The organism is Thalassospira sp. CA1 (genome assembly GCF_059052855.1).
Window position 1 is genome coordinate 115,344 of record NZ_JBZCIA010000003.1, and the last position, 230,686, is coordinate 346,029.

Sequence of the window (230,686 nt, forward strand, 5' to 3'; positions counted from 1 at the left end):
GCATTTTGGGCACGGTTTTGCCCTGCCCGCCTGCGGCAATGGCCGCATCGCGAATAAGTCTGCCCGGATCGCGTGACGGTGTCGTCGAACGCGCAGCACCACCCGCCAGGTTGGCAGCCGGTTTTGCCGCCTGTGTTCCGGCCTCCGGCGATGCCGGTGTGGCCGGTTGCGGCTTTGGCGCCGGTTGCTGCGGCATCGGCGTCTGACGCATCTGCGTTGGCTGCGGGCGGTGTTGCTGCATCGGGCGGGGGCGCAATTCGGCGGTAAATCGTTTGCGCTGGATCCGGCCTTGTTTGTGAAGCTGCTGATGTTCGACCGACATTTCCGCCCGGAAAGCAGCCGCCTTGCCGCCAGAAGCCGCGTCATCGGGCTCGGATGCCTCGGCATCGGGCGCAGCTGATTTTTCTTCCGGTTCCGGTTCGGGGGCGGCTTGTGCAGCGGCCGCTTCTGCCGCGCCAGCTTCTTCGACCTCGAGCATCTTGCGACGCTGTTCAGCCCAGGCTTTCACCTTGTCGAGAAGTTCTTCGCGGAACCCCTCGCCGACATTCAGGTCTTTTGACGAGCTTGGCTTGGGGATGTAATCCACTGCCCCCAGCGTCATCGCCTGGAAACTGATATCGGCATTTCGTTTGGTGAGTGTGGACGCCATGATCACGCGGACTGTCGGATCAATCTCCAACAGTTTCGGCAAGGCCGTCAAACCATCCATCACCGGCATTTCGATATCAAGAACAACGGCTTCGATGCCGCCTTTTTCCATGACTGCCAGTGCTTCTTCGCCATTGCTGACCGATCCGACGACTTCGATTTCGGCGTCTTCGGTCATCATACGTGTAACAAGTCCGCGCACGATGGCGGAATCATCCACGATCAGGACTTTGTATGGCGAATGGATGGGCGTTTCTTCCACGTGGTAGCGTCCCCGCTTGATGATGGAGATCGGATCTTGAAGGCTTACAGGTTCGTGAGCACCCCGGCCTAGATCAGGCCGACCTGCTCGAACTTGGCCTGGATGATCTCGCTATCGAACGGCTTCATGATGTATTCGTTCGCGCCAGCGGTGATGGCTTCCTGAATGTGTTCAAGGTCGTTTTCAGTTGTACAGAACACAACAACAGGATCATCGCCACCAGGCGTTGCACGCAGTTCACGCAGGAACTCGATCCCGCTTTTGACGGGCATGTTCCAATCAAGCAGAACCGCGTCGGGCATGGACTCAAGGCACTTGTCGAGTGCCTCCTGACCGTCCACTGCCTCTACAACCGCAAACCCGATTTCCTCGAGAATGCGTCTTGCTACCATCCGGATGACTTTCGAATCATCGACGACGAGACAACTCTTCATCGACTTCCTTCTCGCTTACTTAGGTCGTTAAGCCACAATGGCAGGAACCGGGCACATTGCGTGCCCGGCATGGGAAATCAGGTTAACCGGCCTGCTTGATCGAAGACGTGAAATCAAGCAGACGGGTCACGTCGAGAATCACCAGAAGCTTCTTGTCGAGACGGAAAATACCGTCCGAAAATTCGCGCCAGCGCGGATCAAGCGTTGCCGGGTTCTGTTCGAACGCCTTTTTCGGAACGCTCAGAACCTCGCCCACCTGATCGACCATCAGGCTGTAAAGCTCGCCACCTTCATCGACAACGATGCTCATGCCCGGCTCATCGTCTTCGCGGTCACGCAGACCAAGACGTTTGCGGACATCAATCGCGGTCACGATACGACCACGAAGGTTCAACGATCCGGCCACTTCCGGCGGTGAAAGCGGGATACGGGTAATGCGTTGCGGCCCCAGGACATCCTGAACGGTCAGGACAGGGATACCGAAAAGCTGCTTGCCAATATTCGCGGTCACGAAATCCTGGCTGTCACCACCAAGTTCAAGGGCGCCGCCTTTTTCCTGGCTCGGGACGAGTGCGTTTTTATCGCTCATAGGACTGTTCTCCCGCTTACATGCTGCTCAGTGTCTGGATCAGGGTCGAGACAAGCGCATCGCGATCAAATTTGGCCACATAGTCGCTGAAACCGACCTGACGACCGCGTTCGAAGTCTTCCTCTTTGGTGTGCGAAGACAGGGCAATAATCGGAATTTCACCCCATTCTGCATCATCCTGAAGCGCTTCGGCAAATTCAAAGCCGTTCATGCCCGGCATTTCGATGTCACTGATGATCGCATCGAACAGAACACCACGGTTTTTAAGGTCCATGGCCTGTTCTGCATTTTCGACCGCAGTAACATTGAAACCGGCAACCGACAGCATCGGCGTCAGCAGGTTACGGAAGAACGGGCTGTCATCGATCAGAAGAACACGCTTCTTCTCGCCGCCGTTATCCTCGGTGCCGAACCAGTCGCTGAAGGCCAGTTCAAGGTAGTAACCGGCATCAATAAGGTCGGTCGCCTTGCCGTCAATCACGGCCGAACCAACCAGACCATCCTGATCCGCAGTCAGTTCAACATTCAGCACGTCATCAACAATATCGACGATCTCGTCGACAACCAGACCCATGGTGCGTTCACGATCCTGGAACACAAGGGTCGGCTGGCGGCCTTCTGACTTCATCTGGTAGCTACCGTCGATAAAGACAAGAGGCATAAGCTTGCCGCGGTACTGGACCAGCGGACGGCCATTCGAATGTTCGATATTCTCGACATCGATTTCTTCAAGGCGGGCAACAAGCGCCAGCGGAACCGCACGCACTTCGCTGCCACCGGCCCGGAAGACCAGCATGGATGTGGTTTCGCGATCCGATGCATCGGCCTTGGCCTTGCCTTCGACACCTTGCGAGCCACCAACGGTGATTTCGCCGGTGCGGGTGGCAATGCCGTTCGGATCAAGGATCATGATCACGCTACCGTCGCCAAGGATGGTGTTACCCGAGAACAGCGACAGATCGCGCAGGATCGGGGCCACCGGTTTAACAACGATTTCCTCGGTGTCGAAGACGCGGTCAACGATGATACCGAACGAATAGGTACCGACCTGTGCAACCACGATGAATGCTTCTTCATCAACCGCATCGTCGCTTTCCTGAGTGGTATCAAGACCAAGAATTTTCTTGAGCGTGACCAGCGGCAGCAGACGGTTACGCAGGCGCAGGACCGGCGTATCGTGAATGCGTTCGATGGAATGTTCGGAATTGTTCGACGCGCGAACAAGTTCCAGAACGCTGATCTGCGGAATGGCAAAGCGTTCGCCGCCACTTTCCACGATCAGGGCCGACACAATCGCCAGCGTCAGCGGAATCTTGATGATGAAGGTCGACCCGCGGCCTTCGACCGATTTCAGTTCGACCGTACCACCGATCTTTTCGATGTTGGTACGCACAACGTCCATACCCACACCACGACCGGAAACCGAAGTCACTTTTTCCGCGGTCGAGAAACCGGCTTTGAAGATGAACTGCTGAATCTGCTGTTCACCCATGCCTTCAAGCTCGCTTTCGGTCGCAAGACCGTTGGCAATCGCCTTCGCCTTGATCCGCTCAAGGTTCAGACCGCGACCGTCATCGGAAATCTCGATGATGATGTGACCACCTTCGTGATACGCGTTCAGCGTGACCGTACCGGTTTCAGGCTTGCCTGCATCGCGGCGGCCCGGAATATCTTCCAGACCATGGTCAGCAGAGTTACGCACCATGTGGGTCAGCGGGTCCTTGATCAGTTCAAGAACCTGACGGTCCAGTTCGGTGTCTGCACCGATCATTTGCAGATCGATTTTCTTGTTCATCTCAAGGGCAAGGTCGCGAACGATACGCGGCAGTTTTGCCCATGCGTTGCCGATCGGCTGCATACGGGTCTTCATCACACCTTCCTGAAGGTCGGTCGTGATGTGCGACAGGCGCTGCAACGGCACGGTGAATTCACTGTCATCCTTGCCACGAACCATCTGCAAAAGCTGGTTACGGGTCAGGACGAGTTCGGAAACCAGGGTCATCAGGTTTTCAAGCAGCTCGACATTCACACGAATGGTCTGGGCTGCAACCGAGCTTTCCTTGGCTTCTGCGCGCGGTGCCTCTGCCTTTGGCTTTTCGGCAGCCTTTTTGGCCGGCGCAACTTCCTGGGATTTCGCAGCAGCGGGCGGAGCAGCCGGTTTTGCCGGTGCTTCAGGCTCCGGCTCAGCGGCCGCAGCCGGTTCGTCAGGAACTTCGAAATCGGGATCGTATTCTGCGGCGTCAAAAGCAGCCTGCAGTTTTTCGTCATCCGTCATCGGAACTTCTTCGTCGGCTTCTTCTGCTGCCGGGGCTGCAGCAGCAGCCGGCGCACCACCCGGAATTTGGCCGGTATCGGCAAAGTGGTTCAGACGACCAATCAGGTCAGCATCATTTCCGTCCGGCTCGGCTTCGTTCTGTTCGAGCTCGCCCAGCAGGTACTTAATGGTATCAATCGACTCAAGAACAAGCGTCACGGCATCAGGTGTCACCACCAGTTCGCCGTCACGGATTTTACCGAGTACGTTCTCGCCAGCGTGGGCAACAGCCTCAAGGCGCGGCAGGCCAAGGAAGCCGCAAGTGCCCTTAATGGTGTGAACCAAGCGGAAAATATTGGACAAGATGTCCGGATCATTCGGGTTCTGTTCCAGCTTCACCAGTTCGACGTCAAGCGTCGACAGGCTTTCAGAAGTCTCGGTCAGAAATTCACTTAAAAGATCGTCCATATACCCCCTCCAAATCTCCAACAATCAATAGCTTGTCGGAACTGGAACTCCCATTAAAGCGCCAAATGGCGCAAACGTACTATACTTCGGTATCTTAGGTAGAAGCTATTGCACGCCATTACCAGACCTGCCGGTCAAATTTTTATCCATAGATCAATGCAATATTTCCGTCCTGTTGCAAGACCGAAAGCACTCCACCCCCGAGTTTAGCCAGTTTCCGCAAGAAAAACGCCTGAACATTGCGCGGATCGAGTGCATCAGTAGAAACTTCTTTTTCCAATACATTCATGATTTCAGGGCGCAAGGCAGCGCGTTTGCCTTCGCCCAGAACCGTTACTTTACCGGAGTCGCGCATAACCGAAAGCGTTCCACCGAACGGCAAAGCTTCACGGGCAAGCATAACCATGTTCAATACGATTCGCCCGTGAGATGGATCAATCGGAAGATCCGGCCAATCAAGTGCGACCTTCCCCTCGGCCGCATAAGTCTGTTTTGCCGCTTCACGCATCGCGGCGGTATCGGCACTGCTGCCCGCACGCCCGAAGGCCAACCGGAACAATTGCAAACGACGTGCGGCCTCAAGACCGCTTTTGCGCATGAGTGCCAGCGCCTCATCGTCGCTAACCCCGTCTTCCCCCATCAGTTCTGCCCCGGCATTGACCGCCCCGACCGGACCGACAAGATCATGACAGATCCGCGAACTGATCAGTTCGATCAAGGTCAGTTCAAGGGTGGCATCCTCTTCCATAGCGCGGGCTCTCCAAGGTCTTTGCGTATCTCCACAACATCATGCCCCAAGACACGATGCGCTTCCCGAATGGTCCGTTCTGATCAAACAGGTCACTCGCAGAAGCCACAAGATTGCCGCCGATATATTAAGAGCTTATTTAGCACGCTCGAAAATCAGGCTTTTCCGACCCGGCAAATTTTGCCGCTTTGCGATATCGGCCCCGATATCGGGGCCGCAACACGCAGCCGCAAATTGCGCGACCTCGGCAAACGACCTATATTGAAGCCAGCAACACAGGATACAGAGCACCCAATGGATTTCTTGCTGACGCCAGGCGCCATCGTGCGTCATCCCAATCAACCGGACTGGGGACTGGGCCGCATTCAGGCCGTTGACGGAGATCGAATCGCTGTCAATTTCGAAGAGGCCGGTCGCCAGATCATCCGCCAGCGCTATGTCGTTCTGGAAATTGTCGAAGCCGCGGCGGGCTACGAATAGGTGCCCTTCCTGCAACCGGTCCTTGAAGGCAACGCTTGGCACATGGATTGCTCGGATCGAATTGTTAATCAATTCACCATACAAGATGGACTCTATCATACACTCGATAGATGAACCTGACACGAGCACAACAGTCTTAAAAAGGTTTCGAAGCCCATGATCGCAGCCAATAAACCACCGCGTGACAGCTTTAAACAGCGCCACCACGTCGCGGCCTTTACCGTGCTGGAACAATTTGCCCAGGGTCTTGTTCATGTTGCCCGCAACCATGGCGGTTCCGTTACCGAAGAACAGATCCTGAAATCGCTCAATAGCCTGCGCGACAACGAAGATTTGTTCGACAATGCATGGGCGATCCTTGAAAGCGACCTCGAAGCGATCAAGACCCGCGAACATGCAGCCCTGCGCCACGATCCGTTCGGGCGTCTGCTGGTCTCGCGCTTTGATCATCTGCTTGAAGGCAACGCAGCCGGCGATATCGAACACGGTGCTCTGTCACGCACCATCCTGCAGCCTTTCTTCAAGGTCATCCGCATGATGGTCGGCATGGACATGCTTCAGGAAATTGATCGTGAAATTCACGAAATCATCGAAGCCCACGCCAATGATGATGACGAGTTGCGCAATCCCTCCGAATACTGGGATCATCTTGCCAAAACCCCGGAAGTCCGATCGCGGATCAATCTGGTGTTTGCCCGTATGGCGCTGCATTTCAGCAACTATGAACACCGCAAGAAATGGCTGATCCAGCTCGTCAATGACAACATGGTCCACGGCGAAGAACGTTGGGAATTCACCGAAACCCACTGCATCCGCCTGCTTGATGCGCTGTTTGCCGATGTGCGCAAAACGCTTGCCGTGCCGGAACATTCCGCCGAACTGGTCGCGCGGATGGGCCGCGAAAACGTCGCCACCCTGCGCGAAGTGGTCAAATGCATTGATGCCGACGTCGCGAAATTATCAAAGTGATCGTCGACCTGTGGGCACCCGTTACCTGACGGTTACCCCTTAACGAACGAATATTATGAGCTGCGATCTGTTATCGGATTGTGGCTCATATCGTTTTCACCTGACGTAAAGGTGAACACCACAGATCGAAACAGACTGGTCAAAACCCCGTCTGCTGTGCCACAGTCGCCTCACAACGATTGCAAAAAGCCCGGAAACTCAACAACACCGTTGAAACGCCACCATGACCAAACCGCTGATCGACAAATATGGCAGACATGTCTCTTACCTGCGCGTTTCGGTAACCGATCGCTGCGATTTCCGCTGCACCTATTGCATGGCGGAAAACATGACCTTCCTGCCGAAATCCGATGTTCTGTCGCTTGAAGAACTCGATCAGCTTTGCACGGCTTTCATCACGCGCGGTGTGCGCAAACTGCGCCTGACCGGCGGTGAACCGCTGGTCCGTCGTGGCATCATGGATCTGATCGCCAATCTGTCGCGCCATCTTAAAACCGGCGCGCTCGATGAACTGACCATGACCACCAATGGCAGCCAGCTTGCCACCTATGCCGATGATCTGGCGCGCCTGGGTGTGAAGCGACTTAACATCTCGCTTGATAGTCTGGATTCCCAGAAATTCACCGAAATCACCCGCCGTGGTCGCCTTGAACAGGTGCTGGCCGGGCTTGAGGCCGCCAAACAGGCCGGCATTTCGATCAAGATCAATACGGTCGCGCTTCGCAATTTCAACGAAGACGAAATGTCACGCCTTGTCTCCTGGTGCGGGAAGGAGGGCTTTGATCTTTGCCTGATCGAAACCATGCCGCTTGGCGATATTGATGGCGACCGGACCGACCAATACCTGCCGCTGACTGCTGTGCGCGAAAGGTTGGAGCAGGAATACACCCTGATCCCGTCCGAATATGTCACCCCGGGCCCGGCCCGCTATACCACCGTGGCTGAAACCGGCGGACGTCTTGGCTTCATCACGCCGCTCACCCATAATTTCTGCGAAGGTTGCAACCGCGTACGTGTGACTTGCACCGGTACGCTTTACATGTGCCTGGGCCAGGAAGACCACGTTGACCTGCGCGCCGCCCTTCGGACCGGCGACCCGCGCGCCCTTGATCAGATGCTGGATGCCGCCATGGACCTCAAACCCAAGGGCCATGATTTTGTGATTGACCGCAAAGGCCAGAAACCGGCTGTTGGTCGGCATATGAGTATGACCGGGGGCTAATACTCTCTCGTCTCATGTCGTCAACGTTCGCCAATACGACTTGAGTAAGTCAGAGCATTTCATGTCGTTGCGAACTGTTATATCGATAGCATTTTGGTTAATTTTCGCCCGCCGCAGTAGCGACCAAATATCTTTGTGGATCACCTCTGTGTCTGCTTCAGAAATACCATAGGTTGTTCCGAGAACTTCGATTTTGTTTTTCGCGGGGCCAAACGCCAGCAGGTCCAAATTCTGTCGGTGAAACGCAAAACCCAAAAACACTATTCTCTCAGCGTTTGACAACAATTGGCGGAGCGAATTCAGTTCTTCGTCGGAATTCACTTGTTCTGTGAACGTTCGCAACTGATGACAAAGCTCGAACATATCTAAATGATCGGGCAGCTCACCGAATGGCAGTGTTCTTTGATTGGGTCGATCAAATATTGATCCAAGTACTCCATAGGGATGAATTATCGGTACTTTTGCGACAACTCCTGCAGCCTGATCACGTTCAACACCGTAGTATGCTCTCAGCGCATACTCTAAGAATTGCTCGATACAACGATCATAGTTAAATGAGATAAACCCAACGTTCTGAAACACATCGGAAATCTCATCTTTAGAAATACCCTCACTAGCCATTCGGAAAAGCGAAGCTATCCAAGTATCAGAAACTCGTTCCAAATTAATGGCGTTGATGTTCTGGATGTGCTCCGAATACAGATTGGACCGGCGCTCCGCTTCTAAAATGGACTGAAAAATAGCTAGCTTACCTATGCGCTCAATCGCCAAATTTCCCCGATGGGCATCAATAAAATTATCGATGCTTATGGCCAACGGTAATCCTCTACAAATCGCTTCAGCCGCACGAAAATATTCAGCCTGAGAAAACCCATCTGTTTCATTCGCCATTTGCTTAATCTGTAAGGCAAGCGTGATATCCCCAGTCTCGGGCATTGGGCGATGATTAAAGCTAAATCGCAGTTTTCCTGAGATTATATCCTTGAGGCTAACACCAAGAGGCAAACCAAATTCGTAGCTTGCTCCTGCTCCAACGACAAAGACGGTTTTTCTTTTAAACACATCCTTTTCCTGACTGACAACCAACCAACTCTCAACATGCAACTGAAAATGTTACACCTTAGGCAGTTTTGTAAAAAGCGCTGAGATGTCATCATCCTGTGTGATGACTAAGTGTGACGCGCAGTCGATGCAATCACTGCTACCAAATCCGGGCACAGGAACCTGTGTATCTGGCTCGTTTAGAGCAGCGCGTAATTCACACTCATCCCCACCCGGCACCACCAGCACCGAAACAACCTGGCCGGCCCCGTTTGAGGTCAGTTCATCGACATGCCAATGGGGTTTCTTGGTCGCCTTGCAGTGGCGCTTGACGCGCGCGGCAATGCCGCCGGGGCCATTGGCGGAGCCGCAATAGAGGTAGGTGCCTTTGGCAAGAGTGATCCCGGCAAACCGTTTGTTTTGAAGTGTCAGGTCAGCTTCGAGTTCGATCACCAGAACGTAGGCTCCGGCAACTTTGGGAAGCTGCCGGAGGGTTTGGTCATTTATCTCTGGGAAGAACGTGCTCACGCGTCCGGGGACTCTCGCAGCAACAGATCAATCGAAAGTCCCGGTCCGGCCATCCCGTTGGTCAGCACTGGTTCGCAATGCTCGTTGATCCGCGACGCGATGCGTTGGCGAAAGCCACTAAAGCGTTTTGATTCCACGACATCGACCGGTTCATCAAGATGCACTTCGACCCGAAACACACCCGGTGTCGGGGTCGCCGTGACGCTTCGGATCAAGCCGGTGACGGCATGACCAAGGTAGGATCCGGCAAACCGTTTGCCGATGCCAAGATCGGACACACTGGTCGGGATATTGCGCCGTGCCATGGCAACGGCGGTGTTCCAGTCGCGAAAACCGTGGCTTTGCGCCAGCAGTTCCAGCGAACCGGTATGCGAGATCGAGACATCACGCGCCGCCAGGGCTTTGCGCAGGCGTTTTGCCTGTGCCTTGAATTGCTCGGTCGCGTCCGTTTCAATGTCGGCACGGCTGATATTGAGCGTATTGGAAGTCATAAATCGTCTCCACGCAGGAGGCCGGGGGTCCGCATTGCCGGGCCGTATCCTGATCGGGAAACGGGTCCGAAAAATTCATTCCACGCACTTTACCAAAGGCATAAACCTTGCGGACGGCAGGGGTGCGCACCCCGTAAAAAGCGTGTTAGCCCAATCTCGGGCTAAAAACAAGGTTTTCGCATTGCCTGATATTGCGCACTTATAGCCTGACATCGGCGGATGGCGCGCCTTTCTCAAAAATTGACAGCCCCCGTGACAACAACATATACCAGTGAAAACACGTCATATCGGCGGTCCCGAATATGCGCCGATCAACCATAAGGAATATGCGCCATGGCCATGGAAGCCTATGAAATCGAAAGCATGATCAAGGAAGCCCTTCCCGATGCACAGGTCCGCATCGAGGATTTGCGCGGCGATGGCGATCATTATGCTGCGATTGTCGTCTCCGAACAGTTCCGCGGCAAAACCCGCGTGGTTCAGCACCAGATGGTCTATTCCGCCCTTAAGGGCAAAATGGGCGGCGATCTGCATGCGCTGGCCCTGCAGACCTCTGCGCCGGAATAAGGTCACCCAAGATAAAGCTTTGGCAAAGCACCTCGCCACCACGAACCGCTTCGCCAGACCGAACTCAGGGGCCGTTTGCCTTCGGCCCCTGTTGCCTTTCCGATCGAACTGAGCTGGTCCGAAGACTTAAGCGGCCGGTCACAGCCCCATTCACTGACCACGGCTTGAAATTATGTCTTCTCAAGAAAAACCGGCACTGATCGGCCCCGGCCCCCTCGCCGGGCTTGGCGCCTTCATCTTCTGGGGGTTTTTCGGCCTGTATTTCAAACAGGTCGCTTTTGCCACCCCGCTTGAAATCCTGTCGCACCGCATTGTGTGGTCAGCACTTCTCACACTTCTGCTGGTGTTTTTTCTGGGTCGGCGCAAGAAACTGCTTGAACTGATTTCATCAGCGCGCACCGTCGGGCTTTTGTTTCTTTCAAGCCTTCTGGTTGCCGGGAACTGGTTGCTTTACATCTGGGCTGTCAATAATGCCCATGCCCTCGAAGCAAGCCTTGGCTATTACATCATGCCGCTGATCATGCTGATCCTGGGCCGCATTTTCTTTGCCGAAAAGCTCAACCGCATTCAGATCATCTCCGTTCTGATCTGCGCGGCCGGGGTTCTGAACCTTCTGGTTTTTTATGGCAATATGCCCTGGGTCGCCGTCGGGCTTTCGACCTTGTTTGGCTTTTACGGTGTGATTCGCAAATTCGTCCCGGCCGACCCGATCGCCGGACTTTTTGTTGAATGTATTCTTCTGACCCCGTTTGCCTTGGGCTATCTAGGCTGGCTGACCTATCAGGGTGACATGACCTTCGGGCAAATCGGGCGGGTCGAAGATGCGCTTTTGATCGGGCTTGGGGTCTGCACGACAGCCCCGCTGGTGTTGTTTGCCTTTGCGGCGCGCAACATGAAATTTTCGGCCCTTGGGTTGATGCAATATCTCAACCCGACCATCCAGTTCTTTGTCGCGGTTCTGATTTTCGGCGAGATCTTTACCGAGGCCCACATGATCACCTATGCGCTGGTGTGGTTCGGCCTGGGTATTTTCACCTGGGATAACCTGCGTACCGCGCGGCAAAATCGCGCCAAGAGTTGACAGAACCGCAGGTTCCAGCCATATCTTCGCCCATAAAAGTTTAACCTGAATTCGCGGCCCGAACAGGGCCCCCAAGCCAAGGACAATCATCATGACCGACAATCCGGTATTCGAACGCATCCAGAAAGACGTCAATGACAATGACGTCGTCCTGTTCATGAAGGGTACCGCAATGTTCCCGCAGTGCGGCTTCTCTGCCGCTGTTGTTCAGGTCCTGGCCGAGCTTGGCGTTCAGTTCAAGGATATCAACGTTCTGGTCGACCCGGCGATCCGTCAGGGCATCAAGGACTTCTCTAACTGGCCGACCATTCCGCAGCTTTACGTCAAGGGCGAGTTCCTTGGTGGTTGCGACATCGTGCGTGAAATGGCCGCCAGCGGCGAGCTGTCCCAGCACCTTAAAGACAAGGGCGTTGCCGTTGCCGCCTAAGGCGCGACAAACAAGTCCAATCAAAACGCGCTGCGCAGGTTTTCTGCCAGCGCGTTTTTTGTGCCCGGACTTCCGCCAAACTCGCCAAATGCGATCATATCCCGCGCGCGACAAAACTATTTCTTGATGGTTTGTCCGCTATTCCCCATCTTTAGGGCAAGCTGAAATTTGCGCCACAGGGGAAGTCACAGGCATGAAACCGGCAATCAAAACAATGGCATGTTTTGCGATCTGGCTATTTGCAATCTGGTTTGCCTTGCCCATCCCGCCCACAGCAGCACAGATGGCGGCCGTTACCGCCCTAAGCGGCTCAGAAGACGGATCAGCCCCCGCCACAGAACTTCCCGAAGACGGCGTGATTGCCGAAACCTTCAGCTATTATGGCTTCCTCGAAGAAGGTGTCACCCGCACCCAGGCCCGCATTGCCGAAACCATGTCCGGCCTTGATGCCTTCCCCGCAGAACTCGATGCCACACGCGCCTTGCTGTCGACCGATTTTGGCCAGACCGGCCTGATGCGCATTTTGCTGTTTACCGTCATTTTCGTTGGTGTCGGTATCCTGGCCGAGGTGATCTATCGCCGTCTTTCGGCACCGGCATGTGCCTATCTTGAATCGCAAAGCCCCCGGAAGTTTTCGGAACGCCTTAAACACATGGTCGGGCTTTGTGTGCTTTCGCTGTTTTCGCTGCTTGTCTTTGCCATCGGATCGCTTGGCGCGTTTATGATGTTTGACTGGCCGCCCATCATGAAATCGGCCGTAATGTCGCTTCTGATGGCGTTCTTTGCCCTGCGTGTCCTGATCATCGTGCTGCAATTCCTGTTTGCGCCCAAGGCCGAAGGCCTTCGCATGATAAATGTCGATCCGCAGGCCGCAACCGTTCTGACCAAACGCCTGACCTGGGCAGCGGGGATATCATTGTTTGCCTTTGCCTTGGCAAAGGTGTTCGGTGCCGCGCCGACCATGGTTGCGGGCGATATCATCCTGTTTGATGCGGCTGTGGTGATTTCCGTTATCGCCTTTTGCGCGGTCACGCTTTCAATCGGCCGGTTCTTTGCCAGCCATGCGGCAAGTGCCGAGGTCGAGAAGATGGCCCTGCCAACATCCATCGCCCGTCTGTGGCCGATGATTGTCTGTGGCTGGTTCATTCTGGTGGGCGGGGTTGCAATCATTGGGGCCGAACGCATCCTTAAGGCACTGCTTGCCATCGGGCTTGCTTGCCTGTTTGACGTGGTGTTTCGCAACATCATCGAAAGCCAGCATCGCAAGAAACTGCAAGTGGCCGAACAGGAAGCCGCCGAACACAATGCCCGGGCAGAGGCGGCTGCGCATGAACATGACGAAGTGTTTGAACCGGTAAAGCCCAAGGCACCTGTTTTTACCAAGGTGCTTAAACGCGGTGTGCGGCTTCTGGCACTGGTGTTTGTGCTGGCAAGTATCTGGCGCATCTGGGGCTTTGACCGGTTGGCTCAGGCCGATGATGCCGGAATCATTGCCCGGATCATTGATAGCTCGACCGAAATCATCATGATCCTTCTGATCGCCGATCTGATCTGGTCGCTGATCAAGACTTTCCTTGATGAACGCATGAGCGCATCAGCAACGGGCAATGCTGGTGATGAGGGCGGTGGCACCGGGCTTTCACGGGTCGAAACCCTTTTGCCGCTTTTGAAAAACTTTGCGCTGACCGTGATTGTCATCATGGTGGCGATGGTGACCCTGTCCTCATTGGGCGTTGATATCGGGCCGCTGATTGCCGGTGCCGGTGTTGTCGGCCTTGCCCTTGGCTTTGGCAGTCAGGCGCTGGTGCGCGATGTGGTGGCGGGTGTGTTCTTCCTGTTGGATGATGCGTTCCGGCTTGGCGAATATATCGAAGTCGACAATCTGCGTGGCCGGGTCGAAAATATCTCCATCCGGTCCATGCAGCTGCGCCATCACCGTGGCCCGCTTCAGACCGTCCCGTTTGGCGAGATCAAATCCATCGTCAACCACAGCCGAGATTGGGTGATCGTCAAACTGGAATTCCGTGTGCCGTTTGAAACCGACGTCAACAAGATCAAGAAACTGGTCAAGAAACTGGCGGCCGAACTTCTGGAAGATCCGCTGATTGGCGACAGCTTCATCGAACCACTGAAATCCCAGGGCGTGCGCCGGATGGAAGAATTCAACATGGTGATCGGGCTGAAATACACCTCAAAACCCGGCGAACAATTCACCATCCGCAAAACCGTCTATCAGCGGGTTCTGGCGATGTTCAAGGAAAACGGCATCCAGATGGCCTCGCGCAACGTCAAGGTCGATGTACCGCCCGATGCCACCCCCGAACAAAAACAGGAAGCGGTTGCCGCCGCCGCCCAACAGGCATCCGAGCAACTGAACAAACCGCCCGCCTGAGGACGTTGCCCAAAACGCAGACAAACAAAAACGCCCGCTGTTTCCAGCGGGCGTCTTCGTATCGGTTCGTCGCGAAATCCGTAAGGATTAACGCGAGTAGAATTCGATGACCAGGTTCGGCTGCATCTGAACCGGGTACGGAATTTCTGCGAATTTCGGAACGCGAACGAAGGTACCTTTGAAGGCCTTCGCGTCAACGTCGAGATATTCCGGAACGTCACGTTCGTTCAGGTTGGCAGCTTCCATAACCATCGGGATTTCGCGCGAAGCAGGTTTCACTTCGACAACGTCACCTTCCTGTACCAGGTAGGACGGGATGGTTACTTTCTTGCCGTTAACAAGAATGTGGCCGTGGTTCACGAACTGACGTGCAGCAAACACGGTCGGAACGAATTTCATGCGGTAGATAACCGCATCAAGGCGCTGCTCAAGAATACCAACCAGATGCTCGGAGGTATCGCCCGGACGACGGGACGCCTCTTTGTAGTAGCGCAGGAACTGTTTTTCAGAGATCGAGCCGTAGTAGCCTTTGAGCTGCTGTTTCGCAAACAGCTGGGTACCATAGTCGGTCGGCTTCTTACGGCGGGTTGCGCCGTGCATGCCCGGTGCATATTCGCGCTTGTTCAGCGGCGACTTTGCACGGCCCCAAAGGTTCACACCAAGGCGGCGGTCAATCTTATGCTTTGCAGCAATACGTTTCGACATTTTGTAACTCTCTTTTTTTAAAGATCACTTATTGTCCCGATAGTTTCCAACTGCCCGACTAACGGACATGCGGAACGGGGACGAAACCACATGTTTCGACCCACTTTCTCGGAAGTGAGGCGCAATATAGAGATGATTGATCAAGAGTCAAACATTAATCGCGCCCGCCATCCCGCATGGAAGCCCTGCATTTCTGCCGAGTTCCGCTTGAATAGCACCCCGCCTGCACCGCACTTGGCAATCGGGTGGAAAATCAGTCCTTTGGCTTGTGCTTGCCGCCGCGCATGGCAACGATCATCCCGCGCAGCGTCTGGACTTCCTGATGGGTCAGATTGGCGCGGTTAAAGATGTTGCGAATATTGCGCGCCATACCGGGGCGCTTTTCTGCCACCCGAAAGAAACCCGACTCATCAAGTTCGCTTTCAAGGTGCAAGAAAAGACGTTCCATATCATCCTTGGTCGCAGGGAAGGTGTCGGCCATCATCAATTGATAGTCAGGCACATCAACGCCCGCCTGCCACCATTCATAACCAATCAACAAAACCGCCTGGGCCAGGTTAAGCGACGTAAAACCGGGATTAAGCGGCACGGTCACCACCGCATCGCCCATGGCAATATGTTCGTTGCGAACCCCAGTACGTTCCGGACCAAACATCACGCCGACCTTTTCACCGCGTCCGATCACAGCACGCATTTCCGGTGCCAGCCCCTTGGGGGTAAAGACCGGCTTGATGGCATCACGGGTTCGTGCGGTGGTGACGTAAACCCGGTTCAGATCGGCCAGTGCATCTTCTTCGCGCTCAAACACCTTGGTGTTGTCGATGACGATATCGGCCCCTGATGCATTGGCGGTTGCCCGCTCATTTGGCCAACCATCGCGCGGCCGCACCAGACGCAAATCCACCAGACCACAATTGAGCATCGCACGCGCGGCCTTGCCGATATTATCGCCAAGCTGCGGCTCAATCAGAATGATTACGGGCGGATTGGCAATCCCGCCTGTTTCAGGCTTGGCACTGCCGATGGGCTCGCTCATCGCGGTATTCTCCGGTCGTCAAAGGAAGGCATAGAAGCTGTTTTTCGTGCGTCCCCGTCCATATTGGCGCTTACTTAGCAAAAGCCAACCGTTCGCGCCAGCCTCCAGATTTAAGCCTCCGGATTGAAACGAAAACAGCCGGACCTTGATATGGCCCGGCTGCATATATTTGACGGATATCCGATCACATCATCAGGCGTGCTGGCTGCGCACGCCCGACTTGAACAGTTTATAGGTGATGGAATCACGCAGCGCGTTATAGGACGCCTCGATAATGTTGGTCGAAACGCCCACCGTTGCCCAGTTATTGCCTTCGGCATCACGGCTTTCGATCATGACGCGGGTGACTGCACGCGTACCATCGCCGCGGGTTATGATGCGGACCTTATAGTCGATCAGTTCGATCTGTTCGACCGCATCGCGGTATTCCGGCACGGTCAAAAGGACCTTACGAAGCGCCGCATCAAGGGCGTTGACCGGCCCATTGCCTTCGGCGACTGACATGAACTGATCATCACCGACCACGACTTTGACGGTCGCTTCCGACATGGTGATGACCTGTTCGTCCTGCTCATCAACCCAGCGACGTTCGTCAATCACACGGAAAGACGTCACGCGGAAATACCGATCAAGCTCGCCCATGGCCTTGCGCGCCAGCAATTCAAAGCTTGCCTCGGCCCCGTCATAGGCATAACCGTCAAACTCACGGCGCTTGACGGTTTCGACCAGTTTGCCGACGGCCTCGGATTTGGGATCAACTTCAACGCCAATCTCGCGGAAACGGGCAAGGATGTTCGACCGGCCCGCCTGATCGGAAACAAGGATATGGCGCTGGTTGCCAACCAGATGCGGTTCGATATGTTCGTAACAGGTCGGGTTCTTTTCGACCGCTGAGACATGCAAGCCGCCCTTGTGGGCAAAGGCACTGTCGCCGACATAGGCCGCCTGACGCAGCGGTTCACGGTTCAGCCGCTCATCAAGGATGTGCGAAATACGGCGCAAATGGGTCAGCTGGTCATGGGAAATGCCAACGTCATAGCCCATTTTCAGCATCAGCGTCGGAATGATCGAAATCAGGTTGGCATTGCCGCACCGCTCACCCAAACCATTCAGCGTCCCTTGCACTTGCCGCGCACCGGCACGTACGGCGGCCAAAGAGTTCGCCACCGCATTTTCCGTATCATTGTGGCAATGAATACCCACATGGCTGCCGGGGATCTGGCTGCAGACATCGGTGACAATGTCAAAAATCTCGTCAGGCAGCGTGCCGCCATTGGTGTCACACAAAACGACCCAGCGCGCACCGGCCTCATAGGCCGACTTGATCGCGGCAAGCGCATAGTCCCGGTTGGCCTTGTAACCATCAAAGAAATGCTCGGCATCGAACATGACTTCGGAAACCTTGGTTTTCAGATGGGCAATTGAATCCGAGATCATCGCCAGATTTTCATCAAGCTCGATCCCAAGCGCCTCGGTCACCTGAAAGTCCCAGCTTTTACCCACCATGCAGACAATCGGTGCATTCTGCGCCAGGCTGGTCAGCCCCGGATCGTTTGACGCCGAACGCCCGGCACGGCGGGTCATGCCAAAGGCAGTCAGTTTGGAATTCTTGAGTTTGGGCGGATTGGCAAAGAATGCATCATCGGTCGGGTTTGCCCCCGGCCAGCCGCCTTCAATATAGTCAATCGACAGTTCGTCCAGTGCCTTGGCAATCGCGGTCTTGTCCGCGGCCGAAAAATCCACGCCCTGGGTCTGCTGCCCATCGCGCAAGGTACTGTCATAGAGATAGACGCGCTTGTCTGACATTTTCATTCCAACTGATCGATCGTCTCGGGTGCCGCGGCCGCTTTTTTTGGCCGCCGTTATTCTGTTCGCAAGGCTCATGATTTCATGTCTTTTGCGGGTCTGGCAAATTGCCGCAAAACAGACAGCAGCGCAACAGCATTACTCAAATTGCCATCCCGACGACAATTTCTGCTCTATTTCAACAAATTACCCATCTTTAGGATAGCTGACCTGTCCCCTTGAATGGTTGCAACCACCACTATGCGATGATTACCTTTATCCTAGGTTGTAGTACGCTTGATCAAATCCCTGCACATGTAGAACAAAGCTAATGATCGCGCGACGTCCAAGGACAATAAAAATGGCAAATGACGCCCCCACCAGCGTTGATATCATGATGCTTGCCGGCCTGACGTGGGAACGTACCGGTCGCAATTGCTGGACTGCATCAGACCGTTTTGCCCGCTACATCATATTCCGTGACATCGATGAACGTTGGTATGGCGACTGGGAACGGGACGGGGAATTGACCCGTGCGGATTGGTCTTGCCCGATCCTTGAAACATTTGCCGAATACATGGTCGATAACGCCCGGCGGCAATCATCCTGATGATCAGACGGGTAACTACGCTCGCAAAATCAGATACAACTAATGAATCGACCCTCAAATATGCGTCCGCCCCGGCTTTTCCTTGCGTTTGACGCCATGTCGATTATGTGTTGGGGTAGCACAACGTTACATAATCCAAGGCAAGCCTAATCCAATGACCAAAGCCATTCCCATGCAGATCGACATTGTTTCGGACGTTGTCTGTCCGTGGTGCATCATCGGTTACAAGAACCTTGAAGATGCCATCAGCCGTCTGGACGGTGAAATTGACGTCACCCTGCGCTGGCACCCGTTCGAACTGAACCGCGATATGCCGCCCGAGGGCCAGGACCTTTCGGAACATATCAGCGAAAAATACGGCCTGACCGCTGATCAAAGTGCCGATAACCGCGCCCGCATCACCATGATGGGCGAAAATGTCGGCTTCCCGATCCACTTCGGGTCAGATGCACGTATCTATAACACCTTTGACGCCCACCGTTTGCTGTACTGGGCGGGCAAGGAAGGCGAATACGGACAACAGACCGCGCTTAAACTTAACCTGTTTGCCGCCTACTTCCAGGGCGGTGACAACACCGCCGACCATGGTGTTTTGAAACGCGCGGTCGAGGAAGTTGGTCTTTCGCCGGAACGTGCTGCCGAAATCCTTGCCAGCGACGAATTCGCCAAGGAAGTCCGCGCCGAGGAAGACGAATTTGGCGATGCCGGCATCAGTTCGGTACCGACCTATGTGGTCAATGGCAAATTCGCCATTTCCGGCGGCCACCCGCCAGAAGTGTTCGAACAGGCCCTTTCGGAGATCGCCCGCCAAGGCGGACAAATTCTTGCCGAGGCAGAGACCGAAGCAGCAGCCGAAAAAATTGCGCAGAATTAATCAGCTACCTGGCTGACAGATTGACCAATTAAAAAGCCCCGGCACATGAACCGGGGCTTTTTTTTGCGATTTCTCGCCATGAAACAGGTCCTACGACCTAGAGGTAATCGGCCATTTCTGCATTGAAATAGGTTTTGGTGCGCGGACCGGTAATGATCGGGTCGATGCGGCGCACGCATTCTTTGTAATGCTCGGTCTGGCGATGCGCCTGAAACGCTTCTTCGGAACTGAACACTTCATAGATCATGAATTTATGTTCATTTGCAGGGTCGCGCAGAACGTCAAAACGCAGGTTGCCTTCTTCGTTTTCTCGTGTGCCTTCGTAATTGATCCGGAACGCTTCGATGAACTCGTCAACATGACCCGGCTTCACTTCGATATGCACCATTTGTACAAGCATGATGTATCCTTTTTAACTAATTAAATGCGATAAATATCTTGCCGGGATTAGACACCCGGCGCCTTCCACATAGAAGTCGTAACCCCTTGATCGACTAGCTGGCGTTGCGCGCCATATGCCTGCGCCCAGCGGTCGCCCAAGGGGTCATATTCGGATTTAAGCGACAAGTTGGGTTCAAACGTATGTTCCCAACGCACCCATTGGCGCCCGAGTGCGGCAAGGTCATCATAAAGCCCGCCACCAACGGCGGCTGCTGCCGCACAGCCAAGTGCAGTGGCTTCCTTGATCACAGGGGTCACAACCGGGATACCGGTAACATCGGCCAGCATTTGCGACCAATGCGTGCTTTTCGCAGCCCCCGCCGCAAACACGATTTTGTCTGGACGCTGACCACTGAGCGTGAAAATGGCCTCAAGGTTTCTGGCTGCAACAATGCAGGCATTTTCCTGAAGCGCGCGAAAAAGAACCGCCTTTCCGGATTTTGCCGGATCGATGCTCAGATTAAGGAAGGACGGTGCGGCGTGATACCAGCTGCCATAGCGCATGACATCGGAGAAAATCGGAATAACCCCGTGCGCACCAAGCGGCACGTCACGCGATTGTTGCTCAAGCAAGGTATAGGCATCGCCCGGGTCACTGACCTTGGCAAGCTCTTCCTGACCAAAGGAATCCCTGAACCAGCGCATGACCGCGCCAACGAAGAAACTGATCGCTTCGGCCTGATTAAGCCCGGTGATCACATGCGGATTGATGCGCAAATTCATAGACGGATCGGTCAGGCTTGCATCGACATTGACGATCTGCTGCCAGAACGTGCCCCCCAGAACCGCACAATCCCCGATCCCGGTAACGCCTAACCCCGCCGTTCCAAGCTGACAATCGCCACCACCGACAACAACCGCCGTTCGGGTCGAAAGGCCTGTTTCCCCGGCGGCCTTTGCCGTCACATGACCAACGGCCGTACCGGTTTCGCAGGCCTGGGGAAAGATATCATCGCGCAGTCCAACCGCACGCATGGCTTCGGGCAGCCAAGCACGTTCGCGCAATCCGAAAATGCCCGTGGTTCCGGCATTTGACGGGTCAGAGGCAATTACGCCCGAAAGGCGAGCCACCACCCAGTCCGACAACATCGCTATGCGATCAATCTTTTCATAGATGTCAGGCATCTTTTGACTGATCCACAGAAGCCTCGGCAAAGCACCCAGCGCAAAGGTCTGTCCGGTCCGGCTATAAAGGTCTTCCTCCACACCAGGAAAGCCTTCTTTCAGCGCACGCACCTGTTCAACAGCGCGCCCGTCAACATTCGCACAGGCCCAGATTTCATTGCCATCCTTATCAAAGGCAACGATGGCCTCGCGCATGGAGGTTGCGCTGACAGCGGCAATATCATCACCCGCAACGCCGGCCTCGGCCAATGCACCCTTGATGCAATCACAGATCAGCTTCCAGTTGCCTTCGACATCAAAATCCATCGACCCCGGAAAGCGCGGATCTTCCTTGTGCCACCATTCGCGCTGAGACGATCCCAACTGGTTGCCGTCCCGGTCAAATACGACCGCCCGGCCACTGCCCGTTCCTGCATCAATCGCAAGAACATAAACTCCTGCCGCCATTCCCTAGACTTCCTCCAACAGTTTTTCTGCCGTTTTTTCATCCGTAATCAGGATGTCGACATATTTTCCTTTAAGGGCCGCACGGATTGCACGCACCTTTGCATCACCGCCAGCAGCGGCGATGACGTTCTTTGATTTGTTCAAGGATTCAAGACGCGCCCCGATGACCCGTTGATGCAGCGAGAGATCAAGGACATCACCATTATCATCGAAGAACTGACACAGAATATCGCCCACAGCGCCCTTCCGGCGCAGAGGTTCTACCTCGTCAGGGGTGACATATCCGCTACGAACAACCGTCGACTCGCTATGAAGTTCACCAATCCCGACCAACTGGTACGCCGCATTCAGCGCCATCTCCAAAACATTTGAAATGCCAGGCTCGCTCATAAGGGCGGTGGCCACCGCGTCTTCGGAAACGACAAGCGGTGCGGGCAAAAGATGCACGCTGCTACCCCAGTTTGCCGTGCGCATGCCGTCAACATAGGTCGCTACACCACCCGTCAGGCTGACCAGCGATACATTGCGTTCATTGGCCATGTGACCAATGCGCTGAATGGTGTGACTGACCGTCGCCCCCCAACCAACCGCAAGCAGATCGTCATTGCCAAGACGCTGCATCAAAAACTGCGCAGCCGCCTGTCCCAGACGTTCATTCAGATCGCCATTTTCCAGATGTGGCACAACACGCACTTCGCGCAGACCCCAGCTTTCCTGAAGACGCTGCTCATATTCAAGGGATCCCTGATAGCGCGAATTGATACGCACCTGAATGATGCCGGTACGGCGCCCACTTTCCAGAAGACGGGAAACCTTAATACGCGAAAGACCGAGCTTCTCGCCGATTTCCCCCTGCGTCATGCCATCGTTGTAGTAATACCAAGCAATACGGGTTAGCGTCTCTTCTTCTGCGTCCGCATAGCTCCAGTCATTTGTGTCCGACGCCATTTTCCTCATCCCCGGATTCTTACAAACTGTTCATTTGATTATCGTAAAAACAAATGATCACGTCAACACCTGTAAGAACCAGAAACATCCCCTTGCTTAATATCGCGCTGCAGCATCATTTTAAGCCGTGGAATGGTGTAAGAATCAGTTTCACCAAAACATCATGAATGTTGACGAACTCATTTCGGTGTGATCAAATGTTTTACATAAAAACAAATGAACAGGCCTCTAGGGATGGAACAGAATACAAAACCCCGTGTTGCGGTCCGAGTTGCCGATGTATGGAAATCTTATGGCGGCACGCCGGTTCTTAAGGGGATCAACATTGAATTGCTTGCCGGGCAAGTTCATGCGCTTTTGGGCGGGAACGGCGCCGGCAAGTCGACCTTGATGAAAACCATTGCCGGATTGGTCGACGCCGATCAGGGATCGATTGAAATCAACGAACAGGCACTAAGCGCGGCCTCACCTGCGAGCGCACAGGCACTCGGCCTTTATCTGGTCCCGCAGGAAGCACACATCCTTCCCAACCAGTCGGTTCTCGAAAACATCTGCCTTGGCCTGAAAGCCAAGCCGCGCGCCCTGCGCGCCGAGGCCGAGGCATTGCTGCGTGATCTTGCCGTCAGCCTTGACCTTGATGCTCAGGCCGCCACCCTTGAAATCGCTGATCGCCAGATTGTTGAAATCATGCGTGGCCTCATTCGCAAGGCAAGCGTCCTTATCCTTGACGAACCGACATCCGCGCTGACACCGCACGAGGCAAACGCGCTTTTTGATCGCGTGCGCCAGCTCAAGGCGCAGGGCGTCGGCATCTTCTTTATCTCTCACAAGCTGCGCGAAATTCGCGAAATATGCAGTGTGATTAGCGTCCTGCGCGATGGCGCGATCATTCTTTCGGGATCGCTTGACGACTATGACGACAATCAGGTTGTCGAAGCGATGACCAAAACCCCGCAATCGGCCCAACCTGTGACCCGCGCCGCACTGGCAACAGATTTCTCCGGTCGTGAAGTCGTTCTGGAAGTTGACCGTTTCAGCGGCGAGGGTTTCCGCGACATTTCCTTTAATGTGCGGGCGGGCGAAATCGTTGGCCTTGCCGGTGTTGTTGGCGCTGGGCGTTCGGAACTGGCCGAAACGCTTTTTGGTTTGCGCCCGTCACGAAATGGCAATGTCAGCCTGCTTGGCAAGGCCCTTGAAAAACGCTCTCCGCGCGATTGCGTTGATGCGGGTCTTGTTTACCTGCCCGAAGATCGCCAGCAAAACGGCCTGTTTCTCGAAGCTTCACTTGCCTGGAACATGTCTGGCTACACCATGCATCGTTTGGGCTTCTTCCCGAAACGCAAGTCAGAAAGCGCAGCCTTTGCCAACTTCCGGCAAAGCCTTGGCATCAAGTGCGAAAATGAAGACCAAAGTGCCGGTCGTCTCTCTGGCGGGAACCAGCAAAAAGTCCTTTTGGCCAAATGCCTTGCTGCAGATCCGCGTGTGCTGATCCTTGATGAACCGACCCGTGGTGTTGATGTCGCCGCACGCAACGACATTTACCGGCTTATCCGCGAACTGGCTGCCAAGGGACTGGGCGTTGTGCTGATTTCATCAGACTTTGACGAAATCGAACAGCTTGCCGACCGGGTGGTGGTCATAGCGCACGGCCTGCAATGTGGCGCACTTGACCACGATGTTATCACGGTTGATGCCATCGCCCACCTCGCCTTTGAGTCCGGGAGCCATTCACATGCTTGATTTCTTCGCACGCAACCGTGTGGCGACCCTGTGTGCTGTCACCGTTCTTGCCTTTCTTCTGATCGGTGCCGCGGCACCGGGCTATTTGTCGCTTTCGACAGCTTCTGTAGTCATGTCCAACAGTTTGGTCCTGTTGTCGGTTTCACTCGGCACGATGTTGGTGATCCTGACCCGCAACATTGATGTTTCAAGCGGATCTGTCCTTGGTCTGAGCGCGGTCGTGCTGGGCATGATGCTAAATGACGGGCACAGCCTTGGCGTTGCGATTGCAGCCTGCCTTTTGACCGGGGCCGTTGCCGGATTGATCAACGGCCTTTTGGTGACATTGCTTAATGTGCCTTCGATCATTGCAACCCTTGGCACGCTGGGTCTGTTTCGTGGCGTGATGTTGATCCTGACCGGCGGGAACTGGATCGAAGAACTTCCCCTTTCGCTTAAGGCATTGGCAGATAATGGCGCGGTCGGGTTCTCCGTCCTGACCATCATTGTTATTGCCGCCCTGATCATTGTTGGGCTTCTTGTACGCCAAACCCGGTTCGGGCGGTACTTCTATGCGGTTGGCGACAACCGCGAAGCGGCACGGCATCTTGGTATTCCAGTCAAACTGGTGCAGATCGCCGCATTCGTTGCCGCAGGCCTTTTGGCGGCGATCGCCGGAATGATCTTTGCCGCACAAATCGGCTTTATCCCCAACCAGGCAGGCAACGGTGTCGAGCTTAAGGCGATTGCCGCAAACGTTCTGGGCGGCGTGAGCCTGCTGGGTGGCAGTGGTACGGTGCCGGGCATTTTTGTCGGCGTCATATTCCTGACCTCTATCGACAGTGCGTTGGTTTTCCTGAAAATCCCGGCTTTCTGGAACGATTTCATTGCCGGTGCGGTTCTGCTTCTTGTGCTGTTGCTTGATGGCCGTGTGCGCATGGCCGTTGATCGCGCCATCCGCGCCAAACGCTATGCGGTGCATCACCATCATAGCCCGAACCAATCTGAGCCGGCCGGATCAGATAGCCCCACCCACCACCGTCCGCAGGAGGCAGGCGAATGATGAAACGTTATCTTCTGCGCTGGGAAGCCGCCCTGCTTCTTATGCTGGTTGCCGAATTTGCCATCTTCGGCATGATCAATCCGCGCTTCCTGAACCTGTCAAACCTGCTTTACAGCACCAGCGACTTTGCCCAGATTGGGATCGTTGCCCTGCCCCTGACCATCGTGATCATCGCAGGCGGCATTGATGTGTCCTTTGCATCTGCGGTCGGGCTATGTGCGATTGTCTTTGGCATCGCCAACTTCTTTGGCATGCCATTGCCGATATCCATTCTGGCATCCTTGGCATCCGGGGCAATGGCCGGGCTGTTTAACGCCACCATCATTCATGTCTCACGTATCCAGCCGCTTGTTGTCACACTTGGCAGTTTGTACCTGTTTGGCGGTGCTGCGACGGTGCTTTCGGGCGTCGTCGGCGCAAGCGGCTATGAAGGCATTGGTAATTTCCCAGACGCCTTCACGTCCTTTGCCTATTTCGAACTGGCAGGCCTTCCCGCCCCATTCCTGGTTCTTCTGGTCGAAGCGGCTATTTTGTTTGTCGTCCTGCATTATTCGCGCTTTGGACGGTCCGTGTTTATGTGCGGACTAAGTGAACATGCAGCACGGTATAGCGGCCTTTCGATCAAAACCATTCAGACCATCACCTATGTCATGACCGGCGTTTTTGCCGCCGTCGCAGGGCTTGTTCTGTCATCCTATTTCGGGTCGGCTCGTGTTGACCTTGGCACGGCTACTTTGTTGCCGGCCATTACCGCCGCAGTTCTTGGTGGCGCGTCAATTTACGGCGGTCAGGGATCGATCATCGGCACCCTGTTGGCCACCCTTGTCATCGGTTACTTGCAGCAGGGCCTGCAAATGAGCGGTGTCCCCAGTCAGATTTCCAGCGCGCTCTCCGGTGCGTTGCTGGTTGTTGCGGTCGCATTGCGCCACGGAAGTGCCGTGCTGGCCGATTTTGTCGCTGCGCGAATAATGGCGACGAACCGAAAACGCGCAGCATCTTAAGGAGGAAAGAAATGTCAGGAAGAACTTTTAAACTGGTGACAGCAGCAGCATTTGCTGGCTCGCTTCTGGCGGCTGCACCGGCGTTTGCCGAGAACCAGATTGCCTTCATTCCGAAACTTGTCGGTGTCGGCTTCTTTACCAGCGGCGGCAACGGCGCGACCACAGCCGGCAAGGAACTTGGTGTTGACGTAACCTATGATGGTCCGACCGAACCAAGCGTATCGGGTCAGGTCCAGTTCGTGAACAACTTCGTCAACCAGGGCTACAACTCGATCATTCTGTCATCTGTTTCCCCTGATGGCCTGTGCCCGGCCCTGGAACGCGCGATGAAACGCGACGTTCTGGTCATGACCTGGGACAGCGACGTAAAACCGGAATGCCGCAGCTACTATGTCAACCAGGGCACCCCGGAACAGCTTGGCGGTCTTTTGGTCGACATGGCCAATGACGGCATAAAAAAGGAAAAGGCCAAGGTTGCCTTCTTCTATTCCAGCCCGACCGTGACCGACCAGAACGCATGGGCAAATGCCGCCAAGGCAAAAATCGCCGCAGAACATCCGGAATGGGAAGTTGTGACCACCCAGTACGGCTATAACGACGCCCAGAAATCGCTTCAGACTGCGGAAAGCATCCTGAAAGCCTATCCGGATCTTGATGCGATTATCGCACCGGATGCCAATGCCCTTCCGGCATCGGCACAGGCGGCCGAAAACCTTGATCGCGCGGGTAGCGTTGCCATTGTCGGCTTCTCGACCCCGAACGTCATGCGCCCGTATGTCAAACGCGGCACGGTCGAACGTTTCGGCCTTTGGGATGTTACCGAACAGGGCAAGATTTCGGTCTATGTTGCCAACCACGTGCTTGAAAACGGTCCGATGAATGTCGGCGACACCCTTGATATTCCGGGCGTTGGCACCGTTGAGGTTTCCCCGAACAGTGTTCAGGGTTACGACTACGAAGCAGACGGCAACGGCATCATTCTGCTGCCGAACCGCACTGTCTTTACCAAAGACAATATCGACGATTTCGATTTCTGATCTTTGGCACTGCGGGTACGGCATTCCTGGGGGTGTGCCGTACCCGAATTTGTTTAGCCATTTTCAAAAGCTACGGATATTGCCCCATGGAAAACCTTTGGAACGAAAACGACGCAAATCGCTACGCCGCAGAAGCCAGGGCAGCGGGACAGCCCGAAGCATTGGGCTTGCGCGTTTACACATCGCGCATCATCGGCCAGGTTGCAGACCTTGTTTTGCATGGCGGTGGCAACACATCCGTCAAGGTCACCGATGCAAATGGTGACGCCATCATGCATGTCAAAGGCAGCGGTTGGGACCTTGAAACCATCGAAGCCCCCGGATTGCCTGCGGTGAAGCTCGCCCCGCTTCATGCCGCACGTAAGGAAAAGAAACTCTCTGATCCGGAAATGGTCGCGCTTCTGCGTTCCAACCTGCTTGACCCGTCTGCCCCAAACCCATCGGTCGAAGCATTGCTACATGCCTATCTGCCGTTTGATTTTGTCGACCATACGCATTCGACTGCCGTCCTCGCGCTCGCCAACCAGGACCACTCCGAAGAAATCATGCGTGAAATCTATGGGGATCGTCTGGCATTCCTGCCCTATGTCATGCCGGGCTACGACCTTTCGATTGCCGGCGCAGACCTTTATGACCAGTTCCCCGATTGCGAAGGTCTTTGGCTGAAGAACCATGGTCTGTTCACCTTTGGGGATACCGCCAAGCAATCCTATGACCGCATGATCAATTTCGTGACTGACGCGGAAAACTACCTTGCGGCCAAGGGCATTGCCTTGCCCGGCCCGGAAAGCTCGGACCAGGAAATTGATCCGGCGCTTCTTGAAAAAATCGAGGCCGGCCTGCGTACCGGAAACTCGCCCTTTGCCGAAAGCCTCGCGACCGATTTCCGCAGCACACCATCCATCCGCAAATATCTGTCCAATGGTAATCTTGAAACCATTGCCGTACGCGGCACCGCGACGCCTGATCACGTCATCCGCATAAAACCTTTCCCGCTGATCGTCAGCGCGGATGCAACCGCCGACGACATCACAGCCGCACTCGATGATTACAAGGCATGCTATAGGGCATACTTTGAACGCAATGCGCCGAACGCCAGCGAAAAGAAAGTCATGCTTGATCCGTGGCCACGTATGGTTCTGGTCAAGGAAACCGGATTGATCGGGCTTGGTGCTAATGACAAGGCTGCACGCATTGCCGGTGATCTTGGCGAACAAACTGCGCGCATCATCAATGCAGCCGAACAGGTCGGCACCTTCCAACCGATCAACGAGGCAGACTTGTTTGACATGGAATACTGGTCCCTTGAACAAGCCAAACTCCAGAAGAAGTAAAGTATCTCAAATGCGTCCCTCCCCTTCCAGTTGGTTTGGGATATGATTACTTCTCTGAAGACCCCTGCCTTGGCAGGGGTCTTTTTTTTGCCTGCTCGACAATAACCTTGTTTCGATCTACGGTTGGCTGACGCCGCCTTATCAAGGAAACGCCCCATGATCAGCCTTGCAGAGTTTGGGCAATATCTGCCCGGAATATTGCTGTCTTATGCAGCCTTGCTTGTCGGCCTGATTAGCCCCGGTCCTGCCCTTTTGGGCTTGATGGGGGTGTCGCTTGATCAGGGCCGCCGTGCCGGTCAACATTTTGCCCTTGGCATTGGAACCGGATCGTTTTCGATCGGTCTTCTGACCTTGACTGGGCTGTCGGCCGTCCTTGCCACTTATGCCGATGCGATGACCGCCATCCGGATTTTTGGCGGGCTTTATTTGCTGTGGATGTCCTATCGGGCGTTTCGTACGGCATTTCGCAAACCACCCACCACATCAGACATTGCCGACGCTGTTGATACCCGAAAGATATCAGGACGCGGTTATTATTTTCGCGGATTGGGACTTCATCTGACCAATCCCAAGGCCATCCTGACATGGATCGCCATCATTTCAATCGGCTTTCACGAAGGTGCCCCGCTTTGGGTTGGGGCGGCGATTGTGATTGGCTGTGGTCTGATTTCCACCAGCATCCATTTGCTTTATGCCACCGCTTTCTCCACCGCACCGGCGATTTCGATTTATCGCCGGGCAGCCGGATGGATCAACGGATTGCTTGGTGTGTTCTTTGCTGCCGTCGGACTGCGGTTGTTGTTCAACCGCTAAGCTGTCAGGGAAAGGCTATGCCTTGGGCTTCTTGTCTTCTGCAGCCTCGGCCTTTTCTGCTTCGGCTTCCTCGGCAGCGGCTTCCTCAGCAGCGGCTTCTTCTGCTGCGGCCTCGGCCTGCTCAGCCGCCCAAACCCCGGCGGTTTCAACCGCCATGGGGGATGCCGTCGGCAGAACGCTGACATAGCTTTCGGTTTCTTCAACCGGCAGGGCTTCACGGCGCGTCATGCGATAAAGCGCATAAAGCGCAATCACAGCAAAGGTCCCGGCAAGCACCAGCCAGAACGACTGCGGGCCAAGATGTTCCATCGACCAACCGGCAATCAGCGGGCCAAGAATTGCCCCCACCCCGAAGGTCAGAACCAGACCACCCGATGCCGCTGGCATTTCTTCGAGTGACAGGAAATCATTGGTGTAGGCCAGAAACAGCGCATAAAGCGGCGTGGTCATGCCGCCTGCAACAAAGGCTGCACACATCATAAAGACCAATTGGTTACCCGAAAGCCAGCCAAGCATACAGGCTGACATGGCAACTGCCGCCGCACCAAAAATCAGCTTGCGGCGATCCATGCGGTCCGACAACCAGCCAATCGGGTATTGGAATACCAACGCACCGGCAAACAGCATCGCAACAAAGGTCGCGATCTGCACGGTCGTCATTTCGATCTGGGTGCCATAAACCGCCGCCATACCGGTCTGGGTGGCATACACACACCCCAGCAGGAAGATGCCGACGGTACTGAGCGGCGATCCCGCAAACAGTTCTTTAAGCCCCATCGGGCGGGCAGCCTCGGTCACTGGCACGGACGAGGCCGACAGCAGGATCGGCGCAAAGGAAATCGAGACCAGAATGGACGCAACAATAAACAGGGCCGAGTTCGCGGCATCGCCAAGCGTCAAAAGCCCCTGCGCCCCGATAATGCCAAGGGTCTGCGCAATCATATAGGCCGAAAGAACCTTGCCCCGGGTTTCGTTGGTCGAGGCATCATTAAGCCAGCTTTCCGCTGTCACATAGATCCCCGACATGCAAAAGCCCAAAATCACGCGCAATGCGGTCCATGCCCATGGCTCGGCAATCAGTGGAAAGGCAATCAGCCCGGCGGAGGTAAAGCTGCCGAGTGCGGCAAAGACGCGCACATGGCCCACCCGCTTGATCATGCGCGGTGTAATGCGCGCGCCCGACAGGAAACCGGCAAAGTAACCCGATGTGACAATCGCCAGTTCGGCCGAGGAAAAACCCTCAATCCCGCCGCGCAAACCGATCAGGGTGAAATGCATGCCATTGCCCAGCATGATCAGGACAACTCCAATAAGAAGTGCCCAGACACTGGTTAAAACCTGGATCATGAATCGCCCTTTCGCACTTTGGGGATTACCGGACTGTCTGTCAGCTCAGCGCGCCTTGGTCTGATGTCGTGTTGGTTCAGACAAATGACAAGTCTCAGCAAAAAGTACGAAACCACTGATCACATTCAGTTTCCAGACTTTTTTCGGTATGAGGGGGATTTTTTGACCTAGGCAGCCGGGTCTCTGATCTCGGCCTCGGTCAGGCGTTTGGTGGTGACCCCGTTTTTAAGATCAAGCCAGCCGCAAAAAACAGTCACCCAGACGGCGGCTAGCATCAAATACGCGACATACTGATCCATCACCCAAAGCGTGCCTGCGGATATCACACACCACGCCAAGGGAACCGGCAACAAAACCCACCGCCAGGTGCCGCGTGACAGCAAAACAAAGCCCAACGTGCCAAGGGCGGTTGGATCGGCGGCACTGCCAAAGACCTCGGCCTGCACCAAGTCGCGCCCTTCAAGCAGGCCAATAAACGGATAGACAATCAGCGCAAAGGCAACCAGAGACGCCCCGACATAACACGACAAATCCCCGCGCCAGCCAAAACGAAGCGGCAACGGACGCGCAGCAAAGATGGCAAACAAAACCACCTGCAGGGCAAAGGCTGGCAGCAGATAAGGCACCGCCCAATTGATCGGCTGATAATATTGCCAAAGGAAGCCATAGCCCGACCAGGCCCAAACCAGTGACAACAACACCAGAATAACCCGGTTGCCGCGAAAACCGTGACGCAGGGCAAGGCCCCATGCGATTAACCCGGCAATCAGCGCACTGGCAACCACCAGCCACCAGGTGGTGTTCATGGTTTCAAACAGCCGGTAATAGACACGCGGCGAAAACAGCAACAAGTCCGCCAGTCCGTAATCCCACCATTCAGTCATGCTGTTTGCCCCCGATTGCCTTGATCACACCAGAACGCCAATCACAGTGGCGATCTGTTCGCGCATTTTATCATCCGGCAAAGGCCCGGTTGCGGCCGCCATGTTTTCCGCCGCATGGGCCGGTTTGGTGGTGGCCGGGATCGGGCACGTCACCGCGGGATGGGCGATCAGATATTTCAAAATCAGCTGCGCCCAACTTTTGGCTTCAAGTTCGGCGGCAAATTCCGGCAAGGGTTGCTCTTCCAGACGCTCGGTCAGGCTGCCGCCGCGAAACGGCCGGTTCACAATCACCGCAATGCCGCGATCATATGCCAGTGGCAACAGGTAGTCCTCAACCTTGCGGTCAATCGGGTTATAGGTCACCTGCACGAAATCAAGCCGTTCGTTCTTCATCACCGCGATCAGGTCTTCGGTGCGTCGCCCGTGCGAGGTCGTGACACCGACATGGCGCAACTGCCCTTCATCCTTCATGCGGAACAGAAGCGGCAGGTTTTCATTGATGCCCAACAGATTATGAACCTGCAAAAGGTCAAACTGCTCGACCTTCCAACGATCTGATGTCTCTGCGATCTGTTCGGCGCCATCGCCTGCGGTCCAGACCTTGTCGGTCGAAAACACACGATCGCGCGCACCAAGCTTATCGAGCCCGTAGCCAATCACATCCTGAGCAGAACCGTACATCGGCGAACTGTCAATCATGCGGCCACCGGCATCGAAAAACGCCGACATCACATCCGCGCACTGATTGCGCAGTTCAATGTCCTGGCCGACATTAAATGTGATCCAGCTTCCAAGCCCGACAGCGGGGATTTCTTCACCGGTTGACGGGATTTGCTTTTGCAATACTTCCGATGCGCGCGCATCGGAGCTTCCCTGCGCCCAGGCCGGCATACCCGACGCCAACAGGCCAAGCGCGCCTAATGAGGCAGAAGCCTTCAGAAACCCTCGACGATCAAATTCAGACATGGCTTACAGCACCTTTTCGTTGCTTCGGACCAATCTTCAAACATGATCCATCAAGATTTGGGCAGAATTCTGCCCGAACGCAACTTTTGATAAACTGGCAAGAGACCTATATCACCCGAAACGAAAAAAGGGCTGCAAACCTGATGTTTGCAGCCCTTTGGTCAAAAACTGTCAATCTGCGTTACACGCGCTTCCAGCTGGTCCCATCCTTGAAGTCTTCAAGGATGATGCCGCGTGCCAGAAGGTCATCACGGATTTTGTCCGCCGTTGCGAAATCCTTGTTCTTCTTGGCGTCCGCACGCTGGGCAATAAGCCCGTCGATCTCGGCCGCCTCGTCTTCATCGGCTGATCCGGTGAACCAGGCTTCGGGATCCGCTTCAAGAATGCCCAGAAGTTTTGCCGCGGCAAGGATTTCACCCTTGGCTTCAGCCCGTTCGAACTTCTTTTCCGCCTTGTTGAACTTGGTCACAAGGTTATGGAATTCCGAAATCGCAAGCGGCGTATTGAGGTCATCACACAGCGCATCAAGCACCGCACGCGGCACCGGCATATTTTCCGGGGTCACGTCAGAACTCTGACGAAGGGCGGTATAGAAACGATCAAGCGCCTCTTTGGCCTGACGCAGGTTTTCTTCGGTCCAGTTGATCGGCTGATGATAATGGGTTCCCATCATCGCCAGACGGATCGCCTCACCCGGCCATTTTTCAAGCAGCTCATGCACGGTGACGAAGTTGCCCAATGACTTGGACATCTTTTCACCTTCGACCATCAGATGGCCGTTATGCATCCAGTATTTGGCGTAACTGGAACCCTTATTGGCGCAGCAGCTTTGCGCCAATTCGTTTTCATGGTGCGGGAACACCAGATCCGAACCACCGCCATGGATGTCAAAGTTTTCACCGAGATAACGCGTCGACATGGCAGAGCATTCAATATGCCAGCCCGGACGTCCCCGGCCCCACGGGCTGTCCCATCCCGGAATATCGTCACTCGACGGTTTCCACAGAACGAAATCAGCCGGGTCTTTTTTATAAGGGGCGACTTCCACACGGGCGCCGGCAATCATTTCCTTGCGGTCACGGCGCGACAGCTTGCCATAGTCATCAAACGCCTCGACCGAAAACAGCACATGGCCCTCTGCGGCATAGGCAAAGCCCTGCTCGATCAGGCTTTCGCACATGGCGATCATTTCAGCGATATGTTCGGTCGCGCGCGGTTCGATATCGGGCTTGGCGGCATTAAGTGCGCCCATATCTTCCAGATAGGCCAGATGGGTGCGCTTGGTGATTTCTGAAATCGGCTCGCCGCTTTCCTTGGCACGTGCGTTGATCTTGTCATCAACGTCCGTGACATTACGAACGTAAGTCACCTTGGGATAGATATGGCGCAACACGCGTACCAGCGTATCAAACACCACCACCGGGCGGGCATTTCCGACATGGGCATAGTCATAAACCGTCGGGCCGCAGACATAGAGGCGCACGTGATCGGGATCAATTGGCGCGAACACCTGCTTTTCGCGGGTGAGCGTATCAAAGATGCGAAGGGTTTTGGTCATTTCAAACGTCCGTTTGGCTGTGTTATCGGGTCAAATGCGTGCATTTTCCGGCGATCAAAGCAGATGCTTAGACCGCCTTCCCACACAACCGGTCACGCGCCTTTTCAGACCCGATCAGAACCAGCATCGTCGACATTTCCGGACCATGTTCGCGCGCGGTCAGCGCCTTGCGCAGCGGCATGAAAAGCTGCTTGCCCTTGCGGCCGGTCTCTTCCTTAAGTGCTGTGGTCCAGGTTTTCCAACTGGTGCCATCAAGCTCACCTTCGGGCAGCTTATCGGCGGCCTGTTTGAGGAACTCGGCATCCTCGGCATCGATTTCCGGAATGACGTTTTTATGGATCACATCCCACCATTCCAGTGCCTCTGCCACGCGCCAGCAATTGCCGCGCACCGCGTTCCAAAACATCTCGTCGGCATCTGCCATGCCAGCTGCTTCGAGCTTCGGCTTGGCGGCCTCAAACGACATTTCGTGAATGACTTTTTCATTGAGGCTTGCCAGTTCGGCCGGATCGAATTTCGGCGTGGAGCGGCCATAATGATCCAGATCGAATTTCTCAAGCACCTGCGAAAGGTCTGCTGGCTCAATCTTGTCCGACGCGCCAAGACCAGTCAGAAGACCAACAAGCGCCTCGACCTCAAACCCGTCATTACGCAATTCACGCAGTGAAAGACTGCCCAGACGTTTGGAAAGCTGCGAGCCACCCGGCCCGGCCAAAAGCGGCATATGAGCAAATTCAAGCGCGCCCGGCTTTCCGCCAAGGGCCAGATACAGCAGGATCTGCGACACGGTGTTGGTCACGTGGTCTTCGCCGCGAATGATGTGGGTAACACCCATTTCAAGGTCATCCACCACCGAGCCCAGCATATAAAGCAACGAGCCATCTTCACGGATCAGGACCGGGTCAGATACATGTTCGGTATCGAACGAGCAAATCCCGCGCGTCAGGTCATCCCATTCGACCATGCCGTCAGTCAGAAGGAAACGCCAATGCGGCTTGCGGCCTTCGGCCTCAAGGGCGGCAATTTCTTCATCAGACAGCGTCAAAGCCTTGCGGTCATAGATGAAGGGCTTGTGCCGCTGGCGGGCGGCCTTGCGTTTCCAGTTAAGCTCACCTTCGGTTTCGTAGCACGGATAGAGCAGTTCACGCTTTTTCAGGTCATCAATCGCCGCGTCATATTTATCCTGACGCAGGCTTTGACGTTCTTCCTGATCCCAGTCGATGCCAAGCCAGGCAAGGTCTTCACGGATCGCATCGACATATTCGTCTTTAGAGCGCACCGGGTCGGTATCGTCAAAGCGCAGGATGAATTTTCCGCCTGATTTACGGGCATAAAGCCAGTTCATCAGCGCCACACGGGCGTTACCGACGTGAAGAAGCCCGGTCGGGCTGGGGGCAAATCGCAGAACAGGTTTTGTCATTTCAAACTTTTCAATCACGTAACAAGGTTCGTGAAACCATTGGTAATCGGATAGCGACGGTCACGGCCAAAGGCACGCGGGGTAATCTTGACCCCCGGGGGTGCCTGGCGGCGTTTGTATTCCGCCCGATCCAGCAACCGCCAGACCCGGCGTACTGTTGCCTCATCGTGACCGCTATCCACGATATCGCGAACAGACCGCTCACCTTCAATCATCTGATGGAGGATATCATCCAAAACATCATAAGGCGGCAGACTATCTTCGTCTTTCTGATCCGGGCGAAGCTCGGCCGATGGCGGCTTGGTGATAATCCGTTCCGGGATCACCATGCCATCCGGGCCGATTGCCCCAACCGGTTTGTGTTCATTGCGCCAGTGGCACAGATTAAACACGGTCGTTTTATAAAGGTCCTTCAGAACCGAATAGCCACCACACATATCGCCATAAAGCGTGGCATAGCCGACCGACATTTCCGACTTGTTGCCGGTGGTCAGGACCATGTGGCCAAACTTGTTTGAAAGCCCCATCAGGATAATCCCGCGCGAACGGGCCTGAATGTTTTCTTCGGTAATGTCGGCATCCCGGCCTTCGAAGGCAGGGGCGAGCATCTGTTCGAACGCGGCCATGGCCGGACCGATATTAATACTCTCGATCCCGGTCTTGAGCATGCCTGCGCAAAGCTCCGCATCCTCAAGGCTCTCGGCCGAAGTATAAGGCGACGGCATCATCACCAGACGCACACGATCAGAACCCAGCGCATCCACCGCAACCGCGGCCGACAGCGCACTGTCGATCCCGCCTGACATGCCGATGACGACACCGGGGAAACCGTTCTTGTTCACATAATCACGCAGGCCAAGCACCAGCGCCTGATAGATCGCATCAAGCCCGGTGGGATAGCCAACCTTCGGCGCGTCATCCGCGCAACGCCATTGACCGCTTTCATCCTGTTGCCAGGTGGTCACCATCACATCCTCGGCAAAGGCCGGCAAAGCCACGGCAAGCGATCCATCGCCGTTCAGGCCGAATGATCCGCCGTCAAACACCAGCTCGTCCTGACCGCCGACTTCGTTGCAATAAATCATCGGCTTGCCGCTTTCGCGCACCCGATCCTCGATCAGCTTACGGCGCAAATCATCCTTGTCGGCTTCAAACGGTGACCCGTTCGGCACAAGGAAGATTTCTGCCCCCGCATCGGCCAGATGGGCAACGACGTTCGGCGTCCAGACATCTTCACAGATCGGCACACCAAGCTTCACACCCTTGAATGAAATCGGGGTCGGCATCGGACCTGCGGCAAAGACGCGTTTTTCATCAAACACGCCATAATTGGGCAAATCATTCTTGGCGCGCACATCAATGATCTTGCCCTGATCAATCAGCAACACCGCGTTATGGCGCGTGCCATCGACTTCCCATGGCGTGGTCAACAGCAAGGCCGGACCATCTTTACGTTTGGCCGTGTGTTCGCAGATGAATTCGACCGCGTCATGAAGATGGCGCATGAAGGCCGGCTTCATCACCAGATCCTCGGGCGGATAGCCCGACAGGACCAGTTCAGAATACAGAACCACGTCCGCAGCCTGATCGGCCGCAGTTTCCCAGGCAGCCACAACCTTGTCCCGGTTCCCGGTGACATCACCGACAATCGGGTTGAGTTGGGCAATCGCAATGGCAAGCTTCTTTGTCATGATGTTGGAATAGGATCGCCCCTGCGCGCTGTCAATTGCGGAATGCGCAATATCCCATGTTTCAGACAAGATCACCATTCTTGCATGGCAGAAATGCAAAGCTTTGAAACCAGCAAGCACCTTGGTTTTCAGCGTGATTTTATTTTTATCAACGACTTAGCGTGTTGATAATGACTTGCAAAATCGGCTTCATCCCGATCTATTGCACGCGACCGTGAAAACACGGCAATAAACACAAATTAAAATACGAGCAAACAACATGACCCACAGCCCCAATGCGGCCGCCGAGATGGCGGCGGTAACCATTTCCCATATTCCAGGCCGCGAAATCACTGAAAACCTTGGTATTGTCTTTGGCAGTTCCGTGCGCAGCCGCAACTTCCTTTTCGATATTTTTGCGATGCTGAAAAACCTGTTCGGGGGTGAAGTACGTTCCTACACCCGGCTTTTGGAAGATGCCCAGCAGGAAGCCACCAGCCGCCTGATTGCCCAAGCCAAAAAACTGGATGCCGACGCCGTTGTGGATGTTCATTTCGCAACGTCACAGGTGGCCTACAAGGCGGCTGAGATTTTCGCATACGGCACAGCCGTAAGACTGAAATAATAGGGCAGGCACAGTACCATGGAAGATCTGTTTCTTCCGGGAATTGCCCTGACCATCCTGATCGGAATCGCTTATATAACCGGCCGCTTGGCCGATGGGGCACATGAACGCGCGCTCAAACGCGACGAGGCATTGCTGCCCCATCAATATCTTGATTCCGGGGATGCAGTTCCCGATGACATCACGTTGCATGACAGCAAACTGGTAACCGGCAAGGTCGTCATTGCCGAAGACCGTTTTCGCAATCTTCTGGCCCGCCTGCGCATTTTCGTCGGCGGTCGACTGGCCGCACACGAAGCCACCGTCACCAGGGCCAAGCGCGAGGCTATATTGCGGCTTCGCACCAACGCCAAGGGTGCAAGTCACATTATCGGTCTGCGCTTTGATTCTGCCGAACTTGGACGTGGCATGATCGAGGTGATCGTTTCCGGTACCGCCCTTTATACCGATCATCGTCCGACGGGCGGGCGGCCATCTGCCCTTCCCGATGACGGGGTGAATATCTCGCATCGCAATCTTCTGGCCGAATTTGCATCGGGCAGTATTGCGTTCCTTCTGATTTGCTGGGGGATTTATACGGCAAGCGGCCTCGCAGTTGAATGGGCGGCAAACAGCATTTCGGTTCAGGAAGAAGTTGCCATCTGGTCGGAACTTGAACCCGGACTGATCGCAGAACATCGCGAAGATTATGAACGCAGCCTGCCGGAACGCTATCTTCTTGATCTGGTCAATTCCATCCCCAAGGAGGCCATTGGCCCGGCAAAGGATTATGACTTTGACGTTCTGATCATCCCCGATGACAGTCCCAATGCCGCCGCACTGCCCGGTGGCCTGATGCTTGTTCATACCGGGATGCTTGAACTGGTCGATACCGAGAACGAGCTGCTGTCGATCCTTGGCCATGAAATCGGTCATTATAACGGGCGCGATCACCTTGAAGGCATTGGCCGCGAGGTCGTTGGTGTCGCACTTTCGGCCATGATGTTTCAGACCGATGCGGTTCTGACCACCTGGGCGGCAAGCTGGCCGAAACTTCTGGCGGATCGGGACTATTCCCGAAGTCAGGAACTTGATGCCGATGACTGGAGCCTGCGCATCCTGATGGCCAAATACGGCCATGTCGCAGAAGCATCCACCACCTTTGCAAAGCTGGGACAGCTTCAAGGCGACCGCAGTTTGCTGGATTATCTTTCAACCCATCCCCATCCACGTGACCGGGTGGAACGCCTTGAAGATATGGCACGCGAACAGGGTCTTCCGATCGGCGAACCGGTTGATCTTCAAATCGCCTTTGAGAAATTTCTGGTGCGGACCGGTGAAATCCCGGCAAGCGCGCTTGAAGACCGCCACCAATTCAATCTTACCAATACAGGACACTAGCCCATGCGCGGACTTTTCGCCCCGTTTCGCTTTCTGAGCGTCAGTGGCCAGCCCAATACCGAGTTCTGGCTTACCCAGTGCATCATTCTGGCATCAACCGTTCTGGGTGTGTATCTGGCAAGCTTTGCCGGTTTTGAAATTGCTGTCGATTTCGACCGTTATCAAAGCACGTCTGATGTCTATAACCTCGAACGATCGCTTGAGGCGGAGTTTGTCGATAACATTGAAAAGGTCGAAACCTGGATTGCCGACTATCCGGAAGGCCCGATGACCTGGCATGCGGCAAACCTCGCCCCGCGCGAACGTCACAAGCTTGATGATATGGTTTGGGAAACCATGCGCTATTCCCAGCGCACCTTTGAAGTCGATCCGGCAATTATCACCGGTGTACGTCGATTTTATTCCGATATCGAAGCGCAGATGACGATCATGTTCATGCAGCAAAATGCCAACGGCATGGCCAAACATGCGCTTGAAAACATGCAGGAAATTGTCGCCACCGCCCGTGCCGATGTCTTGCCGCTGTTGCAGTCCGAAATTCAGCGTCTTGATGGTGAACTCGCCAAAATGACGGACTGATCGCGATTAACTTCTCGACCAGACAAAAACAAAACCGGGGCTGTTTGCAGTCCCGGTTTTTTGTGTCCGCATACATGAAAACGTCGCCAACAATCAAAGTGCGAGGGCTGCGTCGATCTCGTCCTGGCTCATGGTTTTGGCCGAACCATGGATAATGCCACTGGCGACATCCATGAATTTCTGAAGCGACGTCGTCACTGCACTGGCCGTCACGCGCAACAGGTCTTCATCACCCGTCTCGATGATGGTTTCAAGCTGCGAAACCGCATGTGCCACGATTGTATTGAGGTGCTCGATGGTTTCCTCAAACGGCCGACGGAACCTTGGCGGGACGTGTTCATAGGCCTCAATCGCCAGTTCCTTGTCGGAAAAGGCACTGTCGCGGAAATGCTCCTGATAGCTTTTCGGCGCCCATTCCTTGCAGTCCTCGATCATGTCAGGCATGTCGGGCACCATTTCGAGCAGCATGACGATCTCGTTGAAATGGTTCAGATAGTCGGTCGCCAAAAGCGTGGTCGAGGAAATGTTGGTTCCCTCCACCTTCTTTTGCCATGCGCTGAATTCAGCGTCGTCCATCATACCCGTTGCGACCCCTCGCCCTTAATCGTCTGTCAGGAACACCCTGCAATTACCCATACTTAAGAATATTTACTGGCCATTGGTAGATGTTTTTTATGAATTCATGCCGATTGCGCAACAAAATTTTCTGAAATCTAATTTAGGAAACGCATTCTGCGAACATTCCGGGCAAATAACCGGATAAATAAAAGGTGCCCGACAGATCGCCGGGCACCTTTGTCATCAAGATATATCGCGAAAGATCAAATCAAGCAGAAGCAGCCATCTGTTCTGCGCGCACGCTGTCGCGTTCTTTTTTGATCATTTCCGCCATCAGGAAGGCAAGCTCAAGGGCCTGTCCGCCATTAAGGCGCGGATCGCAATGGGTGTGGTAACGATCAGAAAGCGCATCTTCGGTCACTTCGCGTGCACCACCGATGCATTCGGTCACATCCGTACCGGTCATTTCGAAATGAACGCCACCGGCATGGGTGCCTTCGGCCTTGTGCACGTCAAAGAAGTTTTTGACTTCCGACAGGATCGCGTCAAACGGACGGGTTTTATATCCGCTTGATGCCTTGATCGTGTTGCCATGCATCGGATCGCAGGACCAGACGACCTTGCGGCCCTCGGCCTTAACACGTTTGACCAGGCGCGGCAGGTTATCAAACACATTGTCCGCCCCCATACGTGCGATCAGGGTCAGACGACCGGCTTCGTTTTGCGGGTTAAGGATATCGATCAGACGGATCAAGTCATCCTCATCCATGGTCGGTCCGCATTTCATGCCGATCGGGTTTTTCACCCCGCGCAGGAATTCGACATGGGCATGATCGGCCTGACGGGTACGGTCCCCGATCCACAGCATGTGGGCCGAACAATCATACCATTCACCGGTCAGACTGTCCTGACGGGTCAGCGCCTGCTCATACCCCAGCAGAAGTGCTTCGTGCGAGGTATAGAAATCGGTTTCACGCAGTTGCGGCGCGCTTTCAGCCGTGATGCCGCATGCTTCCATGAAGGCAACGGCTTCATCGATCTGGGTGGTCAGCTTGCTGTAACGCTCACCAGCCGGGCTGCCATCCACGAATGACAGGTTCCAGCGATGGATTTTGGTCAGATCGGCAAAACCGCCCTGCGCAAAGGCACGCAGCAGGTTCAGCGTCGCTGCCGACTGGTTATAGGCGCGGATCTGGCGCTGCGGGTCCGGAATACGGGCTTCTTCGGTGAACTCGATCCCGTTGACCACGTCACCGCGATAGCTTGGCAGTTCGACGCCATTGATGGTTTCGGTGTCTGATGAGCGCGGCTTGGCAAACTGGCCAGCCATACGGCCAACCTTGACCACCGGGCATGCCGCGCCATAGGTCAGAACCACCGCCATCTGCAGCATCACCTTAAAGGTGTCGCGAATGTTGTTCGGGTGAAATTCCTTAAAGCTTTCGGCACAGTCGCCGCCCTGCAGCAGGAAGGCGTTACCTTCTGCAACGTCACCAAGCTTTTCCTTAAGCGCGCGCGCCTCGCCAGCAAACACCAAAGGAGGATAGCTGCCGAGCTCTTGCTCTACGGCCTTTACGGCCTGTGCATCAGGATAAGTCGGCACCTGCTTGATCGGCAGGTTACGCCAGCTTTCAATGCTCCAGCTCTTGCTCATTTGCTTCCTCTCAATCCGGCATGTTCATCATCATGCCGCCATTATAACACAAATCCAGTTGTCCGGCGGTTTTCCGCCTTGGCATCCGGTCATGCAACCGGGCCAAACTTGATACGGGTTTTGCAAACGCATTTCCACCCCTTCTCGACGTTTGGACAATAAAATCCCGCAATTTTTTGCCAACCGACCCAAAAACCACGCAAAATTCCACTCATAACCGTGAATTCATGCAAGATGCACCGGTGAATGCCAATTCGTCATACTAAACAAGGTAGTGCGAATCCGGCACTGCGCAATCATCAGACCAATTGCACAGTTCATGATTTGCGGGCACACTGCGAGCGCCTACCACCACAAGCGCCACCGATCAGCCGGATCCCCAATGCCCCTTGAAACACTTGCGATAATTGCCTGTGCTTATTTCGTTGCCGCCTTCGTTAAAGGGGCAACCGGCCTTGGCTTCTCGACATCGGCCTTGCCTATCCTGGCGCTTGGGCTGGGGCTTAAGGCGGGCATGCCGCTGGTGATCATTCCATCGCTTGTCAGCAATTCCATCATCATGGCCCAGGCGGGTCACTTTCGCGAAACGATCAACCGGTTCTGGCCGATGTTTCTGGCGACCATTCCTGGCATTCTGATCGGGCTTGCCGTGCTTGAAATGGTCGACAGCATTCTGGCCGGTGCGGTTTTGGGGTTGGTGTTGATGAATTACGGGGCAATTACCCTGTTTCGTCATGGCAAGCCGCTATCTGACAAGCTTGCACGGCGACTGGCCCCAATATCTGGCTTTGCCACGGGTCTTATCAACGGCATCACCGGATCACAGGTCATGCCTGTGTTGCCCTTCCTGCTTTCCATGCGGCTTGAGCCGAAACGTTTCCTGACGGCCATCAATATCTCGTTCAGTCTTTCAAGCATCGTCATGGCACTTGGCCTTGCGCGATTGGGGCTGATGACGATTGAAACGCTGTGGATATCGCTGGCCGGGTTGGTGCCGGTTTATTTGGGCACCAAGCTGGGCACGCGGGTACGTGACCGGATGGATGCGGAAACCTTCCGCAAGGTTGTTTTGATCATGCTGATCATTTTTGGCGTCATTCTGGTCGGCAAACTGTTTGCGTCTTAACGGTCAAACGCCAGTACGGGCCGAGATGTCATCTGGCACAACCCGGCCATTTCTGATAGCACATCGCCATGAAAACCATCGCCCGCCCTGCCTTTGCCGAAACCGAAGAAAAGAAATCCCGTTTTTTGGCCGAACTCGTTTTTCACGATGATCTGGCCAAGCGGATTGATGAATTGCGCAGCCTTCATCCCAAGGCCAATCATCATGTGAACGCCTATCGCTATCTTAATGACGAAGGCCAGCTGATTGAACATGGCAAGGATGACGGGGAACCATCAGGTACATCGGGCATCCCGTGCCTTAAGGTCCTTCAGGGACGTGATCTGATCAATGTTGCGGTGATTGTGACGCGCTATTTCGGCGGCACCAAACTTGGAACCGGCGGGTTGGTGCGCGCCTATAGCGGGGCAGCCAATGCAGTTTGCGATGTTGCCGAAATCATCGAATACATCCCGCAGGGCGAGGCAGAACTGTTTGCCGGATTTTCCGATGCCGGAACGCTGGAACAGGCCTGCGCAGAGGACGGGATCACCATCCTTGATCGTCAGTTTGATACCGACGGAACGCGCATCAAAATCACCGGACCACGCGAACGCCTGGCAGAGCTTGGCGTTCAGTTTCCAATGCCTGAGTAAGTAAAAGGTGTTAGCGCGCTTTTGACTTCGGGCGCATGGTGCTTTCACGGCACTGAAGCTCGAAACCGAGATCGATGATTTTTTGTTCGGGGGTTTCGCCGTCCAGCACCGCTTTGATCATTTGCACAGCCCGTTTGCCGATCTGATAACGGTCGGTTCGGATGGACGTCAGTGACGGGTAGCTTGCCGCCATCATTTCAAGATCATTAAAACCGATGATCCCCATTTCGTCGGGGACCGAGATACCCGCCTTCTGACAGCCAAACAGCGCGCCAAGCGCCATGTCATCATTGTTGCAGAATACGGCATCAAGGTCCGGACGACGTTTGCGCAACTGTTCGATCAAATGCCCGCCAAGCGAAACACTTGAGGAATCGGTGGTTGTCATCATCAGGTCCGGGTCGTATCGCCCACCTGAACACAAGGCTTCCTTGAAGCCTTCCATACGGCGGTGCGAGCGCGGATCCATGCGTGCGCCAAGAAAACCGATGCGTTTGTAACCCTTTTGCACCAGATGCACACCGGCGGCCCGCCCGCCTTCGAAATGCGAAAACCCGACCATCATGTCGATCGGGTCATCACTGATATCCATGACCTGAACCACCGGACATTCGGCATTTTCAAGAAGTTCGCGGGTTGCATCGGTCTGATCAACCCCGGCGACAATCATGGCTGACGGCCCCTGGCCCAAGAAGGTGCGCACAAGGCGTTCCTCGTCCTTCGCAACATAGCGCGAGTTGCCAAGCTGCACCTGAAACGGCCCCTGATAGAGCTCGTCATAAATCGCACGCAGCGTATCGGCAAACACGTTGTTGGTCAGCGAGGGGACAATCACACCGATCACATTTGATCGGGTCGAGGCCAGCGCGCTGGCATGCGAATGGGGCACATAATTAAGCTTGCGCACCGCGTCGTTGATTTTTCGTCGCAGATGATCAGACACCTTTGACGGATCGCGCAACGCGCGTGAGACCGTAATGGTGCTGACGCCAGCCCGTTCGGCAACATCGGATATTGTTGGCCGTCCGGCCCCTTTGCGCTTCCTCATAACCTTACATTTATTACGTCTTTTCCAAACCGACAAGCACCTTGTGACGGTAAAGCAAACACCGGAAATTCGGCTGTTGACTCAATGTTAGCGCTAACATTATGTTAGCGCTAACATTATAACACAACAGGGCAGTCCAAGAGTAAAACCCGCCCTGAAAATCAGTGAGTGCATCGAATTCAATGAACCGGCAAACGCAGTATGTCGTTGTCATGGGTGTGAGCGGATCGGGCAAAACCGAGGTCGCGCGTCGTCTGGCAAGCATGACAGATACCCTGTATCTGGACGCCGACGATCACCATCCAAGCACGAATGTAGAACACATGCGCCGTGGTCTTCCGCTCAATGACGACATGCGTTGGCCGTGGCTTGATGCGGTTGCGGCAGCGGCCCGCACGCAGGCTGGTTCAGTTGCCAGTTCAGAGGGAAGCGCAAAGTCCGGTCAGGCCATTTTCATCGCCTGTTCTGCGCTTAAACGTCGCTATCGCGATGTGTTGCGCACGCACCTCGACCCGATCACCTTTGTTTTTCTGGATGGCACGCGCGAAGTGATCCAGTCCCGGCTTGAACGCCGCGTCGGTCATTTCATGCCATCCGCACTTTTAGACAGCCAGTTTACAGCTCTCGAGCCGCCGGGGCCGGACGAGAATTGCGTGACTGTCTTTATCGATGCCCCGCTTGAAACTGTTGTTGCCACGGTCCTTGACCGACTGGCGGAGCGTGAAGACGGCAGTTTTTCCTTTGTCATAGAGAATACTGCCGGAAAATAAGGCATTTTAGGGAGAAGACGAATGACCAAGACTCTTAAATCGCTTGCAGGTGCAGGCTTTATCGCAACCCTGATTGCAACGGCGCCGTTTGCCGCCAATGCACAGGAATTTACCCTCAAGATGCAGTCGAGCGATGCTGCTGGCGTGCCTAACTTTGAGCTGGAACAGGAATGGGCCGAACGTGTCGGCGTCATGACCGGTGGCCGCGTTTCCGTGGAAATGCTGCCGGTTAACTCGATTGTCGAACATGCCGAAACCCAGGACGCAATTGCCGCTGGCATTCTTGACGGTCACATCACCGATACCAGCTATTTCACCGGTAAAGATCCGGCATTCGGCCTGATCGCCAACCCGGTTGGCGCATGGTCGGCACCGTCCGAAATGCTGCGCTTTGTTGAATATGGCGGTGGCAAGGAATTGATGAACAGCCTTCTGAACCCGCGTGGTTTGCAGTTCATCGGTGCCGTTACCCCGGGTCTGGAAGCATTTGTTTCCTCTGTCCCGCTTGATGGCGTAGCCGATCTTAAAGGCCTGAAAATGCGTGCCCCGGAAGGCATGGTTCAGCAGGTCTTCGCAGCAGCCGGCGCATCGCCGGTGAACATCCCGCAGTCCGAAGTATTCACCTCGCTTGATAAAAAAGTGATCGATGCTGCGGATGCGACCGTGTTCTCGACCAACCAGGCCATGGGTCTGCACGATGTTGCAAAACATCCGGTCTATCCGGGCTTCCACTCCATGCCGATGCTTGAAGTATCGATCAACAAGACCAAGTGGGATTCGATGCCGGCTGATATCCAGGCGATCCTTGAAATGTCGGTCCGCGATCTGGCCCATGACATGGATGCACGTCTGGCGATGAAAGACATGGAAGCTGTTGCCAAGGCCCGTTCGGAAGGTGGCGTCACCATCCACAACTGGTCGGCTGAAGAGCGTGCTAAATTCCGTCAGATTGCCACCAGCCAGTGGGAAAAAGTCGCGGCACGTTCCGAAGATGCACAGCGTGTATACGACACCCTTGTAGACTACCTTAAGTCACAGGGTATGATCTAAGACAGAACAGCTTTTTCGCCGGCAGCAACGCACCGTGTTGCTGCCGGCAAACTGCTGGGATACAATCCGGCTGGTTCCGTGATCCGAGACGTATCGGGACTGAAGGCCTCCCTCCTTGCCGGATTGTATTTCCTGTTGATGCAAGGAACGCAGAAATGTCTGACACCCCGCAACACTCACCGTTGCCCGAACTTCCCGAACTTGAAGAAAGCACCGATCAGGCAACTGAGGTGTCCGGTCTTCTGGGCCAGATGATCACGAAGGTTTCCAGCGTGTTCGCCATTGGATTTCTGCTTTCCATGGCGACGTTGATTTATGAGATCGTGGCACGTCACGTTTTTGGCAGCCCGACCTTGTGGGCGCATGAAACCACGACCTTTATCTGTGCTGTCGGCTTTGTGTTTGGCGGCCTTTATTGTGCCGCGCGCGACAAGCATATTCGCGTTGTCCTGCTCTATGACATTGCCGGACCGAAAATGCGCAAGACGCTTGATATCTGTATTTCGCTGGTCTGCATGATCGCATCGGGTTTCTTTGCCTGGGCCGCCTGGCTGATGGTCGAACGCGCCGTCTTTACGCCCACCGGTGACATCCACCTTGAAACGACCGGCAGTGCGTTCAATGCGCCTTATCCGGGCGTGCTTAAGGTATTTTTGTTGGTGGTCCTGATTGTATTGATGGTTCAGTTCCTGGTTCAGGCCTTCAACTATGCCCGCAAGGCACCGATCATGCCTGCATCCCACACTTCGACCGAATAATCAGCGCCTCGTGCCCAATCAATTGATGCGTCTCCGCACGGCCATGCCAAGCAGCGCAACAGGATACATTTAAATGTTTGATTTACAGTCCCTTGGCATCGAATTCGGCACACTTGCCATGTTTGTCATGTTGCTTGGTTTCCTTGTGACCGGCATGCCTTTGGCATTTGTCACGCTGTTGATTGCCTTGATCTTTACCCTTGGCTGGTTTGGCCCGATGGCGGTGCCGCTGATCACAAGCCGGGTCTATTCATTCGTTTCATCCTTTGTTTTCGTCTCGGTGCCGATGTTCGTCCTGATGGCGGCGATCCTTGACCGATCCGGTATTGCGCGCGACCTGTTTGATGCCATGCGCCTGTTTGGCGGACGCCTTAAAGGTGGTGTTGCGGTTCAGACGATCTTTGTTGCGGTGATCCTGGCTGCCATGAGCGGCATCATCGGCGGCGAAATTGTTCTGCTCGGCCTGATCGCCCTGCCCCAGATGCTGCGTCAGGGCTATGACAAGAACCTCGCCATCGGCGTTGTCTGTGCTGGCGGCTCACTGGGCACCATGGTGCCACCATCCATTGTTTTGATCATTTATGGCCTGACGGCGAACGTATCGATCGGCGATCTGTTCACCTCGGCCTTTTTGCCCGGCTTCATGCTGGCGGGCTTCTATGTCGCCTATGTGCTGTTTCGCTCTTACACCGGCAACAACATCGCCCCGCCGCCGCAGACCGAAAAAATCCCGCGCGAAGAAAAGATCCGCCTGCTCAAGGGCCTTTTCCTGCCCATTCTGGTCGTGTTCTGCGTTCTGGGGTCGATCTATGGTGGCATCGCATCCGTGACCGAGGCCTCGGCCGTCGGTGTGGCAGGTGTGATTGCCTCGACTGTTCTGCGGCGTGAATTTTCGCTTCCGATGCTTAAGGCGGCAGCACTTCAAACGCTTTCGACCTGCGGCATGATTGTCTGGATCGGCATCGGTGCATCGGCCCTTGTCGGCGTATTCAACCTGATGGGCGGGATCAAGTTTGTCTCAACCCTGATCACCGGCATTTCCGATGATCCGACCATCATCATCCTGTTCATGATGCTGATCCTGTTTGTGCTGGGCATGTTCCTTGACTGGGTCGGTATTGCGCTTCTGACCATGCCGATCTTCGTGCCGATCGTAAAAGAGCTCGGCTACGACCCGGTCTGGTTTGGCGTGCTGTTTGCGATGAACATGCAGGTAAGCTTCCTGTCGCCGCCATTCGGGCCTGCGGCCTTTTACCTGAAATCGGTCGCGCCACCCGACATATCGCTAGGCGACATCTTCAAGTCGCTTCTGCCGTTTATCTGCCTGCAGATTTTGGCCGTCGCACTTCTGATCATCTTCCCGGGCCTTGCCGGGGGCTAAAAAACGAAGGGCGGAGCCAGTTGGCTCCGACCTTTGCATTTCCCGCGCCGGTTAACCGTTGCGATAGATATAGCTGTATGCATTGATCGCAGGCACGCCACCAAGATGGGCATAAAGGACTTTCGATCCCTTGGGGAAGTATCCCTTGCGCACCAGATCAATCATGCCCTGCATCGATTTCCCCTCATAAACCGGATCAGTCATCATGCCTTCGAGGCGTCCACAAAGACGGATAGCTTCGTTGGTTTCCTCAGACGGCACACCATAGAGTGGATAGGCGTAATCTTCGATCAGGGTGATATCCCGGTCCGAAATGCCGCCTTCCAGCTCCACCAGATCGGCGGTTTTCTGTGCAATCGCAAGCACCTGTGCACGGGTCTGATCCGGTGTTGCCGACGCATCAATACCGACCACCTTTTCCGCCCGACCATCTGCGGCAAAGCCGACTGCCATCCCGGCATGGGTTGAGCCGGTCACGGTACAGACGACGACATAATCAAACTTGAAGCCAAGTTCGGCTTCCTGCGCACGAACTTCCTCGGCAAAGCCAACGAAACCAAGACCGCCATATTTATGAACCGATGCACCGGCAGGAATGGCATAGGGCACACCACCCTTGGCCTTTACGTCCTCAAGGGCTGCTTCCCAGCTTTCGCGAATACCGATGTCAAATCCTTCATCGACCAGTTCGATCTGCGCACCCATCACCCGGCTCATCAGGATGTTGCCCACACGGTCATAGACCGCATCGTTGAATGGCACCCAGCTTTCCTGCACCAACCGGCATTTCATCCCGATCTTGGCGGCAATCGCTGCGACCTGCCGGGTATGGTTGGATTGCACGCCACCGATGGTCACCAGCGTATCGGCCCCGGATTTGATCGCATCGGGAATGATATATTCCATCTTGCGGACCTTGTTCCCGCCGAAGGCCAAACCGGAATTGCAGTCTTCGCGCTTGGCGTAAAGTTCAACATCACCACCAAGATGGGCGGACAGGCGCGGCAAAGACTCAATCGGGGTTGGGCCAAAGGTCAGCGGATATTTTTCGAACTTGTGCAAATTCATCGGACACTCCTGAAAACTGATTGAAACCGTCTTCAGGCTAGCGCGACACGTTTGGAAGGTGCTCTCATAGTTCGGATTGATTTTCCCGGCTCAGACCATCACACTTTGATCAAATCACCATTTGTTCCATTAATTGGTAAATTCACGGAAGGTTCTTTCATGCATTTTGAGCCTGACAAGATCGACTTCAAGATTTTGCGCCTGTTGCAGCAAGATGGCCGCATGGGCAACGCCGAAATTGCCAAACAGGTCAATGTAAGTGCTGCCACCTGCCACCGTCGGACACAAAAGCTGTTTGAGGAAGGCTATGTCAAAAGCATCCGTGCCCAGATCGCGCCGGAAAAAGTCGACCGCAGTGCCCTGGTGATTGTCGGCGTGGTGCTTGATCGCTCAACACCCGAAAGCTTCGCCGAGTTCGAGGCAAACTGTCGCACCATGCCCTTCATTCTCGATTGCCACCTAGTGGCGGGTGATTTCGACTATTTCCTGAAAATCCGGGTGCGCGATATGGCCGACTTCAACCGTCTGCACGGTGATCAACTGATCGCCCTGCCCGGTGTGCGCCAAACCCGCACTTTCTTTGTCATGAAGGAAGTGGTCGATAACGCGCCACTGCCTTTTTGACGGCATTTGCCAAAACATATGACAAAGGCGATATCCAACAGATATCGCCTTTGTTTTAGGGTCTTTTTTCGCACGCAGCGCAGTAGTTAACTTACCGGCGAACGCATGGTGACGAATTCTTCCGCCGCAGAAGGGTGAACAGCAACAGTCTGATCGAACTGGGCCTTGGTTGCGCCCATGCGAACCGCAATGCCGATGCCCTGAATGATTTCAGCCGCATCCGGGCCGACCATATGAGCCCCAAGCACCACATCGGTGGTTTTGTCGACGACCAGCTTCATCAACGTTTTTTCATCACGTCCCGAAAGGGTGTGGCGCATCGGCTTGAAGGTCGATTTGTAAATTTCGATGTCTTTGCCCTTATCGCGCGCTTCTTCTTCGGAAAGGCCGACAGTGCCAACCGGTGGCTGGCTGAAAACAGCGGTCGGGATGGCCTGATAGGACATTGACCAAGGCTTGCCGCCATAGACTGTGTCGGCAAAGGACATGCCTTCCTTGATTGCGACCGGGGTCAGTTGCACGTGATCGCGGACATCGCCAACGGCATAGATGTTTGGAACGCTGGTCTGCAAACCGGCATTGGTTTTGATTGCCCCGCGGTCGTTCAGTTCCACCCCGGCCTGCTCAAGACCCAAACCGTGGGTTTTGGGTTCGCGCCCTGTGGCAAACATGATGGCATCGACTTCCTGATGCCCACCGCCGGTCAGCGTCAGGCTGAGCGAACCGTCATCATTCTTTTCAATCGCCGTGACATTGGTGTCCAGACGCAGATCGATGCCCTTTTTGACGATTTCGGCGGCCAGATGGTTGCGGATATCGTTATCAAAGCCGCGCAGGATCTGATCGCCGCGATAGAACTGGGTCACATTTGCGCCAAGACCAGCAAAGATACCGGCAAATTCAACGGCGATGTAACCGCCGCCAACAACCGCGATGCGTTCGGGAAGGTCTTCAAGATGGAAGGCCTGATTGGATGAAATGGCATGTTCGATGCCCGGAATGTCAGGCATCACCGGCGTGCCGCCCACCGCAATCAGAATGCGTTCGGCAGTCACCGTCTTGTCGCCGACCTCAAGGGTATGGGCATCTTTCAGGACCGCGCGGCTTTCAAACAGCTCGACATTCGATCCCTTCAGAAGGCTTTTATAGATGCCATTGAGACGATTGATCTCGGTATCCTTGTTTTCGATCAGGGTCTTCCAGCTAAAGCTTGGTTCGCCCGTAAGGGTCCAGCCATAGGCGGAGGCATCTTCGAAATCCTCGGCAAAGTGCGCGCCGTAGACCAGCAGTTTTTTCGGCACACAGCCACGGATCACGCAGGTACCGCCGACCTGGCTTTCCTCGGCGATGGCAACCTTGGCACCATATCCCGATGCCACGCGGGCAGCACGCACACCACCCGAACCGGCACCAACAACAAACAAATCAAAATCATAGTCCGACATGCGGAAATTCCTGTTTTTGGTCAATTGACAACATGGCGCCAAATGTAGGGCGAATTTGCCAAGAGTCGAGGCAAAACACGGTAAACCGGGCGTAAAATCCGCGTGAAAGGGCCCCAATGTGCCCGCAAAGGCGCAAGATGCCGCTATGGGATAGCATTTTTAAACTTTTGGGTTATATGATCTGGCAGACGCGATGGGGATTGCGACAACTTGATAGGATTTTATCCATGAACGACCATATCCACGGTCAGGATGCGTCTTTTGACAATGCACCGCGCTATACTGACGAGCGCGGCGGGAATACGGCCGCTGTCTGTTACGGGCTGATGATCGCAACCCTGTTTACGGCCTTTGCCACCGGTTTGATTGCGCTGATTGTGTCCTACGTCGCGCGCGAAGACGACAATCACTGGACCAACAGCCACTACACGTTTGTCATCCGGACATTCTGGATCAGCATCCTTTATGCCATCATTCTTGGCTTCTTCACCTTCGTGATTGGCTGGATCCCGCTTCTGGGTTGGGCTGTCGTCGGGTTGATGGCGCTTTACACCACCGCCTGGTTTATCGGGCGTAATGTGATCGGCCTTCTGCGCGCCTTGAATGGCCGCCCGATTGATAACCCGCAAAGCTGGTTCTTTGGCTGATCGCCCATAAACGCGGTGCAATCGGGTCAAAGACTGTTTGTCCGATTGCACCGGACTCCCCGGCCCGTTAAAGTTGCCCGATAATAACATTTGATTTGGACAGGGGTAAAAAGTGGCGTCGTCTGTACAGGGTTCCGGCGATAAAATGCGCTGGGAAGATCTTCTTTCTTCTCATCGGCTTGAATTCAAGGATGGCAAAATTCGCCTGCCCGAAGGTGCCCCCTATCCGACACCCGATGGCCGAAGCCCGTTTCAGATTGATGTCGACCGGGTAATCTTCTCATCCTCGTTCCGGCGTCTGCAAAACAAGACGCAGGTTCATCCCCTTTCCGAAAACGATCATGTCCATACCCGCCTGACCCACACGATAGAGGTCGGCTCGGTCGGGCAATCATTGGGACTGATGGCGGGCGCGCATATCGTTAAAAACCTGCCCAAGGGATCGGAAACCACCGTGGCCGATATCGGCTACATGGTGCAGGCCGCGTGCCTGGCCCACGATATCGGTAACCCGCCATTCGGGCATTCTGGCGAGGACGCCATCAATGAATGGTTCACCACATCGCGCCTTGCCAAGGACGAGCTGACATCGCGCCTTTCGGGGCCGGAGCTTGAAGATCTGCGCCATTTCGAAGGCAACGCCCAAGGGTTGCGCATCATCAGCCAGCTTGAAATGAAGCGCTTTGACGGTGGGCTTAACCTGACTTACGGCACGCTGGGCAGTTTCATCAAATATCCGCGCAGCACATCGGTTCCTGACGCCCGCCGCAAGGAATATACCGGCCTTAAAAAGCCCGGATATTATCAGGCAGAACGCGACATTGCGCAGGCGATTGCCAGGGTTTGCGGCCTGTCCCCGCTGGAAGGATTTGACGGTGCATGGCGGCGTCATCCGCTGGTCTATCTGGTCGAGGCGGCCGATGACATTTGTTATTCCGTGGTCGATCTTGAAGATGGCTGGGAACTGGGCTGTGTCAGTTTCGAGGAAGTCGAACGTGCGCTGGCCCCGATTGCCCGCCATCCGGAAAAATATGACGGCGATGCCGAACAACGCTGGAAAGACCTGCGTTCGGAAGGCTGGTATGCCGAGAAATCCGAAGATGACCGGATTGGTTTCCTGCGCGGCAAGGCGATTGGCAATCTGGTCAAGGCCGCGGTTGATGCCTTCATCGAACATGAAGACGCATTGCTTGCCGGCACCATCGAAGGTGATCTTTTGGCCAACACCCCGCTTGGCCCCTATGCCAAGGCGTGCAAGAAGCTGGCCGTGCAAAAGATCTATAACGCGCCACATGTCCTGCCGATTGAAATGGCCGGGTTCGAGGTCATCAATGGCCTGCTGGACAGTTTTGTCCGGGCCGCCATCGACATTGACGAGCATAAAAACCATGGCAAACGACTGCCACCGCAGGCGGATCGCATCGACAAGCTTCTGTCGGGCAAGCTGATGGCAGCCCCCGACCTCTATAGTCGCCTGATGCGGGTGATGGATTACATTTCCGGCATGACGGATCGTTATGCGGTAACCCTGTTCCGAAAGCTTCAGGGCATAACCATCTAACAAAAAACCCGGCCATCTGGCCGGGTTTTTCATGGAAGCCTGATCAGGCTTAGATGATGTAGTGAATGCCGCACTCGGTCTTGTCCTGCCCGGCCCAGCGTCCGGCGCGGACATCGGTCGTGTTGGGGTCAACACGTTCGGTGCAGGGCATGCAGCCGATTGACAGGAAGCCTTCGGCCTCAAGCGGATGACGCGGCAACGCGCGATGTTCAAAGATGTCTTCTATATCTTCGCGCTTATACCCCGCCAGCGGATTGATCTTGATCCGCGACCCCGCCGGTTCAATCACCGGAAGCGCATCACGTTCACCACCGTGGAAGCGTTTGCGCCCGGTCAACCAGGCGTCATAGCCTTCCAGCGCACGCTGAAGCGGCTCCACCTTGCGCAGGTAGCAGCATTTCGCCACGTCCGAGGCGAACAGCATGCCGTTCGGGTCCTCGGCCTTAAGCTTTTCCTCATCCGGGCGCATGATCTTGATATTGGTCAGGCCCAAATGATCGACCAGCTTTTCGCGATAGGTATGCGTTTCGCCAAACAGCTTGCGGGTATCAAGGAAGATCACCGGCAAATCACGGTCGACCTCGGCCACCAGCGCCAAAAGGGCAGCGGCCTCTGTCCCGAAGGATGAGGTCATGGTGATGCGGCCGTTGAATTCTTCATGCACCATCGGTTCAATTAGAGCGACACCTTGCAGATCTCCATAACGGCTTAGCAAAGCAGCAGCACGGTCTGTTGCCTCTTCGGTAGACATCGAACCACCGGTCACAATATCTTCTTCGCGCAATACATTCATGGCAACCATCCACGACGATCAATGAAATCGTCGGTTTTATCAAGTAACTGCTTCATATCAGCGCCGTCAGCCTTCCACTTCTCTCGCTCGGCGGCGAGAATGGACAGACGTTCGGACCATCTCGGATCAAACCATTGTTCTATAGCACGACGAATGCGTCCTGCAAGTCTTGGACTCTTCCCATTGGTCGAAACCGTGATCATCAGGTCACCGCGCTGAATGCGCGCGGGCGACGAAAAATCGCAATATTGTTTGACGTCCTCGACATTGGCAATCGTACCAACTGCCTTGGCAATGGAGGCCAGCTCGGCTGCTTTTTTAAGATCAAGGTCGATGATAAACATGATGGAGGCCGCGTTGACATCCGCCGAATTTGGCAAATAGCGCTGCAACCGGTCACCGGCCTGTTCGGCCAGTTCGGGTATCGGGTCTTCAGAATAGACGGTAACGTATTTTGCCCCATCACCGTCAAACTGGCGCAAACGGTTCAGGGTGGCCTGACCGTTGCCGACCAATGCGACCGAAAGTCGCGTCAGGTCCAGATTGATGGGAAACATCGTCGATCCTCTAATGCGGGTTTCTCTCTATTACCCATGACTATGAGTGTGGATAGCAAATTATTCAATACATTTTTTATGTGTTTTATATACAATTAACACAAAAAAATAGTATTTAATAGTTGCGACCTGACTGAACCACCGGCCCCGATTTTTCCGTAAAGCTTTTCCTGCAATTCTTGCAAAATCGCCCTATATTGGGCCAAATTTCAAAACCCGTCCGCCAGAAGATACCTTCAAGAGAGCGTCCAGATGTCCAGCAGTGCCTCCCCTGCCCTGTCCGAAGTCAGCCTTGCGCACCCACAAGCCAACAAAAATGTCGCCATCTGGCTGTTTGGCTGTGCTGCGATGGTGTTCATCATGGTGGTGATCGGCGGGTTGACCCGCCTGACGGAGTCCGGGCTTTCGATTGTGGAATGGCGCCCCTTCACCGGCATCATCCCGCCGATGAATGAGGCCGACTGGCAGACGCTTTATGAAAAATACAGCCAGTATCCCGAGTTCCAGAAAATCAACGCCTGGATGTCGGTCGAGGATTTCAAATCGATCTTCTGGCTGGAATTCATCCATCGCCTGTGGGGACGGTTGATCGGGATCGTGTTCTTCATCCCGTTCGTCTGGTTCCTGGCCAAGAAATCGATTGATCGCGCAACCAAGTGGAAGCTCTGGGGGCTGTTCATCCTTGGCGGTCTGCAGGGCCTGATGGGCTGGTACATGGTGATGAGCGGTCTGGTTGATCGCCCCGATGTCAGCCAGTATCGTCTGACGGCGCACTTTGGCTTGGCATTGGTTATTTTCATCGCCCTGCTTTGGGTCGCCCTGCAACAGCTGAACCCGCGCGTGACAACCACCGCATCGTCAACGCGCGCCTTGCAGTTGCTGTGTTTGATTGTGTTTACCGCCCTGTCCGGCGGCTTTGTCGCCGGCCTTAATGCCGGGCACATATACAACACCTTCCCGCTGATGGATGGGCAACTGATCCCCGATGGCCTGTTCGTGTTTGATCCGGCGTGGCTGGCGCCATTTGAGGACCATATGACGGTACAGTGGGATCATCGCTGGCTGGCGAAACTGACATTCGTGATGGTGCTGGTGTTCTGGTGGCGTGCGGGCAAGTGGGACCTTAACCCCAATCAACGCTTTGCCACCCATCTGGTTTTGCTTGCGGCCTGCCTGCAGGTCACGCTTGGCATCACAACCCTTCTGACTGTCGTATGGCTTCCGCTGGGTGTTGCCCATCAGGCCGGTGCGGTTGTTCTGGTTGGGGCGACGACCTATGCCGCCTACAAACTGCGCGATGCGGCCTAAGTCGCGGACGTATCTTTAGTTAGTCATCGGCACGATGCAGCGCCTTGCGGATGCGGTGCATCGAAAACCAGATCGCGCCCAGCACCACTGGTACGGCAACCCCCGTGGCAACCCGGTCATTGATCGGAACGCCGGTATCCTTGATTGCCTTGAACAGGTAACCCAGAAGCCCGACCGCATAATAGGTGATGGCGGCCACCGACAAACCTTCGACGGTTTGTTGCAGGCGCAGTTGCAATTTCACACGTCGGTCCATACTGGCCAGAAGGTCACGGTTTTGCGCTTCAAGCAGGATGTCGACGCGGGTGCGCAGCAGGTTGTTGGCCCTTGCGACGCGCTTTGACAAAACTTCCAGCCGATCGCCGATATTTTGACAGGTCCGCATCGCCGGGGCCAAACGACGTTCAAGGAATTCCGCAATGGTTTGCATGCCTTCAATGCGTTCTTCGCGCAGTTCGCCAAGGCGCGCCTGCACGATGCGATAATAGGCCCGCGCCGCACTGAACCGGTAATTGAGCGAGGCTGCCATTTCCTCGGTCTGGGCGGCAAGGTCGGTCAGTTTGGCAAGCGTTTCTTCATCGTTGGTCTGGGTTTTACTCGCCATTTCAGCGGTGATTTCCGACAGGCGGGTATCGATTTCCGAAACCTTGGGTGTCGCCGTATGCGCCAACGGAAAGGCCAGCAGCGCCATCATGCGATAGACTTCAATTTCCTTGAGCCGCTGTACCAGACGCCCGGCCTGCAGGTGTTCAAGGCCGCAATCCTTGATCAGGATGCGCCCAAACCCGTCGCCATGCAGGCGAAAGTCCGTCCAGACCTGTGCGGTGCCACCCAATATGCGGCTGCCGGTCAGGCCATTATGATCAAACAGCCGGGAAAGTTCATCTTCACTCCGCTCAGCCTTGTCGACAACGATGTGCAACCCCACCAGCAATTGTCCCGGTGTTTCATCAAGCCAGTCGCGCGGCACAAGATTGATCACCGGATCTTCGAACGGGTTATCAAATGGTTCTGTGCGCTTGAAGACATAGACCGTGAATTCCGCGTGCCGTTCCCAGATGACGGAAAATCCGTCACAGGCGGCTTCAAAATATTTTTGATCTGCGGCGGGTGGCGTCAGGCTATAGCGCTGACAAAAGGCGGTGAAATGATCGCGCACCGCATCATCAAGGTCTTCACCCGTTTGAAAGGCAAGGCAGGAACACCGCGCCGGGCTGGTCACACCACCAAACGGTCGGGCATGGATTTCATTATGAAGGGCGACGCGCTGGGGATGTTCGACAAACATTGCCACGGGCTTTCATAATTGGTTATTGCAGTCTATATAAACCACTCGGGCCATGGCTTTGTCCTTTGCCCGAACAAGTACCTGTATAGATGAAAGTCGAAGGCATCAGAAACCCTAAATTGAGTAAGGGATAATACCGCCCCAACTGAATTATCGTACAGGGAAAGACATTTTCTCTGGCCGTGCTATCGCGGCCCCAAGGAGGTTCCATGACCGATCTTCGCACCACCGACAATCTGTTTTTCGCCAAGGGTGATCTTGATCGCGACCGGCTTGAAACACAGGTCAATGATGCACTTAGCGCTGCCGAAGACGGGGAACTCTTCCTTGAATATCGCCAATCCGAAAGCCTTGTCTGGGATGATGGCCGCCTGCGCAGTGCGAACTTTGATACCGCACAGGGCTTTGGCCTGCGCGCTGTTGCCGACGAGGCAACCGCCTTTTCGCATTCCAATGAACTGTCCAACGACGCGGTTGCGCGTGCCGCCGAAACCGTCAAGGCGGTTGGATCGGGCCGTTCAGGCAAGGTTGATCTGGGATCAATCGGCACGAACGTGTCGCTTTATTCCGACGTGAACCCGCTCGGTGAGGCCACATTTGAAGCCAAGGTCGATCTTTTGGCACAGATTGATGCCTATGCCCGGTCGCGTGACCCGCGTGTGGTGCAGGTTTCGGCCTCAATCTCAGGCAACTGGCAGGCTGTGCAAATCTGGCGTTCAGGCGGACAGCGCATTGGTGATATTCGCCCGCTTGTGCGTTTTAACGTCTCGGTGGTTGTCAAACAGGGTGATCGCATGGAAACCGGATCGCACGGCGAAGGTGGCCGCATCGGCTATGATGGGTTCTTTGATGAAAAAACCTGGAAAAAGGCGGTTGATGAGTCACTCCGTCAGGCAGTTGTGAACCTTGACTCAGTCGCAGCCCCCGCTGGTGAAATGACCGTGGTGCTTGGCCCGGGTTGGCCGGGCATTTTGCTGCACGAAGCCATCGGTCACGGCCTTGAAGGTGATTTCAATCGCAAGGGTACCTCTGCCTTTGCCGGGCTTCTGGGTCAGCGGATTGCATCGCCGGGTGTGACGGTGGTTGATGATGGCACCATCCATGACCGCCGCGGGTCGCTGTCGATTGATGATGAAGGCACGCCGACCCAGAAAACCGTCCTGATCGAAGATGGCATCCTCAAGGGCTTTATGCAGGATCGCCTGAACGCGCGCCTGACCGGTGTCAAATCCACCGGCAACGGCCGTCGTCAGTCCTATGCCCACGCCCCGATGCCACGCATGACCAACACTTATATGCTCGGTGGCGACAAGGAGCCGGAAGAAATTCTGGCTTCGGTCAAAAAGGGCATCTATGCCGTCAACTTTGGCGGCGGTCAGGTCGACATTACATCGGGCAAGTTCGTGTTCTCGGCCTCCGAGGCCTATCTGATCGAGGATGGCAAACTTGGCGCACCGGTCAAGGGCGCGACCCTGATTGGCAACGGCCCGGACAGTCTGACCAAGGTTTCCATGATCGGCAATGACATGGCACTTGATGACGGCATCGGGACCTGCGGCAAGGACGGGCAAGGTGTTCCCGTTGGTGTCGGGCAACCGACGCTCCGCATTGATGGTCTGACCGTCGGCGGGACCGCAGTATAACCCTGGGTGACCTATGGATAGGAGCAAAACCACCTTTCGATAAATTTACTATACGCAAGGTGCGAAATACTATCCACCCACACATGGCAACACCAACCTGCCGAATGGCTATCCCTGTCTTTTCAAAGACCATAATCTGATTTGATCGTTTCCAAACAGGTTATGGTCGCCATTCGGGTTTCGTCGCCAAACTTTCTGCCGACATTACGTGTACCCGATGACGGTCCTGACCTGCCAATGGTAGGAAAGCAGTTTGACGACAGGCAGATGGCAGTACGTTACCGCGCTGATTGCAGCGGGTCTAACGTCGCTTGCAATCGGAACAACCGGGGTAAGCGCACAGCAAAGCATTGATGTGCGCACAGACGAAGCACGCCAGTTTTCCGAAGATTTCGAGCGACTCACCGACGTAACTGCACGGGCGAACTTTCTGCTGAGCACTGATGATGGCGGTGACATCACCTATGCCGACATCCTTGCAAATCCCGATGACATCGTCCTTAACTTCCGTTGGGCCAAGGCGCAGCTGGCGCGTGGCGACGTCCGCGGGGCATCCGCAACCCTTGAACGCATTCTTGTTCTGGACCCGGATCTGGCACCGGTACGCCTGTATTATGCGATTGTTCTTTATCGCCTTGATAGCCTGGACGAGGCCCGCAGCCAGTTTGATCGCCTGTTGCAAATGGATATCTCGCCAGATGTCGAAGCAAACATCCGTCAGTATGTCAGCGCCATCGAGCGCCGCCGCAAGCGCCCGTCACAAAGCCTGACTTTGACACTGGGAAGCCAGATCGACAGCAACCGTAACGCGGCCCCGAACGACAAGGTCCAGCTTCTGACCGGCACACCGACGACCATCACCGCAAGCGGCGACAAACCCAACAACGACATCGCTTATATCGGGGCGCTTCGCTATGACGTCAGCTATGACCTTGGTTATCAGGAAGGCCACGAGGTTTTTGCAAGTTTAACCGGTTATGGCAGTGACCAGGTTCAGCTTGACGCGCTGGACCTTGGATCCTTTTCGGCAGAAATCGGCACACGTATTCGCGGCGGATACTGGATGCTTACCCCGACACTCAGCCAGACCGCGCAGTCGCTTTCGCGCGAGAAGTACCTGACCGCCAGAACCGGTCGCCTGCGGCTGGACTGGAACGTACGCCCGTTCTTTAATCTGAACGGCGATGTCAGCTATTCTGACGAGCGATATCAGAACACATCTGAATCCAGTGCGCTTCGCTTGCATTCGGGTCAGCGCTATGGCGCACGGATCGGCGGCAACTACAATTGGTCGCCAAATCATCGTACGACGGTGAATTTTGCGGCCGGGATGAAGGATGCCGCCAGAAACTATTATAGTTACAATAGCTTGAGCGGCGAGCTGATCCATGCTTATCTGTTTGGCGGGGGAAGTTACATTAGCGGAAGCATCCGCTATGGCATGGACCAGTACCGGGATCCGGATTTTTTGACGACCGGCAATTCGCCGCGATATCGCACGGATCGCAGTACTCGGACCCGCCTGACATACGGTGCACCGCTTTCGACGATATTGCCGACCGACTTGTTTGGGGATAGCGAAACGGCAAATCAGATACTTGGCTTTCTGGCACCGATCAACTGGTCGATCACCGGTGAGTATCTGAACACAAAATCAAACATTCCCAACTACGAATACCATAACGCACGTGCACAGGTATTTCTGACACGCCGCTGGGAGTTCTAGTGATGCAAATGGCCAAATATTCACCCCTGAAATCGACTGCGACAATCCGTCGACTTGCCGGCAAAACGCTGCTTTGCGCATCTTTGATTGCCGCAACAGTCTTGATGGCATCCAAACCCGCCAGTGCAGAACTTGAAGCCGAAATGGCGGGCGTCTCGGCCGCTGTAACCGGCGAAATCACACTTTCCAAAGTCACCGGTGAAGTCGGTATTCTGGTTGAAAGCGGCATGCCGGTCTATCTGGGGGATCGGATCGTCACGTCAGCCAACTCGGGCATGCAGGTGCTGTTGCTTGACGAGACGGTGTTTACCATCGGACCAAACAGCGACGTTGCGATTGACGAGTTCGTTTATGACCCGGCCACCGGCGACGGACGCATTGTCGCCGATATGGCCAAGGGCGTGATGCGCTTTGTCACCGGTAAAATCCCGCTCAACAATCCATCAAGCATGGATGTGAACCTGCCGGTTGGATCGATCGGTATTCGCGGCACCATTGGCCTGATCCGATCCATGACGGCCGAACAGGCAAACGAAATCGTGCCGGGCAGTTTTGATACCACCGACGCAAACACCGCAAACCAGCTGGTTTTTATGGCGGTGAACCAAGGCCCCGGCCTGTCGCGCAATGACACGACATCACGGCCCGGCGCCTTTGCCGCCTTTAACCAGAGTGGTGGTTCGCAAAGTGTGACCGGCGAAAACTTTGGCGTCTTTGTCTCCGACAACAATGTCACCACGCCCACACGTTTCCCAACCAGTGCCGCGACGTTTGATTTTTCGGCTAATGTTGTGCGTACCGCATCACTCGGTGGTGGCTCGGATTCCGGGTCAGGTGCAAGCTCGACCTCATCCGCCACACAGCAGCCTGTTGTCACGAGCCAGCAAACCGGACAGGCGCAAAACCAGACCGGCGCAACCAGCGCACAAGCCGTTGACGTCGCCATGGCGCAAATCGGAACAGTCAACAGCGCCCAAAATGTCGCTGAAACCACGTCGATCCTGAATAATAATCTGGTCAACAACACTAGCAGTTCAGGCGGCTCATCTGACCCATTTACCTATGACGGCCTTCGTCAGGTAATGAGTGGTAGCGCCACAACAGGCACCTTGAATGTCAGTGGCGGCGGAATTTCATACAGTTTCTCGACAACGGTCGATTACGCCAACAGAAAGATCGATGTTTCATTTACCAGCATCAATGACGGCGTAGGAACAGGAGGATCGGCATCCTTTTCCGGTTTCGACTACTCAGCAAGTTCCGGAAATGTCGCCTTCGACAACAATGCTTTTAGCTACAACGCCGCCTGCGTTACAATGAGCTGTAATCCGTCTGCGACATTTACGGATGCGACACATGTCGATTTCAATGTGAAGACCACGAACGTTCCGAATGGAAATGCATCATCCGGGACATTGAATTGATCCTCTTGATCCTTCGATCAAAGGCACAATCATGGGTCTGAGAAAATTCGGTCTTATGACCGGCCTGCAATATATCGTTCCGCTGGCCATACTCTTCACCTGCATCGTTTTGCGCTGGCAGAATGTGCCGGTGATTGATCAGCTGCGTTTAACGGTTTTCGACCTTTATCAACAAATTGCACCGCGCGCTTACGAAGATGTCGGCGTGCGGATTGTCGATATCGACGAGCGCAGCTTGGCAACTGAAGGCCAATGGCCGTGGCCGCGCACCAAGCTTTCGGAATTGCTTTATCGCCTGCGCGCCAATGGGGCGCTTGTCGTTGGCTTTGATATGGTTTTTGCCGAGCCTGATCGTACATCACCATCACGTGTGATTGACGATTGGCCGCAAAGCACCGAGCGTGATCGTATTGCGGAAATGGCAAAGGCCTTGCCCGATCACGATCAGCTATTTGCCCAATTCATAAAGGGCACCGGCAACGTGGTCACCGCTGTTCAGCTCCGTAATGGCGAGTTTGATGCCCTTCCCCGCCAGGTTGGGAATTTCAGTGCAGCTGGCGAAGCAGGTCGCACGCTTTCAGATTTCGTTCCGGTCTTGCCAAGTGCAGCCAGAAACCTTGATATTATTGAAGCGGCTGCGACCGGCAACGCATTGGTCAACGTCTCGCCGGGTCAGGACGGAATTGTGCGGCGTGTGCCGTTGATGGCTGCCATCGACCATGATCACCCGGGCATTGGCAAGCCAGTTTACCCGACACTCAGCCTTGAGATGCTGCGCGTTTTACAAAATGCCCCCAAGACCATGCTGGTGCGGATGTCTGGGGCGAGCGGCAGTACGCGCTGGACCAACTCGGAAGGCATCGCGTCCGTTCGCGTTGGTGCCCTGACCATCCCGACGGATCGCGCCGGGTATATGTGGGTGCACTTTACCGGCCATCAGAAAGACCGGTATCTTTCGGCGACAGATATCCTCAACGGAACGGTCGGAACCGACATCCTGCAAAATAAAATGGTCCTGCTGGGGACGAGTGCGGCCGGGTTGCTTGATTTGCGCTCCACCCCGCTTGATCGCGTGATCCCGGGGGTCGAAGTCCATGCCGAAATGCTTGAACAGATGCTGCTTGAACATTTCCTGACCCGTCCCTATTGGGCGGCAGAAGTCGAAATGCTGGTCCTTCTGATCGTCGGCATGTTTTTCATCCTGGCAGTCCCACGGCTTGGTGCGGTCTGGCCGGCGGTGATTGGTCTGGCGATTGCCACCAGCGCAATTGGCATTTCCTGGTGGGCCTATTCACATAAACTCGTGCTCATTGATCCGCTCTATCCGATTGTCGGCTTGGCAGCAGTCTATCTTGCGACCAGCTCGCTTGGTTTCATGCGGACCGAAGGCGAACGCCGACAGGTGCGCGCAGCCTTTGCCAACTATCTGTCACCGGCATTGGTGGCGCAACTGGCCGAACATCCCGAACGTCTGAAACTGGGCGGGGAAACCCGTGATATGACCTTGATGTTCTGTGATGTCCGCGGATTTACCGCCATATCCGAAGGTTTCAAATCCAATCCGCAAGGCCTGACACGCCTGATCAATCGGCTTCTGACACCGCTGAGCGACTGCATCCTAAACCGTGAAGGCACGATTGATAAATATATGGGCGACTGCATCATGGCGTTCTGGAATGCGCCACTGGATGTTGAAAACCATGCCCATAATGCCTGTGACAGCGCGCTTGCGATGCGACGTGCCCTTGAAAAGCTTAATGATGAACGCAAACAGGAAGCAGAACAGGCCAAAGGGCCCTTCCTGCCGCTTAATGTCGGCATCGGGATCAATTGCGGCGATTGTCTTGTCGGCAACATGGGATCGGATCAGCGCTTTGACTATTCGGTGCTGGGCGATGCGGTCAACCTCGCTTCCCGGCTTGAGGGACAATCAAAGAACTATGGCGTTGATGTCGTTCTGGGCGAGGATGTTGCCACACGGGTTGGTGATGATTTCGCACTGATCGAACTCGACCTGATCACCGTTAAGGGCAAAAGCGAAGCGCTGCATATCTTTACCCTGCTGGGCGATAAGGACATGGCGGTATCAGCGCAGTTCAAAAACTTCGCCAATTTGCACGCGGCCATGCTTTCGGCCTATCGCGCCCGAAACTGGGACGAAGCCGAACATTTGATCGCAGAATGCCAGCAGGCATCAAGCGATTTTGCGAAGCTTGGCGACCTTTATGATCTTTACGCCAGCCGCATCGCTTTGTTCAAAGAAACGCCCCCACCAGCCGATTGGGATGGCGTATTCATCGCCACCAGCAAATAGCTGACTTGCCAAGCACGCAAAATCCAAACAATCTTGGCCAACCACCAAACAGCATTGCCTTGCCAAACTGCGCGCCTTTTTACGTCATCCCTTTGAGGCCCCAATGAACTTTTCATCTGACAATGTCACCCCGATCTGTCCGGAAATCCTTGCGGCTATCGCCGCCGAAAGTGATGCCAGCGCCCTGCCCTATGGCGCGGATGACAAAAGCCAAAAGCTTGATGCCGCTTTTTCAGAATTGTTCGGGCGTGATGTTTCCGTCGTGCCGGTTGCAACCGGAACGGCGGCCAACGTCATTGGGCTTTCTGGGCTGGTGTCGCCATTTGGCGGCGTGGTCTGTCATCACCACGCCCATATCAATGTCACGGAATCCACAGGTGTTGCCTTTTACGGCGGCGGGGCAAAGTTGCTGGGGATTGACGGGCCGTCGGCAAAGATCGAAGCCGACGCACTGGATGCCTATTTGACCAACCATGTTTCAAACGGCATGCATTCAGTTGATCCGGAATGTGTTGCGATCACGCAAAGCACGGAATTCGGCACCGTCTATGGCGTTGATGAAATACAGGCTATCGGGTCGGTTTGCCAAAAACACGATATGCGGCTTTTCATGGATGGGGCGCGTTTTGCCAATGCGGTTGCCGCCCTTGATTGCCACCCATCTGAAATCACATGGAAAGCCGGTGTTGATGTCCTGAGCTTTGGCGCGACCAAGAACGGTGCGTTGGCTGTTGATGCGATCATATTATTTGATCCGGAACTCCGGCGCAAAACGGAACAGAACCGCAAGCGCGGCGGCCATCTGTTTTCCAAGCATCGCTATCTTGCCGCACAGCTTCTCGCTTATCTTGAAGATGATCTTTGGCTGCGCAATGCCCGTCATGCCAACGCGGCAGCAACGGCTCTCGCCAAATCCCTTTCAAGCATGGGCGCAAAGCCCGCCTTTGCCCCCCAAGGCAACGAGTTGTTTATTCACATGACCAATGCGTTGGCAGAAAAGCTCCGCAATGCAGGTATTGTATTCCGCCCCTGGCCGTCACTTGGTCCGGATGCCTATCGGTTTGTCTGTGCCTGGAACAGTCCGATTGAGTTGATCGAAGCCTTGCCGGAAACCGTTGGTCAATAGCGCAGCCTTGCCATGCCGCCCGGATGCATGTGATATCACCGCCGCAATGCCACCAAAAACGACGAGATTTAAGATGAATTTTGCCTCGGACAACGTATCGCCCTTTTGCCCGGAAATTCTGGAAGCCCTGACAAAGGACGCATCTGTCAATGCGCCGGCCTATGGCGGTGACGATCTCAGCCAGCAACTCGATGCTTCCTTTTCCGAGCTGTTTGACAAGGAAGTTGCCGTCATTCCAGTGGCAACCGGCACTGCGGCAAACTGCATCAGCCTGTCTGCGCTTGTTTCGCCCTATGGCGGGGTGGTTTGCCACCACGAAGCCCACATCAACGAGGATGAAAGCACCGGCGTTGCCTTCTTCACCGGCGGCGCAAAACTTTTGCCGATGGATGGCCCGGCGGCAAAGCTTGAAGCAGATGGCCTTGATGGCTTTGTCAGTGGTCTGGTTGATCGCGGTGTGCATTCGGTTTCGCCTGAATGTGTGGCGATCACACAGGCCACCGAACTTGGTGCGGTTTACACCGTTGATGACGTCAAGGCGATTGGCGAGGTCTGCCACAAGCATGATCTCCGCCTGTTTATGGACGGGGCGCGGTTTGCCAACGCGATGGCACATCTCAAATGCCATCCGGCCGATGTCACCTGGAAGGTCGGCGTCGATGCCATCAGCTTTGGCGCGACCAAAAATGGTGCCATGGCGGTTGATGCCATTGTCCTTTTTGACACCAGCCTGAAACCCCGGATCGAGCAGGCGCGCAAACGCAGTGGCCATCTGCATTCCAAGCACCGCTATCTGGCGACCCAGCTTCTGGCCTATATCAAGGATGATGTCTGGCTGAAAAATGCCGCCCACGCCAACGCAGCAGCGCAGGCCCTTGCCGACGTCCTGATCAAACAGGGCGCGTCACTTACGCATGCGGCAGAGGGCAATGAGCTGTTTGTCAAAATGTCTCCGGATCTTGCCGGAAAACTGCGTGATGCCGGTCTTATGTTCCACGGCTGGCCATCGCTTGGTGCCGATGTTTATCGATTTGTTGCGGCGTGGAACGCGGATATCGTGCAAATCACCAAACTCAATACCACTCTAGGGTAGAAGTTGAGGCAAAAAGGCCGGGTGAAATCAAACGAATCATTATGATTCAATAAGATATGAATCGTTCAAAAGCACATTTTAAACACGTGATTTACCGATTTCACCTGCCGAGCCTTGAAAAAAATGCACTGCTGCAATGATGAAACCGGACAGTAAAATTCATAAAAATAACAAATACTTGACTTAAATTCATCATTCGAACCTGCGGCCGCACTACGTAAAATCCCGCAGGAACCGTTGACGATACGCAGAAACCCTGATTACTTTCCCTCGTCGATTGCCAACATTCATACCTGTTGGATCGGGTAAACCTCGTCCGTTGCAAAATATGCTGTCAAACGTGACCGGATCAAATGTCACGCGGACAGCATTGATTTGCTCGGACCAGCCTTGAGGGAGGCATTTAATGAAAGCGAATTTCGTCAAAGTGGCACTTGGTGCAGGCCTGCTTGCAGCCACCGCACTTGCTGCTCCGACTGCCGCTTCGGCAAAAACCCTGGTATATTGCTCGGAAGGTAGCCCGGAAGGCTTCAACCCGCAGCTTTACACTGCAGGTACGACCTTCGATGCGTCTTCGCGTCAGGTCTTCAACCGCCTCGTACAGTTCAAGCGCGGTACCACCACCATCGTTCCGGGTCTTGCGACCAGCTGGGACGTTTCGGCTGATGGTCTGGAATATACCTTCAACCTGCGTGAAGGCGTGAAATTCCACACCACCGAAGACTTCACCCCGACCCGTGATTTCAATGCTGATGACGTGATCTTCACCTTCATGCGTCAGTTTGACACCGAGCACCCGTATCATGGTGTATCGGGCGGCGGTTACGAGTACTTCAACTCGATGTCGATGGGCGATCTGGTCAAGGACATCGTCAAGGTTGACGATCAAACCGTCAAATTCGTTCTGAACCGTCCGGAAGCACCGTTCATCGCCAACATGGCCATGGACTTCGCATCTGTTCTGTCGGCTGAATATGCTGACAAGATGATGGAAGCAGGCACCCCGGAAAATGTTGACCTGAACCCGGTCGGCACCGGTCCTTTCCAGCTCGTTGCCTATCAGAAAGATGCGGTTATCCGTTACAAAGCATTCCCGGAATACTGGGAAGGCAAAGCAGCAATCGATAACCTGATCTTCGCAATCACCCCGGACAGCACCGTTCGCTACCAGAAGCTGAAAGCTGGCGAATGCCACGTCATGCCGTTCCCGAACCCGGCCGATCTGGAAGAGATGGAAGCAGATGCCGACATCAACCTGATGAGCCAGGAAGGTCTGAACGTTGGCTATCTGGGCTACAACACCCAGAAAGAACCGTTCACCGACCCGAAAGTCCGTAAAGCACTGAACATGGCGATCAACAAAGACGCCATCATCGAAGGTGTTTATCAGGGTGCCGGTTCGGCCGCGAAAAACCCGCTGCCGCCGACCATCTGGTCATACAACAACGACACCGTTGATGACCCGTATGATCCGGAAGCAGCCAAAGCCATGCTGGCAGAAGCTGGTTATCCGGACGGCTTCACCACCGACATCTGGGCGATGCCGGTTCAGCGTCCTTACAACCCGAACGCACGCCGTATGGCTGAACTCGTTCAGGCTGACTGGGCTGCTATTGGTGTGAACGCCGAGATCGTATCCTACGAATGGGGTGAATACCTTGATCGCACCAAAAAAGGTGAACAGGGTACCTTCATGCTCGGTTGGACCGGTGATAACGGTGACCCCGACAACTTCCTCGCAGTTCTTCTTGGCTGTGACGCAGTTGGCAGTGCGAACCGTGCACAGTGGTGCAACGAAGAGTTCGACAACCTGATTCAGCAGGCAAAAACCACCTCGGACGTTCTCGAGCGTACCCGTCTGTACGAAGAAGCTCAGCTGGTCTTCAAACGCGAAGCACCGTGGGCAACCATCGCACACTCGATCGTGTTCGAACCGATCCGCAGCGAAGTTGTTGACTACAAAATCGATCCGTTCGGTGGTCACATCTTCTATGGTGTAGATCTCGCTGAATAAGCGTATCAAAACCTAATCAGAGAGGCCCGGTTTTCCGGGCCTCTTTGCAATTTCGCAAAAGAGAGAGACGTCCGCCTGCATCCTTATGTGTGCGGACACAATAAAGGCCCGATGGCATGCTAGGATTCCTGTTTCGCCGTTTGGGGGACATCATCCCGACCTTCTTCGGTGTCACCCTTTTGGTATTCTTCCTGATCCGCCTCATTCCCAGTGATCCCATCCTGATGATGGCTGGTGAACGTGGTGTCGATGCTGAGCGATATGCAGAGCTTCAGGCTCAGTATGGTTTCGACCAGCCACTGATCGTTCAGTATTTCGATTATCTGATGGGCGTATTCCAAGGGGATCTTGGCAAATCCTTTGTCACCAAGAAACCTGTTCTGGACGAATTCCTGACCCTGTTCCCGGCGACGGTCGAACTTGCAGTCATGGGTATCCTGTTTGCTGTGATCCTTGGCATTCCGCTGGGGGTGCTTGCCGCCATTAATCGCGGGAAGTGGCTCGACCACCTGACAATGTCTGTATCCCTTACAGGCTACTCGATGCCGATTTTCTGGTGGGCGCTGCTTCTGATCATGTTCTTCTCGACCACCTTAGGCTGGACGCCGGTCTCGGGTCGAATATCGGTCATGTATTTCTTTGAGCCGGTCACAGGTTTCATGCTGATCGACAGCCTTCTGAGTGGTGAGAAAGGCGCTTTCATCAGTGCACTCAGCCATATGATCCTGCCTACCGTTGCGCTCGGCACTATTCCGATGGCAGTGATTGCGCGTATGACGCGCTCCTCGATGCTGGAAGTGCTGGGCGAAGAATATATCCGCGTTGCACGCGCCAAAGGTTTGGCACCGATGCGGGTAATCATGGTTCATGCGCTGCGTAATGCCCTGATCCCGGTGATCACGGTGATCGGCCTTCAGGTCGGCGTGCTGCTGGCTGGTGCAATCCTGACGGAGACGATTTTCTCTTGGCCGGGTATCGGCAAATGGATCATCGAAGCCATGAACCGTCGCGACTATCCGACCATTCAGGGCGGCATTCTGATGATTGCCTTCCTTGTGATGGCCGTGAACCTGATCGTTGACGTTCTGTACGGGATTATTAACCCCCGTATCCGTTACAAGCGCTAAGGAGAGCTGTGAGATGAGCGAGAACACCACCCCGTCCGCAGCGCACGCCTCAAACGTTGCCGAAGCAGCCGTTGAGCCCGTCGGCGCACCGCCGAGCCCGATGCGCGAAACTTGGGACTATTTCAAAAAGAACCGTGGTGCCTTTGCCGGTCTGATCGTCATTGCGGTCATTCTGTTTCTGGCCGTGACCGCACAATGGATCGCACCGTTCGATCCGGTGGCACAGGACCGTACCGCGTTTCTGAAACCGCCGATCTGGATGGAAGGTGCCGATCCGCGTTACATCCTTGGCACCGATGCGGTTGGCCGTGACATCCTGTCGCGCCTGATCCACGGCGCTCAGTTGTCAGTTTCGATCGGCGTCGTCGTCGTGATCCTGTCGATGATTGCCGGTATCGTGCTTGGTATGGTTGCCGGTTACTTCCGCGGCTGGATCGAAGTCGGCGTCATGCGCCTGATGGACATCATGCTGGCCCTGCCCAGCCTGATCATGGCGCTGGCGATTGTTGCGATCCTCGGCCCGGGGCTTGAAAACGCGATGCTGGCCATCGCCATAGTCCAGTTGCCGCACTATGTGCGCCTGACACGTGCCTCGGTCGTATCGGAACTAAACAAGGAATATGTCATCGCATCGCAGATTGCCGGTGCCGGTCATGTCCGCCAGATGTTCGTCAACATCCTGCCGAACTGCATGGCACCGCTGATCGTGCAGGGCACGCTTGGTATTTCAAGTGCGATCCTTGATGCTGCTGCCCTTGGCTTCCTTGGCCTTGGCGCGCAGCCGCCGCTGCCGGAATGGGGCACCATGCTGTCCGAGGCCCGTGAATTTGTGGGTTCGGCTTGGTGGGTGATCACCTTCCCCGGCCTTTGCATCCTTGTCACCGTGCTTGCCTTCAACCTGATGGGTGATGGCCTGCGCGATGCCCTTGATCCCAAGATGAAACGGTAAGTCATGGCTCTTCTCGAAGTAAAAAACCTGACAGTCGAGTTCGGCTCCGAAGACAAGCCGTTTCGTGCTGTTGATTCCGTAAGCTATTCTGTTGATCGTGGCGAAGTCCTTGGCATCGTCGGGGAATCCGGTTCTGGTAAATCGGTTTCATCGCTTGCCGTGATGGGTCTGATTGATTTTCCTGGCCGCGTTTCGGCGGATGCCCTGACCTTTGATGGTCAGGACCTGATCACCATGCCGGCAAAACGCCGCCGCGAGATCACTGGCAAAGACATTGCCATGATCTTTCAGGATCCGATGTCGGCCCTTAATCCGTGCTTCACGGTCGAAGCCCAGATCATGGAGGCCCTTAAGGTCCATGAAGGCGGCAACAAGAAGCAACGCCGTGAACGCACGCTTGATCTTTTAAACCAGGTCGGCATTCCCGATCCGAAGTCGCGCATGACCGCCTACCCGCATCAGCTGTCAGGCGGCATGAGCCAGCGTATCGTCATTGCCATGGCTATTGCCTGCAACCCGCGCCTTCTGATTGCTGACGAGCCGACCACGGCCCTTGATGTGACCATTCAGGCCCAGATCATCGATCTGTTGCTGAAACTGCAAGAAGACAGCGACATGGGCCTGATCCTGATCACCCACGATCTGGCACTGGTGTCGGAGGCGGCCAACCGCATTCAGGTGATGTATGCCGGTCAGCTGTTTGAAAGTGGCCCGGCTGACAGCATATTTGCTGCTCCGCGCCATCCCTATACGCAGGCACTGCTCGAAGCGCTGCCGGAACGTTCCGAAGGCCATGACCGTCTTCGCACCATCCCCGGCGTGGTTCCCGGTCAGTATGACCGCCCGCAGGGCTGCCTTCTGGCACCGCGTTGCCGTTATGCCAATGAACAGTGCGTGAAATCGCGCCCGGAGGTCACCGACTTCAATGGCCGCGATGTACGTTGCTTCTATCCGCTAAATGATCAGGGCCAGCCGACCGGCCTGACCGCTGATACGACCACCGGGGAGACTGTGTAATGAGTTTTCTGGATACCAAACCCGGTGTTCCGCTTCTGGAATCCGATGATCTTGTCCGTCACTACGAGGTCAATCGTGGCTTTGGCAAACCCAGTGCCATGGTCAAGGCGCTTGATGGGGTTTCCTTTACGCTTGAGTCGCAAAAGACCCTTGCGGTGGTCGGCGAGTCCGGTTGCGGCAAATCGACGCTTGGCCGTCAATTGACCCTGATCGAAAAGCCGACCTCGGGCGCGCTGAAACTGAATGGCAATGCCGTTGGAAATCTGTCTGACAAGGAAGCCAAACAGTTCCGCCGCACCGTTCAGATGATCTTCCAGAACCCGTATGGGTCGCTGAACCCGCGCAAAAAGGTTGGCCAGATTTTGGCCGAGCCGGTTCTTTTGAACATGGATAATCTTGGCCGCAAGGAACGTGAAGAACGCGTCCATGCCACCATGGCAAAGGTTGGCCTGCGTCCGGAATTCTATCAGCGTTATCCGCATATGTTTTCCGGTGGTCAGCGTCAGCGTATCGCGATTGCCCGTGCCCTTATCCTTGAACCGAAAGTCATCGTCGCGGATGAGCCGGTATCGGCCCTTGATGTATCGGTGCAGGCACAGGTTCTGAACCTGATGATGGACCTGCAGGAAGAGATGAATGTCGCTTATGTTTTCATCTCGCATGATCTTTCTGTCGTCAGACATATTGCAGATGACGTCATGGTGATGTATCTCGGTCGCGTCGCTGAAAAGGGACCAACTGACGAGATCTTTGCCAAGCCGCTGCACCCCTATACACGGGCGCTTCTGGCGTCGGCACCAAAGATTGATCCGACACAACGTGTGAAGGCAGAACCGCTGACCGGCGAGTTGCCATCACCGATCAACCCGCCATCGGGCTGTGCGTTCCATAAACGCTGCCCGTTTGCGACCGAGGAATGCGCAAAAGTTCGCCCGGAACTGCGCAATTTCGAGGGCCGCGAAGTGGCGTGTCATCGGGTCGAAGAAATCGCCTGACAACAGGCGATCGCCCGGAAAGCCTAACAGCTATCCAGGTAGACAAGGGAGCAAGGGGGCGCGCTTTTAACAAAGCTGCGCCCCTGCGCATTTCTGAGGATATCTTGCCTGAACTAGGCCGTCGTGCGTGACCGGTCGGTGAGTGCAAGCAAAACACCCGCCCCGACCAGAAGCGTGCCCGAAACACGGTTGAGCATCCGCATATGTCGGGCTGACTTGATCAGGCCCTTAACCTGCCCGCCCAACAATCCATAGGCCAGCAAAACGCTGGTTTCCATGGCAATGAATGTCACCCCCATGACGGTGAATTGAGGTCCGTATGCCACCGCCGGGTCAAGGAATTGCGGGAAGAAGGCCGTAAAGATCAGAATCGCCTTGGGATTGCCAATCGCGGTCAGGAATTCGGTCTTTGCCAGATTAAACGGCCCCGGATTGATCATAAGCTCGACCGGGCCAGTCGTTTCATCACTGTCATTGACCTTGGCAAACCAGCTTTTAAGACCAAGCCAGACCAGATAAACCGCCCCACCCCATTTGATCACAAGGAAGGCCGCTTCACTGGCGGCCAGCACAACACCAAGCCCGGCCGCAGTCACCACAATCATCAGGGCAAAGGCAACAATACGGCCAATCCCGCCCACGGCAGCAGACGATACGCCGTACCGCGCGCCATTAAACATCGCGAGAAGATTATTGGGACCGGGGGCCATCGCCAACGCGATTGCCGCCCCGGCAAAAAGAAGCCAGGTGTCGAGCTGCATGGGGCTATTCCTGTATTTCGGGGTTGGTGGCCACACCAAACAACCCCAAGTTGGTGACGACGTACTTTCGCCTGAAATTCAGTCGCGCGTCAATGCCGCAATCAGCTCCGACGCGGCAGGCCATTTCGCTGTCAATGCCGCGCGTTTACCCATGGAGAAATCGGCGAAATCAAACCCCGGCGCAACGGTGCAGCCCAAAAGCGCAAACTTGCCACCGGGTTTAAGCCGCGCCCCCTGCCAGACATTTTTCGGCACCACCATTTGCGGTTTCTGCCCGGCCAGCAAATCCTTGCCGATCTCGACCCGCTTGTGGGTGCCGTCTTCAAACAGCTGAAGCTGTTCGACGGCATCCCCGATATAGTGGTGGAAAATCTCGTCACTGGTCAGGATATGCATGCCTGAAAAAGTGTCGGGCGTCAGAAGGTAATAGATCGCCGTTCCCGTGCTGCGCACACCGAGATACCGGTTACCGGGATTACAGGTTTCAAACGCCCTGAAGGTCTCGGCGTAATAGCCGCCCTCCGGATGGGGTTGCAGGCCAAGCTTGGCGATCAGATCGTCAATAGTGATGTCATCAGACATGATGGGCTCCCTGTAACCGACCGTTTTGGTTGTCCCATCATGACGAAAAAAGGGGGTCGGCGCAAACCTTCCCCCTTTGAATATTCGGTTGCCGCGCAACCTTAGTTGCTGTTCATTTTCATCTTGCCATGACCATGCCCCATGCCGGCACCACCGTTCGGCCCCATCGCCATGGTGTTAAGAACATCAATGGTCACAGGCACATCACCGGCATTCTCGAATTCCAGCGTGATGTCGATTTTCTCGCCTTCTTCAAGCGGCTTGTTCAGGCCAATGAACATGACGTGATAGCTGCCCGGTTTGAACTGCACAGAACCATGCATCGGCACTTCAACGCCGCCCTGAACTTCACGCATCTTCATGACATTGTTTTCCATGATATGGGTGTGAAGTTCGGTGCGTTCTGCAAGGTCACTGCGCACGCTAACAATGCGGTCGGCAGCCCCGGTATTCACAACATCAAAGAAGGCCGCACCATTACGCACCATGCCCTTGGATGCCTTCGCCCAGGCATCCTTGACTTCGATATCGGCAGCAAAGGCGTTGGTGACGATAAACAGCGACGCCACGGTCGCAAAAATTGCAAAAAGCTTTTTCATGATAGTCCATCCAATAAGCAGCCTGCATCCGCAGGTCTGCGATTTCAGTAATCGTGTTTTGGTTCGTCTTTGAAATCAGATGGAAAGCGGGGGTGCCCGGGAATGGCGACCGCGCGGGATGTCATTAACCGCGACAAAGGCAATTGCCTTGGCATAGCTGACATCATGAATGACCGGCACCGGCGCGACATAGGGCAAATCAATCGCCGCCATCGCCCCGTGATGGTTTGCACAAAGCGGGCAAAACGCATGGGCCGGCATTTCGTCAGCTTGACCTGACGCATTTGATGCCACGACACCTTCAAGCGTCTCAACAGATACAAGCTTGATGCCAGCCGGGGTGCAAATAAGAACGTAATCACCACCTGGCGCAATTTCCGCTGCGGATGCGGTTGCAACACCGGTGGCCTGCCCGCTGAGCAATGCCGGGACAAGCCCGGACTGGGTCACACCCGCAAACAGGATAACAAACGCCACCAGCCATGTCTGAACGACACGGCGCAGAGAAATTCCGCCCGAACGGCGATTATGGCGTTTGCACGTGATCATGGGTTGGATATGCCCGATTTAAACCACACCTGCAATGACATTGATCATTGCAGGGGGTCTGTTTCGCCCAGACGTCTGGATACTTTTCATGATGCGGAAACATAAGGCCGGGTGCGATACCCGGCCTTGTTTTTCGATACCTTAAGACATCACGTCAGATCATGTCGCGGGCCTGAACCAGCTCATCAAAGCGATCCCCATCAAGGAAACCAAGCGCGATGCAGGCTTCCTTCAGGCTGCTGCGTTCCTTGTGGGCCTTCTTGGCCACGGCCGCCGCATTGTCATAGCCAATATGCGGTGCCAAGGCGGTCACCAGCATCAGGCTTTGTTCAACATAGTGCGCGATCTTTTCCTGATCGGCCTCAAGCCCGGCAATGCAGTTGTCGGCAAAGCTGACCGATGCATCGGCAATCAGGCGGATGGATTGCAGCAGGTTATAAATAATCACCGGCTTGAACACGTTAAGGTCCAGATGACCGTTCGAACCACCAACCGTGACCGCAACATGATTGCCCATCACCTGCGCGCAGACCATGGTCAATGCCTCGGCCTGGGTCGGGTTGACCTTGCCCGGCATGATTGATGATCCCGGCTCGTTGGCGGGCAGGACAAGTTCACCCAAACCGCAACGCGGCCCGGATCCAAGCAGACGGATATCATTGCCGATTTTCATCAGCGACGTCGCCAGCACATTAATGACACCCGACATCTCGACACAGGCATCATGGGCGGCCAGTGCTTCGAACTTGTTTTCCGCCGTTTCGAACTCAAGCCCGGTGATTTTTGACACCTGTTTGGCAAATTCGACGTCAAAGCCATCCGGTGCATTCAGCCCGGTACCAAGGGCCGTACCACCCTGTGCCAGTTTACGCAGGCGCTTAAGCGCATCGTCGATCCGGTCCAACCCCAGTGCGATTTGCGCGGCATAACCGGAAAATTCCTGCCCCAGGGTCAGGGGAACCGCATCCTGCATATGGGTGCGGCCGATTTTGACGATATCGCCAAATTCTTCGACCTTCGCGTCAAGGGTCGTTCGCAGGTGCTTAAGGGCGGGTTTCAGCTTTTCCTCGATCTCGACCACGGCGGCGATATGCATGGCAGCCGGAAAGCTGTCATTGGATGACTGCCCGCGATTGACATGGTCATTGGGGTGGACCGGTTCGCGCTTGCCCATCGGTTTGCCCAAAATCTCGCACGCCCGGTTGGCGATAACTTCATTGGTGTTCATGTTGGTCTGGGTACCCGATCCGGTCTGCCAGACGACCAATGGGAAGTGATCCAAAAGCTTGCCTTCGGCAACTTCGGATGCGGCGGCCTCAATCGCCTTGGCCAGTTCCGGATCAAGATTATCAAGGGCGGCATTGGCGCGCGCCGCGGCCAGTTTTTGAACCCCGAACGCCTTGATCAGGGCATCAGGCATGCGTTCACCGCCAATGCGGAAATTCTGTCTGGATCGCTGGGTTTGCGCCCCCCAATACCGATCAGAAGGCACATCAATTTCGCCCATGGTGTCCTGTTCGGTACGGGTGGTCACTGGATTGGTCACGATCATAATCCTCCGTGTCAGAAACAAACTGACCGGGGCGGGAACCCGGCATTCAACACAATAATGCGCTGTGCCGGGAAATATGGTTTGGAATCAGGACGAACGCAAACTCAACCGCGACCAAATTGCGGTTTGACGGATCTATTTATCGGTTTAGGCCAGTCGGTTCATGCCAGGCCATGTTTTTCATCACACCACGCCAAAAGCCGTATTCCCGCCCGTTCAAGCTGGGATGCGAATTCCGGTTCGGGTCTGCGATCCGTGATGATGCCGGTAAGCGCTTCAAGCGGGGCGACATTTTCCAGATAGCGTTGATCAAACTTCGTATGATCAACCATCAGCCAGGTTTCATCAGACCGTTCCATCATTGCGCGTTTAACGGCCACCGCCCGGCGGTTAACGTCACTAAAGCCCTGCCGGGAAATGCCCGATGCCCCGATAAAGGCAATGTTGGCATGGAAACGGCGCAGATATTCGACGGTATCGTTGCCATAGACCGCGTTTTCACGACGATCAAACTGGCCCGGACACATCAAAACATCATCATGATCGGCAAGCTCGGCCATGCCATGCACCACCGCATAGCAGTTGGTCAGAAACGTGCGTGGCAGTTTTGTCGTGCGGGCTGCCAGAAACGGCGCAATCTGGGCCACGGTTGATCCGGCATCAATCATTGCCACATCGCCGGACCGCACCATGTCAGCCGCCAGCATGCCAATGCGTTCAAACCCGGCCACCGCCGATAACTGGCGTTCCGCCAGATCGGGCTGATGGCCCATGGGCCGGGCCGATGCGCCGCCGAACTCGCGTTTGATCAATCCATCGCGGCTCAGCGCGTCAAGATCACGACGGATGGTTTCGGTTGCAACATCGAATCGCTCTGCAAGTGTGGCAACTCTCACATGAGGGTGAACCTGTAACTCTTGCAGAATACGACGCTGCCGCTCTTTTTTTCCCAAACGCAAAGCCACATCCCCCTCAGTTATGGCCGGTTTTGTGCCAATAGCAGGCATCTTAGCAACCCTGAGCGAAACCTTTTGTTACAGTTTTGTGTTGATTTTCCAACTTTTTCAAATTCATAATGTTGATTAAAGCAACAATAAAAACAACAAAACCACATTCAAAAACGGCGGAAAGCCGTCATTCACAGGGAAGAAAGGTTCGAAAACAGTGTTTTCAATTCCGAAAAAAACCGACAGTTTAAAGCTCACCACCCTCCTTGCCGCAATCGGCATGGTCGGCATGGCATCCACCCCGGCCGCGGCGGCAGATGACTGCATCGCACGCGGCGATCTTGACCCGATGTATTGCGACATGGATGGCGACCTTGTTGCCGATGCCCCGCCCGCAGACCAGCAGGTCGATCCGGACACCCTTGTTTTTGCATATACCCCGGTCGAAGACCCGGCGGTTTATGCCGATATCTGGGACCCGTTCCTGCAGCATCTTGAAGAAGTCACCGGCAAGGACGTTCACTTCTTTGCCGTTCAGTCGAACTCGGCAGAAGTCGAAGCCATGCGTTCAGGCCGCCTGCACGTTGCTGGCTTCTCGACCGGCCCGACCCCGTTTGCCGTCAACCTTGCCGGTGCGGTTCCGTTTGCCCTGATGGGTGCGGATGATGGTCGCTTTGGTTACACGCTTCAGCTCTACACCCGTGTAGACAGCGGCATTGATACCCCGGCTGACCTTAAGGGCAAACGCGTTGCTCATACCTCGCCGACCTCGAACTCCGGCAACCTTGCACCGCGCGCACTGCTTCCGGGTCAGGGCATCGTTCCGGAACAGGATTACGAAGTTGTCTATTCCGGTTCGCACGATCAGTCGATCCTGGGCGTTGTCGCCGGTGACTATGACGCAGCCCCGGTCGCGTCTGAAGTTGTCGAACGTATGGCCCAGCGCGATCTCTATGATCCGAACGAAGTCAAAATCATCTATGAAAGCAAGCCTTTCCCGACCACTTCGTTCAACTATGCCTACAACCTGAAGCCGGAACTGGTCGAAAAGATCAAGGAAGCCTTCTTTACCTTTGACATGAAGGGCACCGCCCTTGGTGAAGAATTCAAGGGTGTGTCGAAGTTCCTGCCGATCACCTATCAGGAAGACTGGGCGGTTATCCGCGAAATTCAGGCTGCCAACGGTGTGAAATACACCCCGGACAACCTGAAGTAATTCCTGATTTTCCAATCGATCCGAACTTTGCAGGGCCTGCCAAGGCAGGCCCTGTGCCACCCATTTCATTCGGGGTAACGCAATGCTGCGTATCAAAGAACTTGTAAAACGCTATGGCGAAGAAAAGGCAGTGTTGAAGAACCTGAACCTTGAAGTGCCGGGCGAAAGTGTTGTTTCCATCATCGGCGCATCAGGTGCGGGTAAAAGTACCCTTCTGCGTTGTATCAACCGCCTTGTCGAACCCTCTTCGGGCTCCATCGAACTCAATGGCACGGAACTGACCAAGCTTGAAGGCAAGGCACTGCGTCTGGCACGCCGTCGCATCGGCATGGTGTTTCAGGGCTTCAACCTGATCGACCGTTTGACGGTGATGGAAAATGTGCAATCAGGACGCCTCGGCTATCTTCCGGCATGGCGCGCGGTAACCCGCAAATACCCGCAGGAAGACATTGATCGCGCCTTTCATCTGATGGAACGCGTCGGGATCGCCCATTATGCCGATAAACGTGCCGATGAACTTTCCGGCGGCGAACGCCAGCGTGTCGGTGTGGTCCGCGCCCTGATGCAGGAACCTGAAATCCTGCTGGCCGATGAACCGACCGCATCGCTTGATCCGAAAACATCCCGTCAGATCATGGAACTGCTGCGCGCGCTCGCATCCGAGCTGCACCTGCCGGTTCTGATCAACATTCATAACGTCAACGAAGCCAAGGAATATACCCAGCGGATCGTTGGCATGCGCTTTGGTCGCATCATTTTCGATGGCGAGCCGGTCGATCTGACCAATGACGCCATGGACGATATCTATGCCGGTGTGCCCGCCGAAGAACGCGGCGACGCCGAAAGCAGCACCCACCTGCGCGAGGTCGCCGCACGATGAGCAGCACCGTTCAAAAAACGGGCCGCACATGGAAGAAGCCCCCCTTTATTGCCAACCCGATGTTGCGCTGGGGACTTCTGATTGCTGTTGTTGCCTATGTCTGGTGGGCCATCACAACCCTGCCATTCGACTGGGATCGCATCCAGGACGGTGTCCCGCGTGCGATCCGCATCTTCAAGGGCGCCTTCCCGCCAAGCTTCATACGCGGCGAGTTGCTGTTTGACGGCTTCATGGAAAGCATCAAGATTGCCATTGTCTCGACCCTGCTCGGTCTGGCACTGAGCGTTCCGATTGCCTTTGCATCGGCGTCAAACATCGCACCGAAATGGCTTTATACCATCGGGCGTGGCGTGATCATCGTTGCCCGTTCCTTCCATCCGGTCATTGTCGCCATCCTGTTTGTCAAAGCCGTCGGCTTTGGCCCGCTGGCAGGCATTCTGACGCTTACGGTCTATTCCATCGGTTTCGTTGCCAAAATGCTGGCCGAACGGATCGAGGAAATTGACTGGGGCCAGGTCGAGGCGATCCGTGCAGCCGGCGGGGCGACGTTCGTCACACTTCTGTATGCTGTGATCCCGCAAATCATGCCTCGTCAGATCGGTCTTTCGATCTATCAGCTTGATAGCAACCTGCGCGCCTCTGCCATTGTTGGCATCGTTGGTGCGGGCGGTATCGGATCGACCCTTCTTAATGCCTTTGGGCGTTATGACTATGACTTTGCGCTGGCGATTACCCTTTGCATCATCGGTGTAATCCTTGTCAGCGAGGCCATCAGCGGCCGGATCAGGAGGAACCTATGGTAGCCACCACCCAACCTACCGGACCGGAAGCAATCGCCAACCGCGAATGGTCCCGCTACACCACCAAGGAGCGCTGGCGGCGTTATGGCCTGACCGCACTGGTCGCACTGGCCGTTGTCTGGTCCTTATCGACGATCAACATCATCTGGCCGTGGCTTTGGGATGCCCCGGAACAGATGGGCGATCTGCTTGCCCGCATGTTCCCGCCGTCTCTTGAAGGCTGGCAGGAAATCGGCTGGACGCTTTTGGAAACCGTCAATATCGCAACCATCGCGACCTTCTTTGCCGTGTTCCTGTCCCTGCCGATTGCACTGATCGCAGCCCAGAACACCACACCGAACCGTTTCACGCTTTGGCTTGGCCGGTTCATTCTGGTGTCGTCGCGTTCTGTTAACACCATCATCTGGGCGCTGCTGTTTGTGGCTGTGTTTGGACCGGGTGTTCTGGCCGGTATTCTGGCGATCATTTTCCGATCCCTTGGCTTCCTTGGCAAATTGCTGGGCGAAGCGATCGAGGAAATCGACCGTGCCCCGATCGAGGCACTGGAATCTGTTGGCGCATCGCGTTTCAAGATTCTGGTCTATGGCGTCATTCCGCAAGTCATGCCGACCTTCTTTGCCGTATCCATTCTGCGCTGGGACATCAACCTGCGTGAAAGTACGGTTCTGGGTCTGGTTGGGGCTGGCGGGATCGGCATCATCCTTCAGGGGGCGATCGATACCTTTGCATGGCAAACGGTTGCCACGATCCTTCTGGCGATCATTGGTCTGGTCATTATTGGCGAAGCCATTTCAGCTTACCTGCGTAAAAAGGTGATCTAACGTGACCGGAACTTACGACCTTCTGGTCGTTGGCGGCGGCATCAACGGAGCTGGTATTGCCCGTGATGCCGCCGGTCGCGGGCTTTCTGTTCTTTTGGTCGAACAGCGCGACCTTGCCTCGGCCACCTCTTCTTCTTCGACCAAACTCATCCATGGCGGTCTTCGATATCTTGAACATTACGAGTTCCGTCTGGTGCGCGAAGCACTTCAGGAACGCGAAGTTCTGTTGGCTGCTGCCCCACATATCATCTGGCCTTTGACATTCGTTTTGCCCCATCACCGGGGCTTGCGTCCGAAATGGATGCTGCGTGCCGGGCTGTTTCTTTATGACCATCTGGCAAAACGCAAACGCCTGCCCGGGTCACGTGCCGTCTCGTTTAACGGCACGCCGGAAGGCCAACCGTTGAAATCTGATTACGCGGGCGGTTTTTCCTATTCCGATTGCTGGGTCGATGATGCCAGGCTTGTGGTCCTCAATGCACAGGATGCGCAAGCACGTGGGGCTGACATCCGAACCCGCACCAGATGTGCATCACTGGTCCGTCATCACGATCACTGGAATGCCGAACTGACCGGGCCTGATGGTGCCCCGCAATCGGTCAGTGCCAAATCCGTGGTCAATGCCGCGGGGCCATGGGTCACCGAGATGGTCGAAAATGCCGGACTTGGCAAAAAGGCCGCCGGTCTTCGACTGGTCAAGGGCAGCCACATTGTGGTTGCGCGCATTCATGACCATGATCATTGCTATATCTTCCAGAATGGCGATGGTCGCATTGCCTTTGCCATCCCCTATCAGCAGGACTACACCCTGATCGGCACCACCGATGTTGCCTATAACGGCGATCCGGCACAGGTCAAAATCAGCGATCAGGAAATCGACTATCTGCTGGATCTGGTAAACGGCTATCTCGCCAAACCGCTTCGCCGCAAGGACGTGGTTTGGGATTATTCCGGTGTGCGGCCGCTTTATGATGACAAGAACGACAATGCGTCGGCGGTAACCCGCGACTACGTGTTCGATCTTGATACAGGCGATAGCGGCAGCGCCACCCCGATCCTGTCGATCTATGGCGGCAAAATCACCACTTATCGCAAGCTTGCCGAACATGCGATGCAGAAACTGGCCCCGGTTCTGGGCAACGATGCCAAGGACTGGACGGCAAATGCCATCCTTCCCGGTGGCGACATGCCAGACGGCGATTTTGATGCGTTCCTTGCCAAGGCCAAGGCAACCTATGGCTGGTTGCCACGCGCATTGCTGTATCGGCTGGTGCGAAGCTACGGCACGACAATCAGCAAGATCATTGGCACGGCGACATCGCTTGGCGATTTGGGCACAGAGGTCGCGCCGAACCTTTATGAAGCTGAACTCCACTACCTGATGACCAATGAATGGGCGTGTCGCGCAGAAGATGTTCTGTGGCGCCGGACCAAACTTGGCCTCGGGATGCAGCCTGATCAGGTCGATGCCATCGAAAAATGGTTTGCCGCCCAAACCCGGCTTGATCGGGCTGCGCAGTAATCCTCAGAACGAGCAACCTGCAGACATCAAAAAAGGGCAGTGAAAACACTGCCCTTTTTTTATTGCGTATTCGTTGGCCTTAGTAGGCGTATTCCTTGAACAACGGATCGACCGAACCGTTCCATTCGGTTTCATACTTATCAAGGAATTCCTCTGCCAGGGTGCGCCCGCTTTGTGCGACGTCATCAAGGCTATCAAGGAAATGGCCTTCATCGTCGCCGTAGCTGTCCATGCGACCACGGTTTTTAAGACCTTGACGGGAAATCGCCAGAACGTCTTTTGACAGATCCTGAACCGTGCCGTTTTTGAACGGCGTGGCAAGGGCGGTGCGCGGAACATCGTTGCGAAGGGCTTCACGTTCGGCAACCGACAGGTCCTTGACCAGATCCCATGCGGCATCAAGGGCCGCGTCATCATACAGCAAACCAACCCAAAGAGCCGGCAGCGCACAGATGCGTTTCCACGGGCCACCATCGGCACCACGCATTTCAAGGAACTTCTTAAGACGCACTTCCGGGAAGGCCGTGGTCATGTGATCAGACCAGTCATTCATGGTCGGGCGTTCGCCCGGCAGAACATCAAGTTTGCCATCCATGAAATCACGGAACGACTTGCCCGCCGCATCAATGTATTTGCCGTCGCGATAGACGAAATACATCGGCACATCGAGCATGTAGTCGACATAGCGTTCAAAGCCAAAACCGTCCTCGAACACGAATGGCAGCATGCCACAACGATCCGGGTCGGTATCGGTCCAGACGTTTGATCGTGCCGACAAGAAGCCGCTTGGCTTGCCATCAACAAACGGGGACGCCGCAAACAGGGCGGTCGCCACCGGCTGAAGCGCCAAAGAGGTCCGGAATTTCTTGACCATGTCGGCTTCGGAACTGAAATCCAGATTGACCTGAATGGTCGAGGTCCTCAGCATCATGTCCAGCCCAAGGTTTCCGACCTTGGGCATGTAATTTTTCATGATCTCGTAGCGGCCCTTGGGCATCCACGGGATATCTTCACGTTTCCATTTCGGATTATGGCCGACACCCAGCATATCAATGCCAAGCCCGTCACAAATCTCGCGGACTTCGTGCAGGTGCGTATGCACTTCACCACAGGTCTGGTGAATGTTTTTAAGCGGCGCACCGGAAAGTTCGATCTGTCCGCCCGGCTCGAGCGAGACGGAACATTTATCCTTGGTCAGTGCAATGACATTGCCGTTCTCAATGATCGGTTCCCAGTCATAATGTTCGGCCAGGGCATTGAGCAGCATTTTAACCCCGCGTTCCCCTTCATAGGGGATGGGGCGAAGATCATCGCGGGTGAAGGCGAATTTTTCGTGTTCGGTGCCGATGGCCCAGTCTTTTTTTGGCGTACAGCCGGACTCGAACCATTCGACAAGCTGGCGCCGGCTTTCAATTACCGGGCTGTCACCAGTGGAGGCGCTGACAGTCATAAGGGCTTCCCCTAATCTCTCGCAACGGGTCGGTGCGACCAATCGCCGATACGATCCTGAAATACGGTCAAAGCTGCAATTGCGGCCGTTTCGGCACGCAGAATACGCGGACCGAGGCTTACAGGCGTTGCAAAAGGCTGTTTGCGGATACGTTCAAGTTCGTCGGCGCTAAAGCCGCCCTCGGGTCCAATCACGATTGCATGGTTAACAACATTGGTATTGTCGATAAACGAGCCAGCGCCCTTTGCCAATAGCTGACTTAGTACTTCACCAATTGGTGACCCCGATCCTGTTTCATCACAAAATAGCAGATGGTGATTTTCCGGCAGATTTGCGACCCAGTCCAAAAGACGCACAGGTTCACAAACCTCAGGCACAGTCAGGCGTTCACACTGTTCTGCCGCCTCAACAACCTGTGCCTGCAAACGATCAAGGCGGACCTTGTCGGTGATGCCATGTTGGGTGATGACCGGTTGCAAACTTTGAACGCCGAGCTCGACCGCCTTTTCAATCAGGAAATCAAGCCGTTGCTTTTTGATCGGCGCAAAAACAAGAGTCGGACCAACTTCGTTGCCCTGCGCGCGCAATTGGCGTTCCGCGGTGACGCTGCCCTTCTTTTTGCGCAGCTCACTGATCGTGCCCAGCCACTCTCCGTCAAGGCCATTAAAAATTTTTACCGGTGTTCCGGGCTTGAGGCGCATGACATGTTCGAGGTAATGAGACTGTTCGGGAGCAAGTTCGATTTCACTATCAGCCGTGATAGGATCCCGAACGAAAAGGCGTTGGCGGGCGCGCGTGGCATCAGCAGTCATAAAGGTCCCCAAAGCCGTTTTACGGCATCTTGAAATGGTTTTTTATCAGATAGGCCAATTATGACACAGGTCAACCAGCCAATACAGACCAGCAAGAACGATATGCCACAGGATGGCTGGATCGATCGTTTCATGCCCGAAGCTGTGCGGCCCTATCTGAAACTTCTGCGCCTTGATCGCCCGATTGGCACCTGGCTTCTGCTTTTGCCCTGCTGGTGGTCCACCGCCATGGCAGGCGGGATAACCGATGCCATCACCACCAAACAGATCGTCATCATGATGGCGCTGTTCGGGGTGGGGGCCGTGATCATGCGCGGGGCCGGTTGCGTGATCAATGATCTGGCCGACCGCAATTTTGATGGCAAGGTCGAACGCACCACCACCCGCCCGCTCCCCAGTGGTCAGGTCAAGGTCTGGCAGGCTTTGCTGTTCCTTGGCTTCATGATGTTGCTGGGACTTGGTATTCTGGTGCAATTCCGGATCGAGGCGATCATTGTCGGCATCTGTTCGATCCCGATCATCATCACCTATCCGTTCATGAAGCGGATCACCTATTGGCCGCAGGCCTGCCTTGGCCTTGCCTTTAACTGGGGCGCGCTGGTCGGTTGGGCGGCTGTGACCGGCACGGTGGAGCCGGCCGCCATTGCCATGTATGCGGCGGGCTTTTTCTGGACGCTTGGCTATGACACCATCTATGCCCATCAGGACAAGGATGATGACGCCAAGATCGGCCTGAAATCCCTGGCACTGCGTTTGGGCGATGCGACACCGAAATGGGCCAAGGGGTTCTATACCATGACCACCCTTTTGCTAGGCGTTTCGGGCATGCTGGCTGGTTTGCACTGGTCCTATTTTGTCTTGCTGGGGTTGGCGGGCATTCACCTTGGCTGGCAGGTTGCCACCGTCAAGCTTGATGATGCGGCCAATTGTCTGAAGCGGTTTAAATCCAACCGCGATTACGGATTACTGGTCCTTGCTGCCATCGTGCTTTCGCACCTGATTGCGAACGCATAACCCGATACCCCTTTTCAAGGTAAACCGCCAATGAGCGAAAATGTCTTCGCCGATGCACTGGTGCCAGATGTCGATGATCCGCAATTTGCCGATCTGATCGAAACATTCACCGTACCGGCCCGCGTGCCACTGGCACCGGAAATCGAGATGTATCTGGCGACTCACATCACCCCGCTTTGGCAGGCGACCGAGGATATTCTGGGTGTGCTTGATATCCCGCCACCCTATTGGGCTTTTGCCTGGCCGGGTGGGCAGGCAATCACGCGCTATATCCTTGATCACCCGGAACTGGTGCGCGGCAAGCGGGTGCTTGATTTCGCCTGTGGCGGCGGCATGCAGGCGATTGCCTGCGTCCGTTCTGACGCCGCAGAAATTCTTGCCAATGACATCGATCCGGTGGCGATTACCGCCACAAGGCTGAACGCCAAACACAATGGTGTTGAAATCCCGACGACGACCGAAAATCTTGTTGGCACCTCGGCCTCGCAAAAGCGCTGGGATGTGATTTTTGCCGGCGACGTCTGTTATCAGCAGGATATGGCAAATGCCGTTTTGCAGTGGCTGATGGCCGAGGCCCGCCTTGGCACCAAGGTGATCCTAGCCGACCCGGGCCGGACCTATGCGCCGACGCACAATATCGACGAGCTTGAAACCTATGACGTACCAGTCGATGTCGCGGTCGAGGACACTGACACCAAGTTCACCCGTATCTGGCAGCTTTTACCGGACCGCGATTAATCCTGTTCAACAACAAGACGGCGAAAAGCCGGATCATCAATGACCCGCAGGACGAACGCGGGGCTAAAGACCTGCCCGGCACGCTTGGCGAAAAGTGCCATCATTTCCCATTGATCAAGGGATGTGAACCGCCGATCTCTGGCCTCAATCGCAGACAAGGCAAACACCGATCCCTGACCAAAAACATGCCCGCGCGCAGATTGGTACATGCCGACGTGATCGGAACGAACCCCGCAATCAAGATCAAGGTCACGACCCGGAAATTGAACATAGCTGTAATGGGCTGGCACCGATTCAGTGACATGCATATGGGCAAGTTGTGTCGGGGTGAGCCAGGTCACCGAAACACGCACGCGCGTGCCCGATGATGGTGCCAGCGTTGCCGGAACTGCGCCGTATCCGGTTATGTGCGTTGAATAGACAATATCATGATGCGCCAGCCAGCCATGGGTCACCGGAATTTCATCTGAAAGATTCTGATGGGTGAACTTTCGGGCAAGTTGTATCGGCGCACGATTGGACCCGACGGCAAGAACCGGCGTCCTGCCCTTTGTCGCAGTCGCGACGTCTGATGGTCCCATCGCAATTACGTCACCACCACGAAACAGAAAGTCGTGATCCGGCGCAGGATAGGGATACAAAAACGCGCGCAGGAGATCCTGCGCGCGTGGATGCTGTTCGATCTGGTCGCGCAACACGGGATCCGTGATCATATGCGCATCAGATATCGAAAACATATTGGTCGTCCGGCTTAGCCTTCGACTACGCGATAGCGATAGTTGCAGTCGTCAACATGCTGCCATGCCAGTTTCGACCATGCTTTTTCTGCATCGCCAAACGTGGCAAACGGGCCATGACGTTCTTCTTCACCGCCAACCGGGGTTTCGAAATCGGTGCTTTCATATTCGCCACCGACAACCCAGTATTCTTCAAGGCGTTCGATACGATACCGCGAATTCGCGTCATCAACCGACTGCCAGGCCATTTTCGACCATTCCTTTTCGGCGTCTTCGAAGCTGCCAAACGGACCAACTTTGGTTTCTTCGCCAATTGGCTTGTCGAAACCGGTATCCTGATAGGTGCCCCCGATAACCCAGTACTTGGCCATCTGTGCGTCCTTCATGCTTTTGGTGAGTTGCCAGGTCGCGTGCTGTGGGTCACGCGACTCTTTTCCTTGCCCATGTATAACCAAATGATGCGCTGACCAAAACCGCAAAATTATGCATCGCCCTGCAACGCAGCATTGTCAGATCATGTAGGGATGGATCGATGCGGTTACAAATAACGTATTTGACAACAGCAAGGTTGTCCCGTTTCGCTCCGCGGCGTATGAAGACAATCAGGTTTCAAAGCTTTGCAGATGACAGGTGCCATGCCCTATCAATCCCTTCGTGACTTCATGGATGCGCTGGAAAAAACCGGCCGTCTTGTCCGTGTCACTGAACCGGTCTCCCCCAATCTTGAAATGACGGAAATCCAGACCCGCCTTCTCGCCGAAGGTGGCCCGGCGGTTCTGTTTGAAAATGTTGTCGGTGATGACGGCAAAAAATATGACATGCCGGTTCTGGTCAACCTGTTTGGCACCGTGGACCGCGTGGCGGCGGGCATGAACCGCAAGCCCGAAGAACTCCGCGAAGTGGGTGAAACTCTGGCGTTTCTCAAACAGCCAGAACCACCGGCCAGCATCCGCGAAGCTTTTTCGATGCTGCCGCTTGCCAAAACCGTGATGGCGATGAAGCCCAAAACGGTTTCGAAGGCACCGTGTCAGGAAGTGGTCCTTCAGGGCGATGACATCGATCTTTCGAAAATTCCGGTGCAATCCTGCTGGCCTGGTGAACCCGGACCGCTGATCACCTGGCCGCTGGTCGTGACCCAGGGGCCAAGTGCTGGCACCAAGGGCGGTGACAAGCGCGATGTGTTTAACCTTGGCATCTATCGCATGCAGGTGTTGGGCAAAAACAAAACCATCATGCGTTGGCTGAAACATCGCGGTGGCGCGCAGCATCATGCGCGCTGGAAACAGGAAAAGCGTGAACCGCTGCCTGCCGCCATTGTTCTGGGCGCAGATCCGGGCACGATCCTTGCCGCGGTCACCCCGGTGCCCGACACCCTGTCGGAATATCAGTTTGCCGGGCTTTTACGCGGCGAAAAAGTCGAACTGGTCGATTGTAAAACCGTCCCGCTCAAGGTCCCGGCCACGGCCGAGATCATTCTTGAAGGCTATGTATCGCTTGATGAATATGCGCCCGAAGGGCCGTATGGCGACCACACCGGTTATTATAACTCGGTCGAAGACTTCCCCGTCTTTACCGTGACCGCCATCACCATGCGCAAAAAGCCAATTTATCTGTCGACCTTCACCGGCCGTCCGCCAGATGAGCCGTCGGTTCTGGGCGAGGCACTGAACGACGTGTTCGTCCCGCTTTTGCAGCAACAATTCCCGGAAATCGTCGATTTCTGGCTGCCACCAGAGGGATGCAGCTATCGCATTGCGGTTGTTTCGATGAAGAAGGCCTATGCCGGCCACGCCAAGCGCGTGATGATGGGCGTCTGGTCATTCTTGCGTCAGTTCATGTACACCAAATTCGTCATTGTCGTGGATGACGATATTGATGTCCGCGACTGGAAGGATGTCATGTGGGCCATCTCTACCCGGATGGACCCGGTACGCGATATTACCACCGTCACCGACACCCCGATTGATTACCTTGATTTCGCATCCCCGGTTTCGGGCCTTGGCGGCAAGCTTGGGCTCGATGCCACCAACAAGCTGCCTGGCGAAACCAACCGCGAATGGGGCGAAAAGATCTATATGGATGATGACATCATCGACCGTGTGGATCAGAAATGGGAACGCTATGGCCTGCCCGGATCAGGCAAGAAAATCTGGCGGGACTAAATGACAAAGGCGGGTTTCAAACCCGCCTTTTCTTTTGACCTGAATGTTTTGACTAGTTTCTGAAGAAGATCCAGTGATCGCCATTTTCATCCGGCTTTTCGGAATAGAAAAACTGCGGCGCATCACACATGAAATCATCAACGCGGATGGCGAAATTGCACATATCCTCATCGCCTATAACTTCGGCCATGTATTCTGTACTGTTTTCCTGCCAGCTCAGCACCGGTGGTGCCGTTTCATCAAAGACACAGAGCGCAAACTGCTCGGATTGCTTGAACGGAATGTACCGGATTTCACTGTGATCTTTGGCGCCATGGTTGGTCACAAACAACAGTGCGAAAAACGGGCCATCAGGGTTATCAAGGTCAACCCATCCGGCGATGCGATCAAGCACGCCATCACAGGTAAAATCACCGGTCAGCATCTGATGGCGGTAATTTCGGGCATATTGCCCGCCCTGCCAGCGCATTTCGTAATAAAACTGAGCGCTTGAAACCGGATCGGTTTCGCCATTCGCATTCAGCTCCCATACACCATTTTCATCCCAGCCTTTCATGACAGTCTTGCTGTCATCTGCGAATGCAGGGCTGACCAATCCGATCAGGCAAGCCACACTAAGCCCGGAAAGAATTTTCTGCTTGTTCATCGCGTTCCCGTTTATCTGGCGCCAGTAGCACTTGTTTGTCTGACTATAACAGAAAGCCGTTTGAAATCTGTCATTGACCGGGCCTTGCCATTCGGCCCTCGTCCTGCCACCTCTGAAACAAGGCAGGAATTTTAGGCCAAAACCAGCTTTTTGTTTCGGGTCTATGCGAAAACGTTCGTGCCCCCTATAACGTAAGAAACACATTCCGATACAAGGGAGCCTCCATGCCCAAGACCGACATGACACTTGATCGCATCAATGACCTTCTCGCACAGGCAAAAAAGGCCGGTGCAGACGATGCCGATGCCGTTTATGTCGAAGGCACATCGCTTTCGGTTGCCCAGCGTCTGGGCAAGATGGAAAAGCTTGAACGTTCCGAGGGGGCCGATCTTGGCCTGCGGGTTCTGATTGGCAAGCAACAGGCAGTTGTATCGTCATCTGATACCAGCGACGCGGCCCTTGCCGAATTGGTCGAACGTGCGGTTGCGATGGCCAAAAATGCCCCGGAAGATCCCTATTGCGGTATTGCCGACCCAAGTGAACTTGCCGAAAGTTTCAATGTCGAAGCACTTGAACTGTGCGAGCCGGGCGAGGTTGATCAGGACAAACTGATCGAATGGGCCAGCGCCTGCGAAGAAGCCGCGCGCTCGGTCGAGGGCATCACCAATTCCGAAGGATCAGAAGCCGGTTGGGGCCGCCATCAGATCACGCTTGCCGCGACCAACGGCTTTGCCAATTCCTATGCCGGGTCCGGCAGCCACATTTCGGTTTCCGTATTGGCGGGCACCGGTACAGGCATGGAACGCGATTATGATTACGACAGCGCAGTGTTTTCCACCGATCTGCGCGATCCGGTCGATATCGGCAAAAAGGCCGCCGAAAAAACCCTGCGGCGTCTGAACCCGCGCAAGGTAAAAAGCGCGCAGGTCCCGGTGATCTATGATCCGCGCGTTTCGGCATCGATCGTCGGGCACCTGTCATCGGCGATCAATGGTTCCGGCATCGCACGCGGTACAAGCTTCCTGCTTGATGCCATGGGCAACGAAATCTTTGCGCCGCATATCAACATCATTGATGATCCGCACCGTAAACGCGGTCTGCGCTCCAAACCGTTTGATGCCGAAGGCGTCGCAAACCAGAAACGCCATCTGATCGAAAACGGTGTTCTGAAAACCTGGATCATGGATCTGCGTTCGGCCCGTCAGCTTGGCCTGAAATCGACCGGTAATGCGTCACGCGGGGCCGGAAGCCTGCCTGGGCCGTCGACCACCAACCTTTACATGGAACCGGGCACCATTTCGCCCGAAGACATGATCAAGGATATCAAATCCGGCCTTTACATCACCGAGATGATCGGCAGCAGCGTGAATGGCGTGACGGGCGATTATTCGCGCGGGGCGTCGGGGTATTGGATTGAAAATGGCGAACTGGCCTATCCGGTGTCTGAAATCACGGTGGCCGGCAACCTCAAAGACATGTTCAAGACTGTCGTCCCGGCCAATGACCTGACATTCAAATACGGCACCAATGCCCCGACCCTTCGCATTGACGGCATGACGCTGGCCGGGCAGTAACCGACCCTCGCTATTGCCCAATCAAAAAAAGAACGCCCGGTCGATTTGACCGGGCGTTTTGCCTTTTTTGGGTATCTGAAAGCCCGAAAGGCCTAAGTCGATCGGATGGCAGTGACGAAATTGTCCGTCGCACCTTTCAGGGTGGCAAAGTTTTCGGACAAAGTGCTGACAGCGGTTAAAACGTCGCTTGATGCTGTACCTGCATCATTTACAGCCTGTGAAACCGTGACAATGTTGGAACTGACAACCGTTGTCCCGGTCGCGGCCTGTTCGATGTTAAAGGCGATTTCACGGGTTGCTGCCGATTGTTCCTCCACCGCCGAGGAAATGGTCGCAACAATGCCTTCCATTTCGCTGATCGTTTGGCTGATCAGTTCGATCTGGTTGGCGGCAAAGCCAGTGCGGCTTTGGACACTGTCGACTTGGGCGCGGATTTCTTCTGTTGCCTTGGCCGTTTGCGCCGAAAGGGTTTTGACTTCATTGGCGACAACCGCAAAACCTTTGCCCGCATCGCCCGCCCGCGAAGCTTCAATCGTCGCATTGAGCGCAAGCATATTGGTCTGGTCGGAAATATCGCTAATCAGTTTGAGTACATGATCGATATTGTTGGAAGCCTCGACCAGTTCCTTGATACCGCGCATGGTTTCGCGGGCCTGATCAACAGCCTTTTTGGCGATTTCATTTGAAAAGACAACCTGACGATTGATCTCCTCAATCGAACTGTTGAGCTCCTCTGTTGCCGAGGCAACGGAATCCACATTGCCACTTGCCTCTTCACTGGCCGAGGCAACGGCCGTCGTTTGCTCTGACGCCGAATTTGCGATCTGGGACATGCCGGTGGCAGTTGCCTGCAACTCGACGGCCGCGGCAGCGACCGCTTCGATAATGGTCCCGACACTTGTCGTAAAACTGTCCGCCGTCTGGTTCATGAACCGCCGCTGTTCTTCCTTGGACCGTTCTTCCTGCGCGCGGGCTTCGGCTTCGAGTTCATCATTGCGAATGGCATTGGTTTTGAACACCTGAACCGCCTGCGCCATCTGGCCGATTTCGTCCTTGCGGGTCTGTCCGGGAATTTCAACACCCAGATCATGATCAGCCAGCCTGCGCATGATGGTCGTAATCGCGGTGATCGGACGCGACAAACGATCCCCCATGAGCCAGGCCAGAACCATCCCAAGCACGGCACCGCCAATTGATGCGATCAGGATTTCCTTTTCTGCCAGAATGATTTCGGCGACGACCTTTTCAAAGATGGTGTGCTCTGCCACCGCCAGTTCCTGTTTCAGGGCCTCGGCATCGGCAATAATGCCCTCGGATGCTTCGCGCATGGTCCCGTGGACTGTTGCGACAATTTCCAGTTCGTCGGCACGCACCTTGTCGAAGACCTGACGATAATCGGCAAACAGTTCCTTGGCTTCCTTCAGAACACTGGAAAGTTCGCCAGACAATGGTTGATCACCAATGCTGCCCAGTGCGGTCTCAAGCTTGGCAAATTCGTCGGCCGACTTGGCGCCAAAGCTGTCATCCTGACGGCCAATCAGGATATTGGCATACAACCTTGCCAGAAGCGCATGCTCACGTGCCGCGACTGAGCGTTTGAGGAGTTCAAGATCGCCGGTATTCTGCGCATGGGCGACAAGCTTGTCGAGATCGGCAACGATCTTGATCCCGTCCGGCTCAAGGCGATCCAGGATCAGGGAATGGTATTCGTCGCTCAGGCTTTTGGCAGCTGTGAAGCTTTCAAGGTAGACATCAAGCTCATGCGCAATATGTTCGATGCGATTGCGATGTTCTTCGACCATGAATTGCGACTGCGCGTCTTGAAGCATCAGTTCAAGCTGCTTGGCATAGGTAAACACGGCGTTGGCATCTGCCGGATCAGCCGTATTGGCAAATTCACGCGCGTGATTGTTAAAGCGCAGGAACTGCGTCTCGATCTCGCTGATCAGCGCCGCTTCTTCGACATAATGGGCATATTCATCCACATCATGTGACACCGCAACAAAGGTGAAATACGCAAAGGCAAGTGCCGAAATGAGAATTGCCAGCACCGCGGCAAAACCAGCCAGAATTTTTGTTTTTATCTGCATGTCAGCCAACACACCTGAGTTGAGAACCAAAGCAGAGGACCCCGAAACCATCGTCAAACTCCTTGCAAGGCGAAGACAACCATCTACGCTCACCGATGCGATCTGGCGGAATTGTCTCGGTGCCCAATATCCTCAAACGGAGAGGGGGCACACACTTATCCCCCTTAAATTAAATTGGAAAAAAGAAGTTCAACTTCAAGGAGTCACTGACGTTTCATCACAGATGCGCCATAAAGCTCAGAAAGCCGGGCATATCAGCGAGACAACCCGACACACTGAGGAATGAAGTTTGGAAGCGATTTCTTTTAATCTGCAGCGATCCGAAGCAGATCAGGTGATGGGTGATCGGTCATTGAAGACAATGCGGCATAGGCCGGCGGCACCATCAATCGCACAGGATAGGGGGACAAGCTGATCTCGCACGGCAGCTTGCCGGCACTTTCCCCGTCAATCTGAAGCGGGGCCGGGCCGCAATGACTGGTGATCGTGATGCGTTCCGCCCGGACCACCGAAACGTCACTTTGGGCATGCAAACGATTAAGCGTCAGTGCCAGACCATAACGTGACAAGGCCCCGATTCCGTTGCCCGGCATCAGAACCACATCAAGGCTGTTGGCGGTCAGGCTGGCATCGGGCGATATGACAAATGCCCCGCCATAATGTTGCGCATGGGTTACAACCACGCCCGACACCCGATAATTTTCCCGACCGATACTGACTTCAAAATCACGATGGCGCGGGAAAAAGATGTTGCGAAGGCCTTCCAGAACATAGGCCCCCTTGCCAATCAGGCGTTTGAGCCGAAGCGAGACATTGGCGACCGTATCGGCATCGGCCCCCATGCCGACCATCAAAAAGAACGCCCGACCATTAACCAGTCCCGGACGCACCCAGACCCTGCCGGGATTATTGATATAGTCGGCAATCGCGCGGGCCCGGATTTCAAGCCCGACCTCGACCGCAAGCACATTAGCGGTTCCAAGCGGGATGATGCCAAGTGGCGGGACTTCGTGCCCGTCAATCTGGGCATCAAGCAATCCGTTTAATGCCTCGTTAAGCGACCCGTCGCCACCGGCAACAAATAAACGTTGATGGGCACGGACCTTGCGGGCCAGTTCGCGGGCGTGACCGGGATGGGTGGTTTGTAGCAACTCCACCTTGATGCCGGCATGTTGCAATATCTGGGATAAAAACCGCTGTTTATTGCCACCTGCACGTGGATTGAAGATGACAGTCACATCCGCATCGGTCATTTGGACCCACTTCCGAAATAAAAATGAAATAAATTTTTCACAGCACCTACCATATGAAATAAAACATGTAACAGTTGCTTTACAGAACTGCGAAATTTCTGTGAACGGGTTATATAATCCAACGATTTGTTTTAAACCGATACTGGCTTGGAACAGTATTCGGCAAGACAAACTGTCGAATTCCAGCCATCCTTTTGGCAGGATACGGAGGAGCGGCAATGACAGCGATGACGCTGCAACCGCATTACCGCACGGTCTGGATTTCAGACGTCCATCTGGGGACACGTGGATGTCAGGCAGACCTTCTATTGGATTTCCTCAATGAAGTGACGGCAGACACCTATTATCTGGTGGGTGACATTATTGACGGCTGGCGCCTCAAGAAAAGCTGGTACTGGCCGGAAAGTCATCATGCCGTGATCACGACAATCATGGAAAAGGCAAAGAATGGCGCCAAAGTCATCTTCGTCCCCGGGAACCATGATGAATTCGCCCGCGAGTTTGTCGATATGACTTTTGGCCATGTCGACGTTAAAATGAACGATATCCACGTCACCGCCGATGGCAAGCGCCTTTTGGTCATCCATGGCGATGAGTTTGACGGGGTCGTCAAATACGCCAAGTGGCTGGCCTACCTTGGTGACACCGCCTACAACCTTGCCATTACGCTCAACCGTTATTTCAACGGCGTTCGCCGCCGTCTTGGTTACGGGTACTGGTCGCTTTCAGCCTATCTTAAGAACCGGGTGAAAAACGCCGTTCAGTTCATCTGCAACTTTGAAAATGCCGTCGCCCACGAAGCCGCCAAACGCAAGGTGGATGGCGTGGTCTGTGGTCATATCCATCACGCCGAAAAACGCAAGATCGGCGATGTGCTCTATTGCAACGATGGTGACTGGGTTGAAAGCTGTACTGCCCTTGTCGAAGACAAAGAGGGCAAGCTTGAACTGCTGCACTGGGCCGAAATGCGCCAGATGGCAATGAGCCATTCAAGCCCCGGTCACGATGCGGCAAGCGCCCCGTCGCTTGGCCTTGGCAAATTGATTTCCATGTTTCGTATCGCCCATGAAGCGGGCAACTCTGCATCGGGCTCTTCGAAAAAGGGCAATGATGCACCGATTGGAAAGACTGCATGAAAATACTGATCGTAACCGATGCCTGGTATCCGCAGGTCAACGGTGTTGTCCGTACCCTTGAAACCGTACGGGGCGAGTTGGGCGAGATGGGACATGACGTTCATGTCATCTCGCCCGATCAGTTTAAAACCATCCCCTGCCCAACTTATCCGGAAATCCAGCTGGCGCTTTTTGCCAAACGCAAAATGGCCAAGATGATCGAGGCCCTTCATCCCGTCGCCATTCATATTTCAACCGAAGGCCCGCTGGGTCAGGCCGCACGGGCCTATTGCCTTAAGCGTGGCATTCCGTTTTCGACCGCCTATCACACGCGCTTCCCGGAATATATTCACGCCCGCTGGCGCCTGCCGCTTTCGATCCTTTATCGCGGCATGAAGCATTTCCACGGCAAATCGCAATCCGTCATGGTCGCGACCGAAACCCTGCGTCAGGAACTGTCCGACTGGGGCTTCAACAACCTGCAAATCTGGTCACGCGGTGTGGATCTGGACCTGTTCCGCCCCCGCCCGGAAGCCAGTTTTGGCGATTTCCCAAAACCGCACTGGCTGTTTGTCGGCCGGGTTGCGGTGGAAAAGAATATCGGCCATTTCCTGGATCTCGACCTGCCGGGCACGAAATTCGTTGTCGGCGATGGCCCGCAGCTAAATGAGCTCAAGGGCAAATATCCCAACGCACAGTTTCTTGGTAAAAAAATCGGTGAAGAACTGGCAACGGCCTTTGCCGCCGCCGACGTCTTTGTCTTCCCCAGCAAGACCGATACGTTCGGCCTTGTGATCCTTGAAGCGCTGGCGTCGGGGACCCCGGTTGCGGTTTTCCCGGTTCAGGGACCAGCCGATATCGTGCGTGGCACCAGGGCCGGCGCCATCGATGCCGACCTGCGCGAAGCCGCCTTGGCGGCGTTGGAACTTAAAAGTGACGATGCCCGCGCGTTGGCCGAACAATATAGCTGGCGCAACTCGGCCAACCAGTTCCTGCACAATCTGGCACCGTTTTCCGGTGGATTTGATGGTGTCGAGGCAACCCGCATTTCACTGGATGACGCGGCTAATACCAGCGCAGCAAAGTCAGCGGTCGCAAAACCGGATCACGCGCCTGAAACCGTGGCAGGCAAGGCACCTGTTGGGCAACCAGCCCAATAGGCCGCACGCCTAATCAGCGATACAGGCTTTTGCGCAAGGTGCGGTATGCCCAAAGACCGTTGAGCGCATCCGTACCCAGCCAGCGACGGAACGGGCGCAGCATCAGATAGACCGGGCGCAATAGCCTGATCACCTTACGCAGCGGCACCAATTGCGGTGCGGTTGCACCAGCGGCCTCAACATAGGCCTGCCATCCGGCACGCAGCAATTCCGGGCGTTTTTTAAACTCACGCTGGATGGAAAAAACAAACAGCAAGATGTCGCGCGCCTGGGCATCAATTACCGGCATGCGGGCGTTCGGATCTTCTTCGAAATCGATAAAGCCGATCTGATGATCTTCGCGCAGCGTCATGTTGCGAAGCAACGGCGCACCATGCGCGACCCCTTCGCCATGCAATCTTGCCAGGGCCGCACCGGCGTCAACAACATGGCGACGGATGGCATCATCATTGCCCTTGTCGACATCATCTTCGATGCAGGTTTTAAGGATGCGCCCATTATCGCCGATGGCAATCCAGTTTTCACCGACGTCAATCAGATCAGGGACCAACACACCAAGGGCGGCAAGCTTGCGCAACGTCGTGGCCTCGCTTTCAAGGCCCTTTTGCCCGCCGGGCGATACGGTCGGGCGCAACAATGGAATACCCGTAATGTTGGCCGCAAAGCGCTGAACGCTGTGCCAGACTTTATGTTTGGCCGGAACTGCCTGTTTGACCCAAATGCGCCGGTTATCCCAGCGCAGCGGGAAAACCCGTGCACCGACACCCTGGGCCACGGTGCGTTCGACAAGTGCGTGGAGTTGCTCGTTCATTTATTTGTCTTATATGTCGCAGTTGGCAATCTGCTGTTATGCAGACCATTTTTGTGTCCGTTAAAGCGTCTCAGCAGCTTGCCGCCCTTGTCCGAGCGTGCTAGCAACAGCGCGAGTATTTTACTTTTATGATGCCGTATCCATAACGATAGTATCAATTCGATACAATCTGGAAATGGCGAAGAAGGCCGGGATCAAATCATTGCCAAAGAATTCGTTGGATCATACTGCAGAACACTGGGGTACCTGGCCGCTGGTCAAGCGTATCGTGCGAGATGCGGTTGCCCCCTATCTTGGCAAAATACTGCTTGCGCTTCTCTGCATGGCGCTAATGGCAGGGGCGACCGGACTTTATGCGCTTTTGATGGATCCGATCATCAATGATGTTTTCATCAACAAGAAGGAAAACATGCTGGTGCCCGTCGGGGCGGCGGTTCTTGGATCCTTTGCTCTCAAAGGCTTTGCCAACTATGGGCAGACAGTTTTGATGAGCTATGTCGGCGGGCGTATTCTGGCCGATCTGCAAAACAGCCTCTATGAGCACGTCATTCGCCTTGATATCGGCTTTTTCCACAGCACGAATACCGGCAAGCTGATCACGCGCTTTACCAACGACATCACTGCGATGCGCGCAGCAGTTTCAAACTCGCTGACTGGTTTTGGCAAAGACCTTCTGACCGCTGTCGTCCTTGTCGGCGTGATGTTCTACAAGGACTGGTTGCTGGCAATCATCGCCTTTACCGTATTTCCCGCTGCGATCTATCCGATTGCACGACTGGGTAAACGCATGCGCAAGGTGTCTGCAAACACCCAGCAACAGATTGGCGAATTCGCCACCTTGCTTGAACAAACCTTCCAGGGCATTCGCCACGTGAAGGCATATGGCATGGAGCCCTATGAATGTTCACGCATGGGCAAGCTGGTTGAAACCGTCTTCAAACTGAGCTTCAAGGCCTCGACGGTTAGCGCGCGTTCGTCCCCCATCATGGAAACACTTGGTGGTGCAGCAATCACCGCGATCATCATCTATGGCGGCAACCGCGTGATCGACGGGGCAAGTGACCCCGGAAGCTTCTTTGCCTTTATCACAGCCTTGCTTCTGGCCTATGAGCCGGTCAAACGTTTGGCCAATATCAACATCACCTTGCAGCAAGGCCTTGCTGCATCCCAGCGCGTCTTTACGGTTCTTGATATTGAACCTGAAATCAAGGACGCACCGGATGCCAAGGAGCTCGCGGTTTCGGGCGGCAACATCAACTTCAAAAACGTTGCCTTTGCCTATACCCCTGAAATCACAGCACTCCGCGAGATTGATCTTGATATCAAGGCGGGCGAAACCGTGGCCCTTGTTGGCCCGTCGGGCGCGGGCAAATCGACCATCCTCAACCTGATCCCGCGTTTCTATGACATTGATCAGGGTGCGATTACCATTGATGGTCAGGATATCCGCAATGTGACGCTTGAAAGCCTGCGCAAGGCAACCGCGCTTGTCAGTCAGGAAATCACCCTGTTTGACGATACGGTGCGTGCCAACATCGCCTATGGTCGCGCCGGCGCATCGGATGCCGAGATCGAACAGGCCGCACGTCAGGCCGCCGCCCACGACTTTATCGGACAGCTTCAACATGGCTATGACACGATTGTCGGCGAACATGGGGTGAAGCTGTCAGGTGGCCAGCGTCAGCGTATTGCGATTGCGCGCGCCATGCTGAAAAACGCGCCGATCCTGCTGCTTGATGAGGCGACCTCGGCCCTTGATACGGAATCCGAACGCCACATTCAGGGGGCTTTGGCCGAACTGATGAAAGGCCGGACCACTCTTGTAATTGCGCACCGTCTGTCGACCATCATTGATGCCGACAAGATTTGCGTCGTCAGCAATGGTCGCGTGACCGAACAGGGCAAACACGAAGAATTGCTAGCACTGGGAGGGGCTTATGCTCACCTCTATAACTTGCAATTCTCGGAAGAAAACGGAAACTGATCCGGACAACTTCGGGAATATCGGGCGTGCAGTGGCATAAACGGATCATAAAAAGCGATACAATGCGCAGCACACTGTGCTGGCTGGCGGCGTTTTATGTGCGCCTGATGCGTGCCACAGGACGTTGGCGCACCAAAGGTGGTGACCATCCGGCCCACTACCTGACAGAAGGCAAACCGTTTATTGTTGCCTTCTGGCATCAACGTCTTTTGATGATGCCCTATACTTGGCGATCTGTCGGTGGTGATCGCCCGTTTAACATGCTGATTTCATCGCATCGTGACGGGGAAATCATTTCTCGGACGATTGCGCGCTTTGATATCAAAACCATCGCCGGATCGACCGGCAAGGGCAAAGGCGGTGCCGCGGCCCTGCGCCAGATTCTAAAGGCGCTGAAAGCCGGCGAAGTTGTTGGCATGACGCCGGATGGGCCGCGCGGCCCGCGCATGCGGGCATCCGACGGGATCATTCAGGCCGCCCGCATGGCAGGTGTTCCGATTTTCCCGCTGACCTATTCGGCCTCCAACCGCAAGGTCATTCAAAGTTGGGATCGCTTCATTTTACCCCTGCCCTTTTCACGCGGTGTTTTTCACTGGGGCGATCCGATTTTTGTCGACCGCAAGCTTGATGACGAAGGCATGGAAGCCAAACGGATCGAGCTTGAAAACGCCCTGACCAGGCTCACCCAGGAAACCGATCGTGAACTTGGTCTTGCGGTGATCCCGCCTGCTGCGCCCGATGAACTGCCCAAGCAAAAGCGATCTGCCATCGCGGCGGGGGAAACCGGGTCATGAGCCTGTTTTACGCCTATCGCGCGGCAACCCGCCTGCTTGGTCCGGCGCTAAACCTTTATCTGAACCGTCGCAAGAACCGCGGCAAGGAAGATGCCGGGCGGATCGGTGAACGCTTTGGTCATCCGGGTGCTACCCGTCCCAAAGGACATCTGGTCTGGATTCACGGGGCCAGTGTGGGAGAATCCCTCTCAGTCTTGCCGGTGATTGATGAAATCCGTCGTCTTTATCCGTCGGCATCCATTCTGGTGACGACCGGCACGGTCACGTCCGCCACCATGATGCATGCCCGCCTGCCCAAGGGCGTCATTCACCAGTTCGTCCCGATTGACCGTCAGGTTTGTGTCGCGCGTTTCCTCCATCACTGGAAACCTGATGTCGCGCTTTGGCTTGAAAGTGATTTCTGGCCAAACCTTCTGACCAAGGCCAAGAAGGCCGGTGTCAGCCTTGCATTGCTCAATGGGCGCATTTCGGAAAAAAGCTTTAAGGGATACTCACGCTATCCGTCTTTTATCCGGCCGGTTATTTCTGCGTTTGACCTGATCCTGACCCAAAGCGGTGACGAAACCACGCGATTTGAAAGCCTCGGTGCGACATCGGTCCGGGCTGTTGGCAATCTTAAATTTGCTGCCCCGCCGCTACCTGCCGATGAGGCTGATCTGGCCAAGCTTCAGGAACAGATTGGTCATCGTCCGGTCTGGCTCGCCTCAAGCACGTTTAAGGGCGAAGAACATATTGCCGGCGACGTGCACAAAAAACTCGCCCGCGATCATAGCGGCGTGCTGACCATCATCGTGCCGCGCCACCCGGATCGGGCCGACGATATTGAATCCGATCTGGTCGCACAGGGCCTGCAGGTATCACGCCGAAGCCTTGGCCACGACATCACACCGGGTACTGATGTTTATCTTGCCGATACCATGGGTGAACTTGGCCTGTTTTATCGTACCGCGCCGATCGTCTTTATGGGCAAAACCCTGTCTGCGGGTGGCGGTCAAAACCCGCTGGAACCAGCACGATTGAACTGCGCCATTTTGCACGGCCCGGATATGAGCAACTTTGCCGCCATCAGCACCGAAATGCTGGCAAACGGAGCCTGCCGCCCGGTGACCGATGCGGATGACCTTGCAAGACAGGTTGCCGCCCTGCTTCGCGATCCTGAGTCCGCCAGAAAAATCGCCAAAGCCGCACTTGATTACGCAAACTCCAAGGCCGAAGTGCTCGATCGAACGCTTGATGCCCTGCGCCCGTTGTTGGCGCAAAAGGGCATCAAGGAGGCCCGTGATGCGTGATCCGCAATTCTGGCAGCATGACGGCGTCATTCCCAAACTTCTAAGCCCGCTGTCCGCAGCCTGGCGGGCGGGTACCTGCTTTCGCAAACTGACAACCACGCCGCGCCATCCCGGCTGCCCGGTTTTCTGCGTCGGCAATTTTACCGTCGGGGGCGCGGGCAAAACCCCGACTGCGGTCGCACTGTACAATCTTCTGACGAACCTTGGCCGCACACCGCATTTCGTCAGCCGCGGCCATGGCGGATCGCTTGAAGGTCCGCACCGCGTCAATCCGGGCGTTGATACCGCGGACAAAGTCGGCGATGAACCACTTTTGCTCGCCCAGCATGGCCCGGCGTGGATTTCACGCAACCGTGCCCTTGGCGCCGAAATGGCGGTTGATGCCGGTGCCAATGCGATCATTCTTGATGACGGACTGCAAAATCCAACCCTGATCAAGGATTGCAGTTTCGCTGTGATCGACAGCAACTATGGTATTGGCAATGGCCGCGTCATGCCCGCAGGTCCAATGCGCGAACCCCTGATCAGCGGGCTCGAAAAAGTGCGTGCCATCATTCTGATCGGCGACAAGACACCCGACTTCATCACGCGCCTTCCGGCTTCCGTTCCGGTGTTGCGCGCATCGATCGAGGCGATCAACGCGGGTGATTTCAATCAATCCCGCGTTCTGGCTTTTGCCGGGATTGGCCAACCGTCGAAATTCTATGACAGCCTGCAAAAGGCTGGCGCGCAAATCATCCAGACACGTGATTTTTCAGATCATCACCCCTTTACGGTGCAAGAGCTTGGCGATCTGCGTGCCGAGGCAGAAAAGCTTGATGCCAGACTTGTCACCACGCAAAAGGATCTGATGCGCTTGCCATTACAGGACCGGGACGGCATAAGCAGTCTCGACATTCGTCTGGTGTTCGAGGCACCAGATCAGCTCGCAAAGATTGTGACATCAGTACTTGCCGATGGATAAGAACAGCCAACTTTACAAAATGCGCCAGAAATACATCTCCCACCCGCTTCAGGGTTTTGGGGCCTATCTGGTCTACTGGATGTTTGCCCTGATGCCCGTTGACATGGCATCGGCGGTTGGCGGTTGGCTTATGCGTACCCTGGGGCCCAGAGTCGGTCAGACGAAAAAGGCACGCAACAATCTGGTTGCGGCGTTCCCGGAAAAATCCCCCGAAGAGATCGACAAGATCATTGTTGGCATGTGGGAAAATCTTGGCCGTTCGGCTGCCGAAATTCCCCATCTGCACAAAATGCGCCCGGGTGGACCGCGCATTGAAATCGTTGGCATTGAAAATGGCCTTGCCACCAAGACCGATGACAAACCCGGCCTGTTCTTTTCCGGTCACATCGGCAACTGGGAAGTTGCGATGTGCATCGCCGAGGCGCTTGATATGGAGATGATGAGTGTCTATCGGGCGCCGGATAATCCCTGGGTAGAAGGCCTGTTCATGCGGGCCCGCAAAATGTTTAAAGGCCAACTGGTCAAGAAAGGCCCGGATGGTGCGCGAAAACTAACCCGCTATCTGAAGAATGGTGGCCACGCCTGTATGCTGGTCGATCAAAAGATGACAGATGGTATCGCCGTGCCGTTTTTTGGCCGGGATGCGATGACAGCCCCGGCACTGGCACAGTTTGCCCTTAAATACGATGCGCCAATCATTCCCATTCGTTCAGAACGCCTGAATGGTGCGCATTTCCGTGTGACGTTCTATCCACCACTGGAGATTCCCAAAACAGGCGACCGGCACGCCGATATTCTGGCTACCATGACCGAGGTCAACGCTGTCATGGAAAAGTGGATCCGCGAACGCCCCGAACAATGGCTTTGGCTGCATCGCCGTTGGCCGAAGTAAATCCGACTGGCGTTTTGATCGGGCATTAACCGAATAGGAACCCTGTTGGCGCAGACTGGCATTTCGTCCGCTGTCGAACGAGTCTTCGGAGCCCGCCTTTTTGCGCCGCTTGCTGATCATTTTCTGTCTTATTCTGGCCGGCTCGATCTTTGTCGTCTGGCCGACAATGGCGCTTGATCAGGACGACACGACCATTCGTGAAACGGCACGCGATATCCGGTTGCGAATTTCCGAGCTTGATCAGCAGCTCAAGGAACATCTGAAGCGTGCCCTTGAAGAATTCGGCAGTCGGCAAGTCGAATGCACCTCTGATCAACCCCGAAAATCATTGTCGCAATGCATCGAAGAAGATGCGCGCGATCTGACGCGAACAACCATCACAATCGCCTCGTCCGGGAAGGATGATAAAAACCTTCTTGATGATCTGGCCGACACCGAAGAACGGTTTGCCCTTTTCACCCGCGAGATGAACAAAACCAATGACCTTCTGGCACGCGCAGGTGCAAGGCTTTATCTCAACAGTCTTGATGTCGCGCCGGAAATGGACCAGTTGCGCCGTGATGTGATTGTCTTTGTCGAACGCAAGCAGGCCTATGAACTGCGCACCAAACAGGCGCTTCTGATCGCAACGGTTGCCATCATTCTGATCGCAATCTTTTCACTGATCTTCGCCGTTATTCAGCGGTTCAGATAAGGCCGTCAGTAATGTGGGACGATCAAACGATGATCTGATGACCATTGCGTCGCCCATCCCCGGTCGCCGAAAGCATGTCGCCCGCCTGATTGACTTTGGCCGCGTGCACCCCGCCAAAGAACATGTCCTCGCAATCCCAGCGCTGTTGATTGCCAAGGCTGAGCCCATCAAGCAAAGCGTCATCAAATCCGGGTTCGACCGACAACAGTTCATCTTCGACATGCATGCGTGGTGCCGCAATCGCCCCGTGCAGGGTCATGTCAAAAGCATCGATATTGAGTAACACCTGAAGCATGGTGGACCGGATCCGGTTTGACCCGCCAGAACCAAGTGCTACTGACGCCCCGTCGTCGCCCAGATACAGGGCTGGTGTCATCATCGATGTCATCCGAACTCCGCAGGGCCAGTTATGAAAACCATCCGGCGACAAATCGGCTTCACCGAGCATATTGTTCATCATGATCCCGGTGCCGGGCACGACCCGGCCCGATGTGGAACCATTTGAAATCGTCGCCGCGGCAAGATTGCCATGCTGATCAACGACCGAAATATGAGTTGTGCCGTTCTGACTAAGCGGGCGTTCGCCAATCATCATACGATACCGTTCACACAGCTCGTCAGCCAGGATCGCCGGGCGCGCACCATATTCCCCGCGCGCCAAACCAGTGGCGTGAATGATCCGCGACACCGCTTCAAGATGGCGTTCCGAGCCAAAGGCCCCCAACGCCATTTCCCGCGCAAGCTTAAGACCAAAACCGACCAGAACCCCACCCGATGCCGGTGGCGGGTTAAGCACAAACCGCCCCTTGCGCCCGGACACCAGCAACGGATCACGCAGAAGCACCCGATAGCCCGCCAGATCCCGTACCGTCAGATAACCGCCATGGTCCGCACATCCCAGCACAAGCGCCTTGCCAAGGTCGCCTTGATAAAATCCCTCTGCTCCGTTCTCGACCAGATAGTTAATGCTTTCTGCCAGGTCGGGTTGCCGATGAAGCACACCGGCATCAAGCAGTTCAAATTCATCCGCACCGGTTTTGCCTGTTTTGCCAAACACCTTCCGGCTTTCGGCACAAAAGCCCAGAAGCGGTTCGACAATCCCCATCACATAGCGCTGAAACGCATCAAGTTCGACGCCATCGCGCGCCGCAAGGATTGCTGGCTCCGCCAGTTTTGCCATCGGCAGCTTGGCAAGATCGTCATGGACAGCAAAAAGCCCCGCCACCACGCCCGGTGTCGCCACCGAACCATAGCCACCATGGAATTCCTGGGTTACACCACCGGCAAAAGTCGCAAGGCGGCTTTCAAATTCAAGATTTTCACGTGATCGTTTTTCAAGCGGCGTTTCAACAAAGAAATCATACAACCGTGGCGGTTGCCCGGAAGGACGCGCCATGACAAACCCGCCGCCGCCAAGCGATGCCAGAACCGGCTCCGCCACACAGGCCGCCCACATCGCGGCAATCACCGCGTCAAAGGCGTTGCCACCCTCGTCAAGCACACGGGCCGCCGCATCTGCGGTAACGGCATGTCCTGCGGCAACGGCCCCGTGGGTTTTCATGATCTTTGTTCCGCTCAGTTATTGGCGTTTGCCGTCTTGCGTGCTTCTTCCATCGGTGGCACCAGCAACTGCGCATCAACCCGTGCCGCCCCGACATTGACCCGCCAATCCAGATGCGGCCCGGTCGCACGACCTGATTCACCGATTTTGCCGATCAAATCGCCCTGTTTAACGACGTCGCCGACCTGCACATCAATTTCCGACAGATGCAAAAACGCCGACACCACACCAAGCCCATGATCGATAAACAGTGTCGCACCGGAAAAATACATATCGGGATGCGCCAGCGTCACAATTCCATCCGCCGGGGCAACAACCGGGCTTCCGGTCGGAAGGGCAATATCAACGCCCCAATGCGGTGCACGCGGTTCGCCATTCAGAATGCGTTGTGATCCATAAACACCGCTGATCGGGCCAACAGCGGGCCAGATAAAGCCGCTTTCCAGGAAATTCTCGGTAAACCGTTCGGTGCGCGCTTCGCGGGCCTGACGTGAATCATCCTGAATGCGGCTGATAACTTCCGGATCAGGCGTGACCATTTTGGGTGCCAGCCCGTCAATCCGTTGAACGTTGAATTCGCGATCACCGATCTCGTAACTGAACACCTCGACACTGCCATCGGCATGCCGGATGCTGAGCCGTGCCGGGCCTTCGTAATCGCGCGGGAACCCCAAAACAAAACGGCCATCGGGTGCGATGGTATCAATCGCCTCGTCATCCAGTAGGACTTCCGACCCGGCATCGGTTTGCCCAAACACAATCCCGCCCTGAACAAACTGCCCCTGATAGGTCGGCTCGGCCGCCTGAACGGAAAGACTAACCGCCAAAAGGCCCGCTGCGGCCAGCATGCCAGAAATGGTCATACGCATTACAGTAGGCTCCCTTGTCTGTCATCGTCTTTGGGGCTTGGATTTTTCTTCTTCGCCGGTTTGGGTTTGGCGGTTTTTTCGGGCGCGGATATGGCGGCATTTTGATCTGAGATGGTAGCGCTATCATCCTTACCCTGCGCTGGCTTTGATGTCGCAACACCTTCACCCGCCGTCACCGGGGTAATGCCATCGCCCATCTCAAGATCATAGGTCTGACCTGTGACGAGATCGGACGATTTACCAACAAGATTGCCGTCCCCGTCGCGCACCACCGCAAACCCGCGTTTCAGCACATTGCGATAGGAATAGCTTTCCAAAAGCCGGTCATAGCGGTCAAGTCCCTCTGCCTCGCGGTTAAGCGTATTTCGAACCGCCCCCTGCAAACGCGCGCCAAGATCAATGATCTGTTTGTCGGCACGTGCGATATCACGCTTGGCGTCACTGGGCCGAAGGCCAGCCGCAGCACGATCAAGGCGCGATTGCTGCATCTGAAGCGCGGATTTCATCGCACCATCCAGACGAAGCGCCGCATTTTCCAGACGCCCGCGCTTTTCCGAAAGCTGTTCACGCGGGCTGACCAGTCGGGCACTCGCCTCGTTCAACCGTGCGCGGGCTTGTTGCGTGACATTGACGGCGGCGCGCGGCAATCGATCTGCCCAGTTATCAAGGGTCTGACTGCGTTCCTCGAGCATGCGTTTGGGATCGCCAAGCCCACGGGCCAGACTTTCAAGCGCCGTTTTCTTCTCAACGCCCAAACGCCGGACGGCTTGCGCCAGACGAAGACCATCTTCCTCGACCTGACCAATCAGTTCGACGCGGACCGGCACGGCCTTTTCCGCCGCCCCGGTGGGCGTCGGCGCACGCAGATCAGATACAAAATCGATCAGGGTGGTGTCAGTTTCATGGCCGACAGCCGAAATTACCGGAATATCAGACTCGGCCACCGCACGGGCAACGATTTCCTCGTTAAACGACCACAAATCTTCAAGCGACCCGCCACCGCGCGCAACGATCAGAACATCCGGGCGCGGAATCTGGCCATAGGGCAAAAGATTGTTAAAGCCCCGCACGGCCTCGGCCACCTGCTCAGCCGCCCCCTGCCCCTGAACAAGTACTGGCCACAACAAAACCCGGCGCGGAAAACGATCGCGCAGGCGGTGCATGATATCGCGGATCACGGCACCCGTGGGCGATGTGACAATGCCGATAACATCGGGCAGGAACGGGATCGGCTTTTTGCGTTCGGGATCAAAAAGCCCCTCGGCGGCGAGTTTCTTTTTGCGTTCTTCCAGAAGCTTTAACAGCGCGCCTTCGCCCGCGACTTCCATCGTCTCGATGACGATCTGGTATTTTGATCGGCCCGGAAATGTCGTCAGGCGCCCGGTAACGATGACTTCCATGCCGTCTTCGGGGACAAGGCCAAGCTTGGCTGCCTGCCCGCGCCAGCAGACGCCATCAATCACCGCCTTGTCGTCTTTCAGCGCAAGGTACATGTGCCCGCTGCTGGCGCGCTTGAACCCGGAAATTTCGCCGCGCACCCGCACGAACGAAAACGCATCCTCCACGGTCCGCTTCAGCGCGTTTGACAGGTCGGAAACCGAAAATTCGGGCGCATTTCCCGATTTTACAGGCGTTTCGGGAACCGGGGCATAAGGGTCGAACAAATCTTGCGTCATCAAGGGTACTTTATGCTAAAAGCCCGCCTAATAATTTTGCGGGGTGGCAATTGGGTCTAGCCTAGTTCATCGCGCATGGACCATCAAGCAATCGGACAAGTCGAAGGATAAAGTCATGAAGGTTCTGGTCGTTGGCGGCGGCGGACGTGAACACGCATTGTGCTGGGCAATTGCGCGCAGCCCGCGCATTTCCAAACTGTGGTGTGCACCGGGCAATGCCGGTATCGCGGATTCGGCCGAATGCGTTGCGATTTCCGACGGCGACATTGATGGTCTGGTGAAATTTGCCAAGGACAACGCGGTTGATCTGGTCGTTGTCGGCCCCGAAGCCCCGCTGGTAGCAGGCCTTGTCGATGCACTGGATGCCGAGGGCATCAAATCATTCGGCTGTTCCAAGGCAGCCGCCCAGCTTGAAGGCTCCAAGGGCTTCATGAAGGACATGGTGGCAAAGTTCGGTGTGCCGACCGCTGCCTATGGCCGTTTTACCGATCCCAAGGACGCCAAGACGTTTGTCGAAAAGCAGGGCGCACCGATTGTGGTCAAGACCGATGGTCTGGCCGCGGGCAAGGGTGTGACCATTTGTATGACAAATGACGAAGCCTTTGCCGCGATTGAAGAATGCATGGTTGGCGGCAAGTTTGGCGATGCTGGTGCGGAAATCGTGATCGAGGAATTCCTCAAAGGTGAGGAAGCCTCATTTTTTGCTGTTTGTGATGGCGAAAACGTCATTCCGCTGGTCGCAGCCCAGGATCACAAGGCCGTTGGCGAAGGCGATACCGGCCCGAATACGGGCGGCATGGGGGCCTATTCCCCGGCCCCGGTCTTTACCGATGCGGTCGAAGCCAAGGTCATGGATCAGATCATTATCCCGACCGTCAAGGGCATGGCCAACGAAGGCCACCCGTTCAAGGGCGTTTTGTTTGCTGGCTTGATGATTGACGATGCGGGCAACCCGAAGCTGATCGAATACAACATTCGGTTTGGCGACCCGGAATGTCAGGTGCTGATGACGCGTTTGAAATCAGACGTGCTTGATATCCTTGAGGGTGCTGCCACCGGCACGCTCGATAAAGTCAAACCCGAATGGCACGATGAAACCGCCATGGTCGTTGTCATGGCCGCCAAGGGGTATCCGGGGTCTTATGAAAAAGGGACCGAGATCAAAAACGTTCCAGCGGCGGACGCCATGGATAAGGTCAAGGTCCTGCATGCCGGTACCAAGATGGATGGCGACAAACTGGTTGCGACCGGTGGCCGCGTTCTTGGTGTGACCGCGCGCGGTGCGACGGTGACCGAAACCCAGAAACGCGCCTATGAGGCGGTTGATGCAATTGATTGGGATGGTGGTTTCTGCCGCCGCGATATCGGCTGGCGTGCGGTTGCCCGCGAACAGGGCTAAGCACCAAGAAGTCCCAGATGCTGAAAGCAAAGGACCGGGTTACGCAACCCGGTCTTTTTTTATGGCCAAAGATTTCTGGTTCCCGGCGTGATAGCGGATGTGACAGCGGCCCTGATCATCAATTTCGATATCGGCGGCAACCCCAAAAACATCGCGCAGGTTTTGCGATGTCAAAATCTGTTCGGGCGTGCCAAGCGCGATCAGCTTGCCACCATCCATCATCGCAATCCGGTCACAAAACATCGCCGCATGGTTTAGATCATGGAGGGCGGCCACCACGGTGACCGGCAGTGCGCGCACCAGTTCCAGCAGGCCCAGTTGATGATGGATATCAAGATGGTTGGTCGGCTCATCAAGCAACAGGAAGTCCGGCTGCTGGGCCAAGGCACGGGCGATGTGAACGCGCTGCTTTTCACCGCCCGAAAGCGTATGCCACATCCGATCCGCGAACGGTCCCATTTCAACACTGGCAAGGGCTTCGCACACGATGGCGTCGTCGTGCCCTGACCATGGTGACAGCAAACTAAGGTACGGCGTTCGACCAAGCGCGACGGCATCGCGCACGGTAATGCGGTCGATGGTGTCGGCCTGTTGTTCGACAAAGCCGATATGACGGGCAAGGTTGCGCCGACCGATTTTCTTCATCGGTTGGTCCCCCAGCAATGCCTGCCCGGTCGACGGGGCACGAATGCCACCAAGCACCGACATCATACTGGTTTTGCCAGATCCGTTTGGCCCGATGACTCCCAAAAACTCGCCACGTGTCACCCGAAGCGACACGTCGCTGATGATCTTTTTGAATCCGGCATTCCAGCCGACATTGCGTAATTCAAGGCTCATCGCAACACCCGCCCATGACACAGGATGATCGCAAAGGCCGGTGCACCGATCAGGGCCGTGATCACCCCGATGGGCAGGACCTGACCATCAAGAATGATGCGCGATACAATATCAGCCGCGACAAGGAACACCGCCCCGATCAGGGCGGAGGCCGGTAACAGAAAGCCATGCCGTGTCCCGACAAAGAACCGCGCGGCATGGGGAATGACCAGCCCGACAAAGCCGATGGATCCGACAATACTGACCATCACCGCGGTCATCGAGGCAGCAATGGCAATCAACACCACATAAACCCGGCGCACAGGCACACCAAGGGACGCTGCCGATTCCACGCCAAAGGTAAAGGCATCCAGCGCCCGCGAATACCAAAGGCAAACCAACAAGCCGATAACGGCAACCGGCAGGGCAAGATAGACATCGGGCCAACGCACGCCACTTAGATTTCCAAGCAACCAGAACATCACCCCGCGTGCCTCGTCCGCCGTGGCGGCCTTGGTCACGATGAAGGACGTCAACGCGTTAAACAGTTGCGATCCGGCAACCCCGGCCAGAATGATCGCACCTGCCCCGCGTCCGGCCGGAATGGCCAAAAGCGCAACAAACCCGAACGCCACCAGCGCGCCGACAAAGGCGCCAAGCGACAGGGAAACCATGCCCGCGCCAAACCCCAGAATGGCGACACTGACCGCACCGGTCGATGCCCCGGCCGATATGCCCAGCAAGTAAGGATCCGCGAGACTATTGCGCAAAAGCGCCTGCAACACTGCGCCCGATAGCGCAAGGGACGCCCCGCAGGCCGCCGCCACCATGGCGCGCGATATTCGGTAATTCCAGATGATCCCGGCATCAATCGGATCAACGTCATAGCCCGCCTGCCAAAGATGATTGGCAATGGTCTGAAACACGGTGCCAAGGGGAATGTGCGTTTCCCCCTTGGCTGCCGCCATCGCGATGACGCCAACAAGCAAAACCAGGGCGCCAAGACTGACACCGGCCCGCACAAGATATGCCCGCCCCGCCAGCGATTGCCGAGGTGGCTGAACCGGCTGCTGCACTGGCGTTGTTTCAAACATTGAATTCTCCGGGCATATCAGGTGCCTTTGGCAGTGCAGGTCAGTTCGAAGCGCTCAGTCGTTCGACGGCTTCGGCAAGTGTTTCAATACCATTGATCAGGCGGATGGTCGGATCCATCGACTGGGCGTCCATCACCACGATATTGCCATTGCGCACCGCCTTCATCTGACTTACGACCGGATCGGTTTTCAGGAAATCCACCTTGACTTGCCAGTCATCAGCCGGAAAACGCCGACGGCCCATCTTGCCAATCACGATGATATCAGGGTCGGCGCGCGCAATGGTTTCCCAGCCAACGGTCGGCCATTCTTCATTGCTGTCGATGATGTTGCGAACACCAAGTTTACCGGCGATATAGCCCGCCGCACCGTTTTTGCCGGCCACATAGGGATCACTGTTGATTTCCGGGCTGGAAAACCAGAAGACGGCGGAAACATTGTCATGGCCGCTTGCCGTCACACGTTCCAATGAGTTCGCCTGACGTTCCTTCAGGCTGGCAATCAGCGCCTCGCCGCGATCTTCGACATCAAAAATCTGCGCCAGATCGGAAATCTCGCGATAAATCAGATCCATGGTGAAGCCTTCATGGCGAACGCCGTCACCGCCACCGGCATTGTCCTTGCCCACACAATCAGCAGGTGCGGTGTAGACCGGAATGGACAATTCGTTGAACTGCTCGGTGGTGCCGACGGTGCCCTTGGGCCCGACATGCCACTGATACTGGGTGGCAACCAGTTGCGGCTTTTGCGCGACAACGGTTTCGAACCCCGGATCATTGTCGGCCAGACGCGGCACAGATGCATTCACATCCTTGAATTCATCCATCACCGGACCGAACCAGACCCCCGTACCCTTGACCTTGTCGGCCAGGCCCAACGAATAAAGAATTTCGGTCGTGCTTTGGCCCAGCGACACCACGCGATCGGGGGCCGCATCAAATTGCAACACAGTGCCGCAATTCTCGATACTGAGCGGATATTCGGTTGCGGACGCAAATGAAACAGATGAAATAAGACCAGCGGCAAACACCCCGACCGCCAGTACACGTTTATCGTGATTGATCACTTTTAGTTCCCTCTTGCTGATGGGCTGATCCGGGACCGTTTTGGATGATCCAGTTTCAACACATCGTCAAATGTTATGTTATAACATAACATCACTTTTGCTACTGTCAATGGACTGGCAAAAGTGTCAGGAGATGGCGGAAGATGCCGGCCTTAAAGCTTAGAAAACCTGGGCTAAACTGTTGGGCCAAGACACGTACCGACATTCTCCGGGGCACCCCGCCCGGTCCGTCGTCTTCGTGTCGGCAGGTCTCCTGGCTTACGGGTCAACACATTTTCCCTGGCCTTCCCAGGTTGATCCCAGTGGCATTGGTCAGAAAAATGCTCGCCGCCTACAGTTGCGGGGGCAGCTTCGGTTAATGAGCCAATATTCGGCCCATCTCGAATTCCCTTTATCCGATATTCGGATACCGACACGTCACGGTTAGATTAAACCAAAAACACGGTCAAGGAAATTGGCAGACCACCAGCGGCATTAACGCCAAGGCTCCATGCATAAAACGCAATTGATACGACCTTGAATTTGCCATGTTTCATCCCGATTACCTCCACACTGCCGGGTATGCTTTCCCGACACCTCAAACCACAGGAATGTGATGAACATGACGACTTCTGTTGAACGCAGACGCTTTTTGAAATCCATCGCGGCAGCCGGTCTTATCCTGCCGGGAATGTCGATCTATCAGCATGCTTTGGCAGATGTCGACGGCCTTGATCTGGGTTCGGCACAGCCGTTTGATTTTGCCGATCTGATTGCACGCGCCAAATCCATGGCCGCATCGGCCTACGAGCCGCCCGTTGCGCCAAACCCGGAAATTGTCGGCAAGATTGATTACGACACCCATGGCAAGCTGCATTACAAACGCGACCATTCGCCGTTTTCCGACGGATCGGGCACCTATCCGCTGACCTTTTTCCATCTGGGTATGTATTTCGCCAAACCGGTGCATATGTATCTTCTGGAAAACGGACAGGCACGCGAAGTGATCTATAAGCCCGATTACTTTGACATGCCCGAAGACAGCATTGCCCGCCAGCTGCCCGCCAATAGCGGCTTTGCCGGTTTCCGCCTGCATGAAAATCAGGCGCGCGATGACTGGAAAACCCAGGACTGGGCGGCGTTTCTTGGCGCATCGTACTTCCGCGCCATTGGCGATGAAGGCCAGTATGGCTTGTCGGCACGTGGCATTGCGGTCAATACGGCGACCTCGGTTCCCGAAGAATTCCCCGATTTCCGTCAATTCTTTATCGAACCGGCCAAAAACCCCGAAGATCCGGTGACGGTCTATGCCCTGCTGGATGGCCCCAGCATCACGGGTGCTTATAAATTCCTGCTTTATCGCGGCGAAGGCGTCACGATGGATGTCGAAAAACATCTGTTTTTGCGCCGTGACATCGAACGGCTTGGCATCGCACCGCTAACCAGCATGTTCTGGTATTCCGAACAGAACAAATCGTTCCGCTTTGACTGGCGCCCCGAAGTGCATGACAGCGATGGGCTGGAGCTTTGGACCGGTGGCGGCGAACGCATCTGGCGACAGCTGAACAACCCTGAAACCATCCGCGCATCGGCCTTTGGTGACAACAACCCGCGTGGTTTCGGTCTGATGCAGCGCGATCGCGATGTGAAAAACTATCTGGATGGTGTGCGTTATCACCGCCGCCCCAGCCTGTGGGTCGAACCGCAGGGCCAGTGGAATGACGGCGCGGTTCAGTTGATCGAAATCCCGACCGACGATGAAATCCACGATAACATTGCCGCCTTCTGGGTCCCGAATGGCCCGGCCAAGGCTGGCAATTCTTATCAATTCAAATACCGGCTTTACTGGCAGGCCCATAACCCGTTCCCGGTCAAGGAACTGGCAACCGCCACCGCAACCCGCATGGGCCGCGGCGGGGAGCCAGGCACCAACCGACCCAAGGACGAAATCAAGTTTTCGGTCGAGTTCGAGGGTGAGGTTCTGGGAACGCTTGCATACGGTGAATTCCCCGAAGTGGTTGTGACATCCTCGCGCGGGGAGATTGTCCGCACCAAGATCGAACCGATCATGGATACCCGCATCTGGCGGGCGGCCTTTGACCTTAAGGCGGCGGGCAATGATCCGGTTGACCTGCGCATGTATCTGAAACGCGGTGACGGCCCCTTAAGTGAAACCTGGATGTTCCAGCATTTGCCGGCACTGGGTAATCAGCAACAGGGTTAGGGTTAATGCGGGGCCATATCGGCAGACTGGCTGGCCCCGCCCTGCCCAAGGATCGACATCACATCGCGGATTGGCGGTGCGCCAAACATCCGGGCATATTCACGGCTGAACTGTGACGCGCTTTCATACCCGACCGCGTAGGCCGCCGATGCGGCATCCTTCATTTCGGCCAGCATGATCTGACGCGCTGTGGTCAGGCGGAGCCGCTTTTGGTACTGAAGCGGGCTCATGGCTGTCACCTGCTTGAAGTGGTGATGGAATGAAGACGTGCTCATATTGGCGCGATTTGCCAGGTCTTCCACCTTAAGCGGCTTGTCGAAATTATCCTTGATCAGTTGAAGCGCTGCCGAGATCCGCTGCATGTTGCTGCCGCCGATGGCAAGCCCCGCAATCGCCGCCCCCTTGGCGGTACATAACAAGCGGTAATGCACTTCGCGCATCAAAAGCGGCAACATCACCGGCACATCATCGGGACGATCAAGCAGCTCAACCACCCGCAAGACAGCATCGGTCAGGCTTTCGGTTGTCTTTTCGACAAAAAGCCCGCGTGTACTTTCGCCGTCTGCGCCCATCTTGATATCCATATTGGCAACAAGTTCGCCCAGGATCTTCGCATCCAGATCAAGTGACAGGCTGCGATATGGCGCATCCTCGGCCGCGAGCGTCACATGGCCAACAAGTGGCAAATCGACCGATGCCGCCAGCAGTTGGCCGGGCTCATAGCGATAAAGCTCATCCCCCAGCGTGACTTCCTTTGCGCCCGAGATAATCAGACACAGGCAAGGCTTGTAGATCGTCGGCACCTTAAGGGTGGGTCCTGTTGACCGGAACATCCAGACCGGCTCAACAGCCGTGCGTACCGCACCGTCGGCCTCGCAGTATTTGTCAATCAAGCTACACAGCTTCTGATAGCTATCCATCGCAAAACCCTTTGTTTTCCATAGCCCCACTATACACGCGCCTTCACACGGACAAAGCACTCAATCTCGGATTTGGAGGATTAGGCAATCCAATTCGAGTTCTGTGTATTCAACAATCGGGGATTTATCGACAGAGTAAGCGCCACGAACAAACACCGACACACCAAACCAAGGAGCATGTCATGTCGAACCCGATCAACCATGTCGAAAACAAAACCGTTATCATCACCGGGGCCAGCAGCGGCATTGGCGAAGCCACCGCCCGCCTTCTTGCATCCCGCGGGGCGAATGTGGTTCTTGGCGCACGCCGCACAGAACGCCTTGATCAGCTTGCCACCGAAATCGAAGCTGCCGGCGGTCGTGCCATGGCCCGTTCGGTGGATGTCACCAATGCCGATAGCGTCGAGGCACTGGTTTACAACGCAAAGAACCTTTATGGCCGTGTGGATGCGATCTTCAACAATGCTGGCGTGATGCCGCTTGCCCCGATGTCGGCACTGAAAACCGACGAATGGGACAACATGATCGACGTCAATATTCGTGGTGTTTTGAACGGCATTGCGGCTGTCCTGCCACTGTTCAAGGAGCAAGGTGCTGGTCACGTGATCAATACCGCGTCGATTGCGGCACATGTCGTTGTACCGAGTGCGGCAGTTTATTGTGGCACCAAATATGCCGTCTGGGCGATTTCCGAAGGCCTGCGTCAGGAAAGCACCAATGTCCGTGTCACCACCATTTCACCGGGCGTGGTCGAGACCGAACTGGGCCACGATATTTCCGATCCGAACAGCAAGGAGCTTCTGACCCAGTTCCGCCAGATCGCCCTTACCCCCGATGCCATTGCGCGTGCTGTGCTTTATGCCCTTGATCAGCCAGCAGATGTCGACATCAACGAAGTCATCGTCCGTCCGGCGGCATCGGCGTTCTGATGAAGATCATTCTGCAATCCTTGTGTTTTCTTTCCGTGCTGGTGGTGTTCGCATCACCAGCATGGCCCCAGCAGGAGGCCGGTATGAACAAAAGTGCTGAAATCGCCCCGCACCCGTATGTCGGGATGTGGGTGACCAAGGATGGTCATATCCGCCAGGAACTGCGTGCCGACGGCCGCTATGACGAGGCCCGAGGTACACGCCAGTCGGCCTATCAGGGCGACTATCAGGTTTCAGGCAATTACATCACCTATCAGGATGACACCGGTTTTACCGCCGATGGCTATTTTGAAAACGACGTCCTGTATCACGGTGGCATGGTGATGTTCCGTGAAGTGCCGGAAAACTAAATTCGGACGTCCCCCAACCGAACAATCAAATGCCTAGCGCAAGCTGCCAAAGAAATCCTTCAGAAGCTTTGCCGCCTCGACCTCGCCAATGCCGCCATAGACTTCCGGACGGTGATGGCAGCTTGTGCTTTCAAACACGCGCGGGCCGTGATCAACGCCACCACCCTTGGGGTCATAGGCCCCGAAATAAACCCGGCGCAGACGGGCAAATGAAATGGCGGTTGCGCACATCGGGCACGGTTCAAGCGTGACATACAGATCGCAATTGGGCAGACGTGGTTCGCCCTTGGCCCCGGCAGCGGCCCGGATCACCAGAATTTCGGCGTGGGCCGTCGGATCGTTCATTTCCTCGGTCAGGTTTCCGGCCCGTGCCAAAACCTCCCCGGTATCGGCATCGACCAGAACGGCACCGACGGGCACCTCGCCACGACGGGCGGCGGCGCGGGCTTCTTCAAGGGCCATATCCATATAGCTGTCTGCACTCATGATCTTTCCATCCCGCTTGTACCGTGTGACAAAAACGTCCTGCGCAACGGCTGTTTTTACTGCATTTTAGGGTGTGTTGGCTCACAGTGCCAGCACGCAGATGATCTGGCACGCGATGATCATCCACGTGGAAATCAGACCAATCTTTGTCTGGTTGCGCAGAACGCATAGACTATCAGCGTGAATTGCCGTTGCCCTTAAAAGGTTACACAGGTAGTTTCCGCCAAACTTAATTCGCCATTTCATCACCAGCACCAAGGTCCATCCAACATGACCACGCGCAAGCCGATCATTGGTATCACACTCGATTCCGAAGAACCGGGGGGCTATTCCAAATTCCCGTGGTATGCGCTGCGTGAAAACTATGCCGGTGCGGTGACCGAGGCGGGTGGCATTCCGATGCCTTTGCCCCACGAGGTGGAACTGGTGCCCGATCTGCTTGATCTGATTGACGGGCTGGTCGTGACCGGTGGCGCGTTTGACGTGGACCCAAGCCTGTTTGGTGCGACGGAAAAGCACGACACGGTTGTCACCAAGGATCGGCGCACCAAATTTGAATGGGCGATGGCCGACGGCGCGCTTAAGCGCGACATGCCGGTTCTGGGCATTTGCGGTGGCCAGCAGCTTTTGAACGTTATTCTAGGCGGGTCGCTGATCCAGCATATCCCGGACACAGTTGAAAACTGCCTGCCCCACGAACAGCCCAACCCGCGCAACGAGCCCGGCCATGATGTCACGGTCGAACCGAATACGCTTCTGGCCAAGATCGTTGGCGATGTGAAAAGTCTTTCGGTCAATTCCGCCCACCATCAGGCGGTGGCGGGTGTTGGCCCGGATGTGATCATCAATTCTTATGCGCCAGATGGCGTGATCGAGGGGATTGAGCATCCGAAATATCGTTATTGTCTCGGGGTCCAGTGGCATCCCGAATTCCATATCAGTTCGGGCGATGCGAAGATTTTCGACGCCCTGATTTCCGAGGCCCGCAAATGAGCGACAAGAACACCACCCCGGATGACAACAAGCCCGAACGCATTGCCAAGCGCATTGCGCGATCTGGTGTTTGTTCCAGGCGTGATGCCGAACGCATGATTGCCGAGGGGCTTGTGCGCCTGAATGGCAAGAAGCTTGATACCCCGGCCGTCACCGTCACCGACGAAGATGAAATCATCGTCGATGGCAAGCCGCTGCCGGAAAAGGAAAAGCCGCGTCTTTGGCGCCTGTTTAAAAAGCGCGGTCTGGTCACCAGCCACCGCGATGAACAGGGCCGCGACACGGTGTTTGAACATCTGCCAAGTTATGTGCCGCGCGTGATTTCGGTTGGGCGACTTGATCTCAACTCCGAAGGGTTGCTGTTGCTGACCAATGACGGGGAGCTCGCCCGTTATCTTGAACTGCCTGCCACCGGCTGGGCGCGGCGTTATCGCGTGCGCGTGCATGGGCAAATTGACCCGGCCAAGCTTAAACAGCTTGAAGACGGTGTCACGGTCGACGGGATCAATTATGGTTCCATCCAGGCCGAGGTTGACGTTCAGAAAGGTACCAATGCCTGGATGACGGTCACACTTCGTGAAGGCAAGAACCGTGAAATCCGTCGTGTGATGGAACATCTTGGCTGGCCGGTCACGCGCCTGATGCGTGTTTCTTATGGCCCGTTCCAGTTGGGCAATCTGGCGCCTGGCGAGTGCGAGGAAATTACCGGCAAGGTGATGAAAGAACAGCTCGCTGCGTTCTTTAAGGGCGACTATTCCAAGGTTTCCGAAAAGAAATCGGTTGCCCGTGGTGGCACATCGCGTCCGAAGGCCCCGCGCACCGTGTTTGGCCAACCAGCCCAGCGCAAACGCCCACAAGGTGGCCCGAACGCCGCCGCCCAGAATGCCGAGGCCGACGAACAGCGTGAAACCCGCGAACGTCCGGCTAGTGGTGCTGCACGGAAAGGCCCGCGCATCGGGGCTGCCCCGCGTGCCGGTGGCCGTGGCAAACCGGCTTCTGGCGGGGATCGCCAGGAACGTGATATGCGCGAAGAACGCGGATCATCACGCCCGACCAACAAGGGCCGTGGCCGTTACAGTGCCGAAGGTAAAGCTTCCGGTGGACGTGACGGCGGTCGCGACGGCGGTCGTGATGGCGGACGGGGTACTGGTGGCCGCGAAGGCAAACCGGGCTTCATCGAAGGGCGCGGTCGTGGAAAGCCATCCGGCAAACCATCGGGAAAACCTGCGGGTCGTTCCGGCGATACCACACATAGTGCGCCCGGCCGCAAGCCGTCCGGTAACCGTCCGCGCGGCAAGAAGGACTAAGTTGAATGCGGATTGTCGGTGGCACCCATCGTGGCAGGCTTCTGAACGCACCGGAAGGACGCGATACGCGCCCGACCCTTGATCGGGTGCGCGAAGCCCTGTTTAGCATCCTGTCGCACGCATCGCGCTGGTATGAGGATGACTTCAACCCGCTTTATGATGGCGTGATCCTTGATGCCTTTGCCGGGTCCGGTGCGCTTGGGCTTGAAGCCATTTCACGCGGGGCGGAGCGCGCAGTGTTCTTTGACAATGACCGCAAGGCGATTGCGATCATCGAACAAAACATCGACACCCTTCGCATTGCCGATCAGGCAAGTGCACGACGTGCCGATGCCACCAAACCCCCGCGCGCAAACACACCGGCCAGCATGGTGTTTCTCGATCCGCCCTATGGCAAAGACCTGATCGATCCCAGCATCACGGCCCTGGCCCAGGCCGGGTGGATTGATGATAACACCCTGATTGTTGCCGAACGCGATCCGCGCGATCCGGAAGTCGCGCTTGACGATTTTTATCTGTGCGACAGTCGCAAATATGGCCGCTGCCAGATTGATATCGGGCGTTTTATCGCCTGATTGCAGCAAAGCTGCCCGTCAGCGTATTCTGTGATAGATTTGGCTACCTGCACTACCGGTTGATCGTCATGAAACGTCTGTCCAATAGTTCACCAGACAAGGATTTTGGTCGCCTTTTGCGCCAGTGGCGGCGCACAAGCGACATCAAACAATCGCGTCTGGCCGATATTCTGGGCGTGACGCAGGCAACCGTTTCACGGTGGGAAAACGGCGCGCAAAGCCCGGCCCCGCTGCAATATGGCCTTATCCATCAAATGATGACGCGCAAACGCAATTTCCGCCTTGATCAGGCGATCAAACGGCTGGTTTTGCATTCATCACAGCGTGTCCACCTGATCGAAGACAGATCACACCGTCTTCTTTGTTTGTCGCGACCGCGCGAAAACGAATGGCAACGTGACAGTACGCCGCTGCTGGGCACCTCGCTGTGGTGCTTTGCGACCCCGGAAATCGCATCAGCAGAAAAAAGCCTGCATGACCTTGGCTGGCACGAGGATCAGACCGATCACCTGACCTTTGAAAACTCCCGCCGGGAGGGCGCACCGCTGCGGATTGTCGATACCTATATCCTTTGGGAACGGTTTTTCCTGTCTGATGGCACGGCAGTGCGCCTGACCACCGGGTTTGATCAGAAGCCGGTTCACATCTGATACGGATCATCTGCGCATATTTCATACGTGGCATTCTTATCAGAATATCGGTAATCAGTCCCTGCAAGTGCACCGATCCTGCCCCACGGAACCGATCCATGCCGCCCATCACCGCCGTCATCATTCTTTATGGACTTGGACTGACCGCCTCGATGCAGGTCGGTCTGATTGGACCGATTGCACCTGACTTGCGCGCAAGCTTCGGGCTTAGTCAGGCGGAATTCGGACTGGTGGCATCCCTGATCACCGCAGCAGGCGCGCTGTGTGCCATACCCGCCGGGGTATGGGCCGCACGGGCCGGGCTCCGGAGGTCACTCGTCCTTGGCTGTATGATGATGATTGCAGGCGCGCTGATCTTTGCGACCGCAAGCGTGAGCAGCCTTCTATATGTCGGTCGGATTGTCACCAGTGTCGGCTATCTTCTGATTGTTGTTGGTGCGCCAAGCTGGATGGCCGGGTTCAAAAATCCCAAGCTCGTCGCCATGGCCATGAGCATCTGGGGCACCTTCATCCCGGTTGGCATTGCGTTGGGCAACTGGGTCAGTGCGGCTGTGGTGACATGGATGGACTGGCGGATCGCTGTTGGGGTTTGCACCCTGCCGGTTCTGGTTTTGCTGCCGCTTCTTGCCCTGATGGAAAAACCCGAAATCGGAACGGCGCGGCGATCGCTTATTGTCGGGGTGGTTGGTGTTTTGAAATCCCGTTCCGCCCTTCAGGTGGCGCTGACCTTTGGTGCGTTTGCGGGTGCAACGTCGGCCGCTTTGGCGTTCATGCCGGCCATGCTGGCAGACAACCTTGATATTGGCATTACGCTGTCGGCCGGGATCATCGGCACAACCGCAATTGCCGGCAATATTGTCGGCAGTGTCGCCGCCGGGACTGTTCTGGGCCGTGATGTTGCTGGCCGGACCATTCTGATTATATTTTTGCCGATGATGGCGGCTGCCATTTCGACGCTCTATGTCAGCACCTCTCTACCGCTTAGCGTCACCGCGCTGATTATATTTAACGTCTGTCAAGGCATGGTCGCCGGAACGTGCTTTGCACTTTTGCCAAGGATCGCAAAGGACGGCCTTTCCATGCCCGCCCTGCAGGGCATGCTGGCCCAGTTCGCCGAGATTTTTGTCGTGATTGTTCCTCCATTTGCCGGGGCGATGATCGATCAAAATGGTTGGGCCGGGGCGGCTGTGGTTCTGGGTGGTCTTTACTTTGCAGGTTTCCTGATTACCCTACGAAAACCGGGCATGGCAGCCCCCATTAGACAAAATTCATCTTAGAACTATACGATACGATGGCTTGACCTATCCGGCGAAGCAGGCGACCCTTCCCTCCCACACAAATCAAAAAGATTCAGGGAAGTGGAATGCATTTGATCAAAGCCATCTTTATCGGACTGGTATTGATCGGCATTTCCGTTCTTGCTGTCTTCTTCATCTGGCTGGCCCCGGTTGGGGCTGCCTATAGCGCCAAGATCATGTGCTCTGCCATTTTTGTCGATGGCCTGACATCGACACGGGCGCGCGATGTTGATGTTCTGGCCGACAACAATGCCCTTTTATCCCTGATCACCACCAATGTAGATCTGCGCAACCAGACTGTCAGCGCGCATGCCTTCGGGTTCCGCAAACGGTTTGCCGTTTATCGCCCCAATCTTGGTTGCACGCTGGCCGATGATCTGGACCATGTCGCGCAATTGCGCAATTCGACCCCGGTGATGAGGCCGGTCACACCACGCCCGCTTCTGACGACACCACCGCCCGCCAATGTTGACCGACGGGCGCTTAACAACATCCTGTTTGACGTCATGGATGAGCCGGGCCTGCATCCGGAACGGCGGACACGCGCGGTGGTGATTTTGCATGATGGCAAGGTGGTCGCCGAACGCTATGCCGCGGGCATAACAGCCGACACGCCGCTGCCCGGCTGGTCGATGACCAAAAGCGTTTTCAACGTCATCCTCGGTCGCATGCAGTTCGAAGGCATGATGCCCGACATCCAGGACCCGGTTCTGATCAACGAATGGCAGGCAGAGCCAAACGACCCGCGCGCAACCATCAATTACGATGATCTGCTTCGCATGCGAAGCGGCCTTGAGTTCGATGAAAGCTACGCCAATCCGCTATCAGACGTGGTGCAAATGCTGTTTATCGAACCTGCGGCGGCGGGCTATGCGGTATCCATGCCGCTGGAAAACACGCCGGGCAGTGATTTCGCCTATAATTCCGGGGCAAGCAACATCCTGTCCGCAGCCATTCGTAATCTGAGCGGGTCACGCTCAACCTATCTCAGCCGACCGACAGAACTTCTGTTCCGTCCGCTTGGCATGAGCAGTGCGGTGATCGAAACCGACCCGGAAGGCTATTTTATCGCCTCAAGCTTCATGCATGCATCCGCACGCGACTGGGCCAAGATCGGCCAGTTGTTCCTGCAAGACGGCGTGTGGGAGGGGGAGCGCCTGCTGCCCGAAGGATGGGTCGGATATTCCACCAGCCCCGCCGCAGAAGACCCGTATGGTCTTTATGGTGCACATTGGTGGATTGATCTGCCCGGCAGCCGAAACGAGGATGGCACACCCCGTAATGACGTGCCGCAGATCCCCGAAGACGCCTATTTCGCGCTTGGTCATGATGGCCAGTCGCTTACCGTCATTCCATCCAGAAATCTGGTGGTGGCGCGTTTCGGCGTCACCCGCAATTCCGGCGCGTTCAAGCTGCGTCAGTTCATTGCCGATCTGAGTGCCATTTTCCCGGCGACTTCAGATACCCCGGCGGATACGCCGATCGGATCGGATGCGACAACGACCGGGGCAAATGACGGCTGATTGCGCCAGTTGGTGTAATCACAAAAGACCCGTCAGATACCCAACCACAGCCCCCGCCCCGACAACGGCCCAGACCGGGGCAATCCGCCATTGCAGGATTGCGAAAACCAAAATCACGCACCCGATATCAAAGATATCAAGATTAGCACCGGTCCAGATCGGGTCATACAACACCGCTGCCAGAAGGCCGACCACGGCGGCATTCACCCCCATCAATCCGGCCCGCATCGACGGGATATGCCGCACACGATCCCAGAACGGCAGAAGGCCGACCACCAATAACCATGCCGGCAGGAAAATTGCGATCAATGTCACAAGGGACGTGATGGCACTGACCACAAGTCCCGTACCACCAGACCCGGTATGAAGGGCCGCCCCCAAATAGGCGGCAAAGGTAAAGATCGGACCGGGTACGGCCTGGGTCGCGCCATATCCCGCAAGGAAAGTCTCGGCATCCACCCAGCCCGGTGTAACCACGGCATTTTGCAACAGGGGCAAAACCACATGCCCGCCGCCAAACACCAGGGCACCACTGCGATAAAAGCCGTCAATCACGGCAAAAAGTCCGGTGGGATCAAGCTTTGCCAAAACGGGCAACAGAATAAGCAGAACAAAGAATGCGCAAAGGGCAGCAACAGCCCCCTTGGCAGAGCGCGGCACAGAGCCGGGATCGGCACCCGCGCCCACCTTGTCGCGAAGCAGCAAAAAGCCCGCCAGCATCCCGCCAAGGATGACGCCAAACTGCGCTAACACCGTTTCACTGGCAATCATGATAGCCGCGGCCAAGACGGCAAGAATGGCACGCGGAACATCCGGACACAGGCTGCGCGCCATGCCAAGCAGGGCATGAAGAACAACCCCGACCGCCACCAGTTTAAGGCCGCGAATGATCCCCTCGACCGTGCCCAGATCAAACCCGACAAACGCCATGCCAAGGGCGGCCAATACAATCGCGGATGGCATGGTAAATCCAAGCCAGGCAACCAGTGATCCGCGCAAACCACCAAGCGCCATGCCAATGCCCATACCGACCTGCGAACTGGCAGGCCCCGGCACAAACTGGCAAAGTGCCACCAGATCGGCATAGCGCGCATCACTCAGCCATTTGCGGCGCGCGACAAACTCTTCACGGAAATAGCCGATATGCGCAACCGGACCGCCAAAACTGGTCAAGCCAAGACGCAGAAAAATCAGGAAGATTTGCCAAAGACCAACACCGCCAATTGGCAATGAAGGAGCCTTGTTATCTGTGGAACTTTTTGTGGTTTTGTTGTGCGGCCTTGCGTTTGGCATGTGATTGTCCTGCCCTACCCCTGATTTTGCCTGACCATACGCAATCGCACAAAGGCGGCAAAGCCAAAATCGGGACTACAGCCATTCGTCACAATTCCATAACAAAACCCCGCCTGTGGCGATCTGCCTCAGGCGGGGTTTTGGTTTGATCATTCACGCCTTAGCGGAAGGCGGGTTCGTCCAGGGACCGCAATTTGCGGGAATGGAGCTGATTGACGTCCTGACGGAGCGTATCAATCGTATCCAGACCCACCTGCAAATGCTGACCGATACGCTGGCGATAGAAATTATTCGCCATGCCGGGCAGCTTCAATTCGCCGTGGACCGGTTTGTCGGACACACACAAAAGCGTGCCATACGGTACCCGGAACCGGAAACCATTGGCGGCAATAGTGGCACTTTCCATATCGACCGCGATGGCACGTGACTGGTTGAGGCGAACAAACAGTTCGCTATAACGCAGTTCCCAGTTCCGGTTATCGGTGGTTGCCACCGTGCCGGTGCGCATGCGCGCCTTCATTTCACGGCCCTTAAGACCGGTGATTTTGGTGACCGAGTCCGCGAGTGCAACCTGAACTTCGGCAATTGGCGGCACCGGAATCCACAGTGGCAGGTCCGAATCAAGCACGTGATCGTCACGGACATAACCGTGTGCCAGAACATAGTCACCAAGCAGCTGGCTACGCCGCAATCCGGCACAGTGCCCCAACATCAACCAGCAATGCGGTCGCAGAACGGCGATATGGTCGGTTGCCGTTTTGGCGTTTGACGGTCCCACACCGATATTGACCAGCGTGACACCAAGACCATCTTCGCGGATCAGGTGATAGGACGGCATCTGCGGCAGTTGCTTGACCGCTTCACCACTTTCAACCCAGCCCTTGGGCGCGTTTTTGCGCACGCTCACTTTCGGCCCCGGCTCGACAAACGCGACATAGGGGCTTTTCGGGTCATCAAGCTGTGACTTGGCGAATTCGATGAATTCATCGACATAGCGCTGATAGTTGGTGAACAGAACGAACTTCTGGAAATGTTCGGGGGCTGTTGCCGTGTAGTGACGCAGGCGTGCCAGCGAATAATCCACACGTTCACCGGAAAACAGCGACAATGGCTTTGGCCCCGGGGTCGCGTTCGCACCGTAATGAACGCCATTGGCGATATCATCATCGGTCCGCGCCAGATCGGGCATATCAAAAATCAGCTGCATCGGCCGGATATCATTCGGACCGATACTATCAGTCGCCGTTTCAACCAGAAACGGCACGGGGATCGGACGGTCCGAAACACCCACCACAACCGGAACGTCATGGTTTTTGAGCAGAAGTTCGATCTGCTCGCGGTAATATTCTTCAAACAGGTCGGGCCGGGTCAGGGTCGTTCCATAAACACCCGGATCGCGCGGTGCGCCAAATGACAGGGTGCTTTCGACATGCAGCTTTTCCGGCGGCACTTCGATGCCGAGATACGGATAATAGGCACGTATCGGGGAAGATTGTTGGCCTTGACCGAAACGGTTAAAGGCCTCTTGGACGGCATTGGCACCGGTCGCATAAATATCCTTGATGCGCGCGAGTGCCCGGTCGGCGTCCGTGAATTCAAACAGATCGCGTACCGATCCATGGACTTCTGAAACCATATTGGTTGCTCCTTTTTGTTATTGTTGTTTGGGTCTTTTGCCAGATCACAAAGCATAAAACAGCGACGGATCAATGACAAAACCCCTTGGAGCGAGAGATTTATCACCGCTCCCCCGGCTTCTGACAACCGAAAACTTTGCCATCACTTTCAATCCAGACGTCAAAACCGCTGATTTGTGGATATCGGAAAGTTTATAATTCGGACCTTTCCCGGCATTTTCAGAAACTTATGAAATATATGTCGGGTCTATTTTCAAAAATTCCAAATGACAGTTTTGAGGAGACCGTCATAACCCGCAAGGTTTGCAAACAAAGCTGGCGGCGCGAAACGACCGGTATTTTGAAAACAGGGCAAAAAAAAATGCCGAAACCGGGGGACGGTTTCGGCAATTTCAGGGAAGGGCCTTAGACGTTGAGGGAAAAGACGATCAACCCTGATGTACTGTATTTATATGACCAGCGGTCATTTATGTCAATTCTATTTGTTCACAAGTGGCATTTTGCGGTTTCGCGCTATGCCAGGACATCTGCCTCCTCGGCGATGCGCTGTAACTTTTCGAGTCGTCTTCGCGCAGAATTGTCGGTTGCCCATCGGTCACCAACTTCGGTGACTTCAAGCTTGTTAACAATCTTGGCAGCGCGCGGGTCACTCTCGACCAGACTTTCGATGTCCTGTTTTTCTTCGTCGTCTTCAAGCGTCCCGCGCACATAGCCAAGAATGTGATCTTTGCCATATATCGCAAGAACCAGGCTCATATCATGCGGCCTCCGAGACATAACGTGATGCGTGTTCACGGGCTTCGATTCGACCAACCGATGCGCGCAGCTTGCGGCGTGCACGGCCAACACGGGATTTGACCGTGCCAATCTCGACACACATCTGTTCTGCAGCATCCTGATAGGACACATCATCAACAGCGGTCAGCATGATCGCTTCGCGCTCCTGGGCCGGCAGATCTTCAAGCACACGGTCTGCATCACGAAGCTGCAAACGCGCCATCTGATTGCTGCCATGGCCATAGACGTCGCCAAGATCATTCCAGTCGACCTGCGGGCCACGCGTTTTTTCACGACGTTTTCCGGAAATGAACGTGTTGAACAGAATACGGTGCAACCAAGCCTTGAGGCTGGTGCCTTCTTCGAACTGGTCCTTTTTGCTGATGGCTTTCAACAGCGTGTCCTGGACCAGATCCTGAGCCATGTCGTTGCTGCCGGTCAGACGATATGCATGACGGCGCAGTGCAGGCACATGGTTTTCGATTTCGTTCATCACTTGTTCAGACATCACAACCTCCTTGTTCGGATGTCCTGACCCTAACAAACGAAAATAAAATTTAAAGTAAAATCGTATGTTTCACTTAGGCAATACAGGTATCTAACCCAATATACATAGATACACCAACAGACTTACTTCACTCTTATTAATCAACATGCTCAATATACCTTAGGAACTCATTATAATTACTTTACGTTACTTACACCCATGTCCTCAGTTACGTCGATTCAGCAAGATGGTTGTGTTACGGAGAAAACAGCGGTAACGTAAGTTACTCCAAAATTTTGGAAAGCTTTGATTTTCAACGGCTTCGGACGGTTTTAAGAACCTCTGAAATTTACAGGAAACCCCACGTGCCTACGTCGAAGAGAACAGAAAAGCTCCAGATCATGCTCGATGATGATGAGTTGAAATTCATCGATGACTGGCGTTTTGACCATCGGATGCCGACCCGAGCTGCCGCAATCCGCGAGCTCATTCGTCGTGGCCTCGTTGCAGAAGACATCGATGACCCCGATACCGAGGGTAAAAGCACCACCGATTTCCGTATTGAGACGGAATAAAAAATTCGATTTTTCCAAAAAAAAGACCCGGCGAACTGCCGGGCCTTTTTTATTTGGGCGTGTTTTCGGACCAATTTCAGGTCGCATCTTGCCGTAAATCGGGTTTGCGTCCTTCAAAAATGCGGGCGATTCCTGCGCCAAATCCCAGAACCAGCAACCACAATCCGTAATATCGGATCGCGCGCGATGCCGTGATCGCAATCAGAAACAACCAAAGCGGATAGGATGTCGCCCCTGCGGCCAGGGCTGCAAGCTGCATCGGGACCGGTGTAATACTGATTGCAAAGACCACCCAGAATCCGCCTTCGGCAAATCGGCCTTCCAGATCTTCGAATTCCTGCTGCCCACCGACCAGATCAATAAGCGGCTGGGCAAGGTCATCAAATAAAACCCACGCCAAAAGATATAAGGCCACGGCACCCAGCACACTACCTGCCAGTGTTACGGATGCCACAATAAACCCGCGTGTCCGTGAAGCCGCCATGATCGGGGCAACGATGACTTCGATCGGAATCGGGATGATCGTCGTTTCAAGAAACGACGCGACAGATATACCGCCTAGTCCCTTGCGTCCCTCTGCAAGTTTGGCGAGGCGGGACTTGGCATATGCCAACCCGTTTTTTATCCGCATTCCTGTTTTTTGATTATCGCCCGACATATTCTAATCCTTGTTGGCGGTCCTGCCCCAAAATAAAAGCAGCCCGCCCGAAGCCGGGCGGGCTGCTAACCTCGGACGTCATCCGCCGAGTTCAGGTTGTGACGTCTTATTCGGCGGTCTGAGTATCCGAGATGGCCTTCTGCGCATCTTCAAGCGCATTTACAGTGTTGGCCTTTACATCTTCCCAGGTATCCGCAGATGCATCCTTGGCATTTTCCAGGGCATCGCTCAGCTCATCGCTTGCGCTGCCCCAGGCCTCAGCCATTTCTTCGACAGCATCTTCGCTGTCATCCTTAACTTCGGCAGAAACCTCGTCGTACTGTTCGCCAAGCTGTTTGGATTTGGCGTCAACCCAGGCAAGGAAGTCTTCTTTCTGCTCGAACGTAAAGTCTTTGGCTTCTTCGTACTGGGCTGCAATTTCGTTGCCCAGCTCATTGACGTCGGACTTCACTGCATCGTCGGTCGCCATGGTGTCCGAGCTGTCAGACCCGGCATAAGCCGGCGCCATTACAGAAACAGACATAAGTACAGTACCGATCATCAGCATATTCTTGTTCAACATCACAACCTCCTTATTAAACAAACACAGCACAATTACTTGCACGCTGCTTACCATTCACAACGGATGGTGCGAAAGAATGTTCCAATTGTGTTGATTTTATTTTCTGGAACCTTCTGGCGGAATGCACGTTTCATCTGCAAGCGCCCACAATACGAAACGGGGTACAGCGCAATAAAGAATGCGCAATCCGATTTCACGGGCACGCTGTAAACAAAAGGAGTTTTAGTTATGGCACATAGCAGTATGCAGACCGTTGCGAAGGAAGTTCCCGTCGAGACCGGCGTGGACCGCAAGGATCGTCGCGAACTGGCGAAAATGCTGACCAAGATCGTTGGCTCGTCGCATGTACTGTATGCCAAAGTTCGTGGTGTTCACTGGAATGTGGTGGGTCCGGCTTTCTATTCGCTCCACAACATGACCGAGGAGCATTACGAGGACCTCAATACCGCCATTGACGATATGGCGGAACGCATCCGCGCCATCGGCTTTACGGCGCCAACGGGTCTCAGCGAGATGATGGAAAACTCGTCCATCAAGGATCAGACCAAACTTCTTTCGACCGAAGACATGGTCAAGGAACTGGTCGAGGATCACGAAAAAATGGCCCGCCTGCTCCGTGACGGGGTGGCTGCCGCCGAGGACGTTGATGATGTGAAAACCGCCGACATGCTGACCGAGCGGATCGGTGTTCACGAAGAAGCAGCATGGATGCTGCGTGCAACGATCTCGTAATCATGCCAATATGATATGATGAACCGGCGCCTTCGGGTGCCGGTTCTTTTTTGTGCCCCCAAACCAACGGTACAGCATGATGAAAAGCTCTGATCTGACTGGCAAGGTCCACTTGCTGCTGACGAAGTCGAAACTCCCCGACGAGTGGCGCGATAACGGCGCACAGCCGCTGCGCAATGTGTTCGAAGATGCAGGTTACAAGACCGAGCTGACGCTGTGCGATAACCCTGACGTCATCAAGGAACAGATCAGCACCAGCTGTGCACCGGGCGATATCGTAGCGGTCGGCGGTGGTGATGGCACCATTAATGCGGTCCTTGATACCGTGATTTCGCAAAAGGTCGTTCTCATCCCGGTGCCGCTTGGCACGGCAAATGATTTTGCCCGCACCCTGACATTGCCTGACGATCTTATTGATGCGGCGCGCGCATCCATCCACGGCCAGATCAGAATGCTTGATATCGGCAGCGTGAATGACAAAAGCTTTGTCAACGCGGCCAGCATTGGCGTCCCGGCCGATGCACGCAAACGCATCAATCCCGACCTTAAACGGACCTTGGGGGCCATCAGCTATGCGGTTGCCAACTGGCAAAGCTGGCATGAAATGGATCCGCTTGATCTGACCATCACGTGCGGCGAAGAAGACCCACAAGCCATGAAGCTGCGTCAGGTCACCATCACCAATGGCCGATATTTTGGCGGTGGATTGCGCCCGAGCGAAACCAAAAGCCCGGAAGACGGCCTTTTGCACATGTTTGCCATTCGCGACAGCGTCGATACGCTCAGCGGCCTTGATATCGCAGCCGAGCTGTTGTTTGGCTCTGTCGATGACAGCAGCTATGCGACGTCAATTCAGTGCGACACGATCAAGGTCGATGGCGAAGAAGGTGCACCCATTCTGGCCGACGGCGAAATCATCGGCGAACTTCCGGCCAAATTTGCCATCCGTGCAGGTGTTCTGCCGGTCTTTGCCCCCAACAGTTTCGTCGACGAGGTTATCAATGACGGCGAGGCAAAGACCAAAACCCTGCCCCAGCAGAACGAGATTAATGACGTCATGCGCGACACCATTGATTTCGCCTTACGTCTGGAGGCGATTTACCCTGTCGCACAGAACAGCGCGCTCAAATCGCTTTGCCATGACGCGGCAGGCCATTTGCGCAGCCATGCCCGCCAACTTGAACTGGGCGTGCGTCCCTTCGGGATCAATGCCGCCTCCCCCGACCCGGATCTTCAGAACCTTGAGGAACTCCGCGACAAGGTCATGGGCTGGTTGCTGGGCAATGCGGATACCCGCCTTGCCAATGGCCTGAAAGCACGGGCGGACACCCTGACAACAGAGATACACGCGATCACGCTGGACGACCAACCGACTGAGGTCTCAAAGGCCCTCGACGGGCTGGCAACGGAAATGGTCGATTTTTCCAAAACGCTGGATAGGATCGCCAAGGATCTCTAGAAATCACAAAGGCAGCCTCATCAGGCTGCCTTTTTCGACTCCGTGCTAACGGGGCCTTACGTCCCTGCAAGCTTGCCTTAGGCAGAATATCAGCCACCCAGCCTCGCACTCAGATTTTCCTCAATAACTTCAGCGTTCTCATCCCCCCATTGACAAAGCGGGACCAGAGCATCTGCCAAACTGAAACCGAAGGGGGAGAGCTCATAAAGAACGCGTGGCGGAATTTCCTGATAGTCGGTGCGCACGATGACACCATCAACCTCAAGCTCCTTGAGGTGCTGGATCAACATTTTATCACTGACACCGCGAACACAACGCTTCAGCTCGCCGTAGCGCCTTGGTTCCTTCGCCAAAAAGAACAAAATCAATGGCTTCCACTTGCCTCCAATCACGCGAAGGGCGGCATCAAGACCACAGATGAACGGCTGCGTTGGTATTTCTGTATGATCTGACATGGTACTTACTAAAAGGTGCATACTTGTTAAAAAGTATGTTCATGCATATCGTTTTGGTCAACCTTAAATTTGGAGACCAGAAAGATGACCAAACTCAACGGAAAGACAGTTCTGATTACTGGCGGCGCAAGCGGCATCGGCCTCGCATCGGCAAAGCGTTTCGTTGCCGAAGGTGCGTTTGTTTACATCTCGGGGCGCCGCAAGGACGTTATTGAGTCTGCTGTTAAAGAAATCGGCGGCTCTGTTCGCGGGCTTCAAGCTGACATTACCAACCCGGAAGATCTCGACCGCGTGTTTGAGACAATCCGGACAGAACGCCAAACGCTTGATGTCTTGTTTGCTAATGCCGGGGTTGGGGAGCTTGTCCCTCTTGGCGAAATCACGTCGAAACATTTTGACTACACCTTTGATATCAACGTGAAAGGGACAGTCTTTACCGTGCAGAAGGCCCTGCCTCTGCTAAAACCGGGAAGCTCGATCATTTTGACGGGCTCGACCACCGGGGTAATGGGCACCCCCGCCATGAGCATCTACAGCGCGTCAAAGGCTGCGGTCCGCAATCTTGCACGCAGTTGGGCGCAGGACCTTCGAGGCACTTCCATTCGCGTTAATGTGCTAAGCCCCGGACCGACCAAAACTGACAAAATCGCCGAACTCCTGAACCCGGAAATAATCGAGGGGCTGAGCAACGGAACCGCACTGGAACGCATGGGTGATCCGACAGAAGTTGCCGCCGTCGCAGCATTCCTTGCATCAGCTGACAGCAGCTTCATGACCGGCAGTGAGGTCTTCGTCGATGGCGGTTACGCCCAGATATAACCCAAACCCAATGCAAAGGGGCGACCTCGCCGTCTGCAAAGTCGCCCCTGCTATCTTTTCAGTGATCTTGTGAAATCCAACTTGGCGACCGAATGCACAAGATAGAGATTTCTTAGTCTTCCAGACCGGCAAGACTTCTGGCAAAGGATTTGGCCTCGAACGGGCGGAGATCTTCGGCGGACTCACCCACGCCAATCGCATGAACCGGCTTGCCGAACTTCTCGGCCAGTGCGACGACAACGCCGCCCTTGGCTGTGCCATCAAGCTTGGTCACGATAAGACCCGACACATTGGTTGCCTGGCCAAAGGTCTCGACCTGTGAATGCGCGTTCTGGCCCGTGGTGGCATCCAGCACAAGAAGCGTGTCATGCGGTGCCGTTTCATCGCGTTTTTTAATCACGCGGACGATCTTTTTAAGCTCGTCCATCAGATGGGCCTTGTTTTGCAGGCGACCGGCCGTATCAATCAGCAACAAGTCATAACCTTCGCGCTGGGCCTGCTCGATCGCATCAAAGGCAAGGCCTGCTGCATCGGCCCCCGTGTCACGCGCAATCACCGGACAATCGGTGCGTTCGCCCCAGACTTTAAGTTGCTCGACCGCAGCCGCACGGAACGTATCGCCCGCGGCCATCATGACCTTAAGGCCCTGGTCCTTGTATGTCTTGGCAAGCTTGCCGATGGTTGTGGTTTTGCCCGATCCGTTCACACCAACCACCAGCACCACATGCGGTTTCTTGTTGGCATCAATCACCAGCGGCTGTGCGACCGGTTCAAGGATCTTGGCAACTTCTTCGGCGATGAATTCCTGGATTTCGGCGGAATCGACTTCCTTGTCAAACCGGGTCTTGGACAGTTCCGCGCTCAGTTTCGCGGCGGTTGTCACGCCAAGGTCTGATGTGATCAGAAGGTCTTCGAATTCTTCGAGCGCGTCATCATCAAGACGGCGCTTGGTAAAGATATCGGAAATGCCGGTGGTCAGTTTTGAGGAGGACCGTTTCAGCCCGTCTTTCAGGCGGCTAAACCAGCTTTTTTTCCCCTCTTCACTCATCCCGCAAGCTCCGCTATCAGTTTTCCATCTTCAAGGCCGGTGACTTTGGCCTTTGCTATCGTGCCCGCTTCTATCACGCGATCCAGCAGAACGGGAGCAAAATGCTCCGTATGGCCGGTATTTTCCTTTTCAACCAACACATTCTCGGTCATGCCGATGCGCGATTGCAGGAACTTGTTAAGCTGTATCTCGCCTGCTTCGCGAAGGGCACTTGCCCGTTCCTTGCGCAGGTCCTTGGGCACTTGCGGCATCTTGGCCGCTGGCGTTCCCGGGCGCGAGGAATACGGGAAGACATGCAGATAAATCAGGCCGCATTCATCAACCAGACGCAGGGTATTTTCCGCCATTTCATCGGTTTCGGTCGGGAAACCGGCAATGATATCGGCCCCGAACGTCACATCCGGGCGCAGATCGCGGACCTTTTTACAGAAATCGACAACGTCCTGACGCAGATGGCGGCGTTTCATGCGCTTAAGCACCATGTCGTCCCCCGCCTGCAAACTGATATGCATATGCGGCATCAGGCGCGGTTCGGTTTCGATCAGACGAAACAGGTCTTCGTCCACCTCGACCGGATCAATTGATGAAATGCGCAGGCGCGGCAGTTCCGGCACCTGTGCCAACAACCGGCGCGACATCTGCCCCAGTGTCGGCTTACCGGGCAAATCATGGCCATAGGATGTGATATCAACCCCGGTCAGAACCACTTCGCCATAACCGTTGGCAACCAGTTCACGGACCTGGGTGACGATTTCCCCCATCGGCACACTGCGTGAATTACCACGGCCATAAGGAATGATGCAGAACGTGCAGCGATGGTCACAGCCATTCTGGACCTGCACAAAGGCGCGCGCGCGCCCCTCAAAGCCCGATACAAGATGGCTTGCGGTTTCTTCGACCGACATGATGTCGTTGACCACGACCCGTTCATGTTCGGGCATCATGAAGGTTTCGGCCTTCATCTTGGCGTCATTGCCAAAAATGCGGTCGATCTCGCCCATATTGGCGAACTTGTCGGGATTGACCTGAACAGCACAGCCGGTAACGAAAATCTTGGCGTCCGGGTTTTCGCGGCGCAGACGGCGGATGCTTTGACGTGCCTGGCGTTCGGCCTCGGTCGTGACGGCACAGGTATTGATGATGATGGCATCATCAAGTCCGGCATTTTTGGCATGGTCGCGCATCACCTCGGATTCATAGGTGTTAAGGCGACAACCAAATGTGACGACGCGCGGCTCTTTCATGCTCGGACTTCTGCGATCCAAAGTTCGGTTTTGGGAATTATTCCGCCAGCGCAATTCAAAAAGGATGCTGCAAGTGCGGAACGCCCGGCAAGGACATTGATCCTTGCCGGGCGCTGGTTACATACGCTTTTGAACGCTTCAATGCAAGTCCGCGGCCCTCATGGCACGCATGCATCGGGCGCGCGAATCATCGTCTGTCACTGACATCAAAGGTTGGAAAAGGCTGCTTAGGCCGCGAAATTGCGGTTGCGGCCTTCTTTCTTGGCCCGGTAAAGCGCGCCGTCGGCGCGGTCAATCAGTTTCGCGCCGCCTTCCTTGGCAACATATTCCGCAACACCAATTGATATGGTCATCTGACCAAACGAGACACCCGATTGCTTCGCCTTGATTTCACGTTCGGCAATGCGTTTGCTCATGTCATCTGCCAGTGACATGGCATCGACCAGCGGCGTCTGCGGCAGCAGGATGGCAAATTCGTCACCGCCATAGCGCGCGACAACATCGCGCCCCTTGATATTGGCCTTCAACATCGACGCAATCAGGACAAGGATTTCATCCCCGATGCGGTGACCAAAGCGGTCATTGATCGCCTTGAACTGGTCAAGGTCGACAATCATCACACAGAATGGCTCGGGATGTTTTGACGAGTCGTGCTCTGCAACAAGCAGGTTGAGCTGTTCTTCAAAATACATCCGGTTGGAAACACGCGTCAGACCGTCGGTATAGGATCGTTCGCGGGTTTCTTCGAGTTCGCGTTGCAGCCGTTCGACCTTGCCAAGATACTGATCAAGGCGCTGATGCAGGCCTTCGACCGTGTGTTGCATCTCGTCGGTCTTTTCGATGATCTCGCTTAGAACCGGGCTGACCTGCTGATGATCCTTGAGCGTATCAAGAGATCGCGTCAGCAGCGCACCATAATCCTGAAACCCGCTTCGCGCGGTTGTCAGACATTCATCGCTGCTTTCAACAAGCTCGGAAAAGTCTTCCATCCCGCGCTGCAGGAAGTCTGCGGCCTGACGGTCAAAGATATAGCGGTAATACAACTGAAGAAGCGTGTCCTCGGCCAAGGGTTCCCCGCTGGCCTGCACAGCATCGATGACGCGCAGGATTTCGGGGTTTTCCTCGGCAAAATAGACAAACCAAACATGATACAGTTCGGGTGTCGGGCGCAGGCCGCGCTCGCGCAACGCCTTAAGGGTCGCATCAGCAAAATCCCAATGACGGGAAATCTGTTTTTCCGCTGTGGTCACAACGGGTGCTCCGGGCTTGTTTTCATTCGCAAAGACAATGCGTTATGCGCTTGATGCATACCGATTTGCCTCAACATACTCCAAATTGCCCTTCGGAGCCAGATATAGGTCGAAATAAACTAACCTAAAGTGGTGGTTTGATATCGACCTTTAGTTACCCCTGATCATTGTGCCTGCACCGCGTTCGGTGAACAGTTCCAGCAAAACTGCATGTGGTGCGCGACCATCAACGATCACGGCGGCTTCGACCCCGTTTTCAACGGCATCCATGCAGGTTTCGGTTTTGGGAATCATTCCGCCCTGAATGGTGCCATCCGCAATCATTGCATTGATGTGGGCGGTGTCGGCGTCCCGTACAAGGTTCTTGTTCTGATCAAGGATCCCTTTTACGTCGGTCAGCATGTAAAGACGGCTGGCACCAACGGCCTTTGCAATCGCACCGGCAGCCGTATCTGCGTTGATATTATAGGTCTGACCGTCTTCACCAACGCCGATCGGTGAAATGACCGGAATAATGTCGGTGTCGATAAAGCAATCCAGAACGTGCGGATCAACCTTCACCGGTTCGCCGACAAAGCCAAGATCAAGAACCTTCTCGATATTGCTTTCCGGATCGCGTTTGGTCCGCGTCAGTTTACGTGCAGTAATCAGGTTGGCATCCTTGCCGCACAGACCAACGCCAACGCCGCCTGCGGCATTGATGTTTGATACGATTTCCTTGTTGATCTTGCCGGCCAGAACCATTTCGACCACATCGATGGTCTGCTGATCGGTGACACGCAAGCCATCAACGAATTCCGACTGGATATTAAGCTGCTTGAGCATCTGGCCGATCTGCGGTCCGCCACCATGCACAACAATCGGGTTCATGCCGACCTGTTTGAGCAACACCATGTCCTGGGCAAACAAACGCGCCAGTTCAGGATCACCCATGGCATGGCCGCCATACTTGACGACTATTTTCTGCCCGTTAAAGCGGCGCATAAAGGGAAGAGCCTCGGAAAGTACCTGGGCACGTGCCAGCATGCGATATGCGCTGGCTTCCGACTGGTCTTCTTCAGAACGGGTTTGGTCGTTCATGTCACTTCCCCATATTGTCGCTTTATGTGCCTGCCGGGATCAAAGCAGGGTGGATATTTCTGCCCGCAATTCGGCAAGGCCGGTATTCTTCTCGCTTGAAGTCGCAAAAATCTGCGGCAGGGCTGCCGGGTGTTTGATCAACCCGTCGACCACTTCCTTGATGCGTTTTTCAAGCTGTCCCTTTTTTAACTTGTCTGCCTTGGTCAGCACAACCTGATAAGGCACAGCAGCCTCATCAAGCAGCTTCATCATATCCAGATCAGCCTTCTTGAAGCCATGTCTGGAATCAATCAAAACAAACACACGGCGCAGCGTTACACGCCCGCGCAGATATTGTTTGATCAAAGCATGCCACGTATCAACGATATCCTTGGGTGCCTGGGCAAAGCCATAGCCCGGCAAATCCACGATATAGCACGCACCATCAAGATCGAAATAGTTCAACTGCTGGGTCCGGCCCGGCGTGTTTGACGTGCGCGCAATGTCCTTACGGCCGGTGATCGCGTTGATCAGGCTGGACTTGCCGACGTTTGAACGCCCGGCAAAACAGATTTCTGTTTTGTCTTCCGGCGGCAGTTGTTCGAGCTGTGCGACGCCAAGAACGAAGTTAACCGGGCGGCTAAAAAGCTTCCGCCCGGCTTCGATCACTGAGTCTTCATGCGTCGGTATTGCAGTTGCCGACGGCAGGTTTTCTTGTGTCATCGTCTTTCCTTCCCCGATCTGTCGGGGATGCTCCCCGAAGGGAAGGTCAACCCGTGAAGGGTAGATGGGGATTAAATCCCCATCTTGTACATGATGTAGCGCTGCTGTGCGATGGACAGCAGGTTGTTCCACGCCCAGTAAATCACCAGACCTGCCGGGAAGCTTGCCAGCATGAAGGTAAAGATGAACGGCAGGAACATCATGATCTTCGCCTGGGTCGGATCAGCCGGCGCCGGGTTCAGTTTCTGCTGCAGATACATGGTCACACCCATGATCAACGGCCAGACACCAATCATCAGCATCTGCGGCGGATCCCACGGGATCAAACCAAACAGGTTAAACAGCGAGGTCGGATCGGGTGCCGACAAATCCTGAATCCAGCCAAAGAACGGCGCATGGCGCATCTCAATGCTGACAAACAGAACTTTATACAGCGCAAAGAAGACCGGGATCTGCACAATGATCGGCAGACAGCCCGAAGCCGGGTTGATCTTCTCACGCTTGTAAAGCGCCATCATTTCCTGTTGCTGACGCTGACGGTCGTCCTTGAACTTCTCGCGCATCTCGGTGATTTGCGGCTGCAGCTTTTTCATCGCACTCATCGATTTGTACGACTTGTTGGCCAGCGGGAACATGATCGCCTTGATGATGACCGTGATGATCAGGATCGAGACGCCAAAGTTGCCAACCAGATGATAGAGATACTGCAGGAACAGGAAGAACGGCTTGGTCAGGAAGTAGAACCAGCCAAAGTCAATCGCGAGATCGAAGTTGGTGATCCCGTAATCCTCGGCATAGGTATCAAGCAGGGTCACTTCCTTGGCACCGGCAAACAGGCGCGTCTCGGCAGCGCCTTCGCTACCGGCCGCAATCGTGCGCGGGGCACCAAGGTAGTCGGTCTGATACTTGTCGGCGTTTTCCGCAACATGGTGGCTAAAGCGCGTGGTCATTTCCTCGTCGGAGGAAGGTGCCAGCGCAACCAGCCAATATTTGTCGGTAATGCCAAGCCAGCCACCGGTGGTTTTCTGTTCGATCGCACCGTCATCAGCCAGATCGTCATAATCGATCTCGGTCAGCGTACCGTCGATCACGCCAAGCGGACCTTCGTGCAGGATATAGAACCCGGCAGTCTGCGGCTTGTTCTTGCGCGAAATCAGGCCATAGGGATACAGAACGACATCGCCGCCGGTATTGTTGACCACCGACTGGTTGACGGTGAACAGATAGTTCTCGTCAATCGCGATTTCACGTTTGAAGGTCAGGCCTTCACCGTTGTCCCAGGTCAGGGTGACCGGGCTGTCTGGTGTCAGCAATTCTTTGTCTGCGGTCCACTGGGTGTCGCTGCTTGGCAGCGCCATACCGCTTTTCGCACCGACCCAGCCGAACTCCGCAAAATAGGCATCGTTGCTGCCGGTCGGGTTCAGAACGTGGATCAGCGGGCTGTCCGGTTCTTCGGTCTCGCGGTAATCCTGAAGCTGAATGTCATCGATCACACCGCCGACAAGACGAATCGAACCTTCGACGCGCGGGGTATCAATCTTGATTCGTGGCGATTTGGCCAGCGCGTCTTCGCGCTTAACAGCCGGAACAGCGGGTTGACCACCCGGCACGGCCGGACCGGATACCTGCGGCGCGTTGGTTCCGTCCGCATTAAGCTGTTCGCGAACCTGCGCTTCACGAACCTGAGGACCAGGCTCGGGCGCAAAGAAGAATTGCCACCCGATAAGAATCACAACTGCTGATGCAATTGCTACCCACAGGTTACGTTGTTCGTTCATCGCCTCTTTCCGCTTTTTTCAGCCAGCAGGTGCCGACCGCATATTCTATTTACATGACGAAAGCGCCGGGGACCGGTTTTCACCATCCGACGACGCTTTGTTCTGTTCACAGCCACATCCGGGCACGGGATCATAACCATGACCACCCCATGGATGGCAACGCATTATCCGTTTAAATCCCATCCAGCCGCCTTTTAATGCACCATGACGGGCCAATGCTTCGAGCATAAAAGCCGAACAGGTCGGCTGATAACGGCACGACCACCCGATATATGGCGACAAAAACAGCTGATAGCCGCGAACTGCGACTTGAAGAAGACGGGCAAAAAAACCGGGAGCACGCATGAATGTCATTTTCCCGGGCCTCCTGCCTTCGTCGAACCGACTGACTTGCTGTTGGCGCGTCCTTTTTTTGGACGACGCGCATCAGGCGCAGACGGCTTGGCATCAGGAACCCGACGCAGGGCAAAACGCATATCATCAATCAGCTTGTCAAACGGCCGATCAATGGTCTGCGCACGACCGATCACAACATAGTCCCAACCGGGCAATGCGTGTTCGCTCATCAATTGCTCTGCCACAGCACGCAAACGCCGCCGAACGCGATTGCGGACGACGGCCTTTCCCACCTTTTTGGTGACGGTAAACCCGACTCGTACGAGTCGGTCTTCACCGGCGTATTCTGTGTCCGGTTTGATCCCCGGCCGCGGTGCGCCCTGCAGGATCAATCCCTGTGTAACCCATTTCCGGCGGGTGCCCGCAACACGGAGAAACTCCGCCCGCTTTTTAAGGCGTTCCACCGAAACGGTCACGACATTAGGCCGACAGACGCTTGCGGCCCTTGGCGCGGCGTGCGGTCAGCACACGGCGGCCACCGACGGTCGCGCTGCGGGAACGGAAGCCGTGGCGGCGTTTCCGTACGAGTTTGCTTGGCTGGTAGGTGCGCTTCACTGCACTTACTCCGTTCTAAATAAGGTAATCCGATAAAATTCGAGGTCCGCTGTATAGGGCTTCACACCAGAGCTGTCAACTCGTGACAGGGCATTTACCCCCAGAAAACCGGCAATGCCGCCGGGATTTCGTCCCGACGGCATCCGAAATGCGAATTCGTCACCACTCGATACGTTCGACATTGGAGAATGTCAACTCGGAACCGTCAGAAAACACGATTGTTCCCGACGAATCGGTGGACAGTTCAAGGGAGTGTCCCTTGCTTTTGGTAATCTCGCCCTCATCAAGGACAAGGGTCCAGTCGCTCGAGTCGATATTGCCGCCGCCGGCCCCGTGCAATTCAATGGTATCGGTGGTCCATCCGTTGGCACCACCATCCACATGATCATTGCCATCGCCCATGTTGAAGATGAACAGATCCGATCCACCCCCGCCATAAAGGCTGTCATCGCCAATGCCGCCGATCAGGGTGTCATCCCCCTCACCGCCCAGCAGGATGTCGTTGCCAGCCCCACCAAGCAGCATGTCACTGCCTGCACCCCCCAGAAGGCGGTCATTGCCGTCACCACCATCAAGGCTGTCGTCACCACCGCCGCCATCAAGCGTATCGTTACCAGCACCACCAGTGAACGTGTCGTCGCCCCAACCAGCCGTCAGGGTGTCGTCCCCGGCACCGCCGTCAAACACGTTGTTACCGCCATCAGCATTCAGGATATCGTTGCCATCGCCACCATAGAAGGTGTCATCCCCCCAGGCACCGTGGATCGAGTCATCGCCACCCCCGCCCCAGACGGTGTTGCGACCGTCACCGGCATCAATGCTGTCGTTACCGTCACCAGCCGAAATGGTGTCCTTGTCGCTTCCGGTGGTGATGCTGTCATCCCCACTGCCGGTGTCGATGGTATTGCGGCCTTCGCCAGCGGTAATGGCGTTATTGCCATCACCGGCATCAATCACATCGTCGCCCGATCCGGTCATGATGGTGTCATCACCGATCCCGGATGCGATGGTGTTTTTGCCTTCGCCGACATTTATATAGTTGTCGCCATCCCCGGCACTGATGGTGTCGTTGCCACTTCCGGCCAGGATGCTGTCATCCCCCGATCCGGTCGTGATCTCGTTCCGACCTTCACCAGCACTGACATAGTTGTCGCCATCACCGCCCAGAATGGTGTCGTCACCACTTCCGGCATAGAGGCTGTCATTACCGGCGCCAGTTTCGATATAGTTTTGGCCTTCACTGGCATAAACAATGTTGTCACCGGCACTGGACCTGATCGTGTCACGGTCGCTGCCACCTGTAATATAGTCATTGCCGGTGCCGCCATCGATGGTGTTGCGACCTTCGCCACCGTGCAGCGTATCGTTGCCACCGCCGCCATAGATCGTGTCGTTACCGCCATCACCGGTAACACTGTCATCGCCATCCCCGGCATAGATCACGTCATCACCGTTGCCGGCCCAAATCGTGTCGTTCCCGGCATTGGTGCTGATGGTGTCATCCCCATCATTGCCGCCGACCGTATCGTTCCCGGATCCGGTTTCAATCACGCCATCATCGTTCGGGTCCCAGATGACTTCATCGCCGTCCTGAACGGGGTCAAAGGTAACTTCAAGAATGGCTGTGGTGGTTGCGGTATCGTCGCCATCGCGCGACTGGACCGAAACGGTCAGTTCAAACGTGCCGGCATAATCGCTGGCCGCCGAAATGGTCAGGCCCGACAACTGTGCCGATGTCAGCGTCCAGGTGCCGTCGCCATTGTTGGTACCGGCTGACAAGGTCGCGCCATCCGGCACGCCACTGACGGTAACCGTCAAGGTCTCACTGGCATCCGTGACCGCCGCATCAATATCAAGCGCAACGGCGGTTCCCTCATCGCCACTTGCGTCTTCGACTTCAAGGGTCGGGGTATCCGCCACGCCAGCGACATTCACCGTGATCGTATCACTCACACTGCTGGTATCGTTGCCATCGGTCGAGGTCACGGTGACTTCAAGGTCAAACGCGCCGGAATAGTCATCCGCAGGCGTAATTGTCAGGCCTTCAAGGTCGCCAGCACTCAGGGTCCAGGTGCCATCGCCATTGTTGGTACCGGCCGAAAGGCTCGCCCCGTCTGGCACGCCGGACACCGTAATCGTCATGGTTTCGGAGCTGTCACTCAGCCCGGCATCGATATCAAGCGCGATATCCGTATCTTCGTTGCCAGAAATATCGGACACATCAAGGCTTGGCGTATCCGCCACACCGCCAACATCCACTGTAATGGTATCGCTAATCGTCGAGGTATCGGCGCCATCGGTCGCGGTCACAGTGACATCCAGATCGAACGCGCCGGAATAATCCTCTGCCGGTGTCAATGTCAGCCCTGCAAGGTCTGCCGCTGCCAAACTCCAGGTCCCATCACCGTTATCGGTACCCGCAGACAGGCGCGCACCTTCAGGCACACCCGAAATTGTCACTGACAGCACTTCCGAGGCATCCGAAAGCCCGGCCTCGATATCAAGCGCAATATCACTGTCTTCCGAACCAGACGCATCCGACACATCCAATGTCGGCGTGTCGGCAACCCCGGCAACATCGACCGTGATCGTATCACTCGCACTGGCAATGTCCTCGCCGTCGGCGGAGGTCGCCGTAACACTCAAATCGAACGACCCGCTGAAATCCTCAGCCGGGGTCACCGTCAAACCATCAAGTTGCTCAGGGTTCAACGTCCATGTGCCATCACCGTTATCGGTACCAGCAGACAAGGCCGCACCATCCGAAACGCCGGAGATCGTCACCGTCAGCGTTTCAGAACTGTCCGCAAGACCTGCATCAAGATTGAGCGCGATCGCCGAATCTTCGCTGCCAGATGCATTACTGACATCCAACGTCGGCGCATCCGCAACACCAGTCACGTCAACCGTAATAGAACCGGTCGCGGTCGCAACGTCTTCGCCATCCGCAGAAGTTGCCGTCACGCCGAGGTCGAAAGAACCGCTGAAGTTTTCAGGCGGCGTGATCGTCAAACCTGCAAGCTGCTCAGAGCTTAGCGTCCAGGTGCCGTCACCATTATCAGTGCCAGCCGACAAGTCAGCACCTTCCGGAACGCCAGAGATCGTCACCGTCAGTGTTTCAGAACTGTTCGTAAGACCGGCATCGATATCGAGTGCAATTGCACTATCCTCAGAACCGCTTGCATTTGCGACATCCAGCGTCGGAGCATCTGCAACGCCGGCAACGTCAACCATGACGGTGTCGGTAACCGATGCGATATCAATTCCGTCCTGCGTGCTCGCGGTAATTTCAAGATCAAAGCTGCCACTGAAATCGGACGGGGGCGTAACGCTGAGACCTTCGAGTTGATCACTGCTCAGAGTCCAGGTGCCATCACCATTGTCTGTCCCTGCCGACAGCGTCGCACCTTCTGGCACACCGCTAATCGTTATGGTCAGCGTTTCACTCGAATCCGCGAGACCAGCGTCAATGTTCAAGGCAATCGCGCTGTCTTCATTGCCGCTGGCGTCAGAAACATCCAACGTCGGATCATCTGCAACACCAGTGACGTCAACCGTAATAGAACCGGTCGTCGTTGCGACGTCCTCGCCATCTGCCGACGTTGCCCTCACGCCCAGATCAAATGATCCGCTGAAATCCTCAGGCGGCGTGATGGTCAGGCCTTCAAGCTGACCCGGTTCCAGCGACCATGTGCCATCGCCATTGTTCGTTCCAGCTGACAGGGTTGAGCCATCCGGAACACCACTAATGGTGATGGCTAGCGTTTCAGAGCTGTCCATCAAACCCGCATCAAAGTCGAGCGCGATGGCCGAATCTTCATTCCCCGAGGCATCGTTCACATCCAGCGTCGGTGCATCGGCAACGCCAGTAACATCGACGGTGATGCTGTCGGTGGCAGTCGCAACATCCGATCCATCTGCCGAAGTCGCAGTCACGCCCAGATCGAACGAACCGCTGAAGTCTTCTGGGGGCGTGATGGTCAGACCTGAAAGCTGCTGAGAACTCAACGTCCATGTGCCGTCGCCATTATCGGTACCAGCCGACAAGGTCCCCCCATTCGGAACGCCACTAATTGTAACTGTGAGTGTCTCAGAGCTGTCAGTCAGGCCTGCATCAATATCAAGCGCGATGGCGCTGTCTTCGTTACCGCTTGCGCCTGAGACATCCAGAGCTGGTGCATCCGCAACACCAGCAACATCAACCGTGATCGAACCAGTCGTTATCGCAACATCCGATCCATCTGCCGAAGTCGCAGTCACGCCCAGATCGAACGAACCGCTGAAGTCTTCTGGGGGCGTGATGGTCAGACCTGAAAGCTGCTGAGAACTCAACGTCCATGTGCCGTCGCCATTATCGGTACCAGCCGACAAGGTTGCACCGCCCGGAACACCAGAGATTGTGACTGTTAGGGTCTCGTTGGCATCCGTCAGCCCGGCGTCGATGTTCAGCGCAATGGCATTGTCCTCGGTGCCGCTTGCATCGGAGAGATCGAGCGTCGGCGCATCTGCAACGCCAGCGACATCAACGGTGATCGAACTTGTCGACGTCGCGACGTCTTCGCCGTCAGCCGACGTTGCCGTCACGCCAAGGTCAAACGAACCGCTGAAGTCATCTGGCGGCGTAATGGTCAGACCTGAAAGCTGATCAGAACTCAGCGTCCAAGTACCGTCGCCATTATCGGCACCTGCCGACAAGGTTGCACCGCCGGGAACCCCAGAGATCGTCACCGTGAGAGTTTCGGAGCTATCAGTAAGCTCGGCATCGATGTCCAGTGCAATTGCATTGTCTTCGTTGCCTGTCGCATCAGAAGTATCCAGCGTCGGCGCATCTGCAACGCCAGCAACATCAACAGTGATTGAGCTGGTCGTTGTCGCGACGTCTTCGCCGTCAGCCGAGGTTGCCGTTACGCCAAGGTCAAACGAACCGCTGAAGTCCTCAGGCGGCGTGATCGTCAGACCTTCAAGTTGCTCAGAGCTCAGCGTCCACGTGCCGTCACCATTATCAGTACCAGCAGACAAGGCCACGCCATCCGGAACGCTTGAGACCGTAATTGTGAGGGTTTCACTGGAATCCTTAAGGCCAGCATCGATATCAAGTGCGATCGCACTATCTTCAGAACCGCTTGCATTTGCGACATCTAGTGTCGGCGCATCTGCGACACCGGCAACATCAACCGTGATCGAACCAGTGGTCGTAGCAACATTGGAGCCATCAGCGGACGTCGCCGTCACACCCAGATCAAACGATCCGCTGAAGTCTTCTGGTGGCGTGATGGTCAGACCTGAAAGCTGATCAGAGCTCAACGACCATGTGCCGTCACCGTTGTCGATACCTGCCGACAAGGTTGCACCGCCCGGAACGCCTGAGATCGTGACCGTGAGAGTTTCTGAGCTATCGGTAAGCCCAGCATCGATGTCCAATGCAATTGAATTGTCTTCGTTGCCTGTCGCATCAGACAGATCCAGCGTCGGCGCATCTGCAACGCCGGCGACATCAACGGTGATTGAGCTGGTCGTTGTCGCAACATCCGAACCGTCAGCCGAGGTTGCAGTAACCCCAAGTTCGAACGAACCTCTGAAGTCCTCTGGTGGCGTGATTGTCAGACCTGAAAGCTGATCTGAACTCAGTGTCCAAGTTCCATCACCGTTGTCGGTACCAGCCGACAAGGTACCCCCATTCGGAACGTCACTGATTGTAACGGTGAGTGTCTCGGAGCTGTCAGTCAGGCCCGCATCAATTTCAAGCGCGATGGCGCTGTCTTCATTCCCGCTTGCGTTTGAGACATCCAGAGCCGGTGCATCCGCAACACCGTCAACATCCACCTTGATGCTACCAGTTGTCGTAGCAACATCTGATCCATCGGCAGAGGTTGCGGTCACGCCGAGATCGAAAGAACCACTAAAGTCTTCCGCTGGCGTGATCGTCAGCCCTTCAAGTTGCTCAGAGCTCAGCTTCCAGGTGCCGTCACCATTGTCGGCTCCGGCCGACAAGGTAGCTCCATCCGGAACGCCGGAGATCGTAATTGTCAGGGTTTCACTGGAATCCGTAAGGCCAGCATCGATATCAAGCGCAATCGCAGAATCTTCGTTGCCGGATGCATCGCTGATATACAGCGTCGGTGTATCGGCGACGCCTTCGACGTCAACAGTGAGGTTTTGCATCACAACGGCGGTATCATCGCCATCGGTGGTCGACACCAGGACCGAGAGATCGATTTCGCCGCTGAAGTTTTCCGCAGGCGTGATGCTCAGGCCTTCGAGTTGATCCGAACTCAGCGTCCAGGTGCCATCCGCATTATCCGTCCCGGCAGACAGCGTGGCACCATCCGGCACACCTTCAATGGTGATCGCAAGGTTTTCACTGCCATCCAGAAGTTCGGTATCGATATCAAGCGTGATCGCGCTGTCTTCAGCGCCACTGGCATCGGAAACATCAAGCGTTGCGCCATCCGCAACACCTGTGACGTCGACGGTAAAGCTGGCGTTTGTTTTCGCAACACTGCCATTGGCTTCGCGACTGGTTGCCGATATGTCGAGATCAATCGATCCGCTGAAATTATCGGGCGGCGTCAGGGTCAAACCGCTCAGCTGTCCCGGCGTGAGGGTCCATGTGCCATCGCCATTATCGGTACCAGCCGAAAGAACAGCACCGTCGGGCAAACCGGAAATCTTGATGGTGAGCGTTTCACTGCCGCCATCAAGGTCATTGAGCGATGCCGACAGATCAAGGGCAATGGCACTGTCTTCAGCACCCGTGACATCATCCGCACTCAGAGACGGCGCATCAGCGACCTTGGGGTCTTCGACCTCGAGCTCGTCCTCGGTATCAAGTTCATCCTCAAGAAGAAGCTCGTCTTCTTCAAGCTCGTCTTCGGCAACCGCGGCTTCTGGCGCTGCTGCTTGTTCAACGGGGGGAATGAAATCGGGCCGAAGACCTTCGTCCGTACCCAGGCCAGGTTCTTCGCGCTCACCGCGCAGCGCGTTGGTATCATTGGTCGCAAGCGGGATTTCCGGCAAATCAACCGTGCTCGGCTCCGATTGCAGGGACAGGTCATCGGCCCCGTCTGATCCAAGATTGCTTTGGAATGTGTCAGCCCCGGTATCGAGATTGTTTTCGATCTCGGCCGTTTCGTTCAGGGAAATGGTCTGTTGTTCGGTGGCCTCTCTGGCCTGCGCACGTTCCTGGCGCTGGGCAGCGGCGTTCTGGCGCTGGAACGCTTGCTGTTCTTCGCCTTGCGGATTTCGGATCTGGGTGCCGTAATGAACTGATCCCAACTCCTGTTCCTGCGGACGCGCGGAACTGTCCTGGTCGTCGTGCAATTCGACCAGTTCATCACCCTCGCCATCCTGACCAAGCGAACGCTCCAGATCCTCTGTCGAGGCCTGGTGGTCAAGATCGCTCCGACCATCGTCAGAGCGGGAATTTTCAGTATCGCGCGCGTCGTCCGCCATCTAACCCATTCTCCGTAAAGTGCGGAACAGGATAGGCCTATCCCACACTTCTATACCATAGTATAGATTCGCTGGTAACAACCAGCGAAATGTACGGCCAGGCAGTAGAAATGGGGACCATTTCCAGCGGGACCAGATAATTGCTCAGCGTTCGCTAAACGCTTGATCAAGCGAGACATAGACCGGCTTCAACAGATATTGAAGGAGAGTCCGCTCCCCGGTCTGGATATCGGCCTGAACCGTCATACCGGGAATGATCTTCTGAGCTGCCGCACCTTCGCCGACAGCATCGGCTTCCAGCGCAACCTTGCCCTTATAATACGGACGTCCATCCTCATCAACAAAAGTAGAGGCCGATATCGATACCAATTCACCGTTTATCCCGCCATAGCGGATGAAATCAAACGCACTGACCTTGACCGTGACCGGCTGGCCAAGGTGAACATGGCCGATATCCTCGGTTGAAATGCGGGTTTCGGCGATCAAAACATCATCAACCGGCACCAGCTCCATCACCACCTGTGCAGGCGCAATCACCCCGCCAATGGTGGTGAACTGAAGGCCTTTGATATAGCCGCGAGTGGGCGCAATGATTTCAAGCCGGTCGACGCGATCTCGCAGTTTGCGCAGCGCTTCGCGGGCCTGAGCAATTTCGCCGCCCAGACGGCCAAGTTCGGTAATGGCCTCTTCGCGTTGCGTTTTTTCAAGCTCGTTCAGGCGCAAATTTGCCTCGGCGATGGTTTCGCGCGCCCGCGCCTTTTCGGCAATCACGCCCGAAAGGTTGCCTTGGGCTTCGTTCAGTTCGCGCTGGATATTGAGGAACAGCACCTTGGAATTAAGCCCCTGCTCATAGAGCGACCGGCGCATGGTGACTTCCTGGCTCAGCAGATCAACCGATTTGCGAAGGGTTGCTTCCTGCTCGCTCAGTTGGGCCAGTTCGGCATTGCGTTCCTTGATCTGGACCTCAAGGATTTCGCTTTGGTTGGCATCAAGCTCGGTCTGGATGCGATAAATCTCATCCTGGTTCTGCGCAAGTTCCGGATATTGCACCATCAGGGTGGTGAAATCCGGTTCGCGGCCCTCGGCCAGGGCGCGGTAACGTTCGGCTTCAAGCTGCAAGTTGCCAAGCCGTGTTTCGGTCTGGGACAGTTCCGCCTGCGCCCCGTCGGCCTTGAGACGGATCAAAACCTGTCCTTGTTCCACAAGGTCACCGTCGCGGACCATAATCTGTTCAATGATGCCGCCTTCAAGATGCTGGATCTTGTTGACCGCACTTGTCGGCATGACCTGCCCGAATGTGATCGCAGTTTCCTTGATTTCGGTGGTTGCAGACCATGCGATCAAGGCAAGGAAGCCAACCGAAAGCATCACCATCGCAGATCGCACAAAGACGGAAATCCCGCCTTCTTCAAGCAGGACCGCATGCGACAAATACCGCGCCATGCGCCGGGATCGCCGGAACCGCTGGATCGCAGTATCCTGAACTGCTGCTTCACTCATAGGTAGCCTCCGTCTATCACTTGCTGCTTGATCCGTTCGGGCGGCCCGTCGCCGCGCAACTGTCCGCCTTCAAGCACAAGAATGCGGTCCGCCAAATCCAGATGACTTGGTCGATGGGTAATCAGGAAAATGGTCGAACCGCCACGCAGACGATTGATCGTGCTTTGGAAGGCACGGTCGGCCCGCTGGTCGAGACCATTGGTAGGCTCATCAAACAAAATGATCGGCGCTTCACGCACAAGCGCACGCGCCAGCGCAAGTCTTTGCAGGAAACTGGCCGAGAAGCGCGACGAATGCTGATCGCCAACACGGGTCTTGAACCCGTTGGGAAGTGCCTCGACTTCATCAAGGATCCCTGCCGCCATGCAGGCCATGCGCAGATCATCATCGGTTGCGACCGGATTGGCCAGACGCAGGTTTTGCGCGATCGACCCCCGGAAAAACTCGATATCCTGCGGCACATAGGAAATTGCCTGACGCAGGGTTTGCGGGTCCATCTGGCGGATATCCGCACCATCAATCAAAACAGCCCCCGCCTGCGGCTGATACATCCCGGCAATCAGTTTGATCAGCGATGATTTCCCTGCCCCGTTCGCACCGACCACGGCAACCACCTGGCCCGGTTTGATATCGAAATTGACCCCGACCAGGGCCGGATCGGAATCCGCACTGTAGCGGAAACTGACCCGTGAAAATGTCACAGCACCGTCAAAGCGATGCTGCTCGACCGAGCGCGGGACAAGGTCCCCTTCGGGCGCAATGGTCATCAGGCGGTTGATCTGGCGCACACTGCCGCGCAACTGCGCCAGCCGTGGCATGCCGAGAAACGCCTGATTGATCGGGCCAAGAACCCGCCAGGCCAGCATCATCGATGCCACCAGCGCACCGACACTCATTTGGGCTTCCATCACCCGCTGCGCGCCAAAGGCAAGCACAAGCGCGCCGGACGTGATCATCAGAACCTGGGCCAATGTATTGATGACGTTATTGACCATCGCCACCCGATAGCCGGAATAAGCCGTATCAGCAGAAATATCGCGAAAACGGGCCAACCAGCGTTGCTCGGATGCGGTGTATTTCAGTGCCGACATCTTGCCGACGGTCTCGACCAGGAATTCCTGACGGTTTGCGCCATGACGACCAAGTTCGGAGACGCGGCGTGCGACAATCGGAAATGCAACGATGCCGATCAGTGCGAACGCACCGATCAATGCAATCGGGATCAATGCCAGCCAGCCGCCAAGATAGAACATGACAATCAGGAACAGTGGCACAAACGGCATTTCCATGATCACAAGGGCCATTGGCCCGGTAAAGAATTCACGCACGCTTTCAAAGTCGCGAATACGCGAAATCTGCACCCCCACCGGCGCACGTTCGGTAAAGGCCGGCGGCAAGGACAACAGGCGTTCAAAAATGGCACCACTGACAAGCGTATCAAGGCGCGCACCGAAGTGGCTGACGATCTGACTGCGAAGTGTGCGCAAAACCCAGCTTAGGATCAGGACGATGCCAATCCCGATGGAAAACTGGATCAACATCGGGATCGACCGTGTGCCGATGACCCGGTCATAGATGCCCATGACGAAAATCGGGGTTGCCAGTGCCAGGATGTTCAAAACAAACGTCATCGCCAACAACTGATGAAGCAGCCCCGAAAACCGGTCGGCAATCCCCCCAAACCAGCCGCGCTTATCATCTTCCAGATAACGTTCACGACGATCCGCCGCCGAGAACTGATAAATCTTGCCCGGAAGGGCCGACAGCCTGATGACCATTTCCAGATCCGTGCCACCGTCAAAGACGCGCACACCGTTTTCTTCGGGCCGGATCACGACAAGAGCCGTTCCCTCGTCCGGGACAAACAGGCACGGCATCAGGCGTTCATCGATCAGGTCAAGCGTCGCGTCGATTTCGCGCGACTGATAGTTCAGATGCGCCATGACATTGCGGAAATCGGTCAGATCAAGCGCCTGATCCATATGTGGCAGGGCCTCTGCGACCTGACGCGGCAATCCGCGCCAGCCCAGCGCCTGAAGCAGCGGCCAGACACATGCGTCGAAATCGGACAGCGCATCGGTGCTTTCCAGCCCCATCCGATAGTTCATCGCATAGTCCATGTTTTCGAGCTTTTTCATCATGCCTTCGACCCCGCTGCTGCCCGGGTGCCGGTATTTTTGGCCGTCTCCGCAGTTTTATTCGTGCGGCGCAAAACAGGAACAAGATGCTTGTCGATCAGACGATATTGTTTATTGGCCATGGCAATCAGGGACGGGCGATGTGACACCATCACCAGCGTGCAGTGCTTTTTAAGCTCCACCATCAGGCTGGTCATGATGTTGTCACCCGCCATATCAAGCGAACTGTTGGCTTCGTCAAACAGCACAATGCGTGGGTAATCAATCAGGGCACGGGCAACCGCGATGCGCTGTTTTACGCCGCGCGGCAGGGTTTCGGAGGCCTGACCACCAACTTCCGTGTCATAGCCTTCGGGCATGCGCATGACGATGTCATCAAGCCCCAGACGCCGCGAAATCTCGATCACGCGGTCGACACCGATTTCCTTGCGAAACCCGGTGATGTTTTCAAGGATCGTGCCTTTGAACATCACGCCATGCTGCGGCAGATAGGCGATTTGACGACGGGTGGATTCGGCGGTGTAATCCGCCGGGTCCTTGCCATCCAAAAGCACTTCCCCCCGATCCGGGCGCAAGGCCCCCATCAGAAGCCACAAAAGTGTTGTTTTGCCCGTACCATTGTCGCCGGTAATGGCGATGGAATCGCCCGGCTCCACGACCAGATCAAGGTTTTCAAAGATCTTTTTGCCATCCGCGTGGGAAAACGCGACATTGCGCAACTCGATCTTGCCATCAAGCAATGGCATTTCCGCCGCCCCAAGCTGGTCTTCTTCTTCGATTTCAAACAGCTCGTTGACCCTTTGGCGCGCAACACGAATGTTCTGGAATTGCGTCCAAAGGGTCATGGCACGCTGAAGCGGCTGGATCGAACGGCCCGACAGCATCGTGCAGGCAGCAAGCCCACCGACCGTCAAAGTCCCGTTAATCACAAAAACACTACCGACAGAAGCCACCAGCACCATGGTCAGCATCGAAAAGGTCGCGCTGGCATTGACCGCTGTGTGGGCCGAGCGCGCGGCCCGTAGGTCATCACCCGAACATTGTGCCTGGAGCTGATCATGTCGGCGGATCATCAGGTTTTCCATCGCCATCGATTTGATGGTGTGAATGCCCGTCAGGGTTTCGATGATGAAGTTATAGCGCCGTTCATCGGACTGGCTGCGATCATCAAGTGCGCCACGCAACTGGTGGCCCAGAAACATTGCTGTCAAAAAGAAGGCTGCAAGAATACCAAGCGGCACAAGCACCAATTGACTGCCAATCACTGCAATCAGCGCCAGGAACAAAACAATGAACGGCAGATCGACAACCGCACCAATTGCCTGCCCGGAATAGAAGTCGCGCAGCATATTCAGGCTGTTAAGACGTTGCAGATGAAGACCCGGTGCGGTTTTGCCATAGTCAGTCAAGCTTGCCGACAGCAAATGTCCGACCGCCTGCTGGGAACTGTAATGTTCAAACTTCGCCGCCGAGAGCGAGGAAATATAAGCACGGCCAAGACGCAGGATCGCCTCAAGCACAAGCGCCCCCAGCACCCCGAAAATCAAAAGGGTCAGTGTCGGGATGGAACTGTGCGGCAGGACCCGGTCATAGACCTGCAAAAGGGTAATCGGCAGCGCAAGCGTCAGCAGGTTGATCACCAACGCTGTGATCAACAGTGCGAAACGGCCGGTGCGCAAGTGCGACAATGTACCGATATTCAATCGAGACCGACGTCTCATCACGCAGGCGAGCTCCAGATCTTCACAAAACCTACCACCCCAAAGTAGGGGGTATATACAATCAGATAGGATGCATACCGGATTGCCCCAGCCAAAGCAAGAAAATCGTGACGTGATTACAACCTGATGTGATCCATTCCACCCCGTGTAAACGGGCACGGGTCAGTTATGGGATACATATTAGCGATACCAGCACATACTATTCATTACTGCCATCACCGCGCAAGCGATCCAGTGCCCGTCGCTCGGCCTTTGTCGGGCGCCCTGCCCCTGCTTCGCGTTCGGCCACAGGTGCGGTACGGATATCCGAAGCCACTTCTTTTTTGGGTGTTCGCGGCGGGGAATGATCGGCATAAAGCGCCTGGGCCTCGGGCGCTGGGCCGCGTCGCTCACCAAGGGCGACGACCTCGACAACGCGCAGGTGCGGCCCCTGAAAGAATTGCAGGCGATCACCGGCAACCACCGTGACGCTGGCCTTGGAAACCGACTGACCATTCAGAACAATATGCCCGGCTTGGCATGCCTTGCTGGCAAGCGATCTGGTTTTGTAAAACCGCGCATGCCAAAGCCATTTATCAATACGAAGCTTCTCTGCCTGTTCCTTCACGGCCACCGATTTCCTGAAATCAACGGATATTGTACAAACGGGATATTATACAGTTGGAAAGCAGAACGGCGACCCACAAGGGTCGCCGCTCGATACATGATATCTGAAACGATCAGCCCTTGGCTTCAAGCATTTCCTTAAGCTTGGCAAACGGCGAATCTTCATTGATCTGGTTGGCTTTTTCCGGCGCCTGATTGCGGCCACCACCGGGCTTGCCACCACGGCCACCTTTGCCACCCTGGTTCGGACGATTGCCGCCCTTGCCTTTCGGGCCACCTTTGCCGCCACCACGGGCTTCCTGACGCGGGCCACGCTGACCACGGTTCTGTCCGCCACCGCGTTTGCGACGATCAACACGGACGAAGTATTTGACTTCGACCAGTTCGTCGCCATCGGCGTCGGTTTCAACCGCCGGCGTTTCCGAAGTTGCTTCTGCAGACGCATCCGCAGCAACCTCTGCCGGTTCTGCCTTTGCTTCTGCCGGTGCTACTGGCTCCTCAGCCGGGGCATCAGCCTTGGCTTCGGTTGCAGCCGCCTCGGAACCTTCTGCGGTTTCAGCTTCGGCTTTGCCCGCTTCAGGCTTTGCTTCCTCAGGCTTGGCTGCCTTGGCAGCTTCTTCGGCCTTTTTCTCGGCTTCCTTGGCTTCAAGTTCGGATTTCTTGACCTTGGTTACCTCGGCGCGCCAGCCAAGGGCGGTAAACACACCTTCGGCCTGTTCGACCGTGCAGCCCAGAAGCGACAGCAGATCAGGATCAGGCCGCACCTTGCCATCGTTTTCACGCGCCTTCTGACGCAGAAGGGCGGCAAAACGTTCCAGCATATCAACACGCGCAGCAAGCGGGCCAACCGGCATGTAACCGGCAGCCAGATAGAAGCCCTTGGAATTCGCACGGTCATTGGGGACCGATGTCCGGCCTGCCGGCGGCAGTTCCGGAAGGGCATCAAGTTCACGTGCAACCGCCCAAAGAATGCCGCGCAGCTCAACCGGATCCGGTTTGAGCGCATCAAGCACATGGACGGTTTCAACACCCAGACGCACGCCAAGCTTGGCGAGTGCTTTGCGGTCTTCGTCCGACAGGTCCTTGACCAGACTTTCGAGTTCCGAACGCGGCACACAGCCCAGACCTTCGTTCAACTGGAACAAAAGTCCGCGAATCGGCCCGGACAGTTGACAGTCGCGCAGACGGGTCAGCATTTTAAGGCGCGTTTCGATATGGGAATTGATGAAATTCTGCAGACGGGTGCGTACCCGTTCGCGGGTCGGACCGTCAAAGAACTCGCTGTCGATGACCTGAACTTCGGGCGACAGAACCGTGTCACCTTTTTTCAGCACACCAACCGGCGAACCGTTCCACAGCACCTGAAGCTGGCCGTTTACTGCGAACTTGTCGTCTTCGTCAGTTTCAAGTTGTTTGACACGTTGGGCGATTTCGCCGGTCAACGCGCGACGTGCGGCACTGGCAATCGCCTTGCCTTCAAAAGCAGCATCGGTTTCATCAGCAATGAAACGGAATCCGTCAAGACGGCCGACAAATTCACCTTCGACCTGTACTTCACCATTCGCAGTGATGGTAGACATGAGTTCAGACTTGTCCTTGAGACTTTTCAATAAAACCGAGGTCCGTCTGTCAACGAACCTTTGGGTCAGGCGTTCATGTAGCACATCTGAGAGCTTGTCCTCAATGGCCCGCGTGCGTTCCTGCCAATGATTGGCATCTTCGAGCCAGTGATGCTTATGCGATACATATGTCCAGACGCGAATACCTGCCAAACGTGATGACAACTGGTCAATATCACCATCATAACGATCCAGACGCAAGATTTGTTCGCCCAACCAGTCAATGGGCAGTTTGCTTCCGGGTTTCGCAAGATAGCGATAGATAGATGTTAGCAGCCTCGGATGGGCATCGGTATGGATATTTCTGAAGTCGGGAATCTGGCAGATTTCCCACAATAATTGCACCCGATCCGGGGCGGTTGCGATGCGTGCGACGTCCTCGTTGCGCGCCAGATGATCGAGCATGATCTCATCAACCGGTTCGCGCGCCAAAATAAGGGTCGGGTCATCCGACCGCCGGCGCAGCGATTTCTGGAGCGCATCCACCGTCCGGAAATCAAGCCGCGCATTGCGCCAGAACACTTTTGCAAGCGGCTCGAACTCGTGCTCTTCGATCTGCTCGATGATGTCGGGATCAATCCCCGAAAGATTTCCGGTCACCCCGAACGTGCCATCATTCATGTGACGTCCGGCACGGCCGGCAATCTGGGCGGTTTCAGCCGCGGTCAGGCCACGATTGAACTTGCCGTCAAACTTGCTCATCGCGGCAAAGGCCACATGGTTGAGATCAAGGTTTAACCCCATCCCGATTGCGTCCGTCGCAATCAGATGTTCGACCTCGCCATTCTGGAACATCTCGACCTGGGCGTTACGCGTGCGCGGGCTCAGCGCGCCAAGCACCACGGCCGCCCCGCCCTTTTGACGGCGCACCAATTCGGCAACGGCGTAAACTTCCTGGGCTGAAAACGTCACCACCGCCGACTGGGCCGGCAGGCGCTGAATTTTCTTCGCCCCGTTATAGGTCAGAGTCGAAAACCGCTCCCGGCGATCAAATTCGACATTATCAACCAGCTTGCGGATCACCGGGCGAATGGTTTCCGCCCCCATGAACATGGTTTCATGACGTCCGCGCGCATGCAAAAGCCGGTCGGTAAAGACATGACCACGTTCCGGGTCCGCACACATCTGGATTTCATCAATCGCCAGGAAATCGACCTGCTTGGCGACCGGCATGGCTTCGACCGTGCACAGGAAATAACGGGCTGTTTTCGGAAGAATACGTTCTTCGCCGGTGATCAGTGCCACCGCACCCTTACCGACCTTGGCGACCGCGCGGTCATAGTTTTCGCGCGCCAGAAGTCTGAGCGGGAACCCGATCATCCCGGTCGTATGTGCCAACATCCGTTCCATGGCGAGATGGGTCTTGCCGGTGTTGGTCGGCCCCAATATGGCAAGGATACGAGGACCGGTTCGGGTTGAAATCTGCATCAAACTTTTCCAATCGACAGCCCAATGATCCGGGCCATCGCAATCATTGGGCCTTTCAACACGCGAACCAGCACCATGTCAAGCTTTCTGCCTGCCGTCGCAAGGCGCGTCAAACTGGCGTATCGCGGCCCAAACCGCTGATACCACGCAAACCCGCCTATTCTTCCTTGAGTTCAAGCAATCTGGCCCCCGGGCCATCACTGCCAAGCGTGTCTCCGGGGTTGTATAGCGGGCATGCGGAAATCGACAGGCAACCACAGCCGATGCATTTGCCCAGCTGATCACGCAAACGGGTCAATTGTTCGATGCGTTCGTTCAAATCATCGCGCCATTGCGATGAAAGCTTTTCCCAGTCTTTGATGGTCGGCACGGTATTGGGGGGCAGTTTATCCAGCGCCGCACCGATCTCCGACAGTGGAATACCGGTTTTCTGCGCGACCTTGATGATGGCCAGTTTGCGCAATACGCCGCGATGAAAACGGCGCTGGTTGCCGTCAGTCCGGATCGAACTGATCAAACCTTTGCGTTCATAAAAATGCACCGCCGAAACGGCAATACCGCAACGACTTGCGACTTCTCCGACGCTCAGATAGCGCTGCAACACGCCTTTTTCTGCCATTTTCCCTGCTCCCCTTGCCTGCTTTGAAAAAGTTCCAAAACGCGCTTGACCTTAACATTAGTTGAGGTTTTACAACCTTACGCATTGAAGCGAAATTGGCAAGGAGAGAACGCCGTGAAGGAGACATTTAATATCGCCGTCATCTTTGGCAGCGCGCGTGAAGGTCGCTTTTGCGACACGGTCGGGACCTGGGTCGTTGAAACCCTAAAATCCGATCACGAGCTTTCTGTTGATACGATTGATCCCGCTGTTTTGAACCTGCCTGCGGCCCATGTTGGCGCTGATCACCCTGCGGTCGCGCACCTTCATACTGCCCTGACTGAGGCCGATGGTTTCATCGTCGTTACCCCGGAATACAATCACAGCTTTACCGGCGAGCTAAAGCTTCTGATCGATGCCGCCAAGCAGCAATGGAAACGCAAACCCGTCGGGTTTGTATCCTATGGCGGAATGTCAGGTGGCCTGCGCGCCGTTGAACAATTGCGTCTTGTCTTTGCCGAATTGCATGCGGTGACCCTGCGCGATGTCATAAGCTTCGCCCAAGCTTGGAACAAGTTCGATGATACCGGTCGGCCAATCGACCTCGAAGGTACGAATAACGCCCTTCATCACATGATGACCGATTTCAAATGGTGGGCTGCCGCGCTGCGCGATGCGCGTTACCCGCAAAGCAAACACCATCCTCTTGAGGCGATTGCATAACGCGCGTCCTCTCCGTGGCTGAAGCGACTTCCCCCGGGTCGGTTCACCCCCCGTATCAGTCCGGCACTGTTCAAATCCCCCAACCCCGGCGGTGTCGGGCTGATACATTTTCCAACCACCTCGTGCCACCACACGACAAAGCGGGGCGACCATCCGGTCGCCCCTCCTGCCTTTTCAACCGTATTCAGTGACCTTAGTGGTTGCGCATCTTGTCGGCATATTCCTTGAGCTGCCGACGTGCGGCCTGGAAACTATTCTTAAGCGCGATATAGACATCCTCATGGGCATGGTCAGCGCTGTCGCGCTTCACCATGATTTCCTTGCCCGGCACATTGATGCCGAAATGCACGGCAAAACGATTTCCATGGTTATGAGATGCCTGCGGGCGTTCCACTACAACATGACAACTGGTCATGCGATCGAAGGTTTCTTCCAGTTTTTGCACCTTGAAACGAATGCGCTCGTCCAGCGCATCAGACTGATCAACATCACGGTAGGTGATTTGAACGGGAACCTTCATGGTACGGCCTCCTGTGTAAAGCCTTGGACGCAAGACAGGGCGTTGCACCCTGCCGATTACCCCAGCACTTTTGCTGCTCGGGAACTTTCAGGAACGCTTCCAGACTGTGGCGTGCGCCCCTGTTATTAAAGCCTCTATATTTATACTTAGGATACAAGACTTGCGCTGCAAGATGCGTTGACGCATATCAAGCTCGGTTTAAAGTTCACCCCGTTAAGGTGTCGGTCCTTCTGCCAATATCGGAGGAGGCTGACAGACGCTTGAAACAAAGGAGAAAAAAGAGGTCATGACGGAAGAAAAAATGCGGTTCGAGGCCGAGGTTAGCCGACTGCTCGATATCGTTGTCCATTCGCTTTATTCCAACAAGGACATCTTCCTGCGCGAGCTGATCTCCAACGCCTCGGATGCGTGCGACAAGCTGCGCTATGAAGCGATTGCCAAACCGGATTTGCTCGCTGGTGATGCCGATTTCAAGGTGCGCCTTCTGACAGATAATGTCCGTAATGTTCTGACGATTGCCGATAACGGGATCGGGATGAACAAGGAAGATCTGGTCGAAAACCTGGGCACCATTGCCAATTCCGGCACCGCGAAGTTCCTTGATGCCGTATCGAAATCCGAAAACGCCAAGGATGTCGACCTGATTGGTCAGTTCGGGGTCGGTTTCTATTCCGCCTTTATGGTCGCCAATAAGGTCGAAGTCGTCAGCCGCAAGGCCGGCGATGATCAGGCATGGAAATGGTCATCTGACGGCAAGGGCGAATACACCATTGCCGAGGCCGAAATGGAAGGCCGCGGCACGCAGATCACCCTGCATCTGACCGACGACAACAAGGAATTCACAGACGAACATCGTCTGCGTCATATCGTCAAAACCTATTCCGACCATATCGGAATTCCGGTGGTCCTGATGAAGGGCGACGGTGATGAAACGCTGAACGAGGCCTCCGCCCTTTGGACCCGCCCGAAAAGCGAGATCACCGAAGAACAATACAAGGAATTCTACAAGCACACCTCGCACGCGTTTGATGATCCGTGGAAAACCATCCACTATCAGGCCGAAGGTGCGATTGAATATACCGGGTTGCTTTACCTGCCGACCATGCGCCCGTTCGATCTTTATGATCCGCAGCGCAAAGGCCATCTGAAGCTGTATGTCCGCAAGGTCTTCATCACCGAAGGTGCAAACGAATTGCTGCCGCCGTGGCTGCGTTTCGTATCTGGCGTGGTCGATAGCCAGGACCTGCCGCTTAACGTCTCGCGCGAGATGTTGCAGGACCATCCGCTTCTGACCAAGATCAAGAACGGCCTGACCAAAAAGGTCCTGTCCGAACTTGAAACCGCGGCCAAGAAAGACGCGGAAGGGTACGAAACCTTCTGGGAAAACTTCGGCTCGGTCGTCAAGGAAGGTTTGTACGAAGATCAGACCAACCGTGATCGTATCCTCAAACTCGCCCGGTTCCGCTCGACCCATGGCGATGGCTGGACCACACTTGCCGACTATGTCGAACGGATGAAGGACGGCCAGAAGGCGATCTATTACATCAGTGGCGAGGATATCGACGCCCTTAAACGCAGTCCGCAACTTGAAGGCTTTGCTGCCAAGGGGATCGAAGTCCTGCTTCTGACCGATCCGGTTGATGAATTCTGGATGCCGTCTGTCGGCCAGTTTGATGGCAAAGACTTCAAATCTGTCACCCGTGGCGGTGCGGACTTGAACGACATCAAGTCAGATGACAAGGATGACGCGAAGGACGAGAAAAAAGATGATGCCGCAAATGAGGCATCGGTCAGTGCCCTGATTGCCGCGATCAAGGTTGCCCTTGGCACCGGGGTAAAGGACGTTCGGGAATCAGATCGCCTGACCAGTTCGGCCTGCTGTCTGATTGCCGATGAAATGGGTATGGATCTGCGCATGGAACGACTGATGAAACAGCACAACCGTGTGGATGAAATCAGCCCGCGTATCCTTGAAATCAATCCGAAGCACAGCCTGATCAAAAAGCTGTCTGACATTGCGACCAAGGATGCCAAGGCCCCGATCCTTCATGACGCAGCCCTGCTGTTGCTTGATCAGGCCCGCATCCTCGAAGGCGAAGCCCTGTCCGATCCGGTCAGCTTTGCCCGTCGCCTTGATCTTGTAATGGAAAAAGGTCTGGGCGCTTAATCGCCCCACAGGCCCGATCTTTGCAAAACGGCGCGTCATCAAATGCGCCGTTTTCTTTTGGTTTTGTGCAGAATTTAAAATGCTTATTTACCAAAACCCGGCATAAACTTCCCAGATATCCAAGAACTGAAGTCCGACCGGAAGGTGCGAAATACGATGACAGCGATGATGAACTGGCAGCAATTGCTATCTCCAGCTCGGCTTGGGTCGCGTCATTCCAGTGTGGGTACATTTGGCCGGTCCGATTTTCACAAGGATTATGACCGGATCATTTTTTCGGCGGCCTTTCGCCGCTTGCAGCGCAAAACGCAAGTTCATCCGCTGCCAGAAAATGACAATGTCCACACCCGTCTGACCCACAGTCTGGAAGTATCCTGTGTTGCCCGGTCTTTGGGGTTGATGGTTGGAAACCGACTGCATGAAAAGGGCAGCCTGCCCGACGCGATTGAGCCCGACCATATGGCCGCCATCGTGCAGGCAGCCGCACTTTGCCATGATATCGGCAACCCGCCCTTTGGTCATGCCGGGGAATATGCCATCCGCCAATGGTTTGTCGACGCAAACCCGAAATTCACCGAAGGTCTGACAGAGGCACAGTTTGCCGATCTGACAACATATGAGGGCAATGCCCAGGGTTTCCGCCTTCTGACAAACAAACGGACCGGTCTGTATGACGGCGGCATGCGCCTGACCTATGCGACACTGGCCAGTTTTTTGAAATACCCGTGGTCAGCCGCCGGAAGTCCTTTTCCGCAAAAGAAGAAATTCGGCGCCTTCCAAAAGGAATTCGGGCTTCTTGAAGAAGTGGCTGATGCCACCGGGTTGATCCGCACCGGCGATCAGGCCTTTTGCCGTCACCCGCTGGTCTATCTGGTCGAGGCTGCTGATGATGTTTGTTATGCCCTGATCGATATCGAGGACGGCGTTGAACTGGAACTTGTCGATTTCGATATTCTTGAAAAGATGCTGCTGCCCTGCATCTCTGATGACCTGCCGGCCGAGTACAACCGTGAACCCAATGTCAGCCGCAAGATTTCCTTCCTTCGGGGTAAAATCATTGCCGGTGTTCTTGATGCACTGGTTGATGCCTTTGTCGCCAACGAAGAGGCGCTTCTGGCGGGTGAATGGAAGGGAGATCTTCTGGCATGTGCCAAGGGGCCATTCAATGATCTGATCGCGCAGGCCAAGTCATTCTCCGAAAAGCAGATCATTCTCAACCGCCGCAAGGTCCAGATCGAGGTCGGCGCCTTTGCCCATCTTGAAACCTTGCTCGAGACATTCTGCAAAACCGCCCTTGATGTGCATCATGCACAATCAGAAGCCGACATTTCCTATCGAACCGGACGGGTCCGCGAACTGATCGGCAATGATGCCATGCCCATCGGGGCGTCGCTTTATGATCTTTACCTGGTCATTCTCGATTATGTATCAGGCATGACCGACGATTTTGCCGCCCGCCTTGCACGTGACATCGGCGGCGGACAGCACTAGGCGATGTGGCTCCTCGGTCCTTTTATCGCCCGCTATCGACGCAGAACGGCGTTTTTTGCCGCCGGCGCACTTGCCGCGATCATCTATGGATTGGTTGATCAAAGCACGCGTCCGGAAATACAGGCGTGGTATTGGCCGTCTGTTGCCAGTGCGGTGACGTTTTTTCTGACCCGGTTTATCATTTCCCGGCTGATTGGCCGGTTTATCGGCGGGGTGCGCCGTAAACTGCACTAGGACACCCGCCCGGTATTCTAGTCAGATAAAGAAAAAGGCAGGCTCGAAAGCCTGCCTTCTGATGTCGGGATCGTTGCTGTTTGCCATTTGGCAAACGGCTTCAATCATTCCTGACCGCCACCCATGGCGCTGCTGATTTTCTTGTCGGTGTTATACTGGCTGAGCGCGTAAACGGCCCAAATTGCTGCCGGAACCCAACCAATCAGCGTGATCTGCAAGATCAGGCAGATAACACCGGCAATCGGACGCCCGATGGTAAAGAAAAGCAACCAGGGCAGAAGAAGTGCAATCAATAGACGCATGGATGAAATCCCCTTTTTAGTTCGACGTGCTTACATGCCGTCTTCGAAAGTAACCGTCACAACGCGGTTGCCCTGTTCGGGCACGCCGTCAGCAGTCGAAACCGGTACATTGGCTTCACCGCTGATGCTGATTGCAAGTTTGCTTGCCGGGACGCCGGCATCACGCAATGCCTTGACCACCGCATCAACGCGCGATTTGGCAAGGATGTCGTTATACATCGCATCACCGGCACGGTCAGCATAGGCAACAAGGCTGATCATTTTCGGATCATATTTGCCATAGGCCTCGACAATACCGTTCACAACAGACATCGCCTTGCTATCAATGGCGGCACTGTCGAACCCGAAATAGACATTCATCGGAACCGGCATCGGCATCGCTGCCATCGGGGCCGGGCCGGTATCAAGTTCGGCCTGTACGATGGCCAATGCCTGATAGAATGCCGAACGACAGTTATCAATGTCTTCCTGCTGGATGTTTTCTTCGAGTTCCTGCAACCAGCAATCAAAGCTGCTCTGTGCGCGTGCGGCAGCACTGGCAGCTTTTTCACGACCACCGGCCTCAAGGGCCGCCATCAGGTCAGAACGGGCGACTTCAACCTCGGCCCCGGACCCTTCGGGCAGGTTACGTTCGGCAATTGCCTGCGGACCGGAGTCCATGCCCATCGCCGCAGTCTTCGAACGGTTGGTGAAATAACGTGCATCAGCCCAGTCAGCCTCATCATATTCTGCCTGGGCAAGGTCTGCATAATTCTGGTGAAGAGCTGCGTCAAAAGCCGATCCTTCGTCGGCCATATCGCGCACTCCGGGAATGTTCATGTTCGCGCACGCGCTCAGAAAGGCGGCGGCGGATACAACGGCAAGCAGTTTGGCTCTCATCGGTGTTACTCCTTGATCTGACCGACTATCGGGATCCCAATCCCATTCTATTTTTTTCGACCCTGCCGACATTTTTCCCAATGTCTTGTCAGGTCATATGGCGGGCCTTGTGGCCCGTCCTGTTCCATGCCGTTCTTGTCATAATCAGATCAACAGACCTGACCCCGAATTTCGACCCACCTCACGTCCGTGGTCGAAGCCCCAAGACAACACAGATTATGGATATAACTATCCCTAACCCAAGATATATAGAAGTCAAATTCATGAAAAAAAGCAGTGGGATAGAGAAAATTCACAATCGACAGACATCCGGTCACGCGGCCTGCCTCATCGATTTGATCACGCTATCGCAAAAACACAGCGGCCCGATGGATCAAAAACAAATCCATCGGGCCGAACATCACATCAGATCGAGACGATCATACGATGACCTAGTCCGAGGAACCGCCAAACAGTCCCTTGACCGCACCACCAAGCGCATCGGCACCTTCTTTCAGTTTGGTGCCACCGCCACTTGCAGCGCCACCAATGGCACCGACGACACCTTTGCCAAGGTCACCGACGCCCTGCAACAGGCCATCAACATTCAAGCTTGAAACCGCCCTGAAGACAGCGGTGTTGATCGCCGTCAGGATTTCACCGGCAACCTGGGCCGGGGTCGCGCCGCCCTCCTCCTTGCCCACATCGGTCAGATGAATTTCCGGCAGGCTGGCAGACAGTTTCTTGCCCTGCAGGAAGTCTGCCGAAACGCCAACATCACCGTTGCGGACATAGACATTGTCGATAATGATTTTGGTTCCGCCCGCGGCATCGTCGCCAGATGCGGCACCATCAGCCCCACCCGCCCCGGTCGGACCGGAAACACGTTGGACAAAGGCTTCGACGTTGCGCTGGATGGTTGCGATGTTTGAACTGCCATTGCCCAGCTCGTAAATGACACTTGGCTGATCAACCACCACTTCGATGATACGGATCGTGTCACTGGTCAGGGTCGAACCATCAAGACGGACCGAGATATTGCCAAGCGAGAAAGCATAATCGGAGTTGAACCCGTCGGGATTGCCGACCACAAGCCCGTTGATCGCCGCGGTATTTTGCGTCGGCTCGATCGACACACCGTCAACCGCGACATCGGCCAGGGTCACACGCGTGCCAGCCTCTTCGATGGTGGATTTCACGATGTTATCAAGATTGACGTAAACATAGACGAGGGCCCCGACGACCAAAACAATGATCACGGCCAGACCAATCAGTATCTTTTTCATTGCCCGTTTCCTGCGTAGTGCCTCACCGAAAATACGCGAAATTCAACCCTTAGGGTGCAAATGGGGACGCATCCGGTTTCGTTCAACCAGAAGAGTTGCGCTGATCGGCCAGACAATCAAGTTATTTCACATGACAAAACAGCGGATTAGGCTTCCCTGATCCGCTGTTTTGAAATCTCGGCTAATCTGAGTATTCAGAGATTGAATTCCACCACAACGGGTGCGTGGTCTGATGGTTTTTCCCAATCCCGGGCAATGTCATAGACCGATGCCGTGCGCACCGTTCCAGCCATGTTTGGCGTCATCCAGACATGGTCCAAACGACGGCCCTTGTTGCTTGCCCGCCAGTCGCGTGCGCGATAGCTCCACCAGCTAAACAATTTTTCGGGCTCGGGAACCACTTCGCGAACAGCATCGATGAAATCGCCCGATTGGCGGAATTTCTCAAGGATTTCAACCTCTACCGGCGTGTGACTGACCACGCGCAGAAGCTGCTTGTGCGACCAGACATCATTTTCCGACGGCGCAATGTTGAAATCACCAACCAGAACAGCCTTGCGGTTGGGATCGGTTGCGCGACGCTCCCCCCACCAGTTGGTCATTTCATCAATGAAGGAAAGCTTGTGGGCAAACTTTTCATTGATTGCCGGATCGGGTTCATCCCCGCCAGCCGGGATATAGAAGTTATGAAGTTCGACACCATTTTCGAACTTTGCCATGCAATGACGGCGATCTTCCTTGCCACAGAAATGCTTGATGTCGGTTTCGACAAACGGCAGGCGCGATATGATCGCAACCCCGTTATAGCTTTTCATGCCGTGATTATGACGATGAACATAACCAGCCGCCTCAAAGGCATCATGCGGGAAATGCTCATCGGGGCATTTCAGTTCCTGCAAGCACAGCACATCAGGCTGATGATCATTCAGAAACTTGATGACCTGTTCAATACGCAGTCGGACGGAATTGATATTCCAGCTTACGATTTTCAAAACGGGCTCCGTTTTTGCTCGATTGAGGATGGGCCCCTGCCCCACGATCCCCCCAATGGTCTATTTCAAGGTCACAGACAGTTCCGCGACATCCGCAATCACCAGATCCATGCGATCACCACGGACAACCTGGCCAACGCCTTCGGGCGTTCCGGTAAACAGAAGATCGCCCGGTTTCAGTTCGATCAGGGTCGAAAGATGCACCAATGCATCCACCACCGGCCAGATCATTTTGGCCGTGGTGTCGTTCTGGCGCACATCACCATTGACCGACAATTTCAGGTTGGTTGCATGCGGATTGCCGGCATCGGCCTTGGGCTTGATGGCGGAAATGGCCGCACAGCCATCAAAGGATTTTGCCATATCCCATGGCAGGCGACGGTCCTTGAGACCGGCCTGAACATCGCGACGCGTCATATCAAGACCGGCGGCATAGCCAAAAATTGCATCTTCAACGGCGGCGCGGTCCAGATCCTTGCCCCCCTTGGAAAGCGCAGCCACCAGCTCGCCCTCGTAATGCAGATCTTCCGTGCCCGACGGATAGGACAAATCACCATTTCCGACCACAAGGCAGTCCGTAGGCTTCATAAAGACACAAGGCGGGGTGTCGGAAGGATCGGAACCCATTTCGCGGACATGTTCGGCGTAGTTCTTGCCGATGCAGAAAATGCGATTTACCGGGAAAACGTCGTCGGTGCCCTGAACCGGAATGGTCGTCGGTGCAGGCGCGTCAAAGATCAAACTCATGATGACCCCGTGTTGTTTATGCGTGATATGCAACAGTCATAAACAAGCACGGATCAGAAAGAAACGCCCAATGCGCATTGGCACGTATCTGCTGTCAGGAATTGTCAGGAGAAAGGATCATCGCACCCTCAGGTAGGGGCTTACAGGTCACTTAAGCTTCTCGCGCAGGATCATATCGCGAACTCTGGTCTTGGCGATCTGCAAGGCAGAAAACTGTTCCGGATCCTGAACAGACGGCACAGCAAGGATCAAAAGTTTGGCGATTTGGCTCGCATTGACATGAAGATGGTAACGCTGCCCCTGAAGGATCGAAATGCAGCCGTCTTGGCCTTCATATACATTCCCGTCGCCATCACTGACCAGGACGGTTCCGGAACGCACAAAGACAATCTCTTCGGCGTGACGGCTTTGGATGCCGGATACCACGCATGGCCCGTGCAAGACGACTTCGCGTGTTGCAAGCCCGGCCGCGACATCATCATTTGCCGGGGTCGCGACACCCAGATCAGCAACAAGCGTTTTTGGCCGTCTTACCATTTGTACACATCCCGAAATTGAAACCGGTTTGGTTTAATGCCGGGAAAATGCCGGTAACGGCCACATCACACCATCCACATATGGGGAGTGTATGAAAAAAGGGGTGATATACGCGCCATCACCCCTTTGAAATCATTATGGAAAGCGGATCAGAGCAATCCTTCGATCACGCGATCTGGTGGTGTGTGACCGTCGACAAACGTCTTGATATTGATCAGGACCTTCTCGCCCATGTCAACACGGCCCTCAATGGTGGCCGATCCCATATGCGGCAACAGAACCGCGTTTTGCAGTTCAAGCAATTTCGGGTTCACCGCCGGTTCGTGCTCAAACACGTCCAGTCCGGCACCGGCGATTTCACCATCGGCCAGCATCCGGGTCAGGGCCGGTTCATCAACGATTTCGCCGCGTGCGGTGTTGACCAGAATGGCATGCGGTTGCATCAGTTTAAGGCGACGCGCCGACAGCAAATGATAAGTCGCAGGCGTATGCGGGCAGTTGACCGAGATTACGTCGACATGGGCCAGCATCTGATCAAGGCTTTCCCAATAGGTCGCATCCAGTTCTTCTTCGATATCGGGATGTACGCGACGGCGGTTATGGTAATGCACCGACAAACCAAAACCCTTCGCCCGGCGTGCCAGTGCACGGCCGATACGGCCCATGCCAACAATGCCAAGACGTTTACCCCAGATGCGATGACCGAGCATAAGCGTCGGGCCCCAGCCCGCCCATTCGCCCTTGCGAATAAGGCGCTCGCCCTCTGCCAGGCGGCGCGATACCGACAGGATCAGCGCCATGGTCATATCCGCGGTATCCTCGGTCAGGACATCGGGTGTATTGGTGACCGTAATGCCACGCGAACGGGCAGTTTGCAGATCGACATGATCGACACCGGTGCCGAAATTGGCAATCAGACGCAGATTGGGGCCCGCATGGGCCAGAACCGCCGCATCGATCTTGTCGGTGACGGTTGGCACCAGCACATCGGCTTCCTTGACCGCATCAATCAGTTCCTGCTTGCTCATCGGCGCATCATCGATGTTCAGACGCGCGTCAAACAGTTCCATCATGCGGGTTTCAATCGCTTCCGGCAGTTTCCGGGTCACGACGACAAGCGGTTTTTTCTTGGTCATGTGCCGATCCTATGCGGTCTTTTAACTCTTTTTCAGACAAAATAAGGCATGGTGCATTTTTGTGCCCTGCCGCAGTGCAGTGATGCCATGCCGAAAGGTACAAAAGCAAGAATTTTGACGCACTTTTTGTAATTTTATTTCGCAACAGCGAATTATTACAAAACCCGCGCAAATGGAATAAATGAAGGAATACCAACAAGATGCCGCAGGTTTTGCGCAAATTTCTGTATCGCTTCATGGCCTTGGCGATTCTTGGCAGTCTGACCGCTCCGATCGTGGCCAGCGCACAGGAATCGGGCCTGCCGATCCCGCGATTTGTCGCGCTGCGCTCTGACAAGGTATTTTTACGCTCTGGCCCCGGCCTGCGATATCCGAAAGTCTGGATTTATCATCGTCGCAATATGCCGATGGAAGTGGTGTCGGAATTCGACACCTGGCGCAAGGTGCGTGACTGGGAAGGCAGCGAAGGCTGGGTTCATCAAAGCCTTCTGATCGGGTCGCGCCACGTCATCGTAACCGATGAAAACATCACGCTCTATTCCGCCGCCGACAAGAATGCCCGCAAGATTGCGCTGGTCTCGGCAAGTGTGATTGGCCGCATCGAAGACTGCCCGGCGACGGTCGATTGGTGTCAGTTGCGGTTTGGTGATTTCGAAGGCTGGGCGCCCCGCCACGGGTTCTGGGGTATCTACGAAGGCGAGAATGTCGAAGGATAAAACGCCTTCCTGCTGACCCTTTCGGAAACTCCGATCAGGCTCACGCTTCGACAGAAACCCGATTGGCCGGACGGTCCGAACTACCACCGCCGCCCGATGTTCCGTTGCCACCGCTGTCATATCCACCAAATCCGGTGTTTGCCACAGGCTGCGTTGTTCCGCTGTCTGGAACAGATTGACCGAGGAAGTCTTGTGATTGGCTCGGATCGTCATCTTCGGCGGTCGGATCGAAGAACGGATCTTCTTCCTGTTCGGGCACAGGATCAGGGCGTGGTTCTGGCAAGGCAATACCACCCACCGCGACGGTCTGGTTGGCAAGCTGTGCGGAAATATCGCCAAGATAGGCCTGCAGATTTTGCGAAATGTTTGCCTGCGCATCCTCGCGACCAGATGGTGCCGATGCCGCCAGTTGCGCCTGGACAATGTTTTCACCCGCAACCTGCGAAACGCGGTTCTGGTCCTGCGCTGTTCGCAAACTTCCCTGATCAGCAGAAACGGAAATCTCGCGCTCACGAAGCGCTTGCTGCGCCTCGTCCACCAGCGCACGCGCATTGGAAACGCCCGTGCTGTCCGAAACATTTATCGCCGAAAGGCCAGTCGCCAGATCTTCGGAACTCGACGCCGACAACGTCACATCAATACGATTGTCTGATGATGTACCGCTGCCAACCTGCAACGTAATCGTCTGATCCGATGCCAGAAGATCGCGGCCCTCAAAATTGCTATTGGCCGCAATGTCGTCGATCCGGGTCAGATAATCTTCGATCTGTGCGTTTAACTGTGCGCGTTGCTGTGTGGACAGATCGCTGTTTTCTTCCGCGACCGTGACAAGCGCGTCAATTTCGTCAAGCGCATCGCCAATCCGCGAAAGATCGCTTGATGCCTGGCCAAGAAGTTCACCCGCACTGCCCAAAGACCGGTTTAGTTGCGCATTGGCAGAACCTGCGCTGCGAAGCGGGTCGGTATTGCGGTTTGTGTTTTGATTGTTGGCGGAGAACTGGCTGCTTTCAGACGCAATCAACCGGTTCTGCGGGGCAATTGCACGCGCAGTACTGGTATAAATCGGCAACTGACTGGCCAGTGGTTCCATTGTTTTTCCGCTCAAACAAGCCGGCAAAACAACTACGTGCTGCACGGGCAAAGGGACTGCGCATTTTCAATCCCTTGCCAACCTGACCATCCTGGTGTCCGGCGGAAATACCAACTGATAGTATAGTATATCAGTGAATAAAAATTAAGCCCCAAAGCGCACCGCTTTGCAAACGGCGTCAACCGGCAGAAACGCGGCGCAAAATGGCGAATAATTCAAGATGTGACGACCACAGGAACTGATCGACCGGCACGACTTTGGTGATTTCATAGCCGCCATTCCGAAGAACCCGCATGTCACGGCTAAACGTCGCCGGATTGCATGATACGGCAATGATCCATTCCGGCCCGTCGACGGCAAGCGTCTCTGACTGGGCAAGGGCCCCGGCGCGCGGCGGGTCAAACACCACAAGGTCAAAGCTGCTCAGTTCATCCCCAACAAGCGGCTGGCGAAACAGATCGCGCTTTACGACCTTGACCGGGCTGCCCGATTGTCCGACCGCATATTGCAGTAACTCCACGGCCCGCGGATCACTCTCCACAGCTGTGACCGAACGGCGCTTGCCCGAAAGGGCCAGTGAAAATGTAAAACTGCCCACACCGCAGAAAAGATCGGCAACGTTTTTGGGCGAGATATCGGCCAATGCCGACTTGATGGCCGCAACCAGTGCCTGCTCCCCGTCCTGGGTCGCCTGCAAGAAACCGCCCGGCGCAATCGCCACCTCGACACCTTCAAAACGGACAACCGGCAAATGACGCGCAGCAACCGGTTCATCAGGACGATCACCGGTTTTCCAGCTCAGCCGTGCGATATTTTGCGCTTCTGCGAATTCCGCCAGATCCTGTCGCATATCAAGGTCGGGATCATTGCTTGCCTGAATAAGCACATCCAGACCACTATCGGTCAGGGTGACAAAAACTTCCTTGATGTCGCGTGCATGTTCCGGCGGGCAGGCTTCAAGGAACATGACAAATGCTTCGCGAAAGGCCATCAGTTCCGGGCGCAATACCGCACAGTCGGGCACATTCAGGACCGTGTGACTGAACCGGCCATGGAAACCGACAAAAACGCCGGTTGCCCCGACATGCACCGAAAAACCGGCACGACGGCGGCTTGCCGGCGGTGAAATTTCGACATCCCCGACAAGTGTTTTGGCATCTTGCGGATCAATACCCGCACGCTGAACGGCGACCAAGGCCTTGTCACGCTTCCATGTGCGGTAATCGTCATCATTCATATGCTGCAGGGCGCAGCCCCCGCATTCCTTGAAATGCGCACAGCGTGGCGTGTTATAGCCACTCGAACGTGCGATTTCTGCAACCACCTCTGCCCCATACCCATCGCCGCGTTTCTGGCGAAGGGCAACGCGCACCTGATCACCCGGCAACACGCAATCCACATAAATCAAAACCGATTTACCATCTGGCGTCGCGACATGGGCAATCCCATCGCCGCGCGCACCGATCTGTTCGATGGTGACGTCTGCTTCAAACCCGATCAGCGGATCACGCCGGGATGGCTGACGTTTGCGTCCTCCCCGTGCACGGGGATTGCGGTTATGGTGTTTCATGGACTCTCTCTGGGGGTGATCTTTGTCACACAATGACCGGCCTTTACTGCGGGTGCCGGATTTCCGCCTCAGATACAACACTTCACGTTTTCAGAACAGGGGCTAACACGGATTTATTATCGCCAAACCTGTATCAAAACCCTGTCCCGGAACAGTTTTTGGCAATTACCGTCAAAAATTAATCCGTAAATGCAGGCGACCAACCCCTTAAAGTCGTGTAAGAATAACACCATAAACAAATAGTACCGGTTATCGGCCAGCAAAATACACTGGCATCTTTATCCATCGGTGCATGGATGTTTACTGGTGATAACCGTATGCACACACATCCTGATCGGGGAGGATCAGCAAGGGTCGTTGTGTTTGGGGGAGAGATGGAAGAAGAAACAAAGCACGCAGAGGAAAACGCAACCAAACAAACGTCACGCCTGAAAAAACGGGCTTTGGCGGCTGGTTTTCTGACGGCTGCTTTCTTCGCATCTGTCACCTATCTGATTTGGCAAATGGTTGAAAGCGATCGCCGCGTAATCCTTCAATCAGCAGGCCAGATTACTGCAAATTCCGTTTCCCAGCAGATCAAATCCATTGTGAACAATAACCTCGCGGTGCTTGAAAGCTTTGCCGACAATTGGCAGAGCGGCCCGCCAGAGGACGAAAGAGATTATCTTTCGGTTGCGACCCCGCTTCAAAGCCGCTTCCCGGCACTCCAGGCGATCAACTGGATAACGCCGAACTACATCATCCTTTATGTCGCCCCGATCAAGGGCAACGTTCCGGCCATGGGGGCGGATCTCAAACGTCATCCGCTTGCTGGTCCTGTTCTTGATATCGCGCTTGATCAACGCCGCACCCAGATCACACCAACGCTTGAGCTCATGCAGGGAGGGCGTGGTTTTGCGGCCTATACCCCGGTTCTGGGCCGCGATGGCGAGATTATCGGGATCATCAACGGGGCGTTTCGCATTCGTTCCATGCTGGCGGCGGTGATCAATACCGAACAGGTCGAAGATTACACCGTCCGTGTCCGCGAAGGTGACACCGTTCTGTTTGAAATTCGCGGCGAAGGTGATGATGAAACCCTTCAGCGCACAGTCGCCTTTGATGTGGTTGGCCGCCAATGGCAGGTCGATGTCATTGCCGATCCGCAACTGGCGCACAGCACGATCAATCCGGAACTGATCCTGATATTCGGCGCCCTGACGACCATTTTGTTCACGACGATTGTCTTCCTGCTGAGCAACCGGCAGAAAATGGCAATGCGCCGCACGGTTCATCACATCCATGCTGGCGATGACATCAGTGACCTGTCGCTTTCGATCACCAAGCTTGACGGTCACCTGAAATCAATGTCGCCGGAAACCGCCGAATTCTTTGATTTGCGCGAAGAGGACTACGGCTTTATCCGGTTTTATAACCTCGCACCGGAATTCCAGTCGGATGGCACCGCATCCCGTCGTTCGCAGGAAAAGATGCTGCTGGCGATCAATCGTGGCGATGACGAACTCAGGCGTGAATGGATTGTCCGCAGTGCCGAGGGCGTGCATGTCGTCTGCGATCTGACAATGCGCCCATCCACAACCCATCCGGACTGTGTAGACATCACCTTGCATCACAATCCGGCCGCCAACGCATCGGTCAACCGGTTGCGGTATCTGGCGACGCATGATCCGCTGACCGGCCTTCCCAACCATGCCCTGTTTGAGGATCGCCTCAATCAGGCGGTTGCGCATGCCAAACGCTATGAAAAGCTTCTGTCGGTTCTGGTGGTCGATATCGACAATTTCCGGGCGATCAATGACCGGTTCGGGGCCGATGTCGGCGATGAGACGCTGCGCACCATTTCCGGGCGCCTGCGTGCCACTGTGCGCGAAAAGGATACCTGTGCCAGGTTCTCGGGCGATATGTTTGCAATCATCGCGACCGACCTTTCCGAGGCCGAGGGGGCAGCCCTTGTCGCCGAACGCGTGGTCGAAGCCATGTCGCAGCCGATCCTGACCACCACGGGCGATGAAATCCGCCTGCATGTCAGCGTCGGTGTCGCACTTTATCCCAACGATGCACGCGCACCATCGCAATTGATGGCCAATGCCGACGCGGCAATGTATCGCGCCCAGAAATCCGCAGAATCATCTTATTGCTTCTTCGTCGAGACGATGAACAACGTGATGCATGCCCGTCTGTCGATGGAAACGCAGTTGCGCCGTGCGGTCGATGAAAAACGCTTCGTTCTGGAATATCAGCCGCGCTATCGCACATCAGACCGCACGCTTACCGGGTTCGAGGCACTGCTGCGCTGGATTGATGACAGTGGCAAACGCCGCCTGCCGCCCGATTTCATCGCGGTTGCCGACCGTACAGGCCTGCTTTCACCCCTTGGTCACTGGATCATCGAAACCGTCTGCAAACAGGTCGCCGACTGGCGCCGTCAGGGTTATGTCCCGGTGCCGATTGCGCTTAACGTTTCAAGCCGCCAGTTCATTCAGGCCGATCTGATCAAGAACATCACCGATCTGACCGCCGAACATGAAGTTGATCCGGCAATGATCGAGATCGAAGTGTCCGAAGAAATCGTCATGCGCGATCCGGAACGCGCCCTTGGCCAGTTCTACCGTTTCTCGGAGGCGGGCATTGGCCTGACGCTTGATCATTTTGCGGCCGGCAACACGTCGCTGCGGTATCTGAAACGCTTCCCGGTCCAGCGCATCAAATTGTCCAAGTCTCTGTTTAATGTCGCACTTGATGAACAGCCCGAAAACAGCGTCCTGCAACCGGCGATCCGGTTGTGCAAAAGCCTGAACCGCAAGGTGGTTGCCGTTGGCGTTGAAACCGAAGAACAGATGGCATCCCTTCAGGCGGCCGAATGCGATGAAATTCAAGGCTTCCTTCTGTCGCCACCGCGTGATGCGGCCGATACGATGGAACTGCTGATACAGCAGAAACCGACCAAATCGGCCCCCAAAGGCAAGTCACGACCTGCCAGCGACACAAAATCGGGATAGCCTGAGCCTGTCATTCCGATCAAAGAAAACCCCCGCAGCCGGATCGATTGCGGGGGTTTGTTTTTTTGGTGTTCGAATGATGTGACTAAAGCAGGAAGACTGCCGCCAATCCCAGAAAGGCGAAAAAGCCGACAACATCGGTGATCGTCGTCAGGAAAACCGCCGACGAGACGGCCGGGTCAATCCCCGCACGTTCCAGACCAAGCGGGATCAGCGCCCCGAACAGGCCGGCAAACAGCAGGTTGATGATCATGGCGACACCGATCACACCCCCAAGCAGCATGTCATCAAACCAGAACCATGTCACGGCACCGGCAAGAACGGCAAAGGCCAGGCCGTTCAGGCCACACACCGCGACTTCCTTGCGGATCACGCGCAGTGCGTTGGTACTGGTCAGCTCACGCGTGGCAATCGCACGCACGGCCACGGTCAATGTCTGCGTGCCGGCATTACCGCCCATCGATGCGACGATTGGCATCAGCACGGCCAGTGCCACAAGCTTTTCAATCGTGCCTTCAAACAGACCGATCACAACCGATGCCATGATCGCGGTGCCAAGATTAACCAAAAGCCATGTAAAACGCGATCGGGTGGTGGCAAAGATCGCACTTGAAAGGTCGTCCTCCTCGCCAACACCGGCAAGGCGCATCATGTCTTCTTCGTATTCCTCGTCGATAACGTCAACGACGTCATCAACCGTGATCACACCGACAAGCCGGCCGCTGTCATCCACAACCGGGGCGGAAATCAAGTCGCGCTGACGGAACAGATGGGCGACGTTTTCCTGTTCCTCGGTCACGACGACCGTGCGCATTTCATCTGATTCCATCACATCGCGGATCAGCACCGGGCGGTTTGTCCGGATCACACGCGACAGCGGCACGATGCCCACCGGGCTATAGCGCGGATCAACGACAATGATGTCATAAAAATCTTCCGGCAGGCTTTTGGCCGAACGCAGGAAATCAATGGTTTGCCCGACAGACCAGTAATCCGGGATCGCCACCAGCTCGCGCTGCATGATACGACCGGCGGTATATTCCGGATAAGACAGCGCCTCTTCAACGCGCGCACGCTCGATGTCCGAAAGCGCGCCAAGAAGTTCGCGCTGCTCATCCTCGTCAAAGTCCTCAATGACTTCGACGACGTCATCGGAATCAAGTTCGGTGATGGCCTCGGCCACCACATCGGTGCCAAGCAACCCGATGACTTCTTCACGAAGTTCATCATCAAGTTCGGTCAGGAATTCCGGATCAAAATCCGGCCGGATCAGATCAACAAGCAGTTCACGCTGGTTGGAGCTTGCCCAACCCAACAAATCGGCAATATCGGCAAAGTGCAACTCGCCCAGAAGATCGGCAGCCTTGCTGCCTTCTTCTTCGCCCAGCGCATCAAAGATTTCGCGGGCATATTCGGGAGTCAGATCGACATATTCATCGCCAGACGACTTTTCCGCCGGCCGGTCGAGTTCTTCAACTTGACCTGTCATCTGCCCCTCCCTGTTTAATGAGCCGCCAATTTTTCCTGCAAAAGATTAAACGCCGTGTCGGGCATTGTGTTCCAACGCCCGGCACGGCTGTTTCTGCGCTATCACATAGCCCCGGTCAAGAGCGCGATAGCAAATCACCCCAGCCCCGCTTGGGATCAAGACGGGGCTGGGAGTATGTTACTGGCTTTCCTGCGTACGTGTGACGGCATCAACAACGGCAATCGCCGTCATGTTGACAATACCGCGCACGGTAATCGACGGGCTGACGACGTGGGCTGATTTGGCCGCACCGACCAGGATCGGCCCAACCGGAAGCCCATCCCCCAACATCTTGACCATGTTGTAGGAGATATTGGCTGCATCGAGTGTTGGCATGACCAGAAGGTTGGCCGAACCGCTCAGCATCGAGTGCGGGAAGATCCGGTCACGGATCGGCTGCGAAATGGCTGCATCTGCATGCATTTCACCTTCGACCTCAAGATCGGGTGCCTGCGTTCTGATCAGCTGAAGCGCATCACGCATCTTGCAGGCCGACTTGTTTTCGTGACTGCCGAAGTTGGAATGCGAAATCAACGCGGCCTTTGGCGTCATGCCGAAACGCTTGACCACATCGGCCGCCATGATGGTGGTTTCCGCCACATGTTCCGGGGTCGGATCGACCGACACATAAGTATCAGTCAGGAAGAACGTCCCCTGCTTCATGATCATCATGTTGACCGTGGAGAAATCAGTCACACCTTTGCGCAGGCCGACAAGATTGCGGACATAGCGCAGATGGCGCAGGAAACCGCCCTGACAGCCGCATAGCATCGCATCGACTTCCCCGCGACGCAGCATCAGGGCCGCGATCACGGTCGGACGGGTACGCACAATCGCCCGGGCATATTCCGGGTTGATGCCGCGACGGCCCATGATGTTGTGGAAGTCCTGCCAATCCTGTTCGAAATGCGGATTGTCATCAGGATCGTGAATTTCGATCTGCTCATCAGGAACAAGACGCAGGCCAAGCTCGGTAATCCGTTCAAGGATAACCTCGCGGCGGCCAATCAGCACCGGATGACAAATGCCGTCATCGACAAGCACCTGACAGGCCTGCAGAACACGACGCGATTCGCCTTCAGGATAGACAACGCGTTTCTTGTGCGAACGCGCCACGTCAAACACCGGCTTCATGACAAGGCCTGACCGGAAGACGAAACCTTCAAGCTGCTGACGATACTCGTCGAAATCCTCGATCGGGCGTTTGGCAACACCGCTCGCCATGGCGGCCTTGGCCACACGCGGCGGAATTTCGAGCATCAGGCGCGGATCAAACGGCTTGGGAATAAGATATTCCGGACCGAATTTAAGCTCCTCCCCGCCATAGGCGGTCGCCACAACATCGGAAACCTCGGCAGTTGCCAGATCGGCGATGGCGTGGACCGCGGCGATCTTCATTTCCTCGTTGATCTCGGTCGCGCCAACATCAAGCGCGCCACGGAACAGGAACGGGAAGCAAAGAACGTTATTCACCTGGTTCGGATAATCCGTACGACCGGTGGCCATAACCGCATCCGGGCGGATTTCCTTGACCAGTTCCGGGGAAACTTCCGGCGTCGGGTTGGCCAGCGCCATGATGATCGGGCCTTCGCCCATCTTGCGAAGCTCATCCTCGCCCATCACGTTCGGCGCCGAAAGACCCAGGAAGATATCAGCCCCTTCGATCACGTCGCTGAGTGTACGCGCGTTGGTTTCAATCGCGTATTCGGCCTTCCACGGATCCATTTCCTCGGCCCGGCCCTTATAGACCACACCAAACCGGTCAGTGACCGTGATATTGTGCTTGGGCAACCCCATGGAAACCAAAAGGTTCAGACACGCCAAGGCGGCTGCACCGGCACCTGATGTGACAAGGCGGACCTTGTTGATATCCTTGCCGGTCACACGCAGGCCATTGAGGACCGCGGCGGCAACACAGATCGCCGTACCGTGCTGGTCATCGTGGAAAATCGGAATGTTGCAGCGTTTGCGCAATGCCTCTTCGATGATGAAGCATTCCGGTGCCTTAATGTCTTCCAGGTTAACACCCCCGAAAGTCGGCTCCAGCGCTGCGACGATATCGATAAATTTCTGCGGGTCGGTTTCGTTCACTTCCAAATCGAAAACATCGATATTGGCGAACTTCTTGAACAGAACCGCCTTGCCTTCCATCACCGGCTTGGACGCCAGCGGGCCAATCGGGCCAAGGCCAAGCACCGCCGTACCGTTCGAAATCACCCCGACCAGGTTACCGCGCGCGGTGTAATCAGCTGCGGTATCGGGGTTTTTAACGATCTCCTCGCACGCAAACGCGACGCCCGGCGAATAGGCCAGGGCAAGGTCACGCTGGTTTGCAAGGGTGGTGGTTGCCGTTACGGACAATTTCCCCGGGGTGGGATACCGGTGATAGTCCAAAGCTGCTTCGCGCAGCTTGTCATTTCTATTTGCCATTATAATACCTTTGATTTCAGGTATTTACATAAATTAACCGTTAATCGGTTAAATCCTGATAATTCACTCTAGCGGGACCGGTAGACTAAATGAGTTTGGCCCGCGATTGAAGCACTCAGTTCATTCTCCGCCAAGGGGCTGCATTGCGTAATTTTCAACGCGGCACCGCACAATAAATCAATTGTTTATGCCGCAACCGCGTGATGACGCACACCAACCGATCCATTGCCGTATTCAAACCATTGTAGGGGATATATGGGGAAGGTCCACAAACGAAAAAACCCGCCATTGCTGACGGGTTCTTTTTCGTGACCTTCCCGATTGACCGGGAGGCCAGATAATGGTGCGGTCGAGAAGACTCGAACTTCCACGGGGGTTAGCCCACAGCGACCTCAACGCTGCGCGTCTACCAATTCCGCCACGACCGCATATGTTAGTCAGCAAAGCCCTTGAGGTAATTAAGTGGGCTTGCCTTGGTGCGGAAAGGGAGATAGCAAATTGGTATCCCCTGATCAAGGGCTCATTTCACTTATTTGACAGGAAAAATGCAAAGCAACGCCCCAACCGCGCAAATCCCCGAGTGGCGCACCACCCCGGAGTTGGTTTCCTACCCCGAAGCCCTTGCAGAAATGGAAGCCCGCGCAGAGGCCATTCATGCTGGCGAAGCCCATGAACTTGTTTGGTTTCTTGAACATCCGCCGCTTTACACGGCCGGCACCAGTGCCCATGCCGAAGACCTTGTCGATCCGGATCGCTTTCCGGTCTATGACGCGGGCCGCGGCGGGCAATATACCTATCACGGACCGGGTCAGCGCACGGTTTACCTGATGCTAGACCTCAAGAATCGCGGTCGCGATGTCCGGGTCTATGTCCATAACCTTGAAGAATGGGTGATTCGCACCCTTGCCCTGCTTGGCGTCAAAGGCGAACGGCGCGATGGCCGTGTTGGCATCTGGGTCGTGCGCGATGATGGCCGCGAGGACAAGATCGCCGCGATTGGCGTGCGCGTACGCCGCTGGGTGACGTTCCACGGTATTGCCATCAATGTCGCCCCGGACCTGACGCATTTCGGTGGAATCGTGCCGTGTGGCATTTCCGACCATGGTGTCACCAGCCTCAAAGATCTTGGCGTCGATATTCCTATGGCGGAACTTGATCGCCTGTTACAACAGACCTTTGGCGAAATCTTTTCGTAACACCAATCCGGGCCTTCCGAATGAGTGACAAGTCGCAACCGGCCAAGGCAGACACCCCGCCAGCTAAAGGCAGATCCAAGGGCCATAAAATGCCCGAAAGCATTGCCGATGGCGGGATGGCCGATGCCGAACGCGACATTCTTGCCGAACTTGAAAAGGCGCTGGGTGAACATATCGCCCTTTTGCTGCGCTGGAACCGCAAGCTGGTTCTGGCGGATTCGGGAACGCCATCTGACACCGACGAAGACGATCATGATTGTGATTTCGGGGCGTGGTACGCGCTTAATCGCCATAACCGCCTGATTGACCAGCCCGCCATGCGCGCCCTGGCAACCACCCATCAGCAACTTCACGAGTCGGCCAAACGACTTTTAAGCGCACACGATGTTGATCACGAAGTCGATTCGGCCGAGTTCGATATGATGGCCCTGCGCGCAGAATCGTTCTTTGCCCAGTTGCGCCGGCTTGAACGCGCGTTCCGAACGGCTCGCTCCGATGTTGATCCACTGACAGGCACCTATAACCGTCAGACGATGATGGGTGACCTTAATGCCGAACGCGAACGTGCGATCCGCACCGGGGTCCCGACCGCGATCGCGCTGGTCGACCTTGATCACTTTAAATCGGTTAACGACACCTATGGCCATCAGGCAGGTGATCTGGTTTTGCAATCGGTGGCGGGGATCCTGCAATCGCATGTCCGCCCGTTTGACAAGGTGTATCGCTATGGCGGTGAGGAATTCCTCGTCTGCCTGCCCAATGCCGACATGAAACAATGCGCGCGCGTTCTTGAACGCCTGCGCCGTGTGATCGAGGCATCCCCGGTTGCGATCTCGGATGAGACAATATTGCCGGTGACCGCTTCCATCGGTGCGGCCCCGATGACCAAGAACCGCACAACCGAACAAATCATCGAAAAAGCCGACAAGGCGCTATACGCCGCCAAGGAAGGCGGTCGCAATCGCGTGCGCGTCTGGCGCAACCCGGATGGCAAGACCGCGTCCACGGCCACAAAACCCGGCAAGAACGCGACCTGAGGCGATCTGAGGCGATCTGCCCCCAGGCACCAAAGGCGAAAGCGCATTTGCCTGGCCCAAGCCAGCCCAAATCAGGAAAAATTTTCACCAAATTCTTCCGCAGCGCAGCAACGGCAATAGCCACCTGTTTTCAGATTGTTACGCCGTGAAAGTGTTTTTGTTCACTGCCAAGAACAAAAAATTCCGCATAAGCGAAATCTTGTCTTCACAAGTTGGCAACATATCTGCAAACTATAATAAGAAAAAGCAGCAGGGCTTTGCCTCCGTTCAAGACCAAGAGTGCAAGACCGAGAGAGCAAGGCCAAGAGATAATCGCTGCCGACTTGGGAGGGAATTCGTTTAGACCCGAACGGAGGCCCATGAATGTCCAGTTCTATGGATTTCGCGCCTGGCGACCCGACCTTGATGCTGACCGTATTGCGCAGCGCCGAGGCAAATCTTGATCGCAGCATGTTGCTGCGCCGTGTCCTGTCCCTTTTCTGTACCGACGATTATGGCAATCAGGTTGCCATCCAGGACGGCCCTGACTTGCAGCGCCGCATCGACAATGCCATCGCCAATCTTCAACTGGCCGGCTTGATCCGCATGACGGCTGGCGAAGAATTGTCGATCACCTCGCTTGGCACCGCCATGATGATGGCCTACCCGCTTGGCATCGATGATGGTGTGCTGTGTTCGCTGCCAGCATTTCGTAACAGCCTTTATGAAACCCATGCGCCGGTGGTTCAGGAACGCCACCTGCCGAATTCGGCCTATGGTTCCGGTTTCTCTGCCGGGATTGATGCGCATCGCCTGACCGAAAACCCCTATCCGTCTGATTGCCGTGATCATGAAGACTGGTTGATGGGATGGGATGAGGCCCTTGATCAGGCCAAACGAGAAGCGGAAACGCTGCTGAACTGATCCTCGTGATCCGTTCACATTGCGCCTGAAGACTTGCGACCGGCAAACGGAACACGATTTCCGATGCCACGATTTGAATACCCGGCATTGCCGGTGATGCCGTGCCACCTTGTGCAACGGCCGACACCTGCCCGTTTGATCCGCAACGATGGCAACATGCCATTTTCACTGCACATCACACGCGGGCAACGGCTCTCTGCCCCCTGATCACAACCGCCCCCGATCACAACCGACAGATCAGCAAAGCACGACACGCGGTTTATCCGCATGGGATCGGCATCGGTATCGTCTTGTTTACTTAAATGATTGGGCCGCTATTTGACTTCGCTGTCGGACGGGTCATCAGATGCGAAGATTGAAACCACGTTATTTTCGCTGAGCTCTGCGGCTTGGTCTTCCTCACCAGTGGTCGGCTTTTCACGCTTGTGCCCGTCATGCTGTTTGTCGGCGTTCTGGCGTTCATGTTCGGTCAGGGTGCGTTCGCCACGCGTGCGCCCGTGCAGCAAGCGGTTCTGATCGGCCTTGCGCGCCTTTTCGTCGCGTTGCTTGCGTTTGCGTGCCTGACGCAGATTAACCAGATCGCCCATATCAGCCTTCTGTTTTCTGGCTTCTGTTTTTTCCGGCTGACCGGATCAGACGAAATAACCCGACCGGCATGACCCGAAATAAAAAACGGGTGCTTCGATTTCCCGAAGCACCCGCTAGCCGTTCTTAAAATCCGTTGGTGTCCGACAGGACTTAGCGCACGAAGACGTGCACCTCGTTTGCCGAAACAGATGCGCTGGTCGCATCGGAAGCACGCACGCGCGAGCTTGGCATGCCCATATCGGTCAGCGACCGAAGAACTGCCTGCGCGTTGCGCTTGGATTTATTGGCATTCAGCGCAACCTGCGCCGGGGTACCACGATTCGGTGTCACCGCAACCACATCAAAGCTTGCCTGCGGGCGACGTTCAAGAACGCGGTTCACCGCGTTATACAACGCCTGCTCGTACTTGACGCTTGCCGTATCAAAACGGATCACGACAAGCGGACGGTCGCTTGGTGCGGCTGCCATACGCTGGCCGCTTGATGCCGGTGCAGCCTGCGACTGGAAGACACGTTTCGAAAGGGAATCCCCGAAGATCTCGCCATTCTTGACAGCCAGAGCCAGTGCATTGAGGTTCGCGCGTTCTGTGCTGACATAAGACGTCTGACGGGCAAGGCTTTCGCTGATTTCGTTGAGAAGACGATCAATCAGCACCGTGGTGCGGTTGGTTTCGTCTTCAAGCAGGGCCAGTTGACGGTGGTCTTCGTCAACAGCGCCTGAAACCTGATAGGCCGAACGAACCGACTCAAGCAGGAAGGTCGACAGCGTGCTGTCGGCAGCAACCTTGTTGGCCAGCGAGTTCAGCGCGGCAATGTCATCATTCACACGGTCCAGTTCGGACTGTGCGGTGTTCCACTGCTGCACCAGAACCGGGTTACCCGGCGTGGTGCCGACCTGCAGACGGGCACTGATCGCGGCAACCGTGCCGTGATAGGCCTGCGAGTGCGCGACGGTCTGTCCACGCAGCTGCTGCAGTTCGTTGCTATGATTGCTCAAAGCGGATTTGAGACGGTTCAGCTCCTGCTGCATGTTCTCGACCTTGGTACCAACAAAGGTTCCGGTCTGAGATACCCCAGTCAGCGGTTCCGTGCTTGCAGCAACGTCATAGCTGGTGATGGCATCGGCACCAACAGGCTGATTGGCAACGACGTTTTGCTGCGTCGTTTCCTCTTCACCGGCAAGTGTCGGCCACAGGGCCTCAGAAGAAAAAGAACATCCCCCCAGCATCAGGGCGGTGCCGATTACGGCGAGGTAGGTTTTACGAACGGCCATTTCGATCTATTACCTAAGTAGAAATATGCGAATCTCCCTGGGCCTGCCTTTTTATCTAGGTGAAACAAGCCCCTGCTCCCCCGGGATTGAAAGCATCTTAGTCTACGACCACTTATGGAACAAGACGCATTTGCCCCTTTTTTGCCGAGTCTTGTCCTTATTCACTTCAAAGCGGACAAAGCCGGGCAAAACAGGGGCGTAGCAGTCAGGTAAACCGCGCCCTGTGAAAAAATGGGAAAAATTCAAATTTACTGCTTGCAATGACATGCTCGTTTGCATAAGTTCCGCTCCGCCGACGGGGAGCAGCCCTTTGCAAACCGCCGGAAATTAAGGCAAGCGCCCGTAGCTCAGCTGGATAGAGCATCTGACTACGAATCAGAAGGCCGGAGGTTCGAATCCTTCCGGGCGCGCCAGTGAAAGGCTCGACGTTACCGCGTCGGGCCTTTACCATTTATACAAGCGTAAAAGCGCCCGTAGCTCAGCTGGATAGAGCATCTGACTACGAATCAGAAGGCCGGAGGTTCGAATCCTTCCGGGCGCGCCAGTCAAAGGCCCGACGTTACTGCGTCGGGCCTTTGCTTTTTTGCCCACCTGCTTTGCGCTTGCTTGGTCCGACGTACAATCTGCAAACAAGCCCGATCAGAGAAAAGCCCGGCACATATTTGCACCGGGCTTCGTATTTTATATCGGGTATTTTATGTCGGTGTGTGCGGGCTTACATGCCCGGCATGATCACGGTATCGATCACATGAATAACACCGTTGTCAGCCTCGATATCGGCATTCACCACAGTGGCTTCATCGACCATGACACCGTTCATGGCATTCACATCGATGCTGTCACCCTGGACACTGGCAACCATCATTTCCTTGCCTGCGATGTCACCCGACATCACTTTGCCCGGCACCACATGATAGGTCAGGATGGAAACAAGCTTGTCCTTGTTTTCCGGCTTAAGAAGGTCTTCAACGGTGCCTGCCGGCAGCTTGGCAAAGGCTTCGTCGGTCGGTGCAAAGACCGTAAACGGACCTTCGCCTTTAAGCGTATCGACAAGTCCGGCGGCCTGCACGGCCGCTACAAGCGTGTTGAACGAACCTGCGGCAACGGCGGTATCAACGATGTCAGCTGCTTTGGCAGACATGGTGCCAAAGGTCAGGCTGGCAGCGGTCGCAACGGCAATGAGAGACGATTTGATGGCAGACATGGTCCTATCTCCTGTTAACCAACGTGGAATTTCAACGTCGAATTGTTGCTGTCACAGGAAGGCATACGGCCCATCATCGCGTATCAGTTCAATCATATGATTGTGATAACAAAGGCGCATCCAATCACCTTTGCACAACGTACTACACCTTTGGCGCGTAGCCATCCGGTCGACAAAATCACTGCATCTTGTATCGCTGCGGTGTTATGGTCAGCTGATCACAAGGGCAAAGCCCGATAAGGGACCTAGGACGGAGCGCACCAATGAATGCCAACACCCGGATCACCATTTCCTGCGATGACCGCGTCGGTTTGATTTCCGATATCACCGGACGACTGTTTGATATCGGCACAAACCTTGGCCCAACCTCCTTTTCGCTCGACGGCGATGTCGCGAAATTCGAAACCACTTGCGAACTTCCCGACGAATGCCCGACATCCGAATGCGAGGCTGTGCTGCGCGGGCTGTCCCTTGGCAATGCCGACATCACGGTCGAAGCCATTGCCGCCGCCCCTGAAATGACCACCGCACCGGGTGCGACCCATCTGATCGAATGTTCCGGGATTGATCAGCCGGGCCTGATCGCGCGCCTGTCGGAAATCTTTATCGAATATAACGCCAACATCGTCCGTCTGGCGGCATCGGCAACCGATGAAAAGGACGCACGGATTTATACCCTGCGCTTTGCCGTCGCCATTCCGCCGGAACGCGCCGCCAATTGCCTGGCAACCCTCGCCAACACGGCGGGCTCGATGCGACTTGTCTTCAAGTTTGACGAGCTTTAGGGCCAGAACAGCTCAGCATTCCGGCCACCAGAGTAAAAGCCCTGCACAGCAGGCCAGTGCTGCTGTGCAGACTAAACGCGCTGTAATGGTGGCTAAATATCCTCGAATGCCAGCTGATCTTCTTCTTCGCCTGCAAAAATGACGTTATTGGCGCTTAATTCATCCCGTGTGACACCGTCGATCTGGACGCCATATTCGTAATGTCGGCCATTTGCAAAATCGACATAGACGCCGGTTTCATTTTCTCTCGCGTGATCCAGAAAGTCTTCGAAGCTCTCAATCCCGCTTTTTTCCTGAAACGTCGTTCCGAAATACAGATGATCGGTATAGTCATCACTGTAATCGTCCGCCCCGGTATTGAAATCGACGATCCGGTCACGTTCGGCACCACCTTCAAACACCTGATAAACAAAGGTGTCTCCGCGCATCAGGTCGTTGCCATCGCCGCCTTCGATCCAATTGTCCAAACCGCCGCCGCCATCAAGCACATCATGGCCGTCACCGCCATAAATATGGTCACCCCCCATGCCGCCATTGATGTGGTCACGGCCCGCGTCACCGTATAAACGGTCATCCGCCACGTGGCCCTTGATAATGTCATCTCCATTCCCGCCACGGGCATATGTCGGATCGGGCTCAAAGAAATCGTCGTAATAGACGTTGAAGACCGTCAGCGTATCATTGCCATCACCGCCAAAAAGCTGGTCTCCACCGTCATTCCCATTCAGCGTATCGTCGCCGTCGCCACCAACAAGGGTGTCCCGGCCGCCCATACCGTGCTGCTGCCCCGACAAAATGTCATCGCCTGCCTCGCCATAGACATATGTGCCTGAAAGGGTGTCGTTCCCCGCACCGCCATAGATCGAGTCAAAGCCGTAAAACCCGTCAATAACGTTGTCGCCGCTATTTCCGATCAGCACGTCCGAATGTCGGGACCCGAATATGTTTTCAACATCGGTAATGACGTCGCCCTCGGCATGTCCGCCACTTGCTATGGCGACGCCGTCGGTCAGCTCGACCTCTACACCTTCATCGGAATGAATGAAGGTGACTTCATCCTGCCCGGCGCCACCATTTATGAAATCGGCACCGGACCCACCGTTCAAGCTGTCGTCGCCATCGTGGCCAAGCAGCGTATCATTGCCCCACTCGCCCCAAAGGTCGTTGGAGCGTGCGCCGCCGACAAGAAAGTCATCACCGCCCGCCCCTTTCAGGATCCCGCCTCGCACGTCGCCGCCGATCAGAACGTCATCATGGTTCGATCCGCGAATATTCAGGTCAGGCGTTTCGGTGGTTTCATCGAGAATGGAAATTTGATCGCCGGTCGCATCACCGCCAGTACCGCTCATACTGTCCTGATCAAAAATCACAGCTTCCGGTGAGCGGACATAAGTAACGGTCGGCTCATAGGAATAGAACGGTTTGATATCGCGGTAATCGAAGACGATTGTATCCGCTCCACCCCCACCATCGACGGAATAGAGTTCACCTTGAATGTGATCGTCATTATCTGAGCCCGTGATATCGAACTCCTGCTGATCGTAACGATCATCATTGTAAAGCTCGAGCGTATCCCCCTCGGCATCACCACCCCGCGCAACGAGCTCTATATCGCGTGTTTCGCGATCATCATTAAAGTTGTTATAGAACTCGATATGGACTGGATCGTCGGATAGCGCATAGGAAAGCGTGTAATTCTCGTTATGGATCGAAATGAAGGTGTCCGCACCGGCACCACCTTCAATCGTATCTCCACTGCCGACATAGATGGTGTCATCGCCTTCAAGACCATAGACTGTGTCACGGGTCCATTCGTTGCGGATCACGTCGTCTTCAGGTGTACCGATGATGCGTGCCATAATGAGGCTCCATAAATTATGAAAGACCTCACAAACGTAGCATCACAAAAATGATCGTAAAACGACAATAAAACTAAATATACAGAACTAAAAATTGCGCAATATAGCAACAAATTTGAACTAATTTCTTTCGATATAAATTTTATTTATTCAAAATCATCGAAACCGGCGCGAACATTACTTAAACCACAATACGGTTACGCCCAGATTTCTTGGCTTCATACAGTTTCTGGTCTGCGCGCTTAAGTACCGCCCATGGATCGGTCGTATCGTCATCGCGCTCGGAAACACCGACTGAAATCGTGACCGATACTGCCTTGTTCTTTTCCGGCGGGGTGATCTTGTTGTCAGAAATCCGTTTGCGCAGGGCTTCCAGTGGCTCATGCGCCCTTTCGGCTGAACGTCCAGCAAAAACGACAGTGAACTCCTCGCCGCCAAACCGGAACGCCTTGCCACCACCGCCGACGCGCGCCAGTTCACGCGCCACCTTTTTTAAAACGATATCGCCAACATCATGACCATAGGTGTCGTTGAACTTCTTGAAGTGATCAACATCAAGCATCGCGATCGCATATTGATTGCCAAGTTCCGCCATCGCATGGCCCAGCGCACGCCGACCGGGCAGCCCGGTCAGATCATCGACAAACGCCATCCGCCAGGCTTCCTGTGCAAGCCCCGCCAGAACCACACCGGTTGCTGCCAGATATCCATATTGAATAATCCCGGTGCCCATCACGGTTGCCACATCAATCGCAATGATCGCCGCCGCAAAGCTGGTTTCAAGCGGCTTGTGCCGGATCAAAAGCAAGATCACCGCGATGACAGATATGATCATCGCAGGATGGGGCATCGCGCCCAAAATACCGGTGCTAACAAAAAAGCGGGTATCGAGCACACGATGAAGGGCCGATCCGACATCGGGCTGCCCCGCCAGCATCAGCATGACAAAGATCTGCAATCCCAGAACCAGCATCCGGGCAATGCCCCGCGGGTTCAAAACACCGCGTTCAGCCGTAAAGCCCAGCAAAAGCAGATTGATCGGGATCAGATAAAGTGTGGCGATCCGCAGGAACGCCAATCCCTCGGCCGAAATGCCGGCCCCGTTGCCCACCAAAAGCCAATAGCAAACCAGCAGCAAAGCCATGACAAAAACCGCGCGCCCGCGGTTAAACCACCAGCCAATCGACCCGCCCAAAACGGCAAGCAAGAACGGCCCATATCGGACCAATCCGGAAAGTTCGGCTGGCACCAGTGTCGGTGAAACGGCCAGCACCAGACACGCACCCAAAATCAGGGCAGGTGCCAGTCCGGCAGAAACAACAATGGAATAAGCGCGACGCATGGGGCGTTCGATACTACCTGCTGATGGGGTCTAAGGGCCCGCAACCGACGGCGTTCCCGGTATCGCCGGTAATCTAACGACAGTCCGGTTAAGGGGCTATTGCTTTATCCGGCTTATCTCGAGTTTTTCTGATCTACGGGTCGCGTGCGCCGAAAGCACTAGAGACATAAGTGTTTTAAAACTTGCCAGCATTCGCATCCGCACCCTAAATTACCCACAGGTTTACTGCGACGCACAATGATCGCAGACCACATAACTGTCACGGCGGCCACGGTACGATCCCGAAAACGGGACGCAACAATACGCCACATGCTTCGCGCGATGATCAAGTGATGATCCATCGCCTGCGACGCACTGATTGAAATGACAGGTTCTGGAGAAACGTTACCATGAGCTTCACCACACCGACCCCGGCCCCGGCACGCCTGAACCGGTCCGAACTTGCCGTTCCCGGCAGCCGGATCGAACTGTTTGAAAAGGCCGCGAAATCGAAGGCCGATGCCATTTTCCTTGATCTGGAAGACGCCGTTGCGCCCAGTGACAAGGAACAGGCGCGCAAAAACATCATCGAGGCCATTAACGATATCGACTGGGGCGACAAGGTCCTGTCGGTACGCATCAACGGTCTTGATACCCATTATATGTATCGTGACGTCGTCGATGTTCTCGAACAGGCTGGTGACCGGCTTGACCTGATCATGATCCCGAAGGTCGGAACCGCTGCCGACGTTTACGCCCTTGATATGATGGCAACCCAGATCGAAACGGCCAAGGGCCGTAAAAAGCGCATCGGGTTTGAGTTGATCATTGAAACTGCCCTTGGCATGCAAAACATCCATGAAATTGCCGCGGGCTCTCCGCGCAATGAAAGTCTGCATTTCGGTGTCGCCGATTACGCCGCCTCGACCAAGGCGATGACCACCGGCATTGGCGGCCCGAACCCGCATTATGGCGTTCTGACCGACAAGGATGGCGATAACCCGCGCGATTATCACTGGGGTGATATGTGGCACTATGCCATTGCCCGCATGGTGGTTGCGGCGCGCGCCAACGGTCTGCGTCCGATTGATGGTCCGTTTGGTGATTTTTCCGATCCGGATGGCTATCGCGCACAGGCGGCCCGCGCCATGGTGCTGGGCTGCGAGGGCAAATGGGCGATCCATCCAAGCCAGATCACGCTGGCCAACGAGGTCTATTCACCTTCTGATGCCGAAGTCACCAAGGCCAAACGCATCCTTGAAGCGATGGAAAAGGCCCAGGCCGAAGGGGCTGGCGCCGTCGCCCTTGATGGTCGTCTGATTGATATCGCATCGATCAAACAGGCCGAAGTCATGGTCCGTCAGGCCGAAGCCATCGCCGCACGCGACGCGGGTTAAACGCCTTATATTCAGATCACATCAAAAGGGCCGGGATTTTCCCCGGCCCTTTTTACTATTATTTACGATGCCAGTCGGCGCGACTGCCTGACTTGCCCGTGCAGGACTTCTTGGGGATCGCCTTCACGCACCAGATGCATGTTGATGCCATCCGACCCACCACCGAGTTCCGGTTTCAGGCGCTGCTTGCCATCATAGTGGCCACCATTTTGGGTGCGGTACGGGATTGGATCATCGGTAAACAAACCGGCAAGGCGTTGCTTGAACGCGACCTCGATTTCTGCCCAGCCGTCTTCATCCACGCGATCGGTGCTGTAAACCGGAAATGGCGGCATGACATCCATACCGGGATAGAAAAGCGCGCCGTGCTGGATCGGCCACAACACATCATCGATGCTGCCATTAACGCCACGGTCACTGTAATGCGGCAAATGTCCGCCAATCGGTACGATCAGCATCGCACGGCGTCCGGCAAGGGTGCCCTCGCCATAGCGATCGCCCCAGTGCGTCTCACTATGTTCGCCCACACCATAAGCAAAGCCATAGGCAAACACCCGATCAAACCAGCCTTTCAGGATGGCGGGCATGCCGAACCACCACATCGGAAAGCTGAACAACACCGCATCCGCCCATAAAAGCTTGTCCTGTTCGGCGGCGATATCCGCCGTCTGAAAGCCGGACGCATAGGCATTTTTGGACTCTGCCACATAGATCAGCCGATCAGGATCGCGACGTTCGGTAAAATCGTGCGCATCAGCCAGCGGCTTCCACCCCATGGCATAAAGATCAGAAACCTGCACGGCGTGGCCGTCAGCACGCAGCGTTTCAACCGCAACATCCTTTAATGCGCTGGTCAGGGATGCCGGTTCGGGATGGGCATGGACAATCAAGACATTCGACATTGGGCCGTCCTTTCCAAAAGGGGATCACGTTCGATGCGTGATCATGGCCTGATGTTCTGCTATCTTTGAAATTCAATAATTTTTGGTCTGGTATAAATATGACAGATATCAGCAAGCTTGACCTGAACCTGCTGGTGACACTCGACACGCTGCTGGCCGAACGCAATGTCACCCATGCGGCAAGGCGCCTGAACCTAAGTCAGCCGGCGATTTCAACCCGGCTGACCCGCCTGCGTGATTTGCTGGGCGATCCGTTATTGCTGCCCGCACAGCGCGGCATGATCCCGACCGAACGCGCACTTGAACTGCAAGAACCACTGCATAACGCACTGGAAGCTGTCCGCCTGGTGGTTGCGGAAAACAGTCCGTTTGATCCATCAACAATCACCGCCACCATCGCCATTGCCGCCAGTGACTATGTGCAATACGCGATCCTGATGCCGTTGCTTGAAGTCTTGCGGGGTGATGCGCCGGGGATCAAGGTCGCCTGGCGCACGATCAACACATCCATGCTGGATACCCAGATGGCGCGCGGTGACGTCAGCTTGGCACTTTCAACGCCTGAAACCGCGCCAGAAACGCTTCGGATGCGTAAAATCTATCGCGAGGAATATGTCGCAATCGCCAGATGCGATCATCCGGCAATCAACGCGCCACTTGATCTCGACAGCTTTTGCGCGCTTGACCATGTGGTTGTGTCCCCCGAAGGCGGCGGCTTTAGGGGGCCTGCGGATGATGCCCTGGCGGCACTTGGACGCAAACGCAATGTTGCCCTGTCTGCACCGGGATTTCTTGTTGTCCCCGAAATCGTCGCACGCAGCGATATGATCGCCCTTGTGCCCAGACGGGTTGCCCACGGTCGCACCGGTCAGATCCAGATGTTTGATCCCCCGATGCCCGTTACCGGTTTTGACATGGCGCTGATCTGGCATGACCGCACCACCACCCATCCCCTGTATCGCTGGCTCCGCGATCAGATCACAGCACTGATCGCAGATGCTTCCGCCGATTAACCGGCATATCGCACAAACACAAAAAAGGCCGACCCGCGACATTCACGCGGATCGGCCCGAAATTCAGATGCCTGTTATCTCAAGGTACTGCGATCAGTCGGCAATGCCGTCAAAGATGATCTTGCCAATGGCCTTGCCACTTTCCAGCAACGCATGCGCTTTCTGAAGGCTTTCCGGTGACAGCGCGCCAAAGCTTTCATTCGCCGTATTGGTGATGGTGCCCTCATCAACCAACTGGGCCACCGTCGCCAGAAGCTTGTGCTGTTCAATCATATCAGCCGTCTGGAACATCGAACGGGTAAACATGAACTCGTAGGAGAAGCTGGCAGACTTGGCTTTCAGAAGATCCACATTGTGATTTTCCTGGGCCTCGGTGATCGTGACGATCCGGCCCTGCGGCGCGATGACACTCGCCATCACATCGAAATACTGATCGGTTTCCGACGTGCAGAAGATGTAATCAACATTGACAACATCAATCGCCGCCAGTTCTTCATCCAGCGGATTGCGATGGTTGATCACCTGATCCGCGCCAAGCTTTTTGACCCACGCCACAGTTTCCGGGCGCGATGCGGTCGTGATGACTTTCAGACCGGCAAGCTTGGCCAACTGAATGGCAATCGATCCAACACCACCGGCCCCGCCAATGATCAGGATCGTTTTGTTTGCATTGGCGTCAACCGCCTTGCGATCAATCAGAAGGCGATCGAACATCGCTTCCCACGCCGTAATCGTCGTCAGCGGCAGCGCTGCGGCGGCGGCGAAATCAAGTGACTTCGGCTTGGGCGCAACAATGCGTTCATCAACAAGTTGCAGCTGGGCATTGGACCCCGAACGGGTCACATCACCAGCATACCAGACGTCATCGCCCGGACGGAAAAGGGTGACGTCTTCGCCAACAGCCTCGACCACACCGGCCGCATCCCAGCCAAGCACCTTGAAGGCACCGTCATCCTGCTTGCCCTTGCGGACTTTGAAATCGACCGGGTTCACTGCAACGCCCTTTACCCGTACAAGGATATCGTGACCCTCGGCAACCGGGGCATCGGTTTCGATCTGGATGAACAGGCCGTCGGTGTCGACCGGGGCAGATTTATAAATACCAATGGCTTTCATCTTTGGCATTTCCTTCCATCAAAGGTTTGATTTGTGAATGGCCAACTTTTAACGCATAATCCTCCTTGAAATAAGTACGCACAATTTCAGCATATAGTATCAATTTGTATACTATTGTGGATTTCCGGGCATTACAGGCACATCACCTGAACCGGTCCTTGCTGATTTGGAGGTTAAAGATGAATAGCTGCCCACCCAACAGAAGCCCCGGCTGCCCGGTTGAAGGCGCGCTTGATATGATTGGCGGCAAGTGGAAGGGCGTTGTGATGTTCCATCTGCTTGATGGCACAAAACGCTTTAACGAGCTGCGCCGTCTGATGCCCGGCGTCACCCAGCGCATGCTGACCCGCCAGCTCCGCGAACTTGAAACCGACGGGCTTGTACATCGTGAAGTCTATGCCGAAGTCCCGCCGCGCGTTGAATACAGCCTGACCCAAAAGGGTGAAACGCTGCGCGGCATTATTCTGGCCCTCAAGGACTGGGGCGAAACCCACGTTCCATATTATGCGATGTCAAAACGCCCAATGCCCGAAAGTGAACCCGCCTGATCAGATTTGCCGCAAATCACGCGCCATTTTCCAGAATGTCGTTCTGTCATATCCGTCATGGACGCCTTCACCGGCAATCGCAAACCCGCGTGATTTGAAGAACCCGATATTGTCTTCAAGTTCGATCCGAACACTAAGCCGCATATGCTGTTTGCCGCGATCACGCGCAAACGCACAGGCGGCCTCGACCAATGCCTTGCCGATACCAGATCCCTTGACCGCCGGGTCGACCGAAAGCTTGTAAAGATAGGCATCCTTGCCGACATCCTCGATCCAGATTTGGCCGATGATGCTGCCATTGCCGTCCCGCGCAACAAACAGCGTGTCACGCGCAAAACGCCATTGCAGTTCGGAAACCGAAACCGATTTGGCCGAGCTTGGCGGATCGACAATATCGTCCTGAAAGGCAAAGGCTGCCAAAAGAATTTCAACAAGCCGCTCGAACGAAACGTCGTCCGGGGCATTGATGTGTGTGATCTCGATACTGGACGTCATGGGGTTCCACGTGCAAACTGTCAGGCGTAATGAATGTATGAACACTACGCCATAATTATTACGTAAACGGAAAATATGGACTGTTCATAGCTCCGCCCTTGACGTGGCGGGTCGATATACTATGTTCCGCCCCATTGTTTCCCAGTCGGATATGATGCCCTGATGCATAACTTCCTCGATTTTGAAAAGCCGATCGCCGAACTTGAAGGCAAGATCGAAGAGCTCCGTCATTTGACGGGCAGTGACGAAGTCAACATCGCAGACGAGGTTTCCCGCCTGCAGGAAAAGCTGACCAAGCTTTTGCAAGGCACCTATGGCAAGCTGACCCCCTGGCAGAAAACCCAGGTGGCGCGCCATCCTGATCGTCCGCATTTCACCGACTATATCGCCAACCTGTTTGACGATTTCACCCCGCTTTCCGGTGACCGCCAGTTTGGCGAAGACGCCGCAATCATCGGTGGTTTCGGTCGCTTGCAGGGCCGCACGGTGATGGTGATCGGCCATGAAAAAGGTCGCGATACCGAAACCCGTGTGAAACACAATTTCGGTTCCGCCCGCCCCGAAGGCTATCGCAAGGCAATCCGCCTGATGCGCATGGCTGAGCGTTTCAACATTCCGGTTGTCACCCTTGTTGATACTGCTGGCGCCTTCCCGGGTGCCGATGCCGAGGCGCGCGGCCAGTCCGAAGCCATCGCACGGTCGATCGAAGCCTGCCTTGATATCAAGGTGCCGCTGGTGTCGGTCATCATCGGCGAAGGTGGATCGGGTGGTGCGATTGCGCTTGCCGTTGCCAACAACGTTCTGATGCTCGAAAACTCGATCTATTCGGTGATCTCGCCAGAAGGTTGCGCATCCATTCTGTGGCGTTCTGGCGACGAAGCCAAAACCGCTGCCGAGGCGCTCCGTCTTACCGCACAGGATCTGTTGCAGCTTGGCGTCATTGACGAAATCGTGCCAGAGCCGCTTGGTGGCGCACAGCGCGATGCCAAGGAAGCCTGCAAACGGGTTGGTAAAGCGATCATCAAGGCACTTGAAAGCATGGACGATGTCGAAGGTGGTGTGCTGAAGGCGCGCCGTCGTGACAAATTCCTTGAAATGGGCCGCAAGGGCCTGAACTGATTTTCCATTCAGGGCGCAGACCATCATCAATGATGCTGCGCCCTGTTGTCATTTTCCGGCGCAGTCTGTCCGTCGGTTATATCCGGCAAAATGAAGCGCCCTTTTCCGGCCTGGTCGGGAGGCACCATGAATTTTCTTCGCCGGATCGTTGAATCCAGTCGCTTTCAAAATTTCATCACCGCCGTCATTGCGATTAACGCCATCATCCTCGGGCTTGAAACATCCCCGACTGTGATGAATGCGGCGGGGTCGGTGCTGCATGTGCTCGATCAGGTGGCGGTGGCGATTTTTGTCATCGAACTGGTGATGAAACTTGCGCTCTATCGGCTGGCCTTCTTCAAGCGCGCCTGGAATGTCTTTGATTTCACGATTGTTGCCATCACCCTGATGCCTGCGGGCCAGGGCGTCTCGGTCCTGCGTGCGCTGCGTATCCTGCGTGCCTTCCGCCTGATTTCGACCGTGCCCTCCATGCGCAAGGTGGTCGAAGCCCTGATGCGCGCCATCCCCGGTATGATTTCCGTCCTGACATTGCTGTCGCTGGTGTTTTATGTCTCGGCGGTGATGGCGACCAAGCTGTTTGGCGAGGGCTTCCCCGACTGGTTTGGCAATATTGGCGCGTCCCTTTATTCGCTGTTCCAGATCATGACGCTGGAAAGTTGGTCGATGGGCATCGTCCGTCCGGTGATGGAGTCTTACCCGCTGGCGTGGCTTTTCTTCGTGCCGTTCATTCTGGTAACGACATTTGCCGTCCTGAACCTGTTTATCGCGATTGTGGTTGATGCGATGTCGACACATGTCGATGTTGAAGAAACCCAGACACGCGATGTGATCGAACTCGATCATCAAGAAATCATGACCGAACTGCGCGCTCTGCGTAGTGAAATGAGCAAACTTGCCAACGCCCGGAACGACCATCCACAAGACGTTCCATCCGATCAAAACAAGACATCGACCCCCTCCTGAACAGTCGGTCAGGCCAGGCTTGCCGGGAAAATTGAGCGGTTACTCATAAAAAGGGGGTGGTTAAACGCCCCGAACCTCGTCTAATCTTTCGACAAATATCGGGAGATCGGGGAATGAAGCTAACGTTTGCGGGGACAGGATCGGCCTTTTGTATGGCCGCTGACAATTTTCAGAGCAACATGGTTCTGGAAACGACCCCGTCGGGCAATGACCAACCACAGCGCCTGCTGATTGACTGCGGTTCAGACGCGCGCCATTCGCTGCGCAACATTGGTCATATGCCAAACGACATTCATGGTGTCTATGTCAGCCATCTGCATTCGGACCATATCGGTGGGCTCGAATGGATGGCGCTTGCCAATTATTTCGTCTTCGAAGGCCACCGGGCGGAACTGTTTGCGGTCGACGAACTGCTTGAACCGCTGTGGGAACACTCGTTGCGCGGCGGCCTTGAAATCAGCGATCACGGCAACAGCAAACTGTCGTCCTATTTCGATGTTGTCCCGCTTTCCACCAAGAACGGATTTGACTGGCATGGTATGCATTTCGATGTCATCCCGGTTGCGCATGTCGTGACACCGGAAAGCACGATGTATTCCTATGCCCTGTTCGGTCACGGCCAGAACAAGTCCTTCTTCCTGACAACAGATGCGATTTTCAATCCCGAAGATCATATGCCGTTCTACAAAAAGGCCGACATCATCTTTCAGGATTGCGAACTCGGCCCCCGTCATTCCGGGGTCCATGCCCATTACGACCAACTTGTGACCCTGCCTGCCGAGATCAAGGCGAAGATGTGGCTCTATCACTATCAGGCTTATGATAAACCCGACGCCGTGGCGGACGGTTTCTGTGGGTTCATTGAACCGGAACAAAGTTTTGATCTTGGTTGATCAGACAACCGGCGCATAACCTGCACATTAGGGTCCTGACCCTGCCCAAATATAAAAACGAGCAAACGGAACAAAAATGTTCCACAACCACAAAACGGGACGTGCGAATGCCCAAATCGGTTTTTGCCTATATATGGCGTCATAGCCGCCTCCAGCAGATCATGCTGACATTGGTCACGCTGGCCTCTTTCCCGTTTCTTTATTACTCGCTTGATCTGCCCAAGCAGATCGTCAACGAGGCCATCGGTGGTGCCGGTGCGCCCTATGACATCCTTGGCATCGATCTGACCCAGATCGAGTATCTGTTCGCCCTCTCGGGCATTTTTCTGGCCCTCGTTTTCGTTAATGGCGGCTTCAAATACTTCATCAACGTCTATCAGGGCGTGATGGCAGAACGCATGCTGCGTCGCATGCGTTACGAGCTTTTTGATCGTGTTCTGCGTTTTCCACTGCCGCATTTCCGCAAGACCAGTCAGGGCGAAATCGTTTCCATGATCACCGCCGAAGCCGAACCGTTGGGCGGCTTCTTTGGCGAGGCCTATGCCCTGCCGCTTTATCAGGGCGGCATTCTGATCACGATTTCGGCCTTTATCTTTATTCAGGACCCTTTGATGGGGCTGGCAGCGATCGCGTTTTATCCGTTGCAGGGCTATCTGATCCCGAAACTGCAACGCCGCGTGAACCTGCTTGGCAAACAGCGCGTTCAGAACGTGCGCCGCATGTCCGAACATATCGGCGAAACGGTTGGTGGTGCGACCGATATTCGTGCGAACGAAACGCAAGGGTTCGAACTGACCCACTTCACCCAGCGGCTTGGCCGGATTTTCGAGATCCGCAAGGAAATCTATTTCCGCAAATTCTTCATCAAGTTCCTGAATAACTTCATCGCCCAGATCACCCCGTTCTTCTTCTATTCCATCGGTGGCTATCTGGTGATTACCGGTGACCTCAGCTTTGGCGCGCTGGTTGCGGCCCTTGCCGCCTACAAGGACATGTCAGCACCGTGGAAAGAGCTTCTCGCCTATTATCAGCGCTTGGCTGATGCCAACATCAAATACGAACAGCTGCACGAACAGTTCGAACTGCCTGACCTTGCGCCGGAACACGAACTGATTGCACCGGTTTCGCCGAAACTGGCCGGCCCGCTGGATGTCAGTGCCCTGTCATGGACGGACGAGGATGGCACCCGCGTTGTCGAAAATGTTTCGTTTAATATGGGATTGCCGGGCAAGGCCCTTTTGACCGGCGCATCAGACAGTGGCAAATCGCAACTTGCCCGCCTGATTGCCCACATCATGACCCCGACGGGCGGGCGCATTCAGTTCGCCGATTTTGATGCCACCACGCTTCCGGCTGCGGTGGTCGGGCAACGTCTGGCCTATGTCGGGGCGGATGCGTATCTGTTTAATGGCAGCATTTCCGATAACCTGTTCTATGGCCTGAAACACCGCCCTGTCCTTGTGGAACAGGATAACGACAATCCCGCACCCGACAGCGATGCCGACGCCAAAGCCTATCCCGATCCCAAATTTGTCGATGTCGTCGAACTTGCCGATCCAGCCGATCTGCCCTGGAAGCTGACGCGCGAAATGTATGACGAGATCAAGATGTCGGGCAACATCCCCTATGATCCGTCTGCCGAGTGGATCGATTATGTCGGACCGGGATTTGAATCGCGCGAAGACATGCAAAAGGAACTGATGCGCCTGCTTGAGGTGGTCGGCCTTGATCGTGATATTTATCGCATTGGTCTGTTGCGCCGCATCAGCCCCGAAGAACGCCCGAACCTTGTTCAATCGGTACTCGATGTCCGTCCGCGCCTTAAGGAAATTCTGGCCGAACGTCAGTTGTCCGACCTTGTCGAACCGTATGATTTCGACAAATACAACGACAACGCGCCGGTCGGCGTGAACATCCTGTTCGGGACGCCATCACGCACCGAATTCAAGCGGATGGACTTCCTGTCCCATCCCTATATCCAGAAAAGCCTGCGTGAAAGCGGCCTGTATGAAAAGATGATCAAGATGGGGCGTGAAACGCTTGATCTTATGATCGAACTGTTTACCGGCCTGCCCCCGGGGCATGAATTCTTTGACCGTTACAGCTTTGTCTCGGCCGATGAAATGCCCGAGGTGAAGAACATCCTGAAACGCACCGACGGTGTGCGTGTTGATGACATGCGCAAAGAAGACCAGTTGCGTCTTCTCGACGTTGCCATGCAACTGACCCCGGCCCGTCACCGCCTGCGCGTGATTGATGATGATTTCCGCGAACTTGTTCTTCAGGCCCGGCCCAAGTTCCGCGAAAACATGCCCGATGATCTGGCAGGCTATATCGACTTCTTCGAGGCGGATGGCTACGCATCAGCAGCACCGATCCTTGATAACTTGCTGTTCGGTCGCTTTGCCTATGGCCGTGCAAATTCCGAGGAACGCGTCGGCGAGGTCCTGTTTGAAATCGCCCACGAAGGCGGCCTTTACGAAGGATTGGTGTCCCTTGGCCTTGAAAGTCAGGTCGGCGTTGGCGGCAGTCGCATGTCCCAGACATTGCGTCAGAAAATCGCCCTTGTCCGTGCTCTGATCAAGAACCCGGATCTTCTGGTCGTCGACGAAGGCCTTTCGGCTCTGGACCGCGAAACCCGCGAAAGCATCATCAACTACCTGACCGGCGAAAGTGACCATACCAGTCTGGTTTGGGTCGATGATGATGACCATGCCGGTGAAAAGTTCGATACCTTGCTCTATATGTCGAACGGAAAGCTGGTCAAACGCAAAAGCGTTGCCGATGACAGTGAAACAACAACCGAAGAAACCGAAGACGAAGCCGCAGCCGCACTGGCCGCAGGAGACATCGATCAGGAAGTCCGGTTGCTGCGCACCATCCCGCTATTCGCCGGCCTCGACCCCAGTGTCGTCAAGCTGCTGGCCTTTACCAGCCCGCGCCTGACCTTCAAACATGGCGAGGTTCTCGTCAAACAGGGGGATCCGGGTGATGCCGCCTTTATCGTCATTTCCGGGCGCGGTGAAATCTGGCTGACCACCGATGAACACCAGACACTCAAACTGCGTGACGTTCATGCCAAGGAAGTCATTGGCGAAATCGCCCTGCTTGTCGATGCACCGCGTTCGGCCACGATCCGTGCGGTCGAAGACATGACAGTTCTGAAACTCGACAAGACCGAATTCCTCGGCCTTGTTCGACAGGACCAGGCTGTTTCCAATCAGTTGATCCGTGTTCTGGCTCAACGGCTTGATCAAACCACCAAACAGCTGACCAACCGCAACAACGACAAGAACTGACAAAGCGAACGGACGGAGCTTCCCGGTAAAGGGGCTCCGTCCATCCTTCTTTTGCCTGACCTTATGAACTGCGCCTTATGAACAAAATCGCCTCCATCCTCCTTGCCGTATTGCTTGGCATCATCATGCTGGGCGGCTTTATCGCCCTTGTTGGCGGCAGTGTTATCGGCGCACTGGCCTTTGTCATTGGCATCCCGGTCGCCTTCCCGATGACGACAAGCGTCGTGATCTTGTTTTTTGCCGCCATCATCATCCGAACCCTCGTTGAAAAGCACCGCCAGAAACGCGAAATGCGCAAATATCTCGATCGGTCAGAAGACTGATTTTCTGCGCGTTTTGGCGCTCAGCAGAAAAAACATTCGCTTTTTGCCACTCCGCGCCAAAAAAAACGCATCAAATGGCGCCGAGTTCGGTCACCTCCTCTGATCGCCTGTTGATACCTTCCTCTCAGTTCAATGACATGCTTCGCGCAAACCGCGCCAAGCTCAAGGAAGGAGGTCCCCATGACGGCACAATCAAAGGAACAGCGTTGCGTTTCGCTCAGCCAGCTTTCCGATCTGCGTTTGCTGCGCGAACATGCCTATATTGATGGTCGCTGGTGCTCGGCTGACAACCTTCAGGTGATCGAAGTCACCAACCCGTTCGATGGCAGCTTCATCGGCACCGTTCCGAACATGGGCGTTCACGAAACCCGCAAGGCCATCGCGGCTGCCCGCGAAGCTTTCCCGGCATGGGCGGCCCTTCTGCCCCGGGAACGCGCAAACGCTTTGCGTCGCTGGCATGATCTTCTGATTGAAAACAAGGAAGACCTGGCCCTTCTGATGACCCTTGAACAGGGCAAGCCGATCAACGAAGCCCGCGGTGAGATTGATTACGCCGCAAGCTTCATCGAATTTTACGCCGAAGAAGCCAAGCGGGTGAATGTCGAAAACATCACATCCCACCTGCCCGGCCGCAACATGTCGATCAAACGTGAACCGATCGGGGTGACTGCCGCTGTAACACCTTGGAACTTCCCGTGTGCGATGATCACGCGTAAGGCCGCGGCTGCTCTTGCCGCTGGTTGCACCATGATCGTACGCCCGGCCACCGAAACGCCGTTTTCGGCAACTGCACTGGCCGAACTGGCCGAACGTGCGGGCATCCCGGCGGGCGTATTTAACATCGTCACCGGCGATCCGAACCCGGTCGTGGGCGAGCTGTGCGGCCATCACGATGTGCGCGCACTATCCTTTACCGGCTCGACCGAGGTTGGCCGTCTTCTGCTGTCGCAAGGTGCTCAGACGATCAAGAAAATGTCGATGGAACTGGGTGGTCATGCCCCGTTCATCGTCTTTGATGATGTCGATCTCGACGAGGCCGTCGCCCACGCGGTGAACGCCAAATTCGCTACCAGTGGTCAGGATTGCCTGGCCGCCAACCGCATTTTTGTTCAGCGCGACATCTATGACGACTTCCTTGATAAATATGCCAAGGCCATCGCCGATCTGCGGGTTGGCAACGGCATCGAGGAATATGTCGAAATCGGTCCGCTGATGCATGACCGTGCGGTTGCCAAATGCGAAGAACATGTTGCCGATGCGCGCGCCAAGGGTGCCCGTGTTGTCACTGGCGGCAAGAAAATGGGCGGGCTGTTCTTTGCCCCGACCCTGCTTGCCGATGTCACCGCTGACATGAAGATCTATCGCGAAGAGACATTCGGTCCGGTTGCCCCGGTCATGGCGTTTGATACCGAGGACGAAGTCGTCGCCAAGGCCAATGACAGCGAATATGGCCTTGCTGCCTATCTGCTGACCAAGGACAACGACCGCGCGGCACGCGTCTCAAACGCCCTTGAATACGGCATGGTTGCCCTGAACTGCGTGAAAATCACCGGCGCACCGATCCCGTTTGGCGGCGTCAAGCAATCGGGTCTGGGTCGCGAAGGATCGCGCCATGGCCTCGAAGAATTTACCGAACTGAAATACGTCTGCGCTGCTTACAAAGCCTAGGTTTCAACCTTGGTGCGCGCAAAAGACATCAACCGCATTCACATGGGAGAATTCAAATGAATGTTATCAAAAACACCACTGCTGATCTGCAGGAAATGGATCGGGCGCATTTCATGCACCCCTCGACCCACATGCGCCAGCACGCAGCCGGTGAAACCCCCAACCGCATCATCAATGGCGGCAAGGGCATCTATATCCACGACACCGAAGGTAAGGAAAGCCTTGATGCGTTCGCCGGTCTGTATTGTGTAAACGTTGGTTATGGCCGTACCGAAATTGCCGATGCGATCTATGCGCAGGCAAAGGAACTGGCCTACTACCACACCTATGTCGGCCACGGGAACGAGCCGGTCATTCGTCTGTCGGATCGCATTATCAAAAGCGCGCCCGAAGGCATGCAGCGCGTCTATTACGGCATGTCCGGATCGGACGCGAACGAAACCAACATCAAACTGATCTGGTACTACAACAACATCCGCGGCCTGCCGCAGAAAAAGAAAATCATCTCGCGTTGGCGTGGCTATCACGGCTCGGGCATCATGACCGGCAGCCTGACCGGCCTTGCTGCCTTCCACAACGCATTTGATCTTCCGCGTGCGCCCATTCTGCACACCACCTGCCCGCACCATTACTGGAATGCAGAGGCTGGCGAAACCGAAGCAGAATTTGCCAAACGCTGTGCCAATGATCTGGAAAAAATGATCCTGCGCGAAGGTCCGGAAACCGTTGCTGCCTTCATCGGCGAGCCGGTCATGGGCACGGGCGGCATCATCACTCCGCCGGAAGGCTACTGGGAAGCCATCCAGGCTGTCCTGAACAAATATGATGTCCTTCTGGTTGCCGACGAAGTCGTGACCGCCTTTGGCCGTACCGGGTCCTACTTCGGGTCGCTTCACTATGGCATCAAGCCGGACCTGATCACGATCGCCAAGGGCGTCTCATCGGGCTACCTGCCGCTATCGGGTGTGATCATCGGCGAACGCGTCTGGAAGGTGCTGGAACAGGGTTCCGATCAGATGGGCCCGATCGGCCATGGCTGGACCTATTCCGCCCATCCGGTCTGTGCGGCTGCTGCCAACGCCAACCTTGATATTGTCGATGGTGAAAACCTGACAGGCAATTCGGCGGACACGGGCGGTTACTTCCAGAAACGCCTGCATGAAACCTTTGACAACCATCCGCTGGTTGGCGAGGCGCGCGGCGTTGGCCTGATGGCCGCACTTGAGTTTGTCGCGGATAAAACCAAGAAGGAACGTTTCGATCCGAATGCGAAAATCGGTCCGCGCGTATCAGCCGCCTGCCTGGAACGTGGCATGATTGCACGCGCCATGCCGCATGGTGACATCCTTGGCTTTGCCCCGCCGCTTTGCATCACCAAGGCCGAAGTCGACAAAGTCATCGACATTGCCAAACAGGCTGTTGATGCGGTCGCAGACGAAGTTGCTGCTGGCAAATAAGCCAAACTGATATCACTGCGACATCAGAAATACCCGCCGCGTCAAACCTTCTTCCCGACGCGGCGGTGCACAGGGGCCGGGCCCATGACCGGCCCCTGTTTTATGTCTACCTTATGTCTACGCGACGTTGATCTCACTGCCACGATCTCACTGCCACCGGGCCCAAACCCTTGGTTACTGGCAGGTCGTCGCAAACTTCCCGGCAGTATCTTTCTTGGACGTCACCGTGCAAGCAGCAGTGACGCTACCCGATGCATTTATGATTTGAAGTTGGATCTCGGCATTGCCGCCATCTGCTGACGGCCACCAGATCGAACCGGCACCGTCAGAACCAAACAGGTTCAGATAAGGCGCCGCACCCGCATTGGTCACACCGGCAACAACCGTGGCATTCCCGGAATTACTCAGCGCATCCTTGACCGTCACTTTGGCTGAGTCCGGGGATGTTTCGGCCCATTCGCTCGACGAGATCGGCACGCCATTGGGATTGTAAACCTCCGCCTTTGGCGACGTCACAAGCGTTCCGAGCGCCATCACGGCAAACATGATTGCCGGGAAGATCGCGTCACGGACAGTTTGAAGCAGGTTGAGCATATTCACAGCCAGTTCCTTTCACGTCAGTTTCATCACCACAGTCCGCTTGTCGGAAAGGGCACGTATGAGACGCAGAAACGCTGATGTTGTGAGCATCACCGGGATCACAGACCGACCGTTCAAGACAAACAAAAACCCCCGCAAGCAGTGCCTGCGGGGGTTTGCGATATCTTACGAAATCGGGAAGTCCCGATTACATGTCAGTACCAAACTCTTCACGAAGCGAGTTCAGCACTTCTTCGGTGTCACCACCGACTTCCTCAACAAGGCTTGCGCCAACGCCTTTGGAAGCTTCCTTGAAGACCGAACGCTGTTCGTCATTCAGACGGATCACTTCGATTTCCGGCTTGGCTTCCTTGATGCGTGCAAGGGCTTCGTCATTGGCCTTTTTCTGGGCTTCATAGATGAAGTCATCCAGTTCGGCCTTTACTTCCGCCAGCATCTCTTTGCGTTCATCCGACAGGCCGTCATAGAACGCCGCGTTTGAAACCACGGTGGTGGTGTATTGCTGCTGACCGGCATAGATCAGATGGTCGGTCACTTCGTAGAATTTGGCACTTTCAACGAAGAAGATCGGGTTGACCTGTGCATCAATCACGCTGGTCTGAAGACCGGAATAAACTTCACCCCACGGCAGGGCGACCGGATCAGCACCGAAAGATTCATAGGTCTCGATCAGGATCGGCGAGGTCATGACACGGAATTTCACACCGTCGAAATCAGCCGGCTTTTCGACCGGTTTCTTGGTGGTCCAGACCATTTCGCCTTCCGGGTACATGGTATAAAGCTTCAGCCCCTTGGACTCGAAGTCCTTGGACAAACCTTCGTAAATGGTCGGGCTTGAAGACAGAACCTTCTTGTTCACCTCGTTATCCTGCGACAGCAGGTAGGGAACGCCAAAGACCTGAATTTCCGGAACGAAAGTCCCAAGGTGACCCGGCGATGCGTTCGAGAACTGAACAGCACCGGCTGCGGTCAGCTCGGTAATGTCGTTCTCGGTGCCAAGCTGGCCATAGGTGTAAATGGTCACATTCACGTCGCCATCGGTCTTTTCTTCGACGAGGCGTTTGAATTCCTGAGCATAAAGGTCCTGAACATCACCCGGGCTTTCTTCGTGGGCGAATTTCCATTCCTCGGCGTGGGCAGCGGTCCCTGCGACGGCAAACAGTGCAGCCGCCGATAGGGTCGCTTTAAGGAGTTTGTTCAGACTCATATCGAAGTCTCCCGTGTTATCGCGCTCAACGATCGGCGCCAACGCTTGTGAAGGCACTCGGATCGGAACGCTTAATTTCAACATCACTGTGATGAACGCCCAAAGTTTTGAAATGTTCCTGCATCAGGTCAATGTTAGTTTTGTCTCATGACAAATTAGTCCGAACACCTACACAGAACCCGCCTGTCATGTTAGGGTCGCGAAAACATCAGGGTGGAAAGACAATCATGTGGTTACCTGACATCGACCTCAGCGGCGAAACAGGCCCGAAATACAAGGCACTGGTCGAAGCAATCATCACCGATATTGAATCAGGCAGATTGCGCCACGATGTCCGGATGCCAACACACCGTGAACTGGCCTATCGCCTGAAAGTCAGCGTTCAGACCGTCAGTGCGGCCTACAAGGAAGTCGAACGCCAAGGCTATTTGCGGTCCGAACGACGTCGCGGCACCTTTGTGCAGGCCCGCCTGACCGACCGGGCATCGTCCTTTATCCTCGATAGTCGCCAACCCGATCTGGTTGATCTTTCAATCGTGCGTGCGGCCTACACCGATTTTCACAATGACCTGTCGCGCCAGATGCACGCCAAACTGGCCGAAGAACCCCACCATGGCTGGATGGAAAGCTGCCGGCCGGTTGCCGGGTTTGATTATCACCGCGACATCGGGCGCAACTGGCTTTCCAGCATGGGGGTCGATGTTGAAATCCCCAACCTTCTGATTACCAATGGCGCGGCACAAGGCGTCTTTACCGCCCTTTCAACCGTCATTCAGCCCGATGACGTCGTCCTGACCGAAAGCCTGACTGATCACGGCGTGATCGGCTCGGCCAGTATCCTGCGCTTCAAGCTGGGCGCATTGCCGACCGATGATGAAGGCATCCTGCCCGATGCGTTTGAGCAAGAATGCCGCACGCGCCAAATCCGGGCCCTTGTCGTCACCCCGATCTTTACCAATCCGACCAACTGCCTGATGGGGTTGGAACGGCGCAAACGCATCGCCGAAATTGCCGAACATTACGGCGTCTACGTCATCGAGGACGATGTCTATCGCCCGCTGCTCGAAGAAAACCTGCCACCAATCACAAGCTTTTTGCCCAAGCTTGGCTTTCATGTCTCAAGCCTGACCAAGGCGGTTATGCCGGGCCTTCGAACCGGCTTTCTGGCTGTTCCCGCGCATTTGTCGATTCGTGCCAGCAGCGTTTTGCGCGTCACCGGATGGATGGGGACTCCATTGATGGCAGAGATCGGCGCACGCTGGATTGCCGATGGCACCGTCGATCAGGCGGTAACGGTCCAACGTGCGCTGATGCGCGAACGCCAGGCACTGGTGGCCGATATTCTCGGCGATGCGGTTGTGCGCCATCACCCGACATCGCTGTCGGCCTGGGTGCGCATTCCTGAACATTGGCAGGAAGAATGGTTTGCCTCCGAACTGCGCAAAAACGGCGTAGCTGTCACGATTTCCGACCCGTTCATGACCGTCAAGGTTCCCCGGCCAAACGCCATGCGGATCTGTCTTGGCGGTGCTCCTGATACGCCAACGGTTCAGCATGCCCTGATCCAAATTCGCCATACCATGGATCAAATGCCCGGCGTTCACGCCTTCGACGTGATGTATTGATTTTGTGTCATGACAAAAATCTGATTGAACCATCACAAAGCGTTTTTATTCTGACTGAACCGGCGTGAAGCGAACGACAATCCGTGTGGGAGGGAACCAACATCCGCACACAGCGTTCCAAAAGAATGTCTCGCACACGCATCAAGGAGGTTCTATGTCAGGTGCAAACGGGGAGGCCCCCGCTCCGAGTGGCGGGGCGTTGGGGATTTTAAGAAAACTCGACCACGGCTTGTCCGTCGTCGAACGACAGCTCCTCGGATGGAGCATCATCATCATGGCGGTGAACACCGTCGCCAATGTGATCATGCGCCTGGGGTTCAGTTCGAGCATCTTCTTTTCCGAAGAGCTCAATCAGTTTCTGATCATTCTTGTGACCTTTGTCGGCATCAGCGAGGCCGCCCGTATGGGGCGCCATATCCGCATGTCGGCCTTTACCGATATGCTCGGCCCGCGCGCCAGCAAGGTCATGATGATCTTCATTACGCTTGGCACGGCCTCTTTGCTGTTCCTTCTGGCCTGGTATTCGATTGATTATGTTTCGTCGCTGATCACATCGAACCGGCTGACCCCGGCCCTGCGCATCCCCTATTACCTGACCGTTCTGATCGTGCCGTTTGGCCTGTGCGTAACCGGCATCCAGTTTGTTCTGGCAGCGTTGACCAACATCCTCAAACCGGGGACGCACCTGTCCTATCAGGTCGAGGATACGTTTGACGACGCCGACGAGCATCATCTGTAAGGGGGAATGGAAAAATGGATTTAGGAACAACAATCCTTCTGGTGATGCTGGGGCTTCTGGTGCTGGGCTTCCCGATGATGGTGCCGCTGGCAACCGCCAGTGTCGTCGCCTTCATGTTTTACATGCCTATTCCCGAACGCATCCTCATACAGCAGATGGTCACGGGCATCTCGCCGGTCGCCCTGATCGCGGTGCCGATGTTTATCTTTGCCGCCGATATCGTGACAAAGGGGCATACGGCCAACCGGCTGATTGACCTTGCCATGACCTTTGTCGGCCATGTGCGCGGCGGCCTTGCGGTTACCACAGCCCTTGGTTGCACCATGTTTGGTGCGGTATCGGGCTCGACCCAGGCGACCGTGGTCGCCATGGGTGGTCCGCTGCGCCCCAAGATGCTCAAGGCGGGCTACGAAGACAAATTCGCCATGGCGCTGATCATCAATGCCAGCGACATTGCGTTTCTGATCCCGCCATCAATTGGCATGATCGTGTTTGGTGTGGTGGGCAAGGTTTCGATCGGCGAACTGTTCCTGGCGGGTATCGGCCCGGGCATTCTCATTCTGATCATGTTCTCGCTGTACTGCATGTACTACGCCAAAAAGAACGACATCCCGACCATCCCGCGCATGACCTGGGCGGAACGCGGCAAGGCCGTGATCAATGCCGGTCCGGCCATCATGTTCCCGGTTCTGATCGTCGGTGGCATCTATCTTGGCTGGGTCAGCCCGACCGAGGTTGCGGCTGTTGCCGTGGTCTATGCCATCATCCTTGAAGTGCTGATCTTCAAGTCGGTCAAATGGTCCGAACTGCTGGCGATTGCCCGTTCAACCGGTCTGATCACGGCGGTCGTGTTCATTCTGGTCGGTGCAGGCACGACATTCTCGTTCGTGATTTCCTTTGCCCAGATCCCGCAACACGTCATTGGCGCACTGGGGCTTGAAGGGGCGAACTCCTATGTCATTCTGGCCGCGATCTGCATTGCCTTCTTTATCGGCTGCATGTTCGTTGACCCGATTGTTGTCATTCTGGTCCTGACCCCGATCTTCATGCCGCTTGTCAATGCGGCCGGTCTGGATCCGGTGCTTGTCGGTACGCTGGTCACGCTTCAGGTTGCCATTGGCTCTGCCACGCCCCCGTTCGGGTGTGACATCTTTACAGCCATCGCAATCTTCAGGCGACCCTATGCCGAGGTGATCAGTGGAACACCGCCCTTCATCATCATGTTGTTGCTTGCGGCCGTGATTTTGATCTTTGTTCCGCAGATCGCCCTGTTCCTGCCAGAGCTTGCCTTCCGCTGATCAAGTTCTGGCCCGTAAATTCCGGCTGCGACCGGAAGCATATTTGAAAATTTGAAACTGGGTCGTCCTGATTAAATCGGGACGACCCGCTTCTGGAGTTCAGGATGATTTCCGTATCCCGTGCGGTTACACCAGAGCCGGCAGACGTGCCCTATTCCCCTGATCCGGTCGGACCGGCAGGGCGGATTGGCCTGATCACGCTGGCAACAGATTTCAACAGCGAGGATGACCTGCGCGCCATCCTGCCGGGCGACGTGCGCCTGTTCACCACGCGCATTGAAAACGCCAACCCGGTCACGGTCGCAAACCTGCAATCGATGGCGGCCGATCTGCCACGCGCAGCCAAAACGCTGTTGCCGGGATATGGCGTTGATGTTGCCATTTTCGGCTGCACGTCTGGCACCGCTGTGACTGGTTCGGACAAAATCGCCGAGCTGATCAATCAAGGCATGCCGGGCACCAACGTCACCAATCCGCTTCTGGCCAGTGAACTTGCCCTGCGTGCGGTCGGGGCGCAAAAAATTGCCATCCTGACCCCGTATCTTGCCGATGTAACCCAGTCGGTTGCCGACGGTTTTCAAGAACGTGGTTTTGATGTTACCCGTGTGATGGGCTTTGGTCTTGATAACGACTTTGACATGACCGCCCTACCGCCCAAGGCACTGCTGGAAGGTGCGCTTAAGGTCGACACGCCGGATGCCGATGCGGTGTTTATTTCCTGCACCGCGATCCGGTCGGCCGAAATCATTGCCGAGGCCGAGAGTCAGCTTAAAAAGCCGGTCATCACCAGCAATCAGGCCCTGATCTGGCACGCCTTGAACCTGATTGGGTACAAAAATCCGATCACAGGGTTCGGAACCCTGTTTGATCATTCCCCGCAACCAACGAACCAAGTCGAGGTCCCATGAAAGACCCCATCACATTTGCTGATGTTCTTTCTGCCCGCAAAACCATTGCGGGTCATGTGATCCACACACCCTTGCGCCCGTCTGCCGCCCTGTCTGATCGTATCGGAAGCCCCGTCTGGCTGAAATGCGAACAACAACAATATACCGGCAGCTTCAAGCTGCGCGGTGCCGCCAATGCGGTGCTGCGCCTCCGTGACGAGGAAAAGGCCAAGGGTGTCGTTGGTGTATCAACCGGCAACTATGGCCGGGCACTTGCCTTTGCCGCGCGCAATGCCGGGGTGCGATCGATCATTTGCATGTCCGAACTGGTGCCGCAAAACAAGGTCGATGGCATCCGGGCTCTCGGTGCCGAAGTCCGCATCACCGGCCAGTCACAGGACGAAGCCCAGCACGAAGTCGACCGGCTGGTCGAACAGGATGGCATGATCATGTTGCCGCCCTTTGACCATGCCGATGTCATTGCCGGCCAAGGCACCCTTGGCCTTGAAATCGTCGAAGCCCTTCCCGACGTGGATACCTTGCTGGTTCCCCTGTCGGGCGGCGGGTTGCTGGCCGGTGTGGCGCTGGTCGCCAAATCGGTCAATCCGATGATCCGGGTGGTTGGCATTACCATGGAACGTGGCTGTGCGATGATCACGAGCCTTCAGGAAGGCAAACCGACGTCGGTCAAGGAACTACCAACACTGGCCGACAGCCTCGGCGGCGGTATTGGTGAAAACAACCAGTACACGTTCGATATGTGCGGCGATCTGACCGACGATTTCGTTCTGGTCAACGAAGCCCAGATCGCCGATGGCATCCGGGCGGCCTACCTTGATGACCAACAGGTCGTCGAAGGTGCCGGTGCCGTGGGCATTGCCGCCCTGCGTGCCGGTCTGGTCGATAATCCCGGCCGCACCGTGGTGCTGACGACGGGGTGCAATATCGACATGGACCTGCACAAACGCATTGTTGGCGGCGAAGACGTCGACCTGATGGCGGAGTAACAAACCATGCCGACAATCAGAATTCTGACCGAAACCGACCTGCGCAAGGTCATTGATCTCGATATGGATGCCATCAACTGTGTCGAAGGCGCGTTCAAGGCGCTTGCCACGAAAGACGTCCGCATGCCGCCGATCCTGCGTCTGGATATCGACGAGTTTAATGGCGAGGTCGATGTCAAAACCGCCTATGTGCCGGGCATCGACAGTTTCGCCATCAAAATCAGCCCGGGCTTCTTTGACAATCCCAAGCTCGGCCTGCCATCGGTCAACGGATTGATGAACCTGTTTTCATCGAAAACCGGCCTGCTGGAGGCCGTCTTGCTCGATAACGGTTATCTGACCGATGTCCGCACCGCCGCGGCTGGCGGGGTGGCCGCCAAACATCTCTCCCGCGAAGATGCCAAACATGCCGCCATTTTTGGCGCTGGTGTGCAGGCCCACTTGCAGCTTAAGGCACTTACACTGGTGCGCGACATCACCTCGGCGACGATCTGGGCGCGTGACATCGCCAAGGCTGAGGCGTGCGCGAAAAAGGCATCGCTTGAACTGGGCATTCCGGTTACCGCCACCACGGACGGCAAGGACGCTGCAAGCACCGCGGACATCATCGTCACCACGACGCCTGCGCGCGAACCGGTTCTGATGGCCGATTGGGTCAAGCCCGGCACGCACGTGACCGCGATGGGGTCCGATGCCGAACACAAAAACGAAATTGATCCTGCCCTGATCGGGCAGGCCGACCTTTATGTCAGCGACAGTCAGGCACAGACACGCATTCTTGGCGAACTGCATCATGCCATTGATGCCGGTGTGGTGTCCTCTGACGCGACATTCCCCGAACTCGGCCAAATCATTGCCCAATCCTTGACCGGCAGGACAAGTGCGGGTCAGACTACGGTCTGTGATTTGACCGGAACCGGTGTGCAAGACACCGCTATCGCCACTCTCGCCCGTCACCGCTGTGATGCAGCCGGTACAGGGGTCGAGATTACTTCTTAACAACAAAGGGAAACAGGGTCTGGACCCACCTTTATCTGGAGGCCTGCGATGAGCCAGGTAGAATTGAATTTCACGCGTGAGGAATATGCCGAGCGCCTGGAGAAAACCAAAAAAGCCATGGTGGAAAAGGGGCTCGATCTTTTGATCGTGACCGATCCGTCGAATATGGCCTGGCTAACCGGCTATGACGGCTGGTCGTTCTATGTCCATCAATGCGTACTGGTTCCAATCGAAGACGACCCGATCTGGTTCGGGCGTTCGCAGGATGCCAACGGGGCAAAACGCACGGTCTATATGCCGCATGACCGCATCATTCCCTATGCGGATTACTATGTGCAATCGACCACCCACCACCCGATGGACTACCTTGCCGAGGTGATCGAATATCGCGGCTGGGCATCGCGCCGTATTGGTGTGGAAATGGACAACTACTATTTCTCCGCCAAGGCCTTCCTGCAGCTCCAGACCCATCTGCCAAACGCCAAGTTTTCCGATGCCACGGCCCTTGTAAACTGGCAGCGCGCGGTCAAATCCGAGACCGAGATTTTCTATATGCGGCAGGCCGCCCGCATTGTTGAAAACATGCATGAACGCATTTTCGAAATCGTCGAACCGGGTATGAAAAAGAACGAACTGGTCGCGGAAATCTTCCGTACCGGGATCGCCGGTGTTGACGGCATTGGCGGTGACTATCCGGCCATTGTACCGCTTCTGCCATCGGGCGCAGATGCCGGTGCACCGCATCTGACCTGGGATGAAAAACCCGTTCCGGGCAATGCCGGGACCTTCTTTGAAATTGCCGGCTGTTACCGCCGTTATCACGCGCCGCTGTCGCGAACGATTTTCCTTGGCGAACCGGATCAGCGGTTCCTTGATGCCGAAAGTGCCCTGATCGAAGGCCTTCAGGCCGGTCTTGAAGCCGCCAAACCGGGCAATGTGTGTGAAGACATCGCAATCGCCTTCTTTGGTGTCTTGCAGAAATTCGGCATCGAAAAAGACAGCCGCTGTGGCTATCCGATCGGGCTTTCCTATCCGCCGGACTGGGGCGAACGCACCATGAGCCTGCGCCCCGGTGACCGCACGGTTCTTGAACCGGGCATGACCTTCCACTTCATGCCGGGCCTGTGGTTCGATGACTGGGGGATCGAGATCACCGAAAGCATGATGATTACCGAAACCGGGTCGAAAACCCTGACCAGCTATCCACGACAGCTGTTTGTCAAAAACTAATTCCGCCAAAGCCGCACCGGACGCGCATCCCAAACATGCCACGTCCGGTGCCAGACGCCACAGCCTGACGACGACGGTCGCGAAGTCAGGCTTTTTAAGGATACGACCATGACAAAACCATCGCCCATCAGCCCGACGATCCCGCTTGATCAGGATGGCATTCACCACGGCTTTTTAAAGTTGCCCTATTCGCGTGATGATTCCGCGTGGGGTGCCGTGATGATCCCGATCACCGTGGTCCGCAATGGCAATGGCCCCACCGCCCTTTTGACCGGCGGCAACCATGGCGACGAATATGAAGGCCTGGTATCGCTGTTCAAACTGGCAGAATCCCTGTCCGCTGGTGAAATCACCGGTCGTGTGATCATTCTGCCAGCCATGAACTATCCGGCATTTCGCAGCGCATCGCGGACCTCCCCGATTGATGCGGGCAACATGAACCGGTCCTTCCCGGGCAAACCCGATGGCACGGTCACCCAAAAGATCGCCGATTATATTTTCCGCTATCTCGTGCCCGAGGCCGATATCGTTCTTGATATCCATTCCGGCGGCAAGACGCTTGATTTCATCCCGTTCGCGGCGGCCCACGTCCTGCCCGACAAGGAACAGGAAGCACGCTGCGTTGCGGCCATGAAGGCATTCGGTGCGCCCTATTCGATGATGATGCTCGAACTGGATGCGGTCGGTATGTTTGACACCGTGGTCGAGGAAGCTGGCAAAACCTTTGTCACCACCGAACTGGGTGGCGGCGGTTCAACCACGGCCGAACGTGTCGCAATTGCCGATCGCGGTGTGCACAACATCCTTATTCATGCTGGTATCCTCAAGGGCGAAATTGAACCGAGCCCGACTGGAACAACCATGCTTGATATGCCCGATGACCGTTGCTTTGTCGCATCCGAGGCATCCGGCCTGTATGAGCCATGCGTTGATCTGGGCGACATGGTCAAGGAAGGCGATTTGATCGCGCGCATTTATGATGTCGAACGCACAGGCACCCCGCCGCGCGAATATTATGCCCCGCGCGCGGGCATCGTTTCGTGCCGCCATTTCCAGGGCCTGATCAAGACGGGCGACTGTTTGATTGTGATTGCCGAGGTGCTCTGACCATGGTCCGGCTTGATGAGCTCGATCTGAAAATCCTCAAAACCCTGCAACGCGAAGGGCGCATCACCAAGGTCAAACTGGCCGAGGCGGTAAACCTTTCGCCAAGCCCGTGCTGGGAACGGCTTAAACGCCTCGAAGACCTTGGCGTTATTTCGGGCTATCACGCCCATATCAATCTGGAAAAGCTGGTCAAACCGACACTGGTTCTGACCGAAGTAACCCTGCGTCATCACCAGCATGATGATTTCCAGATTTTCGAACGCGCCGTGCAGGACATCCCCGAAATCGTCGAATGCTATGCGCTTGGCGGCGGAGTGGATTACATGCTCAAGGTGCTGTGTCATGACGTTGATGCCTATCAACGTCTGATCGACCGGCTTTTGGTGTCCAATATCGGGATCGACCGCTATTTCACCTATATCGTCACCAAAAAGGTCAAAACGACCTCAATCACCCCGATTGAAAATCTGGTCGAGCCCCCCGAACGCAAATAAAACCGCACCAGTGGGCAGGATCATATTCCTGCCCCGTCTGCATACGCACCCCCCAAAAAAAACGGTATGATTGTTCATATTAACAATTAACGTTTAAGGCGAATTCGCGGCTAATTGCGGACCAATTCGCCGCAATTACCGATAAAATCGCCGTAAATTTGCCCGCACGTCTGCGTAACCTTTCTGTCAAAATACACGGAGGTTATGCGTGCCTGATACTCGTCACTACGAAGAGTCCAACACCACCAATACCGCTGATCGCCTGTTTCTCTCAGCTTCTGTGATCGGAATTGCCGCAATCAGCTTTGGGCTTGGCGCGTTTGTGGTACTGGCGGAAGTCCCGCCGTACCAGTCTCTGAAAAATGCCTGGCGTGCCGGAACAGCACTTTGGGAACAACGGACCAAATATACCGATGTCGAACGGCTTGATTTCTGGTCACCGGCCCGCACCGATCAAACTGGTGTCACCATCCACGACCAGGACAAGGCGCAGGATGGCCTGACACTGTATTCATCGGGTGATGGCCCCCATGCGGTTCTGATCGATATGGATGGCAACATCGTCCATGAATGGCGGATGCCGTTCAGCGCCATTCACGATGAAACATCGCCGATCCCCAACCCGCAAAAAGATGAATTCATGCATTGGCATACGGCCAAGATGGCGCCGGATGGCAATCTGATTGTCCAATATACCGCGGCGGGCGATACGCCCTATGGCTATGGCATGGCCAAGATTGATCGCAATTCAAAACCGATCTGGAAATATCTTGGCACCGCCCATCATGATTTTTCCATCGCCGATGATGGCCGTGTCTATGCGCTAACACAGGAATTCAGGTTCAACACCTATCCCAATCGCAAACAACTCAGGCCGCCGCGCCTTGATGATTTTGCCGTGATCCTGTCGCCCGATGGCAAGGAGATCAAGCGCGTCTCGATCCTTGATGCACTGATCAAGTCCAACTATGCCAACATGGTTGATTTCGCCCCCTATTTCGCCAATGAAGACATCCTTCACACCAACACGATCCAGTTGATCGACGATAAAACCGCTGCCAACTTTGCCTATGGCAAGGCGGGTGACGTCGTTCTGTCCTTCCGCGATCTTGGCATCATTGCCGTGCTCGACATGGATGCGGAAAAAATCACCTGGGCCACCCGTGGGCCGTGGCTGGGCCAACATGACCCGGATGTTCTGCCCAATGGCGAAATCCTGTTGTTCGATAACCAGGGGCAGTTCGCCGATCCCGATGCCGGGTTCTCGCGCATTCTGCAAATCGATCCGCAAACAAATGCCATCACCTGGCAATACAAGGGCAACGCCAATCAGAAATTTGACAGCAACATTCGCGCTGATCAGCAACGTCTGGCCAATGGCAATACATTGATTACGGAATCAAGTGGCGGTCGCCTGCTGGAAGTCACTGACAGCGGCGAAATCGTTTGGGAATTCCACAACCCGATCCGCCGCGATGATCCCGACAATCCCGGCAAGAAACTAGTCCCCGTCGTCTCACAGGCCGAACGCATCAGCGATGCGCGTGCCGACCTGTTTCGCACTACCGCCCCCGCCTCGAATACAGGCAGCTCCAACGCAGGAGAAGCACAATGAAACCGCAAATGAACAGCTCGATAATTCCGGCATCTAATGCCAACCAATCCCAGACATTTCTGACCATTGGCACTGTAACGCTTGCGGGCGCGATGATGCTGATTGCCTTTCCAGCCCAGGCTTATGTCGGGCCGGGTGCCGGTCTTAGCCTGCTATCCGCCTTGTGGGCGGTTTTGGCGGCAATCGTCGTTGCGGTCGGTTTTGTTTTGATGTGGCCGCTTCGCAAGATGATGCGCAAACGCAAGGCCAACCGCGCGGCAAAGCCTGCGACCGCCAACGCATCCGAACATCAAAATTCCTGATTGGGCAGGCAGATGAACTCATACCGGACTATTTGTCATGGGATTGTTTGATTGGCCCGCCCCGGCATTTGCCGCCCTTGATGACCTGATGGCCACGGCCATTGGTCCATTTGGCCGGGTGCTGATCTGGGCGTTGATCTGTGCTGGCGTTTCCATGGTTTTATATCGCCTGATCTCGCCGCAAACCCGCATCAAGCAGGTAAAGGCCGAAGTCAAGGCCGCCCAGCGCGCCATGTCCGATGACGACGGCGAGGATTTCGGGCAGGGCATGCAACTTGCCAAGGCGCAGCTTGCCAAGTCCTTCAAACTGGTCGGCTTTGTCATTGGCCCTGCGGTTGTGGCATCCCTTCCCGCCCTTGCCCTGATTGTCTGGCTGGACGGGCAATACGGATATAGCTGCCCGCCGCCCGGCGAACCGGTTCAGATCGATGTAAAACCCAAGGATACCGAGATCGAACAGATCGGCGGCAATCCTGATGCGGTCACTGGTGCCTGCCCGATTGTCCAGATCCCCGGACATATCGAAGGACACAGCCATATCGTCGAGGCAGCAGCCCCCATTCCGGTCATGCATCATAAAGTCTGGTGGAACAGCCTGATCGGCAATCCGGCGGGTTATTTGCCCGATGACACCCCGGTCACACAGCTTCGCTTTGCCTTGCAAAGTCAGGAAATTCTCTCTGCTGGTCCGGACTGGGCCCGCGGGTGGGAGCTGACATTTTTCGTAAGCCTGTTGCTGGGGTCACTTGCCATCAAGAAAGGGTTTCGGATCGAATGACCAATGCGACCGCGAAACAGGCATCAAACAGCAATGCGTTTCATGTCTCTGGCTGGGATCACTGGCTAAGCGGGCTGGTATCGCGCCACCCGCAACACTGGATCCGGCTGGGCAATTTCGAAACCAGACTGGCCGCCGATGCCATTGAAGATATCAAGATCGAAAAGCCGATCTTTGTCGCTGGCCTTGCCCGATCAGGCAGCACCATTTTGCTCGAAACACTGGCTGGTCACGCGGATGCGGCAACCCATCGCTATCGCGATTACCCGCCTGTTTTCACGCCCTGGCTGTGGAACCGCTTTGTCGATCTGGCACCCGGCAAGAAAAACGTCGCGGTCGAACGCACCCATGCAGATGGCATCAATGTCACCCCCGAAAGCCCCGAAGCGTTCGAGGAAATGATCTGGATGGCCTTTTTCAACAATCTGCATGAAATCGGTAAAAGCAACGTTCTTGATGGCCACATCAGCAACCCGGCCTTCGAACAGTTTTACCGCGATCACATTCGCAAACTGATCCATGTTCGCGGTGGCCAACGCTATGTGTCCAAGGCCAATTATCTGGTCACGCGGATGGAATATCTGCTGTCGATTTTCCCCGATGCCCGGTTTGTCTTGCCGGTGCGCGATCCGGTCTGGCACATCGCATCCCTGATCAAGCAACATAAGCTGTTCTGTGCGGGCGAAGCCGACAACCCGCGCGCCATCGCCCACATGCAGCGCGTCGGCCATTACGAATTCGGGCTGGACCGCCGCCCGATCAATACCGGCGATTTGCACGAAACCTTCGCGATCATGAAGCTCTGGACCAATGGCGATGAAATCGAAGGCTGGGCGCGCTACTGGTCCAACCTGCATCATTATCTGGCCGACCGGATGATCGTGAACAAGGATCTGGCAAAGGCGACACTGGTCGTGCGCTATGAAGATCTGGTCGCCGATCCTGCCCATCAACTCGCATCTCTGTTTGACCATGTCGAACTTGATGATGCCGGACCCCTGATTGATCGTGTCGCGCCGACCATTCATGCGCCGGACTATTACCGGCCGAAATTCGATGAGGGTGAAGTCGCCCTGATCCGCGATATCACAAAGATCGCCGCCAAACGCTTTGGCTATGACGCGGTATCTGCTTGATACCGCGTAACCCGGCCCACGCGAACACCGCCAAATAAAAAAGCGGGACAGGATCATCATCATCCTGTCCCGCAAGTTTGCTTGCATCTTCTGGGGTTCTCCCCGTCAGATCAGTGTTTGTCTTCCTTGTTGCCCATGGCGACATGCCACATATCCCACCCGGCAAGACCCACCGTCAGTGCTACGATCAACGCAAGGTCAAAGCGGGTGACATAGCCCACAAGAATGCCGACAAATCCGACAAGCACAGCAAAGGACAGAAGTGCCATGGCACGGTTCAAAAGACTGTTTTCCATTATGCGTTCTCCTGACTGCTGAGATGTGATTTCAACCAGTTGGCGGTCCGCATCAAACGCGCATCATCGCCAATGCGACCAACAAGCTGCACGCCCATCGGCATTCCGCCTTCTGACCACAAAAGCGGGATGGTCACAGCGGGCGTTCCGCAGAACGTCCACAACCCGTTAAAGATCGGATTGCCCGTGGTCTGGTGGTTGGCCGGTGCCGGGCCGGTGGCTGCTGGTGTGATGATCGCATCACAGCGATTGAACACTTCGTCTAGCCCGGCATTCAGGACCTTGCGCCAGTCAAGGGCGGCCAGATAATCGCGCGCCTTGACGTCATTGCCCTTGTCGATGGCCTCAAGGATTTCAGGCGACAGGTGATCTCGGCCACGCTTTTCATAACCGTAATAATCCTTGGCCATTTCGGCAAAGTTGATCCGGGCCCGCAGGGCATTTGCATCTTCAAATGCCTTGGGCAACGGGGCCTCGAAGCATTGATCGCCGAGCATTTCGGTAATTTCCCGAAACGCCATGATGGTTTCCTTGTCCGCGACCTCGTCAAATTGGGGCGGCCGGACAAAGGCAAACATCGGGGTGACCAAGGGATCGCTTTTGGCGACATCGACCAACCTTGGTGTCGGGCTTGGTTCTGTTGCCGGGTCCCCTGCGTCATATCCAAACAGGCTTTCGGCCACCATCGCCGCCCCGGTGATCGAATTGGCGAAAACACCGATTGTATCAAGGCTCGGACTTTGGCTAAGAACGCCGGTCCGGGCAATCGCGCCAAAGGTCGGCTTGAACCCGACAACACCGCAAAACGATGCCGGTCGAATAACCGATCCACCGGTTTGCGTCCCCACGGCAAGCGGCACCATGGCCGCTGCCACCGCGGCTGCCGACCCGGCCGATGATCCACCGGGTGTATGATCCGGGTTATGCGGGTTGCGCGTTTTGGACGGATGCATGAAGGCAAGCTCGGTCGAAACCGTCTTGCCCATAATGATCGCACCGGCCGCCTTCAGACGCGATACCAGAACCGCGTCTTCTTCCGGCACACGCCCCTTATCAAGGACGGTGCCGTTTTCAGTCGGGATCTTGGCGGTATCGATGACATCTTTCAGACCGACAGGAAGCCCATGCAACGGACCAATCGGCGCACCTGATTGACGCCGCGCATCAAGGGCACGGGCCTGGGCAATCGCATGATCGCTATCAAGCCACGCCCATGCCTGAACCTTGGGTTCGATCTCGGCAATGCGCGCCAGGCAGGCTTCGACATATTCAACCGCGCGCACCGCCCCGCTGGCAAGGCGGTCGCGCAGTTCGACAACGTCAAGTGTCAATAGCGGGTTGATATTACTCATCTCATCCCTCCCTTAACGTGCGCCATAGAACAGATCTGGCAAATGGAACACGATTTGCGGGAAGGCGTACATCAGAACCATGCTGACGATCACCATGAACAGGAATGGCATGATCCCCTTGAAGATATCGGTCAACAATATCCCGCTGGGCGCCACCCCTTTTAGGTAATAGGCCGACATCGCCATGGGCGGAGTCAGGAACGAGGTCTGCAGGTTCAGCGCCACAAGGATACCAAAGAACAGCGGATCGATATCAAACAGCGGCAGAAGCGGCAGGAAGATCGGAACGAAGATGATGATGATCTCCGACCATTCCAGCGGCCAGCCCAGCAGGAAGATGATCAACTGTGCCAGCAGAAGGAACTGAAGCGGTGTCAGGTCCAGACCACCGACAAACTCGGCAATCACATGTTCACCACCAAGGTAGGAGAACACTGACGAGAACGTATAGGAACCGACAAACAGCCAGCACACCATCGCCGATGTCCGCACCGTCAGATAAACTGACTCCCGCAGGCGATCAAAGGTCAGCGCCCGATAGGCTGCTGCCAGCAACATCCCGCCAAGCGCACCGATGGACGCTGCCTCGGTCGGAGTAGCAAGGCCAAACAGGATCGATCCCAGAACCGCCAAAATCAGGAAGGCCAGCGGGAAGAACGAGGTTGCCAGCATCCACAGGACTTTCGGCAACGGCACTTCCGGAATTTCATCGCTGGTCGGACGGGGGGCTGCCTTTGGCTGCAACATTGCACGCCCCATGACGTACAAAAGATACAAGCCAACAAGGGTCAGACCCGGCAACAGCGCACCGGCATAAAGCCGCACGATCGAAACACCCGACGCCGCGGCATAAACAATCAGCATGATCGACGGCGGGATCAGAATGCCCAGCGTCCCGCCAGCACAAATGATGCCCGACGCAAAGCTTTTGTCATAGCGCGCCTTAAGCATCGCAGGCAGCGCCAGCATCCCCATAAGGGTTACCACCGCGCCGACAATGCCGGTTGCGGTTGCAAACAGCGCACAGGTAATCAGGGCCGCAACGCCAAGCGATCCGGGAATGTTACGCGCCGCAATATTCAGGGTGGAAAACAGCCGGTTCACGATATTGGCGCGTTCAACGATATAGCCCATGAACAGGAACAACGGCACGGCGGTCAGAACTTCGTTCGACATCACCGTGTATGTCTGGTTGATGAACAAATCGAATATTCGGTTGTTAAACGCCCCTTCGAACCACGTTATCACCGAGGTCAGGGTTTCGCTGTCCTCAGCCAGCCGGTTAAAGGCCCGCCACATGCGGCCTGCATCGAAATAAGCGTAATATCCAAACCCGATGCCAAGCGCCATCAGGGTAAAGGCAACCGGGAAACCGAGGAATACCAGTATAATAAAGATGCCCAGCATCATCAGGGCGACATGTGCGTCAATCACGTTGGCTGCTCCGTTCGGGGGCGTGTATCGCGTATGGCTCAGCGTTCTGGTTGATCTTGATCGTCATGGGATCAGTCTTCCTTGGCCACTTTTTGCTTCATCAGCAATTCTTCGGTTTCCTGAACATCATCATCGGCATTGCGCCAGTACCCTTCACGGATACACAAAATGCAGCGCATCACCTGTGCGATGCCCTGGATGAACAAAAGAATGCCGGCTGCGACAATCACTGCCTTGAATTGAAAGATCGGAACACCCGCCGGGCTGTTCACGCTTACTTCCCCATAGCCCCAAGAACGGGCGGCATATTTCCAGCCCGACAGGATCAGGGCGGTCACACCCGGGAAGAAGAAGAAGATATAAAGAACCAGATCAACCTTGGCCTGGGTTGTGGGTTTCCACAGACGATAAAGGAAATCGCCGCGGACATGCCCGCCACGAGACAGGGTATAGGCCCCACCCATCATGAACAATGTGCCATACATGATAAATGACACATCAAGCGACCATGTGGTTGGCGCATTAAATAGGTATCGCGATGCCACCTCATAGCTCATGCCAAGCGTCATGAGGATAATCAACCAGCCAAAGGCCTTGCCAAACCAGGCCGAAAGCTTGTCCGCGAATTCAATAAATCCAATCATGAAATCCTGTCCGTTCGCGTATTGACTGCTCCGCCAGCCAAAAGATCAGGCCAACGGAGCAGTCAGGATCATCAAAACACTGAAATCCGAAACAGGGATCAGAGTTTCAGTTTGCCCGGGAAGTAGTGTTCATAAGCGAGCTGATAATCAGGCGAGTTCATCAGTTCATAGAAGGTCACACGTTCGACCCAGGCACGCTGGCTGTCGAGAACCCGTTTCATGAACGGATCTTCTTCAAGTGTCGGGATCAGTTTGTCCCAGGCTTCAAGCTGTGCGGCCAGGATCTCTTTCGAGGTCCGGTGAACTTCTACGCCCTCATCCTGCAATTTCTGCAGATCCGAGGAATAGTTGTCCATCGCAAGCGCCGTGTTCGAAGTCGACGCCGCCTCAACAGAGTGACGCAGGATCGCCTGCAGATCCGGCTCAAGGTCTTCCATCAGGGATTTGTTGAACAGGAACTCGAAGCTTTCCGATGCCTGATGGTACGAAGACAGATAGTAGTTCTTCGCAACATCCTGTGCGCCAAAGCGCATGTCAGACGACGGGTTGTTGAATTCGAACGCGTCAATCACGCCACGTTCCATCGCCGGCACAATCTCGCCGCCCGGAAGCTGTGCGACCGACATGCCCATCGACTGCAGAAGGTCTGCTGCCAGACCCACCGTGCGGTATTTGAAGCCTTCGATATCGGCAACGGTGTTGACCTGCTCCTTGAACCAGCCGAACGGCTGTGCTGGCATCGGGAAGCCAAGAAGACCAACAACATCCAGACCCATCACATCCTGGGTCAGTTCGCGATAGAACTCTTCACCACCGCCAGCATAGAACCAGCTCAGCATGGTGGTTGCGGAACCACCAAACACCGGACCGGTGCCAAACAGCGATGCTGCCTTGTTCTTGCCGTACCAGTAAACCGGCACGGAATGGGCGATATCAATCACGCCGTCATTGACGCCATCAAGAACCTGGAAGGCAGCAACAACAGCACCTGCCGGCAGAAGGTCGATTTTCAGACGACCACCCGACATGGCTTCAACGCGATCAACATACTGCTGGGCAAAGGTCATCCAGATGTCGGATGACGGCCAGGAAGTCTGCATCTTCAGAACCATCGGTGCCGGCTGCGCGTGGACAGCCGGTGCGGCAAACATCCCGGTTGCCGCAGCACCACCCGCCACAACCCCGGTCGCCCCTTTGGTCAGGAACGAACGACGGGACACTTCCTTGGACTTCACGTCTTCAGATTTGGTTTTCATTTCCATTTTTCCTCCCAGATATACCGTTGTTTGCCGTCCACCATTGGCGGGAAACACTCGGTAACTGTCAGCCTTCAAAAGCCCCTGATCTTGATATCCAAGACCATTTTTGATGCGCTTGGTCCGTTTCGGGACCGCAAAAACGGCGCGCATTTTGTTATTGTTAAAGACTTCAACAAACTGGACGCAGGCAGTCTTCCCGCCTTCTACGCCACCCGGTCGCCGGGTTCTTTCCCCTGAAAATAGGCATCAAGGTTATCAAGTGCGCGAAACCCCATGGCATCACGCGTTTCTTCGGTAGCAGACCCTATATGTGGTAACAGAAAGACGTTATTCAACGCGCTAATCCGTTGATTTCCACCGGGTTCGTTGCAAAACACATCAAGGCCCGCTGCAAACAGCTTTCCGCTTTGAAGGGCGGCCACAAGCGCATCCTCGTCCACCAGATTGCCGCGCGCTGTATTCACAAGGATCGCGCGGTCAGGCAGCATCGCAATTGTCTTGCTGTTGATGATGCCTTTTGTCTCTGGCGTTGACGGGCAATGCAGTGACAGCACGTCGGAATGGGCAAACAGGTCTTCGACCGTCTCGTGGAAAATTGCGCCCTTGGCCAGATGATCGGGCAGTGGCTTGCGGTTGTGGTAATGGACTTCCATGCCAAATCCACGTGCCCGTTCGGCCGCGACCTGACCAACCCGGCCCATGCCCAGCACACCAAACCGCTTGCCGGTGACCTGACGCCCGACCATGAAGGCCGGCGACCAGAAATCCCACTTCCCGGCCCGCACCATCGCATCGCCCTCGGCCCCGCGACGCGCCGCACCCAGCATGCACAGCATGGCAATCTCGGCGGTGGCATCCGACAGAACATCGGGCGTGTTGGTCACGACAATCCCGGCATCCTTCGCCGCAGCCAGATCAACGTGATCCACCCCGACAGAATGATTGGCAATGATCTTGAGGCTCTTGGGCAGTTCGGCAATGACATCAGCCGAAAAATGCTCGGAATGGCACGGCAGGACAGCATCGACCTGCTGGCACTTTTCAATGAGCTCTTCACGCGTGAACACGCGGTCTTCGGCATTGGTCAGAACCTGATAGTCCCGCGCGGCGCGTGCCTGTACGGCATCACGCAATCGTCGCGTTATCAGAAGCTTTGGCTTCTCGGGCATGCGGACGCTCCCGGTGATTTCCCTGAAAGTAGTCTTATTTTTTATGATCCTAGGAAACACCTTTACGGAAAATCCAGCAATAGGGGATCAACCAAGAGGCAAGTCTTTTTCACTTCGTGGAAAACCACAAGGCGCGCGAAAGCCATAATATTCACGCCATTGGATATTCAAGCCGTTGATTTCAAATCCTAAAATTCAGAACAGCCCGTTATTTTGGAGTTGTCCCAGAAACAAACGATGTAAAGCAGTTCACACCTCCCGTTTCACCGGTCGCAAAATCTCCACCAAAACAAAAAAAGAGCCGCAACCAATAAGGCTGCGGCTCAATGCCGACAGAGCGCCGGACGGGAAGAACACGTTTCAATGGTGAATTCGCGCACACGGAAATCCCCAGATTTCCCGATTGCGCGAAATGATCACATTTTGACCCAAACGGCCCCGTCCCGACCGGAACGCACGACGGCTTCGACAAATTTCATGCCCTCAAGGCCTTCCTTGACGCCGGGCACCAACATGGCGGCTGCATCGGCCTTGCCATTGGTCAGATGCGCAACCAACTGATCGGCGAAATCGGTATAAAGGTTTGCAAAGCCTTCAAGATACCCTTCCGGATGCCCCGGCGGCACGCGCACACCATGCAGACCTTCGGCCCCGATGCCTGCCCCACCGCGGGTCAGCAATTCCGGACGTCCATCAAGCGGGCGGAAATGCACGTGGTTTGGATGTTCCTGCGCCCATTCAAGGCCGCCCTTGTCGCCATAGATCCTCAGGCGCAGGCCGTTTTCATGGCCAATCGCCACCTGGCTTGCCCACAGCATGCCGCGCGCGCCATTTTCATAGCGCATCAGGATCTGCACATTGTCATCAAGCTTGCGGCCCTCGACGATGGCATCGACATCGGCACAAAGTTCACTTGGCGTCATCCCAGACACAAAGTTCGCAAGGTTATGAGCATGGGTTCCGATATCGCCAAGTGCGCCGCCCATGCCGGCCTTGGCCGGATCGGCACGCCAGTTGGCCTGCTTGTTATCGGTATCCTCGACCTTGGTTGCCATCCAGCCTTGCGGATATTCGACCTGCACCAGCCGGATATTGCCAAGCTTGCCATCCGCCACCATCTGGCGCGCCTCGCGCACCATCGGATAGGCGGTGTAGTTGTGCGTCAAGGCAAACAGAAGGCCGGTTTCCTTCACCTTGGCCGCGATCTTTTCGGCCTCATCGACGGTCATGCAAAGCGGCTTGTCGCAAATCACATGAATACCGGCATCCAGCATCGCCATGGCGGCCGGGAAATGCAGGTGGTTGGGTGTGACAATCGCGCACACATCAATGCCGTCTTCGCGCGCGGCTTCCTGTTTGGCCATGTCTTCAAAACTGGCATAGCTGCGATCACTATCGATAAACAGTTCTGCCGCCGAGGCCGCTGCGACATCGGGCTTGGATGAAAGCGCACCTGCCACCAGTTCATAGCGATCATCCAGTCGCGCCGCGATGCGATGAACGGCCCCGATGAAGGCCCCCTGCCCGCCGCCAACCATGCCCAGGCGCAAACGACGGCCAAGCGATGTTTGTTTGCTCATATCTGCCTCCAAAGTCCAAATGGACGAGTATTGCCCGTGATGCTGCTAGTCGATGCCAAGGATGCGGCGATTTGCCGCCTCGTCCGTGCCACCATCGGCAAAGTCATCAAAGGCTTTCTCTGTCACACGAATGATGTGGTTTTTAATGAATTCGGCCCCTTCGCGGGCACCGTCTTCGGGATGTTTGAGCGCGCACTCCCATTCGAGCACAGCCCAGCCATCAAAATCAATCGCCGCAAGCTTCGAGAAGATCGCACCAAAATCAACCTGCCCGTCGCCAAGCGATCTGAACCGGCCCGCACGATCAACCCAGCCCTGATACCCGGAATAGACACCCTGTCGGCCGGTTGGATTGAACTCGGCATCCTTGACGTGGAACATCCGGATGCGATCAGCGTAAATATCGATGAAATCAAGGTAATCAAGCTGCTGAAGCACGAAGTGGCTCGGATCGTACAGGATGTTGGCGCGCGGATGATTTTTCACCCGTTCCAAAAACATCTCGAACGTCGCCCCGTCAAACAGGTCCTCGCCCGGATGGATTTCATAGCAAACATCAACACCCGCCTCGTCGGCGGCATCGAGGATCGGTGTCCAGCGCCTGGCAAGTTCGTCAAACGCGGTTTCGATCAACCCGGCCGGGCGTTGCGGCCACGGATAAACAAACGGCCAGGCCAGCGCGCCGGAAAATGTTGCATGGGCGTTAATACCCATATGTTGCGAAGCCTTGATCGCGGCCTTGACCTGTTTGACCGCCCATTCCTGACGCGCCTTTGGATTGCCGCGCACTTCAGGCACGGCAAAACCGTCAAACATCTCGTCATAGGCGGGGTGGACCGCCACAAGCTGGCCCTGAAGATGGGTTGAAAGTTCGGTCACCTG

Annotated in this window: 206 protein-coding genes, 3 tRNA genes and 1 riboswitch (2 of these 210 only partly in view); of the genes, 105 read left to right on the forward strand and 104 right to left on the reverse strand. The window is 55.4% G+C overall.

Annotated features, from left to right (window positions below):
- From AC5Q5A_RS07355 to AC5Q5A_RS07375, 5 genes are all read right to left on the reverse strand, one after another.
- A protein-coding gene (locus AC5Q5A_RS07355; RefSeq protein ID WP_493894829.1) for a chemotaxis protein CheB crosses the window boundary here: on the reverse strand, nucleotides 1-910 show its 5' portion. Its footprint begins 752 nt before the window's first position; the window shows 910 of its 1,662 coding nt (coding positions 1-910); it begins with the start codon at nucleotides 908-910; the stop codon falls past the left edge of the window.
- Nucleotides 911-978: 68 nt separating this feature from the next.
- Nucleotides 979-1,344 (reverse strand): response regulator, encoded by a 366-nt coding sequence (locus AC5Q5A_RS07360; RefSeq protein ID WP_008891618.1) that lies wholly within the window; start codon nucleotides 1,342-1,344, stop codon nucleotides 979-981.
- 82 nt (nucleotides 1,345-1,426) lie between these two features.
- Entirely contained in the window at nucleotides 1,427-1,933 is a 507-nt protein-coding gene (locus tag AC5Q5A_RS07365) for a chemotaxis protein CheW (RefSeq protein ID WP_008891617.1), read from the reverse strand.
- Nucleotides 1,934-1,949: 16 nt separating this feature from the next.
- Nucleotides 1,950-4,655, reverse strand: coding sequence for a hybrid sensor histidine kinase/response regulator (locus AC5Q5A_RS07370; RefSeq protein ID WP_120225452.1), 2,706 nt, complete (start codon nucleotides 4,653-4,655; stop codon nucleotides 1,950-1,952).
- A gap of 142 nt (nucleotides 4,656-4,797) precedes the next feature.
- Complete coding sequence (locus AC5Q5A_RS07375) at nucleotides 4,798-5,403, reverse strand: histidine phosphotransferase family protein (protein WP_063087440.1); 606 nt, start codon at nucleotides 5,401-5,403, stop codon at nucleotides 4,798-4,800.
- 294 nt (nucleotides 5,404-5,697) lie between these two features.
- On the opposite strand from AC5Q5A_RS07375, the gene AC5Q5A_RS07380 reads away from it, so the two are divergent.
- The 3 genes from AC5Q5A_RS07380 (at nucleotide 5,698) to moaA (ending at nucleotide 8,074) form a co-directional block, all read left to right on the forward strand.
- Nucleotides 5,698-5,883 (forward strand): DUF3553 domain-containing protein, encoded by a 186-nt coding sequence (locus AC5Q5A_RS07380; RefSeq protein WP_008891614.1) that lies wholly within the window; start codon nucleotides 5,698-5,700, stop codon nucleotides 5,881-5,883.
- Nucleotides 5,884-6,039: 156 nt separating this feature from the next.
- On the forward strand, nucleotides 6,040-6,852 hold the full coding sequence (locus tag AC5Q5A_RS07385; RefSeq protein WP_008891613.1) for a hypothetical protein: 813 nt from the start codon (nucleotides 6,040-6,042) through the stop codon (nucleotides 6,850-6,852).
- A gap of 223 nt (nucleotides 6,853-7,075) precedes the next feature.
- Entirely contained in the window at nucleotides 7,076-8,074 is a 999-nt protein-coding gene (gene moaA / locus AC5Q5A_RS07390) for a GTP 3',8-cyclase MoaA (RefSeq protein ID WP_493894830.1), read from the forward strand.
- Between the two features lie 12 nt (nucleotides 8,075-8,086).
- Here the strand turns inward: moaA and AC5Q5A_RS07395 are convergent, their stop codons facing one another.
- From AC5Q5A_RS07395 to AC5Q5A_RS07405, 3 genes are read right to left on the reverse strand one after another with little or no spacing between them, the layout of a single operon-like run.
- Nucleotides 8,087-9,136 carry a hypothetical protein gene (locus AC5Q5A_RS07395; RefSeq protein ID WP_493894831.1) on the reverse strand — a complete coding sequence of 350 codons (1,050 nt, stop codon included), beginning with the start codon at nucleotides 9,134-9,136 and terminating at the stop codon, nucleotides 8,087-8,089.
- A 51-nt stretch (nucleotides 9,137-9,187) separates the two neighbouring features.
- Nucleotides 9,188-9,643, reverse strand: a complete 456-nt coding sequence (locus AC5Q5A_RS07400) for a GIY-YIG nuclease family protein (RefSeq protein ID WP_493894832.1) — start codon at nucleotides 9,641-9,643, stop codon at nucleotides 9,188-9,190.
- Nucleotides 9,640-10,134, reverse strand: a complete 495-nt coding sequence (locus AC5Q5A_RS07405; protein WP_064782097.1) for a glyoxalase superfamily protein — start codon at nucleotides 10,132-10,134, stop codon at nucleotides 9,640-9,642. Before AC5Q5A_RS07405 ends, AC5Q5A_RS07400 begins: the two co-directional genes overlap by 4 nt.
- 333 nt (nucleotides 10,135-10,467) lie before the next feature.
- Between AC5Q5A_RS07405 and AC5Q5A_RS07410 the strand changes: the two genes are divergently transcribed.
- The 4 genes from AC5Q5A_RS07410 (at nucleotide 10,468) to AC5Q5A_RS07425 (ending at nucleotide 14,601) form a co-directional block, all read left to right on the forward strand.
- Nucleotides 10,468-10,701 (forward strand): BolA family protein, encoded by a 234-nt coding sequence (locus AC5Q5A_RS07410; RefSeq protein WP_008891609.1) that lies wholly within the window; start codon nucleotides 10,468-10,470, stop codon nucleotides 10,699-10,701.
- Between the two features lie 172 nt (nucleotides 10,702-10,873).
- Nucleotides 10,874-11,782: an EamA family transporter RarD gene (rarD, locus tag AC5Q5A_RS07415; RefSeq protein WP_493894833.1), complete on the forward strand. Its 909-nt coding sequence runs from the start codon at nucleotides 10,874-10,876 to the stop codon at nucleotides 11,780-11,782.
- Nucleotides 11,783-11,873: 91 nt separating this feature from the next.
- Nucleotides 11,874-12,209: a Grx4 family monothiol glutaredoxin gene (gene grxD, locus AC5Q5A_RS07420; protein WP_044827586.1), complete on the forward strand. Its 336-nt coding sequence runs from the start codon at nucleotides 11,874-11,876 to the stop codon at nucleotides 12,207-12,209.
- A 193-nt stretch (nucleotides 12,210-12,402) separates the two neighbouring features.
- Nucleotides 12,403-14,601: a mechanosensitive ion channel family protein gene (locus AC5Q5A_RS07425; protein ID WP_493894834.1), complete on the forward strand. Its 2,199-nt coding sequence runs from the start codon at nucleotides 12,403-12,405 to the stop codon at nucleotides 14,599-14,601.
- An 87-nt stretch (nucleotides 14,602-14,688) separates the two neighbouring features.
- Here AC5Q5A_RS07425 and rpsD read toward each other — a convergent pair whose 3' ends face one another.
- The 3 genes from rpsD to cimA all read right to left on the reverse strand — a co-directional run bounded on the left by rpsD (nucleotide 14,689) and on the right by cimA (nucleotide 18,148).
- On the reverse strand, nucleotides 14,689-15,306 hold the full coding sequence (gene rpsD / locus AC5Q5A_RS07430) for a 30S ribosomal protein S4 (protein ID WP_493894835.1): 618 nt from the start codon (nucleotides 15,304-15,306) through the stop codon (nucleotides 14,689-14,691).
- 253 nt (nucleotides 15,307-15,559) lie between these two features.
- Entirely contained in the window at nucleotides 15,560-16,342 is a 783-nt protein-coding gene (locus tag AC5Q5A_RS07435; protein WP_063087426.1) for an RNA methyltransferase, read from the reverse strand.
- A gap of 192 nt (nucleotides 16,343-16,534) precedes the next feature.
- Nucleotides 16,535-18,148, reverse strand: coding sequence for a citramalate synthase (gene cimA / locus AC5Q5A_RS07440; RefSeq protein ID WP_064788905.1), 1,614 nt, complete (start codon nucleotides 18,146-18,148; stop codon nucleotides 16,535-16,537).
- Between the two features lie 340 nt (nucleotides 18,149-18,488).
- Here cimA and AC5Q5A_RS07445 point away from each other — a divergent pair, with 340 nt between their 5' ends.
- Nucleotides 18,489-18,737 (forward strand): hypothetical protein, encoded by a 249-nt coding sequence (locus AC5Q5A_RS07445; RefSeq protein WP_008891599.1) that lies wholly within the window; start codon nucleotides 18,489-18,491, stop codon nucleotides 18,735-18,737.
- Nucleotides 18,738-18,891: 154 nt separating this feature from the next.
- The gene (locus AC5Q5A_RS07450) at nucleotides 18,892-19,611 is read left to right on the forward strand and encodes a DsbA family oxidoreductase (protein WP_493894836.1); all 720 of its coding nucleotides are present in this window, start codon (nucleotides 18,892-18,894) and stop codon (nucleotides 19,609-19,611) included.
- 97 nt (nucleotides 19,612-19,708) lie between these two features.
- On the opposite strand, the gene AC5Q5A_RS07455 is transcribed toward AC5Q5A_RS07450, so the two are convergent.
- The 3 genes from AC5Q5A_RS07455 to AC5Q5A_RS07465 are packed head-to-tail and all read right to left on the reverse strand — an operon-like array spanning nucleotide 19,709 to nucleotide 22,572.
- Nucleotides 19,709-20,011, reverse strand: a complete 303-nt coding sequence (locus AC5Q5A_RS07455) for an antibiotic biosynthesis monooxygenase (RefSeq protein ID WP_493894837.1) — start codon at nucleotides 20,009-20,011, stop codon at nucleotides 19,709-19,711.
- 47 nt (nucleotides 20,012-20,058) lie between these two features.
- A complete protein-coding gene (gene lsrK, locus AC5Q5A_RS07460; protein WP_493894838.1) occupies nucleotides 20,059-21,624 on the reverse strand; it encodes an autoinducer-2 kinase in 1,566 nt (521 codons plus the stop codon).
- Nucleotides 21,625-21,627: 3 nt separating this feature from the next.
- The gene (locus AC5Q5A_RS07465) at nucleotides 21,628-22,572 is read right to left on the reverse strand and encodes a sugar-binding transcriptional regulator (RefSeq protein WP_493894839.1); all 945 of its coding nucleotides are present in this window, start codon (nucleotides 22,570-22,572) and stop codon (nucleotides 21,628-21,630) included.
- Nucleotides 22,573-22,806: 234 nt separating this feature from the next.
- On the opposite strand from AC5Q5A_RS07465, the gene lsrA reads away from it, so the two are divergent.
- The 6 genes from lsrA (at nucleotide 22,807) to AC5Q5A_RS07495 (ending at nucleotide 29,539) form a co-directional block, all read left to right on the forward strand.
- Entirely contained in the window at nucleotides 22,807-24,312 is a 1,506-nt protein-coding gene (gene lsrA, locus AC5Q5A_RS07470) for an autoinducer 2 ABC transporter ATP-binding protein LsrA (RefSeq protein WP_493894840.1), read from the forward strand.
- Nucleotides 24,305-25,354, forward strand: coding sequence for an autoinducer 2 ABC transporter permease LsrC (lsrC, locus tag AC5Q5A_RS07475; RefSeq protein WP_493894841.1), 1,050 nt, complete (start codon nucleotides 24,305-24,307; stop codon nucleotides 25,352-25,354). Before lsrA ends, lsrC begins: the two co-directional genes overlap by 8 nt.
- Nucleotides 25,351-26,355 (forward strand): ABC transporter permease subunit, encoded by a 1,005-nt coding sequence (locus tag AC5Q5A_RS07480; protein ID WP_493894842.1) that lies wholly within the window; start codon nucleotides 25,351-25,353, stop codon nucleotides 26,353-26,355. Before lsrC ends, AC5Q5A_RS07480 begins: the two co-directional genes overlap by 4 nt.
- An 11-nt stretch (nucleotides 26,356-26,366) precedes the next feature.
- Nucleotides 26,367-27,392, forward strand: a complete 1,026-nt coding sequence (lsrB, locus tag AC5Q5A_RS07485) for an autoinducer 2 ABC transporter substrate-binding protein LsrB (RefSeq protein WP_493894843.1) — start codon at nucleotides 26,367-26,369, stop codon at nucleotides 27,390-27,392.
- Nucleotides 27,393-27,478: 86 nt separating this feature from the next.
- Nucleotides 27,479-28,726: a class II aldolase/adducin family protein gene (locus AC5Q5A_RS07490; RefSeq protein WP_493894844.1), complete on the forward strand. Its 1,248-nt coding sequence runs from the start codon at nucleotides 27,479-27,481 to the stop codon at nucleotides 28,724-28,726.
- Between the two features lie 156 nt (nucleotides 28,727-28,882).
- Entirely contained in the window at nucleotides 28,883-29,539 is a 657-nt protein-coding gene (locus AC5Q5A_RS07495) for a LysE family translocator (RefSeq protein ID WP_064782104.1), read from the forward strand.
- Between the two features lie 15 nt (nucleotides 29,540-29,554).
- On the opposite strand, the gene AC5Q5A_RS07500 is transcribed toward AC5Q5A_RS07495, so the two are convergent.
- From AC5Q5A_RS07500 to AC5Q5A_RS07525, 6 genes are all read right to left on the reverse strand, one after another.
- Nucleotides 29,555-30,886 (reverse strand): MFS transporter, encoded by a 1,332-nt coding sequence (locus tag AC5Q5A_RS07500; RefSeq protein WP_008891596.1) that lies wholly within the window; start codon nucleotides 30,884-30,886, stop codon nucleotides 29,555-29,557.
- Nucleotides 30,887-31,053: 167 nt separating this feature from the next.
- Nucleotides 31,054-31,770 carry a hypothetical protein gene (locus AC5Q5A_RS07505; protein WP_493894845.1) on the reverse strand — a complete coding sequence of 239 codons (717 nt, stop codon included), beginning with the start codon at nucleotides 31,768-31,770 and terminating at the stop codon, nucleotides 31,054-31,056.
- A 24-nt stretch (nucleotides 31,771-31,794) separates the two neighbouring features.
- Nucleotides 31,795-32,736 (reverse strand): aldo/keto reductase, encoded by a 942-nt coding sequence (locus AC5Q5A_RS07510; protein ID WP_493894846.1) that lies wholly within the window; start codon nucleotides 32,734-32,736, stop codon nucleotides 31,795-31,797.
- Between the two features lie 181 nt (nucleotides 32,737-32,917).
- Nucleotides 32,918-34,294, reverse strand: a complete 1,377-nt coding sequence (cysS, locus tag AC5Q5A_RS07515; RefSeq protein WP_493894847.1) for a cysteine--tRNA ligase — start codon at nucleotides 34,292-34,294, stop codon at nucleotides 32,918-32,920.
- 67 nt (nucleotides 34,295-34,361) lie between these two features.
- Entirely contained in the window at nucleotides 34,362-35,714 is a 1,353-nt protein-coding gene (gltX, locus tag AC5Q5A_RS07520) for a glutamate--tRNA ligase (protein ID WP_493894848.1), read from the reverse strand.
- A 14-nt stretch (nucleotides 35,715-35,728) separates the two neighbouring features.
- Entirely contained in the window at nucleotides 35,729-37,405 is a 1,677-nt protein-coding gene (locus AC5Q5A_RS07525; RefSeq protein ID WP_493894995.1) for an NAD+ synthase, read from the reverse strand.
- A 259-nt stretch (nucleotides 37,406-37,664) separates the two neighbouring features.
- Between AC5Q5A_RS07525 and AC5Q5A_RS07530 the strand changes: the two genes are divergently transcribed.
- Genes AC5Q5A_RS07530 through AC5Q5A_RS07540 form a run of 3 tightly spaced genes read left to right on the forward strand, consistent with a single transcriptional unit; the run spans nucleotide 37,665 to nucleotide 39,968 of the window.
- A complete protein-coding gene (locus AC5Q5A_RS07530) occupies nucleotides 37,665-38,009 on the forward strand; it encodes a YbjQ family protein (protein WP_210518422.1) in 345 nt (114 codons plus the stop codon).
- Between the two features lie 18 nt (nucleotides 38,010-38,027).
- Entirely contained in the window at nucleotides 38,028-39,389 is a 1,362-nt protein-coding gene (locus tag AC5Q5A_RS07535; RefSeq protein WP_493894849.1) for a M48 family metallopeptidase, read from the forward strand.
- A gap of 3 nt (nucleotides 39,390-39,392) precedes the next feature.
- Nucleotides 39,393-39,968 carry a hypothetical protein gene (locus tag AC5Q5A_RS07540; RefSeq protein WP_493894850.1) on the forward strand — a complete coding sequence of 192 codons (576 nt, stop codon included), beginning with the start codon at nucleotides 39,393-39,395 and terminating at the stop codon, nucleotides 39,966-39,968.
- Nucleotides 39,969-40,061: 93 nt separating this feature from the next.
- Here AC5Q5A_RS07540 and AC5Q5A_RS07545 read toward each other — a convergent pair whose 3' ends face one another.
- Both AC5Q5A_RS07545 and AC5Q5A_RS07550 read right to left on the reverse strand, forming a co-directional pair.
- The gene (locus AC5Q5A_RS07545) at nucleotides 40,062-40,547 is read right to left on the reverse strand and encodes a hypothetical protein (protein ID WP_008891585.1); all 486 of its coding nucleotides are present in this window, start codon (nucleotides 40,545-40,547) and stop codon (nucleotides 40,062-40,064) included.
- 247 nt (nucleotides 40,548-40,794) lie between these two features.
- Nucleotides 40,795-42,180 (reverse strand): class II 3-deoxy-7-phosphoheptulonate synthase, encoded by a 1,386-nt coding sequence (locus AC5Q5A_RS07550; protein ID WP_008891584.1) that lies wholly within the window; start codon nucleotides 42,178-42,180, stop codon nucleotides 40,795-40,797.
- A gap of 382 nt (nucleotides 42,181-42,562) precedes the next feature.
- On the opposite strand from AC5Q5A_RS07550, the gene AC5Q5A_RS07555 reads away from it, so the two are divergent.
- Nucleotides 42,563-43,306 (forward strand): sulfite exporter TauE/SafE family protein, encoded by a 744-nt coding sequence (locus AC5Q5A_RS07555; protein ID WP_120225468.1) that lies wholly within the window; start codon nucleotides 42,563-42,565, stop codon nucleotides 43,304-43,306.
- Between the two features lie 68 nt (nucleotides 43,307-43,374).
- Nucleotides 43,375-43,941, forward strand: a complete 567-nt coding sequence (locus tag AC5Q5A_RS07560) for an IMPACT family protein (protein WP_493894851.1) — start codon at nucleotides 43,375-43,377, stop codon at nucleotides 43,939-43,941.
- 10 nt (nucleotides 43,942-43,951) lie between these two features.
- Here AC5Q5A_RS07560 and gntR read toward each other — a convergent pair whose 3' ends face one another.
- A complete protein-coding gene (gntR, locus tag AC5Q5A_RS07565) occupies nucleotides 43,952-44,989 on the reverse strand; it encodes an HTH-type transcriptional regulator GntR (protein ID WP_493894852.1) in 1,038 nt (345 codons plus the stop codon).
- Nucleotides 44,990-45,171: 182 nt separating this feature from the next.
- Here gntR and AC5Q5A_RS07570 point away from each other — a divergent pair, with 182 nt between their 5' ends.
- The 4 genes from AC5Q5A_RS07570 (at nucleotide 45,172) to AC5Q5A_RS07585 (ending at nucleotide 48,948) form a co-directional block, all read left to right on the forward strand.
- A complete protein-coding gene (locus AC5Q5A_RS07570) occupies nucleotides 45,172-45,759 on the forward strand; it encodes a gluconokinase (protein WP_493894853.1) in 588 nt (195 codons plus the stop codon).
- A gap of 21 nt (nucleotides 45,760-45,780) precedes the next feature.
- On the forward strand, nucleotides 45,781-46,809 hold the full coding sequence (locus AC5Q5A_RS07575; RefSeq protein WP_210518444.1) for a TRAP transporter substrate-binding protein: 1,029 nt from the start codon (nucleotides 45,781-45,783) through the stop codon (nucleotides 46,807-46,809).
- A gap of 155 nt (nucleotides 46,810-46,964) precedes the next feature.
- Entirely contained in the window at nucleotides 46,965-47,567 is a 603-nt protein-coding gene (locus tag AC5Q5A_RS07580) for a TRAP transporter small permease subunit (protein WP_064788924.1), read from the forward strand.
- A gap of 73 nt (nucleotides 47,568-47,640) precedes the next feature.
- Entirely contained in the window at nucleotides 47,641-48,948 is a 1,308-nt protein-coding gene (locus AC5Q5A_RS07585; protein WP_008891577.1) for a TRAP transporter large permease, read from the forward strand.
- Nucleotides 48,949-48,999: 51 nt separating this feature from the next.
- Here AC5Q5A_RS07585 and AC5Q5A_RS07590 read toward each other — a convergent pair whose 3' ends face one another.
- Nucleotides 49,000-50,016 (reverse strand): 1-aminocyclopropane-1-carboxylate deaminase, encoded by a 1,017-nt coding sequence (locus AC5Q5A_RS07590; RefSeq protein WP_493894854.1) that lies wholly within the window; start codon nucleotides 50,014-50,016, stop codon nucleotides 49,000-49,002.
- A gap of 159 nt (nucleotides 50,017-50,175) precedes the next feature.
- On the opposite strand from AC5Q5A_RS07590, the gene AC5Q5A_RS07595 reads away from it, so the two are divergent.
- Entirely contained in the window at nucleotides 50,176-50,640 is a 465-nt protein-coding gene (locus tag AC5Q5A_RS07595; RefSeq protein WP_493894855.1) for an Lrp/AsnC family transcriptional regulator, read from the forward strand.
- Nucleotides 50,641-50,726: 86 nt separating this feature from the next.
- Here AC5Q5A_RS07595 and gor read toward each other — a convergent pair whose 3' ends face one another.
- Nucleotides 50,727-52,085 carry a glutathione-disulfide reductase gene (gor, locus tag AC5Q5A_RS07600; RefSeq protein WP_493894856.1) on the reverse strand — a complete coding sequence of 453 codons (1,359 nt, stop codon included), beginning with the start codon at nucleotides 52,083-52,085 and terminating at the stop codon, nucleotides 50,727-50,729.
- 227 nt (nucleotides 52,086-52,312) lie between these two features.
- Here gor and AC5Q5A_RS07605 point away from each other — a divergent pair, with 227 nt between their 5' ends.
- Nucleotides 52,313-52,732, forward strand: coding sequence for a DUF4870 family protein (locus tag AC5Q5A_RS07605; protein WP_063087371.1), 420 nt, complete (start codon nucleotides 52,313-52,315; stop codon nucleotides 52,730-52,732).
- 112 nt (nucleotides 52,733-52,844) lie between these two features.
- Complete coding sequence (locus tag AC5Q5A_RS07610) at nucleotides 52,845-54,293, forward strand: deoxyguanosinetriphosphate triphosphohydrolase (RefSeq protein ID WP_490412642.1); 1,449 nt, start codon at nucleotides 52,845-52,847, stop codon at nucleotides 54,291-54,293.
- 49 nt (nucleotides 54,294-54,342) lie between these two features.
- Here AC5Q5A_RS07610 and AC5Q5A_RS07615 read toward each other — a convergent pair whose 3' ends face one another.
- Together AC5Q5A_RS07615 and AC5Q5A_RS07620 are read right to left on the reverse strand one after the other, a co-directional pair.
- Nucleotides 54,343-55,086: a phosphoadenylyl-sulfate reductase gene (locus AC5Q5A_RS07615; RefSeq protein ID WP_197146828.1), complete on the reverse strand. Its 744-nt coding sequence runs from the start codon at nucleotides 55,084-55,086 to the stop codon at nucleotides 54,343-54,345.
- Entirely contained in the window at nucleotides 55,083-55,643 is a 561-nt protein-coding gene (locus AC5Q5A_RS07620; protein ID WP_493894857.1) for a precorrin-2 dehydrogenase/sirohydrochlorin ferrochelatase family protein, read from the reverse strand. Before AC5Q5A_RS07620 ends, AC5Q5A_RS07615 begins: the two co-directional genes overlap by 4 nt.
- Nucleotides 55,644-55,895: 252 nt before the next feature.
- Here AC5Q5A_RS07620 and AC5Q5A_RS07625 point away from each other — a divergent pair, with 252 nt between their 5' ends.
- Nucleotides 55,896-56,951: a COX15/CtaA family protein gene (locus AC5Q5A_RS07625; protein ID WP_493894858.1), complete on the forward strand. Its 1,056-nt coding sequence runs from the start codon at nucleotides 55,896-55,898 to the stop codon at nucleotides 56,949-56,951.
- Between the two features lie 19 nt (nucleotides 56,952-56,970).
- Here the strand turns inward: AC5Q5A_RS07625 and AC5Q5A_RS07630 are convergent, their stop codons facing one another.
- The gene (locus tag AC5Q5A_RS07630) at nucleotides 56,971-58,239 is read right to left on the reverse strand and encodes a DUF3422 family protein (RefSeq protein ID WP_493894859.1); all 1,269 of its coding nucleotides are present in this window, start codon (nucleotides 58,237-58,239) and stop codon (nucleotides 56,971-56,973) included.
- 209 nt (nucleotides 58,240-58,448) lie between these two features.
- On the opposite strand from AC5Q5A_RS07630, the gene tldD reads away from it, so the two are divergent.
- The 11 genes from tldD to AC5Q5A_RS07685 all read left to right on the forward strand — a co-directional run bounded on the left by tldD (nucleotide 58,449) and on the right by AC5Q5A_RS07685 (nucleotide 73,667).
- Nucleotides 58,449-59,882 (forward strand): metalloprotease TldD, encoded by a 1,434-nt coding sequence (gene tldD, locus AC5Q5A_RS07635; protein ID WP_008891569.1) that lies wholly within the window; start codon nucleotides 58,449-58,451, stop codon nucleotides 59,880-59,882.
- Between the two features lie 253 nt (nucleotides 59,883-60,135).
- Complete coding sequence (locus AC5Q5A_RS07640; protein ID WP_493894860.1) at nucleotides 60,136-61,608, forward strand: tetratricopeptide repeat protein; 1,473 nt, start codon at nucleotides 60,136-60,138, stop codon at nucleotides 61,606-61,608.
- A gap of 2 nt (nucleotides 61,609-61,610) precedes the next feature.
- Nucleotides 61,611-63,032 (forward strand): FecR family protein, encoded by a 1,422-nt coding sequence (locus AC5Q5A_RS07645; protein WP_493894861.1) that lies wholly within the window; start codon nucleotides 61,611-61,613, stop codon nucleotides 63,030-63,032.
- A gap of 31 nt (nucleotides 63,033-63,063) precedes the next feature.
- Complete coding sequence (locus AC5Q5A_RS07650) at nucleotides 63,064-65,346, forward strand: CHASE2 domain-containing protein (protein WP_493894862.1); 2,283 nt, start codon at nucleotides 63,064-63,066, stop codon at nucleotides 65,344-65,346.
- A gap of 103 nt (nucleotides 65,347-65,449) precedes the next feature.
- A complete protein-coding gene (locus tag AC5Q5A_RS07655; protein WP_493894863.1) occupies nucleotides 65,450-66,472 on the forward strand; it encodes a threonine aldolase family protein in 1,023 nt (340 codons plus the stop codon).
- Nucleotides 66,473-66,545: 73 nt separating this feature from the next.
- On the forward strand, nucleotides 66,546-67,565 hold the full coding sequence (locus AC5Q5A_RS07660) for a threonine aldolase family protein (protein WP_493894864.1): 1,020 nt from the start codon (nucleotides 66,546-66,548) through the stop codon (nucleotides 67,563-67,565).
- A gap of 406 nt (nucleotides 67,566-67,971) precedes the next feature.
- Nucleotides 67,972-69,579 (forward strand): ABC transporter substrate-binding protein, encoded by a 1,608-nt coding sequence (locus tag AC5Q5A_RS07665; RefSeq protein WP_063087351.1) that lies wholly within the window; start codon nucleotides 67,972-67,974, stop codon nucleotides 69,577-69,579.
- Nucleotides 69,580-69,695: 116 nt separating this feature from the next.
- On the forward strand, nucleotides 69,696-70,706 hold the full coding sequence (locus AC5Q5A_RS07670; protein WP_493894865.1) for an ABC transporter permease subunit: 1,011 nt from the start codon (nucleotides 69,696-69,698) through the stop codon (nucleotides 70,704-70,706).
- Between the two features lie 13 nt (nucleotides 70,707-70,719).
- Nucleotides 70,720-71,655: an ABC transporter permease subunit gene (locus tag AC5Q5A_RS07675; RefSeq protein WP_493894866.1), complete on the forward strand. Its 936-nt coding sequence runs from the start codon at nucleotides 70,720-70,722 to the stop codon at nucleotides 71,653-71,655.
- 3 nt (nucleotides 71,656-71,658) lie between these two features.
- On the forward strand, nucleotides 71,659-72,672 hold the full coding sequence (gene dppD / locus AC5Q5A_RS07680; RefSeq protein ID WP_493894867.1) for a dipeptide ABC transporter ATP-binding protein: 1,014 nt from the start codon (nucleotides 71,659-71,661) through the stop codon (nucleotides 72,670-72,672).
- Nucleotides 72,672-73,667 carry a peptide ABC transporter ATP-binding protein gene (locus tag AC5Q5A_RS07685; protein ID WP_008891559.1) on the forward strand — a complete coding sequence of 332 codons (996 nt, stop codon included), beginning with the start codon at nucleotides 72,672-72,674 and terminating at the stop codon, nucleotides 73,665-73,667. Before dppD ends, AC5Q5A_RS07685 begins: the two co-directional genes overlap by 1 nt.
- Nucleotides 73,668-73,780: 113 nt before the next feature.
- Here the strand turns inward: AC5Q5A_RS07685 and AC5Q5A_RS07690 are convergent, their stop codons facing one another.
- From AC5Q5A_RS07690 to AC5Q5A_RS07715, 6 genes are all read right to left on the reverse strand, one after another.
- On the reverse strand, nucleotides 73,781-74,428 hold the full coding sequence (locus AC5Q5A_RS07690; protein WP_493894868.1) for a LysE family translocator: 648 nt from the start codon (nucleotides 74,426-74,428) through the stop codon (nucleotides 73,781-73,783).
- 78 nt (nucleotides 74,429-74,506) lie between these two features.
- Nucleotides 74,507-75,010 carry a cupin domain-containing protein gene (locus AC5Q5A_RS07695; RefSeq protein WP_064782137.1) on the reverse strand — a complete coding sequence of 168 codons (504 nt, stop codon included), beginning with the start codon at nucleotides 75,008-75,010 and terminating at the stop codon, nucleotides 74,507-74,509.
- A gap of 101 nt (nucleotides 75,011-75,111) precedes the next feature.
- Nucleotides 75,112-75,609: a copper chaperone PCu(A)C gene (locus tag AC5Q5A_RS07700; protein WP_493894869.1), complete on the reverse strand. Its 498-nt coding sequence runs from the start codon at nucleotides 75,607-75,609 to the stop codon at nucleotides 75,112-75,114.
- 75 nt (nucleotides 75,610-75,684) lie between these two features.
- On the reverse strand, nucleotides 75,685-76,158 hold the full coding sequence (locus AC5Q5A_RS07705; RefSeq protein ID WP_493894870.1) for a DUF2946 family protein: 474 nt from the start codon (nucleotides 76,156-76,158) through the stop codon (nucleotides 75,685-75,687).
- Nucleotides 76,159-76,312: 154 nt separating this feature from the next.
- Complete coding sequence (fumC, locus tag AC5Q5A_RS07710) at nucleotides 76,313-77,710, reverse strand: class II fumarate hydratase (protein WP_493894871.1); 1,398 nt, start codon at nucleotides 77,708-77,710, stop codon at nucleotides 76,313-76,315.
- 161 nt (nucleotides 77,711-77,871) lie between these two features.
- On the reverse strand, nucleotides 77,872-78,717 hold the full coding sequence (locus AC5Q5A_RS07715; protein ID WP_493894872.1) for a DeoR/GlpR family DNA-binding transcription regulator: 846 nt from the start codon (nucleotides 78,715-78,717) through the stop codon (nucleotides 77,872-77,874).
- Between the two features lie 157 nt (nucleotides 78,718-78,874).
- Here AC5Q5A_RS07715 and phnD point away from each other — a divergent pair, with 157 nt between their 5' ends.
- From phnD to glpD, 5 genes are all read left to right on the forward strand, one after another.
- Complete coding sequence (gene phnD, locus AC5Q5A_RS07720; RefSeq protein ID WP_082923482.1) at nucleotides 78,875-79,873, forward strand: phosphate/phosphite/phosphonate ABC transporter substrate-binding protein; 999 nt, start codon at nucleotides 78,875-78,877, stop codon at nucleotides 79,871-79,873.
- An 82-nt stretch (nucleotides 79,874-79,955) separates the two neighbouring features.
- A complete protein-coding gene (gene phnC / locus AC5Q5A_RS07725) occupies nucleotides 79,956-80,753 on the forward strand; it encodes a phosphonate ABC transporter ATP-binding protein (protein WP_008891551.1) in 798 nt (265 codons plus the stop codon).
- A complete protein-coding gene (phnE, locus tag AC5Q5A_RS07730; RefSeq protein WP_493894873.1) occupies nucleotides 80,750-81,556 on the forward strand; it encodes a phosphonate ABC transporter, permease protein PhnE in 807 nt (268 codons plus the stop codon). The genes phnC and phnE (AC5Q5A_RS07730) overlap by 4 nt, the downstream gene beginning before the upstream one ends.
- A complete protein-coding gene (gene phnE, locus AC5Q5A_RS07735) occupies nucleotides 81,550-82,374 on the forward strand; it encodes a phosphonate ABC transporter, permease protein PhnE (RefSeq protein ID WP_493894874.1) in 825 nt (274 codons plus the stop codon). The genes phnE (AC5Q5A_RS07730) and phnE (AC5Q5A_RS07735) overlap by 7 nt, the downstream gene beginning before the upstream one ends.
- Nucleotide 82,375: 1 nt before the next feature.
- Nucleotides 82,376-83,896: a glycerol-3-phosphate dehydrogenase gene (gene glpD, locus AC5Q5A_RS07740; RefSeq protein ID WP_493894875.1), complete on the forward strand. Its 1,521-nt coding sequence runs from the start codon at nucleotides 82,376-82,378 to the stop codon at nucleotides 83,894-83,896.
- A 79-nt stretch (nucleotides 83,897-83,975) separates the two neighbouring features.
- On the opposite strand, the gene AC5Q5A_RS07745 is transcribed toward glpD, so the two are convergent.
- Both AC5Q5A_RS07745 and AC5Q5A_RS07750 read right to left on the reverse strand, forming a co-directional pair.
- Entirely contained in the window at nucleotides 83,976-85,346 is a 1,371-nt protein-coding gene (locus AC5Q5A_RS07745; RefSeq protein WP_064782143.1) for a glutamate--cysteine ligase, read from the reverse strand.
- A gap of 11 nt (nucleotides 85,347-85,357) precedes the next feature.
- The gene (locus AC5Q5A_RS07750) at nucleotides 85,358-86,158 is read right to left on the reverse strand and encodes a 16S rRNA (uracil(1498)-N(3))-methyltransferase (protein WP_063087326.1); all 801 of its coding nucleotides are present in this window, start codon (nucleotides 86,156-86,158) and stop codon (nucleotides 85,358-85,360) included.
- A gap of 60 nt (nucleotides 86,159-86,218) precedes the next feature.
- On the opposite strand from AC5Q5A_RS07750, the gene ubiA reads away from it, so the two are divergent.
- The gene (ubiA, locus tag AC5Q5A_RS07755) at nucleotides 86,219-87,172 is read left to right on the forward strand and encodes a 4-hydroxybenzoate octaprenyltransferase (RefSeq protein ID WP_493894876.1); all 954 of its coding nucleotides are present in this window, start codon (nucleotides 86,219-86,221) and stop codon (nucleotides 87,170-87,172) included.
- Nucleotides 87,173-87,202: 30 nt separating this feature from the next.
- Nucleotides 87,203-87,910, forward strand: coding sequence for a class I SAM-dependent methyltransferase (locus AC5Q5A_RS07760; RefSeq protein ID WP_493894877.1), 708 nt, complete (start codon nucleotides 87,203-87,205; stop codon nucleotides 87,908-87,910).
- Here AC5Q5A_RS07760 and AC5Q5A_RS07765 read toward each other — a convergent pair.
- Nucleotides 87,907-88,623 (reverse strand): hypothetical protein, encoded by a 717-nt coding sequence (locus AC5Q5A_RS07765; RefSeq protein WP_493894878.1) that lies wholly within the window; start codon nucleotides 88,621-88,623, stop codon nucleotides 87,907-87,909. The two genes, AC5Q5A_RS07760 and AC5Q5A_RS07765, sit on opposite strands and share 4 nt — an antisense overlap.
- Before the next feature lie 38 nt (nucleotides 88,624-88,661).
- Complete coding sequence (locus AC5Q5A_RS07770) at nucleotides 88,662-89,018, reverse strand: DUF4170 domain-containing protein (RefSeq protein WP_064782192.1); 357 nt, start codon at nucleotides 89,016-89,018, stop codon at nucleotides 88,662-88,664.
- A 264-nt stretch (nucleotides 89,019-89,282) separates the two neighbouring features.
- On the opposite strand from AC5Q5A_RS07770, the gene AC5Q5A_RS07775 reads away from it, so the two are divergent.
- Nucleotides 89,283-90,809 (forward strand): UbiD family decarboxylase, encoded by a 1,527-nt coding sequence (locus AC5Q5A_RS07775; RefSeq protein WP_287444466.1) that lies wholly within the window; start codon nucleotides 89,283-89,285, stop codon nucleotides 90,807-90,809.
- Nucleotides 90,810-90,861: 52 nt separating this feature from the next.
- On the opposite strand, the gene AC5Q5A_RS07780 is transcribed toward AC5Q5A_RS07775, so the two are convergent.
- Nucleotides 90,862-91,455: a hypothetical protein gene (locus tag AC5Q5A_RS07780; RefSeq protein WP_493894879.1), complete on the reverse strand. Its 594-nt coding sequence runs from the start codon at nucleotides 91,453-91,455 to the stop codon at nucleotides 90,862-90,864.
- Between the two features lie 224 nt (nucleotides 91,456-91,679).
- On the opposite strand from AC5Q5A_RS07780, the gene AC5Q5A_RS07785 reads away from it, so the two are divergent.
- Nucleotides 91,680-93,029: a TldD/PmbA family protein gene (locus tag AC5Q5A_RS07785; protein WP_493894880.1), complete on the forward strand. Its 1,350-nt coding sequence runs from the start codon at nucleotides 91,680-91,682 to the stop codon at nucleotides 93,027-93,029.
- Between the two features lie 92 nt (nucleotides 93,030-93,121).
- Here the strand turns inward: AC5Q5A_RS07785 and AC5Q5A_RS07790 are convergent, their stop codons facing one another.
- Complete coding sequence (locus AC5Q5A_RS07790; protein WP_493894881.1) at nucleotides 93,122-95,119, reverse strand: methyl-accepting chemotaxis protein; 1,998 nt, start codon at nucleotides 95,117-95,119, stop codon at nucleotides 93,122-93,124.
- A gap of 305 nt (nucleotides 95,120-95,424) precedes the next feature.
- Nucleotides 95,425-96,372, reverse strand: a complete 948-nt coding sequence (locus tag AC5Q5A_RS07795; protein WP_493894882.1) for a diacylglycerol/lipid kinase family protein — start codon at nucleotides 96,370-96,372, stop codon at nucleotides 95,425-95,427.
- 218 nt (nucleotides 96,373-96,590) lie between these two features.
- Between AC5Q5A_RS07795 and AC5Q5A_RS07800 the strand changes: the two genes are divergently transcribed.
- Together AC5Q5A_RS07800 and AC5Q5A_RS07805 are read left to right on the forward strand one after the other, a co-directional pair.
- Nucleotides 96,591-97,508: a UDP-2,3-diacylglucosamine diphosphatase gene (locus AC5Q5A_RS07800; protein ID WP_008891533.1), complete on the forward strand. Its 918-nt coding sequence runs from the start codon at nucleotides 96,591-96,593 to the stop codon at nucleotides 97,506-97,508.
- Nucleotides 97,505-98,647 (forward strand): glycosyltransferase family 4 protein, encoded by a 1,143-nt coding sequence (locus AC5Q5A_RS07805; RefSeq protein ID WP_493894883.1) that lies wholly within the window; start codon nucleotides 97,505-97,507, stop codon nucleotides 98,645-98,647. Before AC5Q5A_RS07800 ends, AC5Q5A_RS07805 begins: the two co-directional genes overlap by 4 nt.
- A gap of 13 nt (nucleotides 98,648-98,660) precedes the next feature.
- Here the strand turns inward: AC5Q5A_RS07805 and AC5Q5A_RS07810 are convergent, their stop codons facing one another.
- A complete protein-coding gene (locus AC5Q5A_RS07810) occupies nucleotides 98,661-99,458 on the reverse strand; it encodes a hypothetical protein (protein WP_493894884.1) in 798 nt (265 codons plus the stop codon).
- A gap of 175 nt (nucleotides 99,459-99,633) precedes the next feature.
- Between AC5Q5A_RS07810 and AC5Q5A_RS07815 the strand changes: the two genes are divergently transcribed.
- The 6 genes from AC5Q5A_RS07815 to AC5Q5A_RS07840 all read left to right on the forward strand — a co-directional run bounded on the left by AC5Q5A_RS07815 (nucleotide 99,634) and on the right by AC5Q5A_RS07840 (nucleotide 106,075).
- Nucleotides 99,634-101,442, forward strand: coding sequence for an ABC transporter ATP-binding protein (locus tag AC5Q5A_RS07815; protein ID WP_120225515.1), 1,809 nt, complete (start codon nucleotides 99,634-99,636; stop codon nucleotides 101,440-101,442).
- A 62-nt stretch (nucleotides 101,443-101,504) separates the two neighbouring features.
- Nucleotides 101,505-102,236: a lysophospholipid acyltransferase family protein gene (locus tag AC5Q5A_RS07820; RefSeq protein ID WP_064782158.1), complete on the forward strand. Its 732-nt coding sequence runs from the start codon at nucleotides 101,505-101,507 to the stop codon at nucleotides 102,234-102,236.
- Nucleotides 102,233-103,525, forward strand: a complete 1,293-nt coding sequence (locus AC5Q5A_RS07825) for a 3-deoxy-D-manno-octulosonic acid transferase (protein ID WP_493894885.1) — start codon at nucleotides 102,233-102,235, stop codon at nucleotides 103,523-103,525. The genes AC5Q5A_RS07820 and AC5Q5A_RS07825 overlap by 4 nt, the downstream gene beginning before the upstream one ends.
- Nucleotides 103,518-104,489, forward strand: coding sequence for a tetraacyldisaccharide 4'-kinase (gene lpxK / locus AC5Q5A_RS07830; RefSeq protein ID WP_493894886.1), 972 nt, complete (start codon nucleotides 103,518-103,520; stop codon nucleotides 104,487-104,489). The genes AC5Q5A_RS07825 and lpxK overlap by 8 nt, the downstream gene beginning before the upstream one ends.
- Entirely contained in the window at nucleotides 104,482-105,381 is a 900-nt protein-coding gene (locus AC5Q5A_RS07835; protein ID WP_493894887.1) for an LpxL/LpxP family acyltransferase, read from the forward strand. Before lpxK ends, AC5Q5A_RS07835 begins: the two co-directional genes overlap by 8 nt.
- A gap of 100 nt (nucleotides 105,382-105,481) precedes the next feature.
- Nucleotides 105,482-106,075 (forward strand): hypothetical protein, encoded by a 594-nt coding sequence (locus AC5Q5A_RS07840; RefSeq protein ID WP_197146798.1) that lies wholly within the window; start codon nucleotides 105,482-105,484, stop codon nucleotides 106,073-106,075.
- A gap of 22 nt (nucleotides 106,076-106,097) precedes the next feature.
- On the opposite strand, the gene AC5Q5A_RS07845 is transcribed toward AC5Q5A_RS07840, so the two are convergent.
- Genes AC5Q5A_RS07845 through xseA form a run of 3 tightly spaced genes read right to left on the reverse strand, consistent with a single transcriptional unit; the run spans nucleotide 106,098 to nucleotide 110,181 of the window.
- Nucleotides 106,098-107,636, reverse strand: coding sequence for a gamma-glutamyltransferase family protein (locus tag AC5Q5A_RS07845; RefSeq protein WP_493894888.1), 1,539 nt, complete (start codon nucleotides 107,634-107,636; stop codon nucleotides 106,098-106,100).
- A gap of 14 nt (nucleotides 107,637-107,650) precedes the next feature.
- Nucleotides 107,651-108,505: a M23 family metallopeptidase gene (locus AC5Q5A_RS07850; RefSeq protein WP_493894889.1), complete on the reverse strand. Its 855-nt coding sequence runs from the start codon at nucleotides 108,503-108,505 to the stop codon at nucleotides 107,651-107,653.
- The gene (gene xseA / locus AC5Q5A_RS07855; RefSeq protein ID WP_493894890.1) at nucleotides 108,505-110,181 is read right to left on the reverse strand and encodes an exodeoxyribonuclease VII large subunit; all 1,677 of its coding nucleotides are present in this window, start codon (nucleotides 110,179-110,181) and stop codon (nucleotides 108,505-108,507) included. The genes AC5Q5A_RS07850 and xseA overlap by 1 nt, the downstream gene beginning before the upstream one ends.
- A gap of 115 nt (nucleotides 110,182-110,296) precedes the next feature.
- Here xseA and purD point away from each other — a divergent pair, with 115 nt between their 5' ends.
- The gene (gene purD, locus AC5Q5A_RS07860) at nucleotides 110,297-111,580 is read left to right on the forward strand and encodes a phosphoribosylamine--glycine ligase (protein ID WP_493894891.1); all 1,284 of its coding nucleotides are present in this window, start codon (nucleotides 110,297-110,299) and stop codon (nucleotides 111,578-111,580) included.
- A gap of 39 nt (nucleotides 111,581-111,619) precedes the next feature.
- Here the strand turns inward: purD and AC5Q5A_RS07865 are convergent, their stop codons facing one another.
- From AC5Q5A_RS07865 to AC5Q5A_RS07875, 3 genes are read right to left on the reverse strand one after another with little or no spacing between them, the layout of a single operon-like run.
- Entirely contained in the window at nucleotides 111,620-112,420 is an 801-nt protein-coding gene (locus AC5Q5A_RS07865) for an ABC transporter ATP-binding protein (RefSeq protein ID WP_493894892.1), read from the reverse strand.
- Nucleotides 112,417-113,493: a FecCD family ABC transporter permease gene (locus tag AC5Q5A_RS07870; protein WP_287450817.1), complete on the reverse strand. Its 1,077-nt coding sequence runs from the start codon at nucleotides 113,491-113,493 to the stop codon at nucleotides 112,417-112,419. The genes AC5Q5A_RS07865 and AC5Q5A_RS07870 overlap by 4 nt, the downstream gene beginning before the upstream one ends.
- A gap of 40 nt (nucleotides 113,494-113,533) precedes the next feature.
- On the reverse strand, nucleotides 113,534-114,559 hold the full coding sequence (locus AC5Q5A_RS07875; protein ID WP_493894893.1) for an ABC transporter substrate-binding protein: 1,026 nt from the start codon (nucleotides 114,557-114,559) through the stop codon (nucleotides 113,534-113,536).
- 226 nt (nucleotides 114,560-114,785) lie between these two features.
- Nucleotides 114,786-114,988: riboswitch (cobalamin riboswitch) on the reverse strand.
- A gap of 172 nt (nucleotides 114,989-115,160) precedes the next feature.
- On the opposite strand from AC5Q5A_RS07875, the gene AC5Q5A_RS07880 reads away from it, so the two are divergent.
- A complete protein-coding gene (locus tag AC5Q5A_RS07880) occupies nucleotides 115,161-116,762 on the forward strand; it encodes an OpgD/OpgG family glucan biosynthesis protein (protein WP_493894894.1) in 1,602 nt (533 codons plus the stop codon).
- 2 nt (nucleotides 116,763-116,764) lie between these two features.
- On the opposite strand, the gene AC5Q5A_RS07885 is transcribed toward AC5Q5A_RS07880, so the two are convergent.
- Nucleotides 116,765-117,682, reverse strand: a complete 918-nt coding sequence (locus AC5Q5A_RS07885; RefSeq protein ID WP_493894895.1) for an AraC family transcriptional regulator — start codon at nucleotides 117,680-117,682, stop codon at nucleotides 116,765-116,767.
- Between the two features lie 182 nt (nucleotides 117,683-117,864).
- Between AC5Q5A_RS07885 and AC5Q5A_RS07890 the strand changes: the two genes are divergently transcribed.
- Together AC5Q5A_RS07890 and AC5Q5A_RS07895 are read left to right on the forward strand one after the other, a co-directional pair.
- Nucleotides 117,865-118,611 carry an SDR family oxidoreductase gene (locus tag AC5Q5A_RS07890; protein ID WP_493894896.1) on the forward strand — a complete coding sequence of 249 codons (747 nt, stop codon included), beginning with the start codon at nucleotides 117,865-117,867 and terminating at the stop codon, nucleotides 118,609-118,611.
- 83 nt (nucleotides 118,612-118,694) lie between these two features.
- Nucleotides 118,695-118,961 (forward strand): Atu4866 domain-containing protein, encoded by a 267-nt coding sequence (locus tag AC5Q5A_RS07895; RefSeq protein ID WP_238538722.1) that lies wholly within the window; start codon nucleotides 118,695-118,697, stop codon nucleotides 118,959-118,961.
- Nucleotides 118,962-118,994: 33 nt separating this feature from the next.
- Here the strand turns inward: AC5Q5A_RS07895 and AC5Q5A_RS07900 are convergent, their stop codons facing one another.
- Entirely contained in the window at nucleotides 118,995-119,447 is a 453-nt protein-coding gene (locus AC5Q5A_RS07900; protein ID WP_297121981.1) for a nucleoside deaminase, read from the reverse strand.
- A gap of 270 nt (nucleotides 119,448-119,717) precedes the next feature.
- Between AC5Q5A_RS07900 and AC5Q5A_RS07905 the strand changes: the two genes are divergently transcribed.
- From AC5Q5A_RS07905 to AC5Q5A_RS07930, 6 genes are all read left to right on the forward strand, one after another.
- Nucleotides 119,718-120,440: a gamma-glutamyl-gamma-aminobutyrate hydrolase family protein gene (locus AC5Q5A_RS07905; RefSeq protein WP_493894897.1), complete on the forward strand. Its 723-nt coding sequence runs from the start codon at nucleotides 119,718-119,720 to the stop codon at nucleotides 120,438-120,440.
- Nucleotides 120,437-121,747 (forward strand): pseudouridine synthase, encoded by a 1,311-nt coding sequence (locus tag AC5Q5A_RS07910; RefSeq protein ID WP_493894898.1) that lies wholly within the window; start codon nucleotides 120,437-120,439, stop codon nucleotides 121,745-121,747. The genes AC5Q5A_RS07905 and AC5Q5A_RS07910 overlap by 4 nt, the downstream gene beginning before the upstream one ends.
- 5 nt (nucleotides 121,748-121,752) lie before the next feature.
- Complete coding sequence (rsmD, locus tag AC5Q5A_RS07915) at nucleotides 121,753-122,322, forward strand: 16S rRNA (guanine(966)-N(2))-methyltransferase RsmD (RefSeq protein WP_493894899.1); 570 nt, start codon at nucleotides 121,753-121,755, stop codon at nucleotides 122,320-122,322.
- A 68-nt stretch (nucleotides 122,323-122,390) separates the two neighbouring features.
- Nucleotides 122,391-122,972 (forward strand): helix-turn-helix domain-containing protein, encoded by a 582-nt coding sequence (locus AC5Q5A_RS07920; RefSeq protein ID WP_493894900.1) that lies wholly within the window; start codon nucleotides 122,391-122,393, stop codon nucleotides 122,970-122,972.
- Between the two features lie 98 nt (nucleotides 122,973-123,070).
- Nucleotides 123,071-124,249, forward strand: coding sequence for an MFS transporter (locus tag AC5Q5A_RS07925; protein WP_493894901.1), 1,179 nt, complete (start codon nucleotides 123,071-123,073; stop codon nucleotides 124,247-124,249).
- 86 nt (nucleotides 124,250-124,335) lie between these two features.
- On the forward strand, nucleotides 124,336-125,793 hold the full coding sequence (locus tag AC5Q5A_RS07930) for a serine hydrolase domain-containing protein (RefSeq protein ID WP_493894902.1): 1,458 nt from the start codon (nucleotides 124,336-124,338) through the stop codon (nucleotides 125,791-125,793).
- Nucleotides 125,794-125,811: 18 nt separating this feature from the next.
- Here the strand turns inward: AC5Q5A_RS07930 and chrA are convergent, their stop codons facing one another.
- The 4 genes from chrA to AC5Q5A_RS07950 all read right to left on the reverse strand — a co-directional run bounded on the left by chrA (nucleotide 125,812) and on the right by AC5Q5A_RS07950 (nucleotide 130,008).
- Nucleotides 125,812-127,023 carry a chromate efflux transporter gene (gene chrA / locus AC5Q5A_RS07935; RefSeq protein WP_493894903.1) on the reverse strand — a complete coding sequence of 404 codons (1,212 nt, stop codon included), beginning with the start codon at nucleotides 127,021-127,023 and terminating at the stop codon, nucleotides 125,812-125,814.
- Nucleotides 127,024-127,246: 223 nt separating this feature from the next.
- Nucleotides 127,247-128,722, reverse strand: coding sequence for an AMP nucleosidase (locus AC5Q5A_RS07940; RefSeq protein ID WP_493894904.1), 1,476 nt, complete (start codon nucleotides 128,720-128,722; stop codon nucleotides 127,247-127,249).
- Nucleotides 128,723-129,236: 514 nt separating this feature from the next.
- Nucleotides 129,237-129,479, reverse strand: a complete 243-nt coding sequence (locus AC5Q5A_RS07945; protein WP_064782177.1) for a hypothetical protein — start codon at nucleotides 129,477-129,479, stop codon at nucleotides 129,237-129,239.
- 1 nt (nucleotide 129,480) lies between these two features.
- Nucleotides 129,481-130,008 (reverse strand): sigma-70 family RNA polymerase sigma factor, encoded by a 528-nt coding sequence (locus tag AC5Q5A_RS07950; protein ID WP_493894905.1) that lies wholly within the window; start codon nucleotides 130,006-130,008, stop codon nucleotides 129,481-129,483.
- A 344-nt stretch (nucleotides 130,009-130,352) separates the two neighbouring features.
- Between AC5Q5A_RS07950 and AC5Q5A_RS07955 the strand changes: the two genes are divergently transcribed.
- A complete protein-coding gene (locus AC5Q5A_RS07955) occupies nucleotides 130,353-130,562 on the forward strand; it encodes a hypothetical protein (RefSeq protein WP_338178007.1) in 210 nt (69 codons plus the stop codon).
- A 76-nt stretch (nucleotides 130,563-130,638) separates the two neighbouring features.
- On the opposite strand, the gene AC5Q5A_RS07960 is transcribed toward AC5Q5A_RS07955, so the two are convergent.
- Together AC5Q5A_RS07960 and AC5Q5A_RS07965 are read right to left on the reverse strand one after the other, a co-directional pair.
- The gene (locus AC5Q5A_RS07960) at nucleotides 130,639-131,175 is read right to left on the reverse strand and encodes a YqaA family protein (protein WP_493894906.1); all 537 of its coding nucleotides are present in this window, start codon (nucleotides 131,173-131,175) and stop codon (nucleotides 130,639-130,641) included.
- A gap of 151 nt (nucleotides 131,176-131,326) precedes the next feature.
- Nucleotides 131,327-131,782 (reverse strand): hypothetical protein, encoded by a 456-nt coding sequence (locus AC5Q5A_RS07965; RefSeq protein ID WP_493894907.1) that lies wholly within the window; start codon nucleotides 131,780-131,782, stop codon nucleotides 131,327-131,329.
- A gap of 228 nt (nucleotides 131,783-132,010) precedes the next feature.
- Here AC5Q5A_RS07965 and AC5Q5A_RS07970 point away from each other — a divergent pair, with 228 nt between their 5' ends.
- Nucleotides 132,011-132,514, forward strand: coding sequence for a Dps family protein (locus tag AC5Q5A_RS07970; RefSeq protein ID WP_064788977.1), 504 nt, complete (start codon nucleotides 132,011-132,013; stop codon nucleotides 132,512-132,514).
- A 79-nt stretch (nucleotides 132,515-132,593) separates the two neighbouring features.
- The gene (locus AC5Q5A_RS07975) at nucleotides 132,594-133,973 is read left to right on the forward strand and encodes a diacylglycerol/lipid kinase family protein (RefSeq protein WP_493894908.1); all 1,380 of its coding nucleotides are present in this window, start codon (nucleotides 132,594-132,596) and stop codon (nucleotides 133,971-133,973) included.
- A gap of 89 nt (nucleotides 133,974-134,062) precedes the next feature.
- Here AC5Q5A_RS07975 and AC5Q5A_RS07980 read toward each other — a convergent pair whose 3' ends face one another.
- Nucleotides 134,063-134,428 (reverse strand): winged helix-turn-helix transcriptional regulator, encoded by a 366-nt coding sequence (locus AC5Q5A_RS07980; protein WP_493894909.1) that lies wholly within the window; start codon nucleotides 134,426-134,428, stop codon nucleotides 134,063-134,065.
- A gap of 84 nt (nucleotides 134,429-134,512) precedes the next feature.
- On the opposite strand from AC5Q5A_RS07980, the gene AC5Q5A_RS07985 reads away from it, so the two are divergent.
- Nucleotides 134,513-135,247 (forward strand): SDR family NAD(P)-dependent oxidoreductase, encoded by a 735-nt coding sequence (locus AC5Q5A_RS07985; RefSeq protein ID WP_493894910.1) that lies wholly within the window; start codon nucleotides 134,513-134,515, stop codon nucleotides 135,245-135,247.
- A 112-nt stretch (nucleotides 135,248-135,359) separates the two neighbouring features.
- Here the strand turns inward: AC5Q5A_RS07985 and ftsY are convergent, their stop codons facing one another.
- From ftsY to soxR, 16 genes are all read right to left on the reverse strand, one after another.
- Nucleotides 135,360-136,295 carry a signal recognition particle-docking protein FtsY gene (gene ftsY, locus AC5Q5A_RS07990; protein WP_064782180.1) on the reverse strand — a complete coding sequence of 312 codons (936 nt, stop codon included), beginning with the start codon at nucleotides 136,293-136,295 and terminating at the stop codon, nucleotides 135,360-135,362.
- Entirely contained in the window at nucleotides 136,292-137,539 is a 1,248-nt protein-coding gene (mtaB, locus tag AC5Q5A_RS07995; RefSeq protein WP_063087291.1) for a tRNA (N(6)-L-threonylcarbamoyladenosine(37)-C(2))-methylthiotransferase MtaB, read from the reverse strand. Before mtaB ends, ftsY begins: the two co-directional genes overlap by 4 nt.
- Nucleotides 137,540-137,766: 227 nt before the next feature.
- Entirely contained in the window at nucleotides 137,767-138,789 is a 1,023-nt protein-coding gene (locus AC5Q5A_RS08000) for a GGDEF domain-containing protein (RefSeq protein ID WP_493894911.1), read from the reverse strand.
- A 150-nt stretch (nucleotides 138,790-138,939) separates the two neighbouring features.
- Complete coding sequence (gene argB / locus AC5Q5A_RS08005) at nucleotides 138,940-139,869, reverse strand: acetylglutamate kinase (RefSeq protein WP_008891492.1); 930 nt, start codon at nucleotides 139,867-139,869, stop codon at nucleotides 138,940-138,942.
- A gap of 39 nt (nucleotides 139,870-139,908) precedes the next feature.
- Nucleotides 139,909-140,571, reverse strand: coding sequence for a ribosome biogenesis GTP-binding protein YihA/YsxC (gene yihA, locus AC5Q5A_RS08010; RefSeq protein WP_008891491.1), 663 nt, complete (start codon nucleotides 140,569-140,571; stop codon nucleotides 139,909-139,911).
- 71 nt (nucleotides 140,572-140,642) lie between these two features.
- Nucleotides 140,643-142,349 carry a membrane protein insertase YidC gene (yidC, locus tag AC5Q5A_RS08015; protein ID WP_286791606.1) on the reverse strand — a complete coding sequence of 569 codons (1,707 nt, stop codon included), beginning with the start codon at nucleotides 142,347-142,349 and terminating at the stop codon, nucleotides 140,643-140,645.
- A 45-nt stretch (nucleotides 142,350-142,394) separates the two neighbouring features.
- Nucleotides 142,395-142,703, reverse strand: coding sequence for a membrane protein insertion efficiency factor YidD (yidD, locus tag AC5Q5A_RS08020; protein ID WP_008891489.1), 309 nt, complete (start codon nucleotides 142,701-142,703; stop codon nucleotides 142,395-142,397).
- Nucleotides 142,700-143,161, reverse strand: a complete 462-nt coding sequence (rnpA, locus tag AC5Q5A_RS08025) for a ribonuclease P protein component (protein WP_493894912.1) — start codon at nucleotides 143,159-143,161, stop codon at nucleotides 142,700-142,702. The genes yidD and rnpA overlap by 4 nt, the downstream gene beginning before the upstream one ends.
- Nucleotides 143,162-143,165: 4 nt before the next feature.
- Nucleotides 143,166-143,300: a 50S ribosomal protein L34 gene (rpmH, locus tag AC5Q5A_RS08030; RefSeq protein ID WP_007091264.1), complete on the reverse strand. Its 135-nt coding sequence runs from the start codon at nucleotides 143,298-143,300 to the stop codon at nucleotides 143,166-143,168.
- Between the two features lie 159 nt (nucleotides 143,301-143,459).
- Complete coding sequence (locus tag AC5Q5A_RS08035) at nucleotides 143,460-150,752, reverse strand: beta strand repeat-containing protein (protein ID WP_493894913.1); 7,293 nt, start codon at nucleotides 150,750-150,752, stop codon at nucleotides 143,460-143,462.
- Between the two features lie 144 nt (nucleotides 150,753-150,896).
- Entirely contained in the window at nucleotides 150,897-152,252 is a 1,356-nt protein-coding gene (locus AC5Q5A_RS08040; protein ID WP_064782440.1) for an HlyD family type I secretion periplasmic adaptor subunit, read from the reverse strand.
- Entirely contained in the window at nucleotides 152,249-154,393 is a 2,145-nt protein-coding gene (locus tag AC5Q5A_RS08045) for a peptidase domain-containing ABC transporter (protein WP_493894914.1), read from the reverse strand. The genes AC5Q5A_RS08040 and AC5Q5A_RS08045 overlap by 4 nt, the downstream gene beginning before the upstream one ends.
- Nucleotides 154,390-156,111: a peptidase domain-containing ABC transporter gene (locus tag AC5Q5A_RS08050; protein ID WP_493894915.1), complete on the reverse strand. Its 1,722-nt coding sequence runs from the start codon at nucleotides 156,109-156,111 to the stop codon at nucleotides 154,390-154,392. Before AC5Q5A_RS08050 ends, AC5Q5A_RS08045 begins: the two co-directional genes overlap by 4 nt.
- Nucleotides 156,112-156,310: 199 nt before the next feature.
- Complete coding sequence (locus AC5Q5A_RS08055; RefSeq protein ID WP_120225835.1) at nucleotides 156,311-156,718, reverse strand: RNA-binding S4 domain-containing protein; 408 nt, start codon at nucleotides 156,716-156,718, stop codon at nucleotides 156,311-156,313.
- 112 nt (nucleotides 156,719-156,830) lie between these two features.
- The gene (locus AC5Q5A_RS08060; protein ID WP_493894916.1) at nucleotides 156,831-159,764 is read right to left on the reverse strand and encodes a helicase-related protein; all 2,934 of its coding nucleotides are present in this window, start codon (nucleotides 159,762-159,764) and stop codon (nucleotides 156,831-156,833) included.
- Nucleotides 159,765-159,921: 157 nt separating this feature from the next.
- A complete protein-coding gene (gene soxR, locus AC5Q5A_RS08065; protein WP_008890084.1) occupies nucleotides 159,922-160,383 on the reverse strand; it encodes a redox-sensitive transcriptional activator SoxR in 462 nt (153 codons plus the stop codon).
- Between the two features lie 114 nt (nucleotides 160,384-160,497).
- On the opposite strand from soxR, the gene AC5Q5A_RS08070 reads away from it, so the two are divergent.
- Nucleotides 160,498-161,085 (forward strand): NADPH-dependent FMN reductase, encoded by a 588-nt coding sequence (locus tag AC5Q5A_RS08070; RefSeq protein WP_493894917.1) that lies wholly within the window; start codon nucleotides 160,498-160,500, stop codon nucleotides 161,083-161,085.
- 193 nt (nucleotides 161,086-161,278) lie between these two features.
- Here the strand turns inward: AC5Q5A_RS08070 and AC5Q5A_RS08075 are convergent, their stop codons facing one another.
- Complete coding sequence (locus tag AC5Q5A_RS08075) at nucleotides 161,279-161,605, reverse strand: HPF/RaiA family ribosome-associated protein (protein ID WP_008890082.1); 327 nt, start codon at nucleotides 161,603-161,605, stop codon at nucleotides 161,279-161,281.
- 286 nt (nucleotides 161,606-161,891) lie between these two features.
- Between AC5Q5A_RS08075 and htpG the strand changes: the two genes are divergently transcribed.
- The 3 genes from htpG to AC5Q5A_RS08090 all read left to right on the forward strand — a co-directional run bounded on the left by htpG (nucleotide 161,892) and on the right by AC5Q5A_RS08090 (nucleotide 165,497).
- Complete coding sequence (htpG, locus tag AC5Q5A_RS08080) at nucleotides 161,892-163,772, forward strand: molecular chaperone HtpG (RefSeq protein ID WP_493894918.1); 1,881 nt, start codon at nucleotides 161,892-161,894, stop codon at nucleotides 163,770-163,772.
- Between the two features lie 156 nt (nucleotides 163,773-163,928).
- Nucleotides 163,929-165,263, forward strand: a complete 1,335-nt coding sequence (locus AC5Q5A_RS08085) for a deoxyguanosinetriphosphate triphosphohydrolase (RefSeq protein WP_493894919.1) — start codon at nucleotides 163,929-163,931, stop codon at nucleotides 165,261-165,263.
- 3 nt (nucleotides 165,264-165,266) lie between these two features.
- Nucleotides 165,267-165,497, forward strand: coding sequence for a hypothetical protein (locus tag AC5Q5A_RS08090; RefSeq protein WP_008890078.1), 231 nt, complete (start codon nucleotides 165,267-165,269; stop codon nucleotides 165,495-165,497).
- Nucleotides 165,498-165,601: 104 nt separating this feature from the next.
- On the opposite strand, the gene AC5Q5A_RS08095 is transcribed toward AC5Q5A_RS08090, so the two are convergent.
- The 7 genes from AC5Q5A_RS08095 to AC5Q5A_RS08125 all read right to left on the reverse strand — a co-directional run bounded on the left by AC5Q5A_RS08095 (nucleotide 165,602) and on the right by AC5Q5A_RS08125 (nucleotide 171,355).
- The gene (locus tag AC5Q5A_RS08095) at nucleotides 165,602-165,799 is read right to left on the reverse strand and encodes a YqaE/Pmp3 family membrane protein (protein WP_008890077.1); all 198 of its coding nucleotides are present in this window, start codon (nucleotides 165,797-165,799) and stop codon (nucleotides 165,602-165,604) included.
- Nucleotides 165,800-165,829: 30 nt separating this feature from the next.
- Nucleotides 165,830-166,678 carry an OmpA family protein gene (locus AC5Q5A_RS08100; protein WP_475353212.1) on the reverse strand — a complete coding sequence of 283 codons (849 nt, stop codon included), beginning with the start codon at nucleotides 166,676-166,678 and terminating at the stop codon, nucleotides 165,830-165,832.
- A gap of 431 nt (nucleotides 166,679-167,109) precedes the next feature.
- Nucleotides 167,110-167,943 carry a hypothetical protein gene (locus tag AC5Q5A_RS08105; RefSeq protein WP_493894920.1) on the reverse strand — a complete coding sequence of 278 codons (834 nt, stop codon included), beginning with the start codon at nucleotides 167,941-167,943 and terminating at the stop codon, nucleotides 167,110-167,112.
- 194 nt (nucleotides 167,944-168,137) lie between these two features.
- Nucleotides 168,138-168,935 carry an exodeoxyribonuclease III gene (gene xth, locus AC5Q5A_RS08110; protein ID WP_493894921.1) on the reverse strand — a complete coding sequence of 266 codons (798 nt, stop codon included), beginning with the start codon at nucleotides 168,933-168,935 and terminating at the stop codon, nucleotides 168,138-168,140.
- Between the two features lie 60 nt (nucleotides 168,936-168,995).
- Nucleotides 168,996-169,682 carry a fumarylacetoacetate hydrolase family protein gene (locus AC5Q5A_RS08115; protein ID WP_493894922.1) on the reverse strand — a complete coding sequence of 229 codons (687 nt, stop codon included), beginning with the start codon at nucleotides 169,680-169,682 and terminating at the stop codon, nucleotides 168,996-168,998.
- A 147-nt stretch (nucleotides 169,683-169,829) separates the two neighbouring features.
- Nucleotides 169,830-170,219, reverse strand: a complete 390-nt coding sequence (locus tag AC5Q5A_RS08120) for a hypothetical protein (protein ID WP_493894923.1) — start codon at nucleotides 170,217-170,219, stop codon at nucleotides 169,830-169,832.
- Nucleotides 170,220-170,368: 149 nt separating this feature from the next.
- The gene (locus AC5Q5A_RS08125) at nucleotides 170,369-171,355 is read right to left on the reverse strand and encodes a 2-hydroxyacid dehydrogenase (protein WP_008890071.1); all 987 of its coding nucleotides are present in this window, start codon (nucleotides 171,353-171,355) and stop codon (nucleotides 170,369-170,371) included.
- 200 nt (nucleotides 171,356-171,555) lie between these two features.
- Here AC5Q5A_RS08125 and AC5Q5A_RS08130 point away from each other — a divergent pair, with 200 nt between their 5' ends.
- Complete coding sequence (locus AC5Q5A_RS08130) at nucleotides 171,556-172,071, forward strand: SH3 domain-containing protein (RefSeq protein WP_008890070.1); 516 nt, start codon at nucleotides 171,556-171,558, stop codon at nucleotides 172,069-172,071.
- A gap of 40 nt (nucleotides 172,072-172,111) precedes the next feature.
- Here AC5Q5A_RS08130 and AC5Q5A_RS08135 read toward each other — a convergent pair whose 3' ends face one another.
- Both AC5Q5A_RS08135 and AC5Q5A_RS08140 read right to left on the reverse strand, forming a co-directional pair.
- A complete protein-coding gene (locus AC5Q5A_RS08135) occupies nucleotides 172,112-173,161 on the reverse strand; it encodes a flagellin N-terminal helical domain-containing protein (protein WP_493894924.1) in 1,050 nt (349 codons plus the stop codon).
- 178 nt (nucleotides 173,162-173,339) lie between these two features.
- Nucleotides 173,340-174,731 (reverse strand): class I SAM-dependent RNA methyltransferase, encoded by a 1,392-nt coding sequence (locus tag AC5Q5A_RS08140; protein ID WP_493894925.1) that lies wholly within the window; start codon nucleotides 174,729-174,731, stop codon nucleotides 173,340-173,342.
- Nucleotides 174,732-175,105: 374 nt separating this feature from the next.
- Between AC5Q5A_RS08140 and AC5Q5A_RS08145 the strand changes: the two genes are divergently transcribed.
- Nucleotides 175,106-177,730, forward strand: coding sequence for a bifunctional diguanylate cyclase/phosphodiesterase (locus AC5Q5A_RS08145; protein ID WP_338177902.1), 2,625 nt, complete (start codon nucleotides 175,106-175,108; stop codon nucleotides 177,728-177,730).
- A gap of 85 nt (nucleotides 177,731-177,815) precedes the next feature.
- Here AC5Q5A_RS08145 and mgtE read toward each other — a convergent pair whose 3' ends face one another.
- From mgtE to AC5Q5A_RS08160, 3 genes are all read right to left on the reverse strand, one after another.
- A complete protein-coding gene (mgtE, locus tag AC5Q5A_RS08150; protein WP_008890066.1) occupies nucleotides 177,816-179,219 on the reverse strand; it encodes a magnesium transporter in 1,404 nt (467 codons plus the stop codon).
- A 177-nt stretch (nucleotides 179,220-179,396) separates the two neighbouring features.
- The gene (locus tag AC5Q5A_RS08155; RefSeq protein WP_008890065.1) at nucleotides 179,397-181,688 is read right to left on the reverse strand and encodes an NADP-dependent malic enzyme; all 2,292 of its coding nucleotides are present in this window, start codon (nucleotides 181,686-181,688) and stop codon (nucleotides 179,397-179,399) included.
- Nucleotides 181,689-182,029: 341 nt separating this feature from the next.
- Nucleotides 182,030-182,116, reverse strand: a tRNA-Leu gene (locus AC5Q5A_RS08160).
- Between the two features lie 117 nt (nucleotides 182,117-182,233).
- On the opposite strand from AC5Q5A_RS08160, the gene lipB reads away from it, so the two are divergent.
- From lipB to AC5Q5A_RS08175, 3 genes are all read left to right on the forward strand, one after another.
- The gene (gene lipB / locus AC5Q5A_RS08165) at nucleotides 182,234-182,884 is read left to right on the forward strand and encodes a lipoyl(octanoyl) transferase LipB (protein WP_008890064.1); all 651 of its coding nucleotides are present in this window, start codon (nucleotides 182,234-182,236) and stop codon (nucleotides 182,882-182,884) included.
- Between the two features lie 20 nt (nucleotides 182,885-182,904).
- A complete protein-coding gene (locus AC5Q5A_RS08170) occupies nucleotides 182,905-183,921 on the forward strand; it encodes a diguanylate cyclase (RefSeq protein WP_232308310.1) in 1,017 nt (338 codons plus the stop codon).
- Nucleotides 183,922-184,284: 363 nt separating this feature from the next.
- Complete coding sequence (locus tag AC5Q5A_RS08175; RefSeq protein ID WP_120225574.1) at nucleotides 184,285-184,824, forward strand: hypothetical protein; 540 nt, start codon at nucleotides 184,285-184,287, stop codon at nucleotides 184,822-184,824.
- 314 nt (nucleotides 184,825-185,138) lie between these two features.
- On the opposite strand, the gene AC5Q5A_RS08180 is transcribed toward AC5Q5A_RS08175, so the two are convergent.
- On the reverse strand, nucleotides 185,139-185,411 hold the full coding sequence (locus AC5Q5A_RS08180; protein WP_493894926.1) for a DUF4169 family protein: 273 nt from the start codon (nucleotides 185,409-185,411) through the stop codon (nucleotides 185,139-185,141).
- A gap of 151 nt (nucleotides 185,412-185,562) precedes the next feature.
- Entirely contained in the window at nucleotides 185,563-186,684 is a 1,122-nt protein-coding gene (locus AC5Q5A_RS08185; RefSeq protein WP_008890060.1) for an OmpA family protein, read from the reverse strand.
- A gap of 336 nt (nucleotides 186,685-187,020) precedes the next feature.
- Between AC5Q5A_RS08185 and AC5Q5A_RS08190 the strand changes: the two genes are divergently transcribed.
- Nucleotides 187,021-187,097 (forward strand) — tRNA-Arg (locus AC5Q5A_RS08190).
- 54 nt (nucleotides 187,098-187,151) lie between these two features.
- Nucleotides 187,152-187,228 (forward strand) — tRNA-Arg (locus AC5Q5A_RS08195).
- Between the two features lie 171 nt (nucleotides 187,229-187,399).
- Here AC5Q5A_RS08195 and AC5Q5A_RS08200 read toward each other — a convergent pair.
- A complete protein-coding gene (locus AC5Q5A_RS08200; RefSeq protein ID WP_493894927.1) occupies nucleotides 187,400-187,888 on the reverse strand; it encodes a fasciclin domain-containing protein in 489 nt (162 codons plus the stop codon).
- Between the two features lie 263 nt (nucleotides 187,889-188,151).
- Here AC5Q5A_RS08200 and AC5Q5A_RS08205 point away from each other — a divergent pair, with 263 nt between their 5' ends.
- A complete protein-coding gene (locus AC5Q5A_RS08205; protein ID WP_493894928.1) occupies nucleotides 188,152-188,673 on the forward strand; it encodes a glycine cleavage system transcriptional repressor in 522 nt (173 codons plus the stop codon).
- 92 nt (nucleotides 188,674-188,765) lie between these two features.
- On the opposite strand, the gene AC5Q5A_RS08210 is transcribed toward AC5Q5A_RS08205, so the two are convergent.
- Nucleotides 188,766-190,532, reverse strand: coding sequence for a calcium-binding protein (locus AC5Q5A_RS08210; protein WP_493894929.1), 1,767 nt, complete (start codon nucleotides 190,530-190,532; stop codon nucleotides 188,766-188,768).
- A gap of 181 nt (nucleotides 190,533-190,713) precedes the next feature.
- Complete coding sequence (locus AC5Q5A_RS08215; protein WP_493894930.1) at nucleotides 190,714-191,874, reverse strand: GGDEF domain-containing protein; 1,161 nt, start codon at nucleotides 191,872-191,874, stop codon at nucleotides 190,714-190,716.
- Nucleotides 191,875-192,263: 389 nt separating this feature from the next.
- On the opposite strand from AC5Q5A_RS08215, the gene AC5Q5A_RS08220 reads away from it, so the two are divergent.
- Nucleotides 192,264-193,250, forward strand: a complete 987-nt coding sequence (locus AC5Q5A_RS08220) for an HpcH/HpaI aldolase/citrate lyase family protein (protein ID WP_417828889.1) — start codon at nucleotides 192,264-192,266, stop codon at nucleotides 193,248-193,250.
- Nucleotides 193,251-193,312: 62 nt separating this feature from the next.
- Here AC5Q5A_RS08220 and AC5Q5A_RS08225 read toward each other — a convergent pair whose 3' ends face one another.
- Nucleotides 193,313-194,152 (reverse strand): NAD(P)H-dependent oxidoreductase, encoded by an 840-nt coding sequence (locus AC5Q5A_RS08225; RefSeq protein ID WP_493894931.1) that lies wholly within the window; start codon nucleotides 194,150-194,152, stop codon nucleotides 193,313-193,315.
- Between the two features lie 98 nt (nucleotides 194,153-194,250).
- Here AC5Q5A_RS08225 and AC5Q5A_RS08230 point away from each other — a divergent pair, with 98 nt between their 5' ends.
- The gene (locus AC5Q5A_RS08230; RefSeq protein ID WP_493894932.1) at nucleotides 194,251-195,165 is read left to right on the forward strand and encodes a LysR family transcriptional regulator; all 915 of its coding nucleotides are present in this window, start codon (nucleotides 194,251-194,253) and stop codon (nucleotides 195,163-195,165) included.
- 93 nt (nucleotides 195,166-195,258) lie between these two features.
- Here AC5Q5A_RS08230 and AC5Q5A_RS08235 read toward each other — a convergent pair whose 3' ends face one another.
- A complete protein-coding gene (locus AC5Q5A_RS08235) occupies nucleotides 195,259-196,281 on the reverse strand; it encodes a zinc-binding alcohol dehydrogenase family protein (protein WP_493894933.1) in 1,023 nt (340 codons plus the stop codon).
- 179 nt (nucleotides 196,282-196,460) lie between these two features.
- Here AC5Q5A_RS08235 and AC5Q5A_RS08240 point away from each other — a divergent pair, with 179 nt between their 5' ends.
- Entirely contained in the window at nucleotides 196,461-196,829 is a 369-nt protein-coding gene (locus tag AC5Q5A_RS08240; protein ID WP_063087007.1) for a winged helix-turn-helix transcriptional regulator, read from the forward strand.
- On the opposite strand, the gene AC5Q5A_RS08245 is transcribed toward AC5Q5A_RS08240, so the two are convergent.
- Entirely contained in the window at nucleotides 196,830-197,324 is a 495-nt protein-coding gene (locus AC5Q5A_RS08245; RefSeq protein WP_493894934.1) for a GNAT family N-acetyltransferase, read from the reverse strand.
- A gap of 162 nt (nucleotides 197,325-197,486) precedes the next feature.
- Between AC5Q5A_RS08245 and AC5Q5A_RS08250 the strand changes: the two genes are divergently transcribed.
- The 7 genes from AC5Q5A_RS08250 to AC5Q5A_RS08280 all read left to right on the forward strand — a co-directional run bounded on the left by AC5Q5A_RS08250 (nucleotide 197,487) and on the right by AC5Q5A_RS08280 (nucleotide 207,046).
- On the forward strand, nucleotides 197,487-198,443 hold the full coding sequence (locus AC5Q5A_RS08250) for an acetyl-CoA carboxylase carboxyltransferase subunit alpha (RefSeq protein ID WP_008890050.1): 957 nt from the start codon (nucleotides 197,487-197,489) through the stop codon (nucleotides 198,441-198,443).
- A gap of 126 nt (nucleotides 198,444-198,569) precedes the next feature.
- Nucleotides 198,570-199,406 carry an ion transporter gene (locus AC5Q5A_RS08255; RefSeq protein WP_493894935.1) on the forward strand — a complete coding sequence of 279 codons (837 nt, stop codon included), beginning with the start codon at nucleotides 198,570-198,572 and terminating at the stop codon, nucleotides 199,404-199,406.
- Between the two features lie 113 nt (nucleotides 199,407-199,519).
- Nucleotides 199,520-200,299, forward strand: a complete 780-nt coding sequence (locus tag AC5Q5A_RS08260; RefSeq protein WP_040823107.1) for an MBL fold metallo-hydrolase — start codon at nucleotides 199,520-199,522, stop codon at nucleotides 200,297-200,299.
- Between the two features lie 107 nt (nucleotides 200,300-200,406).
- Nucleotides 200,407-203,598, forward strand: a complete 3,192-nt coding sequence (locus AC5Q5A_RS08265; RefSeq protein WP_493894936.1) for an ABC transporter transmembrane domain-containing protein — start codon at nucleotides 200,407-200,409, stop codon at nucleotides 203,596-203,598.
- A gap of 77 nt (nucleotides 203,599-203,675) precedes the next feature.
- Nucleotides 203,676-203,921 carry a hypothetical protein gene (locus tag AC5Q5A_RS08270; RefSeq protein ID WP_493894937.1) on the forward strand — a complete coding sequence of 82 codons (246 nt, stop codon included), beginning with the start codon at nucleotides 203,676-203,678 and terminating at the stop codon, nucleotides 203,919-203,921.
- A gap of 180 nt (nucleotides 203,922-204,101) precedes the next feature.
- On the forward strand, nucleotides 204,102-205,589 hold the full coding sequence (locus AC5Q5A_RS08275) for an NAD-dependent succinate-semialdehyde dehydrogenase (protein WP_493894938.1): 1,488 nt from the start codon (nucleotides 204,102-204,104) through the stop codon (nucleotides 205,587-205,589).
- 56 nt (nucleotides 205,590-205,645) lie between these two features.
- The gene (locus AC5Q5A_RS08280; protein WP_493894939.1) at nucleotides 205,646-207,046 is read left to right on the forward strand and encodes an aspartate aminotransferase family protein; all 1,401 of its coding nucleotides are present in this window, start codon (nucleotides 205,646-205,648) and stop codon (nucleotides 207,044-207,046) included.
- Between the two features lie 174 nt (nucleotides 207,047-207,220).
- Here the strand turns inward: AC5Q5A_RS08280 and AC5Q5A_RS08285 are convergent, their stop codons facing one another.
- Nucleotides 207,221-207,646 carry a hypothetical protein gene (locus tag AC5Q5A_RS08285; protein ID WP_493894940.1) on the reverse strand — a complete coding sequence of 142 codons (426 nt, stop codon included), beginning with the start codon at nucleotides 207,644-207,646 and terminating at the stop codon, nucleotides 207,221-207,223.
- A gap of 187 nt (nucleotides 207,647-207,833) precedes the next feature.
- Nucleotides 207,834-208,853: a TRAP transporter substrate-binding protein gene (locus AC5Q5A_RS08290; RefSeq protein ID WP_008890042.1), complete on the reverse strand. Its 1,020-nt coding sequence runs from the start codon at nucleotides 208,851-208,853 to the stop codon at nucleotides 207,834-207,836.
- Nucleotides 208,854-209,080: 227 nt separating this feature from the next.
- Between AC5Q5A_RS08290 and ehuR the strand changes: the two genes are divergently transcribed.
- The 13 genes from ehuR (at nucleotide 209,081) to AC5Q5A_RS08355 (ending at nucleotide 222,070) form a co-directional block, all read left to right on the forward strand.
- Nucleotides 209,081-210,478 carry a MocR-like ectoine utilization transcription factor EhuR gene (gene ehuR, locus AC5Q5A_RS08295; protein WP_493894941.1) on the forward strand — a complete coding sequence of 466 codons (1,398 nt, stop codon included), beginning with the start codon at nucleotides 209,081-209,083 and terminating at the stop codon, nucleotides 210,476-210,478.
- A 154-nt stretch (nucleotides 210,479-210,632) separates the two neighbouring features.
- The gene (locus AC5Q5A_RS08300) at nucleotides 210,633-211,217 is read left to right on the forward strand and encodes a TRAP transporter small permease (protein ID WP_051007605.1); all 585 of its coding nucleotides are present in this window, start codon (nucleotides 210,633-210,635) and stop codon (nucleotides 211,215-211,217) included.
- A gap of 14 nt (nucleotides 211,218-211,231) precedes the next feature.
- The gene (locus tag AC5Q5A_RS08305; protein ID WP_063086990.1) at nucleotides 211,232-212,515 is read left to right on the forward strand and encodes a TRAP transporter large permease; all 1,284 of its coding nucleotides are present in this window, start codon (nucleotides 211,232-211,234) and stop codon (nucleotides 212,513-212,515) included.
- A 104-nt stretch (nucleotides 212,516-212,619) separates the two neighbouring features.
- On the forward strand, nucleotides 212,620-213,423 hold the full coding sequence (locus AC5Q5A_RS08310) for a maleate cis-trans isomerase family protein (RefSeq protein ID WP_493894942.1): 804 nt from the start codon (nucleotides 212,620-212,622) through the stop codon (nucleotides 213,421-213,423).
- The gene (gene eutB / locus AC5Q5A_RS08315; protein WP_493894943.1) at nucleotides 213,420-214,409 is read left to right on the forward strand and encodes a hydroxyectoine utilization dehydratase EutB; all 990 of its coding nucleotides are present in this window, start codon (nucleotides 213,420-213,422) and stop codon (nucleotides 214,407-214,409) included. The genes AC5Q5A_RS08310 and eutB overlap by 4 nt, the downstream gene beginning before the upstream one ends.
- Before the next feature lie 6 nt (nucleotides 214,410-214,415).
- On the forward strand, nucleotides 214,416-215,408 hold the full coding sequence (gene eutC, locus AC5Q5A_RS08320; protein WP_493894944.1) for an ectoine utilization protein EutC: 993 nt from the start codon (nucleotides 214,416-214,418) through the stop codon (nucleotides 215,406-215,408).
- A 48-nt stretch (nucleotides 215,409-215,456) separates the two neighbouring features.
- Nucleotides 215,457-216,638, forward strand: a complete 1,182-nt coding sequence (gene doeA / locus AC5Q5A_RS08325; protein ID WP_063086986.1) for an ectoine hydrolase DoeA — start codon at nucleotides 215,457-215,459, stop codon at nucleotides 216,636-216,638.
- Between the two features lie 108 nt (nucleotides 216,639-216,746).
- Nucleotides 216,747-217,745 (forward strand): N(2)-acetyl-L-2,4-diaminobutanoate deacetylase DoeB, encoded by a 999-nt coding sequence (gene doeB, locus AC5Q5A_RS08330; protein ID WP_493894945.1) that lies wholly within the window; start codon nucleotides 216,747-216,749, stop codon nucleotides 217,743-217,745.
- A 2-nt stretch (nucleotides 217,746-217,747) separates the two neighbouring features.
- Entirely contained in the window at nucleotides 217,748-218,239 is a 492-nt protein-coding gene (locus tag AC5Q5A_RS08335; protein WP_008890033.1) for an Lrp/AsnC family transcriptional regulator, read from the forward strand.
- A 208-nt stretch (nucleotides 218,240-218,447) separates the two neighbouring features.
- Nucleotides 218,448-219,854, forward strand: a complete 1,407-nt coding sequence (locus AC5Q5A_RS08340; protein ID WP_493894946.1) for an arylsulfotransferase family protein — start codon at nucleotides 218,448-218,450, stop codon at nucleotides 219,852-219,854.
- A gap of 8 nt (nucleotides 219,855-219,862) precedes the next feature.
- Nucleotides 219,863-220,156: a hypothetical protein gene (locus tag AC5Q5A_RS08345; protein WP_493894947.1), complete on the forward strand. Its 294-nt coding sequence runs from the start codon at nucleotides 219,863-219,865 to the stop codon at nucleotides 220,154-220,156.
- A gap of 37 nt (nucleotides 220,157-220,193) precedes the next feature.
- Entirely contained in the window at nucleotides 220,194-220,934 is a 741-nt protein-coding gene (locus tag AC5Q5A_RS08350; RefSeq protein ID WP_493894948.1) for a hypothetical protein, read from the forward strand.
- On the forward strand, nucleotides 220,931-222,070 hold the full coding sequence (locus AC5Q5A_RS08355; protein WP_493894949.1) for a sulfotransferase family protein: 1,140 nt from the start codon (nucleotides 220,931-220,933) through the stop codon (nucleotides 222,068-222,070). The genes AC5Q5A_RS08350 and AC5Q5A_RS08355 overlap by 4 nt, the downstream gene beginning before the upstream one ends.
- A 110-nt stretch (nucleotides 222,071-222,180) precedes the next feature.
- Here AC5Q5A_RS08355 and AC5Q5A_RS08360 read toward each other — a convergent pair whose 3' ends face one another.
- The 8 genes from AC5Q5A_RS08360 to AC5Q5A_RS08395 form a co-directional block, all read right to left on the reverse strand.
- Nucleotides 222,181-222,366 (reverse strand): hypothetical protein, encoded by a 186-nt coding sequence (locus tag AC5Q5A_RS08360; protein WP_008890028.1) that lies wholly within the window; start codon nucleotides 222,364-222,366, stop codon nucleotides 222,181-222,183.
- Nucleotides 222,366-223,718, reverse strand: a complete 1,353-nt coding sequence (locus AC5Q5A_RS08365; protein ID WP_493894950.1) for an amidase — start codon at nucleotides 223,716-223,718, stop codon at nucleotides 222,366-222,368. The genes AC5Q5A_RS08360 and AC5Q5A_RS08365 overlap by 1 nt, the downstream gene beginning before the upstream one ends.
- 12 nt (nucleotides 223,719-223,730) lie before the next feature.
- Nucleotides 223,731-225,152 carry a TRAP transporter large permease gene (locus AC5Q5A_RS08370; protein ID WP_008890026.1) on the reverse strand — a complete coding sequence of 474 codons (1,422 nt, stop codon included), beginning with the start codon at nucleotides 225,150-225,152 and terminating at the stop codon, nucleotides 223,731-223,733.
- 71 nt (nucleotides 225,153-225,223) lie between these two features.
- Entirely contained in the window at nucleotides 225,224-225,796 is a 573-nt protein-coding gene (locus AC5Q5A_RS08375; RefSeq protein ID WP_008890025.1) for a TRAP transporter small permease subunit, read from the reverse strand.
- 98 nt (nucleotides 225,797-225,894) lie between these two features.
- Nucleotides 225,895-227,052, reverse strand: coding sequence for a TRAP transporter substrate-binding protein (locus AC5Q5A_RS08380; protein ID WP_040823277.1), 1,158 nt, complete (start codon nucleotides 227,050-227,052; stop codon nucleotides 225,895-225,897).
- 206 nt (nucleotides 227,053-227,258) lie between these two features.
- Complete coding sequence (locus tag AC5Q5A_RS08385; RefSeq protein ID WP_120225599.1) at nucleotides 227,259-228,224, reverse strand: 2-hydroxyacid dehydrogenase; 966 nt, start codon at nucleotides 228,222-228,224, stop codon at nucleotides 227,259-227,261.
- A 416-nt stretch (nucleotides 228,225-228,640) separates the two neighbouring features.
- Nucleotides 228,641-229,804, reverse strand: coding sequence for a Gfo/Idh/MocA family protein (locus tag AC5Q5A_RS08390; protein WP_493894951.1), 1,164 nt, complete (start codon nucleotides 229,802-229,804; stop codon nucleotides 228,641-228,643).
- A 45-nt stretch (nucleotides 229,805-229,849) separates the two neighbouring features.
- Nucleotides 229,850-230,686: the 3' portion of a sugar phosphate isomerase/epimerase family protein gene (locus AC5Q5A_RS08395; protein WP_493894952.1), read on the reverse strand. The gene runs 219 nt beyond the window's last position; only the last 837 of its 1,056 coding nucleotides appear in the window; its start codon lies off the right edge, out of view; its stop codon occupies nucleotides 229,850-229,852.

Bases quoted from the DNA above. Each gene is read 5' to 3' on its own strand.
- AC5Q5A_RS07360 (WP_008891618.1), bottom strand. From the start codon at position 1,344: ATGAAGAGTTGTCTCGTCGTCGATGATTCGAAAGTCATCCGGATGGTA.
- AC5Q5A_RS07365 (WP_008891617.1), bottom strand. From the start codon at position 1,933: ATGAGCGATAAAAACGCACTCGTCCCGAGCCAGGAAAAAGGCGGCGCC.
- AC5Q5A_RS07370 (WP_120225452.1), bottom strand. From the start codon at position 4,655: ATGGACGATCTTTTAAGTGAATTTCTGACCGAGACTTCTGAAAGCCTG.
- AC5Q5A_RS07375 (WP_063087440.1), bottom strand. From the start codon at position 5,403: ATGGAAGAGGATGCCACCCTTGAACTGACCTTGATCGAACTGATCAGT.
- AC5Q5A_RS07380 (WP_008891614.1), top strand. From the start codon at position 5,698: ATGGATTTCTTGCTGACGCCAGGCGCCATCGTGCGTCATCCCAATCAA.
- AC5Q5A_RS07385 (WP_008891613.1), top strand. From the start codon at position 6,040: ATGATCGCAGCCAATAAACCACCGCGTGACAGCTTTAAACAGCGCCAC.
- moaA (WP_493894830.1), top strand. From the start codon at position 7,076: ATGACCAAACCGCTGATCGACAAATATGGCAGACATGTCTCTTACCTG.
- AC5Q5A_RS07405 (WP_064782097.1), bottom strand. From the start codon at position 10,134: ATGACTTCCAATACGCTCAATATCAGCCGTGCCGACATTGAAACGGAC.
- AC5Q5A_RS07410 (WP_008891609.1), top strand. From the start codon at position 10,468: ATGGCCATGGAAGCCTATGAAATCGAAAGCATGATCAAGGAAGCCCTT.
- rarD (WP_493894833.1), top strand. From the start codon at position 10,874: ATGTCTTCTCAAGAAAAACCGGCACTGATCGGCCCCGGCCCCCTCGCC.
- grxD (WP_044827586.1), top strand. From the start codon at position 11,874: ATGACCGACAATCCGGTATTCGAACGCATCCAGAAAGACGTCAATGAC.
- AC5Q5A_RS07425 (WP_493894834.1), top strand. From the start codon at position 12,403: ATGAAACCGGCAATCAAAACAATGGCATGTTTTGCGATCTGGCTATTT.
- rpsD (WP_493894835.1), bottom strand. From the start codon at position 15,306: ATGTCGAAACGTATTGCTGCAAAGCATAAGATTGACCGCCGCCTTGGT.
- AC5Q5A_RS07435 (WP_063087426.1), bottom strand. From the start codon at position 16,342: ATGAGCGAGCCCATCGGCAGTGCCAAGCCTGAAACAGGCGGGATTGCC.
- cimA (WP_064788905.1), bottom strand. From the start codon at position 18,148: ATGTCAGACAAGCGCGTCTATCTCTATGACAGTACCTTGCGCGATGGG.
- AC5Q5A_RS07445 (WP_008891599.1), top strand. From the start codon at position 18,489: ATGGCAAATGACGCCCCCACCAGCGTTGATATCATGATGCTTGCCGGC.
- AC5Q5A_RS07450 (WP_493894836.1), top strand. From the start codon at position 18,892: ATGACCAAAGCCATTCCCATGCAGATCGACATTGTTTCGGACGTTGTC.
- AC5Q5A_RS07455 (WP_493894837.1), bottom strand. From the start codon at position 20,011: ATGCTTGTACAAATGGTGCATATCGAAGTGAAGCCGGGTCATGTTGAC.
- lsrK (WP_493894838.1), bottom strand. From the start codon at position 21,624: ATGGCGGCAGGAGTTTATGTTCTTGCGATTGATGCAGGAACGGGCAGT.
- AC5Q5A_RS07465 (WP_493894839.1), bottom strand. From the start codon at position 22,572: ATGGCGTCGGACACAAATGACTGGAGCTATGCGGACGCAGAAGAAGAG.
- lsrA (WP_493894840.1), top strand. From the start codon at position 22,807: ATGGAACAGAATACAAAACCCCGTGTTGCGGTCCGAGTTGCCGATGTA.
- lsrC (WP_493894841.1), top strand. From the start codon at position 24,305: ATGCTTGATTTCTTCGCACGCAACCGTGTGGCGACCCTGTGTGCTGTC.
- AC5Q5A_RS07480 (WP_493894842.1), top strand. From the start codon at position 25,351: ATGATGAAACGTTATCTTCTGCGCTGGGAAGCCGCCCTGCTTCTTATG.
- lsrB (WP_493894843.1), top strand. From the start codon at position 26,367: ATGTCAGGAAGAACTTTTAAACTGGTGACAGCAGCAGCATTTGCTGGC.
- AC5Q5A_RS07490 (WP_493894844.1), top strand. From the start codon at position 27,479: ATGGAAAACCTTTGGAACGAAAACGACGCAAATCGCTACGCCGCAGAA.
- AC5Q5A_RS07495 (WP_064782104.1), top strand. From the start codon at position 28,883: ATGATCAGCCTTGCAGAGTTTGGGCAATATCTGCCCGGAATATTGCTG.
- AC5Q5A_RS07500 (WP_008891596.1), bottom strand. From the start codon at position 30,886: ATGATCCAGGTTTTAACCAGTGTCTGGGCACTTCTTATTGGAGTTGTC.
- AC5Q5A_RS07505 (WP_493894845.1), bottom strand. From the start codon at position 31,770: ATGACTGAATGGTGGGATTACGGACTGGCGGACTTGTTGCTGTTTTCG.
- AC5Q5A_RS07510 (WP_493894846.1), bottom strand. From the start codon at position 32,736: ATGTCTGAATTTGATCGTCGAGGGTTTCTGAAGGCTTCTGCCTCATTA.
- cysS (WP_493894847.1), bottom strand. From the start codon at position 34,294: ATGACCAAAACCCTTCGCATCTTTGATACGCTCACCCGCGAAAAGCAG.
- gltX (WP_493894848.1), bottom strand. From the start codon at position 35,714: ATGACAAAACCTGTTCTGCGATTTGCCCCCAGCCCGACCGGGCTTCTT.
- AC5Q5A_RS07525 (WP_493894995.1), bottom strand. From the start codon at position 37,405: ATGACAAAGAAGCTTGCCATTGCGATTGCCCAACTCAACCCGATTGTC.
- AC5Q5A_RS07530 (WP_210518422.1), top strand. From the start codon at position 37,665: ATGACCCACAGCCCCAATGCGGCCGCCGAGATGGCGGCGGTAACCATT.
- AC5Q5A_RS07535 (WP_493894849.1), top strand. From the start codon at position 38,028: ATGGAAGATCTGTTTCTTCCGGGAATTGCCCTGACCATCCTGATCGGA.
- AC5Q5A_RS07540 (WP_493894850.1), top strand. From the start codon at position 39,393: ATGCGCGGACTTTTCGCCCCGTTTCGCTTTCTGAGCGTCAGTGGCCAG.
- AC5Q5A_RS07545 (WP_008891585.1), bottom strand. From the start codon at position 40,547: ATGATGGACGACGCTGAATTCAGCGCATGGCAAAAGAAGGTGGAGGGA.
- AC5Q5A_RS07550 (WP_008891584.1), bottom strand. From the start codon at position 42,180: ATGAGCAAGAGCTGGAGCATTGAAAGCTGGCGTAACCTGCCGATCAAG.
- AC5Q5A_RS07555 (WP_120225468.1), top strand. From the start codon at position 42,563: ATGCCCCTTGAAACACTTGCGATAATTGCCTGTGCTTATTTCGTTGCC.
- AC5Q5A_RS07560 (WP_493894851.1), top strand. From the start codon at position 43,375: ATGAAAACCATCGCCCGCCCTGCCTTTGCCGAAACCGAAGAAAAGAAA.
- gntR (WP_493894852.1), bottom strand. From the start codon at position 44,989: ATGAGGAAGCGCAAAGGGGCCGGACGGCCAACAATATCCGATGTTGCC.
- AC5Q5A_RS07570 (WP_493894853.1), top strand. From the start codon at position 45,172: ATGAACCGGCAAACGCAGTATGTCGTTGTCATGGGTGTGAGCGGATCG.
- AC5Q5A_RS07575 (WP_210518444.1), top strand. From the start codon at position 45,781: ATGACCAAGACTCTTAAATCGCTTGCAGGTGCAGGCTTTATCGCAACC.
- AC5Q5A_RS07580 (WP_064788924.1), top strand. From the start codon at position 46,965: ATGTCTGACACCCCGCAACACTCACCGTTGCCCGAACTTCCCGAACTT.
- AC5Q5A_RS07585 (WP_008891577.1), top strand. From the start codon at position 47,641: ATGTTTGATTTACAGTCCCTTGGCATCGAATTCGGCACACTTGCCATG.
- AC5Q5A_RS07590 (WP_493894854.1), bottom strand. From the start codon at position 50,016: ATGAATTTGCACAAGTTCGAAAAATATCCGCTGACCTTTGGCCCAACC.
- AC5Q5A_RS07595 (WP_493894855.1), top strand. From the start codon at position 50,176: ATGCATTTTGAGCCTGACAAGATCGACTTCAAGATTTTGCGCCTGTTG.
- gor (WP_493894856.1), bottom strand. From the start codon at position 52,085: ATGTCGGACTATGATTTTGATTTGTTTGTTGTTGGTGCCGGTTCGGGT.
- AC5Q5A_RS07605 (WP_063087371.1), top strand. From the start codon at position 52,313: ATGAACGACCATATCCACGGTCAGGATGCGTCTTTTGACAATGCACCG.
- AC5Q5A_RS07615 (WP_197146828.1), bottom strand. From the start codon at position 55,086: ATGAATGTATTGCGCGAAGAAGATATTGTGACCGGTGGTTCGATGTCT.
- AC5Q5A_RS07620 (WP_493894857.1), bottom strand. From the start codon at position 55,643: ATGTTTCCCATCAATCTGGACCTGACGCGACTTTCGGTCGCATTGGTC.
- AC5Q5A_RS07625 (WP_493894858.1), top strand. From the start codon at position 55,896: ATGTCCAGCAGTGCCTCCCCTGCCCTGTCCGAAGTCAGCCTTGCGCAC.
- AC5Q5A_RS07630 (WP_493894859.1), bottom strand. From the start codon at position 58,239: ATGTTTGTCGAACATCCCCAGCGCGTCGCCCTTCATAATGAAATCCAT.
- tldD (WP_008891569.1), top strand. From the start codon at position 58,449: ATGACCGATCTTCGCACCACCGACAATCTGTTTTTCGCCAAGGGTGAT.
- AC5Q5A_RS07645 (WP_493894861.1), top strand. From the start codon at position 61,611: ATGCAAATGGCCAAATATTCACCCCTGAAATCGACTGCGACAATCCGT.
- AC5Q5A_RS07650 (WP_493894862.1), top strand. From the start codon at position 63,064: ATGGGTCTGAGAAAATTCGGTCTTATGACCGGCCTGCAATATATCGTT.
- AC5Q5A_RS07655 (WP_493894863.1), top strand. From the start codon at position 65,450: ATGAACTTTTCATCTGACAATGTCACCCCGATCTGTCCGGAAATCCTT.
- AC5Q5A_RS07660 (WP_493894864.1), top strand. From the start codon at position 66,546: ATGAATTTTGCCTCGGACAACGTATCGCCCTTTTGCCCGGAAATTCTG.
- AC5Q5A_RS07665 (WP_063087351.1), top strand. From the start codon at position 67,972: ATGAAAGCGAATTTCGTCAAAGTGGCACTTGGTGCAGGCCTGCTTGCA.
- AC5Q5A_RS07670 (WP_493894865.1), top strand. From the start codon at position 69,696: ATGCTAGGATTCCTGTTTCGCCGTTTGGGGGACATCATCCCGACCTTC.
- AC5Q5A_RS07675 (WP_493894866.1), top strand. From the start codon at position 70,720: ATGAGCGAGAACACCACCCCGTCCGCAGCGCACGCCTCAAACGTTGCC.
- dppD (WP_493894867.1), top strand. From the start codon at position 71,659: ATGGCTCTTCTCGAAGTAAAAAACCTGACAGTCGAGTTCGGCTCCGAA.
- AC5Q5A_RS07685 (WP_008891559.1), top strand. From the start codon at position 72,672: ATGAGTTTTCTGGATACCAAACCCGGTGTTCCGCTTCTGGAATCCGAT.
- AC5Q5A_RS07690 (WP_493894868.1), bottom strand. From the start codon at position 74,428: ATGCAGCTCGACACCTGGCTTCTTTTTGCCGGGGCGGCAATCGCGTTG.
- AC5Q5A_RS07695 (WP_064782137.1), bottom strand. From the start codon at position 75,010: ATGTCTGATGACATCACTATTGACGATCTGATCGCCAAGCTTGGCCTG.
- AC5Q5A_RS07700 (WP_493894869.1), bottom strand. From the start codon at position 75,609: ATGAAAAAGCTTTTTGCAATTTTTGCGACCGTGGCGTCGCTGTTTATC.
- AC5Q5A_RS07705 (WP_493894870.1), bottom strand. From the start codon at position 76,158: ATGATCACGTGCAAACGCCATAATCGCCGTTCGGGCGGAATTTCTCTG.
- fumC (WP_493894871.1), bottom strand. From the start codon at position 77,710: ATGATCGTGACCAATCCAGTGACCACCCGTACCGAACAGGACACCATG.
- AC5Q5A_RS07715 (WP_493894872.1), bottom strand. From the start codon at position 78,717: ATGCCTGCTATTGGCACAAAACCGGCCATAACTGAGGGGGATGTGGCT.
- phnC (WP_008891551.1), top strand. From the start codon at position 79,956: ATGCTGCGTATCAAAGAACTTGTAAAACGCTATGGCGAAGAAAAGGCA.
- phnE (WP_493894873.1), top strand. From the start codon at position 80,750: ATGAGCAGCACCGTTCAAAAAACGGGCCGCACATGGAAGAAGCCCCCC.
- phnE (WP_493894874.1), top strand. From the start codon at position 81,550: ATGGTAGCCACCACCCAACCTACCGGACCGGAAGCAATCGCCAACCGC.
- AC5Q5A_RS07745 (WP_064782143.1), bottom strand. From the start codon at position 85,346: ATGACTGTCAGCGCCTCCACTGGTGACAGCCCGGTAATTGAAAGCCGG.
- AC5Q5A_RS07750 (WP_063087326.1), bottom strand. From the start codon at position 86,158: ATGACTGCTGATGCCACGCGCGCCCGCCAACGCCTTTTCGTTCGGGAT.
- ubiA (WP_493894876.1), top strand. From the start codon at position 86,219: ATGACACAGGTCAACCAGCCAATACAGACCAGCAAGAACGATATGCCA.
- AC5Q5A_RS07760 (WP_493894877.1), top strand. From the start codon at position 87,203: ATGAGCGAAAATGTCTTCGCCGATGCACTGGTGCCAGATGTCGATGAT.
- AC5Q5A_RS07765 (WP_493894878.1), bottom strand. From the start codon at position 88,623: ATGATCACGGATCCCGTGTTGCGCGACCAGATCGAACAGCATCCACGC.
- AC5Q5A_RS07770 (WP_064782192.1), bottom strand. From the start codon at position 89,018: ATGGCCAAGTACTGGGTTATCGGGGGCACCTATCAGGATACCGGTTTC.
- AC5Q5A_RS07775 (WP_287444466.1), top strand. From the start codon at position 89,283: ATGCCCTATCAATCCCTTCGTGACTTCATGGATGCGCTGGAAAAAACC.
- AC5Q5A_RS07780 (WP_493894879.1), bottom strand. From the start codon at position 91,455: ATGAACAAGCAGAAAATTCTTTCCGGGCTTAGTGTGGCTTGCCTGATC.
- AC5Q5A_RS07785 (WP_493894880.1), top strand. From the start codon at position 91,680: ATGCCCAAGACCGACATGACACTTGATCGCATCAATGACCTTCTCGCA.
- AC5Q5A_RS07790 (WP_493894881.1), bottom strand. From the start codon at position 95,119: ATGCAGATAAAAACAAAAATTCTGGCTGGTTTTGCCGCGGTGCTGGCA.
- AC5Q5A_RS07795 (WP_493894882.1), bottom strand. From the start codon at position 96,372: ATGACCGATGCGGATGTGACTGTCATCTTCAATCCACGTGCAGGTGGC.
- AC5Q5A_RS07800 (WP_008891533.1), top strand. From the start codon at position 96,591: ATGACAGCGATGACGCTGCAACCGCATTACCGCACGGTCTGGATTTCA.
- AC5Q5A_RS07805 (WP_493894883.1), top strand. From the start codon at position 97,505: ATGAAAATACTGATCGTAACCGATGCCTGGTATCCGCAGGTCAACGGT.
- AC5Q5A_RS07810 (WP_493894884.1), bottom strand. From the start codon at position 99,458: ATGAACGAGCAACTCCACGCACTTGTCGAACGCACCGTGGCCCAGGGT.
- AC5Q5A_RS07815 (WP_120225515.1), top strand. From the start codon at position 99,634: ATGGCGAAGAAGGCCGGGATCAAATCATTGCCAAAGAATTCGTTGGAT.
- AC5Q5A_RS07820 (WP_064782158.1), top strand. From the start codon at position 101,505: ATGCGCAGCACACTGTGCTGGCTGGCGGCGTTTTATGTGCGCCTGATG.
- AC5Q5A_RS07825 (WP_493894885.1), top strand. From the start codon at position 102,233: ATGAGCCTGTTTTACGCCTATCGCGCGGCAACCCGCCTGCTTGGTCCG.
- lpxK (WP_493894886.1), top strand. From the start codon at position 103,518: ATGCGTGATCCGCAATTCTGGCAGCATGACGGCGTCATTCCCAAACTT.
- AC5Q5A_RS07835 (WP_493894887.1), top strand. From the start codon at position 104,482: ATGGATAAGAACAGCCAACTTTACAAAATGCGCCAGAAATACATCTCC.
- AC5Q5A_RS07845 (WP_493894888.1), bottom strand. From the start codon at position 107,636: ATGAAAACCCACGGGGCCGTTGCCGCAGGACATGCCGTTACCGCAGAT.
- AC5Q5A_RS07850 (WP_493894889.1), bottom strand. From the start codon at position 108,505: ATGCGTATGACCATTTCTGGCATGCTGGCCGCAGCGGGCCTTTTGGCG.
- xseA (WP_493894890.1), bottom strand. From the start codon at position 110,181: ATGACGCAAGATTTGTTCGACCCTTATGCCCCGGTTCCCGAAACGCCT.
- purD (WP_493894891.1), top strand. From the start codon at position 110,297: ATGAAGGTTCTGGTCGTTGGCGGCGGCGGACGTGAACACGCATTGTGC.
- AC5Q5A_RS07865 (WP_493894892.1), bottom strand. From the start codon at position 112,420: ATGAGCCTTGAATTACGCAATGTCGGCTGGAATGCCGGATTCAAAAAG.
- AC5Q5A_RS07870 (WP_287450817.1), bottom strand. From the start codon at position 113,493: ATGTTTGAAACAACGCCAGTGCAGCAGCCGGTTCAGCCACCTCGGCAA.
- AC5Q5A_RS07880 (WP_493894894.1), top strand. From the start codon at position 115,161: ATGACGACTTCTGTTGAACGCAGACGCTTTTTGAAATCCATCGCGGCA.
- AC5Q5A_RS07885 (WP_493894895.1), bottom strand. From the start codon at position 117,682: ATGGATAGCTATCAGAAGCTGTGTAGCTTGATTGACAAATACTGCGAG.
- AC5Q5A_RS07890 (WP_493894896.1), top strand. From the start codon at position 117,865: ATGTCGAACCCGATCAACCATGTCGAAAACAAAACCGTTATCATCACC.
- AC5Q5A_RS07895 (WP_238538722.1), top strand. From the start codon at position 118,695: ATGAACAAAAGTGCTGAAATCGCCCCGCACCCGTATGTCGGGATGTGG.
- AC5Q5A_RS07900 (WP_297121981.1), bottom strand. From the start codon at position 119,447: ATGAGTGCAGACAGCTATATGGATATGGCCCTTGAAGAAGCCCGCGCC.
- AC5Q5A_RS07905 (WP_493894897.1), top strand. From the start codon at position 119,718: ATGACCACGCGCAAGCCGATCATTGGTATCACACTCGATTCCGAAGAA.
- AC5Q5A_RS07910 (WP_493894898.1), top strand. From the start codon at position 120,437: ATGAGCGACAAGAACACCACCCCGGATGACAACAAGCCCGAACGCATT.
- rsmD (WP_493894899.1), top strand. From the start codon at position 121,753: ATGCGGATTGTCGGTGGCACCCATCGTGGCAGGCTTCTGAACGCACCG.
- AC5Q5A_RS07920 (WP_493894900.1), top strand. From the start codon at position 122,391: ATGAAACGTCTGTCCAATAGTTCACCAGACAAGGATTTTGGTCGCCTT.
- AC5Q5A_RS07925 (WP_493894901.1), top strand. From the start codon at position 123,071: ATGCCGCCCATCACCGCCGTCATCATTCTTTATGGACTTGGACTGACC.
- AC5Q5A_RS07930 (WP_493894902.1), top strand. From the start codon at position 124,336: ATGCATTTGATCAAAGCCATCTTTATCGGACTGGTATTGATCGGCATT.
- AC5Q5A_RS07940 (WP_493894904.1), bottom strand. From the start codon at position 128,722: ATGGTTTCAGAAGTCCATGGATCGGTACGCGATCTGTTTGAATTCACG.
- AC5Q5A_RS07945 (WP_064782177.1), bottom strand. From the start codon at position 129,479: ATGAGCCTGGTTCTTGCGATATATGGCAAAGATCACATTCTTGGCTAT.
- AC5Q5A_RS07950 (WP_493894905.1), bottom strand. From the start codon at position 130,008: ATGTCTGAACAAGTGATGAACGAAATCGAAAACCATGTGCCTGCACTG.
- AC5Q5A_RS07965 (WP_493894907.1), bottom strand. From the start codon at position 131,782: ATGTTGAACAAGAATATGCTGATGATCGGTACTGTACTTATGTCTGTT.
- AC5Q5A_RS07970 (WP_064788977.1), top strand. From the start codon at position 132,011: ATGGCACATAGCAGTATGCAGACCGTTGCGAAGGAAGTTCCCGTCGAG.
- AC5Q5A_RS07975 (WP_493894908.1), top strand. From the start codon at position 132,594: ATGAAAAGCTCTGATCTGACTGGCAAGGTCCACTTGCTGCTGACGAAG.
- AC5Q5A_RS07980 (WP_493894909.1), bottom strand. From the start codon at position 134,428: ATGTCAGATCATACAGAAATACCAACGCAGCCGTTCATCTGTGGTCTT.
- AC5Q5A_RS07985 (WP_493894910.1), top strand. From the start codon at position 134,513: ATGACCAAACTCAACGGAAAGACAGTTCTGATTACTGGCGGCGCAAGC.
- ftsY (WP_064782180.1), bottom strand. From the start codon at position 136,295: ATGAGTGAAGAGGGGAAAAAAAGCTGGTTTAGCCGCCTGAAAGACGGG.
- mtaB (WP_063087291.1), bottom strand. From the start codon at position 137,539: ATGAAAGAGCCGCGCGTCGTCACATTTGGTTGTCGCCTTAACACCTAT.
- argB (WP_008891492.1), bottom strand. From the start codon at position 139,869: ATGAACGACCAAACCCGTTCTGAAGAAGACCAGTCGGAAGCCAGCGCA.
- yihA (WP_008891491.1), bottom strand. From the start codon at position 140,571: ATGACACAAGAAAACCTGCCGTCGGCAACTGCAATACCGACGCATGAA.
- yidC (WP_286791606.1), bottom strand. From the start codon at position 142,349: ATGAACGAACAACGTAACCTGTGGGTAGCAATTGCATCAGCAGTTGTG.
- yidD (WP_008891489.1), bottom strand. From the start codon at position 142,703: ATGACATTCATGCGTGCTCCCGGTTTTTTTGCCCGTCTTCTTCAAGTC.
- AC5Q5A_RS08035 (WP_493894913.1), bottom strand. From the start codon at position 150,752: ATGGCGGACGACGCGCGCGATACTGAAAATTCCCGCTCTGACGATGGT.
- AC5Q5A_RS08040 (WP_064782440.1), bottom strand. From the start codon at position 152,252: ATGAGTGAAGCAGCAGTTCAGGATACTGCGATCCAGCGGTTCCGGCGA.
- AC5Q5A_RS08045 (WP_493894914.1), bottom strand. From the start codon at position 154,393: ATGATGAAAAAGCTCGAAAACATGGACTATGCGATGAACTATCGGATG.
- AC5Q5A_RS08050 (WP_493894915.1), bottom strand. From the start codon at position 156,111: ATGAGACGTCGGTCTCGATTGAATATCGGTACATTGTCGCACTTGCGC.
- AC5Q5A_RS08060 (WP_493894916.1), bottom strand. From the start codon at position 159,764: ATGCAGATTTCAACCCGAACCGGTCCTCGTATCCTTGCCATATTGGGG.
- soxR (WP_008890084.1), bottom strand. From the start codon at position 160,383: ATGGCAGAAAAAGGCGTGTTGCAGCGCTATCTGAGCGTCGGAGAAGTC.
- AC5Q5A_RS08075 (WP_008890082.1), bottom strand. From the start codon at position 161,605: ATGAAGGTTCCCGTTCAAATCACCTACCGTGATGTTGATCAGTCTGAT.
- htpG (WP_493894918.1), top strand. From the start codon at position 161,892: ATGACGGAAGAAAAAATGCGGTTCGAGGCCGAGGTTAGCCGACTGCTC.
- AC5Q5A_RS08085 (WP_493894919.1), top strand. From the start codon at position 163,929: ATGACAGCGATGATGAACTGGCAGCAATTGCTATCTCCAGCTCGGCTT.
- AC5Q5A_RS08090 (WP_008890078.1), top strand. From the start codon at position 165,267: ATGTGGCTCCTCGGTCCTTTTATCGCCCGCTATCGACGCAGAACGGCG.
- AC5Q5A_RS08095 (WP_008890077.1), bottom strand. From the start codon at position 165,799: ATGCGTCTATTGATTGCACTTCTTCTGCCCTGGTTGCTTTTCTTTACC.
- AC5Q5A_RS08100 (WP_475353212.1), bottom strand. From the start codon at position 166,678: ATGAGAGCCAAACTGCTTGCCGTTGTATCCGCCGCCGCCTTTCTGAGC.
- AC5Q5A_RS08105 (WP_493894920.1), bottom strand. From the start codon at position 167,943: ATGAAAAAGATACTGATTGGTCTGGCCGTGATCATTGTTTTGGTCGTC.
- AC5Q5A_RS08115 (WP_493894922.1), bottom strand. From the start codon at position 169,682: ATGAGTTTGATCTTTGACGCGCCTGCACCGACGACCATTCCGGTTCAG.
- AC5Q5A_RS08120 (WP_493894923.1), bottom strand. From the start codon at position 170,219: ATGGTAAGACGGCCAAAAACGCTTGTTGCTGATCTGGGTGTCGCGACC.
- AC5Q5A_RS08125 (WP_008890071.1), bottom strand. From the start codon at position 171,355: ATGACCAAGAAAAAACCGCTTGTCGTCGTGACCCGGAAACTGCCGGAA.
- AC5Q5A_RS08130 (WP_008890070.1), top strand. From the start codon at position 171,556: ATGCCGCAGGTTTTGCGCAAATTTCTGTATCGCTTCATGGCCTTGGCG.
- AC5Q5A_RS08135 (WP_493894924.1), bottom strand. From the start codon at position 173,161: ATGGAACCACTGGCCAGTCAGTTGCCGATTTATACCAGTACTGCGCGT.
- AC5Q5A_RS08140 (WP_493894925.1), bottom strand. From the start codon at position 174,731: ATGAAACACCATAACCGCAATCCCCGTGCACGGGGAGGACGCAAACGT.
- AC5Q5A_RS08145 (WP_338177902.1), top strand. From the start codon at position 175,106: ATGGAAGAAGAAACAAAGCACGCAGAGGAAAACGCAACCAAACAAACG.
- mgtE (WP_008890066.1), bottom strand. From the start codon at position 179,219: ATGACAGGTCAAGTTGAAGAACTCGACCGGCCGGCGGAAAAGTCGTCT.
- AC5Q5A_RS08155 (WP_008890065.1), bottom strand. From the start codon at position 181,688: ATGGCAAATAGAAATGACAAGCTGCGCGAAGCAGCTTTGGACTATCAC.
- lipB (WP_008890064.1), top strand. From the start codon at position 182,234: ATGCAAAGCAACGCCCCAACCGCGCAAATCCCCGAGTGGCGCACCACC.
- AC5Q5A_RS08170 (WP_232308310.1), top strand. From the start codon at position 182,905: ATGAGTGACAAGTCGCAACCGGCCAAGGCAGACACCCCGCCAGCTAAA.
- AC5Q5A_RS08175 (WP_120225574.1), top strand. From the start codon at position 184,285: ATGTCCAGTTCTATGGATTTCGCGCCTGGCGACCCGACCTTGATGCTG.
- AC5Q5A_RS08180 (WP_493894926.1), bottom strand. From the start codon at position 185,411: ATGGGCGATCTGGTTAATCTGCGTCAGGCACGCAAACGCAAGCAACGC.
- AC5Q5A_RS08185 (WP_008890060.1), bottom strand. From the start codon at position 186,684: ATGGCCGTTCGTAAAACCTACCTCGCCGTAATCGGCACCGCCCTGATG.
- AC5Q5A_RS08200 (WP_493894927.1), bottom strand. From the start codon at position 187,888: ATGTCTGCCATCAAATCGTCTCTCATTGCCGTTGCGACCGCTGCCAGC.
- AC5Q5A_RS08205 (WP_493894928.1), top strand. From the start codon at position 188,152: ATGAATGCCAACACCCGGATCACCATTTCCTGCGATGACCGCGTCGGT.
- AC5Q5A_RS08210 (WP_493894929.1), bottom strand. From the start codon at position 190,532: ATGGCACGCATCATCGGTACACCTGAAGACGACGTGATCCGCAACGAA.
- AC5Q5A_RS08215 (WP_493894930.1), bottom strand. From the start codon at position 191,874: ATGCGTCGCGCTTATTCCATTGTTGTTTCTGCCGGACTGGCACCTGCC.
- AC5Q5A_RS08220 (WP_417828889.1), top strand. From the start codon at position 192,264: ATGAGCTTCACCACACCGACCCCGGCCCCGGCACGCCTGAACCGGTCC.
- AC5Q5A_RS08225 (WP_493894931.1), bottom strand. From the start codon at position 194,152: ATGTCGAATGTCTTGATTGTCCATGCCCATCCCGAACCGGCATCCCTG.
- AC5Q5A_RS08230 (WP_493894932.1), top strand. From the start codon at position 194,251: ATGACAGATATCAGCAAGCTTGACCTGAACCTGCTGGTGACACTCGAC.
- AC5Q5A_RS08235 (WP_493894933.1), bottom strand. From the start codon at position 196,281: ATGAAAGCCATTGGTATTTATAAATCTGCCCCGGTCGACACCGACGGC.
- AC5Q5A_RS08240 (WP_063087007.1), top strand. From the start codon at position 196,461: ATGAATAGCTGCCCACCCAACAGAAGCCCCGGCTGCCCGGTTGAAGGC.
- AC5Q5A_RS08245 (WP_493894934.1), bottom strand. From the start codon at position 197,324: ATGACGTCCAGTATCGAGATCACACACATCAATGCCCCGGACGACGTT.
- AC5Q5A_RS08250 (WP_008890050.1), top strand. From the start codon at position 197,487: ATGCATAACTTCCTCGATTTTGAAAAGCCGATCGCCGAACTTGAAGGC.
- AC5Q5A_RS08255 (WP_493894935.1), top strand. From the start codon at position 198,570: ATGAATTTTCTTCGCCGGATCGTTGAATCCAGTCGCTTTCAAAATTTC.
- AC5Q5A_RS08260 (WP_040823107.1), top strand. From the start codon at position 199,520: ATGAAGCTAACGTTTGCGGGGACAGGATCGGCCTTTTGTATGGCCGCT.
- AC5Q5A_RS08265 (WP_493894936.1), top strand. From the start codon at position 200,407: ATGCCCAAATCGGTTTTTGCCTATATATGGCGTCATAGCCGCCTCCAG.
- AC5Q5A_RS08270 (WP_493894937.1), top strand. From the start codon at position 203,676: ATGAACAAAATCGCCTCCATCCTCCTTGCCGTATTGCTTGGCATCATC.
- AC5Q5A_RS08275 (WP_493894938.1), top strand. From the start codon at position 204,102: ATGACGGCACAATCAAAGGAACAGCGTTGCGTTTCGCTCAGCCAGCTT.
- AC5Q5A_RS08280 (WP_493894939.1), top strand. From the start codon at position 205,646: ATGAATGTTATCAAAAACACCACTGCTGATCTGCAGGAAATGGATCGG.
- AC5Q5A_RS08290 (WP_008890042.1), bottom strand. From the start codon at position 208,853: ATGAGTCTGAACAAACTCCTTAAAGCGACCCTATCGGCGGCTGCACTG.
- ehuR (WP_493894941.1), top strand. From the start codon at position 209,081: ATGTGGTTACCTGACATCGACCTCAGCGGCGAAACAGGCCCGAAATAC.
- AC5Q5A_RS08300 (WP_051007605.1), top strand. From the start codon at position 210,633: ATGTCAGGTGCAAACGGGGAGGCCCCCGCTCCGAGTGGCGGGGCGTTG.
- AC5Q5A_RS08305 (WP_063086990.1), top strand. From the start codon at position 211,232: ATGGATTTAGGAACAACAATCCTTCTGGTGATGCTGGGGCTTCTGGTG.
- AC5Q5A_RS08310 (WP_493894942.1), top strand. From the start codon at position 212,620: ATGATTTCCGTATCCCGTGCGGTTACACCAGAGCCGGCAGACGTGCCC.
- eutB (WP_493894943.1), top strand. From the start codon at position 213,420: ATGAAAGACCCCATCACATTTGCTGATGTTCTTTCTGCCCGCAAAACC.
- eutC (WP_493894944.1), top strand. From the start codon at position 214,416: ATGCCGACAATCAGAATTCTGACCGAAACCGACCTGCGCAAGGTCATT.
- doeA (WP_063086986.1), top strand. From the start codon at position 215,457: ATGAGCCAGGTAGAATTGAATTTCACGCGTGAGGAATATGCCGAGCGC.
- doeB (WP_493894945.1), top strand. From the start codon at position 216,747: ATGACAAAACCATCGCCCATCAGCCCGACGATCCCGCTTGATCAGGAT.
- AC5Q5A_RS08335 (WP_008890033.1), top strand. From the start codon at position 217,748: ATGGTCCGGCTTGATGAGCTCGATCTGAAAATCCTCAAAACCCTGCAA.
- AC5Q5A_RS08345 (WP_493894947.1), top strand. From the start codon at position 219,863: ATGAACAGCTCGATAATTCCGGCATCTAATGCCAACCAATCCCAGACA.
- AC5Q5A_RS08350 (WP_493894948.1), top strand. From the start codon at position 220,194: ATGGGATTGTTTGATTGGCCCGCCCCGGCATTTGCCGCCCTTGATGAC.
- AC5Q5A_RS08355 (WP_493894949.1), top strand. From the start codon at position 220,931: ATGACCAATGCGACCGCGAAACAGGCATCAAACAGCAATGCGTTTCAT.
- AC5Q5A_RS08360 (WP_008890028.1), bottom strand. From the start codon at position 222,366: ATGGAAAACAGTCTTTTGAACCGTGCCATGGCACTTCTGTCCTTTGCT.
- AC5Q5A_RS08365 (WP_493894950.1), bottom strand. From the start codon at position 223,718: ATGAGTAATATCAACCCGCTATTGACACTTGACGTTGTCGAACTGCGC.
- AC5Q5A_RS08375 (WP_008890025.1), bottom strand. From the start codon at position 225,796: ATGATTGGATTTATTGAATTCGCGGACAAGCTTTCGGCCTGGTTTGGC.
- AC5Q5A_RS08380 (WP_040823277.1), bottom strand. From the start codon at position 227,052: ATGAAAACCAAATCTGAAGACGTGAAGTCCAAGGAAGTGTCCCGTCGT.
- AC5Q5A_RS08385 (WP_120225599.1), bottom strand. From the start codon at position 228,224: ATGCCCGAGAAGCCAAAGCTTCTGATAACGCGACGATTGCGTGATGCC.
- AC5Q5A_RS08390 (WP_493894951.1), bottom strand. From the start codon at position 229,804: ATGAGCAAACAAACATCGCTTGGCCGTCGTTTGCGCCTGGGCATGGTT.